Below are 230,686 nucleotides of genomic sequence, written 5' to 3'. Positions count from 1 at the left end.
GTCGATGGAAGGTCGTATGACCATCTGTAATATGGCCATCGAGGCCGGGGCGCGCGCAGGTATGGTAGCGGTTGATCAAACGACAATCGATTATGTGCGTGGACGCCCGTTCTCGCCGGTTGGCCCGCAATGGGATCGCGCAGTCGAATACTGGAAAACGCTGCATTCCGATGCTGGCGCCAAATTTGATTTGGTCGTGACACTGAATGCCGCTGAAATTTTGCCGCAAGTGACTTGGGGTACTTCACCTGAAATGGTGGTGGCTGTGGATGCGCGCGTGCCTGATCCTGATCTGGAAAAAGACCCGGTCAAACGTGATGCGATAGAAAAAGCACTGGTCTATATGGCATTGAAGCCAAACACCGCGATCTCTGATATCCGGATTGATAAAGTTTTTATCGGTTCCTGCACCAATTCCCGTATCGAGGATTTGCGCGAAGCCGCTGCTGTCGTGCGCGGTAAGTTCCGTGCCTCGAACGTGAAACTGGCAATGGTTGTGCCTGGTTCAGGTCTGGTCAAAGAGCAGGCCGAACGTGAAGGTCTGGATAAAATTTTCCGCGATGCCGGTTTTGAATGGCGCGAACCGGGATGTTCGATGTGCCTGGCGATGAATGCCGACCGGCTGGAACCGGGTGAGCGTTGCGCTTCTACTTCTAACCGTAATTTTGAAGGACGTCAGGGGCAGGGCGGCCGCACGCATCTGGTCTCTCCGGCGATGGCAGCTGCGGCTGGTATTGAGGGGCACTTCGTTGATGTGCGCCGTTTATCCTGATTCAGCAAAATAAGTAAAAGGAAATAGTATGAAAAAATTATTCGCCCTGATCCTGTGTGCCTCCGCCCTGTCAGCCTGCAATACCGTGCAAGGTATTGGTAAGGATGTCAAAAAGGCTGGCGAGGCAGTTGAGAATGCAGCTAAAAAATAAGAAAAACACGACTGGTTTGCTATATGGATAAATTCACTTTATTAAATGGTCTGGTCGCTCCTATGGACAGAGCGAATGTCGATACAGATGCGATCATTCCCAAGCAGTTCTTGAAATCGATCAAGCGTTCTGGCTTCGGTCCGAATCTTTTCGATGAATGGCGTTATCTCGATCACGGTGAACCGGGTATGGATAATGGCCAGCGTCCTCTGAATCCGGACTTTGTCTTGAACCAGCCGCGTTATCAGGGTGCGTCTGTGCTGCTGGCGCGTAAAAATTTCGGTTGCGGCTCTTCGCGTGAACATGCACCGTGGGCATTGGAACAATTTGGATTCAAGGTCATTATTGCACCAAGTTTTGCAGATATTTTCTTTAATAATTGCTACAAAAATGGCTTGTTGCCAGTCGTGCTGACTGAGGCGCAGGTAGACCAGCTATTCAATCAGGTCAAAGCTTTCCCTGGATTTCATCTGGTGGTCGATCTGAATCAACAGACTGTGAGCACGAGCGATGGTGCGATCAATTTCCATTTTGAGATAGATCCTTTCCGCAAATACTGTCTGATGAATGGTCTGGATGATATTGGTTTAACTCTGCGTCATGCTGACAAAATCCGTGCGTTTGAAGAACGTCACTTGCAAGCACAACCCTGGTTGCAAAACACGATATAAACGAATGCGTATCCAGACGCCGTTGATGGTGTGCGTCTGGCCTCAGTTCTGACTGACTGGAATGCAGTCGGCAGCTTAAGGAAAAAAGAATAAATGAAAATTGCAATTTTGCCCGGTGATGGTATTGGTCCTGAAATCGTAGAGCAGGCCGTGCATGTGCTGAATGCACTCGATGAACAGTTTGAAATGGAGATCGCACCGGTCGGCGGTGCTGGATATGAAGCTGCTGGCCATCCTTTGCCTGAAGCCACCTTGAAGCTGGCGCAGGACGCGGACGCGGTATTGTTCGGTTCAGTCGGTGATTGGAAATACGATACGCTGGAACGTGCATTGCGCCCTGAGCAGGCCATCCTCGGTTTGCGTAAAAATCTGAAGCTGTTCGCAAATCTGCGTCCTGCGATTTTGTATCCTGAACTGGCGGGTGCTTCCACGCTGAAGCCAGAAGTGGTGTCGGGACTGGATATACTGATTATTCGTGAACTGACCGGCGACATTTATTTTGGCCAGCCACGTGGTGTGCGTGAGTGTCCGGATGGTCCGTTCAAGGGTGAGCGAGAAGGTTTCGATACCATGCGCTACGCGGAAACAGAAATTCGCCGTATTGCGCATGTCGCTTTCCAGACTGCGCAGAAACGTGGCAAACGTCTGACCAGCGTCGATAAGGCAAATGTGTTGGAAACATTCCAGTTCTGGAAAGATATCGTGAGCGATGTACATCGCGAATATCCGGATGTCGCTCTGGACCATATGTATGTCGATAACGCTGCGATGCAATTGGTGCGCGCCCCGAAAAAGTTCGATGTCATCGTGACTGGCAATATGTTTGGCGATATTTTGTCGGATGCGGCAGCAATGCTGACGGGCTCAATTGGCATGTTGCCGTCGGCATCGCTGGATGCAAACAATAAAGGCTTGTATGAGCCTTCTCATGGTTCGGCACCGGATATCGCGGGTAAGGGAATCGCTAATCCGCTAGCCACTATTCTGTCGGCGGCGATGATGTTGCGTTATTCATTAAACAAAGCAGAGCAGGCAGACCGTATAGAAGCGGCAGTCAAAGCGGTGCTGGCGCAAGGTTTGCGCACACCGGATATTTACGAAGCCGGTACTGCCAAGGTAGGAACGGCAGAGATGGGGCAGGCGGTGGTGGCGGCTTTAGCACGTTAAAGTCGTCAGAGACGATGAAAGCAGGTGTGGGCTATCCTGCAATTTAAAGGAAAAATGATGAAACTGGTTGGTTTGGTTGGTTGGCGTGGCATGGTGGGTTCGGTTCTGATGCAGCGTATGCAGGAAGAAGATGACTTCGTGCATATAGAGCCTGTGTTTTTTTCTACATCGAATACGGGTGGTCAGGCACCTGCGATGGCAAAAAACGAAAAGACACTGAAGGACGCAAATAATATTGATGAACTCAAGAAATGCGACATCATTATTACCTGCCAGGGCGGCGACTACACGAACGCAGTTTTCCCGCAATTGCGTGCAGCTGGCTGGAATGGTCACTGGATTGATGCCGCGTCCAGCCTGCGTATGAATGACGATGCCGTCATCGTACTGGATCCTGTCAACCTGCCGGTGATCAAGGATGCACTGGTTAAAGGTCAGAAAAACTGGATTGGTGGTAATTGCACCGTCAGTTGTATGTTAATGGGTGTTGGCGCCTTGTATAAGGCTGGTCTGGTTGAATGGATGAGTACCCAGACTTATCAGGCGGCGTCTGGTGGTGGTGCACAACATATGCGTGAATTGCTGACGCAGTACGGAAGTTTAAATGCGGAAGTGCGTGCCTTGCTGGATGATCCTAAGAGCGCGATTCTGGAAATAGATCGCAAAATCATCGCTAAACAACGCTCGTTCTCCGATGCAGAAACGGCAAATTTTGGTGTGCCGCTCGGTGGCTCTTTAATCCCTTGGATTGATAAAGACCTTGGTGATGGCATGTCCAAAGAAGAATGGAAGGGCATGGCAGAAACCAATAAGATACTGGGGCAGGGCGAGGCCTTTGGGTCGCAGGCGGTTCCGGTGGATGGCTTCTGCATCCGTATCGGCGCGATGCGTTGCCACAGTCAGGCATTGACTTTCAAATTGAAAAAAGATGTGCCAGTTGCTGATATCGAGGCCATGATCGCGGCGGACAATGAATGGGTAAAAGTGGTGCCGAATACCCGTGAAGACAGTATCCGTGATCTGACTCCGGTTGCTGTCACTGGAACGATGACCATCCCGGTTGGGCGTATCCGTAAATTGGCGATGGGCCCTGAATATGTAGGCGCATTCACGGTCGGCGATCAGTTGCTGTGGGGGGCAGCAGAGCCTCTGCGCAGAATGTTGCGTATTTTGATAGATTGATCAGATCGTTACATCTGGTAGCAAATTAAGTTAAAAAAGGGGGGTGTTTACCTCCCTTTTTTTATGATCTGAGCCCGCCCGGCGATTTACAATAGAGAACTTCTGTTAAATGGCTGCAACGTTTCCAGGGAGTAGAGTGCAGCAACCTGGCTTAATGTATTTACCCTGTGTATAAATAGCGTTAAGCTTGCACGGCTATGTGGCTAATGTTATCGTGAAACAATATTTGTTTCTTTTGGCTTAACTAGCTAATCCCAGCGAACCCCTGTTCGCCAAATTCCCAATATGTCTGACAAAATGCATAAACAAAAAAGAACATCTGTGATTTCTCTGGGACGCAAAGCCTTAGGCGTTGCTGTGGCTTCGACTCTGATGGTGATGTCTAGCGCACACGCTACAGGCATGGGAAGGCTGACTGTATTGTCTGCTCTGGGGCAGCCACTGAAGGCTGAAATTGAGCTGACTTCGCCTGGCAAAGATGAAATCAGCTCTCTGGTGCCTAAGCTGGCTTCTGCGGATGCGTATCGTCAGGCAAATATAGAATTCAACGCGGCATTGTTATCGCTGCGATTTTCCATCGAGCCCAAGGGGGCAGGTTATATCATCAAGGTTAGCTCGACACAGGCAATGAATGAGCCATTTGTTGATATGTTGTTGGAAATGACATCATCTAATGGTAAATTGCTGCGCGAGTACACCTTCCTGCTGGATCCGGCGGAACTTAGAAATGGCCAGGCACCGCAAGTGGCGCAACCCAATTCTGTAGCGGCCAAAGCTGCACCGGAAGCGGGTAACCGTAGTTCGCAGGCGCCTGCGATTGCGATTCAGCCCTCAGCTACAAAAAAAAATACTAATGCACCTGCAGCACAAGCGGTAAAAGCCGGTACCGAGCATGTTGTTAAACCTGGCGATACGCTCAGTAAAATCGCTGGCAATTACAAACCTGACGGCGTATCACTGGATCAGATGCTGGTTGGTTTGTACCGTGCGAATCCGAATGCATTTACGGGTAAAAACATGAATCGCTTGCGTGCAGGTCAGATTCTGGTCGTGCCCGATGCAGATGCCGTCAAATCCAGTGCGGCAAGTAATGCCGAAGCCCATTCTGTGGTGATGGCACATGCAGCTGACTTTAATTCCTATCGTGGCAAATTGGCCGAGCAAGTTGAGCGTGCGCCTGCTGAAAAGCGCAGCGCAGGTAAGCAAACAGCGAGCGGTTCCATCACGGCGAAAGTAAAGGAATTACCTACTCCAACTGGTGATTCACCGGATAAACTGAAACTTTCTAAAGCCGCGCCTGCCGATGTGAAAGGCGGTAAAGGTAAGGGCGTTGCGGAAGAGGATAAGATTGCGAAAGAAAAAGCGACCGCTGAAGCGAATAGCCGCCTCAAAGAATTGGAAAAAAATGTCGGTGATTTGCAGCGTTTGCTGGATGTGAAAAATAAGGATCTGGCTGCGAAAGAAGCGGAATTAGCGTCCAAAGCCAAGCAGCAGGATAAGGCTTCCGCAACTGCGTTGACCACACCTGCTGCGGATAAAGCGAAAGTGGCTGCGTCCTTACCTGCAGCGACTGCAGTTGCTTCGGCTTCTGCAACCAAAACACCCGAAAGTGCGTCCGCGCTCGCATCTGTGCCAGTGGCAGCGTCCGCCAGTGCGACGGTGGCCAGTGATGCCTCCGCCAGTGACAAACCGGTTGTGCGTCGTAAACCTGTACCGCCGCCACCACCTCCTGCACCTGAGCCAAGTTTCTTCGAAAGCATATCCGACTGGCTGATGCCAGCTGGTATCGCTTTGATTGCAGTACTCGGTGGTGCTGGCTTCTGGGCCAGCCAGCGCAAGAAAAAAATGCAACAATTTGAAGACAGTATCCTGACCGGTTCCAGTATGAAGGCGAATTCTATGTTCGGCTCGACGGGTGGACAGAGTGTGGATACCAATAACAGTGTCTTTAATTCGAATTTTGCGCCTTCTGCCAGTCAGCTCGATGCCAATGAGGTCGATCCGGTCGCTGAGGCAGATGTGTATATTGCCTATGGACGCGATTCTCAGGCTGAGGAAATTCTGAAGGAAGCCTTGCGTACCCAGCCTGACCGCCACGCGGTGCGTCTGAAATTGCTGGAAATTTACTTTGCACGTAAAGATACTAAGCAGTTTGAGCGACTTGCCAGTGAGTTGTATGGCATGACCAGCGGTGCTGGTGATGAGTGGGCGCAGGCGGCGTCGATGGGAGTCTCGCTGGAGCCTGGTAATCCTTTGTATGCGGGTGGTCAGCTGAAGCAGGATACCTCGATTACCGCGGGCCTGGGGAATTCGACTCAGCCTTTGGAAGATCTGGACCCGGATGCGCTGCTGGGGAATTCCTTGTCGCGCGATATGCTGGAAGCGATCAGTATCATAGACACCGCATCCCATGCGGAAAACAAAGATACTGCTGAGCCAACTGCCAATGTTGCAGTGGATGTGCCAGATTCCGCTCAACATCTCGATGCTGGTGCGCTGGACTTTGATCTGGGTCTGGATCTGGCTGAAGTGCCGCAAATTCCTGAGCCTGTATCCGCTGCGCCCCAGCAGGAGCCGGTACCGGAGGTCGATTTTGGTGCCATCGATTTTGATTTTGGTGATGCCAAGCCAGCAGCGGAAGCGCCGGTAATTGCTGAAGCTGCGGCAACATCGGTCGATGACAGTCATTTGTTAGATTTTGATCAAGTTGACCTGGGCGCACTTGATTTTGCTTTGTCTGACACCGCTTCCGAGGCGCCGGCCAGCCACGCTGAGGAATCTTTGGCTGTACTGGATTTGCCTGCTGAAGACGAGCCGCATTCCGACGCTGAATCGCATTCAGCTGTGCCGCAGGAAATAGATCAGGCTTCGGCATTTGAGTTTGATTTGTCTGGTATCAGTCTGGATCTGCCTTCGGATGTACCTGCCCCTGAGCAACATGTGGAGGCAGATAATGCAGAAATGGCGACCAAGCTGGATCTCGCTGTGGCCTACCAGGAAATTGGTGATAAAGAAGGTGCTAAGGAATTGTTGGATGAGGTCCTGAAGGGTGGCAGTGCTGCGCAGAAAGAACGAGCGAACGCCATGTTGTTGCAGTTGGCTTAAAACAAGGTAAACTCTGGGCGGGCGCCACAATAGTTGGCGCCCGTTTTCGTTTTTTTGCGTAAGTCATATTTCTGGGAAGAGTGTCTGTGAAGCGATTAGTGTTGGGTGTGCAATATGATGGCCAGGGGTGGCGCGGTTGGCAGACGCAGCCGTCCGGGGATACTGTGCAGGATGCGCTGGAGCGTGCCTTATTCCGCTTTACCAACCAGGAAATACGCACTTTGTGTGCCGGTCGTACCGATGCGGGTGTGCATGGGTTGGAGCAGGTCGTGCATTTTGATACCGAACTGAACCGTACGTCATATTCCTGGGTCAATGGCGTAAATGCCTTTTTACCGCCGACGGTTGCAGTACAGTGGGCGAAAGAACTGGAGTTCGATGCTGATGATCAGGATCAGTTTCATGCGCGTTTCAGCGCGCGCGCCAGAACCTATCATTATGTTTTGCATAACAGTAGAATCCGTTCACCGATGTGGATAGGGCGGGCAGGCTGGGTATTTCGGCCGCTGGATCTGGGTCTGATGCAGCAGGGTGCAGCCCATTTGCTGGGGGAGCATGATTTTTCTGCATTCCGCGCTGCTGAATGTCAGGCCAAGTCGCCAGTCAAGCACATGTACGAAATACAGATACGCCAGCAAGGTGAATTGTTCGTCTTCACGCTCAGGGCTAGTGCCTTTTTGCATCACATGGTCAGGAATATTGTCGGTTCTCTCATTTTTGTTGGTACCGGAAAGCGCTCACCTGACTGGATGGCGGAAGTGCTGAGCAGTCGGGACCGCAGTGTTGCGGCACCCACTTTTATGCCAGATGGCCTGTATTTGGCTAAAATTGATTATGATCAAAAGTGGATGTTGCCTCAGCCTGCCATGCCGTTAATCCCTGGTTTCTTGTCGCTTTTGGCGTAAATGCGTCTTGTTCTCTGGTAAATACTCGGTTTTCGGTCATGAATTCCGGTAAAATGGCGCTTTGCAAAACCCAAACAGAAGGCGCTCGCCTGGGGAACGTTGCCCAGACCGGAGCGCTTTTTTTTAGCCGGTACCGCTTCACATATAGAATTTTTAGCAATCTCAATGAATAACATCCGGAATTTCTCTATCATCGCCCACATTGATCATGGTAAATCAACGCTGGCGGATCGCATCATTCAACTATGTGGTGGCCTGTCTGACCGCGAAATGGAGGCGCAAGTCCTAGATTCGATGGATATCGAACGTGAGCGCGGAATTACGATTAAGGCACAGACGGCCGCTTTGCATTACAAAGCACGTGATGGTCAGGTGTATAACCTGAACCTGATCGATACCCCTGGTCACGTCGACTTCAGCTATGAAGTGAGCCGCTCCTTATCTGCTTGTGAAGGTGCATTGCTGGTAGTGGATGCGTCCCAGGGGGTGGAAGCGCAAACCGTAGCGAACTGCTACACCGCGATTGAGCTGGGGGTTGAAGTGGTGCCGGTCTTGAATAAAATTGATCTTCCGTCCGCTGATCCTGCGAATGCCTGTTCCGAAATTGAAGAAGTCATCGGCATTGACGCGACTGAAGCGGTGCACTGTTCAGCCAAGACTGGCCTCGGTGTGGCCGATGTGCTGGAATCCCTGATCGCTAAAGTGCCGGCTCCTGTGGGTGATCCGACTGCACCTTTGCAAGCCTTGATCATCGACTCCTGGTTTGATAACTATGTCGGTGTGGTCATGCTGGTGCGTATCGTCAATGGTACCCTGCGTCCAAAAGACAAAATCCTGTTCATGGCGACAGAGGCCCAACATCTGGTTGAGAGCGTCGGTGTGTTTACGCCTAAGTCCCTGAGCCGTGATCAGTTGACAGCGGGTCAGGTGGGCTTCGTAATTGCCGGTATTAAGGAATTGAAGGCTGCAAAAGTTGGCGACACCATTACGGTTGCGAACAATAAAGCCGCTGAACCTTTGCCAGGCTTTAAAGAAGTGCAGCCGCAGGTGTTTGCCGGTCTGTTCCCGGTCGAGGCGAATCAATACGACGCTTTGCGTGACTCGTTGGAAAAGCTCAAACTCAATGATGCAGCACTGATGTATGAGCCGGAAGTGTCGCAGGCGTTGGGCTTTGGCTTCCGTTGCGGCTTCCTGGGCTTATTGCACATGGAGATCGTACAGGAGCGCCTGGAACGTGAATTTGATATGGACCTGATCACCACGGCACCGACGGTCGTGTATGAAGTGGTGATGGCCGATGGCAGTATCGCGATGGTGGATAATCCATCCAAGATGCCTGAACCTTCACGTATTGAGGAAATTCGTGAACCTATCGTCACGGTAAACCTGTATATGCCACAAGAGTACGTCGGTTCAGTGATTACCCTGTGTACCCAAAAGCGCGGTGTGCAGATGGATATGAGTTATCACGGCCGCCAGGTCAAGCTGACGTATGAAATGCCGATGGCAGAAATCGTGCTGGACTTCTTTGATCGCCTGAAGTCCACTTCCCGTGGCTATGCGTCCATGGACTATGAGTTCAAGGAAAACCGAGCTGCTGACGTGGTTAAAGTCGATATGCTGATTAACAGCGAAAAAGTCGATGCGCTGGCGATTATCGTGCACCGTGCGAACAGCCAGTTCCGTGGCCGTGCTGTAGCTGCCAAAATGCGTGAACTGATACCGCGTCAAATGTTTGATGTGGCAATTCAGGCAGCGATTGGCTCTAACATCATTTCCCGTGAAAACGTGAAAGCCTTGCGTAAAAACGTTTTGGCCAAATGTTATGGTGGCGATATCAGCCGCAAGCGCAAGCTGCTCGAAAAACAAAAGGCCGGTAAAAAACGGATGAAACAAGTAGGCTCTGTGGAAATTCCACAAGAAGCATTCCTGGCGATTTTACAAGTGGACGAGAAATGAAATTTGCATTCCTTCTGGGTAACTTCGCCCTGATTTTATTTGTATTAACAGTAGGTACAGGTATAGTCTGGTGTCTGGATAAGTTTGTATTTTCCAGGCAACGTCGTGCTGCTGCAGATCAGGCCTTGGCGGACTTTGACGCACGGGTTGCCAAGCTGACTGCGGACGGCGTTAAGATGGAGCAGGGTAAGCGTGCAGAGATTGAAGCCAATCTGTTGCGTCAGCCGACCTGGATTGAATACTCGGGCAGTTTCTTCCCGGTGATAGCGATGGTGTTTTTCCTGCGCTCGTTTTTGTTCGAGCCATTTAAAATTCCTTCCGGCTCCATGATGCCTACCTTGCTGATCGGCGATCTGATACTGGTGAATAAATTCACATACGGCATACGTTTACCAGTGATTAACAAAAAAGTCATCGATCTGAACCAGCCTCAGCGCGGTGATGTGATGGTATTCAAGTATCCGCTGGACCCGACTGTAGACTACATCAAACGTGTGGTTGGTATCCCGGGTGATAAAGTAGAGTATAAAAATAAACGTCTGAGTATCAATGGTAAGCCTTTGCAATATGAGCAACTGCCAGATTTTCTGGATGAGATCAGTTATTCAAAGCAATTCACAGAAAATCTGACGGGTGTCTCACATCGCATCCTGAATGATGAAACACGTCCGGCTTTTGTGAATGATCCTTTAAATTTTCCGTATCGTCAGAACTGTAGTTATGATAGTGAGGGCTTTACCTGCGTGGTACCGGAAGGGCATTACTTCATGATGGGCGATAATCGCGACAATAGTGCTGATGGCCGTATCTGGGGTTTCGTGCCGGATCAGAATATTGTTGGCAAAGCCTTCTTTGTCTGGATGAATTTCGGCGATGTAAAACGTATAGGCAGTTTTCATTAATTTGCTTGATATAGGACTTACGCAAACCGCCCCAGCGGCGTTATGGCTCCTTGTCGTACTTATCGTACTGCCTGCGTCGCCATGCCTTGATGGGACAATTTTGCGTCAGCCCTGGAATCAATGTTTGAATCAATGCTTGAATCATTGCTTTTAATAGCACTTGAATAATCGGGAGAACATAATATGAAACAGACCGGACAACAGACACTGAAAGCACAGCAAGGTATTTCCTTGTTTGGATTGATTTTTTCCCTGGGTGTGATCGTCCTGATCGCGATGCTGGCGATGAAAGTGGTACCGACTGCGATCGAATACACTTCGATTAAGAAGGCGATTATGTCGGCTAAAAATGCAGGCACGACCGCCAATGAAATCCAGACCGCGTTTGATAAGCAGGCTGAAGTGAGCTATATCACTTCTATCTCAGGGAAAGAATTACAGATTTCCAAAGGCGATGAAGGCATAGAAGTCAGCTTCTCGTACCAAAAGAAAATTCCTCTGGTCGGACCAGCCAGCCTGTTGCTCGAATACCAGGGAACAACGGCTAGTCGTGGTGTGATCGCGAAAAAGCCAGAATAAGCAGACAGACGTATGAATCTTCAACTATTGCAAAAGAGACTGGGGCACCAGTTTAATAACCCCGCTTTATTGCAGCAGGCATTAACGCATCGTAGTCATAGTGTCACGCACAATGAGCGCCTTGAATTTCTCGGAGATTCGGTGCTCAACTGTGTGGTGGCATCCATGTTGTTCGATAGTTTTGCAGATATCGATGAAGGCGATTTATCGCGTGTTCGCGCCAATCTGGTCAAGCAGCAGTCTTTGTTTGAAATCGCTCAAAGTATAGAGTTATCGCAATTCCTGCGTTTGGGTGAGGGTGAGCTTAAGTCCGGCGGCTTCCGTCGCCCGTCTATCCTGGCGGACACGCTGGAAGCCTTGTTTGGCGCGATTTTCCTCGATGCCGGTTTCGATACTGCCAAGCGCGTGATTGAGGCCTTGTATCAGCCGATTATGGCTACTGTAGATCCGACCACGCTGGGTAAGGATGCCAAAACTTTGCTGCAGGAGTTTTTGCAAAGTAAAAAAATCGCACTGCCACAATACAATGTGGTCGCTACCCATGGTGCCGCACACAATCAGGAATTCGAGATCGAATGCCTGGTGCCTAAACTCGATATTCAGGTGTTTGGTACCGGTGGTAGCCGTCGCGCTGGCGAACAGGCTGCAGCGAAGCGTGCACTGGAAACCGCGATTGCTGCGCTGGCAAAATCGCCGGCAGCCCGTAAATCCAAACCCAGAAGCGCACAATTAAAATTAGCTGGTATTGCGACGCCGCAGCAAGATAATCCTGCGTCGTCTGAGACGCTGGCATCGCAGCAAGAACCGGGCGCAGCAGATAAAGCGCCTGCCGCGAAATCCCATCCTAAATCAGCCTGAGTCTTCCCATGAATGAAATCACAGACAACCCAGAATTTCGTTGTGGGTATATTGCCATTGTCGGCCGTCCTAATGTCGGCAAATCGACCTTAATGAATGCGCTGATCGGCGCCAAGGTCAGTATCACTTCGCGTAAAGCACAGACTACCCGTCACCGTATCACTGGCATACAAACCAAAGATCAGACGCAGTTTGTGTATATCGATACGCCGGGTTTTCAGACCCGCCATTCGAATGCGCTGAACCGCACGCTGAACCGTACGGTCACCACCACATTAACCGCTGCTGACGTGATTTTGTACATCATCGAAGCAGGGACGTTTGGTCCGGCTGATCAGCAAGTGATTGAGCTGCTGCCTAAGAACGTGCCTTGCATCCTGGTGATTAACAAATCCGACCGCATTAAAGACAAAGCGGTCATGATGCCGTTCGCTCAGAAGGTAGCGGCTGCTTTCCCGTTCACTGCGATTGTGCCGGTGTCCGCCACATTGCGCTTCCAACTGGAAAATCTGGAAGGCGAAATCCGCAAATACCTGCCGGAGCAGCCACCGATGTTCGGTGAAGACGATATCACTGACCGCAGTGAAAAATTTCTTGCCGCTGAAATCGTGCGTGAAAAATTATTCCGTTTTGTCGGTGATGAACTGCCTTACACAAGTACTGTGCTGGTCGAAAAATTTGAGCAGGAAGGTAATCTGCGTCGTGTGTTTGTTGCGATCCTGGTTGATCGTGATGGGCATAAATCCATGGTCATCGGCAATAAGGGCGCACGTCTGAAGGAAATTTCAACCCAGTCCCGCATCGACATGGAAAAGCTGTTTGGCGGCCCCGTGTATCTGGAAATCTGGGTCAAAGTCAAATCGGGCTGGGCCGACAATGAAGCCGGTTTGCGTGCTTACGGCTACGAGTAAATTGCTGTCCTTGAGGTGATGAGTCCAGCGACGGATGCAGTGGCAGAGGATCTTGCAGACTACCTGCAAGATCCTCTGCGCGTTTCTGCACCAGTCAAAAAGCGCAGCACCGCTGCCACCAGCGCAACGCGTGAGCGTAAAATCCTGCAGCAACCGGGCTTTGTGCTGCATGCGCGCCCCTACAAAGAAACCAGTCTGATCGTCGACGTGCTAACGCGTGATTTTGGCCGGATTGCGCTGGTTGCAAAAGGCGCGAAACGTCCACATTCCCAGTTGCGCAGCGTATTGCAGACTTTCCAGCCGCTGAATTTATCCTGGATGGGCAAGGCAGAATTAAAAACCCTGACCTCGGCCGATTGGGTGGGTGGTATGCTGCCCTTAGAAAAATCTGCGCTGGTATGCGGCTTTTATCTGAATGAGCTGATCATTAAGTTCCTGCTCAAAGACGAGCCGCATCCTGCCTTGTTTGATCAATATGTTGCTACCATCAATCAGTTAGCGCATGGTGAGTCTGCACCCGTGGTGTTGCGCCAGTTTGAGCTGGTGCTGCTGCGCCAGTCTGGCTTGCTGGGGGATATACATCTGTGTACCGAGCAGCGTGCAGTCGTGCAGCCTGAGCTGCATTATGTGCTCGATCCGCAAGCGGGTACGCGTCCGGCTCGCCCTGGCGATCATTTTCCGGTATTGAGCGGGGCTTGCTTGCTGGCGATGGCAGATGGCGATTACAGCCTGCCGGAAACGCAGTTTCAAAGTAAGATGCTGATGCGTTTTTTACTTTCGCATCATTTACACGGTGCGGTACTCAGTACCCGCCAGCTTTTGATCGATTTGCAGAATTTATGATGATACATCCTCCTTTGCATTTACCGGATCTGTGTATCGACCTGGATCCGGTCTTGCTCGCCTTGCTCAACGATGCAAACCCACAGTCTGTGTGTGAGCAGCTGATGCGCGATGCGGTGCACGCGGGTGCCGATCAGTTCAGCCTGGATCTGGCAGTCGCGAGCCTTACGCTGACAGCGGAAGGGGTGCAGAGTTTGCTGCGCACATGTCCGCTGCCGGTGTATGTGTATGCGTCTGCACAGGATGCTTTGGCACAGCGCTTATGGCAGCAGGGCTTAATCGCAGGACAGATCGCGCCAGAGCCGGTTGCAGACGCATCGTGGGTAGCCGTAGCCAACCCGGATAGCGCAGCTTTGCAGGCTGCGCATGCGCAGGGCGCGCGCAGTGTGCTGCTGGAATTGCCGCTAGAAGGCGCGCAGGCCGCGGCCGATTTCGCTGCGCTGTGTAGCGCTGCCACGCAAGCTGGCATCAGTCTGCGTTTGCCGCTGGGTTCAGTTCAGCAAGTGGCTGCGGTGCGTAGTTTTCCTTGCTGTCGCGTGCTGGAGTTGGGGCAGGGCTTGCTGGCGAATGCTTTGCTGTCAGGCTGGGGCAGTGCAGTCGCGACTGCCAAAGCGGAGCTGATACGCCTGTATGGTCCGCAGTCATGATTTACGGCATAGGTAACGATATCACCCGGGTAGACCGTATGCAGCTTGCCTTGCAGCGTTCGGGTCCCAGATTTGCAGAAAAAATTTTGGGTGCGGACGAATGGTTGATCTACCAGCAACGTGCGGCACAGTCGGAGCTGCGTGCGATACATTATTTGGCGACCCGTTTTGCAGCCAAAGAAGCCTTTGGCAAAGCGATAGGTACTGGTGTGCGTTTGCCGATGACCTTGAAAAATCTACAGACCCTGAATGATACGCAGGGTAAGCCAGTGCTGCATTTTTCCGATACGCTGGCAGTCTGGATGCAGACGCAGCGCCTGAAAGCGCATGTGTCGCTCAGTGATGAAAAAGAATATGCGCTGGCTTTTGTCGTGGTAGAAGCAGAGCGCTGAGCCTGTCACCTGGTAACCACCATTTCGTACGCAAACTGCGTCGTTTTACTTAGCACCCATCATGACCGAGAATGAGCAGCAAGCCGACGGCAGACAACAAGTGCTCGATACCGTCGCAAAATTACCCCACTTGCCCGGCGTGTACCGCTATTTTGATCAGCAGGATCAATTGCTGTATGTGGGTAAGGCGAAAGACTTAAAAAAGCGTGTTACCACCTATTTTCAAAAGACCTTATCCAGTCCGCGTATCGCCATGATGGTCGCGAAAATCGCGCGTATGGAAACCACGGTGACACGCAGCGAGGCTGAAGCCCTGATCCTGGAAAATAATCTGATCAAGGCGCTGCGTCCGCGCTACAACATTCTGTTTCGCGACGATAAATCCTATCCCTATCTGAAAATCAGTCAGCATGCCGCGCCGCGCATGAGTTACTACCGCGGTGCGGTCGATAAAAAACATCAGTACTTCGGTCCATTTCCATCGGGCTGGGCGGTCAAGGAGTCGATGGAGATACTGCAAAAAGTTTTTTTGCTCAGGAATTGCGAGGACAGTGTCTACGCCAATCGTACCCGTCCGTGCCTGTTGCATCAGATCCATCGCTGCAGCGCGCCCTGCGTAGGTCTGATCACGCCTGAAGATTATCTGCAAGACGTGACGAATGCAGCGGATTTTTTACGTGGCCGGCAGCTGGAAGTGCTGCAGTCCTTGGAAAAGAAAATGCTGGCGTATGCGGAGCAGCTCAGGTTTGAACAGGCGGCGCTGGTACGCAACCAGATGTCCGCTTTATCGAAAGTGCTGCAGCAGCAGAGCATGGAAACCAGCGGCAACGCCGATGTTGATATCATCGCTGTGATCGTGGAAGGTGGTCGCGCCTGCGTGAATCTGGCCATGATACGCGGTGGGCGGCATCTGGGTGACCGCGCTTATTTTCCGACTCATGTCGACGAGGTGCAGGCGACAGCAGAAGACAGCATAGACGCAGAAGTGTTGGCTGCCTTCCTGGCGCAGCACTATGTCGAGCAATTCATTCCGGCCACGCTAGTCACCAATATCGAATTGAATGCGCCTGATCTGATGCTGGCACTGACCGAGCAATGCGGTCACAAAATCCATCTGAGTTTTCAGCCGCAGGAGCAGCGCCGTATCTGGCTGGAGATGGCACTCAAAGGTGCACGGCTGGCGCTGGCGCGTTTGTTGTCCGAGCAGGGTTCGCAACAGGCCCGCACCCGTGCGCTGGCTACCGTGCTGGAACTGGATACGCAGGATCTGGATGCGATACGGGTCGAGTGCTTTGATATCAGCCATACCCAGGGTGAGGCGACCCAGGCTTCATGCGTGGTCTTCCACCATCATGCGATGCAGAATGGCGAATACCGGCGCTTCAATATCTCCGGCATTACGCCTGGGGATGATTATGCTGCTATGCGCCAGGTACTGACGCGTCGTTACGCGCATTTGTCAGCGCAGAGTGAAACGGCGGAAGACCGCGTCATGCCGGATGTAGTGCTGATTGATGGTGGTAAAGGTCAGGTCGAAGTCGCGCGTCAGGTATTCACCGAACTGGGGTTGGATTGTAGTCTGATCGTTGGCGTCGCAAAGGGGGAGGGGCGCAAGGTTGGGCTGGAAACCCTGGTATTCGTCGATGGTCGCCCTGAGCAGGAATTGGGTAAAGAATCGGCAGCACTGATGCTGATTGCACAGATCCGCGATGAGGCACATCGCTTCGCGATTACCGGCATGCGCGCCAAGCGCGACAAGGCGCGCCAGACCTCGCAGTTGGAAGATATCGAAGGTGTGGGCCCAAAACGACGCCAGAAATTACTAAGTCGCTTCGGTGGCCTGAAGGGTGTGGCAGATGCGAGTGTCGATGAATTAGCCAGCGTGGAAGGAATATCGCACAAACTCGCCGAAGAAATTTACAAGCGACTGCGATAGACAAATATAATGGGCGGAATTTCTTATAAAAACGGTGAAGTCAGCACGGTACGCGACACGCAAAAGCGGTAGTCGTCAGCCATGCTGAACCACTGGCCTGAACCTCATAACAAAGTCATGCCCTTAAATTTTCCGATACTGCTGACCTGGTTGCGTGTTGCATTGATTCCCCTGGTGGTCGGTGTTTTTTATTTGCCGGATGCGTGGCTGAGCCCTTTCCATAAGGGCCTTGCTTCGACCATCGTGTTTATCGTTGCGGCAGTGACTGACTGGTTTGATGGTTTTCTGGCGAGGCGCTGGAATCAGACTTCCTCGTTCGGCGCCTTCCTCGATCCGGTGGCTGACAAGCTGATGGTAGCCGGTGCCTTGCTGGTGTTGGTGCAGCTGGACAGGGTGAATGCCGTGATCGCGTTTGTGATCATAGGGCGTGAGATTACCATCTCTGCATTGCGTGAATGGATGGCGCTGATCGGGGCGTCGAAATCGGTAGCAGTCAGCTCGCTGGGTAAAATTAAAACCACGGCACAGATGGTCGCCATTCCTATGCTGCTGTATTACGACATGCTGTTTGGTGTGATCGATTCCGTACTGGTCGGCTCCTGGTTATTGCTGGTGGCAGCCGTGCTGACAGTCTGGTCTATGTGCTATTACCTCAAGAAAGCCTGGCCGCTGATCAAGGAAAGCACAGAGCAACAGGACAAAGTGAGTTAGCCCGCTTGACATAATTTCGGAGTGCTATATAATTTTGGTCTTTCGTCGATGCGGGAATAGCTCAGTTGGTAGAGCGCAACCTTGCCAAGGTTGAGGTCGAGAGTTCGAGACTCTTTTCCCGCTCCAAGTACCTTCGATGAAATGTAATGCGGGAATAGCTCAGTTGGTAGAGCGCAACCTTGCCAAGGTTGAGGTCGAGAGTTCGAGACTCTTTTCCCGCTCCAGGTTTCGTAGTAAATGTTGTGATGGTCAAAGCGGGAATAGCTCAGTTGGTAGAGCGCAACCTTGCCAAGGTTGAGGTCGAGAGTTCGAGACTCTTTTCCCGCTCCACTTACCCACACAGCAGGCAACAGTTAATGCGGGAATAGCTCAGTTGGTAGAGCGCAACCTTGCCAAGGTTGAGGTCGAGAGTTCGAGACTCTTTTCCCGCTCCAGATTAAATCGGGGAATACGTTCCCCGTTTTTATCAGAGCAATAGTGATGTATTTTGCAGCGTAAGCTGTGAGGTATTTCAAAGGCGGGGTAGCAAAGTGGTTATGCAGCGGCCTGCAAAGCCGTAGACGCCGGTTCGATCCCGACCCCCGCCTCCAGTACAAAGAAAGCGCTGTTAAGCGCTTTTTTTTCAGAGCAAGCAGTTCCGGCTGCATGTTGTAGTGATGGGCCCGAGTGGTGAAATAGGTAGACACATCGGACTTAAAATCCGCCGCTTTCCGTAAAAGGGGCGTGCCGGTTCGATTCCGGCCTCGGGCACCATATCGACATCTCAGTAAGTGCAAAAACCCGCAAATTCTTTGGAGTTTGCGGGTTTTTTGTTGTCTATTTCAAATGCCGGATGCGAATCCTGTCAGATTGTGGTGTGCATCGTTTGCCGCCATAGGGCGCCATCAGATATCGACGTTCCTAGGATAGTTATCTGTATCCTATCTGCGTGCTGGCAGACCGCTCAGTACAAACACACCTATCCAATCTGTGTCAGCCAGAAAAACTGCACATTTATCGCTTTTGCACTGTCGAGTTTGGGTGAAAATTGTTTCCGCCAGGCAGTGTTGAAGTGTTTTGGCATCTTGCTCATTCGTTTATTGGAAGATAAACGATACAAACTCTCTATAAAAAAAGAAAATTTTGCTATTTATAGATACAAAGTATATAGTAAACGCATAATTTTTACGTTTAAAGAAAAGTTTGTATTGATTATGAAAACATCCAAATCCCAGCAAGAACAAACCCGGCGTACGCTGATCCGTGCTGCCGTCGAACTGATCACTGAAAAAGGATATGACGCAGCCACCATGAAGCAGATTGCACGCATGGCCGGAGTGGGTGATGCGACGATCTACAAATACTTTCCGACCAAAGAAAAAATTCTGTTCGCGTATTACGAACTGGCGATAGAGGTGACACTGGAGTTGACGGAAGAAACGCCGGGTTGGGAAAGTTTCACGCTGCAGGAACGTCTGCAAAGGCTGGTCGATGGCTTGCTCGAATTACTGCTGGCCGATCGCGAATTTGTGGAGATCAGCCGCAGCCTGTTCGGTAAATCGCCCTTGCTGATGATGCGCGATCACATGCCAGGTCAGCAAAGTCTGAAGCGGGCGATACTGCAGTATCTGCAGCATGCCGAAGACAGCCAAGAAATCGCGCCCTGCGATTTTAAAAACATGATCAGCGGCTTGTTCGGCGACTACCTGTTCGCTGTTATTGCCTACTGGCTCAAGGACGAATCGGATGAATTTGCCGATACAACGCAACTGGTGGATATGACGCTGGCGATTTTTGTGACGGCGTTGCAGAGTGGCCTGATCAATAAACTGTCCGAGCTCTTCAGTTTCATGTTGCGCAACCAGCTCTCGCGCGTGATGCAAAACAGCTCTGGCTTACTTGGCATGCTCAAGCTCATGCGCACAGGTATGGAGTCGGCAAAATGAGTAAGGCGCCGCCGGAAAGCAAACTGGGGCGTAGCGCACTCACCGGCCTTGCGCTGGCCCACGCGGGCGCCAGCCGTTTGGGTCATAAAGCCAGACACTGGATGCGCAAAGACACCGACAAAGCTGCAGCGCAAGATGCGCATGAAGCAGAACTGGGACGCATCCTGTTTCGCACGCTGAACCAGCTCAAAGGCAGTGCGCTGAAAATTTCGCAAATGCTGAGCCTGGACAGTGACTTTCTGCCACCAGGCGTCAGACGTGAACTGGCTAAAGGCTGTCATCAGGTGACACCGTTGAACCGTGCGCTGATCCATAAAGTTTTTCAGCGCGAATTCGGCAAAGCACCAGAACAGCTGTATGCGCAGTTCGAGCCACTATCCTTTGCCGCAGCCAGTCTCGGTCAGGTCCACCATGCGCGTACACATGAGGGGCAAATGCTGGCGGTGAAAGTGCAATACCCGGGCATCGCCGCCACCGTGACCAGCGATATCCGCATGCTGCGCACCATGCTCACCACGCTGGGTTTAGGAAACGACATCATGCCGCGCAAGGATGTGGTGGACAGCTTCGTGGGTGAGATGGAAATCAAGCTGATGGAGGAACTCGATTATCTGCATGAGGCTGCCCAACTGAACTGGTTTCGTCAGCACTGCAAGTTACCCGGCATTGCCATTCCGCGCACCATGCCGACGTTGTCGAGCGCGCGCGTACTCAGCATGGAGCAATTGGACGGACTGCATCTGGACGCCTGGCTCGCCAGCAATCCTGATCAGGCGCAGCGCGATCATTTTGGCCAGTTGTTGTTCGACTGGTTCTGGTATTGCGTGTGCGAACTCGGTTATCTGCATGCCGATCCACATCCAGGCAATTTCATGTTCATGCCAGATGGCCGGTTGGCGGTACTTGATTTTGGCTGTACTAAAGCCATGTCGCCTGAGTTTTGCAGCGCCATGGCCGACAGCTGGCGCGCGCTGTTGCTGGACAACGAGACAGAACGCAACCGGGCATTGCGTCTGGCCTACGTCGATCTGCATTTGTTATCGCCGGATTTATCTCAAGACCGTTTCGATCATGAGGTACTGCCAGTCCTGCAAGCCGTACAGGACTGGAAAATTCAATGCTTTCGTACGGAGCGCTTCGATTTCACTCATCAATCGCCTTATCCGGTGTCGCTTGATCAGCGTAACAACCAGGTTTTGGCTCAGGTCGAAGGCTACCACCCTGATATGCCGTATTTTGACCGCGCCTACCTTGGTCTGATACACATGCTGAAGAGCCTAGGTGCGGTGGTGAATACCGGCATGCCCTGGGTGAGGAATGAGGGCATACATCAACAGAGAATGAGGTCAGATTATGCTACCTGACGTAACAGAGGCAGCCATCCCTGCCAAAACTAAGATTGCTGGCGAATTGAACGGTGCATATTTTTACGATTGCCATCAGATGGATTATCAACATGAAGGAATATCAGCTATGCAGGTATTCTTAAATGCCTTCGGTAATACCCCGGCCTGGGTCGATTTTTTAATGCAGATACGGAATCGTGTGGTCAGTCTGTTTGGTTTGAAAGACCTTGGTCAGCTACGTGCCATCCTTCCTGCTAAAACCGCTGCCGATTACCGGATTGGCGATCAGGTCGGCATCTTCTCGCTGATCTATCAGTCTGAACAGGAAGTGATTTTGTGCGATTGCGACAAGCATCTCGATGTCAAAGTCTCACTCAGCAAACAAAGCAAAGAAGGCCGCCAGTTCATCGCTGTCACAACAGTCGTGCATGTACACAATATGCTGGGGAAGGTGTATATGTTCTTTGTCGGACCTGCGCACAAAGTCATCGCTCCTGCAGTGATACAGCATGCGAAACAGTAAAGCACTGAATGTTATGAACGGGATGTATTGCACCATCGCAGTCCAGCCAGGTTGCGATTGATAAAAAACCGGTGGACTGGGACGATTTGAAATCATACCGACATCGCAGTCAGTACAAAAAACCGCAAATTCTTTGGAGTTTGCGGGTTTTTTTGTTGCCTGTTTCAAGTGCCGTCTACGAATGCGCCCAGGTTGTGGCGCGCATAGATTGTCGCCATAATGCTGGTCTGACTATGCCGGCCTTAGGTTGGCTTTTTCCCTTGTTTAACAAGAATCACCGGTAGCTGCTATGCATACTCAAAACACCGCAATTTTACAGATCGACGGCCTGCATATCGCGCATGGACGGCTGACCTTATCTGACTGGTCAGCGACGATTGCTGCCGGTGTCACGCTGGTCTGTGATGAGGAGGGGGAATGTAAGACGGATTTTCTGCGTTTGCTGGCGGGTGAGTTATCAGCTGCTGCGGGCAGCCTGTGCCTGTCGGGTGTGGTGCAGCAGGTGGATGCGCAAGCTTATGGGCGGCAGGTATATTGGATTGCGCCGGCGACCGTGGAGTACGATGAACTCACGGTAGAGGCATTTTTTGCTTTACAGGCCAGTCGCTATGCGGGTTTTGATCAGGCGGCGCTGGCGCAGCTGATTGCCGGGCTGGCGCTGGAGCCGCATTTGTTCAAGCAGATACGGATGTTATCGGCCGGTACCCGGCGCAAGGTGTGGATTGCGGCGGCGTTTGCGAGTGGTGCTGCGTTGACTTTACTGGATGATCCGCTGGCTGCGCTGGATAAAAGTTCGGCGACGTTTGTGTTGTCCCAGATGGCTGCCCTGGCGCAGGCGGGTCAGCGCGCACTGGTGGTGGGCGATTATCAGGCTCCGGCCAATGTGCCTCTGACGGCGAGGATAGACCTGGCTTCCCAGCTGTGAGTATGCCGCAAGGGCTTGCTGTTGCTGGTTGAGCGGCGCGCGGTAGAGCGTATGGAGATGTGTTATTCTAAGGCGGTTACCGTTGTTTGCCAGATCTACGTTGCAAAATGCTACAGACAGGAGACTGCCATGCCTTTCGTTACCATGACGACGCGTCAACCCAAAACCACGGCCTTTAAAGATGGGGTATTACAGGCTGTTCATGCCGCATTGGTGGTCAGCGGCGTGCCGCCGACGGATGTATTTCAGCGTGTGCTTGAATTGCCCGCTGAAGATTTTCGCTTTGATACCCATTATCCGGATTTGTCTGAGGCGCGCACGGATGACTTTGTGCTCATTGAAATTGTATGGTCGGCCGGGCGCAGCGTAAAGGTCAAGAAAGCCTTGCTGGCAACGTTGATGGATGGCATTCGTGCAATGGGGATGTCGCCTGAGCAAGTCATGGTCTGCTTCAAGGAAACGACTTGGGAAAACTGGTCATTCGCTGGCGGGCGCATGTTGCACGTCTGATTTCGTTTTCTTCCTCAATACTCTGGCTGATCCGGAATCTTCTGACAATCAGCCGTCGATTCATCATCACCTAATAACGACGCGGTTCTCAGGCTGTTTTCTGGTTGTGGGCCGCGTCCTTGTTGGACTTCCTATTTTATCCTTCCTTCTCGTGCTTCGTTTTCAAGCGGATTTGCACTGCTGTTGACCGGATCACATGCATCGCTTGTCAGCGCGAGTACCGATTTTCTCTGTTATCTGCGAATAAGCGGGTTTTTCCTCGTTTATTCCAAGCATGCAATGCAGTGTGACTCACTAATAATGCTCACTGTAGACGTGTGATGGTGAAGTTGTGTTTGCCATGCGGAAATAACAGGAGCCGGTAATGGCCGAAGAAAGCGATCTCGAAAGAACCGAACCGGCCTCGCCCAAGCGTCTGGAGGACGCGCGCAAGGAGGGGGACGTTCCGCGTTCGCGCGAGTTATCGACTTGTACGGTACTGCTGGCTGCTGGCGGCGCTTTGTGGGCGATGGGGGGCTCACTGGTGACTCAGCTCAATCACAGCCTGATTGCTGGTCTTAGTCTGGAGCGTGAAGTCGCTTTTGATTTCAATTTGCTGGTGCAAAAGATCTTCGTCAGTCTGGCCGATGTATCGCTGGCCTTCGCACCGGTTGCGGTCTTGTTGCTGGTGGTGGCGCTGTCTTCACCCTTACTGATTGGTGGCTGGCTGTTTAGTGCCAAGGCCTTGCAACCGAATTTTGGCCGCATGAATCCGATTTCCGGACTTGGCAATATGGTGTCCTCACGTGCCGGTGTTGAATTGCTTAAGGCGGTATTGAAAACCATCCTGGTTGGCAGTGTGTCCTGGGTAGTCGTGATGGGGCAGAAAGAGGCGATGTTTAGCCTGGCCACAGAGTCGGTGCAGACCGGTTCGGCCCATGTGGGCCACATGCTGGGTGTGTGCTTTATGGCGATTGTGGCTTCACTGGTGGTGATCGCGGCGATTGATGCGCCTTACCAGATGTGGGCGTATGCCGAGAAGCTGAAGATGACGCATCAGGAAGTGATTCAGGAATCGAAAGAGGCCAATGGTAATCCGCAGATCAAGGCCAAAATGCGTCAGCAACAGCGTGAGATGGCGCGCCGTCGCATGATGTCGGAAATCCCGACCGCCGATGTAGTGGTGACCAACCCAACCCACTTTGCGGTAGCGCTGAAATATACAGAAGGTGGTATGCGTGCGCCGCAGGTGGTCGCCAAAGGTGCGGATGCCGTGGCGGCCAAAATTCGTGAAATCGCGGCGGAAAATAAAGTACCGCTGCTGGAAGCACCACCGCTGGCCCGTGCGCTGTACAAGCACACTGAGCTGGGCGATGAAATCCCTGAGGCTTTGTACGGTGCAGTGGCAGAAGTGCTGGCCTATGTATTCCAGTTGCGGGTGTATCGCGAACGTGGTGGAAAGTATCCCGATGAGCCACGCAATCTGAATGTACCAAAAGAGCTGGACCCTTTGAATTTGTTAGGAGAGAACCATGAATAGCCTGAGACTGCCGGTCTGGATGGCCGGCATGAATGCTAAGGCTTTAGCGGCACCGCTGTTAATCGTGCTGATGCTGGCGATGATGATATTGCCGCTGCCAGCCTTTGTACTGGATATGTTTTTCAGCTTCAATATCGCAATTGCGGTAATTGTATTGCTGACCAGTCTGTACACGGTTAAACCGCTGGATTTCATGGTGTTCCCAACGGTGCTGCTGGTCAGCACCATGTTGCGTTTATCGCTGAACGTGGCATCGACCCGCGTGGTGCTGACGGAAGGTCATACCGGCCCCGATGCGGCCGGTAAGGTGATTGAAGCTTTCGGCCATTTTCTGATTGGTGGTAACTACACTGTTGGTATCGTGGTGTTCGTGATTCTGACCATTATCAACTTTACTGTGGTGACCAAAGGTGCGGGTCGTATCGCGGAAGTTGGTGCGCGTTTCGCATTGGATGCGATGCCTGGTAAGCAAATGGCAATTGATGCAGATTTAAATGCCGGTCTGATCGCCGAACAAGAAGCGCGTCGCCGTCGTACCGAAGTCGCGCAGGAGGCCGAATTTTATGGTGCGATGGACGGTGCCTCGAAATACGTGCGTGGTGATGCGGTGGCCGGTATCGTGGTCACCGTGGTCAATATCGTCGGTGGCCTGATTGTCGGTATGGTGCAGCATGATCTGGATTTTGGTTCAGCCCTCAAAAACTATACCTTGCTGGCGATTGGTGATGGCCTGGTAGCACAGATTCCTTCGCTGATTATTTCTATCGCAGCCGGTGTGGTGGTATCCCGCGTTGCCAGTGAAGAGGATATCAGTACCCAGTTAGTGGGCCAGTTATTTGCCAAGCCACAGGTGATGTTTATCACGGCCGGCATCGTCGGTGGCATGGGTGTGATCCCCGGCATGCCACATATGGCTTTCGTATTTTTGGCCTCGGTGCTGGGTGGTGCCGGTTACCTGATACAGAAGCGTATCGACGAACAAAGCAGCCCGGCTGCTGCCACTGCGGCGCAGGCTGCTGCCGCAACCGCCGCCGCTGCCGCACCGGAAATGGAAGAAGCGACCTGGCAGGATATTTTGCCGGTCGATACCCTGGGTCTGGAAGTGGGTTATCGCCTGATTCCGCTGGTCGACAAATCTCAGGGGGGCGAATTGCTGCGCAGGATTAAAGGCATACGTAAAAAATTCGCACAGGAAGTCGGCTTCCTGTCGCCAGCTGTGCATATACGCGACAACCTGGAATTGAAACCATCGGCGTATAAAATCGCCCTTAAAGGCGTGGAAGTCGGCGCTGGCGAAGCCATGAATGGTCAGTATCTGGCGATTAATCCCGGCATGGTCAGCGGCCCTTTACCTGGTGTGGAAACTACCGATCCGGCTTTTGGTCTGCCCGCTGTCTGGATCGATGGCAGCATGCGTGAGCAGGCACAGATCATGGGGTACACCGTGGTGGACGCCGGTACCGTGATTGCCACTCATCTCAATCACATCATTACGACACACGCAGCGGAGTTGTTGGGCCGTCAGGAAGTGCAATCCCTGCTTGATCATCTGGCCAAGGAAATGCCGAAGATGGTGGAAGATCTGGTACCGAAAATGCTGCCTTTATCTGTGCTGCAAAAAGTATTGCAGAACCTGTTGCAGGAAGGCGTACATATCCGCGATATGCGTACGATTATTGAAACGCTGTCGGAGCAGGCAATGCATAGTCAGGACGCGAATGAGCTGACAGCGCAGGTCAGGATTGCACTGGGTCGTGCGATCGTTCAGCAGATTTTCCCAGGCACCAATGAGCTGACCGTGATGGCACTCGACAGCCGTTTAGAGCGTTTGCTGATGCAAGCGATGAATACCGGTGGCGGCGACGGTACTGCGCTGGAGCCGGGCCTGGCTGACACGCTGGCGGCACAGGCCGATCAGGCTGTGAAGGAGCAGGAGCAAATGGGGCAAACCCCGGTCTTGCTGGTGCCAGCACCGCTACGTCCATTGTTGTCGCGCTTCCTGCGCCGTGCACTGCCGCAGCTCAAAGTGCTGTCGCATGCTGAATTACCTGAAACTAAAACAATTCGAGTTACCAGCCTGATCGGAGGGCAATCATGAACGTGAGAAAATTTACTGCCAATACCTCGCGTGAGGCTTTGCGTATGTTGCGTGATGCACTCGGTGCGGATGCCGTCATCCTGTCTAATAAAACCGTCAACGGTAAAGTCGAGATCATGGCCATGGCGGAAGGGTCTGTGCCTGAATACACACCGGTGGAAAAACCACGCAGTATGGCCCCTGAAGTCGCGCGCCTGACGCCGGCTTTTCCGGCAGAATCCGCCCGCAGCTTCAGCCCGCGCAGTTTCGCACCTGATGCGGAGGCCGAACCAGTGCGTCCGCTGATTACCCGTCCATCCGTCGCCAGTCCGGTCAGCTCAGCCAATGCAGCGGCATCCAGTGAACTGCACGATGTCATGAGTGAGATCCGCTCTATGCGCAGTATGCTGGAATCACAACTGGCTGAATTGTCGTGGTCCGCGACTCAGCAAAAGCAGCCGCATAAAGCAGAAGTGTTGCGTGAGATGTTGGCGACTGGTCTGAGTGCGAGTTTGTCGCGCTACCTGATCTCGAAATTGCCTGAGGGTGATTCGGTGCAAAATGGGGTGGAATGGGTTAAGTCGGTATTGGCGCGCAATCTGATGACCATCGACAATGAAAGCGAAATTCTGGAAAAGGGCGGCGTCTACGCGCTGGTAGGACCAACAGGTGTCGGCAAAACCACGACCACCGCCAAGCTCGCAGCGCGTTGCGTGATGCGTCACGGGCCTTCCCAACTGGCACTGATTACCACCGATGGTTATCGTATCGGCGGCTACGAACAGCTAAGAATTTACGGAAAAATCCTGGGTGTGATGGTGCATGCAGTCAAAGATGAGAGTGATTTACGTATTGCCTTGTCGGAACTCAAGAATAAACATACAGTATTGATAGATACTGTCGGTGTCAGTCAGCGCGATAAGATGGTAACGGAACAGGTCGCCATGTTGTCTGGCTCCGGCTCACAAGTGAAGCGTCTGCTGTGCCTGAATGCGACTTCCACAGGCGAGACCCTGAGCGAAGTGGTGCGTGCCTATCAGGGCGGTGGTCTGGCCGGCTGCATCCTGACTAAACTGGATGAAGCGGCAACCATAGGCGGTGCGCTGGATATTGCGATCCGTCAGCGGCTGGCACTGTATTATGTTGCGAGTGGTCAGCGTGTGCCGGAAGATTTACATGTGGCGAATAAGCAGTACCTGATCGACCGTGCATTTAAGCTCAAGCGTGAAACCGCCGCTTTCCGCTATCTGGATGAGGAGCTGCCGTTGATCATGGCAGGTGCCGTGCAGGGACGCAGTGCAGCAGGAATGGCGAGGGAGGTGTCCCTTGGCTAAATTTGATCAGGCAGAAGGTCTGCGCCGCATGCTGGCTGGACCTAAACCCAGGGTGCTGACGTTTTTATCTGTGCTGAGCGAAGATGAAAAGAGCGGCACGCTGGCCAATCTGGGCGTTTCGCTGGCACGGCAGGGCAATCAGGTATTGATGATCGACGCGCGTTCCACCCGTCAAAGTGTGGGCGCCTGGCTGAATGCGCGATTTGACCGCAGCTTATTGGATGTAGCGAAACAACAGCGTACAATGCAGGAAGCAATAAAAGTTGTCGCAGCAGGATTATCTGTGACGCAGTTGTCGCGTCACCCTGACCAGATCCATGCGCTTCCGCCAGAACAGTTGCGCGGTTTATCGCAGGTGTTTGACACGCTGGTGCATGATGTGGATCTGGTGGTGGTGGATGCAGCAATTGATGCAAGGGATAATTTTCCGTTGGCCTTGATGGATGATAGCGAGCTACTCATCCAGGTGTCTTCAGATCCGGCGGCCATTAAGGCTGCCTATGGTCTGATTAAGCGCTTGAGTGCCCGCCTTGGCCGGCGCTCATTCAATGTGCTGGTATCAGGGGTAAGTGAACAGGAGGCAACGTTGATCTACTCAAATATGGCGCAGGCTGCGAGCCGTTATCTGGCCGTGCCGCTGCAATTTGTAGGTTATGTGCCTCAGGATGAATATGTAATTAAGGCCGCACACTTGGGACAATCCGTGATTGATGCCTTTCCGAAAGCACGCGCAGCGCTGGCGTTCTCCCGTCTGGCAGAACGTCTGGCTGCGGGCGCGCGCTCCAGCCTGGCGCTGGAAGTTCAGTCTGAGCTGAGTGTGGGCCTCGGAATGTGATAACTATGTACACCGCTAGCGGAAAATCAGACAAAAGCTATCTGCTCAAGGAGCACGTGCCTCTGGTCAAGCGACTCGCTTACCAGTTAAAGGCACGTCTGCCGCCCAGTGTGGAAGTAGATGATCTGGTGCAGGCAGGCATGATAGGCTTGCTGGATGCGGTCAACCGCTACGAAGATACCCATGGCGCCCAATTCGAAACCTATGCCGTGCAGCGCATACGTGGTGCCATGCTGGATGAATTGCGCAATACCGACTGGCTGCCGCGTGGCGTGCGTCAGAATATGCGCAAAATTGAAAGCGCCATGAGCTTGCTGCAGCAAAAGCTGGGTCGGCCGCCGACCGAAACCGAAGTCGCCAAATCGCTCAAACTTAGTCTGTCTGAATATCAGGATATTCTGGGTGACAGTGGTGGTCACCAATTGGTGTATTACGAAGATTTTCACGATGCTGAAACCAAGGAACACTTCCTGGATCATTATTGCTCAGACAGTTCGGGCGATCCTTTGCAGGACTTGCTCAATGATGACTTCCGCGATGCGGTGATCGGTGCGATTGATAGCTTACCCGAGCGTGAAAAACTGCTCATGGGTTTGTACTATGAGCAAGAACTGAATCTGAAAGAAATTGGTGCGGTCATGGGGGTATCAGAATCCCGTGTCTCGCAATTACATAGTCAGGCAGTTGCACGTTTGCGTGCGTATCTGAGGGAGAAGGCGTGGACTGGGCTAGCGTAGCGGGAATTATCCTGGTGATGGTGGGGATAGGCGCTGGCCAGCTGATGGAGGGCGGTAAGCTATCTTCGCTGCTGCAGCCGTCCGCCTTTGTCATAGTCTTTATCGGTACCCTGGGTGCAGTGCTGCTGCAAAGCCGGATGACGACTTTCCGGCGTGGTTTGCGCATGCTGCGCTGGGTCATCAGTGAACCACCGGATACTAGCCGTAAAAATATTCAGGATGCGTTGAACTGGAGCCTGATCGCACGCCGTGAAGGCTTTCTGAGCCTGGAGCGTTATATGAGTAATTCAGGCGATGCTTTTATCAATAAGGGCTTGCGTCTGGTGATCGATGGCGTCGATCCGGTGCGCCTGAAAGAAATTCTGGATGTCGATATTTCCCTTTATGAGATGGAGCAGCGCCAGGCAGCACGCATCTGGGATTCTGCCGGTGGCTATTCTCCGACTATCGGTATCCTGGGCGCGGTGCTGGGTCTGATCCATGTGATGGAAAACCTGTCCGATCCGGCGCGGCTGGGCGGCGGTATTGCGGTCGCTTTTGTGGCAACGATTTATGGTGTTGGACTGGCCAATCTGTTTTTCCTGCCGGTCGGACATAAATTAAAAGAGATTATTGCGCGTGAAGTCACACGACGTGAAATGCTGGCCGATATCTTCTTCAGCATCGCAACCGGCGACAGCCCGCGCGTGATCGAAGAGCGGGTTGCTAATCATTGATGATGTCCCATCATGGCACGTAGACGATATCAGGAAGAACCGGAAAATCATGAACGTTGGCTGGTGTCGTATGCTGACTTCATTACCTTGCTGTTTGCTTTTTTTGTGGTGATGTATGCGATCTCCTCGGTCAATGAAGGCAAGTATCGTGTGCTGTCTAACTCGCTGACCGGTGCATTTAGTAGTTCCTCCAATAATAATGCGGTACAGCCGGTGGTAGTGCCGCCGGTGGTGAAGCTCGATGCGTTGCCGGTGACAAAAAACCGTTCGCATGAAGCACTGCGTAAAGAGCGGGAAAAAATGACCGGTGTTGCAACCGACATTATGGCCGTGCTGGAACCGCTGGTGCGCGAGGGGAAGGTCAAGGTGTCACAGACCAGTCGCGGCGTTACCATAGAAATCAATGCGAGCTTGTTATTCCCTCCGGGCGAAGCAAAGCTGAATACCGATTCGATACAGGCCCTGATCGCAATTGCATCGGTGCTTAAACTGGATAATCACGCAATACAAGTCGAAGGCCACACCGATAATCTGCCTATCCGCAATCCTGTATTTCCATCCAACTGGGAATTGTCAGCGGTACGCGCCAGTACCGTGGCACGTTTGCTCACAGAGAATGGGGTTGACGAGTTGCGCGTCACTGCAGTCGGGCAGGGCGCTAAATTGCCGGTCGATCTGAACGATACACCGGAGGGCAGGGCGCGTAACCGTCGCGTGACCGTCACTGTCTTGTCAGTATTGCCTGAGCCTGTGATTGAGGTACCGCTGCCCTGATACTGCCCTATATGCTGACGGTCATAGCAGAGCATGAGCCATAGCAGAGCATGAAAAAAGCACGCTTGGCGTGCTTTTTTATTTGTTTGACTCGTTTAGCTAAGTCGGATGAGAGCTATCAGCGTACGATCACGCCTTTGACTGGCATGGCTTGTATGCTGGATTGTCCATTCGGGCCATACAAAGCAGCAGTTGCGCTTCCTTGCTGGAACACGCCCAGCGCCGCCTGATTTTGCGATAATTTTCTGCTGATGAGTAAGCCATTGGTGTGATTACATTCTTTGGCTTTTTCAGATATGCTCAGCAATTCCTGCCATGCGAGGCGCGCTTCATCTGAGCTTGTATTCAGGTGCTGATCCATGCCGTCCAGCGTTTGCTGGTAGCCCGCATTACTGAGGCAGTTTAAGCGTATGCGCTCCAGCTCATTGATTTTACGGACTAATTCACTTTTGCTGGCGACAACTTCGTTCAATATATGCAAATCGTCGTCGACAAGCGCGTCCTGTTCAGATTTCAGCAATGTCGCCAACGCCGTCATGGCGAGGGTTTCATCTTTGACGCATTGCAGGATGGTGGAGTCTGTTGCGCTTGTCGTACTCATGTCTATCGTTTTCTGGAGTTAAGCAGATCCTTAACCGTCTCCAAAAGTCCATCAGCCACTTTTTCTGAGTTGACCTGGAAGCGTCCCTCAGAAATGGCTAATTTAATTTCTTCGACTTTCTTCGCTTCAAACACTGCATTGCTCGCTTGCGTACCCTGCATGGCTTGCAATTGTGTCGAGAGCGAAGAGATCTGCACGTTAATCGAAGGCGACGGCGTATTGTTGACTGCTTTATCCGGCGCTCTGTCTGTTCGTGCCTGCTGCGGACTCACTGGGAGCCCGGCAGTTTTATTTAGTGTGTCATTAATTTTCACAGCGATACCCTCGATAGTCGGACTTATCTACTTCTACAATCCGGTTATCGGCTGTCTCTTTTTAAACTTTAATTCTGGAGAGTAAATTTACAAAAAATATAAAAATCTATCAAAAATATAAAATTAGTAGTTAACTTCAATGATTCCGCCTGCTCTGGCGATGCCACTTACGGTTTGTCCTGAATTTGTTCTTGCTTTCGCCGTTTGTCCGTCGGCTGAATTGCTTAGCGACTGACCCTCTGTCGCAACCTGAAAACCCGGGCCCTGACTCACGATACGTACGGTCTGGCCTTGTTGTACCACAACCGGACTTTTCAATATATCCATCCGCAACAGGCTGCCGGATGCCAGTGACATACTCAGCGATTTCCCGATGGCTTGCTCAGGTGACATGATAATTCCGGCTGGCAGTGATGAAACCTCTCCTCTGACTTTACTTAAGTCATCGAGGTTGAGTACTTGTCCATTTTGCAAAGCTTTGGCCGCAACATAGTAGTCACTGGTGACCTGAACCTGGGCTTGCAGATAAATTTGCCAGGTTTTTGGTGTGTTACAGCGCACGCCGACCGAGAGTTTTCCCCAAGGTTTGCTACCTGGTGGCAGGAACGCCGTCATATCCTGACAGGCTGCCAGGTTCAGGCGGCTATCCACTTCATTGACGCTGATTTTGACCTCACCCGGCTGGTTGCTGGCCATTTGCTGTAAAAAATCGGCGGCGACTTTTTTGAGCTGAGTGTGGCTTTGATTGGGAGATGCTTCTGTTCCCTGTGCCTGCACCTGAGCATCAGCTGGCAGGCTAACTAATGCGCTGCAACTGATTGCTAACAGGACGGGACGTAAAAAAAGCGTATCCATGATCTTGGTTGTGGGTTGGTGTAATACGCATTGTAGGACGGGTCAGGATTTCCGAATTGATGAATAAGCGGGTTTTCCCCCTTTTACTTTGGGGATTGGACTTGTGCTGCGCGCTCTATGATGGGAAATATCAGAAACCGTCATTCGTAGCGTCCATGCGCTGTCAAAGGAGGATCCGGTGGTGAATAAGTTAGATGAATTCATGCGCTTCCATGAAACAGCGCTTTCCTTGCGCGGTCAGCGCCAGCAATTGCTGGCCTCGAATATCGCGAATGCGGATACGCCTAATTACAAGGCAAAAGATATCGACTTCGCGACGACGCTCACGAATACCTTGCACCTGAATTCGAATCAGGCTGCGCCCGTCGTAGAGCGCACTGATGCGCGTCACTTAGGTTTGAAAAATAGTCTGGGTGAAGCGCCTACGCTCTATCGCGGTAACGGGCAGGGCAATATCGACGGAAATACCGTGGATATGGACGCGGAGCGCAATGCGTTTACCGATAACGCGGTGCGCTACGAAGCCAGTATCACCATGATCAATATGCAGATCCGCAATATGCTTGCGGCCATACAGGGGCAATAATCATGTCGCTATTTAATGTATTTAATGTGGCTGGATCTGCCATGAGTGCGCAGTCACAACGGCTGAATGTGGTGTCGAGCAACCTTGCAAATGCCGACAGTGTCACCAGCTCCAATGGTCAGCCGTATAAGGCCAAGCAGGTAGTGTTCAGCGCTGTTCCGGTGGAAGGGACGCCGGCAACGGCAGTGCGTGTCAAAGAGGTGGTCGAGGATGCGACGGCTCCTAAGCTGCATTACGACCCTAAGCATCCGATGGCAGATGAAAAAGGCTATGTCGCCATGCCGAACGTGAATGTTGTCGAGGAAATGGTGAACATGATTTCCGCGTCCAGATCCTATCAGACGAATGTGGAAACAATGAATGCAGCAAAGACGATGCTGTTAAAAACTTTGACCTTGGGTCAGTAAGACAGGGAGTAAACAGACATGGCAACGATAGACACCGCGAATACAGTTGACCCGGCATTGCTGACAGCGATGAATGGTGCTAACGGTAAAACAAAAAACTCTACCCAGGATGCGCAGGATCGCTTTATGACGCTGCTGGTCACGCAGATGAAAAATCAAAACCCGTTGAATCCTATGGATAACGCGCAGGTGACCAGTCAGATGGCACAGTTATCCACGGTGACTGGTATAGAAAAACTGAATGCGTCGATGGTGACCATGAATTCCAATTACGTGGCCAGCCAGAGCCTGCAGGCCGCCAATATGATAGGTCATGGTGTGATTACGCCGGGTAGCAATATCGCATTGCAGGATGGTAAATCTGTATATGCACTGGACTTGCCACAGGCCGCAGACAAAGCCAGTCTGGTGATTAAAGACCAGACTGGTGCGGTGGTGCGTACGATTGCATTGGGTGCCTTGCCAGCCGGTTTAAATAATATGACCTGGGATGGTAAGAATGATGCAGGAACCACGCTGCCTAATGGGAGTTATCAGTATGAAGTGGCGGCCAGCGCAGGTAGTAAAAAGCTGGATGTGACGGCTTTGTGTTTTGGTGTGGTCAATAGTGTTACAGCAGGAACACAAGGCGTCAAACTGACTGTTTCCGGCGTCGGTCAGGTTGGCATGAATGATGTAAGGCAGATTTATTAAGTCCACTGGATAGTCCAGGTCAAGGCTAAATTAAGGAGAGATATCATGGGTTTTCAGCAAGGCTTAAGTGGTTTGAATGCGGCATCCAAGTCCCTGGATGTCATCGGTAATAATATTTCCAATGCCAATACAGTCGGGTTTAAGCAGGCACAGGTGCAGTTTGCTGATGTCTATGCGAACTCGTTGAGTGGTGCCTCCGCCAATGCGGTGGGGATTGGTGTCAAAGTGTCGAACATTGCTCAGCAATTCACACAGGGTAATATCAGTTCTACCAATAATCCGCTGGATATCGCGATTAACGGTAATGGCTTCTTCCGTCTCAGTACGAACGGTGCCATTTCTTATACCCGTAACGGCCAGTTTCAACTTGATAAAAATGGCGATATCGTGAATGCACAAGGCGCGCATCTCACGGGTTATATCGCCGACTCCAATGGCGTATTGTCGACGGGATCTGCTGCACCGATCAATATCAATACCGCGGATATCGCACCCGCCCAGACGTCCAAAATCAGTGGTGTGATGAATCTGGATTCGCGTGAATACGTGCCAGGTACGCAAAAGCCTGTCACCATTCCGCCAGTGATTACGCCGATTGCTTTTTCACCGACTGATCCGACTTCGTATAATAAATCCACCTCAGTCACGGTATTCGACAGTTTGGGGAATTCGCACGTAGTACAAACCTATTATGTGCGTATCGATCCTGTCACGACGCCACCAGCGGTCGCGGGTTCGATAGAGTGGAATGTGTTCTCTACGGTTGATGGAAATCGTTTTGATGCAACGGGTGCACTGACGCCAGCCGCCAGCCCTGCGTCACCGATAGGTAAGCTCGCTTTCGATAATCTGGGTAAATTGATCGGGGCTAATCCTGCATATGCGCCGACTGATCCGCGTGCGCTGCATTTCAAAGTGCCGGTTGCGTCGGGTGCTGTAACGCCGATTAACACCACTGCAGATATTCGTTTTGATTACACGAATTCCACGCAGTTTGGTTCTGACTTCAGCGTGAGCAGCATGAAGCAGGATGGATTTACTTCGGGCAAACTGTCTAAATTCAATACATCTAAAGACGGTACCATCGTAGGTAGCTATACCAACGGTCAGACTAAGGTACTCGGGCAGGTGGTCTTAGGAAGTTTTACAAATTCGAATGGCCTGCAATCCTTGGGTGATAACCAATGGGCAGAAACTGCCGCTTCCGGCCAGCCTTTGGTTGGTCCTCCTAACTCGGGAAATCTGGGGGCGCTGACTGCATCAGCAACCGAAGATTCGAATACCGATCTGACCGGTGAGCTGGTCAATATGATTACTGCGCAACGTGTGTATCAGGCCAATGCACAAACGATTAAGACGCAGGATCAGGTGATGCAGACTATCGTTAATCTCCGTTAATGAATAGGGGATGAAGATATGCGTTCGACCAGTATGAACAGGAGCAGACCATGGATCGCTTAGTCTATACCGCGATGACGGGAGCCAAACACGTTCTCGAACAGCAGGCGACCAATTCGCATAATCTGGCGAACGCAACCACCAACGGCTTTCGGGCGCAGCTTGATTCTTTCCGTGCGGTGCCGGTACAGAATGCAGAAATACCTACCCGTGCCTTTGTTGTAGATTCCACCGTTGGTGCTGACTTTAGTACCGGATCGATGCAAATGACCGGACGCGAGCTTGATGTTGCAGTGCAGGGCAAGGGGTGGCTGGTGGTCGAGCGCCCCGACGGTACAGAGGCATATACCCGCGCCGGTAGTCTGAAGCTCAGTGAAAATGGTGTATTGCAAACGCAGAATGGACAGAATGTCCTGGGTGACGGCGGCCCTATCACCATACCGCCGGATGTTTCGATTGCGATTGCTAAGGATGGCACGGTATCTACCGTGCCAAATGGGAATCGTCCGAACGCGGTGCAGGTTGTGGGGCGGCTGAAATTGGTCAATCCGCCGGAAGACAATCTGGTACGCGCTGATGATGGTTTATTTCGCACCAAAGATGGCGCAGTGCCGGATGCAGATCCGGCCGTCGGTGTCGCTGGTGGCATGCTGGAAAACAGCAATGTCAATGTGGTGGAGTCGATGGTTACCATGATTAATCTGGCGCGGCAGTTCGAAATGCAGATGAAGCTTTTGCAGAATGCGGAGAATAACGAGACAAAAGCCAGTCAGCTCCTCAGTTTGAGTTGATGTCTACAGGTGCACAATAGTCTCAAAATTTGCCAGCTTAATTGTGCCGTAACGGTGCGCAGGAGAAATGTATGATACGGTCTTTATGGATTGCGAAAACCGGTCTGGATTCGCAGCAGACCCAGATGGATGTGATTACCAATAATCTGGCGAACGTCAGTACGACTGGTTTTAAACGTTCACGCGCCGTGTTTGAAGATTTGCTGTATCAAACCATACGTCAGCCCGGCGCACAAAGTTCGCAGCAAACGCAATTGCCTTCCGGCTTGCAGCTCGGAACCGGTGTACGTCCGGTCGCAACTGAGAAAATCTTTACTCAGGGCAATCTGCAGCAAACGGGCAATAGCAAGGATCTGGCGATACAGGGGCAGGGCTTCTTTCAGGTATTACTGCCAGATGGAACCACTGCCTACACGCGTGATGGTTCGTTTCAAATGGATAATCAAGGCCAGTTGGTCACTTCCAGTGGGTTTGTGATTCAGCCTGCGATTACGATACCAGCCAATGCACAGTCGATTACCGTCGCGCGTGACGGCACGGTATCAGTCACCCAGCCCGGCGCGGCGGCTCCAGTTCAGGTTGGTTCCATTCAACTTGCGACATTCATCAATCCGACTGGCTTGCAGGCCCTGGGTGAAAATCTGTATGTGGAAACAGCCGCCTCCGGCAATCCTGGTACGAATGCACCTGGCACCAATGGTGCGGGCTTGTTATTGCAGAATTTCGTAGAAACCTCCAACGTGAATGTCGCCGAAGAACTGGTGAACATGATACAGACCCAACGCGCTTACGAGATCAATAGTAAAGCCATCACGACATCGGATCAGATGTTGCAAAAACTGTCGCAGTTGTAAGCGTAGATAAGAGATTGAGGACTGGATCATGAAATTCGCTAAACCGGCTTATCTGTTGAGTGTCGTCTTATTGTCGGCTTGCGCTGGTGCGCCCGCGCCTATCGTGCATCAGCCTATGAGCTTGCCGTCACAATCCGCTAAGCCTTTACGCGAAGCGAATGGTGCCATTTTTCAGAGCGCCAGCTACCGGCCTTTGTATGAAGATGCAAGAGCCAGAATGGTGGGTGATACGCTCACTATCACCATTGCAGAAAAAACGTCTGCTGCCAAAGCAAGTGCAAATTCCAACAGCAAATCTTCCAGCCTCGCACTCGCCACGCCTAACCTGTTTGGTTTGAACGCAGCGACGACCAGCCGTGGTTCTGTCAATACGAATGGCAGCTCCAAGTTCGATGAAAAAGGTGCGGAAACTGCCAGCAACAGTTTTACTGGCACGATAGCAGTGACGGTGATCGACGTGCTGCCTAACGGGAATTTACTGGTGAGTGGCGAGAAGCAGCTGGCCTTTGATAAAGGCGCGGAATTTGTACGTTTTTCCGGTGTTGTGAATCCTACGACCATCGCGGCGGGCAATGTGGTGGCATCGACTCAGGTCGCGGATGCACGCTTTGAATACCGTTCGAATACCCGCATTGATGCGACCGAAATGAATTCCATGCTGGGTCGTCTGTTCCTGAGTTTCCTCCCTATGTAAGGGAATTGAAAGTTAGCTATGAAAACCGGATTCTCCTTTCTCGTTGGCGCACTTCCTTCTGGGCTGTGCGCTGCATTACTGTTCTCGCTGAGTGCGCTGATATCGGCGCCTGCGCAAGCAGAGCGCATTAAGGATCTGGCTGGTATCCAGGGCGTGCGTCAGAATCAATTGCTGGGCTATGGGATTGTTGTCGGTCTGGATGGCAGTGGTGATCAGACGACGCAGACGCCATTTACCGTGCAGAGTATCGTCAGTATGTTGCAGCAAATGGGGGTGGCCTTGCCGGTAGGCTCGACGCTGCAGCTAAAAAACGTCGCAGCGGTAATGGTGACCACCAGTTTGCCGCCCTTTGCACAACCAGGGCAGGCGTTGGATATCACGGTGTCGTCGATGGGAAATGCTAAAAGCCTGCGTGGCGGTACCTTGCTGATGACGCCACTCAAAGGTGCTGATGGTCAGATTTATGCGATGGCACAAGGGAATGTGCTGGTTGGTGGGGTCGGTGCATCGGCCAATGGCAGTAAGGCTCAGGTGAATCATTTGAGCGTGGGCCGTATCTCTGGTGGTGCTACCGTGGAACGCGCTGTACCTAGTCCGGTCGCGAACGGTAATACGGTGCAGCTGGAGTTAAATAATTCGGATTTTTCGACAGCCAGCCGGGTGGTGGACGCGATCAACCGCCGGTTTGGAAATGATACCGCTGCAGCGCTGGATGGCAGGGTGATACAGGTAAAGGCGCCCGCCAACCCTGATCAGCGGGTCGCATTCTTGGGTAAGCTCGAGAGTCTGGATGTGACGCCCGCAGCGATGGTGGCGAAAGTGATACTCAATGCCCGTACCGGTTCTATCGTCATGAATCAGGCGGTCAGTCTCGAAACCTGTGCGGTTGCGCACGGCAATTTGTCGGTGGTGGTCAATACAGAGAATGCCGTCAGTCAGCCGAATACCTTGGCGGGTGGGCAAACGGTGGCGACTGGGAATTCCAATATCAGCATCACTAAAGATGCCGGTCAACTGATGATGTTGAAAGCAGGTGCTTCCTTGACCGATGTCGTCAAAGCACTTAATTCTATAGGCGCTACGCCTCAGGATTTGCTGGCGATATTACAGGCGATGAAGGCTTCAGGCGCTTTGCGTGCTGAACTGGAAATAATTTAAGGATCCGCCATGTTAGGACGTGCTGAAATTCCCGAAAACCGGCTGGCATTTGATACCCGTAGCCTGGATAGCCTGAAGCAATCGGCAAAAGATAATTCACCCGAGTCGGTGAAGGCAGCTGCCAAGCAGTTTGAGGCCTTGTTCATGAACATGATGCTCAAGTCTATGCGCCAGGCAGGCGGGCAGGACGGTCCGTTTGATAGTGAACAGACGCGTACTTATACTTCTATGCTGGACCAGCAGTTGTCGCAGTCGATGGCGAATAAGGGAATAGGCTTGGCGGACGCTTTAGTCAGGCAGCTCACCAATAACGCAGTAGCGCAGGCGATACAACCGGAAAACGCCAGTGCGCCACAGGCATTCGCTTCTCAGGGCATCAATCGTTATCTGGATAATCTGAAATTTGAACAACAACCGGTTCCTGATGTGAAAAGTGGTTTCTCCGGGCCTGCCCATGTACGTGAATTTCAGGAAAAACTGACTGCACATGCAGAAGAAGCCAGTAAAGCTACCGGCATTCCCGCTAAGTTCATGCTAGGCCAGGCCGCCCTGGAAAGTGGTTGGGGTAAGCGTGAAATCAAGACCGTCGATGGCAGTACGTCTCACAATATCTTTGGCGTCAAGGCCAACAATAGCTGGAAGGGTAAAACTGTTGATGCCGTGACGACTGAATATATCAACGGTGTGGCGCAGCGCCGGGTCGAGAAATTTAAAGCCTATGACAGTTACGCCGATGCGTTTAAGGATTACGCCAAGTTGCTGACGCAAAATCCGCGCTATGAAAACGTGATTGCTAATGCCAAAGATGCAAGCGCTTTTGCACAAGGTTTGCAAAAAGCCGGGTACGCAACAGACCCTAACTATGCGAATAAACTGACCCGTATCATTAAACAAAATCTGTCCGTGTGAGTTGTTAACTCAGGATTTGAATAACAATACATTTTTCGCAATATCGCCTTTACAGGGGACTGAGGTGTAGACTGGCTGGCACGAATAAGGCGCAGGCTATCATCAGGCGCTGATGTCATATATATTTCCCTCATTAAAGTTTTTCAGAAATTCTCCGAAAACAAGGGTGATGACGTGTAAAGGCGTGGCACAACTCAATAGGTTGAATTATGGGAACGAACGTTCTGAACATAGGGCAAAGTGCTCTGGCAGCAGCCCAGATGGGGATTACCACCACCGGCCATAATATTGCCAACTCATCAACTCCAGGGTACAGCCGTCAGGTATTGGTGCAATCAGCCAATGCGCCACAGAATTTGGGCGGCTCTTTTGTCGGGCAGGGTGTGACGATCAGCCAGATCCAGCGTCAATACAATCAGTTTATCGGGCAACAGGTCAATTCTTCGCAGACCTCGCTGAACCAGGTGAGCGCGTACGCCGGTCAGATCCAGCAGATTAATAATCTGGTTGCTGACCCAACTGCGGGTGTAACGCCAGCCTTACAGGATTTCTTCAAGTCGGTACAAAACTTATCGAGCAGTCCAAATGGCACAGCTGGCGCTGCTGCGCGTCAGGCAGTGATTTCAAATGGTCAGGCACTGGCCAATCGTTTCACCAGCCTGCAAGGGCGGATGGATCAGATCCGCACGGACGTCAATGGTGAAATTGCCGGAGCTGTCAGTTCTATCAATGCCTACTCCACGCAATTGGCAGCCTTAAATGAAACGATAGCAAAATCGCAAAGCTCTACCGGTTCGCCGCCGAACGATTTGCTGGATCAGCGTGATTTGCTGGTTACCGAATTATCCAAGCTGACCAAGGTGACGGTGATCCCGCAAGATAATAAATACAATGTGTTTATTGGCAATGGTCAGCCTATTGTACTCGGCGGTACAGTGAATCAATTGCAGGTCAGTGTTTCTGCGACCGACCCAAATCGTTCAGAGGTTGCTTATACTTCGAACGGAAATGTGACTCAAATTCCTGAAAACGGCTTGCCTGGTGGTAAATTGGGCGGCTTGTTTGATTTTCGTGCCAATACCTTGGATCCGGCGCAAAGCGCGATTGGTCGGGTAGCGGTCAGCATTGCGTCTGCGTTCAATCAACAACATGCCTTAGGCCAGGATTTGAATGGTCAAATGGGCGGAAATTTTTTCAATATCGCGCAACCGGTCAATACACCCGGCGCGGGCAACACCACCTCAGCGCTGGTAACCTCGAAGATTGTCGATGCGTCAGCTCTGAGTACCAGCGATTATCGTCTGCAGATTACAGCACCAGGTACTTATAAGGTGACACGCCTCAGTGATGGTCAGGTAACGAATTCAACTTCCCAGCCAGTGGTGGTCGATGGCGTCAGTATGGAATTCCCGCAGCCGCCCGCCGCACAGCCTGCAGCAGGCGACGAATTTTTGATCAAGCCCACCTCGAACGCAGCAAACAGCCTGGCGGTCGCCATCAGTGATCCGAACAAGCTGGCGGTGGCGTCGCCGGTCAGTAGTGTTGCACCGACCACCAATACTGGCTCAGGAAAAATTTCCTCCGGTAATTTTGATTCACTTGCCGCATCCGCATCCACCTCGGCCACAGCGACGATCAGTCCGGTGAAAACGGATAATTCGTTTAAGTCCAGTACGCTGACTCCAGCAGTGACGTTGACCTATTCAGGTGGCTCCCTGACGGGCTTTCCTGCAGGACAAATCGTTTCCGTCACCAACGCCGGGGTCACCACAAATTATCCGCCGCCAGCGACCGTGCCGTATACCAGTGGTGCGCAGATCAGCGTTGCGGGAATGAGCTTTGCCATTAAAGATGGTGCGGCTCCGCCCAGCAATGGTGACCAGTTCAGCCTGGCACCCGCAACGCCGGTGGCCTCGACGAAGCTGACATACAATTCAGCGACTAACACCTTGAGCGGATTTCCTGCGACAGCGAATGTAACGGTTACGAACGGCAATTCGGTCACGACTTATCCGGCTGGCAGTAATATCCCGTTCACTGCAGGTTCAACCATTAGCTTTAGCGGAGCAAGTTTCACGGTGACCGGTAGCCCGGCAAATGGCGATGTATTCAACATCACGCCGAACACCAATGGCACTGGTGATAATCGCAATGCGCTGGCTTTAGCCACCATCCAGACTAAGAATCTGTTGGTCGGGAATACCACAACGATACAAGGTGCGTATGCGCAATTCGTGAGTCTGGTCGGTAATAAGACCGCCGAATTGCAAGTCACCAGAGCCTCTGAAACCAAAATGCTGTCGCAGGCAGTGGCTGCTCAGCAAAGTGAATCCGGCGTCAATCTGGATGAAGAGGCAGCCAATTTATTGCGTTATCAACAGGCTTATCAGGCTGCAGGCAAGTTAATGCAGATCGCCAGTCAATTATTTGATGCCTTGCTGACGCTGGGTAGATAGAGGTAATCATGCGTATCAGTACCAACACCATTTATGATACTGGCAGTAGCCGTATTGGTGATTTACAGACCAATATGAATAAACTCCAGCAGCAGATTTCCTCGGGCAGAAAAGTGCTGACCCCGGCGGATGACCCTATCGGCTCTGCACGGGCATTGGTTATTACTCAGGCTGATGCAATCAATGATCAGTTTGCAGTTAACCGGCAGAATGCAAAAAATTTGCTCAGTGTGACCGATGGCGTGTTAGGGACCGTGACGGACAATTTGCACAGTATTAAAACATTGATCGTACAGGCCGGTAATGCCACCCTGAGTGATGCTGACCGTACCTACGTCGCACAGCAATTGCAAAGCAATCTCGATCAGATGATCAGTTCTGCGAATGCGACTGACGGAACAGGAAATTACCTTTTTTCAGGATTTTCGACCACCACAGCGCCATTTACCAAAACCATTGCCGGTGCCAGTTATACCGGAGATCAGGGACAGCGTTATTTGCAGGCAGATTCGGCACGGCAATTACCCTTGAGTGCACCCGGTATGGAGGTGTTTGGAAATATCCGTACCTCGAATGCACAATTCAATATTGTGCCGAATCTTTCTAATGTGGGAAAAACCGGGGCGACCGCTGCAGTTGATCCATTAACCGCTGCAAATCTCACTGGGCATAATTACGAGGTCAGATTTGACAATACTGCCGCTAATTTTTCGGTATTTGATAAAACGACGGGTGGTACCATCGTTCCACCCACACCGTATACCAATCCAGTGAATGTGACATTCGATGGCATCAATCTGACACTGCAAAATAGTCCGACGGCGCCAGCGCCAGGAGACAAAATCCTGATTCAGCCCGGTAATCAGGATATTTTTGAAACTGTGACGGACGTAATTAATGCACTCAAAACGCCGACGACAACATCTGCGGCGCGCAGTGATCTCACACAAGCCTTGACGCAGGCAAATAATAACGTCGACAAGTCACTGAATAATGTGTTGACCGTGCGGGCAAAGGTAGGCAGCAGTCTGAAAGAAATAGACGGTCTTGATAATGAGGGTGATGCCAAAAGCGTATCTTATAAGCAGTCTTTGTCTGAGATTCAGGATATCGATTATGTCAAAGCGATATCGGAATTCAGTCAGAACCAAATGGTGCTGCAGGCAGCGCAACAATCATTTGTGAAGGCGTCCTCTTTGTCTTTGTTTAGCTATATCAGCTAAGCCATACAGCTCACGCCTGTCGAGTAAAAAGCAGACCTGGTCTGCTTTTTTATTGTTTGCAGTCACCCTATCGTGCTATTCCGACAGATATGGCTGGCGTAGCGACGGTCAATGCGGCGCATACTTTTACGGCTTTGTTTCTTTATAGCTGATGTGCAATTATGGAAATATAATTTCCGCATCTAAAATGCATAGGTGTTTGTGTGCATGAAGAGTGTCATTGGTTTCATCCTAAGCAGAATACTCCTTGCCTCAGCAATTCGGTTCATCATTCAAGACCGTTGCAAAATTCCCTGTGCCGATGATTCAGATCACGTCGATCAAATTGATGTTGATGGCGTTGGAGGAGGTGGCGCAGAAAATCGGGCTAATTCAGTGAAGCCCGAGAAATCATGTCAGCCTGCTTTGCACACATACAAATATTTCTTACTGAGTAACGGCCAGTTCTCCTGGTTATAGACGTGAGAGGGAGCAGGTTAAGACCGGGTAAGCTGTTTTGTACTCCATGCTAGCTACTGCAATCGACGTGAGCGGTGTATTCGCAGTGATCAGACTTTTTCCATGTCTTCTGAGTCAAGCGCAATGACATGCGATTGCAGATTGCCGCGCTCGTCATGCCATTCCCGCATCACACAGGGATAGCCATCTTCATCCAATGCAACGACCTTAAAAAAATTGCCTATCATTGAAGAAATTAAGATTTGCTCCTCTTCCGGGAAGCTCGCGATGAAGTCCGGGTCGAGTTGTATGACTTTGACGATGTCACCCAAACCTACTGCCTGATTGCGGCAATCTACCACACTGTGTTGTGTCATGTTGTATTCCTGTTTTTTCTAAATTGCCGCTATTGTAAATGCTGCACCGCGCGGCAACATAGTTCACCCAAAAGAAAATGGCTGGCAAATCAGGTGATTTACCAGCCATAGTCATTCACCGCATTGCAAGCAGCGAGTTTAACTGCGGGCGCTATTCTTTTCTCTGGCAACCCAATACAGTATCCCGGCAATGACCAAATAAGGTAGCAGGGATAAAGCGTCGGCATTCGGGCCATTGAAGAATGGGTTATGGGCAGTTGCCCAGTCACCGATGGTTTTGTCAAAATCAGTTAGTATGCCTGCGGTAAAGGCGATCACGATACCGGCCAGCGCGCCACCCGCGATATAGCCGGATGACAGCAAGACGCCGGAACTGCGGTCACCAGCAGCCTGCATTTCTTCTTCATTCAGATCTTTGTACTGATCCAGTTTGCTGTTACGTCGGTCCACCAGCCAGCGTATCATGCCACCTACAAATAAGGGCGCAGAAGACGACAGAGGCAGATACACGCCAACAGCAAATGCGAGCGAAGGTATGCCTGCCATTTCCAGTACCAGCGCAATCATGACGCCGAACAGTACCAGCGTCCATGGCAATTGCTGATCCAGGATGCCTTTAATGATGTAGGACATCAGCACGGCTTTCGGTGCATCGTATTTCTTCACTTCTGAGCCGTCTGGCCGTTTGTTGTAGGTGCCGTTGATGCCAGGGTCAACCAGATACATCACCTGACCTTCGTTGTTTACCAAGTATTTGCCCGCAGGGCCGTCTACTGCATCATTCTTGTGCCAGACCTTGTAAGTTGCCTTGTCTTGCTCAGCCTGTGGGCCTTGCAATTGTGCCGTTTCAGTGAGTTTACCGGCATCTGTTTTCAGTGCTGGCGCTACCTGGGCTGCAGGCACGTAGACCGTACCCGCATCATTGAGCTTGAGTAAAATCGGTCCCAGTATCAGCGCAGAGGAAAAGGCACCGGCCAGAATAGCGTACTGCTGCAGTTTTGGTGTGGAGCCGACCAGGTAGCCAGTTTTTAAATCCTGAGAGGTGGTGCCTGCATTGCTGGACGCGATACAAACGATAGCACCGACCGATAAGGCGGTTACATAGTATTGACCGCCTGTCCAGCCCATGACCAGAAAAATCAGGCAGGTGAATAACAGCGTAGCGACCGTCATACCGGAAATCGGGTTCGAAGAAGAACCGATTTCACCGGTGAGACGCGACGAGACGGTGGCAAACAAAAAGCCAAACACCAATATCAATATCGCGCCCAGGAAATTCATGTGCAAAGGCGTGGCAAAGGTAATGACTGCAATGATCGCCAAAGCGCCGATGATGACCCACTTCAAAGGAATGTCCTGATCGGTGCGCAGGATGCTGGCTGCGTTGGCTGAACCACTGCGCATACCTTCGAGACCGGCAGACAGACTGCGCCAGATCGTCGGCATCGCACGTGCCAGACTGACCAGGCCACCCGCAGCAACTGCACCGGCACCGATGTAGAGAATGTAGGCACTGCGCACATCATGCGCACTCATTTCGCTGATCAGCTTGGTGCCCGGTGTCAGTGGCACGCTGAGCGCATCACCAAAGAATTTAATCATTGGTATCAGCAGCAGGTAAGACATCACACCGCCCGCCGCCATGACAGAAGCGATACGCGGGCCAATGATATAGCCTACACCCAGCAATTCCGGCGAGACTTCAGCGCCGATAGAGCCACCTTTGAGTGGTGCGCCGAATACGGTTTCCGGCGTGTCCTTCCAGCCCTTAAAAGCAACGTTGGCAATCTTGTAGAACAATCCTAAACCAAAACCGCCAAAGATGATGGCAGCGCGGCGATTGGCATCTGCCTGTGCATTCGGATTGCTACCTTCGCCAGCGGCTTCGCGTGAGGTATCTGTGGCCGCCGCTTTTAATACTTCGGCACAGGCTGTGCCTTCCGGATATTTCAGTTCGCCGTGCTTTTCCACGATCATCGTGCGGCGCATAGGAATCATGAGCAGAATGCCGAGCAGGCCGCCCAGGCAACCGACCAGCATGACGCGCGAGATTTCCAGATCAAAGCCCAGAATCAGAATCGCGGGCATGGTGACGCCCAGTCCGAATGCCAGTGATTCACCGGCCGAGCCCGCAGTTTGTGTGATGCTGTTTTCCAGGATGGTTGAATCTTTTCCGCCGAGCTTATTTGTCAGGCGGAACAGTGTGATGGCGATGACCGCAACGGGGATAGAGGCACTGACGGTTAAGCCCACTTTCAACACCAGATACAAGGAAGATGCACCGAAAATCATACCCAGTATGACGCCCATGATCAGGGCGCGGGGTGTCATTTCAGGCAAATTCGCACCGGCCGGAATATAGGGCCTGAACGCAGAAGCTGAGGTTTCTTTTGGCATGTTATTACCTTTTATTATGTGGAAAACCGGGCCTTGATCTTGATGCCACAGGCCCGCCTGATTTTCTGCATCCTGTCTCTGGTGATGGCAAAAAATGATTTGCGCATTATCACCGTTTTTTTATCCGCTCAGCAATGAAGATTTACTATCAAACCTTTTTTGTCTGAAGTCATCCTCGTGATATCCCACATCTTCAGGTTTTACTGCCTCATTTGCTCTTTCCTTCGGCTGTTGCCAACTCAGGGTTGTCAGCATGAGCTGTCAGTGTTGGCAAATGCTTGATACCACGTATCAATGGATGGCGCCATGCAATCAATGCTACGCCCAGTGCCACAAAGCCCGCAAAACCCAGCGCCACCCGCAACCCCAGATGTTCGCCCAGCCAGCCACCGATCAAGGCGCCGGGTCCGGCGGGTATTAGTATCAGCCAGCGCATGGTGCTGGTCATGCGGCCCAGCATGGGTTCCGGTGTCACAGCCTGACGCAGGGCCAGGAAGTTAATAAAGATCAGCACGCCACCGACCGCAAATGCCATCAACATGGCACCGAAGGCCGCGATGCCTATCCACCCAGCCGGAGCCAATGCGAGTCCGCCCCAGCCCAGGCCGCATACGGCAATGCCGGCGACCATACAAGGGCCAGGCCCCAGCCAGCGACTGATCCTGTGCCCGTAAATGCTCGCAGCGACACTGCCGACACCGATCGCCATGTAGCTGAGTCCCACGGCTTGCTCAGATAAACCGAGCAGGCGGGTAGCAAACAGAATCTGTACGACCAAGGCAGCGTTATAGCAGAGCTGCCACATGCCGACGGTACAGGCCAGTCCGACCAGCAAGGGCTTGTTCATCACGAAGCGCACACCTTCTTTTAAGTCACGCCAGAAATGACTGTCTGCTTTTTCGGGGCGATGTTCGGTAATGTGGATGCCGCGCAGTATCAGAGCGGAGGTCAGTAGCAGGATGGCGTCTGCCATCAGGGCCAGCGGGGCACTCAGCAATTTAATCAATACCCCAGCTGCGGCAGGACCGGATACTTCCGCGCCTGAGGTCGCCAGCGCATTTTTTGCATGCGCTTCGACCAAACGCTCGCGCGGCACAATCTGGGTCAGTACGATTTGCGCAGCGGAACCGGCCGTCGTGTTGATGGCGCCGATCATAAAACCGACCACATATAACCAGGTCATATTGATCACATCAAAATACCAGGCAATGGGGACACTGATCACAGCCAGCGCGATCATGGTTTCGCCAGCGATATAAACGGGCAGTTTCCTCACCCGGTCCAGCCAGACACCTGCTGGCAGTGACAGCAATACGAAGGGCAGGGTTTCCATAAACGTCAGAATACCCATCTGGCTGGCCGTAGCGTTGAGCATCACGGCTGCGGTCAGCGGTAATGCCAGAATAGTGATCTGAGCACCGAATGAACTGATCAGAATAGAGGTCCAGAGGCGCCGGTAAATTCTGTCGCGTAGCAGGTCGTTATGAGGCAGACCGCATAATTTTAAAAAATAATTTATCATGATTCGCATTGACGTTATCTTCAGATTACGTCGTTGAGTTAAGGCTTATGCACAATAGTCTCAAAGGCATCCTGGTCAGGATAGTTCAGGCTGACAGATTGTGCTTTGAGACGGTAGTTGTCACTGCGCAGTTGTGCAAAAACTGCAGAGTCAGTGTGTCTGGTGCTAAAACATCCTGTACCGCGTGATCGGTGCAGGTGAGGCAGATGTGTGCTGTTGTCAGCGTTAATGCGACGGAAAGCATAATCCGCGTTTACAATACTGGCCTACAGGCGGATAGGGTGTGGTTGAATTGCCCTTCGCTGCGCCTGTAGCATGATTCAGCTACAGTTATGGCGCTTTTCTACATCATGCCGTATCGTCGTTTGCGATAGGTGAGTCGCCGGTTAAATACGTTCAACTATCTATGAGTGGCCAATCCGCCAGAAGTTCCACAGTCCGGAAAAAGTAATTTTATGTTCGCACAAGCTATCGTCATGATTGACTTCGAAACCTCAGGCATGAGCCCGCTACAAGGAGGGCGTGTCACCGAAGTGGCTGCCTTACGTATTGAGGGTGGATCGATTACAGATCGCTATGTCTCCCTGATCAATTGTGGTGTACGCATACCTGGTTTTATTACCGAGCTGACCGGGATTACGCAGCGTATGGTGGACTGTGCGCCACCTGTCACCGAAGTCATGCCAGCCTTAGTCGAATTTATTGGGAATGCCAGTCTGGCAGCACATAATGCCAGTTTTGACGAGCAATTCCTCAAGGTCGAAAGTGATCGCCTGGGTTTGCGCCCGGCGCATGATGGACTGATCTGTTCGGTGAAGCTGGCGCGCCGCGTATATCCAGGCTTGCCCAGCTATTCACTGGGGAGGCTGGCGAAATCGCTTGATATCCGGTTTCGAGGCGCAGCGCACCGTGCGGAGGCTGATGCAGAAGTCTCTGCGCAACTGATGCTGAAAATTGCGAATGATTTATGTGAGCGTCACCAGGTTGAAGCGATAGATCCGCAACTGTGTGTACGCCTCAATCAACTGACTGCTGCCAAAGTTCCCGGATTTTTAAAACAATATTTTGAAGCACAAAGGAATGCCTATGTCTGAGCCGCAACGCTATCGCCATTTTAAAGGCGGTATCTATGAATTCGTTTGTGAAGCGACGCAGGAGGCGGATCTGGTGCCGGTTATCGTCTATCGCTCTGCCAACGGCAGTATCTGGACCAGACCGAAATCAGTATTTTTCGAGATGGTTGAGGTCGATGGCAAGCTGGTACAGCGGTTCACCCCGATGTCGCCTGAGACTGACTGAAGCCGTGTGTCCGCAAGCTTGGGTCTGAAAGGAGAGATCATGGACAGTATGGATCTGGAGGTGCTGAAAACCTGCGCACGCTGGCAGCAACAGGGGAAAGCTTGCCTGCTGGTGACCGTGGTCACGACCTGGGGTTCCAGTCCGCGCCCAGTCGGATCCATGCTGGTTCTGAATGCGCACGGACAGGTAGCGGGTTCCGTGTCCGGTGGTTGCATAGAAGACGATCTGATCGCGCGGGTGCAGCAGCAGGGTATTGTGCAAAGTGTTCCTGAACGAGTGACTTATGGCGTCAGTGCGGAAGAGGCGCACCGCTTTGGCTTACCTTGTGGCGGCACCATACAGCTGGTGCTGGAACCAGTCGGGCCACGCAGTCAGATTGCTGAGTTGCTCACGGCGCTGGCTGCGGGTCAACTGACACGCCGCAGCCTCAATCTTAGGACCGGTGCGGTGCATTTAAGTGCAGCGCAGCCGTCCGGACAACTGACTTTGAGCAACGACGTACTCGATACTATCCATGGTCCGCGCTGGCGTTTACTGATCATCGGTGCCGGGCCTTTATCGCGTTTTCTGGCCAGTATTGCGACCGGACTCGATTACCAGGTCACGGTCTGTGATCCGCGTGAGGAGTATCGCAGCGAATGGACTTTGCCGTCCGTACCGGTAGTGCATGCCATGCCTGATGATCTGGTCCTTGAGATGCAGCTCGATACGCGCAGCGCAGTGGTGGCCCTAAGTCATGATCCAAAACTCGATGACCTGGCGTTAATGGAGGCGCTCAAGTCGCCGGCCTTTTATGTGGGGGCCATTGGGTCACGTATTAACAATCAGCGTCGACGCGAGCGTTTGAAAGAGTTTGACCTGAATGAGCAGCAACTGGCGCGCCTGCATGGTCCGATCGGCCTGTATATCGGCAGTAAAACGCCACCTGAAATTGCGATTTCTATTCTGGCACAGATGACCGCGATAAAGAACGGAGTGGATCTGCCGGAACAGACCAGTGTTGCGCTTGCCAAGGAAAGCGCACAGATAGGTATGTCGGGAGCAGAATGTGCGTTGAAAAGCGCATGAAATAAGACTATTCAGCGCGTACTCCAGATGGGAAACAGAAATGGAGGCGTATTTTCGCGTAAAATCGCGGCTAGACAATTAATTCAGCAGGGGAAGCACATGAGTATTAAATCAGACAAGTGGATACGTCGTATGGCCGAGGAACACGGCATGATAGAGCCGTTTGAACCGGGTCAGGTGCGTGAGCGTGACGGTCAGCGTATCGTCAGCTATGGCACGTCCTCGTACGGTTATGATATTCGCTGTGCGGATGAATTTAAAATTTTCACCAATATCAACAGTACGATTGTTGATCCTAAAAATTTCGATGAAAAGTCTTTTGTCGATTTCAAGGGTGACGTCTGCATCATTCCACCTAACTCCTTTGCGTTGGCGCGCACCATGGAGTACTTCCGTATCCCGCGTAGTGTACTGACGATTTGCCTGGGTAAATCAACCTATGCGCGTTGCGGCATTATCGTCAATGTGACGCCATTCGAACCGGAATGGGAAGGTTATGTGACGCTGGAATTTTCTAACACTACACCTTTGCCTGCTAAGATTTACGCTGGCGAGGGCTGCGCACAGGTCTTATTCTTTGAAAGCGATGAAGTTTGCGAAACTTCCTATAAAGATCGCGGCGGCAAATACCAGGGGCAACATGGCGTGACCTTGCCTAAGACTTAAATTTCAGTCTACATAGCGACACAAATCCCGGTTTATACAGACCGGGATTTTTTTTGCTACCAATGTTTGTGTTGTTGAAGAATTAGTTCGTTTCAGCCAGCGTCTGATGGACGAAAGCGGACAGGATCAGGCGTGCCTGCGGGCTCAGATCGACAAATTCGAAGCCATGGCGGAATTCCAGGCCGTTGTCGGTCGGGGCCACAGAGCGTAGGATGACATTGAGTGACAGGTATTCGTCGCTGCCTGCTGCGTTGACACGAAACTTTACGGTGCCGGTATCGCCTTTGCGTCCCAACTGGCGTTTGATAATGCCGGATGTCCCGCCCATACTCAGATCACCCAGGGATGCTGCAGCCGTTTGCTCAGGATTGCCTATCGTCACCGAGGCAATGATTTTTACGGTCGCGCGTGCCGCCTGCCGTATCGTGGTGGCACGAACTTCTCTTGGATACGCCAGGTGCAGATAAGGAAAGGGTGAGTACACGTATTTGATTAGCGAACTGGTGAAGGCATAAGCCTTTTTGCCGGGAAAAGCACGCACAATAAAGCCCTGGCCTTCCCGTATCAGGGCAGCTTTGCCATCCAGCATGGGGGCAGTCAGCATCAGTGATTTGTTTTTGGCGTAGCCTATCAGTCTGACCGTGTAGCGGATGCCGGCATTGTCCTGAGTTTGCAGGAAAAAAACCTCTCCCACGTGCCAGCGTACACTGTCAAGCTCTATCACGCTTTCTTTGTTTAGTTCTTCAGGTTTAGGCTGACTACCGGGATTGCCGGATTGCATGCCTGGCTGAGTAGCAGGGAGCGTTGTGAGGGATGGTTCAGCCGTAATGGACGGCAAAGCACTTGCCACAGTGCTCGCGGCAGTTGTCGTGGCGGGGAGCGGATCGCTCAACTTGGCTGGAATGCTGTCCCACAAAAAATCCGCATTGCAGTAGCCAACGTCGAGTAAGTGCTTGAGTTGCTGCTCACTTTCTATATGCAAGCCAGCTTCAGACAGGATGTCACCGTCCTGATTGTAAACAGGCCACATCAGGGTCTGCCCCACAGTGATTTCCGCATGTTTCAGAGACATCAGGCCTTGTACATCACCCATGTAATCGTTCCACTCAACTTAGTTAGGTAAAAGACTTTCGAAGAAAACAGCGCATTTGCCCTGCAGATAATTACGTAATGATAATTTATTTGTTATAAAGACGCACTGAAAACCCAGCCGAAATGCAAAAAGCACCCGTAGCCCAAGGCGGACAGCAGGTGCTTTTGCAACACTTAGTCACTGAATCAGCGTTTATTTGTTGATGGTTGCGTCCGACTTCACACAATCAACATAATAGCCACGCTTGCCATCGACTTCAGCCTTCACCAATCCGTGGCAATCGGTTTCGAAGCCAGGGAATTTTTCATTGAAGTCGCGAACAAAACGCAGATAGTCCACGATGGTGCGGTTGAAGCGTTCGCCAGGAATCAACAGTGGAATGCCCGGCGGATAAGGCGTGAGCAGAATGGCTGTGACACGGCCTTCGAGCTCATCAATCGACACACGCTCAATCTCACGATGCGCCATCATGGCAAACGCATCAGATGGCTTCATAGCAGGCTGCATATCTGACAGATACATTTCTGTGGTCAGACGTGCTACATCATGTGCTTTATAGGCTTCATGTATACCCTGGCACAGGTCTTTCAGGCCTATGCCTTCATAACGCGGATTCGCTGCCGCAAATTCTGGCAGAATGCGCCACATAGGCTGATTCTTATCGTAATCGTCCTTAAATTGTTGTAAGGCGGTCAGCAGGGTATTCCAACGGCCTTTGGTAATGCCGATGGTGAACATGATGAAGAAGGAGTACAGACCGCATTTTTCAACGATCACGCCGTGTTCCGCCAGATATTTGGTCACGATGGAAGCCGGGATGCCGGTTTCACCGAATTTACCTTCCAGCGACAGACCAGGCGTAACAATGGTGGCCTTGATTGGGTCCAGCATATTGAACCCACTGGCCAGCTTACCGAAGCCATGCCAGTTGTCTTCGGCGCGGATGATCCAGTCATCGCGTGAGCCTATACCATCATTGGCAAATTCTTCGGGACCCCATACCTGGAACCACCAGTCTTTACCCCATTCCTGGTCCACTTTGCGCATTGCGCGGCGGAAGTCCAGTGCTTCCAGGATAGATTCTTCCACCAGCGCAGTACCGCCTGGTGCTTCCATCATTGCTGCCGCGATATCGCAGGAAGCGATAATCGAATACTGCGGCGAAGTGGAGGTATGCATCAGGTAGGCTTCATTGAAGCTGTCTTTATCCAGTTTGCGCGATTCCGATTCCCGCACCAGAATTTGCGATGCCTGTGAAATGCCTGCCAACAGTTTATGGGTGGACTGGGTAGAGAAAATCATCGACTCTTTCGCGCGCGGACGATCCTTGCCGATGGCATGCATATCTTTGTAAAAGTCATGGAAAGTCGCGTGTGGCAGCCATGCTTCGTCGAAGTGCAGTGTGTCAATTTCACCGTCCAGCAAATCCTTCAACACTTCAACGTTGTACAGGACGCCGTCATAGGTCGATTGGGTAATGGTCAGGATGCGTGGCTTTTTGTTCTTGGCTTCACGTGCAAACGGGTTTGCTTCGATCTTCCTTTGTATGCTCTCCATGCTGAATTCTTCCAGCGGGATAGGGCCAATGATACCCAGGTGATTGCGGGTAGGCATCAGGAAAACCGGGATTGCGCCACACATGATGATGGAATGCAGGATGGACTTATGGCAGTTACGGTCAACTACCACGATGTCGCCCGGCGCAACGGTAGAGTGCCAGACCATCTTATTCGAGGTAGAGGTGCCGTTGGTGACGAAGTAGCAGTGATCTGCATTGAAGATGCGCGCGGCATTGCGTTCAGATGCTGCCACCGGACCGGTATGATCCAGCAATTGACCGAGTTCTTCCACCGCGTTACAAACGTCGGCACGCAACATATTTTCACCAAAAAATTGGTGGAACATCTGGCCGATAGGCGACTTCAGGAAAGCTACGCCACCGGAGTGGCCGGGGCAGTGCCAGGAGTATGAGCCGTCATTGGCGTAGTGCACCAGCGCGCGGAAGAATGGCGGCGCCAGGCTGTCCAGATAAGACTTGGCTTCACGAATGATATGGCGCGCGACGAATTCCGGTGTGTCTTCAAACATATGAATGAAGCCATGCAGTTCACGCAGAATATCATTAGGGATGTGGCGTGAAGTACGGGTTTCGCCGTACAGATAAATTGGGATGTCCGCGTTTTTGTAGCGTATCTCTTCCACGAAGGCGCGTAGCGACTTCAGTGCGTGATCGGTTTCTTCATCAGTGCCATCGCCGAATTCTTCATCGTCAATCGAGAGGATGAACGCCGAGGCGCGCGATTGTTGTTGCGCGAACTGAGATAAGTCACCATAGCTGGTAACGCCCAGGACTTCCATGCCTTCAGACTCGATCGCTTCCGCTAATGCGCGGATGCCGAGGCCAGAGGTGTTTTCAGAACGGAAATCTTCGTCAATGATGACGATGGGGAAGCGGAATTTCATGGAGGTCTCCAAAAAAGCTTGTTACAAGGGAGACGCCTGGGCAAGTTTGGTAACCGCTTGCGCGCCGAAAAATTCAAAGAAGCGAATTCTCTCAGATATGAGGCCACTCATGTAAAAAAATAGTTGCATTTTCTGCGCCGTGTACCAATTTCATGAGCTTGTCATGAAATCCTGAGGAAGTCGGTGTGCCGTGCAGCTTAAATTAGACTGCAGAAATGGAAAATGGGTATCCACAGATACCCATTTTTCGCTTACCTGCTGTTTTGCAGTGATCAGAAGCGATAGCTTGCCGCAGAAAATACCGAGACCGCGTTTTTATCAACGACAAACGGGCTCTTGGCTGCATCACCAGACAAACGGCTGTAGGAGGTGCCGGTGGTCAGCGACCAGTTCGTGTCTATGGTCCAGTGCCAGCTGGCACCGAGTTTGATATCAGATACGCCTGCGTTTGGCGTGAATGTCGTATAGCCGCTAGCCTGTGCCTGTTGCGGCGTCACACCATAATAGGACTGCATATAGCTGCTATTGGCCCAGTTAGCACGCAGTGAGGCGCTGAGACGGTGTTGAGGGGTCAGTGCCGTAGAAATGCGGCCACCCAGACTGACTTGTACTCCATTGTGATCCACCCCCGAGCCATAACGTAGAGATGACAGCAGGGTGTATTGTTCGCTCAGTGAGAAGTTAAAAAATGCACCTGGCTCAATCGCGGTATTTACGTCACCCAGGCCGCGCAGTTTGGATGAGCGCGATTCGTCGCGCGCCGCTTCCAATGACATACGTAAGCCATACTGCATCGCTGCGTTCTTAGAGAAGTTATAACCCAAGCCATTCACGGAACTGAAGAAAGCGCCGCTTTTCCACTGCACATCAAACATAGGATAGAGCGCGTAACGGCGCTCATCCGAGCCATGATATTTCGGAACGGATAACGCCACAGTGCCCAGTGAATAGTTGATATCCTTAGGCAGGTAGAATTCCGGTATGGTCTGCACGAACTCCGAAGTTTGCGCTTGTACTGAGGGCAGTGCCGCCGCGAGTAGCACTGCACATAGTAATTTTTTCATCATGTTCTCTTTAAATATGTAGCCAGGCTAAGCTCGCCAGTACCACGCCGATACCCGCTACGCCATATGAAGTAAATTGCAGCCATTTTTTCTTGGTCAGCAAAGTAATCGCCGCCAGTGAAATGGCGATTTGTACCGCTGTCATGGCTTGTGCCCAGCGATGGTGCTGGTGCAGTGCATTTTCAGACGCATCTTCCCAATGATGGGATTCGGCTTCCAATTCTTCAGCTTTCTTTTTAATCTCTTCTTTTTCTGCTTTGTAGCGTGCGACATCCGCCTTGTACTTCTCAGTATCGGTGCCAGGGATCACAAGTGCAAGCTCTGCGAGGTTTTGTTTGTTACTTTTAGACTGATAAAAATTCCATTGGTTGGAGGCTTCAGTCTTTTTGATCGCTGCATTGTTTTTAAACATAGCCGCGTCATTCTGAGTCGCGCCACCTTCATAGCCAAACAGTGCGCCTACTGTTGCCATAATGGCAGTCATGACTGCGATACGGCTGGCAAAATCGTCGCTGCCATGCTGGGCAACGTGTTCAATTTCGTGGTCGTGTGGACCATGTACATGGAAACCGTGTCCGGACATAATTTTTCCTTTTTATTTTGAGTTGTGCATTGCTGATACCAGGTGGTCTCTGGTCAGGACTGTATCATTTTGCCTCAAGCCTGGTTCTTTTCATACGTAACAAAAGCATAATGCAATTGCTGGGTTTCAGAATAGTGGTTTTCGCGTGCGGTTTCGGTCCACCTTTGTTTGTCTATCGGTGGGAAAAAAGCATCACACGGAAAACTGGATTGTATTTCTGTAATGATCAGTTTATCAGCCAGCCCAAGCTCCAGCACTTGCTGATAAATCTGCGAGCCGCCTATGACGAAAGCCTGTGCTGCGTCGATGGCCGCTCTTGCTTTCTGCAGCGATGAAAATACTTCCACCCCCTCATGCTTCCATTCGGGATTACCGGAAATGACGATGTTACGTCGGTTCGGCAGCGGCCGGCCTATCGATTCAAAGGTTTTACGGCCCATGATAATAGGATGACCACTGGTGGTTTTCTTGAAGTGCGCCAAATCTTCAGGCAGATGCCAGGGCAGGGTATTGTTGATACCTATACCTGATTGCTGATCGGTAGCAACGATAACAGTCAAAGATGACATAGTGATGAACCCTTTATACCGCAACCGGTGCTTTGATTGCCGGATGGAATTGGTAGTCCCTGAACTCGAAGTCATCAAACTGATAATCAAACAGCGTATCCGGATGACGTTTGATTACTAACTGAGGCAAGGTCAGCGTATCGCGCGATAACTGCAGCTCGACTTGTTCCATGTGGTTGGAATATAAGTGGCAATCACCGCCAGTCCAGATAAAGTCACCCACGCCCAACCCTGTCTGTTGCGCCACCATGTGGGTCAGCAGAGCATAGGACGCAATATTGAATGGCACCCCAAGGAAAATGTCCGCACTGCGCTGATAGAGCTGGCACGACAATTTACCATCGGCGACATAAAACTGGAACAGCGCATGGCATGGTGGCAGTTTCATTTGCGGGATATCAGCCACATTCCAGGCGGATACGATCAGACGGCGCGAATCGGGATTGTTTTTGATCTGATCTAACAGTTGCTGTATCTGGTCGATGTGCTGGCCATCCGGTGTCGGCCAGCTACGCCATTGTGAGCCGTAGACCGGACCCAGGTCGCCCTGTTCATCGGCCCATTCATCCCAGATCGAGACGCCATTCTCTTTGAGATAGCGGATATTAGTAGATCCTTGCAGGAACCAGATCAGTTCATGCACGATGGATTTCAGGTGTAGTTTTTTGGTGGTAACGAGCGGAAAGCCCTGATTCAGGTCAAACCGCATCTGATAGCCAAACACCGAAACAGTGCCGGTTCCGGTCCGGTCTGTCTTTGTGGTTCCATGGTCACGTACATGACGCATGAAGTCGAGGTATTGGCGCATAGTCAGTCCACATGTGAGAAAAAATCGAGGCGCTAGTATACACCCGAAACACCTCGACATTCCCAACGGCTTGCAACTCAATCGGGACTGAGTAGGGGATCTTTTGCCTCTCTGTCACCAGGCGCTGTCAGCGGCAGGCGGATTTCAAACTGAGTACCTTTATCCGGTATGCTCGATACATTGATATTGCCGCCCAATACATTGGTAATCATATTGAAGGTAATGCTAAGTCCCAGGCCACTGCCGCCTTGTCCAAACTTGGTGGTAAAGAAGGGTTCAAAAATACGGTTAACGATGTCAGGCGGGATGCCTTTTCCGTTATCACTGAAAATCAGCATCACGTAATCGCCCATTCTCTCAGCGCTGCAACGCATCTGGCCTGAGCTTCTGCCTTCCAGTCCATGAATCACAGAATTGTTGACCAGGTTGGTAAAGACCTGACCCAAAGGACCCGGGTAGCTGTCCATTTCTATATCGGCTGGTATATCCAGTTCCAGTGTGAATGGCGTCTTGCGCAAGCTGGAATGCAGCAATGCACTCAGTTCCTGCAACATGACCAGAAGTCCGAAACGACGCCTTTGTGCGCTGGACTGATCAACTGCGACCTGTTTAAAGTCGCCCACCAGATGCGCAGACTGCTGCAATCCGCGCAGCAATAGTTTCGTTGAATCCAACGCTGTTTCCGCATAGCGTGTCAGATCGGAGCGTCGTATCTGACCTTCTTCCACCATTTTCAGCAGGCGTCGGGTTTCTTCTTCCAGTGTGCTGGCAACCAGCAGACAGTTACCTAAAGGGGTGTTGAGTTCATGCGCTACGCCAGCTACCATCGAACCCAGCGCTGCCATGCGTTCTACTCTTGCCAGTTCAGCTTGTGCATTATTCACGTTGTGGAGTGCGGCTTCCAGGTTCTGGTTCACGCTTTCCAGTTCCTGGGTACGTTGTCGTACCTTGGATTCCAGTGTTCCCGAGTATTCCAGTAATTGCTGATTTTTTATTTCCAGTTCACCGAAAGAATGCTGCAGCGCCTGACGCGTTGCCTCCAGACTGCTGGCCAGATGGCCCAGTTCATCTTCACGATTGAGTGCAATCGGGTCATTCAATTCACCATTTGCCAGCCGGTCCGATTTTTCCATGAGGACTTTGACAGGTTTGACCAGACGCCATTGCAGTACCATCAAAATAAAGATAATCGCTAATATCAGTGACAGCGCCGCAGTTGTCATGTAACGGCGAAAATCCGAACGCAGGCTTTCTTGCAGCAGGTCCTCCGCCAGCGTCAGTGTGACCTCACCGATCACCTGGCCGCCATGCGTAATTTCACGTGTCTTGATAGTAAATGGGCCTTTTTGCGAGTGGCGACGGGTATCGTTTTTGATGAATTCTTTGCGGTCGGGCAGGGTGATTACTTCGATGCTGGCGACGCGTGGATCGGAATACACGACTTCGCTGGAAATATTGGCAATTTCCGGAGTGATTTGCCACAAGGGTTCGGACAGAATAACAGACAGGATACCAACCAGGCGCTCATGATCGTCCTTGTTTTTGCTGCGCACGGCCTCTTCTATGGTATTGAGCTGGTAGGGTACAAGAACTGCAGCAGGTACCGTCAGTCCGAATACCACGGCAAGGATGATAGCCAGTCTGAGAGAAATGCGACTGCGTAAAGCGGTGAGCAATTGTTGAAACCCCATTGTTTTTCCTGTTAGCATTACTTCATTAGGACTTACGCAAAACCGCCCGGCGGCGTAATGGTTCCTTGTCGTACCGCCCATACTGCCTGCGTCGCCATGCCTTGCCGGAACAAATTTGAGCAAGTCCTATTCATTTGAATTGTTGCCATTATTGCAACTTGTGCCAATCAGCAATGCCTGTAACCAAAGTCATTTCAGTTTTCTAACCTCACATTGGCAGCCTAATCATACTAAAAGCTTTTTTTCATTAGGGCAAGTTTAGTTACTGCCAGCAACTCAAAACAATGCAACGCCAGTAGATTTGTCGCGAAAATGTAAAAACAGCCCGGCAACGGTAGGCGTATGCTGGGCTGTTTTTATTGAATTTCCAGGTGATACTGTCAATCAATGGTGTTCGCGCGCATGATTGATCGTGTATTTAGGGATTTCTATCGTAATGTCTTGTTTTCCCAGTTTGACCTGGCAAGATAAGCGCGAGGTTGATTCCAGGCCCCAGGCGGCATCGAGCAAGTCTTCTTCATCATCCGTCGAGTCATTGAGTGACTGAAATCCTTCACGGATCACCACATGGCAAGTGGTGCAGGCGCAGGACATTTCGCAAGCGTGTTCGATTTCGACATCGCTTTCTACCAGTGCTTCGCACAGGGATTTGCCTTCCGGTGCGTCAATCACTGTCCCTTCCGGGCAGAGTTCAGGGTGGGGCAAAACGATAATTTGTGGCATGGTATTTCCGATCCGGTGAGTTTAAGCAATGTCGTCCAGTTTTTTTCCGGCCAGAGCCGAGCGCACACTCTGATCCATACGGCGGGCCGCGAATTCTTCTGTGCCTTCTGCCAGCGCGCTGATGGCTGTATGTAAGCTCTGATGGTCGCTGCCAGTCATCATCAGGCGGACTTGCTGCATTAATTGTTGAATGGCTTCTGATTCTGCTGGAGACAGCAACTGGCTGTCTGCATCGAATGCAGATTGGGTCGCCAGTAGTATGCGTTCGGCTTCGACCTGCTCCTCGCGCAAAGCACGTTGCTGCATATCGGTGTCGGCGGCACTGAACGAATCCTGTAACATGCGTGTGATGTCGTCATCGGCGAGGCCGTAAGAAGGTTTGACCGTGATACTGGCTTCAACGCCTGATCGCAATTCACGCGCAGAGACGGACAGCAAACCATCGGCATCAACCTGATAAGTAATCCGGATTCTGGCCGCGCCCGCCGCCATCGCTGGAATGCCACGCAATTCAAAGCGAGCCAGTGAGCGGCAATCGCTGACCAGTTCACGTTCACCTTGCACCACGTGGATAGCCATTGCGGTTTGTCCATCTTTGAAGGTGGTGAATTCTTGCGCGCGCGCACAAGGGATGGTGGAGTTGCGCGGGATGACTTTTTCAGCCAGGCCACCCATGGTTTCTACGCCCAATGACAATGGAATTACGTCGAGTAACAGCCAGTCATCGCCGGGCGCACGATTGCCTGCCAGCAGATTGGCCTGAATCGCTGCGCCCAGTGCGACCACTTTGTCAGGGTCGATATTTGCGAGTGGTGTGGTTTGGAAAAATTCACCCACGGCTTTACGTACATGTGGCATGCGGGTTGCGCCGCCCACTAATACCACGCCGTCGATATCGTCAGCGGATAAGTCCGCGTCGCGCAAGGCTTTGCGGCAAGGTGTGATGGTTTTCAATACCAGGTTCTGCGTCATTTCGGCAAACTGGCTGGCGCTCAGCTGCAGATGCACGGATTCGCCGGAATTGAGTTTCGCGTCGATAAATGTGCTGGGTTTGCTGGACAAAATTTCCTTGGCCTCGCGCGCCTTCATCATCAGCATGCTGGTATCTTCGTCTGACAGGGGCGCTAATTTTGCCTCCTGCAAGATCCAGCAAAACAAACGGTGATCAAAGTCGTCACCACCGAGCGCGGAATCGCCACCGGTCGACAATACTTCAAATACACCCTTGCTCATTTTGAGTATGGAAATATCAAAGGTGCCACCACCCAAATCGTATACGGCGTAAGTACCTTCTGATGCATTATCCAGTCCGTAGGCGATCGCAGCAGCAGTCGGCTCGTTCAACAGGCGTAACACGTTCAGGCCTGCCAGTTTGGCGGCGTCTTTAGTCGCCTGGCGCTGCGCATCATCGAAATACGCAGGAACGGTAATCACCGCACCGACCAGGTCATCACCGAGCGCATCTTCTGCCTGCTGGCGCAGCGTGGCCAGGATCTGAGCTGAGACTTCAACCGGACTTTTGATGCCAGCGATGGTTTTTAACTGCACCATACCAGGCTCATCATGAAAATCGTAAGGCAGATTTTCGGCGTAGGCGATATCTTTCAGGCCGCGACCCATGAAACGTTTTACCGAAGCGATGGTATTTTTAGGATCATTGCTTTGTTCTGCCTGTGCCTTAAAACCGATATGCGCATGACCATTGGGCAGATAGCGCACTACAGACGGCAGCAACGGCCGGCCTTCTTCATCGTTGAGCACTTCAGGAATACTGTTGCGTACGGTCGCAACCAGCGAGTTAGTCGTACCCAGATCGATGCCGACCGCCAGCCGGTGCTGGTGTGGCGCAGTGGACATGCCCGGTTCGGAAATTTGCAGTAATGCCATGGTGTCTAAGGATGGAAGCCATCAACAAGGTGGCGCGCAGTGGCGCCGGTTATTCGGGTGCTGGCTGTGTCAGTCATCCAGCGCGGCGATATCAGCCAGAAATTTTTCAAGGAACATGCAAGTACGTATCAGTCCTGCTGCTTCGCGATATTGCCCGCCATCGAGTGTGAGACCAACCTGCGCCAGTTGCTGTCGGAGTGTATTGCGCAATTCGGTTTCCAGTTGCAGCAGCGCCGCGCTATCCTGGCCGTGGCGCGCATCGTCAAAGGCTTCGCGCCATTCCATTTGTTGCATCAGGAAGGCGGCTGGCATACTGGTATTGGATTCTGTTTCCAGATCGACGCCATGTATTTCGCACAGGTAGCTGGCGCGCTTCAAGGGTTTTTTCAGAGTCTGGTAGGCTTCGTTGGCACGGGTCGCCCATTGCATGGCAACCCGTTTCTCAGCTTCGCTGGCCTGCACGAATTTATCCGGATGCACCTGGCTCTGGACTTCGCGATAGGCTGCATCGAGCTGCGCCATGTCCAGCGAAAAGCGTGGTGCTAACTGAAACAGCTCAAAATGATTTTGCATAGGACGCAGTCAGGCTAGTCTCAGATACGGAAGCTTTCGCCGCAACCGCATTCATCTTTCACATTCGGATTGTAGAATTTAAAGCCTTCATTCAGGCCTTCGCGTGCAAAGTCGAGTTCGGTGCCATCGATGTAAGGCAGGCTTTTTGCGTCGACAAAGACTTTCACGCCATGGGACTCAAATACCTGATCTTCGCCGCTCATTTCATCCACATACTCAAGCTTATAGGCCATGCCGGAGCAGCCGGTCGTGCGTACGCCAAAGCGCAGGCCTATGCCTTTGCCACGACGTTCCATATAACGAATGACATGCTTTGCTGCTTTTTCAGTGAGTGTGATAGCCATGGTAATTTCCGTCTTTACTGCTTCTTATCCTGATCTGTAACTGGTGCTGTAGCGTCGCTAAGTCTGAAGCCAGACTTAGTCTCGTCGCTTATTCGGCGCTGTGCTTGTTTTTGTAATCCAGGACTGCGGCTTTGATTGCATCTTCAGCCAGGATAGAGCAGTGGATTTTCACTGGTGGTAAGGCCAGTTCTTCAGCAATCGTGGTGTTTTTAATTTCGAGTGCCTGATCCAGGGTTTTGCCTTTGACCCACTCTGTCACCAGGGACGAAGAGGCGATAGCCGAGCCACAGCCATAGGTTTTGAATTTGGCATCTTCGATGACGCCATTGGCGCCAACCTTGATCTGCAATTTCATCACGTCGCCGCAGGCCGGTGCACCCACCATGCCGGTACCTACACTGTCGTCGCCTTTTTCAAAAGCGCCTACGTTACGTGGATTTTCGTAGTGATCTAAAACTTTATCTGAGTAAGCCATGATGCAATTCCTTTATTCCTGACGTTAGACCTGACGGGCGTGCCCGTCAGTAGCTGGGTTGAGCATTAATGCGCGGCCCATTGTATGGTTGAGATGTCGATACCATCTTTGTACATATCCCACAAAGGCGACAATTCACGCAATTTACCAACTTTGGTTTTCAACAGATTAATTGCAAAGTCGATGTCTTCCTCGGTGGTGAAGCGTCCGATCGTAAAGCGGATAGAGCTGTGTGCCAGTTCATCGCTGCGACCCAGTGCACGCAGGACATACGATGGCTCCAGACTGGCTGAGGTGCATGCAGATCCGGACGATACCGCAATATCTTTCACCGCCATGATCAGCGATTCACCTTCGACGTAATTGAAGCTGACATTCAGATTGTGCGGGACACGATGATCCATATCACCATTGACATAAGTCTCTTCGATTTCTTGCAAACCTTTGGCCAGGCGGTCACGCATCGCCCGGATGTGTGCCAGTTCGCTTTGCATTTCTTCTTTAGCGATACGGAAGGCTTCGCCCATGCCTACGCATTGATGTGGTGCCAGTGTGCCGGAGCGGAAGCCGCGCTCATGACCGCCACCATGCATTTGCGCTTCCAGGCGCACGCGTGGTTTGCGGCGTATGTACAAAGCGCCTATGCCTTTCGGGCCATATGATTTGTGGGCAGAGAAGGACACCAGATCGAGTTTGACTTTTTCGAGGTCGATTTCTACTTTGCCAGTTGCCTGCGCAGCGTCAGAGTGGAACACAATGCCTTTTTCCCGGCACAGTTCACCGATTTCTGCGATAGGCTGAATCACACCAATTTCGTTGTTAACCCACATCACAGAGATCAGGATGGTGTCAGGGCGGATCGCTGCCTTCAGCTGCTCTATCGTGATCAGGCCATTATCCTGCGGTTGCAGATAAGTCGCTTCAAAACCTTGGCGCTCCAGTTCGCGCACTGTATCGAGTACCGCTTTGTGCTCGGTTTTAACGGTGATGATGTGCTTGCCTTTGGCTTTGTAGAAGTGCGCAGCACCCTTGATCGCCAGGTTGTTACTTTCCGTTGCGCCCGAAGTCCAGATGATTTCACGTGGGTCAGCATTCACCAGCGCGGCGACATTGCCACGCGCTTCTTCCACTGCCGCTTCCGCATCCCAGCCATACATATGGCTACGCGAGGCCGGATTGCCGAACTGCGCACGCAGGAAAGGAATCATCTTATCCGCAACGCGCGGATCAACTGGCGTAGTGGCCGAGTAGTCCATGTAAATTGGGAAGTGCGGTGACTTCAGCGTATCCAGCAGACTTTGTTCCAGAGGGGCGTTCATTCAAGACTCCAAATATCAGGGTGCAGTATGGCTGACATGCTGGCTGTGCATGACAACGACTTGGTTTTCCGAGGTTTTTTGTTTTTGCTGATTCACCAGATCCTGCAAGGAGACGGAATCGAGGTAATCAACCATTTTTGCGTTCAGCGTAGCCCATAAATCATGGGTCATACAATGCAGGCCATTGGCATGATCGCTGCCGTGACAATTGCCTTTGCCGCCACACTGAGTGGCATCCAAAGGCTCATCGACTGCGATGATGATATCGGCGACCGTCACATGCTGGGCTTTACGGGCTAAATTATAGCCGCCACCGGGGCCGCGCACAGAATCGACAATTTCATGGCGGCGTAACTTACCGAACAATTGCTCGAGATAAGATAAGGAGATGTCTTGTCGCTGACTGATAGCAGCAAGCGTCACGGGTCCTTTGTCCTGGCGCAGGGCCAGATCTATCATGGCGGTGACGGCAAATCGTCCTTTGGTAGTGAGGCGCATAATGTGGCTCCGGGTGTGCCCTAAGGCATATCGTGCTAATAACCTGAGTTGTTGAGCATTTTGATCAAGTATAACAAACTTGAGTGATTCTGTCAGGAATGCCCTCAAAACGGGTGGTGGCCCGGCGTGCATGCTGCGAGACCTGCGTAAGAGGTCTCAGTCACTGCCTTTTGTCCAGTCTGTATCCAGAAATAACTGTTCTACCTTGGATCTGGCCCAGGGCGTTTTGCGCAGAAATTTCAGACTGGAGCTGATGCTGGGCTCAGACTGGAAGCAACGTATAGGGATTTGTTGTGCCAGACCGGACCAGCCATAACGCGCCTGCAGCCGGGTCAGCAATTGTTCCAGTGTGATGCCATTGAGGCTGTTATTCGACATGCTATTCCCTGATTTTTTTGGAGTCGCATGATAACGCCGGGCTGCTAGGGTTGCAAACAGGCTGTGGCCAGTCATTGTTAAACTGGCGAACATATAAAAAGAAAAAGCCCCCTGGGGGGGGCTGGGGGCTGAGTGTGTGTAGTATCGTTTTTGTTGGTATTTTGTTGCTCAGATGTCGAAGCTGATCCCTTGAGCCAGAGGTAGTGCGTGGCTGTAATTGAAGGTATTGGTGGTGCGGCGCATATAGGCTTTCCAGGCGTCGGAGCCGGATTCACGGCCGCCGCCAGTATCTTTTTCACCGCCGAATGCGCCACCAATCTCAGCGCCGGATGGGCCGATGTTGACGTTGGCAATGCCGCAATCGCTACCTGTCGCTGACACAAAACGTTCCGCTTCACGCATATCGGTCGTGAAGATGGACGAAGATAAGCCCTGCGGCACTTCGTTGTTCCAGTCAATTGCCTGATCCAGGTCGCTGTAACGCACGATATACATGATGGGCGCGAACGTTTCATGATGCATGCTGGTGGTTTGAGTCGGCATTTCTACCAAAGACGGACGCACATAATAAGCCGCTTCACAACCCGTCACTGCCACGCGTTCACCACCAAAGACCTGGCCTTGCTCTGATTTCGCGACAGCCAGACTGCTTTGCATCGCATCGTAAGAGCCTGCATCGATCAGTGGGCCGACCAGTGTGGATTTTTCAAGTGGATTGCCAACTGGCAGGCCAGCATAGATTTTTTTCAGACGCGGTACCAGCGTGTCATACACACTGTCATGAACGAACAGACGACGCAGGGTGGTGCAGCGTTGACCAGCTGTGCCAACTGCCGAGAAGGTAATAGCACGTACGGCCATTTCCAGATCGGCACTTGGTGCGACGATCATCGCATTGTTACCGCCCAGTTCAAGGATGCTGCGGGTCAGACGGCGGGCACACACTTCGGCAACTTGTTTGCCCATGCGGGTGCTGCCGGTGGCGCTGACCAGGGCGATACGTTTGTCCTCGACCATTTGCGCACCACTGTCGCGGCCGCCGATAATTAGCTCGGCCAGTCCGGCTGGCGCATCGCTGCCAAAGCGTGACACCGCTTTCATGAATAAGGCATGGGTGGCAATTGCGGTCAGTGGCGTTTTTTCAGATGGTTTCCAGACGACGCTGTCACCGCAGACTAAGGCCAGTGCTGCATTCCATGCCCACACTGCGACCGGGAAGTTGAATGCAGAAATGACGCCAACCACACCTACCGGATGCCATTGTTCCATCATGCGGTGACCAGGGCGTTCCGATGCAATTGTCAGGCCGTATAACTGGCGTGACAGGCCGACCGCGAAATCGCAGATATCGATCATTTCCTGTACTTCGCCCAGTCCTTCTTGCAGGATTTTGCCTGCTTCCATGGTGACTAACTGGCCGAGTGCGGCTTTGTGCGTGCGCAGTTCCTCACCAAACAGGCGTACCAGTTCGCCACGGCGCGGTGCCGGAACACTGCGCCATTGCAGGTAGGCTGCATGCGCCTTTGCGATACGCGCCTGTACTTCGCTGGCGGAATCGGCACGCAGGCTGGCGAGAGGTTTTCCATCAATGGGGGAGATACTGTGGATGGCATCACCCTGATAGTCGGCAAGTTGTACGCCGAGTTCACTCAGCAGTGCTTGAATAGTTGGGCTTGTCATAGTGTGCTCAAGAGAAGTTAATTGGCAGGACGGCGCCAGTCGGCCCTGATCCTGCGCTGCAGATAGAAACGGCGTCAGTGTGACACAAGCGAGATGTCTGTGTCAGCCTGACGCTGGATCGGGTCATGCTAAATTGTGCTCAAATCGTGCTTAGATTGCGTAGTAGCGGCCGAAGCGGTTAGCCAGGAAGTCAGACAGCAGGGTCTGCTCCTGACGCACCAGCCCGTGTTGTGGCAGTTTGCCTGTCACCACCAGATCCACCATGGCGCAGATGCCGGAGGCGGTTGTCAGCTGGATGGCTGACAGTAACTGGCCATTCACTTCCTGAGCATAGATTTTCTTAGCGTAAGATTCCTGTTCCAGACGGCCGTCGCGCATACCGACCACACTCACGAAAACCAGCACCACATCCTGCTTGGTCATAGGAATCGCAGTCTCCATTACTTCTTTCAGGATAGGGCGGCGTTCCAGCTTACCCAGTTGCAGATCGCGAATCAGCATTTTAACGATGTCGCGGTGGCCAGGGTAACGTACCGTTTTATAGTTCAGATTCTGTACTTTGCCTTGCAGGCTTTCGCACAGCGTGCCGAGGCCGCCGGAGGTATTGAATGCTTCGTAATCGATGCCGTCGAGCGAGAAGTGTTCGATTTCTTCCAGTGCTGCAGTTTCGCGCAATTCGCCGTCCACAATCGCCTCGCAGGGATTGCAGTATTCGTTGATCAGACCGTCGGTGCTCCAGGTCAGATTGTATTTCAATGCATTGTTGGGGAAAGTCGGCAAAGCGCCGACTCGCATGCTGACGTCACGCAGGGTGTCAAAGCGTTTTGCGACATCATTGGCAACGATAGAGATAAATCCGGGTGCCAGGCCGCATTGCGGTACGAAGGCGCAATCGGCGTTGTCAGCCAGCTGCTTGACGATGCGGGTGCTTTCTACATCTTCAGTCAGGTCAAAATAGTGTGAATTGGCGGCTTTGGCAGCGCCTGCGATGACAGGTGTCAAAAAGTAAGGACAGGCGGACATGGTGACTTTGTGGCCGCGGATTAATTCTGTGACTGCTGCCTTGTCGCTCAGGTCGGCTTGCACGATGCGGGTGTTAGGGAAGCCAGCCTGCTCCACATATTTAAGGCGTTCTGCATCGCGGTCAGCTACGGTGATTTCATAGTCACCGGTATGGGACAGCAGATTCAAAATTGCGTCACCGATTTTGCCAGCGCCCAACAGGATAAGTTTAGTTGCCATGATTTTGTCTCCAGTTTGTTGTTTATAGGTTTATGCAGAGAGTCTATGCCGGAGTTTTGTCAGATAATAGAGCGAAATTTATCGTCAGACTGCAGGAGTCTGATACATTTTGACTAAAGCTTAAAACAAAATGACGATATGAGACCTGAACTTGATGAAGTAGATAACAAAGTACTGGCTTTGCTCATGGATAACGCCAGGCTGCCGGTGACCAGCATTGCGAAACAGGTGGGGATCGCACGTACCACCGTGATTGCCAGGATAGCAGCGCTGGAAAAGCGCGGCATTATCGCCGGTTACGGGGTGAGGATGAGCCATAAGCTGGTGCAGCCTGCCGTACGCGCCTACGTCGGCTTATCGGTGGATGCGAAGTTTGCCGGTGCTTTAATCAAATACCTGCAACAATTGCCCGAGACTGAGACCTTGTGTGCTGTCAGCGGCACGATAGACTATATGCTGACCTTGCGCTGTGATTCTACCGATACCCTGGATCGCCTGCTGGATCAGATTGGTGCGATGGACGGCGTGCGTCAAACCGCGACATCGATCATTCTGAGTAAGCGCATCGACCGCGGTGCGATCTGAGGCAGGAGAATCTGTGCCAGATTAAGCCGCGTTGGCGCGGTATTTAATGTGGCCTGAATACCAGATTGGGTGTGCTCAGATACCTGTGCTGGAACCTGGTTTGCTGTTGAGCTGAGCTTTTTTGTCAAAGCTGGTAGGCTTTTTTGCAGTCGAAGTGCCGGTTTCAGAAAAATGCGTACTGGATTGCTGCAGTATTTGCAAATGTACCGATGCGCGATCCAAACCACTACGATCTAGCGGAGTTTGCGTCTGAGAGCTGGCGCTGGCACTGGCGGAACTGGATTCCTGTGCACTTTCGTTGAGTGTTTTTTCTTGTTGATTTTGTTGTATGGCGATGGATGAAGTCATCGCAGACGCATTAGCTCCGACCACTGCACCAGTCACAAATGTTGCTGAAAGCAAACAAAAGAGTAAAGGTTTTTTTAACATGATTGCCTGCTGATAGAGTAAGTTGAGACAAACTGGCCATTCAATTCTGATGCTGCTGTTGCGATGAAGCGTGATGCAAAGACTAATTGTCTGACACTAAGCTGATTGCGGTCAAGCCAAATTAAATCAAATTAAGCAAGAATTGCAGATTTTTTTCTGAGTTTTACTGTGTTTTGGGCTTTGGACTGGGCTTGGGTGTCGCTTGCTGCTTTTTCCGCCAACGTCATTGCTTTGGCGGAAATGACAACAGTTTGTATCTGGGGATGGAATTGCTCCATATCGTAAGCAATTTTTTGTTCAACGGTCATTTTTTGTGCTGAAATGATTACGCTGGGTACGACAGTCACTTGTGGCTTGGGAGAGAGAAATGCCAGGCTCACCACTGTGGCTGCACTCAGGCTGGCCAGCGTCAGCAAGCTGATGGAATGCAATTTGGATGATTTTTGTGTAGACATGATGGTTTTTCCTGTGGTTGGGGCGATGTCAGCACTGTAGATAAAATGCATAGATTGCACGATTGAAATGCGATGAATTGCAGAAAGTCAGGGATGAACTTCAAAAAACTTGAAATGAATGGCAAATACTTTGCCCACATAAAGCGGAGACCATGAATCAAACTGTTTTTTTTGCGATACGGAATCAGACTCAGGGTCAAAACAAGTGTCTGCAATGGCTGGTTCCAGCCCTTGTGGTGTTAGCCTTGCTGGCAGCGCCGGCGTGGGCGCAGCTGGCAGCTTGGGGCAGCTATCCTAAGTTGCCGGTGTTAAATGAAATTCCCGCTGCAGATCCGTTGGCGATTCTGGAGCAGCGCGATGATCCTCAGGTGCAGCTCTGGGTGCGTCGTCAACATGCTTTCAGTCAGCAATTTCTGCAGCGCTACCCGCAATTGTCAGACTGGCAGAAAACGGTAGGAAATACTGGCATGGCGTCAGAGCCAGAAACCGCGGCGCTCAGCACTGCGACTGGCCTGATCTGGACTGAGCGTGGCGCAGACCGTCGTGCACGTGTGTTGCAGAAAAATCGGGAAACCGGGGCCGAACGCGTGCTCTATGTCTCAGCACCTGAGGCCGGAATCCTGCAGCTAAGTCTGTCCCCTGATCGCAGTGCGATCGCACTTCAAGTCCGTCAGTCTGAGCAGGAGCTGGCAATTGTGATGCAGCTTGATGAGCTGAAGCCGGAGCCGGAACTTCGTATTGCACCTGGCAGCGGGTTGAGTTGGCGTGCTGACAGTCGTGTTCTGTACTATCAGCCGGCATTGGGCGCGGTGACGGAGTTGTGGCAGCATCAGCTTGGACAGCCAGCGCAGCCCGATAAGGCTTTGCTACGCAGTGGCAAAGCGATGCAACTGCGTGCACATGCGCGTTTGCAGCTATTGATTGCGGAGCAGGCTGACGCTGTGCTGCTGGTCAGCCGCAATTCGCAACGGCAAATTATGCAACTGGCTGTCGCACGACGCTCTGAATTCGATAAAAACGCAGCGCGTTGGCAAATGCTGGCTGGCCAGCCAGATCTGTGTAAGGACCTCGCAATTCAGGGGAAGGATTTGTTACTGATTGTGGATAATAAGCCGGGTACAAAAATTACCGTACCAGCTTCCACGGCAAAACAGTCGGAAGCACCTAAGCAGAATGCAGTTTACCGGCTGTCTCTGAGTGCGCCTCAACTCAGTAATGCAAAGCTGGTGTTTCAGGACGATAAGCTGGACTTGCAAGGGCTGGCGATACGTGGCGGCACGGTGTTTGTACTGGCTTATCGTGATGGCGCACATCAATTGCTGAAACTCGTTGGCAAAGCAAAAGCGGAGTCAGTGCAATTGCCATTTGCCGGGCGTGTACGGCAGTTGAGTCTGGGCAGCGACGATGAGGGAATTTTGATCGATATCGAGGCTGCAGATCGCCAGCATGCCTGGTATGTGGCTCCCGATGGGAAGGAATTTTCACCCTTGTTAAGACCGCATCCGGACGGCGTCAAGGTGCAGCAGCGTGCTGCCATTCATATTTTGCCAGGGCAGGCAGGTGCACTGACATTATTGTATCCACGCGGTGCCGAAGTCGACGGCAAACGCCCGGTATTACTGATGCTGGCACCGGAACCGGCACGTCCAGAACGTTATACCGATGGGTTTCAGGCCTGGCTGGAACAAGACGCGATCGTCGCGACGTTGGTATTACCGGCGGCGGGTAAAGCACATGTCGCCGATAGCCTGATCGCGGCAGCGGAGTATCTGGTCCGTGCATCGATTTCTACTGAAGGCAAAATATTCTTATTCGCTATTGGGGATGCTGATGCCGCGTTGATGCAGGCAGCTTTGCAAAGGCCTGTATTGTTTGGTGCTGTCGCATTACGCAACCTGCGGCTGGATACGGCAGCGCCAGCGAAGGCAAAGGGCAGGCAGGCAGAAGCAAGTGTAACCAGCGATCTCGATCGTTGGCCATTTCAGTCGCATTTGCAACAGGGCTTGCAGCATCCGCCGGTGTTGTTGTTGGCAGATAAGGAGAAGTCAGAACAGAGTGTTGTGATGACGGCCAAGCTGGCTGCGGCTTTGCAGCTATTGTCAGGCAGCCCGCAAGCGCCGGTATTGCTGACTTTATCAACGGATAAAGCGATGGATGAACATGAATGGAAGGCCAATGCCTGGGCATTTTTTCTGTGGAAGGCGGGGCTGCCGCGTTTTGCACTGGCGCCCCGCTAACATCTGCCTGCGGCTGGTATCAGGATATCAGCAGGCAGCGTAATTCACGCTGACGACATGGATGGCCAGGCCGCCAAGTGAAGTTTCTTTGTACTTGGCCTGCATGTCTGCGCCAGTCTGACGCATGGTTTCGATTGCGTCATCCAGTGTGACTTTATGCGTGCCATCACTGCGCAGGGACAGGGAGGCTGCGGTGATGGCTTTCACTGCGCCCATACCATTACGTTCTATGCAAGGGATCTGGACCAGACCACCGATAGGATCGCAAGTCATACCCAGGTGGTGTTCGATACCGATTTCTGCCGCAGCTTCTATTTGCTCATTGGTGCCACCCAGCGCTGCGGTCAGACCGGCCGCAGCCATCGCGCAGGCCACACCGACTTCACCCTGGCAGCCAATCTCAGCACCGGAAATCGACGCGTTTTTCTTGCACAGCATGCCAATCGCGGAGGCTGCCAGCAGGAAGCTGCGTATGCCTTGCTGTGGGTTGCTCGGTTTGCAGTCTTCAGCGTAATAGCGCAATACGGCGGGGATAATGCCAGCCGCGCCATTGGTCGGTGCTGTCACAACGCGGCCACCAGCCGCATTTTCTTCATTCACAGCCATCGCATATAAACTCACGCGGTGCATGCCGTCGTGTGGCAAGACATCAGTTGTCTCATTGGCAGTGCGCCACAGCTTGGCGGCGCGACGCTGAACTTGTAAGCCGCCCGGCAGTTCGCCGCTCAGTTGCAGGCCGCGCGAGATACAGGCTTTCATCACCGACCAGATTTTATCGAGACCGTCATCCAGTTCCTGTTCGGAACAGTGCACCAGTTCGTTGGCACGCAGCATGGCGGTTATGCTCAGGCCGGTACGTTTGCCATGGGCCAGCAATTCCGCCATCGTGGCAAAAGGATAGGGGACGGCTTTGTCTGTAGCAGTTTCGGCAGAGGCGGGTTGTGACAGTTCTTCTGCCGAATAGATAAATCCGCCTCCGGTAGAGTAGAAAGTTTTTTCTTCAATACTGCCATCCAGGCGTGTCAGGATGAATTTCATGCCATTTGGATGACCTGGTAATACTTCCTGTTTGAACCACAGAATATCATTGGCAGGATCAAACGCAACCGGGTATTCGCCCAGTAAACGCATCTGATGGCTGCTGTTGAGTCGTGCCAGCTTGTCAGCCACGCTTTCCGGTGCCAGGTCTTGCGGTGTTTCACCCATCAGGCCAAGTAAAACAGCGGTATCTGTCGCATGGCCGCTGCCGGTCAGTGCCAGCGACCCGTATAGCGCCGCCTGCACCTTGCTGACTTGTTGCAGATTGCCAGCCTCCAGTAAAAAGCGTCTGGCTGCCAGCATAGGGCCGACGGTATGGGAACTGGATGGACCCACGCCTATTTTAAATAAATTGAATACACGCATGTCCATCGTATGACCTCTTTGTCTCTTATTTGTGTTGCGCAAAATGGTCAGGCCGGGCCTGGTAGTTGTGGAGCACGATGGCTCGTCACCAGGCTGATACCTGAATTTCTGCGCTATTTATGAAATAAAATTATGCCGCTAACTCCTTGCCATCGACGCGGATATTTTTCAACATGTCGGTGACCAGATCCTGCAGCCCGACTTGAGCCTGCCAGCCCCAGTCTGTGCGGGCTTGTGCATCGTCCAGGCTTTGCGGCCAGGAAGCTGCAATCGCCTGACGGCTGTCGGGAGCGTAGTGTATGTCAAATGCCGGCAAATTTTGTTTGATTGCAGCTGCCAATTCGCGCGGATTAAAACTCAAACCGGCGACATTATACGAAGAACGTACAGAAAGTTTGGCGGCGTCCGCATCCATCAGTGTAATCGTTGCGCGGATCGCGTCCGGCATGTAGATCATCGGTAAAGTGGTTTCTGCTTCCAGGAAGCAGCTGTATCCCTCACCACGCAAAGCGGAATGGAAAATCGCGATTGCATAGTCGGTGGTGCCGCCGCCTGGTGGTGACTTGAAGCTGATGATGCCAGGGTAGCGGATGCTGCGTACATCGACGCCATATTTGTCGAAATAGTATTCGCACAGACGTTCACCGGCCAGTTTGCTGATACCGTAAATCGTGCTTGGATCCATGACTGTGTATTGCGGCGTATTGACCGGTGGCGTATTCGGGCCAAACGCAGCGATAGAAGAAGGCCAGAATACTTTTAAAGGTTTGCCAGCTTCGCCGCGAATACGCGCGATTTCCAGGATGTTGAGCAAGCCATCCATATTCAGCTCCCAGGCTTTCAACGGTGCTTTTTCGCCAGTCGCGGACAGCAGCGCTGCCAGCTGATAGACCTGAGTGACCTGATATTGCTCGATGACTTCGGTAATGCGTGCTGCATTCAGTACATCAATGATTTCATAGACCGCCGCGCCATACAGGCTGGCCGGGCTGATATCCGCTGCAATCACATTGTTTGCACCATGCTGTGCTGCCAGGGCTTCCACCAGTTCACTGCCGATCTGACCATTAGCGCCAATAACAAGAATTTTTTCCATATTTTTTCCAGATTAAAAGTAGATAGCTCTATCGCCGTAAAACCGAGTCTCAGCCAGTATGCTGCAAATGTGCACGCTGGTCTCAGTTTTCGTCAATGCTGAATTACGGGATCAGTCCGAGTTCGCGACCCGCCTGCGCAAAAGCAGCGAGCGCGGTGTCGAGTTGTTCTATGCTATGCGCAGCGGACAGTTGCACCCTGACCCGGGCTTGTCCCATCGGTACCACAGGGTAGAAGAAACCAGTGACGAATACGCCTAATTCGTACAGACGGGCGGCGAATTTCTGCGCTACCGGCGCATCAAACAGCATGACTGGAACCACAGGATGCGTGCCTGGCTTAATCGTAAAACCCAGCTTGACGATTTCGCGGCGGAAGTGCTCGGTATTGGCATGCAGACGATCGCGCAATTCGGTGGAAGCAGACAATCTTTGCAAGACTGATAAAGAGGCGCCTGCGATGGATGGTGCCAGCGTGTTAGAGAACAGGTAAGGGCGGGATTTCTGACGCAGGGTATCGATCACTTCTTTACGTCCGGCGGTGAAGCCGCCCATCGCGCCGCCCAGAGCCTTGCCCAGGGTGCCGGTGATAATGTCGATGCGGCCGAGCACATTGTGATGCTCGTGCGTGCCGCGACCGGTCTTGCCCATGAAGCCGGACGCGTGGCATTCATCGATCATCACCAGTGCATCATATTTGTCTGCCAGTTCGCAGATTTTATCGAGCTGGGCGATGGTGCCGTCCATAGAGAACACACCGTCCGTTACGATGATGCGGTGACGTTTATCGGCGGCAGCCTGCAATTGTTTTTCCAGATCGGCCATATCATTGTGCGCATAACGATAGCGTGCCGCTTTACATAAACGGATGCCATCGATGATGGAGGCATGGTTCAGTGCATCGGAGATGATGGCATCGTTTTCATCGAACAAAGGCTCAAACACGCCGCCATTGGCGTCGAACGCAGCTGCATACAGAATGCAGTCTTCGGTCCCCAGAAATTCCGCGATTGCTTTTTCCAGTTGTTTATGGACGGTTTGTGTGCCGCAGATAAAGCGTACCGAAGACAGACCGTAGCCGAATTGCTCAGTCGCGGCGATGGATGCCTGTACCATGGATTCATCACCGGACAGACCCAGATAATTATTCGCGCACAGATTGATGAGCTGGCGGCCATCGTCGCAAGTCACGACTGCGCCTTGACGCGAAGCGATCACACGTTCAGGTTTGAACAGGCCTTGTTCGCGTAAGCCGTTCAGGTTGCCCGCCAGTTTATCGATAAAGGCGAGTCTGGAAGTATTCTGGGTCATGCTGGTCTCCGTCTGATCTGGTGCTGGCCAGAGTAGGGTCATCGTATCTTGATGTGCTGAGGAAATCTTGCTGCAGCCTGTGATTGACAACATATTGTTGCAGCATATTTGTCATGCTCTTTTGGCGTTTCAGTGTGTGCAGCTGTTACACTGCTAAACCAAGAAACTGAACAAACTCGCAAATACGCTGATGGCTACACGCGCGCACATCGGGTTAAATAAAATTTAAAAAATTCAGTATTTAGAACTTAAGTTCAATATATCGAATATTAATCATACTTTTTTAGTGGTGCAATAGGCTTTATGAAAAAAGTTTTGTCGAACACGCCGCCGGAAGTCGGTGCGACTTTGCAGAAAATGCGTCTGGAGCGTGGTCTTACTTTAGAAGATTTATCCAGAACTGCCGGAGTTTCTAAGTCTATGCTGTCACAGATAGAGCGCGAAAAAGCCAATCCGACCATTGCAGTTGCATGGCGTCTCGCCAATGCGCTGGGGGTGACGATGGCAGAATTGCTCTCGTCTGAATTGCCTGCCGCTGAGAGCATACGTTTGCTGGAAGCCCATGAAACACCGACTTTGCCGGGCGAACACGCCGGCTATGTGTTGCGCATCCTGGGGCCCATGGAGCTGGCTGGTAAATACGAATGGTATGAGCTGACACTCGCAGCGGGTGGTGCTTTGGTGTCAAATTCACATGACCCTGGTGCATCCGAGCATCTGACAGTCTTGAGCGGTCAGATTGAAGTCGAAGTCGAAGGGCATAAAAAGAAAGTCAAAATTGGTGCGACCGCGCGCTACGATGCCGATAAAAATCACGCAATCCGGAACACCGGTAAGACTGAAGCTAAGGCTTTGCTGGTGGTCATACATCGCTGATCAGCGCAATCCGCTAAGTGAGCTGGTGCTGCTGCCAGCACAGGAAATACAGAATTTGCAGGGGAAAGCATGGGTAAGAAAGTGATTCAGGTCTACAACCGGCCTGCCGGTGGCTGGGGTGCATTAAAAAGCGTTGCACAGCAATTGTTGAATCAGGGCATACCGGGCAAGGGTGCACGGACTTTGCTGTCGGCGAACCAGCCGGATGGCTTTGATTGCCCGGGTTGTGCCTGGCCGGACGCTGACCATACCTCCACCTTCGAATTCTGCGAAAACGGCGCCAAAGCGGTGGCGGCTGAATCAACGGCCAGACGCGCTACGCCAGCGCTTTTCGCTTCGCATACGTTGACAGAGCTGAGTCGCCACAGCGATCACTGGCTGGAAGATCAGGGCAGACTGACCCATCCTATGCGCTACGATGCGGCGACGGATCGTTATGTGGCGGTGTCCTGGGATGAAGCCTTTGCCTTGATCGCGCAGCATTTGCGCGCTTTAGCACGTCCCGATGATGCGATTTTCTATACCTCAGGCCGTACCAGTAACGAGGCAGCGTTTTTGTATCAGTTGTTTGTGCGCGAATTCGGTACCAATAATTTTCCGGATTGCTCGAATATGTGTCACGAGCCATCCGGTCTTGCCATGCGTGAAGCGATAGGGATAGGCAAGGGTACGGTGCTGCTGTCGGATTTTCAGCAGGCCGACGCGATTTTTATTTTCGGACAAAATCCGGGCACCAATCATCCGCGCATGCTGGGCGAATTGCGGGCCGCATCCAAACGTGGTGCAGCGATCGTGTCCTTCAACCCTTTGCGTGAACGCGGACTGGAAAAATTCCAGGACCCGCAGGATGCGCTGGAGATGTTATCCGGTGATGGCAGCACCATTTCCTCAGATTATCTGCAATTGAAGATAGGTGGTGATCTGGCTGCGGTCAAAGGTATCATCAAGTATGTGCTGGAAGCCGATGCGCAGGCGCAGCAGCAAGGGCAGGCGCGACTGATCGATGTCGATTTCATTGCGCAGCACACTGCAAATTTTGAGGCATTTGCTGACGAAGTCGGGCAAGAGTCCTGGGATACCATCGTACGTGAATCTGGCCTGGATCGCAGCCAGATTGAGCGCACCGCGCAAACCTATTTGCATGCGCGCAGCGTGATTGCCTGCTGGGGCATGGGCATCACCCAGCATAAGCATTCGGTCGCAACGATACAGATGATCGTGAATCTGTTGTTGTTGCGTGGGCATCTGGGCCGGCCCGGTGCCGGTGCCTGTCCGGTACGTGGCCATAGCAATGTGCAGGGTGACCGCACCATGGGCATCAATGAAAAACCGGCGCCAGCCTTCCTCGACCGATTGCAGCAAGTGTTTGGCTTTGAGGTGCCGCGTGAGCATGGCTATGATACGGTGGGCGCGATAGAAGCCATGCTGGCGTCACCGGATAAAGTATTTTTCGCGATGGGTGGTAATTTTGCGACTGCGACGCCCGATACCGACCTTACGCATCGCGCTTTACGCAATTGTGCGCTGACGGTGCATGTGGCCACCAAATTAAATCGCAGTCATCTGGTCTGTGGCCGTGATGCGCTGATTCTGCCTTGTCTGGGGCGCACTGAAATTGATATGCAGGCCACAGGCCCGCAGGCGGTCACGGTGGAAGACTCGATGAGCATGGTGCACCTGTCTTCCGGCATGAATGTCCCGGCCTCGCCTGATTTATTGTCTGAACCGGCCATCGTGGCACGCATGGCGGTGGCGACCTTGCAGGGCAGAACGCGCATAGACTGGATGGGGCTGCTTGCAGATTACGACCGTATCCGCGATAAAATTGCTGACGTATTTGACGACTTTGCCGGTTTCAATACCCGGGTGCGGGTACCGGGCGGCTTCCATTTGCGAAATAGTGCACGCGAACTGGAGTGGCGCACTGCAAGCGGTAAGGCCAACTTCTTTGCACATGCAGTACCGACTGATTTGCCTATCCATCAGATCAGAAGCGCGCAACAGCAAACCGTATTCAATCTGGCCACGATACGTTCCCACGATCAGTACAACACTACCATCTATGGCATGAATGACCGCTATCGGGGCGTATTTGGCGAGCGCCGCGTGCTGTTCATCCATGCGGAAGATATCCGTGCTCTGGGCTTCCGTGCTGGCGACTGGGTAGACATCACCAGCATTTCAGAAGATAAGTCTGAACGTAGTGTTAAGCGCTTTATGCTGGTTGAATACAATATTCCACGTGGTTGTCTGGCGGCTTACTTCCCCGAGACCAATGGTCTGGTTGCCTTGTCCAGCGTGGCTGACCGGGCGCGTACGCCGACCTCCAAATCGATACCGGTCACACTGGCCGCACATCAGGCCTGAGTTCGCTATGACGATGGAGACCACAGCTCCCGGTGCAGAACAGGCTGATCTGGCGATGCTGGCGCAGATAGAGGCACTAATGCTGGCCTTGCGGCCGGAGGCGCAGCCGGTATCGGCGCAAAAGCTGTGCAAACGCTTGCAAATCCGTATGAGTACCTTGCTGCGCTGCCTCGCCTATCTGGGTGAGCAGGATATGGCGGGACAAGCCGGATTAGGCTGGGTACACAGTGAGCAGCAGGGGGAGCGTCTGCTGCTCAGCCTGACTGCGCTTGGCCACGCTACCTGCGCATCATGGTGAGGTGGTGATGCAGCCGGATCAGCCTGTCACAGAAGAGGTGGACGGTCTGCCGCCGAGCCTGACGGTGACGGTGCAGCGCGTACGTTATGCTGAACCCGGTATGCAGGCTGTTTCCGACCAGGTGGCGCAGGAAGTGCCGGTGGCGCTGGTCTATAACGGCATATCGCATGCCGTGATGATGGCCAGTCCGTCCGATCTCGAGGATTTTGCACGTGGCTTCAGTTTGTCTGAGGGCGTGGTTAGTCGGGTGCAGCAGATTTACGATATCCGCATACTGCAGCAGCATCAGCCTGCGGGCCTGGTGCTGGAGATACAGATCGCCGCTGAATGTGTTGACCAGCTCAAACGGCAGAAGCGTCAGCTGGCCGGACGTACCGGTTGCGGTCTGTGCGGAATTGATAGCCTGGCAGCGTTGCCGCAGTCTTGCGTGCAGGTCAGTGCCGGACCACCTATCCCGCTGACCGCGCTACAAGCCGCACTGCGGCAAATGCCGGCGCTGCAGGTGCAGAATGCAGTCACCGGCGCGCTGCACGCGGCGGCCTTTGCCAGTCTGGATGGGCAAATTACGATGTTGCGCGAAGATGTAGGGCGTCACAATGCGCTCGATAAGCTGACCGGTGCACTGGCGCAGCATTGGCGGCATGTACCTCGGCCAGATGGTTTTGTGCTGTTGAGCAGCCGCGCCAGCTATGAACTGGTACAGAAAACCGCAGTTGCCAATATCCGCCTCATGGTCTGCCTGTCTGCGCCGACCGCACTGGCCTTGCAACTGGCGCAGGAGGCAGGTATCTGTCTGATCGGATTTGCGCGGCACAGCGGACTGGTGATTTACACTCATCCGGAAGCAGTTCTGCTGTCGGATGACTGACTATGATGTTGCTGATCTTGAGCGCGAGACCTGAATATATGCAACAAAGATATATCCTTAGATGCATCTGAATATAAGAAAGAATATCTGAGTTTTTGCCAAATTTGTGCAGGTTATTTGGTGGTAAGGGCGATATAATGGGGTGAAAATTTACCTTATCGACTCTACTCTCCTTGCTCAAAGTATGCATTACGCCTCAACCCGCGGACATGCCGCGTCGCAAAGTTTTTCCGAAATCCTGTTAGGTGGGCTAGCCCCGGACGGTGGTTTGTATCTGCCGGCCAGCTATCCTCAGGTCTCAGCTGCCGAGCTCAACGCCTGGCGTGAATTAAGCTATGCCGAGCTCGCATTTGAAGTTTTGCGCAAATTCGCTACCGATATTCCGGAAGCAGATTTGCGTGCCATGACAGCCAAAACCTATACCGCCGAGGTGTATCGCAATGCGCGTGAGGGCGAGGATGCTGGCCAGATTACGCCTTTGCGCGTGCTGCAGGAAGATGGCGCAGGCCGTAAGCTGATTTTACAAGCCTTGTCGAATGGCCCGACGCTGGCATTCAAGGATATGGCGATGCAGCTGCTCGGCAATCTGTTTGAATATGCGCTGGAAAAAAATCAGGCTGAACTCAATATTTTTGGCGCGACTTCCGGCGATACAGGTAGCGCGGCTGAATATGCGATGCGTGGCAAACGCGGCATCCGCGTATTCATGCTGTCGCCGCACCAGAAAATGAGCGCCTTCCAGACTGCGCAGATGTTCAGCCTGCAGGACCCGAATATTTTCAATATCGCGGTAGAAGGCGTATTCGACGATTGTCAGGACTTGGTCAAGGCGGTGTCTAACGATCTCGCCTTCAAACAGCAGCAGCGCATCGGTACCGTGAATTCGATTAACTGGGCAAGGGTAGTGGCGCAGGTGGTGTACTACTTCCGTGGCTATCTGAGCGCGACCACCAGCAATGAACAACAGGTTTCCTTCACTGTACCATCCGGTAATTTCGGTAATATCTGTGCCGGACATATCGCCAGAATGATGGGCTTGCCTATCGCTCAGCTGGTGGTGGCGACCAATGAAAATGATGTGCTGGATGAGTTTTTCCGTACCGGTGTTTATCGCGTGCGAGCTTCTGCAGAAACCTGGCATACCACCAGCCCGTCTATGGATATTTCCAAGGCATCTAACTTCGAGCGTTTCATTTACGATTTGCTCGATGGTGATGCCGCGCGCGTCAAACAACTTTTTGCGCAGGTCGAGAGTAAGGGTGGTTTTGACCTGTCAGGCGCGCCTGGCAGTGATGGTGATGAATTCCATAAAGTGGAGCAGTTTGGTTTTGTCTCCGGTAAATCGGTGCATGCAGACCGCATCCAAACCATACGCCAGGTCAGGGAGCAATACGGCCTCACAGTTGATACTCATACTGCTGACGGCATTAAGGTCGCACGTGAACACTGGCAGCCCGGCGTGCCTATGATCGTGCTGGAAACAGCCTTGCCAGCGAAATTCAATGAAACCATACGCGAAGCACTGGGTGAAGATGCGCAGCGTCCGGCGGGATTTGAACGGATTGAGGAGCTGCCGCAGCGTTTTGTTGTGATGCAGCCGCAAGTTGAAGCAATGAAAGCCTATATCGCCCAACATACCGGCTTGTAAGCGACTAAGCACAAAAAGAAAACGGCGCTGTCTTTGATTCAGAGGCAGCGCCGTTTTTACAGGCAGAAATGCTCAGGTGGCTGGCGAGCGTGTGTTCCAGGCAGCGAACAGCCTGGCGCCAAACACATTGATCAGCAATCCACCCATAACCGTCAGTGCGCCGATGATTTGCAGTTGACTTAGTGCCTCGCCCAATAGCAGCCAGGCGGCACTCAAACCTATCACGGGGACCATCAGCGTCATCGGTGCCACCATATGGGTGGGCAGGCTGGACAGCAAACGTCCCCACAAGGTGTAGCCGATCAGCGTCGCTGCGACCGCCAGATACACGATAGTCAGTGCGGACGACAGCGACATATGTGTGAGGCTGTGAACGATGGTATCGCGGCCTTCGAACATGAGTGACAGCGCAAAGAAGGGCAGAATGGGAATCAGCGCGCTCCAGGAAACCAGACTCAGCACCGCAGTCGGGCCGATTTTTTTATTAATCACATTGCCGCTGGCCCAGGAAAAAGCCGCGCATATCGTTAGGGCGAATCCAGCCAGCGTCACCTGTTGCGCGCTACCCTGTAAGCTGGCGCTGCCCAGGATAAACAAACCCAGTGCCGCCACTAGCATGCCACACAGATTACTCATATGCAGTTTGTCGCCAAATACCAGTGCCGACAAAGCGACCGTAAAAAATGCCTGAGACTGCAATACCAGCGAAGCCAGTCCAGCTGGCATGCCGACTGCCATCGCAGAAAACAAAAAGGCAAATTGCCCCAGGCTGATGGTCAGCGCATAAGCCAGTAACAGACGCAACGGCACTTTGGGGCGAGGCAGAAACAGTATCGCAGGGAAAGCCACCAACATGAAACGCAGTGTGCCCATCAGAAAAGGCGGTATGCCTTTCAGTCCGATTTTAATCACAACAAAATTCATGCCCCATAAGACCACCACGACCAGCGCGGTCAGCAAATGTTGGGGACGCAGTGCAGTAGCTGACATGAGGTGCCTTGTTATCAGGAAGATCAGTCAGTGTAAGCGATTCTGCACAAATGACAGGTGAAAAAAATACAGCCTTGCCCACGTGGCAGACATGAGCAAGGCTACATTCAGTAAATCTGATTCAGGAAATCAGCCAGCCAGATGTTTGACCGGTACATGCTCCACGTGCACATTGCCATAGCTGAAGCCGCCAGTACCTACCCATTCACCATTGATCGCCAGATGGGCTTCGAATGGAATTTCCAGGGGCATAGGGCCATCCGGATGGATCAGGCCATGCAGGCTGACCACCTGGGTCACATTGCCATAACCTGTTGCAAAAATTTTGCCTGTCACATTACCGCTGTAATTACCGTTTTCAGTCGCCTGCGTCACATGGACATGACCTGACACATGATGCTGGCCCGGTACCACGACCAGTGCGTAAGTGACCAGCGGAGCGCCGACTAACTGGGTGTTGCCTATCGTGCCTTTAACCAGGTATGCGCCGATGATAGGGGATGTTGCTGTAGTCATCATAACCTCATAATCGTAATTGAATTTCCTACTCGTCAGGCTTTTCGGAATATCGCCCCGGGGTGTTGTTAAGGTTCCCGGCTACCGCACATCATCCAACTGCGCTGCAGCCGGACACTTGGTACTGATTGCAAATGCTGTGCCAGTACGAAATCAGTATTTCGCCCGCTGCTGAAAGGGTGAATGTGACTGGTTATGTGCCCGAATTGGGTGGGGATTACATGTCATGGTGTTGTGTTGACATGGAAGTTTCAGAAGTTACTTCCCCGTTTTTTATGACTATCTTTGTAATTTTTGATGCGTCGGTTAGACTGCCTCTTTATTTATCGTTCAACATTTGATGACGGTAGGTTTTTGATAGACAAATAAAGTATGAAAAGACGCCTGATTTCCACCTTGCTACTCACAACTGCCATGCCTGCCTTGGCTGAGTCTTCCTGTGCGGTCCGCGCGGCGCAATTGCTGGCGCAGGGGAAAGCGACAGAGCTGGCTACCTGGTTCAACACACCATCCCCGAACAGTGCGGCGGCATTCAGTAAGCTCGTGACCGAGTTGGGCGCGCTGGAGGGTATCGCAGAGGCGACCAGACCGCGATCCGGTACCAGTGTCCGGCTGTCTGTGCCCGCAGATGGCTTGCCTGCTTCGTATGCGCATAGCGCCAGTTGGGCAGATGCGGTGTCGCAGAAGCTGGGCGCAGTGCAGATTCAGGCTTCGGTCGCCTCAGCGCAAAGCTGTCAGTTGCTGGCGTTGCATATTTACGTCTTGCCGCATTAAGGGATTATGCGTAGCCATCTGCAATTGCGCACCGACCAGCCGCACATCATCCTGCGCGATTTGCAGCGCAGTGATGCCGCTGCCTGGTACGCCTATTTACAGTTGCCGCAAACCATAGAGCATACCAGCTGGAATTTGCGTGATCTGCAGGATTTGTTGCCGCAGTTTGACCTCTTCGCATCCTCAGAGGCGGGATCACAGATACGCCTCGCAATCATCGATGAACGCGACGGACGACTGCTGGGGACGATAGGTTTTCATACCATATCGGTGCCAAATCGCAGTGCCGAATTGTCCTATGATCTGGACCCGGCATACTGGGGACAGGGTATCGCAGCCAGTGCAGCGCGCGCCTTGCTGACGTGGGCCTACAGTGAAATGGGCTGGGTACGCATACAGGCCACAGTATTGCCATCGAATTTAGCCTCGATACGGGTGTTGGAAAAGCTGGGTTTCGAGCGCGAGGGCTTATTGCGCTCTTTCCGGCAGGTGCGCGGTGTGGCTGGCGATTTTCTGATGTATTCGCGGCTGACACAGGATGCCTGATTGCAGCGTCTGTAGAGATTAGCGCTGTATTCCCTTGCACTTGCCATAAAGTTCTCCTCTGGCCGCAGACCATCCATTACACTGCTGGCATTGACTCCAAATATTCAAATCTATGCGTGACTATGCCTACCGTTTATTGAATGTATTTGCCGAAGCGACTTTTGGCGGTAATCCCCTCTGTGTATTCGAAGATGGGCGCGGCTTGTCTGATACCGAGATGCAGGCGCTGGCGCGGCAGTTTAATTTGTCCGAAACCGTGTTTTTGCTGCCTTCTGATCAGGCGGATAGGCATATGCGTATTTTTACGCCGGGCACAGAGATGGCGTTTGCCGGTCATCCCAGTGTCGGCTCTGCAGCCGTTGTCAGCGAAATGCTGCAGACTGGTAGTCAGCTCAGTTTGTCCTGCCGCGCCGGGATAGTGCCTTTGCAGCGCAATGACGCAGTCTGGTCTTTTGTTGCGCCTAAACCAGCGCAGATTACGCCTTGCCCGGCCAGTGCGGCAGAAATGGCGCCGGTATTGGGCTTGCAGGCCGAAGATATCGTAGCTGAGCCCTTATGGGTGAATACCGGCTCAGATCAGTTACTGATAGCCGTGAACAGTGCGGCTGCTTTGCAGCAGGCGGGATTCCGCGCTGAGTTGCTGGCGCGCTGGCCGCGCAGCAGTCTTGGACGCCGCACCGTTTTTGTTTTTTATATAGAACAGAACAGCGACCATAGCGTGCAAGGGCAGGCTGTAATTCAGGCGCGCTATTTTTTCGAACGTGTTGATGGCGGTGTCGGCGAAGATCCGGCAACTGGCTCGGCCTGCGCCAACCTGGGTGCCTGGCTCAGGCATCAGAATATGCTGTCGCAACAACAATACTGTGTAGAGCAAGGTGTACAGATGGGACGCCCCAGCGTCTTGTATCTGGATATTTCCGGGCAGGAAAAGATACGGGTCGGTGGCAAAGTCATAGAAATCGGCCGTGGCCGCATTCAAATTTGAGGAAAATCCAGTCTAAAGCGCAGAAAGCGCAGGAAGAGTAAGGCGAAATCCTTTAAAATAGCGGGATTCTTTTCAATTGCAGCTTGTGCAGGCTGCGCTGTCATTCTGGTCATACAGTATCAGCAGCCGTGCCGCATCAGGACTATCTCCCTATGAGTATCTCTACTACCCAGGAAATCGTTGCAGAATTACGTGCAGGTCGCATGGTGATCCTGGTCGACGAAGAAGACCGTGAAAACGAAGGCGACCTGGTGATGGCCGCCGAATTCGTGACACCGGAAGCCATTAATTTTATGGCCAAGTTTGGCCGCGGCCTGATTTGCCTGACGCTGACGGAAGAACGTTGCGAACAGCTGAATCTGGCGATGATGACCAGCCGTAACGGCACTGCCTATGGCACCAATTTCACCGTCTCGATCGAGGCGGCGGAAGGCGTGACCACCGGCATTTCAGCGGCTGACCGCGCGCGTACTGTACGTGTGGCGGTGGATAAGAAAACTACGGCGCATGACATCGTGCAGCCTGGTCATGTTTTCCCGCTCAAGGCACAAAAGGGTGGTGTATTGATGCGTGCCGGTCATACTGAGGCAGGTTGTGATCTGGCGGAGCTGGCCGGACTGACACCGGCTTCTGTGATTTGTGAAATCATGAAAGACGACGGCACCATGGCGCGTCTGCCGGATCTGATCGCGTTCGCGCAGGAACATGAGCTCAAAATCGGCACTATCGCTGATCTGATTCACTATCGCAGCCAGACCGAAAGTATCGTTGACCGGGTTGCAGAGCGTGCTATGCATACTGCGCACGGCAGCTTCAGAACCATCGTTTATCGTGATAAACCCAGCGGTTCTGCCCATCTGGCGCTGATTCATGGCGAACTCGCAGCCGATAAAGAAGCCCTGGTACGTGTGCATCAGCCAGTATCGATACTGGATTTGCTGGAAAGTCAGGCCACTACGCATTCATGGAATATCGCAGCGGCCATGCAGGCGATCAAAGCGTCTGAATCCGGTGTGATCGTGTTGCTCAATTGCGAAGAAAGCGCGGAGCAGTTGTTTGATCAGTTCACCGCACTCAATACACCAGAGAACCGTCCGGTCAGCCGTGCTGCCAGGATGGATTTGCGTAACTATGGTATTGGTGCGCAGATACTTAAGGACGTCGGCGTTGGTAAAATGAAATTACTGGCAAATCCACGTAAAATGCCGTCGATGACGGGCTTTAACCTGGAAGTCACTGGCTATCTGGATAAGCCAGCGGTTTGAGTCATACCGTGTCTTGCAGCGCGATCCGGTTTCACCGGCAGCAAATAAGCAATACGAATAAGTTATACGAATAAGCAATACATACGCAGTACTGAACCCCATGTAACTACGGGGTGCGAATCGATAAGTTTTAAGCGCGTCAGCGCAAAAGGAAGATCATGACAGTTGGACACTACGAATCAAATCTGGATGGCGCAGGTGTACGCGTTGGTATCGTTCAGGCCCGCTTTAACGACAATGTGGGTGCAGGTTTGCTCAACGCCTGTCTGGCTGAACTGAAAAACCTGGGCGTGATGGACGAAGACATCCTGCACGTGACCGTGCCGGGTGCATTGGAAGTGCCACTGGCATTGAAGAAAATGGCGCAAACCAATCAGTTTGATGCCTTGATTGCGCTGGGCGCGGTGATTCGTGGCGAAACCTATCACTTTGAACTGGTTTCGAATGAATCCGGTGCCGGCATTACCCGCGTCGGTCTGGATGCGGGCATTCCGATTGCGAATGCAATTCTGACCACTGAAAATGACGAGCAAGCCGAAGTCCGTATGCAAGAAAAAGGTGCGGACGCAGCGCGGGTTGCTGTTGAAATGGCGAATCTGACCCTGGCTCTGGATGAACTCGCTGAAGCCACAGAAGATCTGGACTACGACGACGAATAATCGTCCTGCTGTGGCGGCCTGCAGGCCGATTGCACAAAGAGCGCAGCCGGTTGAATTTTAAGGCGCAGGCTTTTTGTCCGCCTTTGCGCATATAGCGCTGTCCGGCGGTAATGAACGTATAAGTAAGAGTAAGAGAAAATAATGACCACAAAATCCATACACGCGAATCCAAGTAAGAGTCGCTCCCCGCGCCACCGTGCGCGTGAATTCGCTTTGCAAGGCCTGTACCAATGGCTGCTGAACAATGAAGATTCCGGCGTAATCGACGCCCATATCCGTCAGGCCCACGGCTTTGATAAAGCGGATCGCGAGCACTTCGATATCCTGCTGCACGGTGCGATCAATCAATCCATACAGTTGCGCGAAGCGTTCGGCGATCTGATCGATCGTCCGCTGGTTGAGTTATCCCCGATTGAGCACGCTGTGCTGCTGATCGGCGCATATGAATTGAAAAACCATATCGAAATCCCGTATCGCGTTGTGATCAATGAAGCCGTTGAGCTGACCAAGTCATTTGGTGGTCTCGATGGTCATAAATACGTCAATGGCGTGCTGGACAAGCTGGCTGCCAAGCTGCGTCCTGCCGAGATCGCTGCAGGTAAATAATTTGCCTGCCGAAGTGATATCGGTCACAGTATGATCTGTCCGCCTGACTTCTGACTGAAGCAGGCGGATTTTTTTTGTGGCGACTGGACGCGTAGCGCTGCGCTCACCACGCCAGCGTGCAGCTATGACTGCAGCTCAGACTAGAGCTTGCATCGCCCAGGTCCTCCATCTTTTTCTGGCGCAGCATTTCAGGATAAAACACTATGCAACACCATCTCGCATCCCGGCTCGACCATATCTCGTCTTTCCATGTGATGGAACTCATGAAAATGGCGGCTGAGCTGGAAGCCGAAGGGCGACACCTGATACATATGGGTATCGGTGAGCCTGACTTTACCGCGCCGACCGATGTGATTGCCGCTGCCACCGCCGCGATGGCCGAGGGTAAATTGCAATACACCTCTGCACTGGGTTTGCCTGCCTTACGCAGCGCGATTTCGAGTCATTACCGCGATCAGTTCGGGCTGGATGTGCCAGCGCAGCGGATTATCGTCACAGCCGGTGCGTCTGCTGCCTTGCTGCTAGCCTGTGCTGCGCTGGTCGAGGCGGGCAAGGAAGTGCTGATGCCTGACCCCAGTTATCCTTGTAACCGCCATTTTGTTGCGGCCTTCGAAGGGCGGGCAAGGCTGATCCCATCCGGCCCGGCTGAGCGTTTTCAATTGTCGGCACAAATGGTGCGCGAGCATTGGGGTGCACAGACTGCCGGGGTATTACTGGCCTCGCCATCGAATCCTACCGGCACCTCCATTCCGCAATCGGAGCTGCGCGAAATCATCGACATCGTTAAACAACGCGGTGGTTACACCATCGTCGATGAGATTTATCAGGGACTGAGTTACGAAGGAGCGCCATTTTCTGCACTGTCGCTGGATAGCGATGTGGTGGTAATCAACAGTTTCAGTAAATATTTCAATATGACGGGCTGGCGTTTGGGCTGGCTGGTCGTGCCGGAAAGTATCGTGCCCGCGGTCGAAAAGCTGGCGCAAAACTTGTTTATCTGTGCGTCGGCGGTGGCACAACATGCGGCGCTGGCCTGTTTTACGCCGGACAGCCTGGCTGTTTATGCGGCGCGTAAAGAAGAATTCCGGCGTCGCCGGGATTATCTGGTGCCCGCCTTACGCGAATTAGGTCTGGATGTGCCGGTGACGCCGGATGGTGCCTTTTATGTGTATGCCGATTGTTCGCGCTTCAGTGATGATGCCGATGCCTTCGCTAAACAAGTACTACGTGAAGCCGGGGTGGTGATTGTACCGGGTAAGGATTTTGGTCCTGCGACCGCGCACCGCTATGTACGTTTGTCTTATGCCAATTCGCTGGAAAACCTGCAAGAGGCGGTGCGCCGTCTTAAAACCTTTCTGCACCCTGAAAAAAGCTAAGCCAAAAAAATAAGCCGCCTGTGCGATGAGCAGCAGGCGGCTTATTCGTGTAAGGATGTCTTGTTGCGTTGCGCTTACAGCGCGGCTACCTGATCCTTGGCTTCGGTTTTTGCCTTAGCTTCGTTTTGATCATTACGGATCACAGGAACAGTTTCTGTGTTGCGAATCACAGGAACGGCTGCCGGAGCAGGGTTGCTGAATACGGTAGGAACGTTTTTACCGGCCGACACGTCTTTCAGACGCTTGTATTCGGTCAGCACGCGTGAGCCATAGCCGGAATCGCTATCCATGGCACCAGCGCCCACATACATTTTCAAGCCAGCTTCGACCGAGCCACCGCGTGACACATAGTCTTTCAGGATCAGTGCGCCGACTTTGATGTTGGCAACCGGATTGAGTGCAGCTTTGACGCCACCCATTTCCTGAAATTTTTCATGATGGACTTTGGACATGACCTGCATCAGGCCTTGGGCACCGACCGGGCTTTCAGCAAAAGGATTCAGACCAGACTCAATTGCCATGACTGACAGTATCAGCAGCGGGTCGAGTTTAATTTCTTTCGCAGTCAGATAGGCCGCAGAGACCAGCATATTGGTTGCATCGGTTGCGATGCGGTAGCGTTTGGACAGCCAGTTAGTTACCCATTGTTGCTGGCGTTGGTTACCCAGCATTTTGGCATCTTCTTCGGAAAAGACCGCATTTTGTGCAGCAACTTCCGGTTTTGCCTGACCCGGGGCTTGCATCAGCATCGCCAGGCTTGGGGGTGGCACTTCCGCTTCGGCCACGTCTTCTTCGGTGGTCGCGAATGGAGACAGATTTTTAAATTTATCTGCTAACTCCGGTTTGAAAAACATGGTTGCCAGCGCGAGCATCGCGATGACACCGGAAATCGTCAGGATTTGACGTACTGCGTGCATCAATGCCGGAGCAGATGCGAATGCTGGGGCCGACTGCGCGGGGCGCTGGTCATCCGCAGCTGAACTACCAGGAACAGCTAAGTTAATACGTTGAAGCATTTTTTACCTCCTGAAATTACGCGTCACAGGTAGTGACTTCATACTCTGCAATTCAAACAGCCGCGTATCAGAAACATCGTCATCGTCGCAAGGCGCGAGCGTATGACGCCGGAGTTGTTGATCCATGTGGTCTGTCTGACCTGCTACCGGAGCATCCGGTGATCAACAACTTTTTTCGGGTGAAGGCAGACGCCTTTCGAAAACAATCCTTACAATGTTATATGGGGCCCGATCCCCGTGAATGATGTTACCGTTAGTGGCTAAACTTTCTTCGCATGGAAAGTGCCAGAAGCGTATCGTAGGCCAGAAGCTCTTCATCAAGTTGGGCGAATTGTAGGGGCGGTTTTATATCGAGTCAATACTATCAAAATTGATTTTTATAACTTATAGATATAATGAAAACTGCTGCAAAGCAGCAAAAAACAATAAAATCAAGTACTTAGCGGATTTAGCTTGACCAGCGTATTCAGATAGAGAAAAAAGCGAAAAATGATGAAATATTCGGATTTGAGAGATTTTATTTCTCAATTGCAACAATTGGATGAACTAAAAGTGGTGGATGTCCAGGTTTCCCCGCATCTGGAGATGACTGAGATCTGTGACCGTACCCTGCGTGCCGAAGGTCCGGCGCTGTTATTCCGCCATCCGACCGGACACAGCATTCCGGTATTGGGGAATTTATTCGGTACGCCTAAACGCGTAGCGCTGGGTATGGGTGCCAGTGATCTGAGTGAATTACGCCAGATCGGTCATGTGTTATCCGCACTCAAAGAGCCAGAGCCACCGAAAGGATTTAAAGACCTGCTGGGTATGGGCTCGCTGGTGAAAGCGGTGTGGGATATGGCGCCGAAAGAAGTGCGAGGCGCGAAATGTCAGGAAATCGTGTGGGAAGGGCAGGATGTGGATTTGGCGCGTTTACCGATACAGCATTGCTGGCCGGGGGATATTGCGCCGCTGATTACCTGGGGGCTGGTGATTACCAAGGGGCCCAATAAAAAGCGCCAGAATCTGGGGATTTACCGTCAGCAGGTGTTGGGTCGCAATAAGGTCATCATGCGTTGGCTCGCACATCGTGGCGGTGCACTGGATTTTCGTGAACATGCCCTCATCAACAAAGGCCAGCCTTATCCTATCGTAGTGGCGCTGGGTGCCGATCCGGCGACGATTTTGGGTGCAGTCACGCCGGTGCCGGACAGCCTGTCGGAATACCAGTTTGCCGGTTTGCTGCGCGGCAGCCGCACTGAACTGGTCAAGGCAATCGGCAGCGAATTACGGGTGCCGGCATCGGCAGAAATTGTGCTGGAAGGCCACATCTATCCGGATGAAAACCATCCTTCCGGCTATGAGCATGCATTGGAAGGGCCGTATGGCGACCATACCGGCTATTACAATGAGCAGGACTGGTTCCCGGTATTTACCATCGATCGCATTACCATGCGGCGCGATCCGATTTACCATTCCACCTACACAGGCAAACCACCGGATGAGCCGGCGGTATTGGGAGTGGCGCTGAATGAAGTGTTCATTCCTTTGCTGCAAAAGCAGTTCACGGAGATCACCGATTTCTATTTGCCGCCTGAGGGCTGCAGCTATCGCATGGCCGTGGTGCAGATGAAGAAAGCTTACCCCGGTCATGCCAAGCGCGTGATGTTTGGCGTATGGAGTTTTCTGCGTCAGTTCATGTATACCAAGTTCATTGTGGTGGTGGATGAAGACGTGAATGTACGTGACTGGAAAGAAGTGATCTGGGCCATCACCACCCGCGTCGATCCGGTGCGTGACACCACGCTGGTCGACAACACGCCCATCGATTATCTGGATTTCGCTTCGCCAGTCAGTGGCCTGGGAGGAAAAATGGGGATAGATGCGACCAATAAATGGCCGGGCGAAACCGACCGTGAATGGGGCACCACCATCACCATGTCGCCTGAAGTGAAAGCCAGAGTCGATCAGATCTGGCAGGAACTGGGCTTGTGAAATCCGGCGCCGGCCATGAGTCAGCTTTTGTCATGAGTTGAAATGGATGACTGAGTATACATGAGCCTGCTGGCTGCATTTTGGCTGGAGAAGCGCATCAGGCTTAGGTCTTGGTGTTTCGTATGTCTATCCTGTGCTGTTCTCAGTCGCCTAGGCTCCTCATGAAGGCGAGATAGACTGAATATTCTTGTAGCCGAAAAAAAGCCGCAAGCATCAACAGCTTGCTGTGTGATGCTTGCGGCTTTTTGCTGCCAAAAACTAAACGGTGTACTGCTTATTTGCCGCCATCCTGAAACTCTATCTGTATCAGGTTGTCGTCCGGTTTGCGGTCTATGTACTTATTGTCAGGATCTATCCCGGCTTTGGCCGGTTTGCCGCTGACAATTAACTTGTACTCGCCGGTTTTTTGCCGTATCAGATGGCGTTCACGTAATAAAGGTTTGCCGTCTTTATCGTCGACGCCTATGTCCATGCTGTCGTTCAGTGCGACTTCTTTTTCTGCACCAAACTCATCCGCCTTCAGTTTGTTATTGCTGACTTTGAGCGTGATTTCATATTGGTCTGCGCCGATTGCTTTGGCGGTGGCTGACAGTGCGCGGCTTTCATACAGGATGATGGATTCAAATGCGTCGGTGATCATCTGTTGTTTGTCGGCCGGTGCCACACGGCGCAAGGCATCCACCAGCACACGGCTGGTCGGATACGGTGCGCCATGGTTGGCGTACTGTGCAACGACCTCACGCAAAGCACGGTTGACCTGATCTTCACCTAACTGATCCTGCATCAGATACATGATCAGACTGCCTTTGTTATAGTGGATGTACTGCTGGTTTTCATTGAATGCCAGCGGCTGCTCCTTTTTCCTTTCCTGACCACGTCCGCGTAAATAGGCATCCAGTTCATACTTCAGGAACTTACGCATTTTCGCTTCACCATAGGTCTGCTTCATGACCATCAGCGCTGAGTATTGCGCCAGCGTTTCCACCAGCGTGGTGGCACCCTGGGTATTGGCTGAAATCACCTGATGCGCCCACCACTGATGGGCGACCTCATGTGCAGTCACGTAAAACGGATAATCAATATCCTTAGGATTGCTATCGTCAACTTTAGCGATGAAGCCTATCGATTCCGAAAACGGTATGGTATTCGGGAAAGCTTGTGCAAAGCCGGCATAGCGCGGGAACTCGATAATCCTGACCAGTTTGTGTTGATAGGGGCCGAAGTTTTTGCTGTAATAGGTCAGCGATTCCTGTACGCCTTTGACCATGCGGTCCAGGTTGTATTCGTGACCCGGCTGGTAATCGATCTCGATCGCAACGTCATTCCACTGTGCCTGTTTGACGGCATAGCGGCCGGACTGGAAAGAATAGAAGTTCAGGATAGGCTGATCCACGCTGTAATGGAAATAGCGGCGTCCGTCTTTCTCCCAGTGCTTATCGAGCTTGCCGGGCGCAATCGCCATCTGATCGCTGCTGGTGGATACTGTCGCATCAAAGCGTATCCAGTCTGCATCATTAGCGATATAGCTATTGGCCAGGCCGCGTGGGTCATCCCGCTGCAGCATGCGCTCTTTTTCTTTCAGACCGTGTTTGCGTCTGAGTTTATCTTCACTGAGTTCAACATTGCTTTGATAGCCTATGTGCGGCATCAGTGTGCTGTTAAAGAAAGTACCGTTAGCGATCACCGTATCGCGTTTACTCATACCCAGGAAACTGTGCGCGTCATAGTTCAGACGGAAGCGCAGACGGACAGAGGCGCCGGGCGCCAGTGCAGGCTGCAGGCGGAAGCTGTACATGCCGTTATCTTTATCGCGAATGCCAACAGTGTTTGGCGACTCCAGACTTAATTGCCGGATCTCGGCCTCGTCATTTTGCAGGATATAGATTTCGCTGATTGCTTCCGTTGTGCGGTTCACCAACTGATATTCACCCTCGATGGCAGCGCTGCGGCGGTCAGGGAAAATGTCGACGGCCAGTTTGACATCGCTGATACGTGGTTGCGGCTTGCCTTCCAGCGTCTTGTATTTCTTTTCGTAGTTAGCTTGCGCCACTTCATTGTCATAGCTGGTTTTATAGCTATTGACGATATTATAGAAATAAAACAGCACGCCACCGCACAGCAGGAACAGCAAGGCACCCATGCTGCCCAGCCCCAGCGTGCTGCCGCTTAACTGTGCGCGCGCTGTATGCAGGCGGCCACGCCAGTCGCTGCCGGTACCTCGTACCCAGAAGCACAGGCTGGCCGCCACCAGCATCAGGGCGGCACCGCCCCAATAAGCCTGGGTCCAGCGGATTGCGGGAATAAAGTGACCATAGCCATTCAGTGCCGAATAAGTCACGCTGGGCGTATTGCCATAGATGACCATAGGATGCTCAACACCGAGCGCTGGCAGGGCGATACCTGCGATGTAATACAGTATCATCAGAAAATAAGCGACATACTTATGATTGACGATGACCTGCAAAGACATGGCTAATACTGCGAGCAGCATATAGTCTGGCCATTGCAACAGGAACAACTGGTACAGATACTGGCCCAGTTCGAATTGGGTGTAGCCATGAAACAGCTGCACCAGTATGCCGCATACCATCAGTACTGCGAGCAATATGCCTTGCAGCAGGATCAGGGCGCTGAGTTTGGATAAAAAGGGCAAAGCATTTGGTACCGGTAAGGCATCCATCAGTTGCGCGATACGCGCTTCACGTTCGCGCCACACCAGTTCCCCCGCATAGAAGGTGGTAATGATCAGCATGAATAAAGCGAAGCTGCCACTCATCACCTGTAATACTGCGTAGGTGACCGGATAGGTCGCCGTGCCATACATCTTAGTGATGGCAGTGGACGTCGCGAACATAAACAACACGCCACACAAGGCGATCGTGATGAAGTAGACATTCTTTACGGTTTCGCGCAAATTCAGCCAGGTCTGGGCGCGGAACAAATGCCACAAATGCGCCTTCCCAAAATCCGGCTTGACGCTGGGAACCCGCAGGCTGGCTGGCGTCGCTGTTATCGTTTCTTTTTTCTGCTTGCCGGTTACGCTGGCCGCACTGAATTGAAAACGCCAGAAGCACAGTGCCAGTGTGATCAGTCCTATGCTGCCCCACAACAGGCGATTGGCCAGATAAATTCCGGCTAAAGGAATCAGACGGGTATTTTTATCATCCACGCTCCAGTATTCGGTCAGACGTGAGATCGCGCGCGAACCAAAGGGATCGATCATGGCCGCCAGGTTACGGTTGTCCATATCGCTCAGTAAGGCGCCGGCGATCAGATAACCGATCAGTAACACCACACTCGCAACATAGACCGGCAGCATGCGCCTTAGTGTCGCACCCAGGAAAAAGAAAATCGCGCCAAAAGTGATCAGATTTGGAATGATAGAAAAAAAGTAGGGCAGGACATAGGCGCTCGCAATATGTGGACCAACCCGGATTGGTTCTATCCCAGGCAGATACAGGCCCAGCCATGCACCTAAAGCGATGCTGGAAAATACAAACAGCAGCGTAATCAGCGCAGCCAGATAGCGGCCTGCCAGATAAGAAGCGCGATGTAAGGGCAGGGTGTAAAAGAAGTGCCAGATATTGTGCTCAGTATCCTGCTGTATCGCGCGTCCCATCATGGCGGCAACGATCACTGTCCCCAGATAACCGAGGAAGGTAATGGTTTGCGAAATGGAGCTGGGCGCATTGATATAAGTTTTACCGCCAAAACTGATCGTGGCACCGGAAAATGCACCGCCGGCAGCGGCTACCCACAGCATGGCCAGCGCAAAAAACATCAGAAAGTAAATATAGGTCGATATGCTGCGGAATTTTTGCCGCAGTTCAAACTGTAATATCGTCAACATGGGCTATCCTCAGACGTTTGCAGTACTTGCTGTCGTTGTTGCAGCGGAGGTGCCGAGTAAGCCAGCCATGGCCGCAAAGTAGACATCTTCCAGATTCGCGTGTGCGGGCGTAAAGCCCTCGGCTGGCTGGTCTTCGGCATACACATGTATCAGGGTGCGACCTGATATCAAACGGCTGGAAATAACACGGAATTCTTGTTGGTAAAGCGCAAGCTCAGATTTGTCGATGAAGCGTTTCCAGACCTGATCGGCGATTTGTTCTATCAGTGGCAGAGGTTGTCCCTGTAAGACCACCTGACCCTGGCGTATCACAGCCATGTGATTGCACAGGTCAGCCACATCTTCCACGATATGGGTGGACAGAATCACGATTTTGTCGTTGCCAATGTCGGATAACAGATTGTGGAAGCGCACGCGCTCTTCCGGATCCAGTCCTGCAGTCGGTTCATCCACGATGATGAGCTTAGGATCGCCTATCAATGCCTGCGCAATACCGAAACGCTGCCGCATGCCGCCAGAAAAACCGCCTACATGCTTGTTTTTGACATTGTATAAATTCGTCTGGTGTAGCAGGGCTTCCACCACTTCTTTTCTTTGTTTACTCTGGCTGATGCCTTTCAGGCTCGCAAAGTGATCCAGTAAGTCATAGGCGCTGACTTTCGGGTAGAGACCAAAATCCTGCGGCAAATAACCCAGTACGCGACGCACACTATCCTTGTTTTCGCTGATATTGATACCGTCCAGCGTGGCGCTGCCACTGTCGGCATCCTGTAGTGTGGACAGAGTGCGCATTAAAGTGGATTTTCCGGCACCATTTGGCCCGAGCAAACCGAACATGCCCGCAGGTATAGTGAGCGAAATGTCATTGAGCGCCTTGACGCCGTTATCGTAAGTTTTATTCAGATGCTGTATGCGTAGTTCCATGTGCCTTCCTGTTGGTTGTGATGAATGCAGGGGTTGAGCTGAAATGCTGTGCCTTCTGATATCCGGGATTTGCCGTGCTTAGGTTGACGCAATCCGGAATATGCAGAATGTAGCTGCTCTGTCAGGCAAGGAGGTGAGTGTGTGATGAAACCCACGTATGGCTGTATGAAGCTCTGAAAAGGCGGGCTGAAAAAGTACCTGGATTGACTCATTCAGAAAACTCCCCGTAAGCTGGCGCTTTGCGCTATAATGCGCGCTGGCGGGCCCCTGCGCATTGCGGCATGGTCAACCTGGTCAGGTCGGGAACGAAGCAGCCACAATCATTTCCCGCAAGTGCCGCAGATCAGGCTCGCCAACCTTGCTTTCCTTCTTACCTCGTTTTATCCCCCACCAATCCCTGGTTTTCACGTTTCCTTCGCTGCTGCAGTAGCATGCATTGGAATTCCTGTTGGTTTTCATTGACTGTCATACAAAGTTTGATCCAGATCGAGCTTGCTGCAGATGCACATGCATAGTGCTTGCCATTAAATTGCTTTGGGTTAATCTAATGCCGATAGCTGGATTAACCTGGGGGAGATAAGATGAAGATATTACGCAGAAGTGTATTGGTGCTGGGTTTGAGTCTGATGGCACTCGGTTCCGTACAGGCGCAGGATCGCGGCAGCTCTGACGATGCGATCGCGATGGTGAAAAAAGGCATCGCCTATATTAAAGAAGTTGGCAAAGAAAAGGCATTTGCAGAATTTGCCAATCCGGCCAATAAAAGCTTTCATGACCGCGATCTGTATTTATTTGTCTACGATCAGAATGGCATCAATCTAAGTCATGGCGTGAACCCCAAAATGCAGGGTAAAAATCTGCTGGAAATGCGCGCTGGCGACAAATTCATTATCAAGGAAATGATAGAGCTGACTAATGCCAAAGGTAAGGGTTGGGTCGATTATCAATGGCCGAATCCGGTGAGTAAGGCATTGGAAGCGAAATCCAGTTATGTGGAAAAGGTCGACAATTATTTTGTTGGCTGCGGCGTGTATAAATAAACAGACGTCGCCGTCACACGTTCGCTGAAAAGCACATGCAGGCATGTGCTTTTTTGCTTTTGTATCCGGTATCATGAGGTATGTCTACAGAGATGGCATGCATATCCTGAAGGTATCTTTCGTTAACTTTCTTCAGACTCAGGTGATACGTGGGACGTCCCAAATCCGTACAGAGCTCTGGTGCTAAACGCGCCTACCCGGTCACGCAACGCTTTCTGATCTGGCTCAGCCGTCCTTTGCTGCTGGCCGGATTGATGCTGTCTATCCCGGCCTTTTATTTATTACTGGCGGGCGATAATGAATTGACCCGTACCGTAGGTCATAGTCTGTATGCCATGGTGGCTTTGCTGATTGCTGTGGATACCTGGGTGCAGTGGCGTAAAAACCGTTTTCAGGAAAGGCGCAGTGGTAAGCTGATCCTGGATGTAGGTATCGTCTTTGGCTGTGTGTTGAGTAGTCTGCCTTCTGCTACCGAGTGGAGTCTGGTCGAGTGGCTATTGCGGCTGGCGCTGTGCGCTGCAATCATGATGCGTATCGCCACACTGGTATTGCGTCATATGAAGCCCAGTCATCTGGTACAGGTCATCGTGCTGGCCTTGTTGCTGCTGGCGACAGCGGGTGGAGGTTTTTACTGGCTGGAGCCGAATGTGCATAGCTACGCGAATGGCGTCTGGCTCGCTTTCACGACGATCGCCACTGTAGGCTATGGTGATATTGTGCCTTCGACACCTGCATCAAAAATTTTTGCGGTATTTATTGTGCTACTCGGATATGCGATGTTTTCTATTGTGACCGCGAATATCGCAGCGCTGTTTGTGGAAGAAGAAGAGGAGCAGCTGGAGCAGGAGCTGCATGCGGACATACGTTCACTGAGCCGTGAGGTGCATGCGCTGCGACTGGAGTTGCGCGAGCGCGATGCCTTGCTGGATCGCATAGAAAAACAACTGGCGCAGGCCGCCATTACGCGGGTTCCTGAGTAAGCGACTGGACGTGCTGCCATCTGTTGCAGTTGCTATCCCATTCGGTTTTGTTAAAAAAAAACGACCGCTGGCGCTGGAAATGTCGGAAAATCCTGCTTTTGCCAGGTGCTAAAGCTGATTCTGCCGCTGATGTTTGCTGATCGTTAGTGGTTGGCAGTGCGACCGGCTTACTTTGCACGCTGTATTACTGACCGAATAGGGTAAAATCGCAGGATGTCTTATCAAGTTCTCGCCCGAAAATATCGTCCCAAAAGCTTTGAAACGCTGGTGGGGCAGGAGCACGTTGTCCGTGCCCTGACGCATGCACTGGAGCAGCAGCGTCTGCATCACGCCTATTTGTTCACCGGTACCCGCGGAGTCGGTAAAACGACCTTATCGCGCATACTGGCCAAATCCTTCAACTGTGAAAAAGGCATTACTGCGCAGCCTTGCGGCGTGTGCGAAGCCTGTACCGCGATTGATGCCGGACGCTTTGTCGACTATATCGAGATGGATGCGGCATCTAATCGCGGTGTCGATGAAATGGCCTCTCTGCTGGAACAGGCAATTTACGCACCGTCTAATGCGCGCTTCAAAGTCTATATGATAGACGAGGTGCACATGCTGACCAATCATGCGTTCAATGCCATGCTGAAAACGCTGGAAGAGCCGCCTGAGCATGTGAAATTCATTCTGGCTACGACTGATCCACAAAAAATCCCGGTCACAGTCTTGTCGCGCTGCCTGCAATTCAATCTTAAGCAGATGCCACCTGGCCATATCGTAGGTCATCTGGAAAATATTCTGGGACAAGAGCAGATCGCGTTTGAAGCCCCGGCGCTGCGTTTGCTGGCGCAGGGCGCGCATGGCTCGATGCGCGATGCCTTGTCCTTAACTGATCAGGCGATTGCCTATGCAGCCGGTAAGGTCAGTCTGGAAGCAGTACAGGGCATGTTGGGCGCACTGGATCAATCCTATCTGATCCGCTTGCTCGATGCATTGTCAATCAGCGATGGTAAAGCCTTGCTCGACGTGGCGGATGAAATGGCGGCACGCAGCCTGTCGTATAAATCGGCTTTACAGGATCTGGGCAGTTTGCTGCATCAGCTCGCCGTGGCGCAAATGGTGCCATCAGCGGTGCCGGATGATATCCCTGAAAGGGAACATATCCTGCGTCTGGCGCTGCAATTCTCTAAAGAGCAGGTGCAGTTGTTTTATCAGATTGCGGTGCATGGAAAAAATGAGTTGGCATTGGCACCTGATGAGTATGCGGGTTTCAGCATGACGCTGTTGCGTATGCTGGCTTTCCATCCTATCGATGGCAGTGGTCTGATTCCAGCTTCGTCACCCACACCGGCAGCACCAACTGCGCCATCGGGCTCAGGTCCGGCCGCTGGTGCCCGCGCAGCTTCGCCGGCACAGGCTGCGCTCAGGGCGGCACAGCCTGGCAGTGGCGGAGCCGCTGTTGCGAATCTGGTGGCACCCTCTGCCGCGCGAACGGCAGTTCCGGTGCAGGCACCTGTTGCACCCGGCGCGAATTCAGCATCATCCTTAGCACCGTCCTTGGCTCCATCTGCCATATCGGCAACGACTACAGCCGCAAGCGCGGCAGTAACAGCGGCAGCGGGCTCAGCGGCTGCTAAGCCTATGAGTCCGGCGATGGCTGCATTAGCTGCTGCGCGTGCAGCCAGTGCTAAACCCGGTGCTGCAAAAAATACTGCCCCTGAGGCAGTGGTTGCCACACCGCAGGCACCTGCGGTTACTGCGGTTCAGCCTGTCGCAATAGTGACCCCGGCCGCCGCACCCATCCCGGCACCATTGCCAGTTAAGCCGGCTGTAGCGGCCGCGACAGTTGTGCAGGCTGCAGCGCCAGCGCCTAATTTGCCCAGCGCGCCGCTGACTGCGCAGCAGATCGAAGCCAGCGCGCAACCGGTGGGTCTCGATGACATGCCGCCGCCTTGGGATGATGATCCCATGTTTGCTGCCGCTCAGCCAGCTGCCCGGCCAGCGCCCCGGCCGATTCGCTCTGCACCGGCAGTCAGCATGCAGCCTGCGCCCCAGGTTCAGGCTGACAGTGCGCCAGAAGAAGCGCCGCTGGTTCAGCCCACTGTGCTTGAGCCTCTGGCTGATGATCGTGTATTATGGCGCGCGCCGGTCGCAGCGCTGTCCTGGGACGGTCACTGGCCAGATCTGGCAGCCAGTTTGCCGGTACGCGGTGTGGCACAACAATTGGCACAGCAGAGTGAGCTGATCAATTGTCGCGAGGACGGCAATGCCTTCGTGTTTCAGTTGCGGGTGCCGGTTGCGACTTTGCTGTCGGCAGGTAGCCTCGATAAACTCAGTGCCGCCTTGTCTGAACGTTTCGGTAAAACCGTCAGGGTCGAACATCAGATCGGTGCGGTGGAACTCACTGCCAATGCGCAGGCAATTGCGCAGCGCGAAGTGCGTCAGCAACAGGCTGAGCAGGCGATACAGAATGATGGCTTTGTACAAAGCCTGATGCGCGAATTCGGCGCGAGCATCGTGACGGGTTCTGTGCGTCCGGCTTGATTGTCGTTCGTGTTGATGAATAAAGTGCTGTACTTCCGGCAGCGTGTTTCGGTGTAGTGCCGATGCAGACTGACTGGTTTGTGCAGATTAAACCCGTAATTTAGTGATGGATAAGCAGGAGTAAGCATTATGATGAAAAATCAACTCGCAGGTCTGATGAAACAAGCGCAGGCGATGCAGGACAATATGAAAAAAGCCCAGGATCAGCTCGCACTGATCGAAGTGGAGGGGCAGGCTGGTGCAGGCTTGGTGAAAGTCGTCATGACTTGCAAAAATGATGTAAAGCGCGTCAGTATCGATCCTTCACTGCTGGCCGAAGACAAAGACATGCTGGAAGATCTGGTCGCAGCGGCGTTCAATGATGCAGTTCGCAAAGCAGAAGCCACCAGCCAGGAAAAAATGGCAGGACTGACGGCTGGCATGCCTTTGCCACCTGGTTTCAAAATGCCATTCTGAACGTGAAGAAAAACGGCAGTTTAGAAGCTTTATCTGAGGCTCTGCGTCGCTTACCCGGCGTCGGGCCAAAATCAGCGCAGCGCATGGCCTATCATTTGCTGCAGCACGACCGTGCGGCCGCCTCCGAGCTCGGTCATGCCTTGCTGAATGCGGTTGACCGCATCCAGCATTGCGCCTCCTGTAATACCTTCACAGAGACCGAGATCTGTGAAACCTGCCTTGATCCATCACGTGACGCCAGTCAGTTATGTGTGGTGGAAACGCCTACCGATCAGATGATGATAGAGCAGACCCTGATGTATAAGGGGCTGTACTTTGTACTCATGGGGCGTTTGTCGCCGCTCGATGGCATAGGCCCCAAGGATATTTATTTCGATAAGCTGATGCACAGAGCCGCCAATGGCCTGGTGCAGGAAGTGGTGCTGGCGACCAATTTCACCAATGAGGGTGAGGCCACCGCACACTACATCAGCGAGACGCTCAAAGCACGCGGTGTGAAAGTCAGCCGTCTGGCGCGCGGTGTTCCGGTCGGCGGTGAACTCGAATATGTCGATCCCGGCACAATAGCGCGTGCCATGCTGGACCGGCGCACTACCTGAGTCGCGGATGCAGTCGCTGAGCCCGGATCAGATGCTTGAGTTGTCAGCCTGTTGGGATGGACTGATGCAGCAGTTGCAGGCAGATCCCGTGCAGGCGCAAAGCTGCCGTGACTGGCTGTATCAACACTATGTACAGCCTGAGCGTCACTATCATCAGTTTTCCCATATTCTGGCCTTGTTACGCTATGCCCGCCAATACCGCGACCATCTGGCCAACCCGCTGGTAGTGGATGCCGCGATCTGGTTTCATGATGTAATTTACGATACCCGGGCTAAGGACAATGAGGCGCAAAGCGCACTGCAGGCAGCTTACTGGCTGAAGCAATTCGGCACAGATGCTGCGATCATTGATGCTGTCGTAGCCTGTATTGTGGCGACAGCCGGGCACCACGTACCTGAAAATGAACTGGCTATACCTGATTTGCCCTTATTTCTGGACTTTGACCTGGCGATCCTGGGGCAGAGCGCTGAGGTTTATCAGGCCTATACACAAGCGATACAGGCTGAATATCAGTGGGTGCCGGGCATGCTATATCGCGCCGGACGCAAGAAGCTGCTTACGCAATTTCTGGAGCGCCCACGACTGTATTTCACTGACACTTTTTTTGAACTCTATGAGCACAGCGCAAGACGCAATATCGCGCATGAAATCGCTCAGCTCACACTTTTTTCCTGGCCATGAATCAGACTCAACACCCGACTCAGACGCAGAATCAGCAAGCGGCGCATGAGGCCGCCGCGACGGCACGCGGCCCTCTGGCCGGTATCCGGGTATTGGAACTGGGGACGCTGATTGCGGGCCCGTTTTGCGCGCGTATGCTGGCAGAATTTGGTGCCGAAGTGATTAAGATAGAGGCGCCAGATGCGGGCGATCCCTTGCGCCAGTGGCGGGTGCTGAAGGATGGCACTTCGCTATGGTGGAGTGTGCAGGCGCGCAATAAGAAAAGCCTGACCCTGAATATGAAATCGGATGAAGGGCAGCAAATTGCCAGACAACTGGCATTGGATGCCGATATCATTATTGAGAATTATCGGCCCGGCGTGCTGGAAAAATGGCAGCTTGGTTATGAGGATTTGAAAGCGATCAATCCGGCAACTATCATGGTGCGCATTTCCGGTTATGGTCAGACCGGGCCTATGCGCGATTTGCCGGGCTTTGGTGCGATCGGTGAATCGATGGGCGGACTGCGTTATGTGTCGGGCCATGCTGACCGGCCGCCGGTACGGGTAGGCATATCCATCGGCGATTCAGTGGCAGCGTTGCATGGCGTGATCGGTGCGATGATGGCGCTGCGGCATCGTGATGTGACCGGTGGCCGCTGGAACGGGCAGCAGGGCGCAGCCTGTATCGCTGGTCAGGGGCAGATGGTGGATGTGGCCTTGTATGAATCGGTGTTCAATCTGATGGAATCACTGGTGCCGGAATTTGATGTGGCCGGTGTAGTCAGAGAGCGCACTGGCGGTGCCTTGCCCGGTATCGTGCCATCGAATACCTATACCACCGCTGATGGTGACAATATCGTCATCGCGGGGAATGGTGATGCGATTTTTCATCGTCTGATGAAGGCGATAGGGCGGGATGATCTGGCTAATGATCAGCAATTGCTCAGAAATGATGGCCGGGTGCCGCGTACCGCAGAAATCGATGCCGCCATTCAGCAATGGTGCAGCACCCAGTCTATCGATGCGGCACTGGCTTGCCTGCAACAAGCGGATGTGCCGGTCGGGAAAATTTACTCGGTCAGGGATATGATGCAGGATCCGCAATTCCTGGCGCGACACATGTTTGAGGAGCACAGCTTTGCCGATGGCAGTCCGGTCAAGCTGCCTGCCGTCACGCCCAAGCTGTCAGTCACGCCGGGCGCCACCAATTGGCTGGGGCCGCAATTGGGGCAGCATAATGAAGAAATACTGCAAAGTCTGGGTTATAGCAGCGAACAAATTGCTGCCTTCAAAAGTAAACAGGTCATTTAATCAGATCCATTGAATCAAGCTGAGGCAACGATGATGAACAAACAATTCTGGAAACAATTTCTGATTGCACTGGCGCTGTTCCTGCTGGGTTACTTTACCTTTAATCACTAGGGCCTGCTAGCATTTAAATTGAGCACACGTAATTTAAATCGCCAGAGTTCACAGGCCTTCACTGACAGGCCGTAAAAAAGCCTGCTGGCAGGAATTGTGCGTTCCCGGCAGCAGGCAGCTTGATCAGATTGGGCGTGCTCAGATCAGTGTGCGCACATATTCCCGGAAGCCTGCCAGCAGCATTTCTATCGACATCGCGGCCAGGATCAGACCCATCAGTCGTTCAAACGCCGTCATCACGCGCGCGCCCAAGGCTTTTTGCATGCGTTCTGCACCCAGCAAGACCACAAGCCAGACGATTGCAACGGTAGTCAGTGCGCCTAGGTGTACCAGCATTTCCTGGTTATTGTCCGATGAGAACAGCAATACGGTTGCCAGTGCGGAAGGACCAGCCAGGGCCGGAATGGCGAGTGGGACGATAAACGGTTCATGATTTTCTTCGGTGTCGCCGAAAATGCCGCCCTCTTGCGGGAATACCATCCGCAACGCAATCAGGAACAGGATCACACCACCGCCTATACGAATCGAAACTTCGGATAACTGCAAAGCAGTCAGGAAGTTTTTACCGAAAAACATAAACAACAGCAGCAACACGAAGGCGATTCCACATTCGCGTACAATCACGCGCCAACGGCGCTCTGGTGCGACATGGGAGAGGGCAGCGACGAAAATCGGTACGTTACCGAAGGGGTCGGTGACCAATATCAGTAAAATCAGGGTTTGAAAAAAATCTTGGGCCATGGATGCTGCTTTCTTAATATGAAAACTTTTCCCTCAGGCAGCTTAGTGCATGCCAGGAAAAATGTGTACTAAATGTGTACCAAATGTGCGCTAACGAATGCGAAATGAGGTGCTTGTGACTCTGCCCGTGTCGTCAGAGCTTGAGGAATTGTGCAGTACAGCATGAATTCTCCCGTGCATTGCAGCGGGTGTCAACCGCCAGCAAGCGTCTGTCAGGGCTTGGCGTGACAGAAAATAGAATATTGCCCCCAAATTGAATTTATCCACGCTGAGAACTTTGCTTTACTATTACGTTGCTATTGCGTGTAAGTAAAAATCGGGTTCAGTGCTGGCAGGAGAATAAGTATGACCAAAGAAACTCAACCCAGACCCGATACGCCGTGTGTCGCTGTGTGTTCCACCACTTTTGACGATATTTGTCGTGGCTGTGGCCGCTCGGTGGAAGAAGTGGCGCAATGGGTGTTTATGGATGAGGTACAAAAAGAACAGGTTTGGCAACGCATCCTGGCGCAGGGGTATCCGCGTCGTAATACCTGAGATCATTTCGTAACAGCAGGAACCGGAGTATAAAAATCAAACCCGGCAAGGTGTGTGGAGACTCATCATGACAGAAAAAACAAAATCTGGCCGCCGGCGTTTTTTGCTGGGTGGTCTGGGTATCAGCGGTGCCCTGATTCTGGGTTGGGGCGTATTGCCGCCGCGCCAGCGACTCAAAGGGAGCCAGACCCTGCCTGTGCATGAAGGCGAGATCGCGCTCAATGGCTGGATACGCATTGCAGCCGACGGGCAGGTTGGCGTCGCCATGCATCGCAGCGAAATGGGGCAGGGCATCCATACCGCTTTGCAAATGCTGGTGGCAGAAGAGCTGGATGTGCCTCTGTCCAGCGTGACGCCTTTCGCTGCACCTGTCGACAAAATCTATGGAAACATGGCTATGCTGGCCGATGGTTTGCCATTTCATCCGGATGATGATGGCGTCTTGAAGCGCGTGGCACAATGGATGACCCTGAAAACCGCTCGGGAGCTGGGCTTGCAGGTGACTGGTGGTTCTTCCAGTGTAAAAGATGCATGGCAGCCTTTGCGCGAAGCCGGTGCCACTGCGCGTGCGATGTTGCTGGCCGCTGCCGCGCAGCGATGGCAGGTTCAGCCCGGAGAATGCACGACTCAGGCCGGTCAGGTCTTGCACAGCTCAGGCAAACAACTGAGCTATGGAGAGCTGGCTGCGACGGCAGTCAACATGCAGCCCTCTCATATTCAATTAAAAAAGCCAGCCGATTTCCGTTTGATCGGTACGCCGCAGCCACGTCGTGAAGCTGGGCTCAAGGTCAACGGTAAAGCGCAGTTCGGGATCGATGCACATCCGCCGGGATTGTTATATGCGGCACTTAGCCTGACGCCGGTGATCGGTGGTAAGCCTAAATCCTGGAATAGCAAAGCCGTCCTGGCAAAGCCTGGTGTGAAGCAGGTGGTCGATCTGACCACCGCTGCGGGTGAGCATGGCTATGCGGGGCTGGCGGTGGTCGCGGACAGCTACTGGGCTGCCCGCCAGGCGCTACCGGCACTTGCAACTGAGTGGGATGCTGGCCCCCACAGTCAGCTATCAAGTGCCAAAGTGTTTGCCGAGCTGGCAGAAAAATTAGAGCAGGAATCCGGATTTACGTATTATGAGCGCGGTGATGTAGCGGCCGGATTCGCCAGCAAGCAGGTCGCAAAAATGATCACAGCCGAATACCGTGCTCCCTTCCTGGCGCATGCGGCGATGGAGCCGATTAACTGCACGGCGCAGTGGAAAGATGGTCAGCTGGATTTATGGGTCTCGACCCAGGTGCCCAGTGTCGCTGTGGCAGTCGCGGCCTCTATGTTGAATATCGCAAGCGAAAAAATCCAATTGCACATGTGCTATCTGGGCGGTGGCTTTGGACGAAGGCTGGAAGTGGACATGATACGTCAGGCCGTTGCGATCGCGCGTCAGACCGAAGGACGGCCGGTCAAGCTGGTCTGGAGCCGGGAAGAAGATACTGCTCACGATATGTACCGGCCAGCGGCGCTGGCGCGTTTCACCGCCGCGCTGGATGCCCAGGGTCAGGTGTTGGCGTATCTGAACCGTTCTGCATCTGGATCGGTCACGCACCAAGTCTTGCAGCGCAGCTTTGGTGTGCCGGGTGCCGGGCCGGATAAAACCACAGCGGAAGGCGAATTCGATCATGCCTATGCACTGCCACATCAGAAAACCTCGCATGTAATTGTACCCACGCCAGTTCCACTCGGCTATTGGCGTTCGGTCGGGCATTCGCATAATGCATTTTTCAAAGAGAGTTTTATTGACGAGCTGGCGGCGGCTGCACAACAGCCACCGCTGGAATTCCGGCGTCAGTTACTGGCGCAGCAGCCCCGTCATCTGGAGGTATTGAATGCCGCGGTGGAGAAGGCAGGTGCGGTTCCTGCAGGGCGCGCGCATGGCCTGGCGATACACCGCTCTTTCGGCTCTATCGTGGCCCAGGTGGTTGAAGTGTCAATTGAGGCTAAGCAAATTAAGGTCCATAAAGTGGTGTGCGCGATTGATTGCGGGATTGCCGTCAATCCGGCTGGAATCGCACAGCAAATGGAGTCTGCCGTCATCTTTGCGCTGAGTGCGGCGCTCTACGGCGAGATCACGATAGAGCAGGGACGCGTCATGCAAAGCAATTTCCATGATTATGCGGTACTGCGCATGAACGAGGCGCCGCTGGTAGAAACCGTGATCATACCTAGCGCCGAAGCGCCGGAAGGCGTGGGCGAGCCCGGTGTGCCGCCACTGGCGCCGGCGCTGGCCAGTGCAGTATTCCAGTTAACTGGTCAGCGTTTGCGCAGTTTGCCTTTAAAACTGGGTTAAGCCCGATTTAGTGCGTAGTATGTGAGCAGAAGGTGGGAGAAAAGTAACGTTATATGTGATCAGGTAAGAAATTTTTTTTATTTTTAGGAAAAGCCTGTAGCTTTATTATTATCACGCTTTATACTTCCTTGCACTTTTTGTTCGCCAGCCTGTTTGTGCTTGAATGGGCTGACACGGATTCTGAAATTCTTCTGTTAGGAACTGATATGTTGTTTTCGCAATCGCATTCTGTCTCGCTGTCCAAGCGTCGCCGTTCAGCCGGTTTTACCCTGATTGAAATCATGGTGGTCGTGGTGATTATGGGCATCCTTGCTTCCGTTGTTTTGCCTAAAGTGATGGGGCGTACTGATCAGGCACAGATCGCTGCTGCCAAACAGGATATTTCCGTGATCATGCAAGCCTTAAAGTTATACCGCCTCGATAATCAGCGCTACCCGACGACTGAACAGGGTTTGCAAGCCTTGTTGACTAAGCCAACCACAGGCCCTGCTGCAAATGGCTGGAAAACCGGTGGCTATCTGGAAAAAATGCCGAAAGACCCTTGGGGCAATCCTTACCAATATCTGTCGCCTGGCGTAAAAGGCGAAGTAGATGTGTTTTCCTACGGTGCTGACGGTCAGCCTGGCGGTGCAGGCACAGATGCCGATATCGGCTCCTGGGATCAGTAATCTGTGAAAGCAGTATTGCGCCGGCAACGTGGTTTCACTTTGCTTGAAATGCTGGTGGTGGTCGTGATCGCCGGCATCATGCTGGGTATGGTCAGTCTGAATGCCATGCCCGGTGAGCGTCAGCGTCTGGAAACCGATGCCAAGCGCATCGCGTCTTTGCTGCAACTGGCGCGTGATGAAGCCATACTGCGCAATTTGCCAGTGGCTTTTGAAGCCGACCAGTTTGCCTACCGCTTTTTAATACGTCAGGACCAACAATGGTCGCCGCTCAAGGATGAGTTATTGCGTGAGCGGCAGTTTGAAGTCTCTCCTATGGAATTGCTGATGGACCCGCCCGCAGCCAATGGTGCACTGGCTGCGCGTGTTGTGTTTGGACGCGAGCCGGTGGATAAGCCTTTTGTGCTGACACTGCGCTCAGGTGATGCCTCAGTCAGCATACAGGCGGATGGAGTAGGTCATTTCAATGTTGAGTAAGTCTTTGTCTACGCGTCAGCAGGGATTTACCCTGCTTGAAGTCTTGGTCGCACTGGTGATTGTGGGTACGGCACTGAGTGCCAGCCTGCGCGCGATAGGCAGCCTGACACAGAATAGTGGCGACTTGCGCGCCGCCATGATGGCCACCTGGTCTGCCGAAAACCGGCTGGCACAAATACGCCTGGCACGTGAATGGCCAGCACTGGGTGAGCGCAGTTTTGAATGCCCGCAAGCCGAACTCAAACTCATGTGTGAAGAACACGTAATCGCCACACCGAATCCCTCATTCCGGCGGGTTGAAGTCTATGTGACTGAAATTAGCAAACCTGAACGCCGGATTATCAAGCTGACCCAGGTGGTGCCAAATGCCTTATAAGGTCAAGCTCAAGCTCACGCGCAGCGCGGGATTTACCTTAATCGAATTATTGGTAGCGATCACTATCCTGGCGATCGTCGCCGTGCTGGGCTGGCGCGGACTGGATAGCATCGTGCGTGCGCGCCAGGCTTTGAATGCCGACATGGCCCAGACCCGTGGCATACAACTCGCATTTGCCCAGATGGAGAATGATTGCGCCCACCTGATGGATGCGGTCATGCTGCCGGGACGCAGTGTACTCAATGCGGCGGGTAATAAACTGGTGTTGATACGTTCCGTTTTTGAGGATGGGCAGCCAGTTCGCTATCAGGTGGTGGCTTACAGTGTGGTGGAAGGTGCGCTGGGACGCCGCGAATTGCCGCCGCAGCGTGAAATTCTGGCCTTAGAGCGTGACTGGGAAAGTGCCATCGGTGATACTGACGGCGCACGCGTCATCACCTTACAAACTGGCGTGAATTCGATCGCGATGCGCACCTGGAAGCAGGGCGAAACCGGTTGGCGTGTCGGTGGCAATGACGTACAGAATCCGGGCGGGCAAACGCCGCAGAATCCGGCCTTTCCGCCAGTCCCGCATGGTCCAAAAACAGAAAAACTGTCAGGGCTGGAAGTCTCGCTACAAGTTCAGGGACGGGACGCGCCCATGATTAAAGTGTTTTTGCTGGGAGCGAGCTGATGGCGACTCCACGCAAAGCACAGAAAAAACAAAGCGGTGTGGCTGTCGTCACAGCACTGCTGTTGACCACACTGGCTATTACCATAGTCGCCAGCCTGTTCTGGGAGCAGCAGGTGCAGGTGCGCTCGATAGAAAATCAGCGCATGCAATTACAAAAAAAATGGATTTTGCGTGGCGCCATCGACTGGGCCCGTCTGATCCTGCGCGAAGACGCGCGTCAGTCGGCCAAAGTTGATCATCTGGGCGAACCCTGGTCGGTCAAGCTGGAAGATACCCGGCTCGATCAATACGTGGAAAACGGACGTGCGGATACCGATGCCAGCGAGGCCAGTCTGTCCGGCCAAATCGTCGATGCACAAGCGCTGTATAACCTGAATAATCTGGCCACCGACGGCATGGCAGATGCGAGAGAAGTTGCGGTTTTTGCGCGCTTGCTCACCAATCTGCGTATGAGTCCGGAACTGGCAAAACGTGCCGCTGCGGTACTGGCACAAACTCAGAGCAAACCGGTGGTACCTAAAGGTGCACCCGACAGTGCGCCACCCGATCCGAATAAAACCGTCACCGATCAGCCCGGCAATGCACAATTTGAAGTGCAGTATTTACGCTTTATGCAGGTCGATGATTTGCTGTCCGTACCCGGATTTACCCCGGAAATGTTGCTCAAGTTGCGATTCTATGTCACCGTTCTGCCTCGTCGCGGCGGAATTACGCCGATTAATCTCAATACTGCATCACCGGAAGTGCTGTCTGCCCGCATCAATGGCGTCAGCATGGGGGATGCGGCACTGATCGTTGCCAGCCGTGACCGTGCTTATTTCCGTGATTTGCCTGATTTTCAAAACCGTTTTCCTGAGAAAGCCAAGGGGATGACGGAAAAAGATGCGCAGGTCTGGACCAATTTTTTTGTAGTGAATGGAAAAGTAAAAATGAACCGTTCCGCTTTGGATGTCAGTGCGCTGATCGAGCGGGCGGATGATGCAACGACCAATGTGCTTTGGGTCAGGGAAAATTAAATAAAAAATGGCAAGTACACTGTATATTTCTTTGCCCCCCAGGGGTGTGGCGCAGTCCCGCCCTGACTGGCTAACTAACCCTTTGTCTTTTGCGCTGTATTCCGCCGAAGGGCAACTGATGCAGCAAGGGCAGCAGACGCTGGCACAATTGCGCAGTCTGGCCGACGGTGCGCGCCAGTTATCGCTGCTGCTGGCTGCGTCGGATGTCAGTTTGCTCAGCGTGGCCGTGCCCCCGATGACTGCTGCCAAGCTCAAGCAGGCTTTGCCGAATCTGATCGAAGAACAACTGAGTTCGGACCCGGCGGACGCCGCCATGGTCGCCGGTGAAGTATCCGATGGTAAGGTGCAGGTTGCTGTGACTGATCGTGCCTGGCTGGAGACCGCAGCCAATCTGGTCAAAGATTGGAATGTCCGCAAGATTACTGCGTTTCCAGCCCAATTGCTGCTGGAAGCCGCGCCCGCTATGGATGCGGCGAGTGCCGCTTTCGAAACAGCAGAAGGCTATACTGAGATCAGCCTCAGAAAAGGCGTGCTCGACGGTGCCGGTCTGAGTCTGGCGGATACCAGCACCGAAGACGCGTTACGCATGCTGAACCTGATTGCTGGCGGCACGGCGCTGCATGTACTGGTGCCGGCGCAGGAATTGCAGGCGGTGCAGAGCATCGCGCAAAGCACAGGACTGGGCACAGACTGGAGTTTTGCGGCATTGAACTGGAGTAGTCGTCTGGCATCGGTATCGGCACGCGTGCCGGATCTGATGCTCGATATTTCAGCGTTGCACAAACCGGCAATAGACTGGGCTGCCTGGCGCTGGCCGCTGGGGCTGGCTGCGGCTGTAGTGTTGGTGAATATCGCCGCATTGAATTTTGAATGGTTCACGCTGAAGCGCGAAGCCAAAGCGATGAATGACGCCATCGTACAGACTTACCGCTCCAGCTTTCCGAAGGATACGCTGAGTTCAGATTTGCCTAAGCAAATGGAGCAGAAACTGGATCAGGCCCGACGCCTGTCCGGCCAATTTGCACAAAATGACTTTGCCATTCTGGATGCGCAGTTTGCTCAGGTCTGGGACAGGGTGATGGCGGGCAAAGGCGCTGCTATCACGTATGTCGAATTTAAGGATCATGCCCTGCATGTGAAACTCAAATCCGTATCCGGTGTTCCGGTGGATGAACTGCGGCAGGCACTGGCAGAGCAAGCGTTGAAAATGGAAGCCGGTTCGGACGGGGTATTGCATATTTCAGCCGGAGGAAAAAAATAATGCAAAAAGAATTACTGGCTCAGTTTTTCCTGTACTGGAATGCGCGTAATCCGCGTGAGCAAAAAATGCTGAGCGCAGCCGCCGTGGTGCTGTTACTCACTTTGCTGTTTATGATACTGATTGATCCGGCTTTAAGCGGTGTCGCCCGCTTGCAAAAAGAGATACCGCAAAACCGTCAAAAGCTGGCTGAAATGACGGCGATGAATAATCAATACGCGCAACTGGCTGCCAATCTGAATCAGATGGTGGAGCCAGTCAGCCGTGAATCGATAGAAAATTCTTTAAGTGCGCGTGGCATGAAAGCGCAGACCCTGAGTGTGGTGGATGAAGTGGTGCGCTTACAGATACAGTCTGCTTCCTATGCCAACGTGATGGAATGGCTGGTGGAACTACAAAAATCTGCGCGTGTGGTGGTGGATGAGGCCAAACTGAATGCCTTGCCGGAAACTGGTCAGGTCAATGTGAATCTGACGCTGAGACAACAACGTGCCAATTTGCAGTAATGGTCAGTGTGTAATTTAGGTAATGGCATGATGAAACGTATAGTCTGGTTGCTGATCCCGCTGCTCAGTGTGTTGATCACCATCCTGTTTTTTTTACCGGCCAGCTGGCTCGGGATGGTATTAGAAAAGCAAAGCAATGGACGTTTGAGCCTGGGTGATGTGCAGGGGTCGTTCTGGACAGGCTCGGCCTTTGTTGGCGTGGCGGCAGATAAAAATGGACTGGTTACGCCCTTGTTTCCGGGCCGTTTTGGCTGGAAGATTTCGCCTTTGCTGTTGCTCGGTCAGCTGGATGTGGAGCTGAGCAATGCTCAGTCTCTGGCACAGCCGGTCAGGCTGAATGGAAATTTTTCGGATTTTTATGTAAGCCCCTCGGTGTTGGTATTGCCGACGGAGCGATTGGAAGGTTTGGGCGCGCCTTTGAATACGATAGGTCCGACCGGTAAGATGCATCTGAGCTGGCAGAATCTGCGTTTTTCCAGATCGGCGAATCAATTCGAAGCGCATGGGCAGTTACAGCTGATGATGACTGAGATGGCATCGCGTTTATCACCGGTCAAGCCTTTGGGTAGCTATGAAATGCGTTTTGATTTGCGTGGTTTGAATGCAGATGTGGGATTAATGACCGTCACCGGTCCGATGATGTTAAGTGGTAAGGGCGCAGTAACAGGAGGCCGGTTTCAGTTTTCCGGCAAAGCCTGGGCGCAAGAAGGGCATGAAGCAAAGTTGGCAAATTTACTGAATTTGCTGGGGCAGCGCCGCAAAGACGGCGACAAGGATGTAATCGCGTTAGAGTTCAAATGAAAACATATCCAACAAAAAACAAGGCAGCCATGATCAGCCATTCCTTATGCAAACCTAAGTACCCGTTATCTGCGTTGGCCAGTGCTGCTGCGCTGGTGGCAGCCTGCTTTGCGGTGACACCGGTCTATGCACAGAACCCCGCTGCCAGTACCGTCGATCTGAACTTTGTAGCGGCCGATATCGAAGCCGTCGTGAAAGCCATCGGTCACTACACCGGCATGACTTTCATCATCGATCCGCGCGTTAAAGGGCAAATCAATCTGGTCTCAGAAAAATCACTGACCAAGGAACAGGCCTTCAAGTTGCTGACTTCTACTTTGCGTCTGCAAGGTTATTCGGTGGTGTATGCCGATGGTTTTTATAAAGTGGTGCCAGAGGCGGATGCCAAGCTGCAGCCTGGCCCCACCAGTTCTATCCAGGGCGAACGTGCTGAATCCGTCAAAGGCGATCAGGTCGCGACCCAGGTGTACCGCCTGAATTATGAATCGGCAGCGAACGTGGTGACTATCCTGCGCCCGCTGATTTCGCCGAACAATACCATCAATGCCAATCCGGGCAATAACTCGGTAGTGATCACCGATTATGCGGATAATCTGAAGCGTCTGAATAAGATCATTGCGTCGCTGGATGTACCGGCCGCAGTGGATCTGGATGTGATCCCGGTCAAGCACGCCATCGCGAGTGATCTGGCGGTGATGGTGACCCGTCTGACCGAGAACAGTGCCGGTGCGCCGGATGCGGGCCGCACCATACTGATGGCGGATTCCCGTACCAATTCTTTGCTGTTGCGAGCCCCTTCGGTAGCGCGTGCCAACCTGGTGAAATCCATTGTTGCCAAACTGGATCAGCCTACCAGCTTGCCGGGCAATGTACATGTGGTCTATCTGCGCAACGCTGAGGCGGTGAAGCTGGCGGCAACCCTGCGTTCTATCGTGACTGGCGACACCAGTGCCCAGCCTGCCAGTTCGGGCTTGTCGAATACTGGCGGTAGCACGCCAGCGGGCGGCGCAGGTGCGGGTGCACAAACCGGTACCGGTTTTTCGCTGGGGAATGCGGGTTCAAATACCGGTGTGACTGGTGGTGGTTTGCCTCAGGCCTCAGGCAGTAATAGTGCGGCCTCCGGCACTGCTGGTGGTGCTGCCGGTTTTATTCAGGCCGATGCAGCAACCAATACACTGATCATTACAGCCAGCGACGCGGTATATAAAAATCTGCGTGCTGTGATCGATCAGCTCGATGCACGCCGTGCCCAGGTGTATGTCGAGGCGCTGATCGTCGAAGTGGCCGCAGATAAAGCCGATGAATTCGGCGTGCAATGGGCAGCCCTGACCGGTGACAGCGATAGTAAATACCGTGTCGGTGGTGGCAGTGTGTTCACCAAAGACGGCAATAATCTGCTGAGCCTCGCGACATCCAAAACACCGTCGCCGTCAAATGGTCTGACGGTAGGTTTGTTCCGCCAGATCGGTGGCAAACTGGGCCTGGGTGCGGTGGCACATGCCTTGCAAGGCATGAGTGGCACCAATATCCTGTCGATGCCGAATCTGCTGACGCTGGATAATGAAGAAGCCAAAATGGTGGTTGGTAAAAATGTTCCTTTCGTGACTGGTCAGTTCACGACCTCCACCTCGACCGGTGGCGCTGGCGTGAATCCTTTCCAGACCATAGAACGCAAGGAAATTGGTTTGAAACTGACCGTCAAGCCGCAAATTTCTGAAGGTGGTACGGTCAAGCTTGCGATCTATCAGGAAAGTTCCAGTGTGGACGAGGCGGCAACCACGACAGCTGCAGGGCTGATTACCAAACAGCGTTCTATTGCGACCAATGTGCTGGTGGAAGATGGTGAAATTCTGGCGCTGGGTGGTTTGATGGAAGACAGCGCATCAGATACGAATGAAAAAGTTCCTCTGTTGGGTGATTTGCCCTTGGTTGGCAATTTGTTTAAATACCAGACTGCGAAACGTGGCAAGACCAATCTGATGGTGTTCCTGCGTCCTATCGTGGTGCGCAATGCAGAGCAGAGCAATAGCATATCGCTGGATCGTTACGACTACATACAGGGTCAGGTAGCACCTAGCCGCAGTGGCGATATGATGGATTTTTCTATGCGTATGGAGAAGGGCAAGCTGATGCTGCCTGTTGATAGTGCGAAGACGAAGCAAGCGCCACAGGCCGGTAAAGAAAGCAAATAATCATGCTGGAAAATCGCTTATTGCCATTTGGGTTTGCGCGTGATTTTTCTATACTCGCCAGCCGCGACACAGCTTTGCCGGAAGCGCCAGTAGAAATCTCTTTATCTGACAAGACGCCGGCCACGGCGATTGCTGAAGTCGGCAGAAAGTTTGGCAAAGTCAAATTCAGTTTGCTGTCGCAGGATGCGCTGGCTGCGCTGATCGCTAAGACCTATGCGGGTTCTGGCGGAGATGCGGCCGATGTCGTGGGCGAGGTCGAATCAGATCTGGATCTGGCCAAACTGATGTCAGACATGCCTGCAGTGGAGGATTTGCTGGAGTCGGCCGACGATGCGCCAGTGATACGTATGATTAATGCCTTGCTGACCCAGGCCTTGCGTGACGGTGCGTCGGATATTCATATCGAACCATTTGAACAGATTTCCGTGGTGCGTTTCCGTGTCGACGGCGCTTTGCGGGATGTGGTCAGACCACGTAAGGCGATCCATGCTTCGCTGATTTCGCGTATCAAAATCATGGCGCAGTTAGATATCGCCGAAAAACGTTTGCCGCAGGATGGCCGCATCACCTTGCGTATCGGGGGTAAGCCGGTTGATGTACGTGTCTCTACGCTGCCGACCGGACACGGCGAGCGCGCTGTACTGCGCTTGCTGGACAAAGAAGCCGGACGATTGGATTTAGGTCATCTGGGCATGAGTCAGGATGTGCTGAATCAGTTTGATAAGCTGATCGCACAGCCGCATGGCATCGTGCTGGTGACCGGGCCGACTGGTTCGGGTAAAACCACCACCTTGTATGCTGCCTTGTCGCGTGTGAATGCCGGTACCACCAATATTCTGACGGTAGAAGACCCTATTGAATATGAATTGGCGGGCGTCGGACAGACTCAGGTCAATGCACGTATCGATATGAGCTTTGCCAAGGCCTTGCGTGCGATTTTGCGTCAGGATCCGGATGTGATCATGATCGGTGAAATCCGCGATCTGGAAACTGCGCAGATCGCAGTGCAGGCTTCGCTGACCGGCCATTTGGTGTTGGCTACGCTGCATACCAATGATTCCGCAGCAGCGGTCACGCGTTTGCTGGACATGGGCATAGAACCCTTCCTGTTGTCGTCGTCACTGTTGGGCGTGGTTGCGCAACGTCTGGTGCGTAAGCTGTGTACCCATTGCCGTCGCGAAGAAGGTGGCAGATGGCATGCGGTTGGCTGCGATCATTGCGGACATACCGGCTATCAGGGCCGGGTGGGTGTGTATGAATTATTGCAGACTACCGAGGAAATTCGCGCTCAGATTCACCACCAGGCATCAGAGGCTGAAATTCGTGCTGCGGCACAAAAGGATGGCATGAAAACCATGCGTGAAGATGGCGAGCGCTGGTTAGCCAGCGGCATTACGACGCCGGAAGAATTACTTCGCGTGACCAAGGAGTAAGGCCGTGCCAGCATTCCGATATGAAGCCGTCGACAGCGCAGGCCGTGTCAGTAAAGGCGTGGTCAATGCCGACAGTGCGCGTGCTGCGCGCAGTGATTTGCGTTCACAGGGGCTGGTGCCGGTCACAGTCGAGGCGATACAGCAAAAGAACGATGGTCAGACTGGGGCGAAGGCCGGACTGTTTGCCGATAAATTATCGACTATAGAGCTGGCCATGTTCACGCGCCAGTTAGCCAGCTTGCTGGAGGCGGGGCTGCCGCTGGAACAAGCCTTGTCGGCCTTGCTCGATCAGGCTGAACGCACCTTTATCCGCGATCTGGTGGCGTCAGTGCGTTCGGAAGTAATGGCGGGTTCTGCCTTGTCGGATGCATTGAAACAGCACGCCAATGACTTCCCTGAAATCTACACAGCGCTGGTCGCTTCCGGTGAGCAGATCGGTCATTTGTCACGCGTCCTGTCTAAGCTGGCTGACTATATCGAACGCCGAAATGCCTTGGTGCAGAAGGTCAAGCTGGCGTTTACTTATCCGGCTATCGTGACTGTGGTCGCGTTTGCGATTGTGATTTTCTTGCTGACCTATGTGGTGCCACAGATTGTGTCAGTGTTCGCCAATACCAAGCAAAAGCTGCCTTTCCTGACGGTGATGATGCTGGCGATTTCCGATTTTGTGCGTAACTGGGGCTGGCTGGTCGCGATCGTGCTGGTTGGTGCGTATTCGCTGTGGCGGGTCGCATTACGTGATCCGGATGTCAAAATGCGCTGGCATCGCTGGTTGCTGGTCGCGCCGGTATACGGACGCTTCGAGCGCAGCCTGAATACGGCGCGTTTTGCCAGCACGCTGGCGATTACGACAGGCTCCGGTGTGCCCATCCTGAAAGCGCTGCAAACCAGTCGTGAAACCCTGTCCAATGTGGCGATGCGCCTGCAGGTGGAAGAAGCCACTAACAGCGTGCGCGAAGGCGTCAGCCTGGCACGTGCCTTGTCGGTGCATAAGCATTTCCCACCTATGCTGATACATATGATACGGGCCGGTGAAGTCACGGGTGAATTGCCTGCCATGCTGGAACGAGCGTCGAACACTCAGGAGCTGGATCTGGAGCGACGTGCACTCACCATGGCCAATATGCTCGAGCCGCTGCTGATCCTCGCCATGGGTGGCGTAGTATTAATGATCGTATTGGCTGTGCTGATGCCGATTATCGAGATCAATCAATTGGTTCGCTGATAAGGAAAAAAATGAAGCGCTTACCTGTTATTTCCGGCTTGATAGCCTTTGCCCTGCTATGTATGACCCTGAGTTTTTGGGGCTTGAAATTTTTCAAAGTCCAAAGCCGTGGTGTGGCAGCCCCATCACAGCAGTCCCCACTGGAGCCGGGTTCCGGTCAGTGGGGAGGGATCTTTGGAGACAGTGCATTGCCGCAGGCTGCCATCAGTAATCATCAGTTAAAGGGCGTAGTGCTGGCACGCCGTGCGAATGAAAGTGCAGCCGTGATCAGCACCGATGGTAAGCCTGGCCGTGCGGTTGGGATAGGGGCGGAACTGGCACCTGGCGTCGTACTCAAAGAAGTGCATGCGCAGTATATTTTGATCTCAGATAATGGCGCGCTCAAACGTCTGGAGTTGCCGCAGAGTGCAGTGATACAGCTGGCTGCAATACCACCTGTGCCTGTCTATACGCACCCCGCAGCACCGGAAAATCCGAATCCATCTCCGGTCGCACCGGCAGGCTTCCCGCCGCATGGTGCGCCGACCAATGTGCCACCGGGCGGCGCGCCCATGGTGGTACCGGGTTTTCCCGTCGCATCCTTACCGGCAGTGATGCCAACCGGGGCGCCACAATGAGTGTTGTTGCTACGCTGCCTGAGGAAATCCGCCTGTCTTTGCAGCATGCACATCCGAGCTGGCATGCCGTGCTGGAGCAGGGCTTACTGGCGCTGCAGCAGGCACAACCAGCTTATCTGACTGAGTTGTGCGCACAGCCTTATCTGCCAACCCAGCATAGACTGTTTGCTGCGTTTTCTGTGCCGCGCGACCAGGTGCGCTATGTGCTGATCGGTGAGGGACCTTATCCAAGGGAGCAAAGCGCAACCGGGGTCAGCTTTATGGATGGCGCCGTCAGCGAAATCTGGTCGTCCACTGGCTTGTCTAAAAAAGTCAATCGTGCGACTTCGCTCAGGAATTTCTTCAAAATGTTGCTGGTCGCCGATGGCTATCTCGATGAATCAGCAACCACTGGTGACGCGATGCAAGGCGTGGCACAGATCGCTGGCCAGGCAAATTCACCGTTAATTCAGCATTTGGATGAATTGCAACAGAAAATGCAGCAGCAGGGTTTTTTACTGCTGAATGCTTCACTGGTTTTTCGCGATCATGTAGCACCCGTCAAGGATGGGCAATCATGGCTGCCGTTTTTGCAAGTGGTACTGCATGCGTTGGCACAAACGCCTTCGGATTCGGCGCCTGCATTGGTATTGTGGGGAAAAATTGCGGAACAGGTTCGTAAAATTCCTGAGGCCAGTTGTTTCACGCACATCATTGCAGAACATCCCTATAACCTGAGTTTTATTGGCAATAAACAAATGCAAGACTTCTTCAGGCCTATGCAATTGTTAAAAAGTTTCTCTTTGGAAAAATAATTTCCATATATCTATAGCTTCAAGTCTCGCTTTATAGAATAATTTGTAGATGTTCCTGATGTCAGGCAACGTTAACGGCTGAATCTATGTTGAAGAAAATCGAAGTTTCAAAATTGCGAGTAGGTATGTTTGTTCAGGAGCTGTGTGGCTCCTGGATCGATACTCCGTTTTGGAAGAAATCCTTTCTTCTGAGCGACCCGAATGACATCAAAGAAATACAAAAGTCAAAAATTCGCGAAGCCTGGATTGATGTCAGCAAAGGGCTGGATGTCCTGAGTGCACAGCCTGCCGCACCTGCAGTAGAGCCTGCACCGCAGCCGCAGCCATCCACACCGGCTCCCAGGGTGATCGAATCCGTTTCTATGGATGATGAATTGGGGCGTGCTTCCCTGATCGTTAATAAATCCAAGCAAGCCGTGTATTCCATGTTTAGTGAGGCCCGTATGGGCAAAGCGGTGGACATGGGTGATGCACAGGCACTGGTGGAGGAAATTTCTGATTCCGTCATGCGTAATCCCGGTGCATTGATCGGTTTAGCGCGCCTGAAAACCAAAGATGATTACACCTACATGCATTCCGTGGCGGTCTGCGCATTGATGGTGGCCTTGTCTAAACAGCTGGGCTTGAATGATGAACAAACCCGCGAGGCCGGGGTGGCAGGCCTGTTGCACGACATCGGCAAAATGATGGTGCCGGGTGATATTCTGAATAAACCCGGTAAGCTGACGGATGAGGAATTTATATCAGTCAAAGAGCATCCGGCGGCGGGTCACAAAATGCTGCTGGACGCGCAGGGGGTCAGTGCGATTTCCCTTGATGTTTGTCTGCATCATCACGAAAAAATGGATGGCACTGGCTATCCGGATCGTCTCAAAGGTGATGAAATCAGCCTGTATGCACGCATGGGCGCTGTGTGCGACGTCTATGATGCGATTACTTCCAACCGCCCTTACAAACAGGGCTGGTGCCCGGCGGAATCGCTGCGCAAAATGGCAGAATGGAGTAAAGGCCATTTTGATGAAAAAGTGTTCCAGGCCTTTGTGAAAAGCATAGGCATTTATCCTGTCGGTACCCTGGTCAGACTGGAATCCGGACGGCTGGGCGTCGTCGTTGAGCAGCAGGTGGGTAAATCTTTGCTGATGCCTAAAGTCAGGGTATTTTTCTCTATCAAATCGATGGGTTACATCGCGCCCGAATTGCTGGACCTGGCAGGCCCGGGTTTGCAAGACAAAATCGCCAACCGCGAAGATGCCTCAAAATGGGGTCTGAAAGACATAGACCGCTATTGGTTGGGCGATCAAGCTACACCAAGCTAAACAAATCCCGCGTGATGCGGGATTTTTTTTTATGGGTTTTTATGGATTTTTGCTGAGTCTCGCAGACTGCGCAAACTCCTGTTGCGAGCGCGCTTTTTCCTCCAGCTGCTTCAACAGGCTGCCGCACACGACATCGCACAGCGTGTAGATCGACTCGTCGGCAATTCTGTAAAACACACTCGTGCCACGGCTGTCTTTGGCCACCAGACCATGCTTGCTCAGGATGGCTAAGTGGCGGGAGATGTTCGCGGAGGTGTAACCGCAAAGCGCCGCCAACTCCCCCACATTGCGCTCCTGCTTGCGTAACAGACTCAGAATTTGCAGGCGTGTCGGTTCCGACAATGCAGAGAAATATCCTGCTACCTGGCTTAAGGCCTCTAAGCTCAATTCATCCATATTTACTTTCTATTTGGAAATTTATTGGTCACTACGCATGACTTGGCTTTCATTGTAACGCATATTTAATTCATTCTTTGCTTGCGTATTTAATTCATTCTTTGCTTGCGTATTTAATTAATTAGTTAAATAATGACGTTAACGAAGATGCTGATGATGAAGTAAATTTTTGAGGTGAGGATGATGTTGATAATTTCTCGTTTACGTTTTGCGCTTGCGACGCTGGTGTTGCCTGTGACATGTGCGTTTGCTGCACAGGGGGAATTGGCGAGTGTACTTGTTCAGCCGGCAGCCTCTGCTGACAATGCGAGCTTTGAAGGGGTAGTGGAATCGGTACGTCAAACCGTGATTGCCGCCCAGGTGGCTGGCGCTGTCGTCGCGCTGCAGGTAAAAGCCGGTGACCGCGTTAAAGAAGGTCAGGTTTTACTGCGTATCGATGCGCGTTCAGCGTTGCAGGGGAGTGTCGCCAGTCAGGCGCAATCAACTGCCGCACGCTCAGCGCTGGAGTTGGCAGACAAAGATCTGCAGCGTCAGAAACAATTATTTCAAAAGCAGTTCATCAGCCTGTCAGCCTTAGAGCGTGCTGAGGCGCAATACAAGACTTTGTCCGATCAATTGAAATCACAAATAGCCCAGGCCAATGTGGCCGATATTCAATCCGGATTTTTTGTGATCAAGGCGCCGTATGCCGGTGTGGTTTCTGAATTACCGATAGCCTTGGGGGATATGGCAATGCCAGGCAAGCCCTTGCTGACCATGTTTGATCCCAAGGGCTTGCGCGCGAGCTTTACCGTATCGCAAGCGGCAATGAATAAGTTTCAGGCCGGCCAGCCTATAAAAATTGAATTTCCGGGACTGGCTGCGGGTCGTCAATGGCTCACAGCGACCCAATATCAAGTATTGCCGACCATCGATGCTGCCACCCATAGCGCCACACTGCGTATAGATTTGCCAGAGCCAGCGCAAGACTTTGCACCGGGCTTGTTTGCCAGAGTCTGGCTGCCATTAAAAGGGGGAACGGGAAACCATTTCTATGTGCCCGCCACAGCCATTGTAAAGCGTGCAGAAATGACGGGGCTCTACATCATTGACAGCCAGCAGCATGTGATTTTGCGCCAGGTCAGACTGGGTAAGAGCCGTGACGGTGCGACTGAAATCCTGACGGGGATCAGTGCCGGAGAGCGCGTTGCGCTTGATCCGGCCGCTGCGGTGAGGGCAGTGCGATGAATGCCAGACTTGGTGTCTCCGGACGCATTGCCGGATTTTTTCAGACCGCCAGAATTACCCCTTTACTGGCGCTCGCGGCTTTCTTACTGGGGGTCTTTGCGATCGTCGTTACGCCGCGCGAAGAAGAGCCGCAAATCAATGTGACGATGGCGAATGTGTTGCTGCCTTTCCCCGGAGCTGCAGTGACTGAAGTAGAGCAAATGCTGGCATCACCGGCAGAGCAAATGCTGTCACAGATGCCTGGTGTAGAGCACGTCACGTCGGTATCCAGGCCGGGCATTGCTATCCTGACTGTGCAATTTAAGGTGGGCGTTGCGCGCACTGAAGCCTTAGTGCATTTGTACGATACGGTGCATTCCAATGCGGACTGGTTACCTAAAAATGCAGGCGTGTTGCCGCCACTGGTGAAGCCTAAGGGGATTGAGGATGTACCTGTCCTGAGTCTGACCTTGTACAGTAAAAATCCTGACACTGGCGCCTATGATCTGGAGCGTGTCGCGCACAGTATAGAAAACGACTTGAAACGCGTACCCGGCACCCGAGGCGTGACGACTATCGGTGGTCCTGGACGTGCGGTATTGGTCGAGCTGGACCCGGTGCGTATGCAAGGCTCCGGTGTCAGCGTCGCCGATATGCGCAATGCCTTGCAATCGACAAATATGGGTTTGCCTGTGGGTGAACTGCTGTCTGGTAATCAGGCGGTCGCGCTTGAGGCTGGTCCGTTCTTACGCGATGCGCGGGAAATTGCCGAGCTGGTGGTCGCTGTCCACAACGGTAAGCCCGTGTTTATGCAGGATGTCGCCACCATTAAAGATGGCCCATTGCCGGCGGCACCTTATGTCTGGCATGGCGTCGCAGGAAAAAGTGGCGCTGAATATCCTGCCGTGACGATCGCGATCACCAAAAAATCGGGTGAGAACGCAATTGATGTCGCCAATGCGCTCACGACCCGCATTGAAGAATTGAAGAATACCGTCATCCCCGCCGATGTCCTGGTCGCTGAAACGCGCAACTACGGCCACACTGCGAACGATAAAGCCCAAAAACTGATACAGAAATTATTGTTCGCCACGCTGTCCGTGGTAGTGCTGGTTTTTGTTGCGCTTGGTGCGCGTGAAGCGGCGATTGTTGGTGTCGCGGTGATACTCACACTGATGGTCACGCTGTTTGCTTCCTGGGCATGGGGATTTACCCTGAACCGGGTATCGCTGTTTGCCTTGATTTTCTCGATTGGTATTCTGGTCGATGACGCGATTGTGGTGGTTGAAAACATCCATAGCCATCAGCGCCGTTTTCCGGGTAAGTCCTTAAAGGAAATCATTCCCGGCGCAGTGGATGAGGTGGGTGGCCCGACAATTCTGGCTACACTGACCGTGATTGCGGCGCTGCTGCCTATGGCCTTCGTATCGGGTTTGATGGGGCCTTACATGAGTCCTATCCCGATCAACGCGAGTATGGGGATGCTGCTGTCACTGGCGCTGGCCTTTGTAGTCACGCCGTGGCTGGCCGGTATCTGGATGAAAGACCTGCATCGTACTGAAGCTGATGCAAAACCGCATGGTTTAGCCGCTATGCTACCCCCCTTGTTTGCACGACTGTTTCATCCTTTTTTGAATGAAGTAAATGGAAAACGTCATCGCGGCTTTCTGGGTCTGGCGGTGGCTGCATTAATCGCTTTTTCTATGCTGCTTCCAGCGACCGGTCTGGTGTTATTGAAGATGCTGCCATTCGATAATAAGTCGGAATTTCAGGTGATCGTCGATATGCCTGCCGGTACGCCGGTCGAGCAGACGGCGGCGGTGCTGCGTGAATTAGGTGCTTATCTGTCCGGCGTTCCTGAAGTGAGTGATTATCAGGTCTATGCCGGTACTGCCGCACCGATTAATTTTAACGGACTGGTTCGTCAATATTATTTGCGCACCGGTGGCGAAGTCGGTGATCTGCAAGTCAATCTGGTCGATAAGCACCAGCGCAAGGAACAAAGCCATGCCATCGCCAGCCGCTTGCGTCCGGCCTTGCAAGCGATAGGCAAGCGCTTTAATGCCAACATAAAAATTGTAGAAGTGCCGCCTGGCCCGCCAGTACTTGCGCCTATCGTGGCAGAAATTTACGGCCCGGAAGCAGAAGGACGTCGCCAGGTCGCCAAGGCAGTGCGGGAAGTATTCCAATCCAGTGCCGGTGTGGTCGATGTGGATGACAGCAGCATCGCATCGGCACCGCGTTGGGTGTTGCTGGTGGATAGGCGTAAAGCAGCTTTACTTGGCGTGTCGCAGGCAGACATCGTGACCGCTTTGCGTACGGGATTGGCGGGTGATGCAGTGACCTGGCTACATGATGAAAGCAAGTATCCCAATGCCGCTATCTTGCAATTGCCAACAGAAAGTCATGGCGATCTGGATGGCTTATTGCAATTGTCAGTCAAAACTTCTGAAGGAAAACTGGTCGCGATACGGGAGCTGGTCACGCTGAGTCGTAGCAGCCGTCAGCAAGCCATTTATCACAAGGACTTAATGCCGGTGAATTATGTGACTGCCGACATGGCGGGCAAAACAGACAGTCCTTTGTATGGCCTGTTTTCTATGCGCAAAGCGATCAGCCAGATTCCTGTTCCCGGTGGTGGCGAACTGAAGGAGTATTTCATCCGCCAGCCTGCTGATCCCTATCGTGGCTACGCGATCAAATGGGATGGCGAATCACAAATCACCTATGAAACCTTCCGCGATATGGGCGCTGCCTACGCGATTGGTCTGATACTGATTTACTTACTCGTGGTGGCGCAGTTTGGTTCTTATTTGACGCCCCTCATCATCATGGCGCCTATCCCATTAACCATCATCGGTGTCATGCCCGGCCACGCTTTGCTGGGTGCGCAATACACAGCAACCAGCATGATAGGAATGATTGCGCTGGCCGGCATCATCGTCAGAAATTCTATTTTGCTGGTTGATTTTATTCAGCTCCAGGTGCAAACCGGCATGGCGCTCAAGGATGCAGTCGTGAATGCAGCAGCCACGCGCGCCCAACCCATCATGCTGACTGGCCTGGCCGCGATGATGGGCGCATTTTTTATTCTGGATGATCCGATTTTTAACGGTCTGGCCATCTCGCTTATTTTTGGCATATTCATCTCGACGCTGTTAACGCTGATCGTGATTCCGCTGCTGTATTACATAGCCTATCGCCACCGCATCGCATTCATTACTCAACAAGGAGAAGTATCATGAGCTCATGGCAAATCGTACGCATTGTCGCCGGTTTATTTATTTTGCTGTCACTGACTTTGGGCTTGCCTGACAGCCCCTGGTTTATTAACACGTGGTGGCTGGCAGTGACGGCTTTTGTCGGCGTCAATTTAATGCAAAGTGGCTTTACGGAATGGTGCTTGCTGGAGTCGGTTTTGCGTAAATTCGGAGTTAAAGCGGGGAATTAGAAACGACAGTGCATGGCGCTGAAGAGGCAGCCATCAAAACTAAAAACCTCCCCAAAGACCGGAAATTGTATCGGGCTTTGGGGAGGTTTTTGGTTTGCAGGAGAAGGGGATGGGCGAAAATCTGATCAGCTTCCATATTTCCTTAGCCCTCATGCAGCGTATTGCAATGTGGCCTGTTAGGGAATTGCATCTTAGCGTGTTAAATTTCAGGTGAAACGCAAAGAAAAAAACAAACACACAATAACTATGCGCTTGCTGGCTTACTTTGTGTCTGTAAGGGGCATGAAAACTAGGCCTTGAGTTGGGTAGGTCAGGGGTGAAATTGGTTCCGCGTATTGCATCGCATGGGGCAGGGGATTAGCCGGATAACATAAATTAAGCGTACGAATAATGAAAGGAAAAAGATGAGTTTTATTGTTCAGATTATTGATGCCGCCTTACCGGGCGATGCGACACAACGTCAACGAATGATTGATCAGCTCGTGGAGCAGCATCAATCTGACAATGCCGGGCCAGGTGCTGCGCTGGGCAAGTTATATCAGCAACTGGTTGCCCAGTATCCATGTTTATCCACCTACAAAGAAGACGGGATCGACGAATGCGTCTGGGGGGATGGTCCCTTGATTGGGAATTTCGGACAAAAAATTGCCGTGCTTAATATTGCCCAAAATCAAGAGCAGGTACTGGCAGTCATCTTGAAACTGGCGGGAGAGTTGAATCTGAAAGTCGTGGATGTGCAGGAAGAATTGGTCTATTACCCAAAAAGTCAGGAGGCTGCTGATTTCATCAAGGCGCATGAAAAGCCTGCGGTGAAAGAAAAGCCCTTAACGGAAAAGAGTGTGTTGGATTTTATTGTTGCGCGTTTAAAACCCCTGTTTGAACCAGCCGGTTTTGTTTGGAACAAGAAGGAGAAGTGGGCAGAAAGAACTGTTCCCTACGGAACTCAACGTCTATGGCTGAGTGTTGAAAAGAGACGCTATACATTTGCAATCTATCTTACTGCCAGATTCGATATACCGGCAGTAGGGGAATTGGTACAGAGAGTGACCGGCGATCTTTCAGTCAGCGAGTATACTGTTGGATGTAATTACCCGTATTTTACGGGGCGAAGCAGGCCTCCTGAAGTGGAAAAACTGGGCAATGTGGACGAATTGGTTCAGATTACGAACTTGATTGAGGATCTGACAAAAACAACCGTTCTCCCCTTTTTTGAAACCACCTTAGATTTAGAAAAACTGAGCAGCGCTATCAATAATCCTGAAAAATGTGGATACTTTATGAGTACCTTCTTTATGCAGGCGCTATCCTTAGCTTTTTTGGTGCAACCATCAAAGATTCGGGAAACAGCTGATATTTATCGAAATTGTATTAAATCTTTAAACTATTCCGAAGAGGCATATATGAAACCAATAGACAATTTCGTGACTAAACTCATTGCGTTAAATCCTACCCTCTAGGGTCTGGTATCAATGGGTGCGTAGTTGAAGCTGTCATTGGAGATCAGCTCATAGGGCGGTTAAGGCGCATAGCGATGCGCCTTGTAAAACCAAAAGCAGTAAGCAAACACCTGGTAACCATGCGCCATCTGGCTTACTTTGCTCTTGAAAGGCGCGTGAAAACGAGGTGAGGATCTTAAGCCGCAATGACTTGTGCATCGCAATGGCCTTCATCTGTTACGCCATTTCCTTGAACTACGCGGATCAAGACGCCATCCCGTCTGCGCAGGGATGGCATCTTGATCGCTTCCGTATCTAACTGAACAGCATGTGCAAAGGGATAATTTTTAAATCCCCAGCTTAATCCTGCGGCCGGATAATCAGTTTGCCGGTGGCTTTTCTGGTGGCCAGCAGATTCATGGCTGTGGCGCAGTCGCTCAGGCTATAGCGTCCCGAAATATGCGGGCGGATTTTTTTCTCATGGAACCAGCCGACCAGTTGTTGCATTGCTTGCAGATTGGCGGTGGGTTCACGGCGCACGAAATCGCCCCAGAACACGCCCAGTATCGAGGCACCTTTGAGTAAGGGCAGGTTGAGCGGGATTTTTGGGATTTCACCATTGGCAAAGCCAATCACCAGGTAGCGGCCGCGCCAGGCGATGGAGCGGAATGCGGCTTCGGCATAGTCGCCGCCGACCGGATCAAAAATCACATCCGGGCCTTGTTTGCCGGTTGCCGCTTTGAGCTGATCGCGCCAGTCGGCGTCGTTGTAGTTGATGCAGATATCGGCGCCGTGTTCCACGCAGACGGCCAGCTTTTCTGCACTGGAGGCGGCTGCAATCACGCGCGCACCGGTGGCTTTGGCTATCTCGATCGCAGCAATGCCGACACCGCCGGATGCACCCAGAACCAACACGGTTTCACCGGCTTTCAACTGCGCGCGGTCCAGCAGTGCATGGTGCGACGTGCCATAGGTGAGGGTGATGGCGGCAGCAGTATCATCGTCCATGCCTGGTGGAACCGGGAAAATCGCCTGCTGCGGCGCTAATAACTGTTGTGCAAATGCACCATTTCCAACGAAGGCAATCACGCGGTCGCCCGCTTTGAAGTGCTTTACTTCAGCGCCGGTGGCCTGCACGATGCCGCATGCCTCGCTGCCCGGCGTGAAGGGTAATTCGGGTTTGAATTGATATTTGTTTTGGATGATCAGGACATCGGGGAAGTTGATGCCTGCTGCCTGTACCTGAATCAGCACTTCTTGGGGGCCTGGTGTTAAGTCAGGAATTTCGCAGACTTCCAGGGCCTCAGGTGGTCCCCATTGTTTGCATACGACAGCCTTCATTGTTCGTCTCCAGTTTAAATAATAGTACGGTCGTTAGATTTTGATTATGCCTGATTTTTTTCATCGGAAAGAAATTTGTTTTTGTGCATCAGGTAGAATGCCCGATATGAAAATTCTACTCAGTAATGATGATGGTTATCTCGCTCCCGGCATCCAGCAACTGGCGCAGGAGTTGTCGCAATTTGCCGACGTGACGGTGGTCGCGCCTGACAGTAACCGTTCCGGTGCGTCCAATGCATTGACGCTGGATCGTCCATTGTCGGTGCAGCGTGCGCCAAACGGTTTTTATTTTGTGAATGGTACGCCCTCAGATTGCGTGCATATTGCGCTGACGTCTATCCTGCGTGAGCGCCCTGATTTCGTCATTTCCGGCATCAATCAGGGCCAGAATATGGGCGACGACACCTTGTATTCGGGCACAGTGGCGGCGGCAACTGAAGGCTATTTGTTTGGCATTTCCGCGCTCGCGTTTTCGCAAGTCGATAAAGGCTGGCGTGAACTGGAATCTGCGGCGCAGATCGCAGCTGCGATGGTCAGACATGGCGAGTTTGGGCTGGCCGCGCCTTATCTGCTGAATGTGAATATACCGAATCTGCCACGCGCAGACATCCAGGGTGTGCGTAAGACAAGGCTGGGTAAACGTCATGCCTCAGAGCCGGTGATTGCGATGCGTGATCCGCATGAGCGCGAAATTTACTGGATAGGGCCACCCGGCGCAGTCAGAGATGGCGGCGAGGGGACGGATTTTGATGCGACTGCACGCGCGTTTGTGTCAGTGACGCCGCTGCAAATTGATCTGACCAATTTCCGCCAGCTGGATGCATTGAATGTGGATGGCTGGACTTTGGGGGCATGATGAGTTCTGGTGAAAAGCGTTTCCCGCTGTCGCTGTCTTCTGTGGTCGATAAAAAAACGGCCAGACCCGAGCGCCGTTTTACGGATGGTTCGTCGCAGACCGCGATGCAGAATTCGCAGTCTGCCCGTCTGGGTAGGGTGGCTGCACCTGTGGCGGTATCGAGTGTGACTGAGCGGCCGGCGGTGTCGGATGGCGTGCGCCGTGCCATGGTGCAGCGGGTTGCGGAGCAAGGGGTCAGAGATGAGCTGGTGCTGGCAGCGATGCAGGCCATACCCAGGCATTTGTTTCTGGAGTCAGGCATGGTCGGTCAGGCTTATGTCGATGCGTCTTTGCCTATCGGCTATCAGCAAACCATTTCTCAGCCCTACATCGTGGCCCGCATGATAGAAATCTTGCGCAACGGCGTCATGATGGACAGGGTGCTGGAAATCGGTACAGGCTGTGGTTATCAGGCTGCGGTCTTGTCTTTGCTGGCAAAAGATGTGTACTCGATAGAGCGCATCAAGGCCTTGCATGAACTGGCAAAAAATAATCTGCGTCCTATGCGCATCGCTAATATCCGCCTGCAATATGGCGATGGCATGCTGGGCTTGCCGCAAGTGGCACCGTTTGACGGTATCATACTGGCTGCTGCCGGTTTGGAAATTCCGTCTGGCTTACTCGAACAATTGCGCATCGGAGGTCGCCTGGTTGCGCCGGTGGGTGGAAAAAAACAGGAATTGCATCTGATTGAGCGCCTGAATCAGAAAGAATGGCGCAAAACCGTCATAGAATCCTGTCATTTTGTTCCTTTGCAGCCGGGCATGGTGTGAACCTTAGGCGCTCTTCATCAGGCAAATCAGAATCAGCATGAAAAAAACAGAATATACACTTAGTTTCGTCTTTCCTTTGGCGCTCGCTGGCTTGCTGAGCGCCTGTAGTTCGGTGCCGAATCAGGCGCCCATCGTTGATCGTCATCCTGCCCCTGCGGTGGTCGAACCTGTGCCGCAACCAGCACCGCCTAAACCCGTCGTGAAGGTGCAGGAGCCGGGTAAAACCTATGTCGTCAAGCGTGGCGATACCTTGTACAAAATCGCGCTGGATCATGGTCATAGTTACAGCGATCTGGTGGTTTGGAATAACTTGAAAAATCCAAATGACATTAAGGTTGATCAGGTATTGCGTGTCAGTGCGCCAGATCAGTCGTCAACGGGGGCTGTGCAGACCATCCCTGTAGTAGGTGCTGCAGGGGTTGAGGTGAAGCCTTTATCTGCGCCGGTATCGGGCAATAAAACTTCGCCCAAAGCCGATAAGCGTCCTTATAGCGAAGCGACGCTGGCTGAATTGCAAAAGCCTGAGCTTCTGGCAACCACTACCGTCGCGCGGACTGATGTGGCGGCTCCGGTTAAGGGCGTTGAAAAAGCAACCGAAAAAGTGATCGAAAAAGCGCCAGAGAAACCGGCTCAGCCTGCTGTCGCTGATAACGAGAGTGTGGACTGGGTCTGGCCGGTCGATGCAAAACCGGTTGCCACATCGGATGAAAACAGAAGTAAGGGCGTGGATTTCCCGGGTAAGTCGGGGCAGGATATTCTTGCTGCCGGAGCCGGACGTGTGATGTATGTGGGTAGTGGCATACGCGGCTATGGAAATCTTGTGATTATCCGCCACAACAGCAATTTATTGTCGGCTTATGCGCACAATAAGAGCATTGTTGTGAAGGAGGGACAAATGATTGCAAAAGGACAAAAAATTGCTGAAATGGGCAATTCAGATAGTGATAATATTAAATTGCATTTCGAAATCAGGTTGAACGGTAAGTCTGTCGATCCTTTGAAATATCTGCCTGCACGATAATTCCCCGGCGCTGCCCTCTGCCTGTAAGCTGTATTTGCTTTGTATTTGTTTAGTTAATGCTGGCTCTGAAACGTAGTCATCAGTAAGTAGTAAGCGAGGTCACTCTGCTTCCGGGACTGATCCCATGTTCATCAACGTAATCAGCTTTGGTCTACATTATGCAAAAAACTGCAAACAGCCATAAGGAAGAGTTAGCGTCTTTTAATGAAGTCGATGCGTTAGCTGATGAGGATGTTGCTGACGACGATACCGAAGACTCTGGTGATGGAGAGGAGCGCGATTCTGCACAGGCGACCGACCCTGTCTCTTTGATCGTCGCGCCCATCGATGAGTTGAAAAATGTATTGGCGGCTGAGTTATCGACCGATACCACGCAGTATTATCTGAACCAGATTGGCACCCGCCCTTTATTTGATTCGGCAGAAGAGTTGCACTATGCAACGCTGGCTAAGCAAGGGAATTTTGAAGCCAGGCAAAAGATGATAGAGCACAATCTGCGCCTGGTGGTGTCGATCGCTAAACACTACATCAATCGCGGCGTGGCTTTGCTGGATATGATAGAAGAGGGCAATCTCGGGCTGATGCACGCGATTGATAAATTTGAGCCTGAACGTGGCTTCCGTTTTTCTACGTATGCGACCTGGTGGATACGTCAAAGCATAGAGCGGGCTATCATGAATCAGGCGCGTACCATCCGTTTGCCTGTGCATATGGTGCGTGAGCTGAATCAGATACTCAGGGCCAAATATCACCTGGAGTCACAGCGACGCGATGGGCGTGACGCGAATCTGGAAGACATTGCCTTGCTGGTGGATAGGCCTGTTGATGAAATTCAGGATATTCTGGCTTTGTCTGAACATGCAACTTCACTCGATACGCCGCTCGACAATGATCCGCAATCGAGCCTGATGGATATGCTGCCTGGCGATAGCGATGATGGTCCGGATGCGCGGGCTGAGCATCATGAAATGACGGTGTTGGTACGTGACTGGCTGTCCAAATTGCCCGATAAACAGCGTATTGTGGTGGTCAGGCGTTTCGGTCTGGATAACGATGATCCGGCCACATTAGAAACCCTGGCTGATGAAATGGGAATCACACGTGAGCGCGTGCGCCAGATACAGCAAGAAGCCTTGATTAAACTGAAGCGTTCTTTCCTGTCGCGTGGTGTCAGCCGGGATGCGCTGATCTGACTTGTCCCGTTTCCTGAGATTGAAAGCTGCGTTGAGGCGGCTACATCTTTTATAATTCGTTTTTGGATTTTCTTAACTGGCACCGCAGGGTGCCGAATTTTTTTCATGAATACATTAGAAATTAAGTCGCTGGACATGGACGCCAGGGGCGTTGGTCATCTGCAAAATGAAGACGGTAGCCAGGGGAAAGTGGTATTTGTTGAAGGTGCATTGCCAGGTGAGCTGGTTGAATTTAACCCATACAAAAAGAAACCCAGCTGGGAAGTAGCTACTTTGGGAACGATACACCGCGCGTCTTCGCAACGGGTTGAACCTAAATGTGAGTTTTTCGGTACTTGTGGCGGCTGTTCTATGCAGCACTTGCAGGCCGATGCGCAGGTCGCAATGAAGCAGCGTGTACTCGAAGATAATTTGTGGCACATCGGTAAAGTTAAAGCAGAAACCATGTTGCGCCCAATCTATGGGCCAACCTGGGGTTATCGCTATCGCGCGCGTCTGTCGGTGCGTCATGTGATCAAAAAAGGTATGGTGCTGGTCGGCTTCCATGAGAAGCGTTCGCGCTATGTGGCGAATATGGAAACTTGCCAGATTCTGCCGCCGCATGTGTCTGCCATGTTGATGCCTTTGCGCGACCTGATTGCTTCTCTGTCTATTGTTGAGCAATTGCCGCAGATTGAGCTGGCGATCGGCGAGGGTGCGACAGTGATGGTGTTGCGCATCATGGCACCGCTGACGGCGGACGACGAGGTGAAACTCAAAGCCTTTGCGGATCAGCATCAGGTGCAGTGGTGGTTGCAGACCAAGGGCCCGGATTCTGCAGAGCCTTACTATCCTGCGCAAAGTGATTTACATTACCTCTTGCCAGAATTTGGTATCAAAATGCCATTCAAGCCTACTGATTTTACTCAGGTCAATCATCAGATTAACCGGGTGCTTGTGGCGCGTGCTTTGCGTTTGTTGGATGTGCAGAAGGATGAGCGGATTGCTGATCTGTTCTGTGGTCTGGGTAATTTTACCTTGCCGATTGCGACGCTGGCTCGCGAAGTGGTGGGTATAGAGGGTAGTACTGCATTGACCGAGCGTTCGTTGGAAAACGCCCGTCTAAATGGTTTATCTGACAAAACCAGTTTCAGTACGCGTAATCTGTTTGAAGTGACTGCGGATGATCTGATTGCACTTGGCAAGTTTGACCGTTTTCTGGTTGATCCGCCACGCGATGGCGCGATGGCATTGTGTCAGGCGCTGGCTGACTTGTCGCAACGTGCGCCGGAAATACGGCCTAAGCGCCTGGTTTACGTCTCTTGCAGCCCGTCCACGCTGGCGCGCGATGCTGGCATTCTGGTAACGGCGGCCGGTTATCGTCTGAGTTATGCCGGTGTGGTCAACATGTTCCCGCACACTTCGCACGTGGAGTCTATGGCTGTTTTCGACCTGGTAGACTGAGAATAAGCCGGTCAACACATGATCTTGGCGGATAGATATGCTGTCTTTCCGCCAAGTCATGTTTGTGCGTTTGATTCATGCTAAAATCTAAGGTTAGATGAATTCTTGAGTTTTTGTCTTAACCCTTTCTTTTTATTGGAGTTTTTAGATGGCTATCGAACGCACATTGTCTATCATCAAACCTGACGCAGTTGCAAAAAACGTAATCGGTCAAATTTACAGCCGTTTCGAAGGCGCTGGCCTGAAAGTGATCGCTGCACGTATGGCACAATTGTCCCGCGCTGAAGCAGAAGGCTTCTACGCTGTTCACCGTGAACGTCCTTTCTTCAAAGATCTGGTTGACTTCATGGTTTCCGGTCCAGTGATGATCCAGGTTCTGGAAGGCGAAGGCGCAATCCTGAAAAACCGCGATCTGATGGGTGCAACTGATCCTAAGAAAGCAGAAAAAGGCACTATCCGTGCAGATTTCGCTGATTCCATCGATGCAAACGCAGTTCACGGCTCTGACGCTGCTGAAACAGCGGCTGTGGAAATCGCTTACTACTTCCCAGCATTGAACGTCTACTCCCGTTAATCCGGAGCTGGATCTGTTTTTAGTTTGATTTGTCCTGGCATCGTGTGCTTTGCATGCGATGTCAGACGAAAGAAAAGTCATGACGGCACTTGTAAACTTACTTGATTTTGATCCTGAGCAGCTCATTGCCTATTGTGGTGAGTTGGGGGAAAAGCCGTTTCGTGCCAAGCAGTTGCAACGTTGGATACATCAGTTTGGTGTGAGCCAGTTTGATCAGATGACTGATCTGGCAAAGTCTTTGCGTGAAAAATTGGCAACGCGCGCGATGATAGCTGCGCCCAATGTGATCAGTGATAACACCTCATCGGATGGAACCCGTAAGTGGTTAATCGATGTGGGTCAGGGAAATGCTGTTGAAACAGTATTTATTCCCGAAGAAAACCGCGGCACTCTGTGTATTTCTACTCAGGCGGGTTGTGCGGTGAATTGCCGTTTTTGTTCGACCGGCAAACAAGGATTTAATCGTAATCTCAGCGTGTCAGAGATTATTGGTCAGCTATGGATGGCTGAGTTTGAGTTGCGTAAAACCAAAGGTATTGCAACTGGCCCTAAAGGCGAACGCCAGATCACGAATGTGGTAATGATGGGCATGGGTGAACCTTTGTTGAATTTTGAGCCTACCGTCGCTGCGTTGCGTCTGATGTTGGATGATAATGCCTATGGTTTGTCGCGTCGCCGTGTGACGGTGTCGACCAGCGGTGTGGTGCCGATGATGGATAAACTATCGCAGGAATGTCCGGTCGCGCTGGCGGTGTCGCTGCATGCATCGAATGACGCCTTGCGTGATAGCTTGATTCCGCTGAATAAAAAATATCCGCTGAGTGAGCTGATGGCGGCTTGCCGTCGCTATCTGGAATTCGCACCGCGCGACTTTATTACCTTTGAATATTGCATGCTCGATGGTGTGAATGACAGCGATGAGCATGCGCGTGAATTGATCCGTTTAGTGCATGATGTGCCTTGCAAGTTCAACCTGATACCGTTCAACCCTTTCCCGGAATCCGGCCTGAAACGTTCTGCCAATCCACGTATCAAGGCGTTTGCCCAGGTATTGATGGATGCAGGTATTGTGACTACCACGCGCAAAACCCGGGGCGATGATATTGATGCGGCATGCGGGCAGTTGGCGGGTGAGGTCAAAGACCGTACGCGGGTGCAGGAGCGTATGCAAAAGATGGCAGAGTACCAGAAGAAGTTTGGCGAAAATTTCGGCAAAATTGTGGAGATTACTCAGTGATATTTTCCAGATTCAGTACACGTTATAAACACTTGGCCGCATGCGTGCTGGCTATCTCAATGTTAGGCTGTGCTTCACATGGCGCGCTCGATGTGGAAAAGGAGAGCGTGACTGAATCTGTGGAAAAGCAGGACTTGCAAAAGCGGGCTGCAATCCGTATGCAACTCGCGGTTGGTTATTATCAGCAAGGGCAGCATAAGGTTGCGCTGGAAGAGATACGTCAGGCCTTGGCGATTTCTCCGGAGTTGCTCGATGCGTATGCATTGCGCGCACTGATCTTTATGGATATGGGTGAAAAGCAGCTGGCGGAAGATAATTTTTTGCGCGCGTTGAAAGTGGCTCCGTCTAACGTGGATATTGCGAATAATTATGGCTGGTTCTTGTGTCAGAACGGACGCGAAAAGCAGGGCCTGCAATATCTGGAACGTGCGATGAAAGATCCGTCTTATGCGACGCCGGGCAAGGCCTTTAATAATGCAGGCTTATGCAGCCTGCGTCTGCGCGACTTTAATGCGGCAGAAGGATATTTCTTGCAGGGTTTCCGGCAAGAGCCTTCGAATCCAGGTATTAATGCGAATCTGGCTAAGATTTATTTTGATCGTGGCGATTATGCACAGGCCCGCTTCTACATCGGGCGTGTACTGAAAATGGAAGTGATGGCTGCTGACGTGCTTTGGCTGGCGATCAAAATCGAAAAGCGGTCTGGAGATGAGGCTGCAGTTGCTGGTCTGTCCACGCAGTTGCGCAGACGTCATCCTGGTTCGAAAGAATTTTTGCTTTTGCAAAAGGGTGCATTTGATGAGTGAAGGTGATTTGGATGTGGTTGGTGATGTGAACTCATCAGATGTGGCCGCAAAAGAGACTGACCTGAAACAAGACGCCGGGCGGCAGCTCGCACAAGCCAGATCCCGTATGGGGCTGAGTGTGGAGCAGGTCGCGGAACATTTAAAGCTGTCGCCTAAGCAAATACAGGCGATAGAAGACAATGCATTTAACTTGTTGCCAGAGATGGTGATCGTGCGTGGCTTTATCCGCTCCTATGCGAAGTTGGTAAAGCTGGATGCGCAGGCCTTGCTGGCGAGTCTGCCGGCAACGGCAGGCTATAGACAGGCAGAGGCCGATTTTCGTCCCACGCTGGCAACCCCTTTTCTGGAATCGAAAACCCGCTTTTTAGCCAGATCAGATCAGACTAACCGTCACTATCTGGTTGGTGCTGTGCTGCTGGGTCTGGCTGCTTTGTTGTTCGTGGCGGTGCAGAAGCTGGAGCAAACGGAATGGTTCGCTCGGCAGCTTGCCTCGTTCCATACGCCGGTTACGCAGCCAGTGACTGAACCCGCACAGGCTTCAGTGGTGTCAGAGTCAGTGGTGGCCAGTCAGCCAAGCACTTCACCATCCGTGAATCCGGCTCAGCCGGAGAAAAGCCTGACAGAAATTTTACAGGCACCTGCCTCTGTAGCGAAAGATGTACCGGCAGAGGTGGAAGCTGCGCCTGTCAAAGAGGTGCAGACGCCAGCGCAGGACAATGTTTTAACGCTCAAATTCCGCCAGGATTCCTGGGTGCAGGTAAAAAAAGAAAACGGCGAAGTGCTCGCATCCCGTTTGTTCAAGGCAGGGTCTGAAGAGAAATTTGATTTATCGCTTCCCTTGCAACTGAGAATAGGTAATGCCGCTGGTGTGGATGTGGTGGTACGTGGCGCTGCGATGCCAGTGGCAGTGAACAAAGAAACTAACGTCATTAATCTGAATATTAAATAATAATGGATCCGTTTTTGTCTGAGATAGTCTCTGGCCCTGCAGCGCGTTTGCAGCGGCGGTCTGCAAAAATTATTTATGGCGATAAAATCGTCGTAGTAGGCGGTGGCGCCCCGGTCGTGGTGCAATCGATGACGAATACGGATACCGCCGATGTGATCGGTACCGCGATACAGATTAAAGAGCTGGCACGTGCCGGTTCTGAGCTGGTACGTATTACAGTGAATAATCATGAGGCCGCAAGGGCGGTGCCGGATATCCGCAATCAGCTTGATAAAATGGGTATCGATGTGCCGCTGGTCGGCGACTTTCACTACAACGGGCATACCCTGCTCAAAGAAGTGCCGGAGTGCGCACAGGCCTTGTCCAAATACCGTATCAATCCGGGTAATGTGGGACAGGGCGCCAAGCGCGACAGCCAGTTTGCTCAGATGATAGAAATCGCCTGTGAGTATGATAAGCCGGTGCGTATCGGTGTGAACTGGGGTAGCCTGGATCAGGCTTTGCTGGCGCGTATTATGGATACGAATGCAGCCCGTTCCCAGCCCTGGAGTGCGCAGTCCGTGATGTATGAGGCGCTGATCACGTCAGCGATTGAAAATGCAGAACGTGCGGAAGAGCTGGGCTTGTCCGGCGATAAGATTATTTTGTCTTGTAAGGTCTCAGGTGTGCAGGATCTGATCGCGGTGTATCGCGAATTGTCGGCGCGTTGCGACTATCCTCTGCATCTCGGTCTGACCGAAGCTGGCATGGGAAGTAAAGGCATAGTCGCGTCGACTGCGGCCTTGTCGGTGTTGCTGCAACAGGGGATAGGCGATACGATCCGGATCTCGCTCACACCAGAGCCAGGTGGTGATCGCTGCAAGGAAATTGTAGTGGCGCAGGAAATCCTGCAAACCATGGGTTTGCGCAAGTTCACGCCTATGGTGATTGCTTGTCCGGGTTGCGGTCGTACGACCTCTACTGTGTTCCAGGAACTGGCGGATGATATCCAGACTTTCCTGCGTGATCAGATGCCGGTCTGGAAGACGCAATACCCAGGCGTGGAAAATATGAATGTCGCCGTGATGGGGTGTATCGTCAATGGTCCGGGTGAGTCCAAGCATGCGCATATCGGCATTAGCTTGCCGGGTACCGGTGAGTCGCCGGCAGCACCGGTGTTCATCGATGGTCAGAAGGCGATGACGCTGCGTGGCGAACATATCGCACAAGAGTTCCAGAAAATCGTGCTGGACTATGTGCAGCGCAATTACGCTCAGAAATAAGTAGTGGCGCAATCTGTGCGCTAGCCGCTGCGGCCAGTTCTGAAAGATTAATTTGTTAGGCTTGTTATGTCAGAGAATAAAAAACTAGAAAAAATTGTTGGCGTAAAAGGGATGAACGACATTCTTCCTGCTGACGCCGGTATGTGGGAGCTGTTAGAAAATACAGTGCAGTCTGTATTGAAAAGCTATGGCTTTCAGCAAATCCGCACGCCTATTGTTGAGCCTACACCTCTGTTTGCGCGAGGCCTGGGTGAGGTGACGGATATCGTCGAAAAAGAGATGTACTCTTTTGAAGATTCGATGAATGGCGATAAGCTGACGCTGCGTCCGGAAGGAACCGCCGGTGTGGTGCGCGCAGCGATCGAACATAATCTGGTGTATGACGGTCCTAAGCGTCTGTGGTATGTGGGACAGATGTTCCGTCATGAAAAGCCACAGCGTGGGCGTTACCGTCAGTTTTATCAAACCGGTGTTGAGGCACTGGGCTTTACCGGTCCCGATATTGATGCAGAGCTGATCCTGATGTGTCAGCGCCTGTGGGATGATCTGGGCTTGCAGAATGTGCGTCTTGAATTGAATTCTATCGGTGACGCCGCTGAGCGTAACGCACACCGTGCGGCACTGATCGCTTATTTTGAGCAGCATATCGATGTACTTGATGCAGAAGCGAAGCGTCGTTTGCATGCAAATCCTTTGCGCATATTAGATACCAAAAATCCGGCGATGCAGGATATGGTGAATGCTGCACCTAAGCTGATCGAGTATCTGGGCAGCGAGTCGCTGGAACACTTTGAAGGTGTGCAGGCGATACTGCGTCAGAATAATGTGCCATTCACGATCAATCCGCGTCTGGTACGCGGTATGGATTACTACAATCGCACAGTATTCGAATGGGTCACTGATGAGTTGGGTTCGCAGGGGACAGTATGTGCCGGTGGTCGCTACGATACGCTGTTTTCCACCTTTGGCGGTAAGCCAACTCCAGCCTGTGGCTTTGCGATGGGGATGGAACGTCTGTTGGAGTTGTTGAAGGCGAACGGTGAAATGCATGAGCCTGCGCAATGTGATGTCTATCTGGTGCATCAGTCCAGTGCAGCGCAGATGCAGTCCATGGTGTTGGGCGAGCGTTTGCGTGATGCAGGTCTGAATGTAGTGCTGCATTGTGCGACCGCGACTGGTGTTGGCAGTTTTAAGTCGCAGATGAAAAAAGCCGATGCAAGTGGTGCTGCATACGCTGTTATCATAGGCGAAGACGAGGCGGTGAATCAGCAAGCTTCGGTCAAGGCCTTGCGCGCTGATGAGCAGGAGACAAATCAGGTGACTGTGCCGTTTGATACGGTGGTGGATTATTTGCTGGATCAGATCGCCGGTGAGCACCATGGTGATGACTGCTGCGATGACCCTGATCATATTCATTTACATTAATTAAATTAGAACAATATGGCTTACGATTTAGAAGAACAAGAGCAGCTTGATACCCTCAAAGCGACTTGGAAGCAGTATGGCAATCTGATCACCTGGACCCTGATCGCAGCGCTGGGTTCGTACGCAGGCTGGGTACAGTGGAATAATTATCAGCGTAATCAATCGGGTCAGGCATCTCAGTTATTCGAAGAGTTGTCGAAGTCGGTAGCAGCCAAAGATGCGCAGAAAATTCAACGCGTAGCGGCGGATATGAAGGAGAAATATCCTTCTACGAATTATGCGGCAATGGCTGCGCTGACCACGGCAAAAGCAGCGTATGAAGCGAGTGATCTGAAGACTGCCAAGGCAAATCTGCAATGGGTGATTGATTCCGGTAAAAATGAGGAATACAAGGCACTGGCTAAGATACGTCTGGCCGGCGTTTTGCTGGATGAAAAAGCCTATGAAGAAGCGTTGAAAGTGTTGTCTGCGGAATTCCCTGCAGAGTTACAGGCAGAAGTAGCGGATCGTAAGGCGGACATTCTGGTAGCTCAGGGTAATACTGCAGAGGCAAAAAAATCCTATCAGCTCGCTCTGGATAAAATGACGGACAAAAGTCCTGCCAAGCAACTGGTGCAGTTGAAACTGGATGCCTTAGGTGGTGCTGTAGCTCAGGATAAACAATAATCGGAGTGTGTATGCATGTGTTTCTGAAGTCGCTTCCTATCGCTTTGCTGGCTGGTCTGACAGCGTGTTCGTCATTGAATCCGTTTTCATCGAAATCGGATGCAAAATCACCGGTAGCCCTGACCGAGATTAAGTCTAGTCTGGCTGTGCGTCAGGCGTGGTCTGTTTCTGTTGGTTCGGCAGGTAATCAGTTGTTTGTTCCAGCGGCAGATGCTGGCAAAGTGTACGCGGCTGCGGCAGATGGCACGGTAGTCAGAATTGATCAGGCTTCCGGCAAGACAGACTGGCGCGTGAGTGCCGGTGTCAAACTGACTGCGGGTGTTGGTGTCGGGATGAATACCGTGCTCGTCGCAGGCGAAAAAGGCGTGTTACAGGCGTTTACTGCTGATGGTACGGCCAAGTGGAAGATTCAGGAAAGCAGCGAAGTCTTATCAGCGCCGGTGATTGGTGGTGGCTTAGCGATTGTTCGTGGCAGTGATAATCGCATCACCGCCTATGATGTAGACACTGGCATCAAAAAATGGACGCTTGAGCGCCAGTTGCCTGCATTGACACTGCGTGCAGCGCCGGGTCTGGTGATTTACAACGATACCGTGATTGTTGCTTTACCGGGTGGCCGTATGTTGGCTTTAGCACTCAGCAATGGTGGCGTGCGTTGGGAGGCTGTGGTTGGTGAGCCGAAAGGTGCGACCGAGCTGGAGCGTGTGGCTGACGTATCCGGATTGCCATTTGTGGTTGGAAAAGATGTGTGTGCCAGCTCATATCAGGGGCGGGTCGGATGTTTTGATGTGAAAACAGGTGCACCACGCTGGACGAAAAATCTGTCCAGTCAAGTGGGTGTTGGTGCCGATGAGCGTTTCGTGTTTGCAGCCGACTTAGCTGGCATTGTGAATGCGTATGCAAAAGAAGGTGGTACCAGCGCCTGGAGAAATGAAAAATTAGGTTATCGTCAGTTATCTGCACCGGTTTCTTTTGGGCGTGCAGTAGTGGTCGGTGATTATGCAGGTTATCTCCATTTTCTCTCCAGAGAAGATGGTTCTTTCATCGGTCGTCTCAGTACCGATGGTAGTCAGATTTTGGGAACGTCGCTTGTGGCGGGATCGAATCTGATTGTTCAAACAAAGTCAGGATCAGTTGTCGCTATTGCGACTGAATAAATGAAATGAAGCCGGTTATTGCACTTATAGGTCGACCTAATGTCGGCAAATCCACGCTGTTCAATCGGCTCACCCGTTCACGTGATGCGCTGGTGGCCGATCTGCCGGGCTTGACCCGTGATCGCCACTATGGCGAGGGCAGGGTTGGAGAGCGTCCCTTTCTGGTGATTGATACAGGTGGTTTCGAGCCTGTTGCCAAGGAAGGCATCGTTCACGAAATGGCGAAGCAGACCAAGCAAGCGGTCGCTGAAGCCGATGTGGTTATTTTTATCGTTGATGGTCGTCAGGGGCTTACTCCGCACGACAAAACAATTACAGATTATCTGCGCAAATCTGGCAGATCCGTCATGCTGGTCGTGAATAAAGCGGAAGGCATGAAATACACCTCAGTTACCGCTGACTTTTATGAGTTGGGTATGGGTGATCCTTATGTGATCTCTGCTGCTCACGGTGATGGTGTGGCAGACCTGGTAGAAGAGGCGCTTGATATCGCCTTTACCCAAAGACCAGCTGAAGATGAATCTGAGCTGCCACAAGAAAAAGGCATACGTATCGCTATTGTCGGGCGCCCGAATGTAGGTAAGTCGACGCTGGTCAATACTTTGCTGGGTGAAGACCGTGTGATCGCTTTTGATATGCCTGGCACTACGCGCGATTCGATAGAAATCCCGTTTGAACGTGACGGCAAAAATTACTCGCTCATCGATACGGCGGGTATCCGTCGCCGCGGTAAAGTGTTTGAGGCGATAGAGAAATTCTCTGTTGTTAAAACTCTGCAATCGGTATCAGAAGCCAATGTGGTTTTATTGATGCTGGATGCGCAGCAAGATATCTCTGAGCAGGATGCACATATCGCAGGCTTTATCCTGGAGTCAGGCCGGGCGTTGGTGGTTGGTGTGAATAAGTGGGATGGTCTGCAAAGCGACAGGCGCGATGAAATTAAGATGGATATCGAGCGCAAACTCAATTTCCTGACTTTCGCAAAATTCCACTTTATCTCCGCGTTGAAGTCGACGGGCATAGCTCCTTTGATGAAATCGATAGATGCGGCTTACGAAGCAGCGATGGCCAATCTGTCTACGCCTAAGCTCACACGTGCATTGATTGAAGCGGTTGAGCACCAGCAACCTAAGCGTAAAGGTTCTATCCGTCCTAAATTACGTTATGCGCATCAGGGCGGGCAGAATCCGCCGATTATCGTTATTCACGGTAATGCGCTGGAGGCGGTTGGAGATGTATATAAGCGCTATCTGGAGAAGCATTTCAGAGAAACTTTCTCGCTGACCGGTACCCCGCTGCGTATAGAAATGCGCTCCGGCAAAAATCCTTTCGATAAGTCGAAATGATACTGCTTGTTTAAAATTTTTTATTTTTAGCAATAATCAGTTTGCGCTAAAGATAAAATGTAGTTTAGAGTTATTCCGTAATACAACTTGGGGTAGGGCTTGATACTGAGCAATTCGCCCCAATCTCCTGATCACAACAACACAATGGAGCTGCTATGAGTAATAAAGGGCAATTGTTACAAGACCCGTTTCTGAACGCTTTGCGTAAAGAACATATTCCTGTTTCTATCTACCTGGTCAATGGTATCAAGTTGCAAGGTCATATTGAGTCGTTTGATCAATATGTGGTTTTGCTCCGCAATACAGTGACACAAATGGTCTATAAGCATGCTATCTCTACTGTCGTCCCGGCACGTGCGGTGAGTATCAATTCTGAAGCGGACGCTGAGTAAATTTTGAATTTTTGTATTTTCATTAGGTTGGCAGATTAATGCGTGCCATTCTTGTCGGAGTTGATTTTGGTCGGGAAGATACGACCGCCAGTCTGGAAGAACTCACGCTGTTAAGCCAATCTGCCGGCGTGCAGCCGGCACATGTATTGACTTGCAAGCGCAATGCACCTGATGCGGCTTTGTTTGTTGGCTCTGGTAAAGCGCAGGAAATAGCAGATTTGGTGGGCGACGATCAATTAGAGGTCGTTATCTTCAATCATGCGTTGTCACCCGCGCAGCAGCGTAATCTTGAACGTGTATGCAAGACCCGCATCGTAGATCGTACCAGTCTGATTCTGGATATTTTTGCGCAACGAGCAAAAAGCCATGACGGTAAGCTGCAGGTCGAGCTGGCGCAATTGCAGCATCTGGCAACACGCCTGGTGCGGGGCTGGACACATTTGGAACGTCAGAAGGGCGGTATCGGTCTGCGTGGTCCGGGTGAAACGCAGCTGGAAACCGACAGACGTTTGCTTGGCGATCGCGTCAAGATGCTCAAGTCGCGTCTGGATAAGTTGCAGAAGCAACGTGAGACCCAGCGCCGCGCGCGTGGCAGGAATCAGGAATTCACGGTGTCCCTGGTTGGGTACACCAATGCAGGGAAATCCACTTTGTTCAATGCGTTGACCAAGGCGGGTACCTATGCAGCAGATCAGTTGTTCGCAACCTTGGATACGACTTCACGGCGCTTATATCTGGGCGAATCCGGCAGTATCGTGATTTCAGATACCGTGGGCTTCATCCGTGAATTGCCGCATCAATTGGTTGCTGCATTTAAAGCAACTCTGGAAGAAACTATCCATGCAGATTTGTTGCTGCATGTGGTGGATGCGGGCAGTGCGGTCCGCGAAGATCAAATGGCGCAAGTTAATCTGGTTTTGAAGGAAATTGGTGCAGATAATGTGCCGCAATTGATCGTCTTCAACAAGATTGATTTGACTGACTCTGCGCCCAGTGTCGGCTATGACGAGTATGGTAGAATCGAACGTATTTCCGTAAGTGCAAGAACTGGTGCTGGCCTTGATTTGTTAAGGCAGGCAATTGCGGATTTTGCGCTGCAAAAGGCGCAACAAATTTCGGGAAAAAAAGACCAGGCTCCCGATCCTGACGATATCCGCTTTTTGTAACAGTAGTCCAACCTACTAATTTTGGATAGCAAAAGAATGATTGCTTCGTTTCTCAAAAGAATCGGTTTGACTTTGTCTTTAAATGACCCGCAATGGGGAAGAGGATCCAACAATCCTAAGGACGATAAAAAATCTCCCGATACGCCGCCGGATCTGGATCAGGTCTGGAAAGATTTGAATCAGCGTATTGCGCGCTTGCTGGGTGGTAAAGACAGTGGAAATGGCGGTGATAGCAATGGCTTTTCCCCTGATCCTGCGAGTGCCCGCTTTGGTGTGGGTGCTATTGCACTCGTTTTTGCTTTTGTCTGGCTGGTGAGTGGTGTGTTTATCGTTCAGGAAGGCCAGACTGCAGTCATTACTACGTTTGGTAAATACAGTCACGTCACTGGTGCCGGTATGAACTGGCGCTGGCCTTATCCTATTCAGCACCATGAGATCGTCAATGTGTCGCAGGTTCGTACTGTGGAAATTGGGTATCGCAAATCGGTGAAATTGAAGGAAGCCAGGGAGTCCCTGATGCTGACCGATGATGAAAATATCGTCGATATTCAGTTTGCTGTTCAGTACAAACTCAAGAGTGCTGCCGAATGGTTGTATAACAACCGCGAACTTGGGAATAGCCGCGATCAGGATGAAATGATACGCCAGGTTGCTGAAACAGCGATTCGTGAAATCGTCGGTAAGAGCAAGATGGACTTTGTCTTGTATGAAGGGCGTGAAAAAGTCGCGCTCGATACCAGCGCACTGATGCAGCAAATACTGGATCGCTACAATGCGGGCGTACTGGTCACTAACGTCACCATGCAAGGTGTGCAGCCGCCGGAACAAGTGCAGACAGCATTTGATGATGCGGTCAAAGCGGGACAGGATAAAGAGCGTCAGAAAAACGAAGGTCAGGCCTATGCCAACGAAGTGATTCCTAAGGCTAAGGGTGAGGCGTCGCGCTTGTTGCAGGAAGCGGAAGGATATAAATCGCGTGTGGTGGCGAATGCCGAAGGTAATGCATCCCGTTTCAAGCAGGTCTTGTCTGAGTATCAGAAAGCGCCAGCAGTGACCCGTGATCGTATGTATCTGGAAACCATGCAGCAGATCTTCTCCAGCACTGGCAAGCTGATGCTGGATACCAAAGCAGGTAACAACATGTTGTATCTGCCGCTGGATAAAATGCTGCAGACGCCTGATCCTGCTGCAAAACCGGTGGCGCCGGTGGCGCCGCCTGCAACTGAGCAGATTCCTACCGTTGAAATGCGTTACAGTAAAGATGGTCGATCCAGAGACAGTCGTGATTCTCGCGATCGGGAGACAAGATAATGAGTAAATTAGCTAGTGTATTTGCCTCTTTAGTGGCCGCGCTGATCTTCGCGTATTCGACTATTTTCGTGGTTGATCAAAAGTCGCATGCGATCGTGTTTTCCTTCGGTGAGGTGAAATCCGTGATCAGCGAACCCGGTCTGCATTTCAAGCTGCCTCCACCGTTTCAGAATGTGCTGTTTTTGGATAAGCGCAATCTGACGATAGATTCCGCTGAAGCAGATCGTTTCATCACTGCTGAGAAAAAGAACATCCTGGTAGATTCTTATGTGAAGTGGAAAATCACTAATCCTAAGCTCTATTTTGTGAGTTTTGGCAGTGATGAGCGCAAGGCGCAGGATCGTTTATCGCAAATCGTGAAAGCTGCTTTGAATGATGAAATTACTAAGCGTTCTGTGCGTGACGTGATTTCCGGTGAACGCGGCAAGGTAATGGAAGCGATCAAAGCTAAGGTTACCGAGGAAGCGCGCCAGATCGGTGTGGATATTATTGACGTACGTTTAAAGCGTGTCGATTACGTGGAGCAGATCAATAACTCCGTGTATGAGCGTATGAAAGCGGAGCGTACACGTGTTGCGAACGAATTGCGCTCGACTGGCGCGGCAGAATCTGAGAAAATTCGGGCTGATGCTGACCGCCAGCGTGTTGTGATTCTGGCGGAAGCCTACCGCGAAGCGGAGCAAATGAAGGGTGCTGGTGATGCAGAAGCATCGCAGATTTATGCGCAGGCATTTGGGCAGAACCCAGAATTTTATAAATTTTATAAAAGCCTGGAAGCCTATCGCAGTACATTCCGGAGCAAATCGGATGTGATCGTGGTTGATCCAAGTTCTGATTTCTTCAAGTATTTTAAGGGTTCTAATCCTGCCGGTGCGAGTGCTGCACCAGCGAAAGCGAAATAAGCGTTTCATCCTGACTTATTGACCAGAAACGAGCGATCCGCACCTTGAACGGTGCGGATCGCATTTTGTTGCGGTCTTTCTTTTTTTTGAATGTTTTTCATGCCAAACTGGCTTTTACCTGAGAATATTGCAGATATTTTGCCGTCTGAAGCGCGCAAAATTGAGGATTTACGTCGCGTTTTTCTGGATCATTTCCGCCTCTACGGCTACGAAATGGTGATGCCGCCTATGCTGGAGTATATCGAGTCCTTACTGACCGGTGCAGGGCAGGATATGGACTTGCGTACTTTTAAACTGGTGGATCAGATTTCGGGTCGCACCATGGGCTTGCGCGCAGACATGACGACCCAGGTAGCACGCATTGATGCACATCTGTTGAATCGCAACTATGTGACTCGCCTGTGCTACGCGGGCAGCGTGTTGCATACCCGTCCTTCCGGTTTGCATGCCACGCGGGAGCCTGTCCAGATCGGTGCCGAAATTTATGGGCACGGCGGTTTGGAAGCGGATGCGGAAATCCATGAAATCGTGATCGGTTGCCTGCAGGCGGTCGGTGTGACTAATGTGCGTCTGGATCTGTGTCACGTCGGCGTATTGCGCTCCATTCTCGAGCTGGATGCGCGTGCCAAGGCAGACGAAGATACGTTGTATGCCTTGTTGGAAGCGAAAGATGTGCCTGGCATAGATGCAATCAGCACTGCCTATGCGCCGGTGGTGCGTTCTGCTTTGCTGGCCTTGCCTTCGCTATATGGCGATGTGAGCATACTCAAGACTGCACGTATGCGCCTGCCGCAAGTGGCTGGCATAGAAAAAGCATTGAGTGAACTCGAAGTATTGTCTAATCTGGTTGGCGCAGAGCATGTCATCATCGATCTGGCTGATCTGCGTGGCTATCATTACCATAGCGGTGTGATGTTCAGTGCTTTCGTCAGTGGCTTGCCTAACGCGGTGGCGCGTGGTGGGCGCTACGACCATGTGGGTGAAGCGTTCGGCAGGGCACGTCCAGCGACCGGGTTTTCGCTCGATTTACGCGAACTGGCGAGGCTGATGCCGGCAGCCGGACGCAAGGTTGCGATTCGCGCCCCCTGGAGCCGTGATGCCGCGCTGCGTGAAAAAATTAAAGCATTGCGAGATGCTGGTGAGGTCGTCATACAAAGTATGCCGGGTCACGAGAATGAACAAGACGAATTCGACTGCAATCGCGTAGTTGTTTTCGATGGTGAAAATTGGATTCTTCAAAATGTGGACTAAGTGATGTCGAACAATAAAATCGCAAAAAACGTTGTTGTTATCGGTACCCAGTGGGGCGATGAGGGTAAAGGTAAGATCGTAGACTGGCTGACTGATCATGCGCAAGGTGTCGTGCGCTTTCAGGGGGGGCATAATGCTGGCCATACCCTGGTCATTGGTGGTCAGAAAACCGCGCTGCAATTGATTCCTTCCGGAATTATGCGTGAAGGTACTGCCTGCTACATCGGTAATGGCGTGGTGTTATCTGTGCCTGATCTGCTGCGTGAAATCGACAAGTTGCAGGCAAATGGTGTGGAAGTTGCTTCTCGCCTTAAGATTTCTGAGGCTTGCCCAGTGATCCTGCCTTATCACACTGCACTGGATGCAGCGCGTGAAGCGGCGCGTGGTGCGGCAAAAATCGGCACTACCGGTAAAGGTATCGGTCCAGCTTACGAAGACAAAGTAGCGCGCCGCGCAATTCGCGTGGCTGACTTGTTGAATGCTGAGCGCTTCGCAGAAAAGCTCAAAGAAAACCTGGATTACCACAACTTTGTGCTGACGAATTATCTGCACGCGCCAGCAGTGGATTTCCAAAAAACACTGGATGATGCACTGGCTTTGGTTCCGCGTCTGCGTCCTATGGTGGCAGATGTGTCGAGTGAGTTGTATGCAGCGCATAAAGCGGGTGCCAGCCTGTTGTTTGAAGGTGCGCAAGGCAGTTTGCTGGACGTCGATCACGGCACCTATCCTTTCGTCACCTCGAGTAACTGCGTAGCCGGTAATGCGGCGGCCGGTGCCGGTGTCGGTCCGAATATGTTGCACTACATTCTGGGTATCACTAAGGCTTACACGACACGTGTGGGTTCTGGCCCTTTCCCATCTGAATTGCCTACTGATGCGGGTGTGGGGCACCATCTGGCCAGCGTGGGTCATGAGTTTGGTACGGTGACTGGTCGTGCGCGTCGTTGCGGCTGGTTTGATGCCGCTTTACTTAAGCGCTCCGTGCAAATTAATGGCGTGTCGGGTATGTGTCTGACCAAGCTGGATGTGCTCGATGGCCTGGAAAGTCTGAAGCTGTGCACAGGTTACCTGATCGATGGTAAGCCAGTAGATATCTTCCCGGTTGGCGCGGAAGATGCGTCCCGTTGTGTAGCCGTCTATGAAGAAATGCCAGGTTGGTCTGAGACCACCGTTGGTGCTAAAACGATGGAAGCGTTGCCACTCAATGCGCGCAATTACATCAAACGTATTGAAGAGTTGGTTGGTGTGCCGGTAGATATGGTTTCTACTGGCCCGGATCGCGAAGAAACGATCGTTCTGCGTCATCCGTTTAATTAAGAAAGAAATAAGAAATATGAATACTCCTGAATCTGACGATAAGCACCTGTGGGTTTCCTGGGACGCTTATCACCGTTCTATTGAACAGCTGGCTTTGAAGGTGCATGAATCAGGCTGGAAGTTTGATCAGGTGCTGTGCCTGGCGCGTGGCGGTCTGCGTCCGGGTGATATTTTCTCGCGTATTTTCGATGTGCCGCTGGCGATTTTGTCGACCAGCTCTTATCGTGAAGAAGCGGGCACCGTGCAAGGCTCTCTCGATATTGGCAAATACATTTCGATGACTAAGGGGTCTTTGCAAGGGCGTGTTTTGGTTGTGGATGACTTGGTTGACTCCGGCGTGACACTGGAGCGCGTATTGCATCATCTGCGTGAAAACTTCCCTGGTGTGACTGAGGTGAAGTCTGCGGTAATCTGGTTTAAAGCATGCTCTACAGTAGAGCCGGATTATTATGTGGATCACTTGCCAACCAATCCATGGATACATCAGCCATTTGAAGAGTATGACGGTATACGCCCGCATCAGTTGAATGCGTGGCTGAAGAGGGGTGCGACTGCGTAAGTCGGCTGATTTTGAAAAAACAGAAGCCCAGGCTTCTGTTTTTTTATATGTAAGGTAAATAAGGGTGTTGTGGTGAGCGGCGTTGGCTGTTGCCGGTGAATGGATGTCGGATGCGGAATGCAAAAGGCCCGGTCAATTTTCACTGATCGGGCCTAGCAATCTTGGTGCCCACGGAGGGACTCGAACCCCCACACCTCGCGGCACATGGACCTGAACCATGCGCGTCTACCAATTCCGCCACGTGGGCAACGGAAGACCGCTATTATAGGCTAATGTAAGTGGTTTGCACAGGGGGTGGGAAAAATTTATGCTGAGTGATTGTGTGATGTCGGTATGCGTGGCCAGAGATATGGCTGGAGTGGCAGGAGGGGTGAACAATGCAAAAGGCCCGGTCAATTTTCACTGACCGGGCCTAGCAATCTTGGTGCCCACGGAGGGACTCGAACCCCCACACCTCGCGGCACATGGACCTGAACCATGCGCGTCTACCAATTCCGCCACGTGGGCAACGGAAGACCGCTATTATAGGCTAATGTAAGTGGTTTGCACAGGGGGTAGGAAAAATTTATGCTGTGTGACTGTGTGACTGTGTGACTGTGTGACTGTGTGACTGTGTGACTGTGTGATGTCGGTATGCGTGACCAGAGATATGGCTGGAGTGATAGAGGGGGCAATGCAAAAGGCCCGGTCAATTTTCACTGACCGGGCCTGGCAATCTTGGTGCCCACGGAGGGACTCGAACCCCCACACCTCGCGGCACATGGACCTGAACCATGCGCGTCTACCAATTCCGCCACGTGGGCAACGGAAGACCGCGATTATAGATTAATTGGAATTGATGTCAAGGCGCGCCACTGAAAAATGCAAGAATAGTTAGGTAAAAAAGCGTTGCTCCGGTAAACTGTCTGGGTGCGCTGCAGTATATTGTTGCTGTAGGCATTTTATTTTATTTTTAGAAATTCATTACATTTGAATAAACATTTATACCCCATTCCAAGTCGGGAAGAAATTCTCGGTATTCTTCGTACAAGTAAGGCTAAGCTCAGTGCTGAGGCGCTGGCGGATCAACTGCATGTAAAACCAGAGGAGTTCGAGGGCATGACGCGACGACTGAACGCAATGGAACGTGACGGGCAAATCAAACTGGGTAAATCTGGCCAATACACATTGGCGAATCAAGACAGTTTTATTTCGGGAAAAGTCAGTAGTCACCGTGAAGGCTATGGCTTCCTGATTCCTGATGATGGCAGCGAAGACTTATTCCTGCCTGAGCGTGAAATGCAAAAAGTCTTGCATGGTGACCGTGTTATGGCCAAGATCGTTGGTACCGATCGCCGTGGCCGGCTTGAGGGTGGGATCGTTGAAATTACAGAGCGCGCTAATACCCATGTGATTGGCAGATTGCTGCATGAGAATGGCGTATGGGTCGTCGCGCCTGAAGACAAACGCTTTAGTCAGGACATCCTGCTTGCCGCTGCACCAGGCAAAGTAAAAGTCGGACAAGTGGTGAGTGTCGAATTAATCGAACAGCCCACCCGTTATGCGCAAGCGGTAGGGAAAATAGTCGAAGTGCTGGGTGAGATTGATGATCCCGGTATGGAAATCGAGATCGCTGTACGCAAGTTTGGTGTGCCGCATATCTTCTCTGATGCTGCGTTAAAAGTTGCCGCGAAGTTGCCTTCAGAAGTGCTGGCAAAAGACCTGGCAGAACGTGTAGATTTACGCGATGTGCCCTTGGTCACCATCGACGGTGAGGACGCACGTGACTTTGATGATGCTGTGTATTGCGAACCCGTTAAAATCGGCCGCAACAAAGGCTATCGTCTGATCGTTGCGATCGCAGACGTGAGTCACTATGTAAAGCCTAACGATGCGTTGGATCATGATGCGTTGGCGCGTAGCACCTCAGTCTATTTTCCGCGTCGTGTGATTCCTATGCTGCCGGAAAAGCTGTCGAATGGTCTGTGCTCATTGAATCCGGATGTGGATCGCCTGACGCTGGTGTGCGATATGGTCATCACTAAAGAGGGTGAGATTCAGGCATATCAGTTTTACCCGGCAGTGATCCACTCTGCTGCCCGCTTTACTTACACTGAGGTTGCCGCTATCCTCGGGAATACTAAAGGGCCTGAGGCGGCTAAACGGCAGGCACTGGTGCCACATCTGAGTCACTTGTATGAAGTGTTTCAGGCCTTGCTGAAAGCACGTCATGTGCGTGGTGCGATCGATTTTGAAACCACAGAAACCTATATTGTCTGTAATGCTGCGGGCAAGATAGAGAAGATTATTCCGCGTACCAGAAATGACGCGCATAAGCTCATCGAAGAATGCATGCTCGCTGCTAACGTGTGTGCCGCGAATTTGCTGGAAACCTATAAACACCACGGCACTTACCGTATTCATGCCGGACCGACCAAGGAAAAACTGACTCAGGTCAGAAACTTCCTCAAGCAAGTTGGCTTGTTTCTGGGTGGTGGTGATGCACCTAAGGCCAGTGATTATGCGGCTTTGCTGGACAAAGTAAAAGGCAGGCCAGATGCCGCCTTGTTGCAGACGATGCTGTTGCGCTCTATGCAGCAAGCGGTCTACAGTCCGGATAATATCGGCCATTTCGGCTTGTCGTATGAAGCCTATGCCCATTTCACCAGCCCGATCCGGCGCTATCCGGATTTACTCACGCATCGTGCGATCAAGGCCATCCTGCAAGGTAAGACTTACGAGCCTAAAGGAATCGATACAGCCTTGCTAAACACCACCATTTCGAATGCAGCGCGTAAGCAATTGCAGGCGGATAAGGCAGCTGGCAAGCAAAAGGTAGAAAAAGACCCGGGTATCTGGGATATGTTGGGTACCCATTGCTCCGCCAACGAGCGCAGAGCGGATGAGGCTTCGCGTGATGTGGAAGCCTGGCTGAAATGCTATTACATCAAAAATAAACTGGGCGAAGAGTTTATCGGAACCATTTCCGGTGTGACCCAGTTTGGTATCTTTGTTCAGCTCGATGATATTTACATCGAGGGCCTGGTGCATGTCACCGAGCTTGGTACGGATTACTTCCAGTATGATGAGGCGCGCCATGAATTGCGTGGGGAGCGTACCGGTAAGCGCTACCAGTTGATGGATAAGGTCAAAGTTCAGGTCAGCCGGGTTGATCTGGATGCGCGTAAGATAGACCTGAGTATCGTCCAGCCGGGTTCGCAGGCTGGTGTGACAGGTGCGCGTGGCAAGACCAAGTCCGGATCTGCGGCGGATAAATCTGAGCGTCCTTCCAAGGCTAAAGCGGCGTATGCGGCGGAACCGGCAGAGGTGCGTAAATCGCGTTCTGCACCCGCGGGCAGAACGCCTAAAGCCAATCCTGTTGCACGTAAAAAGAAAGCAGCAGTCAGTAAATCTGCGTCTAAATCCTCGCGGAAGCGACGCTAGTGGCAGGGCGCTGCAGTTTGGCACTGAGCCAGGCTGCGCTTCTTGTCTATGTAAAAAAGACTGATGCCTCACATACCGTCAGGTGTCATCGGGATTGTTCTGACCCTATTGGCTTACATCAGTCTTCATTAAGAAAAAAGAGTTTATGAAAAGTAAAATGATTTTCGGCTTTCATGCCGTGACCTCCCGTATTCGCCACGAAGCATCTTCGGTGGAAGAAGTGTATGTCGACGCTGAGCGGCATGATCGCCGTATGAATGATTTGCTGCAGTCTGTGAAGGCAGCTGGTATTCGTATTATTCATGCAGATGATCAGCGTCTCTCTAATATGGTCGGCACCCGTCGCCATCAGGGCGTCGTTGCCAAAGCAGGGGAATTGTCCCTGGCGCGCAATCTGGATGAATTGCTGGATGCGATTGAAGGGCCGCCTTTGTTACTGGTCTTGGATGGCGTAACCGATCCGCACAACCTGGGCGCGTGCCTGCGTGTGGCGGACGGTGTTGGTGCGCATGCAGTGATTGCTCCGAAAGACCGTGCAGTCGGTTTGAACGCGACTGTAGCTAAGGTCGCCAGTGGTGCGGCAGAGACTGTGCCCTACATCACAGTGACGAATCTTGCGCGTACTTTGCGTGAATTGCAGGAGCGTGATATCTGGCTGGTCGGCACTTCGGATGAAGTGGATAAAACCATTTATGACGTTGATATGACGGGCGGTATCGCTCTGGTCATGGGTGCTGAAGGCGAAGGCATGCGTCGCCTGACGCGCGAAACCTGCGACCATCTGGTCAGCATTCCTATGTTGGGCTCGGTCGAAAGTCTGAACGTCTCTGTGGCGTCGGGTGTTTGTCTGTACGAAGCGCGTCGTCAGCGTACGGTCAAAGCCTAAGCATTTGCTCCTGAATAAAGAAAGTCTGCACTGTGCGGACTTTCTCAGGATGCGCTACTATTCCTGCCTGTTTTACTCCAATTTACCCCGTCCCATGTTTAGCCGTTTGCGCGAAGATATCGCCAGTATCATACAAAAAGACCCCGCCGCCCGTAACGCCTGGGATGTGGTGACTTGTTATCCAGGCTTTCAGGCGATACTCATGCATCGCTGGGCGAACTGGTGCTGGCAGCGTGGCTTGAAATGGCTTGCGCGCTTCATCTCACATCTGGCACGTATCCTGACTGGGATAGAGATTCATCCAGGTGCTACGATAGGGCGCCGCGTATTTATTGATCATGGTTTTGGAGTGGTGATCGGTGAGACGGCAGAAGTCGGTGATGACTGTACGATCTATCAGGGTGTGACGCTGGGTGGAACTTCGCTCACGCGTGGAGCCAAGCGTCATCCTACACTGGAGGCTGGCGTCATCGTAGGTGCAGGCGCGAAAGTGCTGGGTAGTTTCACTGTTGGTGCAGGTGCCAAGATCGGTTCTAACTCTGTCGTGGTCAAGCCGGTTCCGGCTGGCGCAACGGCAGTTGGCAATCCCGCGCACATCATCAAGAAAGAGACCGGCTCGGCAGATTCCGGGAGTGCGCAATTATTTGCTGCCTATGGGGTCACGCCAAACAGCGATGATCCTGTGTCCAAGGTATTGCACAAGCTGATCGATCATGCAGTGTCACAACAGGAACAGATCGAACAACTGACCAAGGCCATCGCTTGCGCAGGCATCCGTGTTGATGATATTGCCGAGTGCGAAAAACTCAATCCTGCTCAGATTAACAGCCTGGTCGATTAAATCCCGCCGGCCACTCTGCGGTTCAACAACGAGCGGATGACGGGTAGCAGTTCGCTTGCATGTAATCCTATCGGTCCGCTTCCCGCAGCCACCAGTGCATCGGCTGCGGCACCATGTGCCCAGCACGCAAGTGCAGCGGCTTCGCCCACTTCCATGCCTTGCGCCAGCAAGGCGCCACACAGTCCAGCCAATACATCGCCGGTACCACCCGAAGCAAGTCCAGGATTCCCACTGGAGTTAATCCGGTAATGCCTGTCCTGTGGGTCGCAAAGTAGGCTGCCCGCACCTTTTAAAATGATGTGGCTGCCAAATCGCTGTGCTAATTCTTTAGCTGCCATGGCACGGTTTTGTTGTACCTGTTCAGTACTGAAAGCGAGTAGTCTTGCGGCTTCCAGCGGATGTGGGGTGAGCAGGGTGGCTGCGGTTCTGGTCTTGAGTTGCGCTGCCAACCCTGGTTTCGTCGCCAGCAGGTTCAGTGCATCAGCGTCAATCACTACCGGATAGGGGTGCTGTATCGCGGCGCGTAACAGATCGATGGCCAACTGATCTTGCCCCAGCCCAGGGCCGATCACAACCACCTGCTGATTGAACTCAAATTGCGCAGCATCCCTGCACATAATTTCCGGGTGCAGCATATCTAGCTTGAGTTCTACATCCGGCTGCACCAGGAAAATTCGGCCTGCACCGCCAAACAGCGCAGCTCTGGCAGCCAGCACTCCCGCACCTGCCATGCCTCGCGTGCCACCGATAATGGCCACATCTCCGAAGCTGCCTTTATGGGTATTGGCCTTACGCGATAAGGCATGGCACCCGATTTGCGAAGGATCAGTCAGGCAGGCCACATACTCACTGTGATCCACGGCAGCAAGCTGCAAATCATCCAGCAATACCTGGCCAGCTAGCTGTTTACCGTCAGCAGTATGCAAGCCGGGCTTATTGCCAATCAGGCTTAGAGTGTGCGTGGCAGCGATGCAGCAGCCAGCCTCGCCACCGACAACTGCGCCGGTTTCAGCATGTAAGCCACTGGGTACATCGATAGCCAGTAATGGGCAGCCGGATACTGAGGTGTAATTGTTGATGCGGACTACCAGTTGCGCTGCAGTACCAGTAATGGGCTTATTTAATCCTATACCAAACAGGCCATCGATAATTAACTGATAGGCAGGCTGGCGAATGGAGGAAATGAGTGGTGTATCGGCAGGCAGATGTTGTACCGGGGCGTGTAAGACCTTGTTTAGCGCCAGTTGCGCCTCCGCTGAGCGAGCAGCATCCTCGCCTAAGCGGATCAGATCTGTTGTGTACCCGGCAGCACTGAGCTGAGCTGCTGCTTCCAGCGCGTCACCGCCATTATTGCCGGGGCCGGCGATGAGCAGCACCGGGCCGTGACCGGGCTGAATGAGTGCCAGTGCCTGGCTAAAAATAGCTTTGCCTGCTAATTCCATTAAGGAGGGCAGGTGTTTGTCAAGTTTAGCGCGGTGCTCCAGCATCTGAATTTGCCGGATGCTGAATAATCGATTTGATTGTTGAGGTGTTACCTGCATGATGGTTTTACTTCGGTTTAGGCAGCGGAATGGCTTTATCCCCGCCGTACATCATCACATTCAGACCTTGCTGGAATAGTTTTTCTATCGGCGCTTCCAAATAAGGCATCAGTAAGCTTAACATCAGAAAGCCGACGCCTATTGTAATTGGAAAGCCTATCCCGAAAATATTCAGTTGCGGTGCAGCCCGTGTCAGGATACCCAGTGCGATATTGGTGATGAGCAGGGCAGCAACGATGGGCAGCGATAATTTGAGGCCGGTAATGAAAATCTGTTCACCCCAGATCACCAGGCGGTACATACTGAAGCCTGATTTCAGATCGCTCGAAATAGGTATCGTGCTGAAGCTCTCTACCAGTGCGGACAGCATGGCCAGATGCGCATTCAGCGCCAGGAATAACAAGGTAGCGGTGAGCACCAGAAATTGCGAAATGGCTGAGTTTCGCCCTTGCGTCATGGGATCGAAGAAGCTTGCAAAACCCAGACCCATGGTCATGCCGGCGACTTCGCCGGCCATTTCTATGCCGGCAAAGAGTATGCGTATCACAAAGCCCATCGCCAGCCCGATCACGAATTGCTGCGTCAGTATCAGCATACCGGTTAGTGACAGTGGATCTGCACCCGGCAGTTGGCCGATTGTCGGCGCGACGATCATAGCGAGTGCCACGCCCAGCATCAGCTTAATCTGCATGGGGATAGCATTATTGCCGAATGGCGGGGCCACTGCAATTAAGCCGAGGATGCGTGTCAGCGGCCATAGAAAAGCGGTAATCAGCTCTATCAGTTGCTGACTGGAGAAGTGAATCATCCGCCTTCTCTTCCGGTCAGGCGGCCATGGTGGCGATGCTGGTCAGCATTTCGCGCATGTAATCGAGCAATATCGACAGCATCCAGGGACCAGCCACAATCAGGGTGACAAAGATACCGACCAGTTTAGGAATGAAAGACAAGGTGGTCTCATTGATTTGGGTGGCAGCCTGAAAAATACTGACCACCAGACCGATGGCCAGTGCCACCAGCAGCAGCGGTGCGGACACCATCAGCATGACTTCCATCGCATGCCGACCCATATTCATGACGGTATCTGGAGACATGGCTTCCTCTAGTAAAAACTTTGTGCCAGCGAGCCGATCAGCAGTGCCCAGCCATCAACCAGCACAAACAACATCAGCTTAAACGGCAGTGCGACAATGGATGGGGAGACCATCATCATACCCATCGACATCAGGACACTGGCGACCACCATGTCGATGATCAGGAAGGGGATAAAAATCGCAAAACTGATCTGAAATGCAGTTTTTAATTCACTGGTGACAAAAGCCGGAATCAGCACGCGCAGCGGAACCTGCTCCGGACCTTGTAATTCCGGGATATTAGCCAGTTTCACATATAGCGCCAGATCAGTCTGGCGGGTTTGTTTCAGCATGAACTCTTTGAGTGGTGCTGCACCTTTATCCAAGGCTTCGGACATACTGATTTTGTTTTCGGAATATGGCTGATAGGCGTCGGCATATACCTTGTCCAGCACCGGTCCCATCACAAATAAAGTCAGAAACAAGGCAAGTCCAACCATCACCTGGTTTGGCGGGGCGGACTGGGTGCCCAGTGCCTGGCGCAATAGCGACAATACGATGATGATACGCGTGAAGCTGGTCATCATCAGTAAAGCCGCCGGTAAGAAGCTCAGCGAAGTCAGGAATAGCAGGGTCTGCAGGCTTAGAGCGTAATTTTGTCCGCCACCAGCGGCCGGGGTGGCATTAATTGCTGGCAGGCCGCCACTATTCTGGGCGAATGCCGTGTCTGGAAAAAGTAGCAGGCATGAGAGCGTAAAAATACCCAGAAACAGACTCAGAGTTGGTGCGAGATAGCGTGGCAGTTTCATGCAGATTTATGATTCGGGTGGGCGGGGCGGGGCAGAGGCATCGGTCTCATTTCGCTTTGCGATGGTTTTTTGCAGCCAGCTCTGGAAGGCGCTGCCATCTGCACCGGCCTGTTGTAATAGCTGCTCCTGTCTGGCGACCTGACCCAGCTGATTGATGTTGTGTGCAGTGACACCCAGTATCATCCATTGATCGCCAATCTCAACCACCAGGATGCGTTCGCGTTGGCCAAGATTGAGTCCACCCACGATTTTCAAGGCCAGCCGGTTTTGCTGTCCAACCGGTGTAATGCGTTTAAAGGCCCAGGCAGCAGCGAACATCAGGCCAAGAATAAACAGCAGTGCCAACACGATTTGTAGGAAACCGGTGGTGGGTGTTACCGCCGTATTTTCAGCTGCCAGACTAAGGGTAGGCAGCATCAGTAGCAGGGAAGGGGACAGTTTCTGCATTATTTATTGAGTTTTCTGATGCGCTCAGCAGGCGTCACGATATCGGTCAGACGGATACCAAATTTATCATTGACCACCACTACTTCACCCTGAGCAATCAAGCAGCCGTTGACCAGCACGTCCATTGGTTCTCCGGCCATGCCATCAAGTTCAACCACGGAGCCTTGTGCCAATTGCAGCAGATTTTTAATCGCAATTTTGGTGCGCCCCAGTTCAACCGTAAGCTGTACCGGAATGTCCAGAATGAAGTCGATATCATTGTGGGTTTCTATGGCACTGCTTTTATTACTAAATTCGGTGAAGATGGCGGCACTGGGTTCTGCTTTGGGGGCGGCGCTGGATGCAGCTGCTGCGGCTTCAGCACGCTCCTGTTCTGCAATGGCGGCGCCCCAATCGTCTTCACTGATGGGTGTGTCTGCGCTTTCATCCATGATTTTCTCCTTGTACTACTTCCTGTACGCTGGAGCTAAGCAGCTTTTCCACGCGTAAGGCATATTGACCATTAAAAACACCATATTTACATTCCATGACCGGTGTGCCGTCTACTTTAGCAGAGACTATCTCTGGCACGCTGAGCGGGATCACATCACCGACTTTCATGTTCAGGATGTCGCCCAATGTGACACGGGTCGTACCCAGATCCGCCACCAGTTCGACTTCCGCAATTTGTATCTGCTGCGTCATCAGACGTACCCAGCGCTTATCCACTTCCAGGGTTTCACCTTGCAGGCTGCTGGTCAGTATGTCGCGGATAGGTTCGATGGTGGAATAGGGCATGCAAATATGCATTTCACCACTAACAGGCCCCAGCTCTATTGTGAACGTGGTGGATACCACTACTTCATTCGGGGTCGCGATGTTAGCAAACTGGGTGTTCATTTCTGAACGTATGTATTCAAATTCAATCGGATATACCGGTTCCCATGATTTCGAATACGTCTCAAAAATAATTTCCAGAATACGATGAATTATCCTTTGTTCTGTCTGCGTGAAGTCGCGCCCTTCGACCCTGGTATGAAAGCGGCCATCTCCGCCAAACAGATTGTCGACCAATAAAAATACCAGGCCGGGATCGAGTACTATCAGTGAGGTGCCACGCAAAGGCTTCATGTGCACCAGATTCAGATTGGTTGGCACCACCAGATTACGGATGAATTCACTGTATTTCGACACGCGTACCGTGCCGACGGAAACTTCAGCACTGCGACGTAAAAAATTGAATAAGCCTATGCGTAACAGACGGGCAAAACGTTCATTGATGATCTCCAGCGTCGGCATACGGCCGCGTACAATACGCTCTTGCGTAGCAAGATTGTAAGGACGGACACCGGAGGTGTCCTCCTGAGACAGAGAGTCATCCTGATCTCCCGTGACGCCCTTCAAAAGGGCATCAACTTCTTCCTGGGAGAGAAAATTGTCTGACATGATGCTTATTGAACGACAAATGAAGTGAAGAACACACCGCCAACTTTTTGCGGTTCGCCTTTTGGTGTGAAAGGCTGAGAGGTTTTCTCAACGATTTCTTCCACCAGTTTTTCTTTACCCTCAGTTGAAATGATTTCGCTGGCTTCTTTACTCGACAACAGCAGCAGCAAGCGGCTACGCACTTGCGGCATATTGGCTTTAATCAGATCAGCCTGTTCCTGGCCCTCTACCTGCAGTGTCATGCTAACTTGCAGGTATTTATCGCCTTCATTCGATTGTAAATTGACGGTAAACGGCTCCATCGGCAGGAAAACAGGTGGCTTGGCCACTTCGACTTTGTGTTCTTTTTCTTTGCCGGCTGATTTTTTAGACAAAAAGAAAGCAGCGCCGCCACCTACACCTGCCAGCAAAACGACTGCAGCAGCGATGATAATGATCAGCTTTTTCTTTGATTTGCCGCCAGCAGCGGGTTCACCGTGTTCCGGTGCTGCTTTCGCAGGAGCTTTCGCCATGTTCTTCCTCTCATCTGGCAAGACGTGCCACGATTTTCTCTATTATCCAATATCGCTGGCATGCGCGAACGGTGAAACAAAGGGGAGAAACTGCCTTAGCTCAGGGTTTCTCCAGAGCTTACTCTATGTTGCCGGTCCTGTTATTTGCTTTGTATGCCTGCGTATCGCTTGAGCTTCTTATTTTACCTGTTTCAGAGGCAATATTTCCAGTTTGCTGCTCAGGCGAAAGTATCTACTGCCCCGACATTTGCTCTGGCTCTGCCAACTGTTGTTGCGCTGCGCGTTGTTTCTGCATCATTTCTCATCATTTCCGTGCTGCGACGCAGGCTGTTATCTGAGCGGAAATCGGCATTTGCCTGTTGTTGCCCCTGTCCTTGTCCCTGGCCTGATGCTGACGTTTGGGTCTGCACATTAAATCCCGCTAACTGCATGCCCGCATCATTCATCATGTCGCGTAACTTAGGCATTGAGGCTTCCAGTGCCTGGCCGACTTCTGGCTGGGCTGTAATGAACGTAGCATTGGCCTGATCCTGATTCAGACTGAGGATAATTTTCAATGGTCCCAACTCTGGTGGATTCAAAGTCAGTTCTGCCTGTTGTAAGTTACTCGCAGCCATGCTGATAACATGCTCACCGATGGCCTGGTCCCAGCCTGACTGATGGACTCCGGTTGCAATGGCGACCGGGCGCACGGCCTGTTCAGTTTGCACATAAGCCGCAAATCCTGTGGTGGCTTGTGTCGCTGCCGCTGGGATCGCGGTTGCAGCTTGTTCCTGAGTGTTGCGCAATTGACTGACAAAGGACAGGTGTTCTTCCGATTTTTGTCCTGTTATGCCGGATTGAACTGCTCCTGCCTTGTTGTCGTTCTGTGCCGGATTAAGTTCAGACAAGGCCTTTGTATCTGTCAGTGCCGTTTTTTTTGCTGCCTGCGCTGATTCATCTGCAACTTGATCATTCGCGCTGCCGGAACGCAGCGGGGGCTGTCCCGTTGCGGATGGCACCACTGCCGATCCCAGTGATTGTGTCTGGTTCTGTTTTACAGTGTCGCTGATGTCGGTTCTTAATGCGTGGACAGGAAAGGCAAGGGCAGAAGTGTTACCGGCATCCGGGTTGCCGGGATCCGCGATCAGCTTGTCGGACTCGCGCATTGCTGGTGCAGCGATGTATTCTGGCTGGCCAGGGTCTGCGATCAGCTTACTGTCTTCACGCTTCGCTTGTGCCAGTATCGCGAAATCGTCAGCTTGCTTCGGATCGGCGATCAGCTTTCCGGGCTCCCGCGTCGCGTGTGCCGGTGCCGGCGTGATTGCAGAGTTGGACGCAGAAGAGCCGCTGGCGTCTGAATGTGCGGCGTTGACGAGGTGAGGGATTTCTTTGTTGGCCTGGTCCAGTTGCACGCCAGTCTGCTCTTCACTACCCGGCGTCACTGCAGCGGGTATCAGTTGTTGCAGCAAGCTGGATAAGGCAGCTGTTTGTGCTGTAGGCGTCGTAGCATCTTTTTGCTCATCATCCACGGCCTGTTTCACTTTGGTACTACCTGTCTTATTGTCATTGCTAGTGCGAACCGGGTTTGTCATTGAGGCTGTCTGGGGCGTAGGCGCAGATTTACGCGTTTGTTGATTGACCAATTCCTGTTTGAATTGCTGCTGAAACGTACTGACAGCGGGAGCAGAGTTGCCAGCTGATTTGCTATTGATGCCGGCGACATTCGCGGATAGAAAATCGCTGGCAGGTTTAATAGGCGTGGTTTGCATGATCCGGCTCATTCAAAACTAAAACTTTTATTTGTAAAAATAAGTGCGTGCCGCAAAATCATCGGTCTGTTTCTGGTCACGCTTACTCTCTTTGGCCTGTCTGATGGATGTTGCGCGTTTATCCAGTGTGTTATAAGACAAGCGTTTCTTTTCATTGGCTTGCCAGTTGATTTTCGCCATTTCAATTTTGTGCTCTGCATCTTTAACGACCAGCTTTTGGCCATCGACGGCACTGTCCAGCTTGGCCAAAAAACTCATGAAGTTACCGTACTGCGTAATATTGATGCCGCGCGCACTGGCTTCCCTGAATTTTGCATCGTAATCATCGCGGTATTGCAGCAACAAATTCAGCTTGCTCAATGTGTCTTCATGAGCGCGGATTGCTTTACCCAGCGTTTTCGCTGCCTCATCGGTATCGCGTTCGGCAATTTCAATCAGCGTTTGTAATGGGGACTTTGCTGCCATAATGATTTCAGTATAGTCGCCTCATGCCTGAATTTAAGCGTTAAACAGAGCCTGAAGTCCCGTCAAGCTCTCGGATATGCTGCATTTTTCGAGGATGTTCTGCTGCAAAAATGCGGTAATGTGCGGATGCAGACGTATCGCTTCATCCAGCATAGCATCAGAGCCGGGTGCGTATGCGCCAACACTGATCAGGTCGCGGCTACGCTCATAACGTGAATACATCTGCTTGAGCTTACGTGCCAGTTGCTGATGTTCTGGTGTGGTAATGCTGTGCATGGCGCGGCTGATCGATTGTTCGATATCAATCGCCGGATAATGGCCAGCCTCCGCCAGCGTGCGGTTCAGTACGATATGGCCATCCAAAATCGCGCGGGCCGAGTCTGCTATCGGGTCTTGCTGATCATCGCCTTCAGTCAACACCGTATAAAAGGCGGTAATCGAGCCACCCCCTTCTTTGCCATTGCCTGCGCGTTCGACCAGTACCGGCAGTTTGGCAAAAACAGAAGGCGGATAACCCTTAGTCGCTGGCGGCTCACCGATAGCCAGCGCAATTTCACGTTGGGCCATGGCGTAACGGGTCAGGGAGTCCATAATTAACAAGACGTTATGGCCTTGATCGCGGAAAAACTCTGCAATAGTGGTGGCGTAGGCGGCACCTTGCAAACGTAAGAGCGGCGGCGCATCTGCAGGGGCAGCGACCACAGCAGAACGCGCCAGGCCGTCTTCACCCAGAATTTGTTCAATAAATTCCTTAACCTCGCGACCCCGTTCGCCGATCAGACCAACCACAATTACATCTGCCGTGGTGTAGCGTGCCATCATGCCGAGTAAGACACTTTTACCGACGCCGGAACCCGCAAATAAACCCAACCTTTGTCCGCGGCCGACACTAAGCATGCTGTTAATCGCACGCACACCCACATCCAGCGTGTCGCTGATAGGCGCACGCTCCAACGGGTTGTAAATTCTGGCTCCCAATGGTGCACTGACTTGCGTATTCAGTGGCCCCAACGTGTCCAGCGGACGTCCATTACCATCGACCACACGGCCCAGTAACTGATAGCCGACCGGTAACTGGCGGCTGCGGTCGTTAGGTCTGCGCTGCGCTTGCTGCGCCGGGGATAACACTTCTGCGTAGACTGGTGCGCCTGGTGTGACGCCATCCAGGTCACTGTGTGGCATCAGGAATAAACGATCACCATCAAAGCCCACCACTTCGGCATCAATGTGTGAGCCGTTTGCCAGATGGATAGCGCAGGCGCTGCCCACTGGCAGGCGCAAACCAACGGCCTCCATTACCAGGCCAGTCACTTTAGTGACGCGTCCAGCGACCACCAGATCGTCGGAGGGGCGTATGCCGGACTGGCTGGTTTTCAGCAGTGATTGCCATTCGTGGGTCAGGGTCGCTTCCATCTGTCTCAGTCCGGTGTCTGCAATTGTTCGGTGATGTGTGCACTCAGTTTTTGCCAGCGATTTTCCAGGCTTGCATCAATCACGTTTTGTGGGGTCTCTATCATGCAACCACCACGCGTAATTTGCTCGTCGGGGCAGATACGCCAGCCTATCTGTTGCAAGGCGGGGGTGAGTAATTCCTTTACCTGCGCTGCATCATCAGGATGCACATGGATTTGGGTTGCCTGTTGGCGCGACGGTAGCTGAGCAATCGCATCCTCTGTGATGCGGAGTATGAGTTCAGGGTGCATGTCGATCTGGGTTCTGAGCATGGCTTGTGCCAGATCTAAGGCCAGTGCCAGCAAATCTTTGCCCGTTTCCTTGCCCATGTGTTGCAGCTGTGCGCTGAAGTTTGTAGTGAGCTCTTGCAAATGCTGTAATTCCTGCTGCATTTCAGCACGCGATTCTGCGTAAGCCTGTTCTTTACCATCCAGCAGCCCTTGTTCAAAAGCGCTCTGATACGCGTCCTGATATGCCTCCTGGCGAGCCTGTTGTCGCACGGCCTCCAGCTCTTCCTCTGTCAGCATAGGGGCTAGCGCTGCCTCTACAACAGGGGCAGAAACAGGCTCTAACTCTATTTTTGGATGTTTATCCCCGAACGAAGCCAGCTCCCAGGGGCGGAAGGCGGCCGGATCAAGGTTACGGAAAATACTAGACATAGGCGTCATCGCCTTTTGAGCCCAGCATGATCTGACCTTCGTCAGCCAAGCGGCGTACCACCAGCAGAATTTGTTTCTGTTGTGCTTCGACTTCAGACAAGCGTACTGGTCCTTTGGATTCCAGATCTTCACGCATCATTTCAGCTGCACGGGCCGACATATTACGGAAGATTTTTTCACGCATATCCGGATTGGCACCTTTCAGTGCCACGATCAGCGAGTCGGACTGGACTTCACGCAGCAGCATTTGTATGCCCTTGTCGTCAATATCCATGATGTTATCGAAGACGAACATTTCATCCATGATTTTTTCTGCCATATCGCCATCATATTTGCGCAGATTGTCCATCACGGAGGCTTCGTTTTCACCACTCATGAAGTTGAGAATTTCGGCAGCAGCACGCACACCACCGATGGATTTTTTCTTCAGACTTTCATTGCCAGTCAACAGCTTGGTCAGCACGTCATTGAGTTCACGCAGTGCCGTTGGCTGAATGCCATCGAGGGTCGCGATCCTCAGCACAACATCATTACGCAGACGTTCAGAGAAATTATTCAGAATTTCGCAAGCCTGATCGCTTTCCAGATGCACCAAAATGGTTGCAATAATTTGCGGATGCTCATTCTTGATCAGATCGGCAACGGAAGGGGAGTCCATCCATTTCAGACTTTCAATCCCGCTGGCATCTTTGCCGCCCAGAATGCGGTTAAGCAATGACGATGCCTTATCATCGCCCAAGGCTTTGGTCAGTACGTTGCGGATGTACTCGTCGGAGTCTAATCCGACCGAGGAGCTGACATCGGCTTCGGCTTTAAATTCATCCAATACCTTGGCGATTTTTTCGTGCGGTATAGCGCCTATGGTCGCCATTGCAGCACCAATTTTCTGGACTTCCCGTGGACCGAGAAATTTCATGACTTCCGCTGCGCCATCCTCACCCAGAGCCAGCATGAAGGTCGCTGCTTTCTGTACGCCGTCATCACTCATTATTCACCCACTTTTTAATCACGTTAGCGACGATTCTTGGATCGGATTTAGCCAGTTCACGGGCCAGTTCCAGATTCATCTCATAGATAGTAGCTTGTTTGCCGGCAACTTGCTGTTCCTCTTCACTGGAAAGCTGAACCACAGCACCGTCTTCTTCTGCAGCGGCGGCTTCTTCGGCGATACGCTCTTCCTCGGCAATGCGTTCTGCCTCCTCGGCTTCTGCTTTTGCCTTGGCTTCGGCTTCTTCTTTCTCTTTGTCTTTGCCCATGATTTTGTACAGGATAGGGCGTAAGTAACCAAAGAACAGGTAAGCCATGACTGCGGCAAGCAACAGGTAACGCCCGAGTTCTTTGGCCAACTGGATGTTTTCCGGCTGCTTCCAAAGTGGTGCGTCTATCAGGTTTTCTTTATCCGGACCTACAAACGGGCTATTGGCAACGCTTAAAGTATCTCCGCGTTCTTTGTTGAAGCCCATCGCTTCTCTGGCAAGATCGGTAATTTGTGTTTTTTCAGCATCAGTCAAAGCACGTGGGATGATCTTGCCATTTTTGTCGGTTTCATTTTTGTAGTTGACTACGACTGCAACTGACAGGCGCTTGACGCCACCCATGCCTTGCTGGGTATAACGTATGGTTTTATCGACTTCGTAATTAATGGTCGAATCCTTCTGTACCAAGCCGGATGCAGCAGCCTGACTGCTGGTGGTGCTGCCGCCGGTGACCAGAGGCGCAGTTGCAGGTACCGGAGGCTGGTTAGTCAGTGCACCAGGAACACCGGAAGGATTATTGTTTTTATTGAAGGTTTCGCTGGACTGCTGGCTGCGTATGGTCGAGGCTTCCGGTGGCGAGTTAGGGCGATAGCTTTCCGCTGCCTGCTCGCTTTTCGAGAAGTCGATATCGGCGGTCGCTTCCGCATGCACATTGTTGGCACCAACGATAGGGGCAATGATGGATTCTACCCGCTTGATGATGTTTTGCTGATATTCCTGCACGTATTTGAGTTGTGATGGATCCAGATTGGCGCCTATGCCCTGACGATTCATATCCGAGAGGAGGGTACCGTTCTGATCCACAATGGATACGTTTTTGGTCGATAGTTCCGGGACGCTGCTGGCAACCAGATGCAGAATTGCGCTGACCTGTTGCTGGTCGAGATTACGCCCGGGGTAGAGGTTTAGTAATACTGATGCAGTTGGCTTTTGCTGGTCGCGGATAAAGACGTTTTGCTTAGGAATAGCCAGATGCACGCGTGCTGCCTGCACCGAGGAAACCGCCTGGATAGAGCGTGCCAGTTCCCCTTCCAGCGCGCGTTGGAAATTGACCTGTTCCAAAAACTGAGAAATACCCAGTTTTTGATTTTCCATCAGTTCAAAGCCGACATTGCCACCTTTGGGCAAGCCCTGTGAGGCGAGTTTCAGACGTGCATCATGCACTTGTGCGGCCGGTACCAGGATTGCATTACCGCCGTCTGAATACTTATAGGGTACGTTCATTTGCTGCAGCGATGCCACAATCGCTCCGCCGTCACGGTCATTGAAATTGGAAAACAGTACTTTGTACTCAGGTTGTTGCCCCCACAGCCACAAACCGACCATGATGGCAATGATCAGTGCAGCCCCGCCAGACAACATCGCTATGCGTATGCCCGGGGTTTGCGGGATGCCGAACAGGCGTGGCGGCTCGGCGACGACCTCTTCAGGATTCAACAATGTGTCAGCTGTGGCCATAAATTACTCCAACCGCGGCAAAATCAGTTAATTGTGGGTACATGATACTCGTCAGCTTAAGCGTTATTGGCTGTGGCAAGAGGTGTGCTTCCTGCGCATCAAACCAAGATGGTTTTTCTCTGTTAGCTATTTTGCGTTAACCGACAAAAATTGATGGCCCGAATAAAGGGGATTTTCCCTGCTTACTCTGGCATATGCAGCGGGTGGAAGCTGGTAAGGTATTGCATGGGACATTCTTTTAAAGATACACGCCCAAGCAGTCAGCATGGTTCCTGTTATGCAAGTGCCCGTAAGCGCCGCATGGCAGGGGAAATCAGGCGCAGTAAAAGACAGATTGAATAGGGAGTTGATATGAAACTCGCAGGCATAGATAGCAGCCGCATTGATGCGATGGTGGCACAGTTGCGCAGTGCAGCAGCGAAAATGGAGGCTGGCGCTGGTGTCAATCAGGCTGGTGCCGCGACTGGGGCGGCGGCAACGACAGCGCCGCAAAAACTGGATTTTGCAGATGCCTTAAAAGCGTCGCTCGATCAGGTGAATGAGGTACAAATGAGCTCGCAGGAACTGGGGCGAAAATTTGCATTGGGTGACGATAAAGTCAGTCTGTCCGACGTCATGATCTCTATGCAAAAAGCAAATATCTCATTCCAGACTACAGTGCAGGTCAGAAATAAATTGGTATCTGCATATCATGACATCATGAGTATGCAGATTTGATTGGCAGGGGATGGTGGCGAGACGGAGAGGGCGGGTCAGCGTATGCCGGTTAGTTTGGAATTACGCTCGCGCTCCAGTTTCATGATGTAACGCTGCACGCTGGCCAGCACCGCATTCGACAAATTGATGAACTGGCAGCCAACACGGCGATTCGACTTCCCATTCAGTAAAACCAGCTCCTGAGAATTTCTGATCTGCAGGCTCACGTCAACTAAGCCTATACCTGGTAATTCCACCTTGCAGTGGTCGTAGGTTGTGCCTACGGTCACATCGAGTATTTTTTTCTCATCGAGTACAGCAATGCCACCGCAACTGATGTCCACCAGCGTCAGCTTCAGTGTTTCTATCCGGCCATCGACTTCGACCGGGAAATTAGCTTTGATTGGCGTGGAAAGTGGCGTGTTGATGCGGTAGTACTCGCGTCTTTGCAGGCGTATCAATGTAGCCGGAATGGGAAATTGCAGCGAAGGCCGGTTCTCAAAGCTGGCAATGCTGACTTTGTTTGCAGAGAATTGAATACCTATCTTGTCCAGCAAGCCCTCAAACGAGATACGATTTGCTTCTGCTATACGCTGGTTCGCCAATTGACCAGGTGCGCTGTCCACGATGACCAGATTCGCTGCTTCGTCGATATGCAGAATAGAGGTGATAAAAACCTCAGCCCCCCCGTTAATCAGCATGCTGATTAACTGGTTACTGTCACTTAGCCCACGTAGCAGTGCAATAATTTCTCTGCGGGACTCGACTTGATAGGGACTTTGATTCTCTGTCCCAAGAGTGGGGGTAAGTTGCATATTTGTGTTGTTATTGTCAGTAAAATGAAGTCATACAAAAGTCAGCGTGGGTAGATATCACTTTTGCTTGTTTCCAGACTTTTCGGCTTCGATATGGTAAAGCCAAGCGAGCAGTTCTGCAACTGCACGATACAGAGCAGGCGGAATATCCTGATCCAGCTCCACCCGCATGAGTAAACTCGTCAATTCTTTTGATTCATGCACATGCACGCCATGTTCCCTGGCTTTGAGTATGATCTGTTCTGCAATCAGGCCCTTGCCCTTAGCGACAACCTTGGGCGCGCCTTCACCCTCATGATAGGCCAGTGCCACGGCATTTTTAAGTGGCAAATGATGGGGCTGATCATCCATGGTGTATGAGTGTATCTTTTATTGCTAAATTAAACTGGATAAACTGAACAAGTTGGCTGGCGTACTGCACATCACTGTATGCCTTCAGGCTTCATCCGACTTAGGTGCAACTGCCTCAGAAACTTGCAATCCGGATATTTGCATGCCAGCTGCTTCAATGGCCGTTCTTAAGCTGCGCTCATTCGCTGCCAGTGTCAATGCTGAAGATTCAACGGCGGAGATCGCGATTTGCACTGTGTTTTGATGTAATTGTAGTTTCGCGTCCAGCTCGCCCAGTCCCGGCAGCGTCATGCGCAAGTGGGTATGCCAGATTTCAGTTGGTGGTGTAGTAACAATAGTCTGATGTGGCGACTCTCTGGTGATCACCCATTCCAGCGGTTGACCGGGAAATAATTCGCCGCGCCATTGCAATTTGTCTTGCTCAAGCAGTTGTAGCTGATTTTGAATCAATTGCTTCAAGCTATCTGTATATCCACTTTGCTCAGTGGCTTCCGGTGGAATCGCTGCCAGTAAGCTGTGCTGAGGCTCAGCTTCCAGTGCTTTCTGTTCCAGCTGTCCTTGTGCCCAGGCCGCAATATGCGACTCATAAAACAAGCCGCTTTGTGCTATGGCCTTTTTCATCGTATCTGCCATTAAAGCGGGTTTGCTTAAGTCCTGAGCATCATTTAGCAAGGGTTGGGCGGCTAGAAGTTCTGCTCCTGACAGGATTTTCCCCTTATCTGTCAGTCGCAACAAAATTTGACTCAGCGGGCTGAGTTGGGTGACGCTGCTGGCGTCAGTTTGCGCCAACTGCAAAGCCAGACTTGCACTCAGCTGTTCGGGGCTGATTCTGACCCACTGCGCTTGTTGACTATTGATGTCGGTGTGTAAATTCAGTGTGTAATGCGCAACATCGAGTGGCTGAGCGGGATTTTGCAGGCTGATATGGATAGTTGGCGTGAGCGTCAGCAAGCGGAAACTGAGTTTGTCGGCACCCGAAAAACTGGCCGGCAGCTTTAAGCTGGTACTCAGATCGCCAATGCGTATGGTCGTCAGCTGATCAGGATTGGTGCCCAAAACTTCAGCCTGAGCAGGCTGGCCCAATGCCAGTTGAGCAAACTTCAGATAGGTGTTCTGATCGCCCGCTTTGAGTGGCAGTGCAGAACTGATCGCCTCGACAGCGGAAATGGGCTTGTACAAGCTGTCAAGGCGCACAGGCATGATCTTCAGGCCGCGTTACCGGTCCCGTAAGCAGTATTGACTTTCAGGGCCGTATTTGAGCTGCGCATCAATTGTGATAGTTCCGCCATCCACGGTTCGGTGATATCGCGAATTTCCCTGTCGTCCGCCAGGATTTTTTTAATGACCCGAATTTTTCTTTCTTTTAACTCAGGGGAGAGCGGTGTTGGTGTATCAGCTGTCTTAATGGCTTCCACTTTCAATGAACAATCACTTTCCAGCAAGCTTAAACGTTCCCAGTCCCGGTCCCGCGCAGCATTGAGCATCTGATTGGTCAGAGACGCGACATTTTCATATAAGGAGATAATTTCTAAGCTTTCCATTCTGAATCAAGCCTCAAAAACGTGAGTAGGACGTGGTTGTAAAGGGTCATGCATCATGACTGGAGCTGTTTCCGCTGTAGTTGCCTGGGGAGCGATTGCATCCCAGGCAGATTTCAGATCCCGCAATAATTTTGATACTTCGATCAGTGCATCTTCGCTGTTGTTGAGATTGGCCAGCAGCAATTGCCTGGTCATGTATTCATACAAAGCATCGAGATTCAATGCGATTTCGCCACCAACCCGCTTATCGAGACTGGCCCGTAAGCCGTTATCAATAATTGAAATTGCCTTAGAAATGGATTTGCCTTTTGCGGCAATATCGCCGCTTTGCATTTGTACCTGTGCGTTATTAATTGCAACGATGGCACCTTCAAACAGCATCACGATCAGTTTATGAGGTGACGCGGCAATCACACCGGTTTCAACACCTATTTTTGTATAAGCATTCGCGCCATTTGCTGATGAACTAAACATGGGAATTCCTTCGCTTTATCTTTTACTTGTTAGTGGTGCCGTTTAAAACATTAATCTGCTGTGTCAGAAAATTCTGGGTCGCGGTCATGGAACTTACAATTTTGTCCAGCGCAGAAAACTGAGCCTGATACCTGGCCTGGGTGGCTGCCAGTCGTTTATTGATGGTGTCAGTCTGCTTTTGCAGGTCTTTGATTGAGGTGTTAATACCGTTTGTGGCATTGGTAATAGAACCATTTGCGCCGACAAAACGACTTAGCGTCGCATTCAAATTAAATGCATAGCCTTGAGAAAAGTTTACGCTGCCGCGATCACCGGTGGAGCCGCCACTGATCAGAACTTGTATGCCCGCAGAGTCCGACCCGGCGGAACCGGTCAGCGTCTGCCCTGCACCAATTGCGGTCACGCCGTTTAAGGTTCCGATGACGTTTTTGCCGGGTGTGCCGGCATTCACAACGCCAGTCAGCTGATCTAGCCCGGTGCCTGATTTATTGGTCAGGCTGATATTTGAAGTGGACCCATAGCTGCCTGAGGTTATATTCAAGAAGCCATTGGAGTCTATCTTGGTGCTAATGCTGATACCCTGAGCGCTAAAACCAGCGGTGCCATTGACGGCTGACTGTATCATGCTCGCCAATTGGGTCGCAGTATAAGTGCCGGCGGTCAGGTTCACATCAGCAGCGACACCATCGATGGAAAACGATAGGGTAGTACCGCTGGCAATGGTAGTCGGGCCGCTATTTAAGTTGAGGCTGCCGGTCAGATTGCCCTGTGTCGCCAGTTGACTAATATTGACTGCATAGGAACCGGGTTTGGTGTTGGGGCCTGCGCCGACGAAAGTAGTCAGGCTATCGGTCGTCTTACCTGCAGCCGCAAATAAGCCCGCCACATCACTGAAGTTGGCGCTCAGTGCAGCCTGTAATTTGCTTGAATCGACTGCGAGTGAACCATCTTTTTGGAAGGAAATGCCTATTTGCGCCAGATTGGTCAGGCCACCACCCAGTCCGGCAACGGAATTGGTCATCACGCTGCGTATTTGGTTTTGTACTGACTGTACTGTTGCATCACCCAGCAAAGCCCCAGCAGCTTTAGTCGCCGGGTTGTAGGAGGTAACGGAGGTGATGGTGGAATTCAGACTATTGTATGCATTCACGAAAGCGGTGATGCCGCTTTGTATCTGGGTCGTATTCGCAGTCAGGTTAACGGAAGTCGTGCCGACTTTCTGTGCTGTGATCGTCACGCCCTGAATCGCGTTTGACACGTTATTGCTGGCGCTGGTGACAGCGATACCATTTACCGTCAGATTGGCGCTTTGCGCATTCACGACTTCTTTAAAATTCTGTGTCCCGGCCGGATCATAGTTCATCAGGCTGGCCAGCGAACTATCTCCTGTCGTGGTGATTTTCATGCTGGATGTCGCACCGGTTTTGCTGGAATTGAGTACCAGGTGATACGGTGTGGCGCTGCCATCACCAACTATCGAAGCTTGTACACCGATTTTCGCAGCATTGATGGCATCACGTATGCCTTGCAAGGAATTGTTTGTGCTGTCTATGGTAACCGTGCCAGTCGCCTGGGTAGCATCCTGATCGAAGCTCGCACCTGTGTAAACACCGGACGCGGCGGTGCCGGTGATGGTACCAAACTGAAAACTGATCGTTGTGCTGGTCCCCGATCCTATCGGTGTCGTCGTGCTTACCTGACCAGCGCTGGAAATCGTTTGTGACTGCGCGATTTTGCTGACGTTAATATTGTAACTGCCTGCGACAGCGGTGCTGTTAGCGGATGCACTGGCGACCGATGAATCGGATACAGATGCATTCAGATTTTTGAATGTATTCGTGTTGTTAAGGGTGGCAAGCGCGGTTTGTAAAGAACTTAGCGCACCATTGACAGTGCCGAAAGCAGTCAGGTTTGCCTGATAGCTAGCCTGCTTCTTGGTAATGTTGACCAAAGGCGTACTTTCAGCCTGCATCAGCTTACTGATGATGCCGCTCACATCCAGTCCAGATCCGACGCCAGTTGATTGAATTGTAGCCACGTGATTCTCCTTAATTAGCCATCACTTTATCAAATCAACGACCGACCCAATCCGGATGACAGAGGGGTATTTATGGGTCAATTTCTGAAAAAGCCATTACGCCTGCTGTTTAATCAGCAGTCCTTGTAACTTATCCAGAGATTTTGAAATTTCAAGTGCTTCTTCACTTGGAATCTGACGTAACACTTGCTTGGTTTGCTGGTCGATAATTTTAACAACCACCTTGTCACTGTCTTTATCGACACTGAACTGCAAATCCTGAGAAAAAGATTGCATGCTTTTATTGATGTCAGCGACAGCTTTAGTGACCTGGCTAAGGTCTGGTGCAGTGCCGGACTCGGTTTTGGTGTTTGCAGTACCTGGGAGTCCACTGGTATTTCCGACACGTTGCGCATCAGAACTGATGTTCACTTTTTCACTGATCAGTTGTCCTGATTGCACCGAACTGCCAATCGATCGGATGTCCATGATCATTTCCTTAAAGTAGTATCCCCCGATCATGATGACCGGGGGAAAATTTACATCATACTAATTGTAGCTGCTGTTGGGGATTAGCCGCGCAGCAGAGCCAACACGCCGTTAGGTGCCGAGTTAGCTTGCGCCAGAATCGCCGTACCAGCCTGTTGTAATACCTGTGCACGGGTCATATTCGCTGTTTCCGATGCGAAGTCAGCATCTTGAATACGGCTACGTGCAGAAGATAAATTCTCTTGCGAAGTTTGCAGACTGGTCACTGCAGAAGTGAAACGGTTCTGGAACGCACCCAAAGAAGCGCGGGAGGAGTTCACAGACGCCAGTGCAGAGTCAATGGTTGCCAGCGCTGATGTTGCACTTGCTGCCGTGGTCAGATCCAGAGAGGATAAACCACCACCAACTGTTACTGACGCAGAAACTGCCGTTGTGCTCAGACCAACCGAAGTTGCGCCTACACCCGCAGCAGCAGTGGTAGTACCGGCACTCAAGCCAGAGGCTGTCAGACCACCTGCTGTACCTGCAACTACAATATTGCCTCCAGTCAGGGATTGTAATTTCAATGTGCCGTTGGAGCTTGCAGTAGCAGTGACACCTGTTTTTGTCGCAGACGCATTGATCGCGTCGGCGATGTTCTGGCCTGCGATCGCCGCTGTCGCGCCACTGGCAACTGCACCAATATCAAAGCCGTTGATGGTGATACCGCCTGCTGACAAACCGGATGTAGTCGCTGCACCACCCGCTGTAACGCTGGTTTCCGACCCATTACTTACCTGAATACCTTTGGAGTTGCTGGATGTCAGGCTGACCTGCGCAGATACGGTTGAAGTGGTGGCACCACTGGCGGTACTTGCTGTCAAGCCGGTCAGCGCATCAACTGTGGCTGCGCTTGCGGTTCTTTCTATGGTGATATTGCGGCCATCGGAAGCGGACAGATTCACTGCGCCTGTTGTAGTGTCATAGCTGGCAGATACGCCGGATTGTGCAGATTTGGCATTGATCGCCGCTGTCATTTGGGAGCCGCGCTCTACAGCGGTACTTGCAGAAGCCACTGCGCCAATATCAACACCGTTGATTTTGATCGAGCCGGACGTGATCGCAGTCAGACCACCGCTGCTGACTGCAGTACCGGCAACGCTGTTTGCATTCGCGACTGCAGATACGCCGGTATTGCCGGACGCAGCATTGATCGCTGCTGCTTTGGCAATCGCGCTACCGTTGGAATCTTTGTAAGAAACGCCGTCCGCGTTGGATGCACCTATGCTTACGCCGTTAATGATCAGGGAGCCTGCACCGATCGCATCATTGGTATTCGATGCGCCAGCCAGAGTTGCAGAGTAGCTGGAGCTGGAGCCTACGCCCAGGGAACTTGATTTTGCACTGGCGATCGCACTGATCGAGATCTGATCGTTAGCGGTGCCGTTTGCACCAACCTGGAAAGTCTGGTTGGAGAAGGAGCCGTCCAGCAGGTTCACGCCATTGAAGTTAGATGTGCTGGCCACACGATTGATCTCAGAGATCAGCTGGCTGGCTTCATTATTCAGCGCTGCGCGGTCAGATGCACTGTTAGTACCGTTGGATGCCTGAACTGCCAAGTCACGGATACGTTGCAAGTTGGAGCCGATTTGCGATAAATCGCCCTCAGCGGTTTGCGCGAGAGAGATACCGTCGTTCGCATTACGAGCTGCCTGGTTTTGACCGCTCAGTTGGGAAGTCATACGTTGGGCAATCGCCAGACCTGCCGCATCGTCTTTTGCGCTGTTGATACGCATACCGGACGACAGGCGCTGCATCGCAGTGGACAAAGACGCTTGAGAAGTGTTCAGATTGCGTTGAGCATTGATCGACGCAATATTGGTATTGATATATGAAGCCATGTTGATTCTCCTTACCTAAGTTATTCAATTCGGCGTTTGAGCCTCAAACTTTGGTCTGTCTTGTTGACTGTTGCACCGCCGTTGTAAAGGGTAACGGTCAGGGTTTGAAAACTTTTAGGAAGTTACCGCAAATAAATATTATTTTTTTTGCTTAAGTTTCCCTGTATTTTCCGTTCTACGACAGATTTTTTAAATACTTTAGGGTAATTTGCACCGTAATCTTGCCTCTGTTTTGCTGATTAAAAAGAAATTTTCTCGATAAAATGAGGGCGTCAAACTGGCTTCTTGCACATCTGAGCTGCGATTTCTGAGTTGCATCATAGCTGTTGCAGGAGTTTTTGCTACATTTTCCATGTCAGGACTTGAAAGAGGTCGTTATAGTGAAAACAATTAATCCGCAGAAATTTCTGTCTGAAGCCAAAGCAAGTTTCAAAAATGGTGATATCACCCATGCCGCTGAGCTATGCCAGCAAATTACCGCACGCTATCCGCTGAATGCGGATGCCCATTATGTGTTAGCTAAAATAGCTATACGACAAAACGACTTTGCGTCTGCCTGGCATGCGTTGAAGCAGGCTTTTGCAGGCAGCGCGGCGGCGAAAGTCGACGCTGATGCCTGTTACGACTTAATGAATGCACTGATCGAAGCAAAGAACTTTGCTTTGCTTGAGCAAGTCAGTGTCTGGCTGACGACAGTTTTGCCACGTGACCCATATGGCTGGGATTATCTGGCAATCAGTCGTATAGAGCAGCAGGACTTTGATCGTGCACTTGAGGTTGGCAAGCGTGCCGTCGCGCTGATGCCGCAAAATGCGCATATACAGGGAAATGTGGGTGCTGCGCTCAATGGCTTGCAACGTTTTCCTGAGGCGATACAGGCTTTGCAAAGAGCGATACAGTTAGATCCGGGGCTGGCCAATGCACACAATAATTTAGGTAACGCCCTCAATGGCAATGGTCAGCAGGACGAGGCGATTGCTTCTTATCTGAAGGCAATCAGCCTGAATCCTCAGGTGCCTTTCTTTTACAGCAATCTGGCTGAAGTCTATACAGAGCAAAAAGAATACGATAAGGCGGAAGAGAGCTATCGTAAAGCGATCGCTATCATGCCAGATAATCCAATTGCAGTACCTGCATTGATTGATGTACTCACGCTGAAAGGAAAAGCAAAAGAGGCGATTGATTTTGCGGAAGTCGAAATTCTGAATCAGCCACGCAATTCAAAAATCTGGGCCGCCTATGGCAATTCCTTACAACGAGCCAGTAAACCCGACAAAGCGTTGGACGCCTATATGCAGGCGCTGGCCTTGGAAGCGGATCCGCAATCTAAATTCAGTCGTAAGATCTACAGCTCCTTGCTATTCGTGTTGAATTACCATCCGGATTTGCCGGCAGAGGTGATTTATGGCGGCTATGAGGAATTCGAGCAGCGCTTTGGTGCCCCGTTCCGCAACGAGTGGAAGCCTTTTTCAAATCAGCGTGATCCGGGCAAGAAGCTGAAAGTCGGCATTGTCTCGCAAGCTTTTTACAACCAGGTCTGCCGTTATTTCCTGTTGCCGATGATGGAGCATCTGGATCGTGGCAATATCGAAGTCTTTGCTTATTCGGATCCACCGATGGAAGACGTAGTAACGGAAAAGTATAAGGCGTGCACAGATTACTGGAGAGTGACGAATCATATGTCGGATGCTGAACTGGCTACCCAGATCCGGAATGATGGCATTGATATTCTGATTGATATAGGTGGACATTCGACTGACAACAGGCTGGGTGTATTTGCGCGCAAACCTGCACCGGTTTCCTTGCACTGGCTAGATTTCGGCTACACCACAGGATTAAAGGCGATCGATTACTACGTCACCGACCAGTATTCGGTGACCGACCATTGCGATCATTTGTTTTCCGAGAAGATCTGGCGTCTGAATGGGCCTACTATCGTATACCGCCCCGATCTCGGTGTGCCGGAAATGAGTGAGCCGCCATGCCTGAAAGACGGTATTGTGACCTTCGGCAGCCTGTCACGCGCCAATCGTATCAATCATAAAGTGATTAAGGTGTGGGCGGCTATCCTGGATGCGATGCCGAATTCGCGTCTGGTCCTTAATAGTGGTGATTTCCATGATCCTGGTATTCAAGACGAAATGGCAAAACGCTTTGAGGCTTATGGTATCGAGCGTTCCCGTCTGGATATCGGCTATGCATCACCTTCCTGGGTACCTTTACAGAAAATCGATATCAGTCTGGACTGCTTCCCACATAACTCAGGAACCACCCTGATTGAAAGCCTGTATATGGGCATACCCTATATCACCTTAGTGGACAGGCCCAGTGTCGGACGGCTGGGGGCCAGTATTCTGCATGCAGCCGGGTTCCCCGAGTGGATCGCAGAAACCGAGATGGAATATGCACAAAAGGCATTGATATTGGCGCATGACATCGAGCGGCTGGTGCACTATCGTCAGACGATGCGCCAGACGATGCGTGAATCCTTGCTGATGAATGAGCCGGCATTCGGGCAGAGTTTTGATCATGCTTTACGTCAGATGTGGTTGCGTTATTGTGAGGATAATCAGGTATGAAAGCGGTGATTTTGGCGGGTGGCCTGGGTACCCGGATTTCTGAAGAAACCCATCTGCGTCCCAAGCCCATGATAGAAATCGGTGGCCATCCTATTTTGTGGCACATCATGAAAAGCTATTCAGCGCATGGTGTGAACGATTTCGTGATCTGCTGTGGCTATAAGGGTTACATGATCAAAGAGTATTTCGCTAATTATTTTTTGCATATGTCGGATGTGACCTTTGACATGCAAAACAATCGCATGGAAGTGCATGAGCGGCATGCCGAACCCTGGAAAGTGACCTTGGTGGATACCGGTGAAGAAACTATGACAGGTGGGCGTTTAAAGCGGGTTGCCCGTTATATACAGGATGAGGAAGCATTTTGCTTCACGTATGGTGATGGTGTCTCGGATGTGAATATTGCAGAGTCTATACGCTTTCACCGTGAACACGGTAAGGCTGCCACCGTCACTGCCGTATTGCCGCCGGGCCGTTATGGCGCGCTGGAACGTCAGGGCAATCAAGTCGCCGGTTTTACAGAAAAACCACGCGGTGATGGCGGCTGGATCAATGGCGGCTATTTTGTGTTGTCGCCCGACGTGTTGCGGCTGATTCCGGATGACAGTTGCAGTTGGGAGAGTGAGCCGCTGAATCAGTTAGCCAGTCAGCAGCAACTGATGGCCTTCGAGCACAGTGGTTTCTGGCAGCCTATGGATACCTTACGCGAAAAAAATATGCTGGAAGAGTTATGGAATTCCGGAAGGGCACCATGGAAAATCTGGTAGCCAGACCGCGTCTGCCAGACCCGGCGTTTTGGCGGGGTAAGCGCGTTTTACTGACTGGGCATACCGGTTTTAAAGGAGCCTGGCTGGCGCACTGGTTATCTGCAATGGGGGCACAGGTCCATGGGTTGGCGCTGGCTCCGGCAACTTTACCTAACTTATTTGAAGGGTTGTCGCTGCCGGATCTCAGGCATCAATTGGCAGATATTCGCGATGTTGAAACAGTCAAACGCAGCTTCCAGCAAGCGCAGCCGGAAATTGTACTGCATCTGGCCGCCCAGGCGCTGGTCAGGCCTGCGTATCAGACGCCGCTTGAGACCTTATCCAGCAATGTGATGGGAACGGCACATGTGCTCGATGCGATGCGGCTGACGCCAGGCGTGCGTGTGGGGGTGATGGTGACGACCGATAAAGTTTATAAAAACCTGGAGACAGGTCAGGCATATCCTGAAACCGCTGAATTAGGTGGGCATGATCCTTACAGTGCCAGTAAAGCGGCCTGCGAGCTGGTGATTGCCAGCTACCGCAACGCGTTCTTGCAAGAGATGGATATCCGGATTGCGTCGGCAAGGGCGGGCAATGTGATTGGCGGCGGCGACTGGTCGCAGGACAGATTATTGCCCGATGCGGTCAAGGCCTGGCATCTGGAGCAGGAGGTATTAATACGGCGCCCTGATGCAGTACGGCCCTGGCAGCATGTGCTGGAGCCCCTGTGTGCTTACCTGTGCCTGGCAGAATCGCTGTGGGCTGATGCGCGTTTTGCCAATGCCTGGAATTTTGGTCCCGACAGTGCAGCTAGCGTCCGGGAAGTGGTACAGACGGCGCATGCCGCATTTGGTCGCGGTGAGCTACGTTTTGCGACTCAGCCAGAAGGTCCGCATGAAGCTGGTTTGTTGGCTTTAGATGCTAGCAAAGCGAGAGCTGAACTGAATATTTATGGCCGCTGGCAACTGACTCAAACGGTGCAGCGTACGATGGACTGGTATCAGCAGTTTTATCAAGGTGTGCCCGCGGCACAGCTGTGCGACCGTGATTTGCAGGATTTTCTGCAGGCCTGAAAGGAAAGAACATGGCTCAGAGATTTGAATTAATAGAAACTCCGCTCAGAGACTTACATTTGATTCAGCGTCTGCCACTGGGGGATGAACGCGGTTACTTCCAGCGCCTGTTTTGCGCGGAAGAACTGGCCATGTTTGGCTGGCGTGATCCTGTGCAGCAAATCAATCATACCTATACCAAAGACAAAGGCAGCGTGCGCGGATTACATATGCAATTAGCACCGCATGCTGAGGCGAAATTGATTACCTGTCTGCGCGGCGAAGTCTGGGATGTGGCGGTGGATTTACGTGCCGGTTCGCCCACTTTCCTGCATTGGCATGCGGTACATCTGATTGCTGAAAAAGCTTGTTCATATTTGATACCGGAGGGCTTTGCACATGGCTTTCAGACACTCAGCGATGAGGTGGAGATGTTGTACTGCCATAGCCGCGCGTATGCACCGGACAGCGAATTCGGCGTCCATGTGCAAGACCCTCGTTTGCAAATCCATTGGCCATTGCCGATTAGCCGACAATCAGAGCGCGATCAGCAATTTCCGTTTTTAGATCACCAATTTCAGGGAGCAGGGCGATGAATTGCCGACACTGTGGCCAGGCCTTAACGCATACTTTTCTTGATCTTGGCACTGCGCCTCCTTCGAATGCCTATTTATCTGCGCAGCAGTTGCAGCAGGCTGAAACCTGGTTGCCGCTCAGGCTGATGGTATGTGAACAGTGCTGGCTGGTACAAACCCTGGATTTCACCGGCCGTGAAAATCTGTTCGATGCCGATTATGCGTATTTCAGTTCCTGCTCATCAAGCTGGCTCGCACATGCACAGCGTTTTGTGCAGGATATGCAGCAGCGCCTGAGGCTGAATGCAGATAGCCATGTGGTTGAGGTGGCGGCCAATGATGGCTATCTGCTGCAATATGTACAGCAGGCGGGAATTCCTTGCCTGGGTATCGAGCCGACCGCCAGCACGGCTGCCGCAGCGCGTGACAAAGGCTTGACGATACGTGAAGAATTTTTTGGGCTGGCGCTGGCAAAACAGTTATGCGGTGAAGCTCAGTCAGCGGACTTGACGGTGGCAAACAATGTGCTGGCACATGTGCCGGATATGAACGACTTTGTGGCTGGATTTACAGCCTTGCTCAAACCCCATGGGGTAGCCAGTTTTGAGTTTCCTCATTTACTGAATATGGTCAGCCTGAATCAGTTTGACACGGCTTATCACGAGCATTTTTCTTACCTCTCCTTACTGGCAGTAGAACGTATTTTCAGTAGTCAGGGATTAACTGTCTTTGATGTCGAACAGCTACCCACCCATGGTGGCAGTTTGCGTGTGTTGGCTCAGCGATCCGATACCGGGCAGCGTGAGCGCAGTGAGCGGGTGGAGGCTTTGTTGCAACAGGAACGTGAGGCGGGTGTTGATCGCCTGGCCTTTTACCGTAAGGCGCAATTACGTGCTGAGAACACCAAATATGCTTTACTTAAATTTTTAATTGCGAGTCGTGAGCAAGGCGTGAAAGTTGCCGCTTATGGCGCTGCTGCTAAAGGGAATACGCTGCTCAATTTCGCCGGCGTGCGGCCTGACTTATTACCTTATGTGGTCGATATTAATCCGCATAAGCAAGGAAAATGCATGCCAGGCAGCCGGATTCCTATCGTACATCTGGATCACCTGATCCAAGACCGGCCGGATTTTGTGTTGATCCTGCCCTGGAATCTGGAGCAGGAAATCAGTGCGGACTTACACATGGTATGCAATTGGGGGGGGCGCCTGGTGTTTGCGATTCCGGAATGGAAGATAGTGTAAGAGGCTGCCTATGATAGAAATTCATCCCGAGGCTGTGGTTTCCCGTTTGGCGGACATTGAGGATTCCGTCAGAGGAAGCCGTATCGTACTCGCCGCCCGTGCGGTGATCGATAGCTTTGTCAAAATCAAACCGGCAGGTGGTAGCGGCGATCTGTGGATAGGGGAGCGCAGCGTGATTAACTCTGGCTGTGTGCTGTATACCGGCAATGGCATCCGTATTGGTGCGGATGTGGCTATCGCTGCGAACTGCACTTTCGCACCAGTGAATCACGCGTATATGGCGCGTGATGTCCGCATCAATCAGCAGGGTTTTTTGCCCAGCAAAGGCGGCATTGTGATTGAAGATGATGTGTGGATAGGTGCGAACTGTGTCTTACTCGATGGCGCGGTGCTACGTCGGGGCTGCGTGATTGCTGCTGGTTCAGTTGTGCGTGGCGAGGTACCTGCCTACACAATACAGGGCGGGAATCCGTTGCGGAAATTGGGCGAGCGCGGTGTGCAGGTTTAGCCGGGACTGAGCTGACGGCACTGAAAGAAAGGATGTAAACACATGGGCAATATCTCAAAACGGGTTGCGACCCTGATCGGAGGCCGTGGCTTCATCGGTCAGCATCTGCATCGTCGATTGGTGGCTGATGGCTGGGATTGCTGGATGCCGGAAAAAAATGATCCAGGATTGTTTCGTCTCGATCTGGGTACGGTGTTTTATTGTGCCGGTGTGACTGCTGATTTTGCACAGCGTGGGTTTGATTGTGTGGATGCGCATGTCAGTTGTCTCAATCAGATACTGCATCGCGGTGTATTTCGTAAGCTGGTGTATTTATCATCGACCCGCTTGTATGACCAGTCTGCCGCAGCGTTGTTATCAGAATCTGATGCTTTGCAGCTGAATCCGCATCATCCACGGCACTTGTTTGATTTGTCTAAGGCATTGGGTGAATCCCTGTGCCTGCAGCTTGGACAAAATAAGGCTAACGTGGCACGTTTATCCTGTGTGGTTAGTCAGGATCTGCACGCAGAGGGATTTCTCGCATCGCTGCTACAGAAAGTCGTCCTTCAGCCAGTTGGCGAGCCGCTGCGCATCGAGTCCTCGCGCCAGTTTGTACGTGATTATGTGATGATCGATGATGTGGTATCTGCATTGCTGCATTTGGCCGGGTCGGAAACGGGTGGGATGTATAACGTGGCCAGTGGTACCAATACCAGTAATGCTGCATTGTTTGATGCTATTACGGAGATCACTGGCGTGACGATAGCCGCCATGATTGCCAATAGTGAAGCGTATGTGCCGCCTGGGCAGATTTCAGTTGTAAAGATGCGTGATGAATTTGGATGGACAGCAAGCAGCGTATGCGAGCAGTTACCATCTATGTTGAAAGGAAAAATATGATCAGTCTGTCGGGTATAGACCGCAGCAGTTTAATGACATATCTGGTGCGACAGCTGGAGCATTTTTTTCCGGATGGGCAGCAGGATTTGTCAGTCAGAATAGACAAAGATTTAGACCAGGCACTGGCGCGGCTGGAAGTTTGTATCAATGCCGTCAGGATGTGGCGACCCGGCGAATTCGATTACCTGCATTCCAGTCAGTACACAATTTTTTTATATTTTTTGTCGAATACCATATGGCGCAACCGCCAGGATAAACAGCTGTGTACCAAATTGTTTTATCTGAATAAGGCGCTGAATGGCATCGATTGTTTTTATGAGATCGAATTGCCGGAAATTTTCTTTATCGGTCATTCCGTTGGCATCGTGCTGGCGAAGGCGAGTTACGCGAATTATCTGGTGTTGTATCAGAACTCAACAGTAGGCAAAAACCACGGTGTTGCACCGGTGCTGGAAGAGGGTGTGATTTTGTATCCGAATACGGCGGTAATAGGGCGTAGTCTGGTCAGAAAAAACAGCGTGATCAGCCAGGGTACCAGCATCATTAATCAGGAAACGCCGGGCAATTGCCTGGTATTTGCGGGAGAAAACGGCAAGCTGCAGGTGCGGGCGAACGAAAAGAATATTCTGGCTGATATTTTCAGGCTTTAGCTATTTTGACGCGTTAACGAATTCGTCATCATGATTTCAGACTGAGTTGATGGTATTCGGAGCGAAATTTTTCAATGACGACAGTTTGATATGTTTCTTCGCACCGATGCTTGGCTGAGCAGGCTGGCTTGCCCGATAAACTATCGTGCAAGCCGCTGACAAGAAAATCCCACGCATATACGTTTGCTTCAGCTTGCTTTGACGACCCGGTTCTTGCCAGTCTGTTTCGCCTCATACATTGCCTTGTCTGCGCGTTTAATGACCTGCTCCTGAGGCTCACGTGAACCGCGCAAGGCTACACCCGCAGAGAAGGTGATAAACAGCCTTTGATCATTGACAGTAAAGAAGTGCTTAGTCAGTTCGCGTTGTACCCGCATCATGGCTTGGGCGGCTTCTTCAATTTCTGTTTCTGGCATGATGATAACGAATTCTTCACCACCATAACGTGCGATGACATCAATTGAGCGCAGCGTTTGTCTCACAATACGTACCAGATGTACCAGCGCATCGTCACCGGCCGCGTGGCCATGGGTATCATTCAGTTTTTTGAAATTATCCAGATCGAGTAAGGCAACGCAGAGGGGGGCATTGCGGCGGTCGGCACGGTCAGCTTCGCGCTCAAAGATATCGTCCATACCGCGACGGTTCAGGCTGCCGGTAAGCTGATCTTCACGCACCAGTTCACTCATATGTGCCAGTTTACTTTCAAGATCTTTAATCTTCGCTTCTGCTTCAGTGACTTCCTTTTGTGCGGCGACGATAATGTCACGTGAGCGCAGGGTTTCAGTTTGTACGGCTTTGGTATCCAGCAAAATTTTACCGATCACGCCAGTCACCTCATTGGTTGATGTGGCAGTGCTGAGCTGATTCGCATACAAGTCCATCTTATTCTGATAAGTGGAGGTGCTTTCAGCCATGGCGGATAAACGGTCGATAAACGCTGCCATCATGTTTTTGACTGAGGTTTTCGATTCGGCGATACTGTTCTTTAAGCTGCCTTGTTTGTAGATGACATCTTTTAGGCTGCGTGTTGCTTCCTGTAAGGCGCGATGGTCTATCGGACCTGCAATCAGATTCTGTACCACCTCTATCTGTCCGCGCAGCCAGTTATCGTTATCCAGTAAGTCGTGTATGTTGGTCAGCAACAGGTCAAATAAACGGAGTAATAATTCTTGTTGTTCAGCCGTATCGCCACTTTGCAGTTCTATCTGAAAACATAAATGTTTGAGGCGTGCACCAATCTGATTTAGTTCATTTTCAGTTTCAGCATCACGTACGGCCAGGCCCAATGCGTCGGATTCATTGGCCAACGGCGGATTTGGTTTGAGTAATGAGCTCAATGCCAGACTCAGGGTGCGATATAACAAGTCTTTCAGTAATTTAGTCCTGTTGTCTGTGACGGCGACGTCATCCACCAGTGAAATACTAGCTATGCTTGTGGCGGGCACCGGATCATCAACCAGGCTGATTTGTGGCGCAGGCTTACTGGTCATGCGCTCAGTAAGCGCACGCAGCTCCCGTTCGTAGGCTTCCCAGTTGTCATTGCTGAGCGCGCGGCTCAGACGTTGGCCATAAATCGTGTAGTCATTTTGCGAGCTTTGTAAATACTCGGCAAAACTGCTTAATAATTTTTTGGCCTGCTGGTTGCCAGCAGTTGGCGTTGCCTCGGCCGTTTCCGGAGGTGATGCCGGTGGCAGCGCGGCGGCAGGTGCCTCGGTACCGGCAATTTCATGGTACAACTGACTGTAAGCCTCAGGCGTCGGTGCAATTCGCTGTATGGCAAGTTGGCGGAATGTCTCGCGTGCGATATCAGTTGGCGTTTTGAATTGCGGATTATTATTTTTTGTTGACATATTGCCCCATCTACACGCGGATGATCAGATTGACCTGCTAACCGGCTTTTCAAGTGCCTTTGCCCGACTGATATAGGTCAGTCAGGGTTTTAGACATTAGTGCGCAGGGTCTGGCAGTATTACTCGACCAGTTGATTTTTAATCGCGTAGTGAGTTAACTCTGCATTGTGCCGCAATTTCATCTTCAACAAAATCCTTGAACGGTATTCACTGATGGTTTTTACTGACAAAGATAAGTCTTTAGCAATATCGCTGACCGATTTTCCGGATGCGATCATGGTTAAGGTTTGAAATTCCCGGTCGGATAAGGTTTTATGCAGGGCGTCTTCGTGTTCCTGATTCAGGTTGTTGGCCAGTTCCTGAGCCAGTTGAGGGGTGATGTATTTGAGACCATTCGCGACCTGACGTATAGCTTGTAACAGCTCATCGGTGGCACATTGCTTGTTCAGGTAGCCTGCAGCGCCGGCTTTGAGTGAGCGGATGGCATATTGTTCTTCTTTGTGGATGGAAAACATCAATACCTGCACGTCGGGCTTTTCAGACTTAATTTGCTTGAGTACTTCGATACCGTTTTTATCGGACAGCGCGATATCGAGTAACATGACCTTGTAATCAAGTTGGCGTGACAGGCGGATGGCATCCAGCCCGGAGGCTGATTCACCTGCAACCGCAATATCGTTGGTGGCAGCGACTATGCTTTTGATCCCTTCGCGGACTACCGGATGGTCGTCAACGATCAACAATTGAATAGCTGCGTGTTCAGTCATGCAAATTTCCGTTTCTAAGTCGGTATCCCTGGCACGGTTTCACATAAAATCGTGCGGGTTACAGTAATTCCTGGGGGCTGGCGGGTTATTATCGCGCCGACTGCGCTATGTGCAGTCATGTGATGTTCACTTAGTATTTTATAAGGGATGCAGAAGCTGCGGTAAGAAGACGACAATAAATTTGATCTAGTTCGATACATGGTAATGATGAGTAAAGCATTTGTGAAAGAAACTGAGCAGGACGAGGATGATGATTTTGGTGCACCCGCGATTCCTGCCGGTTCAAAAAACTATATGACGCCTCAGGGGCATCAGCGTATGAAGGATGAGTTTCTGCGGCTGATCGATGTAGATCGTCCGGAAGTCGTGAAAATAGTCTCATGGGCAGCTTCGAACGGTGATCGTTCAGAGAATGGTGACTATATTTATGGCAAACGACGGTTGCGTGAAATCGATCGCCGCATACGCTTCCTGAGTAAGCGTCTGGACGTGGCTGAGGTAGTGGATCCGCGCGTGCATCATGGCAGTGATCAGGTATTTTTTGGCGCGACGGTTGTGTATGAAAATCAGGATGGGTTAGAGACGACCGTGACGATCGTAGGGATTGATGAATTTGATCCGCTGAATGGTCGCATCAGCTGGATCTCTCCGGTTGCGCGCGCCTTGACCAAGTCACGCACTGGTGACACCGTCATGTTGAAAACACCAGCCCGGGTCGAGGAATTAACCATTTTGGACGTGAACTATCCGGTCGCATAAACTCGCTGAATGAAAACAACAGGCCGGTCACATCGAGATGTGCCGGCCTGTTGACTGATGCCGCCAGGATTAGGCGGCTTACCCTTTATTAGCCTGGTTTGCGTGTTTCAACCAGGATCAGCGGTTCATTCGAAGCCGCCGGCAAAGGCTTACGCTCACGTGGAACACGTGGCGCAGCAACGATGTTGGCGGCTGCTGCTTGAGCAGCGCGATGCTTCTCAGGATCGGTGCTGGCCAGCACCAGGCCGGCTGCACTCAGCATGGCTTGCAAATCTGCCACAGGCATCACTTCTGTCTGTTTTGTCGCAGCAACAGGAGTGAGCTTGACTTCGACTGGCAGCACTGCTGGCTGTTCGACAGGTGTTGCCGGTGCTGCGGTAGCCGGAGCAGCATCAGTGGTCGCAGCAATATCAGCAACAGGTGTTACCGCTGCGGCTACGACTGCTGCAGGCTGCACCAGCTCTGTAGCAACTGCAGGTGCTGGAACTACCTCTGCTTCGGTCGTTACTGCCGGTGCTGTCGGGGTCACTTCTGCGGCCACGAAAGTTGCCACGACTGTTGCAGTTACTTCTGCCGCTGCGGGTGTGTTGATGGTTACTGCTTCAGTTAGAGCCGATACTGAAGGCGCTGCTTCTGGTGTGGCTTCAGCTTTAGCCTGTGTCGCAGCTTGCTGTTCAATAGCGACGTCAGCAACGGGTACAAAGCTTGCGCCTTCATGACCTTCGCTGCCTTCATTTTGCTCTGTCAGATCGCCAGCTTCGCGTTCGCGACGGTTACGGTTACGTCCACCGCGACGGCGACGGCGACGACGTTCTTCGCTTTGTTCGCCTTCCGCGCCTTCTGTAATGCTGACAGGTGTATTGGCCGGGATCAGCTCCAGTGGAACCGGGTCTGCATGTTTTTGCAATACGGGTTCTTCCTGCTTGGCTTCGGTCAACAAGGCTTCCTTGCGCTCTTCACGCAGACGCTGCTGACGCTCACGGCGGCCTTCCTGAGGTTCGCGCTGTTCACGTGGCTCACGTTCTTCACGCGGAGGCTTGGCTGCTTTAGGCGGACGGCTTTCAGCTGGTGCTGCCGCTTTCGGTGCTTCTGCCTTTTCTGCACGGGCATTGGCAGGACGCTCTTCGCGCTCTTCACGATTGCGGCGATTGCGGTTGCGTTGGTTATTGCGACCACTGCGCTGGCGGTCACGTTCTGCGGATTTGTCCTCAGTGACTTCAGGTGTAGCAACTGGGGCAGGCTCAGATTGACCAAACAGGAAGCCAAAGATTTTGCTGAAGAAGCCTGGCGTCGGTGCGCTGGCAGGGGCAGCCACGGGTGCCGGTGCCACTTCCTTGCGTTCGACGATCGGTGCCTGTTCAGGCGTAATGCTCTTGACGACCGCTTCCTGACGCGGTTTGACGTCTTCTTTTTGACGCTTGTTGTAGCCGATATCCGTGTCCGCCTGTTCAGCCATGGCATAGCTGGCATGATGATCTTCCAGGCGTGGATCGTCATGCTTGAGGCGGTCCAGTTTGTAGTGCGGCGTTTCCAGATGCTTGTTCGGGATCAGAATCACGGTGACACGGTGGCGGGTCTCGATTTTCAGGATCTCGCCACGTTTTTCATTCAGCAGGAAGGCTGCTACGTCGACCGGAACCTGGACATGGATCGCGGCGGAATTTTCTTTCATCGCCTCTTCCTGGATGATGCGCAGGACTTGCAGGGCGGAAGATTCTGTATCGCGGATGTGACCAGTACCATTACAACGAGGACAGGTCACATGGCTGCCTTCAGACAGGGAAGGGCGCAGGCGTTGACGAGACAATTCCATCAGGCCGAAACGGGAAATTTTACCCATCTGTACCCGTGCGCGGTCATAGCGCAGCGCATCTTTGAGGCGTTGTTCGACTTCACGCTGGTTTTTTGCGTTTTCCATGTCGATGAAGTCGATCACGATCAGGCCACCCAGATCGCGCAGACGCAACTGACGTGCAACTTCTTCGGCAGCTTCCAGATTGGTGTTAAACGCTGTCGTTTCGATGTCGCCACCACGGGTGGAGCGGGCTGAGTTCACGTCCACAGATACCAGTGCTTCGGTATGGTCAATCACAATCGCGCCACCGGATGGCAGCGGTACTGTGCGGCTGTAGGCAGTTTCGATCTGATGTTCGATCTGGAAGCGTGAGAACAGTGGCACGTCATCACTGTAGCGTTTGACGCGGTGTACCATATCTGGCATTACATGACTCATGAACTGCTGAGCCTGTTCATAGATGTCGTCGGTATCGATCAGGATTTCACCAATGTCTGGCTGGAAGTAATCGCGGATAGCGCGGATGACCAGCGAGGATTCCTGGTAAATCAGGAAGGCGCCTGGTGCGGATTTGCCGGCACCTTCAATTGCACGCCACAATTGCATTAGGTAGTTCAGATCCCATTGCAATTCGTCGACATTACGGCCTATGCCTGCGGTACGGGCGATTACTGACATGCCGGTCGGCAGGTCCAGTTTGTCCATAGTTTCACGCAGTTCCTGACGGTCTTCACCTTCTACGCGACGGGATACACCACCACCACGCGGATTGTTCGGCATCAGCACCAGATAGCGACCAGCCAGGGAGATGAAAGAAGTCAGCGCCGCCCCTTTGTTGCCGCGCTCTTCTTTCTCAACCTGCACCATGATTTCCTGGCCTTCACGCAGCGCTTCCTTGATGGTCGCATTGCGAACATCTATCCCTTCTTTGAAATAAGAGCGGGCGACTTCTTTGAAGGGGAGGAAACCGTGACGTTCTTCGCCGTAGTTGACGAAGCATGCTTCGAGGGAGGGTTCGATGCGGGTGATAACACCCTTGTAGATATTGGACTTACGTAGTTCGCGACCAGCAGTCTCAATGTCGATATCAATGAGTTTTTGCCCATTAACGATGGCAACGCGCAATTCTTCTTGCTGCGTTGCATTGAACAGCATACGTTTCATGTTTTACTCCGTGACCTGTTGGTCATCTTTTGTTGCTGCCTCAAGTCGTGAGGCTCACAACTGTACTGATACGGGATGTATGCGAGGACGGAGAATCTGAAGGGGTGGGGAATGCCTTTGGCGCAGCAGAATGCACAGCGTACTGAACCACGATACGCAAGTATTCATTCAATGTCATTCTGCTTCGCGCCTGGCGCGGTAAATCGCTGGAAAGTACCGAGTGCACACGTCCCCCGCGTTGTCCTGTAATGTCAAATTAGTGCATTGACAATCGACCACGCCAGGCGATGAGCAACTTTGATGTCAGACCATCTTATTGTGTTGTATCTGACGGAATCGCTAATTTCCTGCAACTACTATGCGTAAGCACGCTGACCAGCAATGTAGTCATCGTCTCTTGCGCAATTTATCCTATTTTTTCACATTCTCTGAGCCAGGCCTGCATTACTGAGCCCGATAACAACATTTGGTTGTTACCCTGACCTGAAAACACGCCTGCATACACATCTTTCCCATCATATTTGCAAACTGGCGAGGCTGATGGGCTTGCCCCTGTGTAAAATAGTCGTTTATTTCTTTTACACTGCCAACAGCGTAATTGCTGAGGCGAAAATGATTATATATTCAAAATGAAGGACTTAGCGACAATTAATCGGGATTTGCATCAAAAACAGATGCAAAAAGTTTCCCAGAACGATCCTTCAAGCGTGCCGCCTCAGGTCAGACTGATCACAATCTCGGAAGAAGAGGCCGGTCAGCGTATTGATAATTTCTTATTGCGTATTTGCAAAGGGGTGCCAAAAAGCCATATTTACCGTGTGCTGCGCTCTGGCGAAGTGCGCGTTAATAAAGGGCGCATCGACCAGTTATATCGCCTGGTTGAAGGTGACGTGGTACGTATTCCCCCCATACGGGTGGCAGAAACGGTGGCGCAGGTGGTGCCTAAGCTCGAATTCCCGATTGTGTTTGAAGATAACCACTTGTTGATTATCGATAAGCCGGCGGGGGTGGCGGTGCATGGTGGCTCAGGTGTCAGCTATGGCGTCATTGAGCAATTAAGGGCGTCCCGTCCTGATGCCAAGTTTTTGGAGTTGGTACATAGGCTGGACCGTGAGACCTCAGGCATCTTGCTGATTGCCAAAAAACGCTCGGCATTAACCAATTTGCATGAACAGATGCGCGATGGCGTGACCGATAAGCGCTATTTCACGCTGGTGTATGGTGATTGGAAAAACGCCAGACAGCATATTAAGCTGGCTTTACATAAATACTCGACACCAGATGGCGAGCGCCGTGTCAGGGTGCAGGCAGACGGTATGGCTTCACACACAGTATTTACGCTGCAGCGTAAATTTAAAGATTTTGCCTTGCTGGAGGCGGAACTGAAGACTGGCCGTACTCATCAGATTCGGGTGCATTTGTCAGCCAGCGGTTTTCCAATTGCCGGTGATGATAAGTATGGTGACTTCCCGCTCAATAAGGCTTTGCAAAAAGCCACTGCTGAACGAGGTGCGTTGAAACGTATGTTTTTACATGCGCATCAGATTACTTTTGCCCATCCAGACACAGGCAAGCCAACGACGGTGAAGGCGCCCTTACCGACAGAATGCTTAAATTTTTTGCAAAGCTTGCAGCGTGCATAGTTTTCGCCAGAAAAATTAATTGTTTAGTAATGGTATGATCGCTGAATTATGGATAAATCAACGGTATCACTCAGCGGGATGCCGAGCAGAATAAAAATGGCAAAAAAATTATTTGATCTTATCGTGTTTGATTGGGATGGTACGCTGATGGACAGTACAGCGACCATCGTGAAGTGCATACAAGCGGCAGCTAAGGATTTGGGCTTACCGGTTCCAGATCAGAATGCGGCTGCTTATGTCATTGGTCTGTCTCTGGCGGACGCGATGCAAGTCGCCGTTCCTGGCGTCGATCCTAAATACTATCCGCGTATGGTAGAGCGTTATCGTTACCATTATCTGGCTAAGGATCACGAATTACCCTTATTTCCTGGTGTTCGTGAGATGTTGGCTGACTTGTCGCAACAAGGTTACTTTCTGGCTGTCGCTACCGGTAAAAGCCGGGTTGGGCTCAGCCGTGCGCTACACACTGCAGATCTGACTGCAGTTTTCGATGCAACCCGTTGTTCCGATGAAACGTTTTCTAAGCCTCATCCAGCGATGTTGCAAGAATTAACAAGAGAGCTGGGTCAGGATATGCAACGTACTGTCATGATAGGCGATACCACCCATGATTTGCAGATGGCAAACAACGCAGGGGCTGCTGCTATTGCTGTGGAATTTGGGGCGCACGATAGCGAATCACTACGTAGCCTGAATCCGGTTTTCTCTGCTAAATCAATTTCAGAATTGCATCAATGGCTGCAGGAAAATGCGTAAGCTTCCACTCCAAACCCATAATTCGATTGAGTGACCATGGAAACAGTCTATATTTGCCAGTCTGACGCGCTGGAAGAGGGTGGAAAAGGCGTGCGCTTTTCCGTGATGGCGGGTAGCGATGAGGCAACCGGTTTTGTGATTCGCTATGCCGGGGGCGTGCATGCTTACCTGAACCGCTGTGCACACGTACCGGTCGAGCTCGACTGGAATCCGGGTGAATTTCTGGAATCCAGTGGCTTATACATTATGTGTGCGACCCACGGCGCAATCTATGAGCCGGAAACTGGGCATTGCTCGGGCGGACCCTGTCGTGGCAGTCGCCTGCGCAAGCTGGCCGTGACTGAGGTTGATAGTAAAGTCGTTTGGACACCGGATGATTATGTGCGTCCGGTCCTGGCTTGATTAAGGAGGGTAAGTATGAGTCAGGAATTTGGTTCACAAGATAATACGGCGCCTGCCACAGGCAAGGATGTTCCATGGGAGCGTTCGGTGCTGGAACGTCTGGCTTTTGAAACTTTACGTGAGCAGAAACTTCGCAGACGCTGGAGCATATTTTTTAAGCTGGCTACGCTGACATTGGTGATGTTTGCCATTTATCGTTTTTCAGATTACACCGATGATGCTGCAGAAAAACTGGGGCCACACACTGCTTTGATTGATGTTTCCGGTGAAATTGAGTCAGAAGGAGGGGCCAGTGCGCATGATGTCATCCCGGCTTTGAACCGCGCATTTTCTGATAGTGCATCCGTCGGCGTGATACTGCGCATGAATAGTCCGGGGGGCAGCCCGGTGCAGGCAGGGATGATTAATGATGAAATTCAGCGTTTGCGTGCAGAGTATCCGGAGAAGCCAGTCTATGTGGTCGTTGAGGAGATTTGTGCCTCAGGTGGTTATTACATCGCTGCTGCAGCCGATAAGATTTATGTCAATAAAGCCAGTGTGGTTGGTTCAATTGGTGTGTTGATGGATGGCTTTGGTTTTACTGGCCTGATGGATAAGCTGGGCGTAGAACGTCGCCTGATGACTGCTGGTGAGAACAAGGGCATGATGGATCCTTACTCGCCACAGACCAGTAAGCAAAAAGCCTATTCGCAGGCGATGTTGAACGAAATTCATGCTCAGTTTATTGATGTAGTACGCAAGGGACGCGGTACGCGCCTGAAAGAAACGCCTGAGACTTTCTCCGGACTTTTTTGGATCGGCAGCAAAGCCGTTGATATGGGCCTGGCGGATGAATTAGGAACCGTTGATTCTGTTGCAAGGGATGTGCTTAAGGCTGAAAACGTGATCGACTACACCCAAAAAGAAGGTCTGCCTGAGCGTATGCTGAAAAAATTTGGTGCTTCACTGGGAGGGGGAGCAATTTCAACTTTATTATCAGCCAAACGCCCATCATTGCACTGATACTGGAAACTGTTTATTTGATTTTTTAAATCCCGGCGTATCACTGCATAGATTTAATTTTCTTTGACCGATTTGTGCTCTGGATTATAGTAAGTACGTAGCTGGCTCAAACGGGAGGTCGATATTCAAAGCAGATTATCTCAGTATGCTTCTTGGGCTCCGGGAATGATCCGGTTATGTGCGTGGTAGTAGTGAATGTGATAGTAAGTTGTTGTATACAATTTGTGCAGTGATGTGCCGTGTACTTTGGCGGCTTTGAGGTTTCTAGGAATCCTCACAAAATAGTCTGGCAACACCCAAAAAGACGGAAGTGCAATGCTCCCGTCTTTTTGCTTTACCCCCCCGATTTTTGCTGACAGCAATTGTTCCAAATCAAGTGAGTTTGTCTGACTTCAGGTAAGATGACTGGATTGCATGGTTTCCTGATAACGATGATCAGCGCACTTTCTTATTTGATTTCCCGCTTACCGCTGCCCTCTGCTGAAAAGAAGAGTGTTGTCTGTTTTCATTGTGGCGAGCGATCCAGACCGAGTCAGACGCTATACATCCAATTTAATCATGCACAACAGGCAGTCTGCTGTCATGGTTGCCTTGCCATACTGCAGGCAGTTGAAAAAAATCAGATGACGGCAGACTACTTGCGTGCCAGAGACGAATTGAACCCATCCTGAAAATCCGCATGTCTATTCCTCCCGGAACCCGTATTACCAAGGCCGCAGACGCCGCTCAAGAAAACTACCTGCAGGATAAGCTGGCCTTGTCTGGCATGCATTGTGCTGCATGCATACAACTCATTGAGTTTCGTGTCAGACAAATCCCCGGTATCCTGACTTTTGTGATCAATCCCGCCACGCACAGAGCAGATGTGCAATGGGATGCTGCGCAGACGGGGCTGTCGCAAATTATTCAGGCCATCGTACAGCTAGGATACGGCGCGTTGCCAGCCAATCAGTCACCTGATGAAGTCGAGCGTCAGCAAAACAAGCTGGCGATCTGGCGTATTTTCGTGGCGGGTTTTGCCATGATGCAGGTTATGATGTACGCCTTCCCCGCTTATTTGGTGCCTGTGCCGACGGCAGATGGCGACCTGACGCCGGATCTGGATAAATTACTCAAACTCGCCAGCATGGTGTTGGCAATTCCTGTGGTCGGTTTTTCAGCGCTGCCTTTTTTTCAATCTGCATGGCGTGACATTAAAAACCGCCATATCGGTATGGATGTGCCGGTCTCGCTTGGTATTTTGCTGACTTTTTTTGCCAGTGTATGGGCGACTTACACCGGCGGTGCAGTGTACTTTGACTCGGCCATCATGTTTGTTTTTTTATTGCTGGGGGCGCGCTGGATAGAGCAAAAAGTGCAGAAGCGGACTGGAGCCGCACTCAAGATACTGACCCGGCTGCAGCCCCTGATTGCGCAGGTCTTGCCAGATTTTCCCCGTCAAAGGCAAGTGCAGGAAAAGGATGCCGCACAGTTGATGGAAGGGGAAATTGTATTGGTTGTGCCTGGTGCGCAAATACCTGCTGACGGCATTGTCGTTGAAGGTTGCAGTGAGTGCGACGAATCATTAATGACAGGTGAATCACAGGCGATTCCCAAGGCAGTGGGGGACACAGTGATTGCCGGCGCCGTCAATATGAGCGGCAGTCTGGTCGTGCGGGCGACGCAGGTTGGACAACAAACACGCCTGGCCAGCCTGATCGGGATGATGGAACGCGCTGCGGCTGAGAAGCCTGCGATAGTACTGTTGGCAGATAGACACGCCAGCCGTTTTTTATTGATCATCATGTTGATCGCCATTGTTGCCGGGATGGCCTGGGCCAGCATCGATCCATCGCGTGCACTGTGGATCGCGATTAGTGTAATTGTTGTGACCTGCCCGTGTGCTTTATCCTTGGCGACGCCAGGTGTGATGGCGGCTGCCATAGGCTTAATGGCACAGCATGGCTTGCTGGTTAAGTCAGGCAAGGCGATTCAGGGCATGGCGCAAGCTACCCACTTTGTGTTTGATAAAACCGGAACCCTGACGGCAGGTCGCATGCAAGTGGCAGCGTGCAGGGATTTAACGTCATCTGTATTGGCCCGTCAGTTAGGATTTCGCCTTGCGTCGGAATCTGCCCATCCCGTTTCTAAGGCGATTGCGAATTATCTGAGCGGCTGGCAGGGGCAGGGTGCTGACCTGAAATTGCAGAACGTGCGTGAAGTGGCCGGTGCTGGTATTGAGGCGGAGCTGGATGGCGTGATATTTCGCTTGGGACAGCCAGTTTACGCGACGCAAGCTTTACCGCTCCCATTTATTTTACCGGTGGAACTGATTGGGAAAAGTGTCACTGTGCTGGCTGATCGGGATCAGGTACATCTGATTTTTCTACTGGATGATGTGATGCGTGATGATGCACCACAGCTGGTGCAGTCTTTGCAAAAAAACGGGAAACAGGTGATGCTTTTATCTGGTGATGCGGAAGAAGCGGTACAAAAACTGGCTGCATCGTGCGGTATCGCAGATGCGCGCGCGCGCATGAGTCCGCTGGATAAGCACAATGTGGTCAAATCCTTACAGGCAAAGGGTGCCAGGGTTGTTATGGTGGGCGATGGTATGAACGATGGTCCTGTACTCTCGATAGCCGACGTGTCGATTGCGATGGGACAGGGTGCCGCGATTTCGCAAACCCGTAGTGATCTGTTATTGATGTCAAACCGTCTCAGTGATTTGATGTTCGGTTTGGGTGTCGCTGAGAAGGCGTTTCGTCTGATTCGCGAAAATTTGATGTGGGCGATCGTTTATAATCTGATTGCTATTCCCGCAGCAGTAGCCGGTTGGCTGGAGCCATGGCATGCAGCACTGGGCATGTCGTTGAGTTCTCTGCTGGTTGTGCTGAATGCCTTGCGACTGTACCTGTTGCCCAGACCCGCGTTTCCACTGACTGTTGAGTGATTTGAGTATGGATATCCTGTATCTGTTGGTCCCTTTGAGTATCGTTCTCGTGTTCGCAATTGGCGGCGTATTCTGGTGGGCCATCAATCACCGCCAGTTTGACGAGCTGGATCGTGAAGGTCAGCGCATTGTGGATGATGTGGATGGCTGAGTCGGGTTGAGTATTTCGCGTGCGGTTCGCGTCATTGAGGCTGGTGTCAGATCTTGCAGATGCACAGTCTGCGCTGCTGAAAATTGTTTAAAGTTGTTATTGATGGACTTCAGATAAGCCGGATCATAGTGTTCACGCAACAGGCTCAAAACCAGTGCGTCGAGTTGTTCACTGATGACCAGCTGCTTCCATGCGTTGATTTTGTGATTGCCGTGTAATTGCGATAAATAGCCTAGTTGTTCGATGAGCCGCTCAGGTTGGGACTGGAAGTGTGCGTACTCTTCCTTGAGCAGACTGACCCGATGTGGCATGTCGAGCTCCAGTGTTGTACAGGGTGCGGCACGCATGGCTTCCATGAGTTGTTCCGGCACCCGTAAATTGCCTACCTTTTTGCTTTCAGCTTCGACATAGACGGTATTAGACGGATCAAATTGTGTGAGTGCAGACCATATCTGACTTTCAAATTGTTTTTGCGATGGTTGCTGCGTACCTGGTGTCAGACCCAGCACCGATCCTTTATGACACGCGAGGTGTTCCAAGTCCAGTATCTGCGCGCCTTCCTTGTTCAGTGCCGTCAGCATACGGCTTTTTCCACTGCCTGTGGTGCCGCATATCACATGCCATTGCATGCGCTGTGCCAGTGTAGGCAGATGTTCGTTGACATGCTGGCGGTAAGCTTTGTAACCACCTTGTAATTGTGCGACCGGCCAGCCTATCTTAGAAAAAATATGGGCCATGGAGCCGCTGCGATTGCCACCGCGCCAGCAGTAAATTAAAGGTCGCCATTCGCGCGGCTTATCCTGAAACTGTGTCTGTAAATAGTGTGCAATATTGGCTGCAACCAGTGCGGCTCCCAGCCTCTTTGCTTCAAATGAGCCGACTTGCTTATACATGGTTCCCACCTGTATCCGTTGCTCGTCGTTGAGCACCGGGCAGTTGATGGCGCCAGGCAGATGGTCCTCGGCAAATTCAGATTCGCTGCGCGCATCGATGATGCAATCAAACCGAGTTAAATCAGCGGCGACGTCGGTGAACTGGATGAGTTCTGGATATTTCATAGGTGCTTATTTAAGTAAGGGGGCGAGAAGTGGCCATATGTTGCCCAGCATAATTGGCTGTGCCTGCGCGGTTGGGTGTATGCGGTCAGTCTGGAACATAGCAGGCTGATCGGCAAATCCTTCAAATATAAATGGGACCAGCGGTATTTTTTCATCCTTGCTGATCGTTTTGAACATCGCAGTAAAACTTTTACTGTAGTCGGGGCCGTAATTCGGCGGAATCTGGATGCCAGTCAACAGCACTTTTGCATGGGCTTTTTTTGCGCTACTGACGATGTACAACAGATTTTCCCTGCTGGCTTGCAGTGACAATCCACGCAGTGCATCATTGCCACCCAATTCTATGATCACAATTTGAGGCTGGTGTTTATTGAGTAAATCCTCAATTCTGCTTTTGCCGCCTGCCGTGGTTTCGCCACTGATACTGGCGTTGAAGACCTTGAAAGTATGGCCGTTGGCCTCCAGTTTATTTTCCAGTAGTTTGACCCAACCCTGGCCGCGTACCAGTCCGTATTCGGCTGAGATACTGTCGCCCAGCACCAGGATGGTTTTTGCGGCAGAATGCGCGGTGCCAGTTAGCATGAGCAGGCTTACAATAATCAGTCTGCACACCGATCGACAATTTAATTTCCAGGCAAATGACAGCATGAATAGTCCTAATACGATAAACAAAAACGGGCAATTGGCAATCGAGGTCTTTCAGCTCCATAAAGAGGTTGAAGATGCGACCGGAAAGCTCTCCATACTTCAGGGTATCGATTTTACAGTGCAAGCGGGTGAGACGCTTGCTATCGTTGGTGCTTCCGGTTCAGGTAAGTCAACTTTGCTGGGTATACTGGCTGGGCTGGACTTGCCCACTGCCGGTAAGCTCGCATTACGGGGTGTGGATTTGTTTGCGCTGACTGAAGATGAAAGAGCTCAGTTTCGTAAAGAACATGTGGGTTTCGTGTTCCAGTCTTTTCAGTTGCTGATGCATTTGAATGCATTGGAAAATGTGATGCTGCCGTTGGAATTGCGTGGCGATAAAGATGCGCGCAGCAAGGCGGAACAGATGCTGAAGCAGGTAGGGCTTGGTGAGCGTTTGCGCCACTATCCGAAATACTTGTCCGGCGGTGAGCAGCAGCGGGTCGCGCTGGCACGCGCATTTGTGACAGAGCCCGCATTACTGTTCGCTGATGAGCCGACCGGCAGTCTGGATACGCAAACCGGAGAGGCCATCATGCAGCTCATGTTCAGGCTGAATCAAGAGCGTGGGTCTACGCTGATACTGGTGACCCATGATATGTCCATCGCTGCGCGCTGTGACCGGACGCTGACAATACAGGCTGGCCGCATCGCCTGATTCCGGTTTATGTCGGCAGGGCGTCTACTGTACAGCGAGTAAAGACGCCAGCCGTATCGATTTCCAGCCATCCGCCGCGCGCCTGCCCGTTGTCGCAATCCCAGTCCGGTAATACGATACGCTGACGCGCTCCGTCGTTATGTAAAGCCGGGCGATGAGTATGACCATGGATCAGTGTCGGTGCTTTAAATTGTGCGAACAGGGCATCAACCGCAGCTGAATTGACATCCATGATTTCCAGGGCTTTTTCTGCTTGTTGCATACGGCTTTGGGCGCGCATGCCTTGTACAATCTGTTTTCTTTGTGCCAGTGGCTGATTCAGAAATTGCGCTTGCCAGGCTGGCTGGCGCACCATATTCCTGAACTGCATATACGCGAGGTCATCGGTGCACAGTGCATCGCCGTGCGTAAGGATCATGTGCTGACCAGCGATATGCACTTCGCAAGGATCGCTGAGCAATTGTATGCCGGTATACGAAGCGAAAGCTTCGCCCAGTAAAAAATCACGATTACCTGCCATCCAAAACACCTGCGTACCGCCGGCAGTCAATGCTTTGATCGCATCAGCGACTGCCAGATGATAGGGGTCATTCAGGTCATCATCTCCGACCCAGTATTCAAACATATCCCCCAACAGATAGACCTGCTTGGCAAATCTGGCTCTGTGAGCGAATAACTGCAGCAAACGCGTCGTCGTTTGTGGCAGGGCAGGGGTCAGATGGACGTCAGAAACAAACAACGCAACCAAATCTGGTTGCGTTGTTTGTGTTCCGTCTCCTGATGTTTTGGATACGGCTGTCATTGTGATCAGACGATTTCGGCTTTTTGGATGACCACGTCTTCCACTGGCACATCGGCAAACATGCCGGAACGGGTTGTTTTAACGGCTTTGATTTTGTCGACAACTTCGGTGCCTTCAGTCACTTTGCCGAACACGCAATAGCCCCATCCATCCTGACCTGGGTAGTCGAGGAAGGAATTGTTGCTGGTGTTGATGAAGAACTGAGCGGATGCGGAGTGCGGTGCGCTGGTACGTGCCATTGCAATCGTGTACAAGGCATTCTTCAAGCCGTTGTTGGCTTCATTCTCGATTGGCGCCTGAGTGTCTTTTTGCTTCATACCTGGCTCAAAACCGCCGCCCTGAATCATAAAGCCGTCAATCACGCGATGGAAGATGGTGCCGGCATAGTGACCGGATTCAACGTAAGCGAGGAAGTTGGCAACCGTCTTAGGTGCTTTTTCAGCATCGAGTTCGATTTTGATATTGCCATGGTTCGTAGTCAGAAGAACGGCCATAATTGTCCTTAATTAGATGATTAGGTGATTAATTGGGTCATTAATCCGGGGATTAATGAGATGACGAAAAGAAAGTTATTTTATTACGTTGGCAGATTCTATGATGATGTCTTTTTTAGGGACATTTTGCATCATGTGGGAATCGCCGGTTTCTACGACCTTGATTTTTTCTACGACATCCATGCCTTTGATAACTTTTCCAAAAGGCGTATAGCCTGCTGTGGCCATTAACGCCTTAGCCCTTGGTGCAACGACATTGTTGCCGCGGTAAAGGAATTCTACCGGATCGCCATCGGGCAAAATCTGGTGATTCAGAAAATCATTGTCTTTAACATTGATGTAAAACTGCGCGGTGGCAGAATTTGGGTCTTCAGTACGGGCCATGGCGATCGTACCCACATCATTTTTCAAGCCCTTTTCCAGCGCAGCACGGGCTTCCAGTGGGATAGGTTTGCGGGTAGGCTTCTCTTTGAAATTCTTGTCGTAGCCACCGCCCTGTATCATGAAGTTATCGATCACACGGTGAAAAATCGTCCCCTTGTACTGACCGGCTTTGACATATTTAAGAAAATTATCAACGGTAACCGGTGCGGCTTCCGGATAGAGCTCCACCACGATCTCGCCCATATTGGTTTTAAAAGCGACCTTGGGCAGATTTTCTGCAAATGCAGCAGGCGCACTAAGTGCGGCCGCGAATGCAATCGCCGAACTGACTTTTTTATAAAATTGCTTCATGCTTATCTCCTGTACATCAGACATTGGTTTCGTAAACGATGCGCCATTTGTTGGATTCTTTGATCCAGTATTGACGCTTTCTGCTACTCATCTTTGACTTGCCGGAACTCAGTTCCATGGTAAAAGTAGAGACCAGCATTTCATCTTTACCCGGGTAGCGGAAGTGGGTAATGTCTTTTAGACGAACGATGGGGGTGGTCCAGCCCTCCCAGGACGGGCGCTGCTTGGCAAACCAGGCGTTTAAATCTTCACCTTGGACCGACTTAAAATTGCGTGAATAATTAGCAAATATCCGGTTTGCGTTCTGGCTTTCCATATCCAGTCGCCAATCTTCCAGCAGTTTATTCGCAGTTTGTCTTTCTTGCTGCCATTGTTGTGCTGTAACGAACTCCAGTTGATCCGAAATGATGACCGGGGTTCTGCCTATGTCAACAGTGGCTGCGATGCGCAGAAAATCCGGATTGGTCAGAACGACGCAGCCATCAGATGCCAGTGGCGGGCGGCTGAAGTTGGCAGAAGGCATTCCATGCAGCCAGATGCCGCTGCCGCTTCTGCCATTCACCTTGTCCCATTCATTGGGATAGTTAAGAGGCAGTGCGCCAGGTCCATAAAAATCGGGCAGCTTACTTCCGGATAGCCTGCTGGTGATGTAATAAACGCCGATAGGTGTTTTTTGATCACCTTCCTTGAATTTATTAATGCCGAACTTGCCTTGGCTGATGTAGTGATCGCTGATTAGTTTAGGTACACCGGACTGATTGTCGTAAACAAAGAGTCGCGAGCGTTTAGCATCGACGACTAAAGCCTGTTTCTGATCCTCTTTGAGCTGAATTAATACTCTGGGAATCGCATCCGGCGCCGGACGTTGCTGATACGCACGGATACGGGCCGCAGCCTCATCGCGCAATTCCTTGAGCTTTTCAGGCTGGCTATTGGCCGCGCTGCCAAAACCTTGTAGCGGACGAGTGTGCATCAACAGCAAATCACCACGTATCAGGTGCGCTAATTGAAAGTGCGGATAGGCCACAACCAGCTCGTCAATTTTTTGTTGAGCAAGTGAGAGCTGATTATTGGAGAGTGCCCGCATGGTTTCAATTAGCAGCAAATCCGGGTTAGGCAGGCTTACACCGGAGGCCGGTTCTGTCGAATCTGATTTCGTGCGGCGGGCAGCATGCACCTCATGTATGCCGGTCAGCATTACAAGCGAGACTAAGAAAATGGAAGCGACAGGGCGCAGCTTTACTCTCTTACTCAGTAAAGCATTTTTCAGTACTGCAGAAAACATCAGCTACCTGCGCGCTCCTGCTTAATCAACCACTTGCCGTCCTGCTTAGTCATGACCAGTACTTTACGGCTATTTGCGGTCAGCCGGTCTGAAGTATAAATTTGTCTGAATTTGACAGTGGCAGAATTGCCATCGACACTGACTTTGGCGCTTTCAACTTTGACGTTGATACGGCCTTTGCCTTCAATTCTGCTGCGACGCTCTTCAGCCCAGGCTTTGCGACTTTCGCCTTTGGGTGTCTGGAAGTCTTTGGCGTAGTGCGCTAAATAGCTGTCAGTTTCCTGATTGCTCCATGCTTTGGCCCATTTATCTACGGCACGCATGACATCATCTTCATCCTTATCCTGAACAGGCGCTGCAGCGGCAACAGGTTTGGCTTTGGCCGGCGGGTTCTCTGCCTTTGCTGGTTCAGGATCTGCTTTTGCCGCTACCTGACTAGGTTTGGCCTGCGCAGCAGCGGTCACCGCTGTTGCCGGAGCAGGATTATTTTTAGGATTGGTTCCGCCTGTGGTGTTGCCAACTAAATTTTTCACTAAGGTCAGCTTCAGCTTAGCAGTGGCATTGCCAGAATCCAGTTGCAGTGCTTTATCGTAGGACTGACTGGCCAGTTTGGCATAGACATCGCCCAGATTTTCATGCGCAGTGCCATAGGTTGGATTGGTACGTATGGCCATTTCCAAAGCAGCACGTGCTTTGTCGTATTGGCCGGTTGCTGCGTATAACACGGCGAGATTGTTGTAGGGCTCAGGCAGCTCAGGGTAATCGTCGGTCAGTTTAGTAAAAACGGTGATTGCTTCAGCGGATTTATTCATTTCCGTCAAAATCAGGCCGCGTAAAAAGCGCATCTGCGCATCTTTAGGTTTGCTGGCCAACGCAGCATCGACTTTTTGCAAGGCTTCAGCGGTTTGTCCGCCGCGCAGTAACTTTCCGATATCTGCTGCCTCATCAGCATTGGCCGATGAGGCAAACATTGCCAAGGCAAGGGAAGTGGTGGCAAAAAGGCTTTTGAGTAAATGACGCATAGTGTTCTGGCTTGTAATCATTGTAGTAGTCTGAACGCAAAGGCTGCAGTGCTAAACGGTAGCACACAAAATCACATCTTATCAAAGAAGTAGTCTGCATTGGGTATTTCGATGGAATTAATAAATTGAACACATGGAGACCGTGGTCAATTTTTAAATCCTGTGAAATGCGTGCAGAAGAGGGCAGATAGCAGAATCTCATACTGAGGAAGTATTCTAAGCTGGACAGATAGCCTGTTTTTGATATTTAATCTTGTCCGTCTTATTGGATTCTGATTATTCAGTCTCTTTTGGGTAGCAAGTATATTAAGATTCATCTGTCTTTTCTTTTACTGATTGCTGTTCTTGGTGCGCAATCTGAGCGAGCCGCACTGCTCGATAGTGAGATACAGATGTTACTTCGCATTTTTAACTCGTGTAGATTGAAGGAGGCACGATGACTAAAACGACATTCCTGAGTTTTGAGCAATCCATTGCAGAACTCGAAACAAAAATTGAAGAGTTGCGATTTGTTCAAGATGACTCTGCTGTCGATATTTCGGAAGAAATCGACAGATTGTCTAAGAAAAGTCAGATGCTGACCAAGGACATCTACGCTAAATTAACCCCCTGGCAGGTTTCTCAGATTTCCCGTCATCCGCAACGTCCATACACGATGGACTATATCAATCAGATATTTACGGATTTTCATGAGTTACATGGTGACCGCAGTTTCGCTGACGACCAGTCTATCGTAGGTGGTCTGGCGCGTTTCAATGGTCAGGCTTGCATGGTCATGGGACATCAGAAGGGCCGCGACACCAAAGAGCGCGCAATGCGCAATTTTGGGATGCCTAAGCCTGAAGGCTATCGTAAAGCCATGCGTCTGATGAAACTGGCTGAAAAATTTGATATTCCGGTATTTACTTTCGTTGATACGACTGGTGCATGGCCAGGAATTGATGCGGAAGAACGTGGTCAATCCGAGGCGATCGGCCACAATTTATATGTGATGGCGGAATTGAAGGTTCCGCTGATCACAACGATTATTGGTGAAGGTGGTTCCGGTGGTGCGCTGGCACTCGCAGTCGGTGACGCTGTGCTGATGCTGCAATACGCTACGTATTCCGTGATTTCTCCTGAAGGTTGTGCATCGATACTCTGGAAAACATCTGATCGTGCTTCCGATGCGGCTGAGGCACTGGGTCTGACTGCGCACAGGTTGAAAGCGATGGGGCTGATCGATAAAATTATCAATGAACCTTTGGGTGGTGCACATCGCGATCCTAAGCAAATGTGCGCGTTGGTCAAGCGTGCCCTGGCGGATACCTTGCGTCAGTTCCAAGGCGTGAAAACCAAAGATTTGTTAACTGCTCGCCACGAGAAGCTGATGAGCTATGGTAAGTTTAAGGAAACTAAAGTTACTGAATGAAATCTGACAAGAATGAAATTGCGCTCCGACGCAAATTTTCCGATGTCCTAGGTTCTTGTCTTCAGAAAAGCAGTGCTCACCAAGCACCCAGTCTGGCCGTCGCTTATAGCGGCGGTCTGGATTCCTCCGTATTGTTAACTCTGGCGCATGCATATTGCCGCCAGCACCAAATTCCTCTTCATGCCTTCCACGTTCATCACGGACTAAGTCCGAACGCAGACGATTGGCTGGCGCATTGTGAGGCAAAATGTCGTGAGCTGGGTATTGTTTTTCGTGCGGCAAGGGTAAAGGTAGATTTGTCTTCCGGGCTAGGGACAGAGGCGAGTGCGCGCAAGGAGCGATATGCAGCTCTGGGGCAGCTTTGTATTGCGCATGGTGTCGGCCATATACTCACTGCACATCATCAGGATGATCAGGCTGAAACGATACTGATGCAAATGTTACGCGGTTCTGGCCTGGCAGGATTGTCAGGTATGGATTTGACTAATGCCGCACCAGGATTATTAGGTACGCCGGATTTGGTAATTATTCGGCCCTTGCTGGAATCGAACCGCGAGGAATTAGAACAATTCCAGCGTTTATATGATTTGGACTTTGTCGAAGATGAGTCGAACACCGATGTGCGCTACCGCAGAAATGCCTTAAGACACAGGGTGATGCCTATCTTGGAAGAAATTTACCCAGGCTTTGCTGCGCGAATGTCGCGTGGCGCAAGGCATGTCAGTGCTGCACGTGATTTGATTGAGGAAATGGCTGTCTCGGACCTTGCGCAATGCACACAAGATGATCAATTGCAGCTTGCCAGGCTGGTCGCACTTGGTAAAAGCCGGGCGGCTCACGTTTTCAGGCACTGGTTAAGTCAGCAGGGTGTGCGTCTGCCATCAACGGCAAGGCTGCATGAAATATTTAAGCAGCTTTTTGATGCAAAATCGGATGCACGTATAGAAATTCATTGCGGCGAGCACGTGCTGCACCGCTATCGAGATGCAGTCTACCTCCAGCAGGTGGGGGGCAGCTTGTCCGGTCTGGACGAAGTGGGTTTTAGTTGGAATGGTGAATCCAGCCTGGCATTTCCTGCCTACGGTGGTGTGTTGCATTTTGAGCTTGCCGAACAGGGGATTTCATCTGAATGGCTGTCTCGGCATTCATTGGTTTTGCATTTGCGTCGAGGTGGGGAGCGCATGAAGCTGGCCATCGACAGGCCTACCCGTGATATGAAAAGCCATTTCCAGTCTTTGAATATACCATTTTGGGTCAGGAGTGAATTACCATTCGTCTCGGCAGGAGCAGAGTTGCTGTATGCCGCTCAGGTAGGTATGAATGCAAAGTTTTTTGATCAGGATTCAACTACAAAGGTAAGTTTGCATTGGGTTTTTGATGAATCAGGGAAAAATGTATGGAACAACAATTAAGGCAAATTGTCCTTGATACTGAAACCACGGGTCTGAGTCCCCGTGATGGCAACCGTATTATTGAGATTGGTTGCGTTGAATTAATTAATCGTAAGCTTACTGGAAATAATTTCCACCAGTACATCAATCCGGAGCGTGATTCTGAAGAGGGTGCGCTTGCGGTGCATGGACTCACGACTGAGTTTTTATCGGATAAGCCTAAATTTGCAGAGATTTCGCAAGCGTTTTGTGAATACATTCGTGGGGCGGAAGTTGTTATTCACAATGCACCATTCGATGTCGCATTTTTAAATGCAGAGTTTGCCAGACTGGAACTGGGAAGTTTTACCGATCACGTCAGTCATGTCACAGATACGCTGGTTCAGGCCAAGGAGTTGCACCCGGGAAAGCGAAACTCGCTCGATGCTTTGTGTGACCGCTATGAAATCTCTAATTCGCATCGAAAGCTGCATGGTGCGTTGCTGGATGCGGAGTTGCTAGCTGATGTTTTCCTGGCAATGTCACGTGGGCAGAACAGCTTTGCGATCGATATAGAAGAGGAGGTTGTGCAAGTGGTCGTTGATCTGCCAGTGGAAGCACTGGCTAGCGATGACATGGTTTGTGTTGCTGCAGATGCGCTTGAACTGGATGAGCATGAAAAATTATTGGCTGGCTTAGATAAGCAAGGCAAGCAAGATTGCCTGTGGCGATTGCAATAAAGCCCTGCTGAGTCGCCATCCCATTTGACTATGCGCTGATAAAGCCAACGTTAGCATCACTGACATCGCAGTGTATCGTTAGTTGTATCGTTGGTTGTATCGTTGGTTGTATCGTTGGTTGTATCGGGAAAATGCTTTACTTGGTACGCTTTGAAAAATCGCGACTGATCTAAATTCAGTTGCGATTTTTGCATTTTACAATCCAATTTCACTCTCCCTCAAAAAAATCCATCAAAAAAACGACAGTTGCCCTAAAGTTTTTTTAATCGTTGCCGTTAAAAACTGTAGGAAAAAATATTTAAAAATTTTTGCGATTAACCCTAAAGTTCCTACTTTTAGTGCCGTTAATGGTAATAAGAGAAAATTAAAAAAGTGTCTGATTTAACTTAAGTCTTTGTTTTTTAAGATTTATTTTTTGTTTTCTTGCTGTGTTCTAAAAAATCCAATTTTTCTCTGTTTTAAACAAAATAGAGGATGTCTTACGCATGTAGGTTAGATTCCTATGTGTGTCATCGTCGTATTCTGTCCGTAAATATCTACTTTTGCCTATACCTTGGTTTTTTTCGACCAAGCACAATGTGTCTCAACGGCAATGAACTTGTCTTGAAAAAATGGACTGGAGGGTGCGGAAATGACACAGAACGATATGATGGCGGAAATTCGCGATGCAAACTTAAGCTACTTGATGCTTGCTCAGCAAATGATACGTGCTGACAAGGCGACTGCAATTTTCCGTCTGGGCATTGGTAAAGAAATTGCGGACCTGATTGAGGGTTTAAATAATTCTCAGATACTGAAATTGGCTGGCTCCAATATGATGCTTGCCCGCTTCCGTTTCGAGGACAGTGCGATTCTTTGCATGTTGACCAATTACAACAAGGAACGTGCGTTGGCACATTCCCATGCAGCTATCCTGATGGCAGGTCAGCCAGTCGAAGAAATTCATTAATTTCTTCTTAAGAAAACAAAGAGTGAGGCGAACATGGCGATCAAAAGTGTTGTAAATGAGGCTAATGAAATTCAGTTGGCAATAGAACTGGTTAAGTTGGGTGCGCGCTTGCAATTGCTTGAGTCCGAAACTTCTTTGTCTCGCGAACGCTTGTTGAAGATATACAAGGAATTGAAGGGCGTTTCTCCTCCGAAGGGAATGTTGCCTTTTTCGACAGACTGGTTCGTAACCTGGCAGCCGAATATTCATTCGTCCCTGTTCATGAACATCTATAAATACCTCAATGAACACGCTGAAATCAACGGCATTGAGGCGGTGATCAAATCGTATCGGCTCTACCTGGAGCAAGTTGCCTGCCTTAATCCAGATGAAGCCTTGCTGTCGCTCACGCGCGCCTGGACGTTGGTTCGATTTTTTGAAGGAAAAATGTTAACATTTGCCCGCTGTAGTGAATGTGGTGGCCATTTTGTTGCACACTCACTTGATTTGCATGATCAGTACCGTTGTGGTCTGTGCCATGTTCCGTCCCGCGCTGGTAAAACAAAAAAAGCGAAAGATGCGGAGATGGCAATGGTTGCCTGAGTTTATTTTGGGGGTGTATTGCTTAAGTTTCGTTTTTTTTCTGACTTGCTCAAACTCACCCCGGACCGTCAGCGTGTCATCCCGGTTGCGCTGACTGCACTTTTGATACAAATGAGTGGTGTTGTGCTGGTGCTGCTTGCAGCGAACCTGTTTCATCGCACATTCAACGTCACATTTTTTCCCGTCTATGTTGTTATTGCACTCTCCTGTGTCGCTGCCCTGATCGCTCGTTTTTTGCGTCTGGATTGGTGGTGGTGTGTCATTGAGGCCGTGTTTCCCTGGCTGGTTTGGTTTGCAGCGACTTTGCAATTGAACCCGCAGATCTATCTTTTCCTCTTTTTATTCTTGTTTGCTCTATGTGGCGCGACCTTATTTAGTCGTGTGCCTTACTATCCTTCACCCGATCGTGCGGTGGAAATGTTAGCGCAGCAATTAAGTCCCGAAAGGCCGTTGTCTGTGCTGGATGTGGGAAGTGGTTTCGGTGGGGTGCTGTTTGGTCTGTCTGAAAAATTCCCGAGGTTTCGTTATGCCGGAATTGAGCTGGCTTTATTTCCTTTTTTGGTTAGCTGGTGTCGGGCAAAGTTGCGTGGTGAGTCGAACGTTAGCATTCACTTTGGAAATTATGAAGATATGGACCTGGCTGCTTTTGATGTGGTGTATGCCTATTTGTCGCCGGTGGTGATGTCAGGTTTGTGGGAAAAAGTGCAGCGGGAAATGTTGCCTGGAACAATATTTATCAGTTATGAGTTTGTTGTTCATGGAAGAAAGCCAGATTTTGCAATACAGTGTGGATACGAGGAAATTTATTTGTATGGCTGGAAAATGTGAATTTTCGTTTCTTACTGTTGGTTTCTGGAAATTTTTTAGTTTTTCGCAAGAAATTCGCACGTTTTTTCATGTTTACTCTGGGCTGGACTGATATGATAAACGTAAGTGATTTATGCTTTGATTTTCCTTCAGGGAGTAATGTTCCGTGTTAGTCATCGTTGGCTATTTAGTTGTTATGGGGTCGGTGTTTGGTGGCTTCGTCATGTCAGGCGGCCATTTGGCTGTGTTGTTTCAGCCGCTGGAATTGTTGATGATTGGTGGTGCTGCTGTGGGGGCATCTCTGGTAGGCAATAATGCCAAGAGTCTCAAGGCCACGTTGAAAGCACTGCCTAGCGTGTTCAAAGGCTCTAAGTACACCAAGGCCCTGTACATGGAATTAATGACCATGATGTTTGATGTTTTGACCAAGGTGCGAAAAGAAGGGTTGATGTCCATCGAAGGCGATATTGAAAAGCCGGATGATAGTCCTTTGTTTAGTAAGTACGGTCTGATCGTTCATGATCATCACTTGATGGAATTTATCTGTGACTATCTGCGTCTGATGGTTTCTGGGAATATGGATGCATTTCAGATCGAAAATCTGATGGATAACGAACTGGAAACGCACCACCACGAGGCTGCGGTACCTGCTCATTTTATTGCGAAGCTGGGCGATGGTTTGCCTGCATTTGGTATTGTTGCTGCGGTGATGGGTGTGGTGCATACCATGGAGTCGGTTGGTATTCCACCAGCGGAGCTCGGGATTTTGATTGCACATGCTTTGGTCGGTACCTTCCTGGGTATTTTGCTGGCTTATGGTTTCGTCGGCCCACTGGCTGGTTTGATGGAACAGCAAAATGATGAGGCTTCGAAAACTTTTCAGTGTATTAAAGTTACTTTACTTGCCAGTCTGAATGGGTACGCGCCAGCGTTGGCTGTCGAGTTTGGTCGTAAAGTACTGTATTCAACCGAAAGACCGACCTTTAGCGAGCTGGAAGAGCATATTAAGCAGTCCAAATCAAAATAATAAAAAGTCTTCTGGGGTAGTGTGATGGCAAATGAGGAACTCAGGCCAATTATCGTCAAGCGTATTAAGAAAGCTGGCGGTGGTCATCATGGTGGTGCGTGGAAAATCGCTTACGCCGATTTCGTCACGGCAATGATGGCTTTTTTCCTGTTGATGTGGTTGTTGGGCTCAACGGCAAAGGGAAATCTGCAGGGTATTGCAGAATACTTTCAGACGCCATTGAAGGTCGCAATGGCTGGCGGAGATGGAAGTGGTGATAGCTCCAGTGTGATTAAAGGTGGTGGTAAGGATCTCAGCTTGAGAGAAGGCCAAAACCGTAAAGGTGACATTGAATCTCCCAAGAAAACATATAACCTGCAGGCAGCGGAAGCAGCACTCGCAAAAGAAGAGGCAGAGCGGCTGAAAAACCTCAAAGGAAAAATTGAGGCCGTTATTGAATCGAATCCAACCTTAAAGCAGTATAAAAAGCAGCTGTTGCTGGATATTACGACCGAAGGTTTGCGTATTCAGATGGTGGACGAGCAGAACCGGCCCATGTTTGCATTGGCCAGGGCGGATCTGCAACCCTATACACGCGAAATTTTGCATGAGATTGGTAAAGCACTCAATGAGGTGCCGAACCGCATCAGTTTATCCGGTCATACCGACGCAACACCCTATGGCCTAGGTGAAAAGGGATACAGCAACTGGGAATTGTCAGCAGATCGTGCCAATGCATCGCGCCGTGAACTGATTTACGGTGGCATGGATGAGTCTAAGGTACTGCGAGTAGTCGGACTGTCCTCATCGGTACTATTTGATAAGCAGGATGCCTACAACCCGGTGAATCGCAGGATTAGCATCATCGTGATGAATAAAAAAGCAGAGGAGTCAGCGTCGCAAGATGGCGGCTCTGTTGAGGTAACAAGTCAATCAGATTCAAAAGCAGAAGTGACGGTAAAAGGTTCAAAGTAACCTTTAGTTTGCATCGCTTGTTCAATTTACGCATACGGGATGCTCAAGATGTCCAAAGAGAAAATACTCGGCCCCCAGGTGAAGCAACTGCTGTCAGGCGTGTCTGACCACAGCAGTGCGCATTTATCGGAAGTGGAAATGGATCTCGCTCAGACGGCTTTGTTACTCGGTGAGGCGATAGAGAAGCTGGGTATCAGTTTCATGTCTCTGCACTCTGCCGTCATCAAGGAGCAGGATGAAATCAGTCTGATCATTGATTCAGGTGCGGTGCCTAATGAAAGTGTTGACCGTCTCAAATTAATACAGATTGAAATTGCTTCGCATATTAATTCCGCTGTAACTTGCCTGCAGTTTCAGGATCTGACCAGTCAGCTAATCTCCAGAACGATGCAGCGTTGTGAAGGCTTGCGTGAAGTAATGGTGACTCTGGGTGTTGTAGGTGATGATATTTCCACGGAATCTGAGACTGAGGATCTGGAATCGCTGCTCAAGGAAACTATACAGCGACTGGAGAAGCAGAGTGCAGATTTGCAGAGTTTGTTAAGGAAGGCAGTACACCAGAAGCATCTCGGTAGCGGTGATATTGAGTTATTTTAATTTGTACGAAACCCAAGCTATTGGGCCTTTCATTCGAAGATGGAGCAATTATGGCCAAGACAATTTTAGCGGTTGACGATTCCGGATCGTTAAGACAAATGGTTGCATTCAGCCTCAAGGCTGCCGGCTATCAGGTGATCGAAGCGGTGGATGGGCAGGATGGACTGGAAAAGGCAAGAAATCAGGTCGTTGATTTGGTACTGACAGATCAGAATATGCCGCGCATGGATGGCCTCACTTTGATTAAATCCTTGCGTGGACTTGCTACATATCAAAGAGTGCCTATTCTGATGCTCACAACCGAGTCCAGTGATGATATGAAGGCGAAAGGTCGGGCTGCAGGTGCTAATGGCTGGCTGGTGAAGCCCTTCGACCCGCAGAAGCTAACAGAAGTGGTGAAAAAAGTAATTGGCTAAGCCATGGCTTGTTTAGCAATAATGTAAATCTCGGAGTGCAATAATGACGATTGACATGAGTCAGTTTTTCCAGGTCTTCTTTGATGAAGCAGAAGAGCTTTTGGCCGAGAAGGAAAAATTGCTGCTTGCGGTCGATGTAGCTTCGCCAGATCCGGAAGATCTCAACGCCATTTTCCGGGCAGCGCATTCCATTAAGGGAGGGGCTTCCACCTTTGGATTGAACGATATGACCGAAGTGACTCATGTCCTTGAGTCCTTGTTAGATAAAATCCGCAAAGGTGAAATGGCTTTAACTGCTGAGCACGTTGATGCATTTTTATCTACAAAAGATGTGCTTAAGATGCAGCTTGATGGCCATAGACTGGGTTCTCCGGTTGATCAGGATGCGGTAGCAGATGTCCGTATGCTTTTACAGTCGCTGTCGCAGGACGATGCGGCCGCGCCACCGCCGAAACCTACGCTGACCTTAGTGGATGATGAGCATCAAAATACGACTTTTCATTCTGCGTTCAGGATAGAGTTGCCACCAGTCAGTGAGGCTGACGCGAATGCAATTATGTCTGAGTTGGGATTGCTGGGGAAAATTAGTAGCGAGTCTGGCGCCAAGGACGGCATGGTATTGCATTTGCAAACCAATGAAGGCAAAGAAGATATTATTTCTATTTGTTCTTTTATCTTAAATCCGGATTGTCTGAAGATTACTGAAGAGGCGGTGGTCGCTCCTGCTGCCGAGGCTCAGCTCAGTGAGGATGAACTGGGTTATGGCTTTTTTGAGCCGCTGGACGCGATGTTTCCACCACTCGAGGGGGAAGCCTCTGCAGGTGCAGCGGTCGTCCCGGCGGCGGTGCCTGTCGCTCCAGTGAAAAGCCCAAGTGCAGAAAAGAAGGTGGCAGCAAGAAAAGAAATCGAAAAACCAGCTGCGAGCCAGGAATCCACCACGATCAGGGTGGGAATAGAAAAGGTTGATCAACTAATTAATCTGATCGGAGAGCTGGTCATTACGCAGGCGATGCTGGAACAGCGCACCCAGCATTTGGATCCGATTGAAAATGAAAGGCTGCTTAGCAGCGTTGCGCATTTGACGCGTAATACACGTGACTTGCAGGAAGCGGTCATGTCGATTCGCATGATGCCGATGGATTATGTGTTCTCGCGTTTTCCTCGTATGGTGCGCGATCTGGCCAACAAGTTGGGTAAGAAAGTTGAGTTTGTCACCTACGGTGCTTCTACTGAACTCGATAAAGGTTTGATAGAGCGTATTGTTGACCCGCTCACACATCTGGTCAGAAATAGTATCGATCATGGTATAGAAATGCCGGCCGCACGTGTCAGTGCCGGCAAAACTGAAACTGGCCGCCTGTCCTTATCTGCTGTGCATCAGGGCGGTAACATCGTTATCGAGGTCAGTGACGATGGTGGTGGATTGCACAGAGAAAAGATACTGGTGAAGGCAAAGCAAAATGGTTTGCCCGTCAGTGACAATATGACAGACCCCGAAGTATGGCAGTTGATTTTTGCGCCTGGCTTCTCTACGGCGGATGTGGTGACCGACGTGTCTGGTCGTGGCGTTGGTATGGATGTGGTTAAGCGCAATATCACAGCGATGGGCGGGGTGGTTGATATACGCTCAGCACGCGGCTTTGGTACTACGATCACAATTTCTCTGCCTTTGACGCTCGCCATCCTGGATGGTATGTCGATTAAGCTGGGTGAAGAAATTTACATACTTCCGCTTGGCTATGTGGTTGAGTCCCTGCAGCCGGCAATGGATGATGTCAAGGAAGTCAATGGCAAAGGAAAAGTCATTAAAGTTCGCGACGAATACCTGCAATTGGTCGCGCTGCATAAGAAGTTTGCGCTTGAACCGAAATTCTCAGAACCCTCCGATGGCATCGTCGTCATTGTTGAAGTTGATGGAAAAAAAGCGGCATTGTTTGTCGATGATCTGGTCGGTCAGCAACAGGTTGTCGTCAAAAATATTGAATCTAACTATAAGAAGGTTCCGGGTATTTCCGGAGCAACCATCCTGGGGGATGGCGGCGTTGCGCTGATTCTGGATGTGCCTGCGTTACTTCGCTCAGGTAAATAACTACAACTGGCTACAAGATTTTTTGAAGGACATATGATGACTCAAGCAACTCAATTTCAAAACGATACAAACTCTTCGGACGAAGGCAATTCGGTCGATATCGCCGGACATGAGTTTTTAGCTTTTACTTTGGGCAATGAGGAATATGGGATAGATATTCTGAAGGTGCAGGAAATTCGTGGCTATGAAGCCGTAACCAGAATAGCCAATGCACCGGAGTTTCTGAAAGGTGTGATAAACCTGCGGGGCATTATTGTTCCAGTGGTGGATATGCGTATCAAATTTAATCTTGGTACGCCGACTTATGACCAGTTTACTGTAGTGATAATTTTGAATATCGAGGGCAGGATAGTTGGCATGGTGGTCGACAGCGTATCTGATGTCACCACGCTGATGCCAGGTCAGGTCAGACCCGCACCTGAGATGGGAACCACGTTCAGCACAGACTTTTTGATTGGCCTCGGCACCTTGGAAGACCGTATGCTGATATTGGTTGATATCGATAAGCTGATGTCTAGCCCGGAAATGGGTTTGGTCGATCACGTCGGTTAATTTTTTTACCTGGGCTAATTAGTCAATATTGCATCACGAGGGGACTGAGATGAATTTGCGTAATCTTAGAATTGGTACACGTTTAGGAGCAGGCTTTGCTCTTATTCTCGGTGCGATCACGGTGGTGATGTTGCTCGTGAATGCGATGAACGCGTCGAGTCGTAAAGAAATGGCAGATAGTCTGAGTATTGCCAATCAAAAGCAGCTGTTGGCGAACGCAATGAAGACATCCGTATATGAGGGTGGGATTGCCATGAGAAATATCGGCATTCAATCGGATGTCGGCGAAATGCAAAAAGAAGAAGGTAAGGTCAAGGCCCAAAGAAAACTGTATGAAGAATCAAAAGTAAAGCTGGTCGGTTTGGGTTTGTCTGAGGATGAAAAGAAAATTCTGGCTGAGGTGGCGAGAATTGATAAGGAAATCGAGCAACCTTTCAAGAATGCGGTGGGACAGGCGTTGGCCTTCAATGGTGAAGGGGCTGTCAAGATAATTACTTCCGTACTTGAACCACTCAGCAGTAAATCGATACAAGAGATTAATAAACTGGTTGATTTGCAGACTGTCGCTGCCCAAACCGCTTTTGAAACGGCAGCGCGTACAGGTACCAGACTTTCGTATTTGTTGTTTGTTGTGTTGGTCGCCTCGGTTGCCTTCGGGGGATTGGTTGCGTGGCTGTTGACTGCAAGCATTACAAAGCCATTGAGTGAATCGCTGCAGCTTGCCGAAACTGTCGCCAGTGGTGATTTGCGAAGCTCAATAGAAATAGAGGGTAGTGACGAAGTCGCTCAGTTATTGATTGCACTCAAAAATATGAATGACAACCTGGCAGCGACTGTCGGTCAGGTCAGAGTTGGTACTGAAACGATTACCGTTGCTGCACAAGAAATTGCGTCCGGCAATGCGGATTTGTCGCAGCGTACAGAATCCCAGGCTAGCTCGTTGGAAGAAACAGCTTCCTCTATGGAAGAATTGACCAGCACTGTAAAACAGAATGCAGACAATGCACGGCAGGCGAATCAACTGGTCGTCTCTGCAACCAATGTTGCAGTAAAAGGTGGTGCTGTCGTCGGTCAGGTGGTCGAAACCATGGGCTCCATTAAGGATAGCTCACGTAAGATTGTCGATATCATCGGTGTGATTGACGGCATCGCTTTTCAAACCAATATTCTGGCGCTGAATGCGGCTGTAGAGGCAGCGCGGGCCGGTGAGCAGGGGCGCGGTTTTGCGGTTGTTGCTGCTGAGGTCAGAAACCTGGCGCAGCGCAGCGCCAGTGCTGCTAAGGAAATTAAATCCTTGATTGGCGATTCGGTTGATAAAGTCGATCAGGGTAGTAAGCTGGTGGATGAAGCCGGTAAGACTATGGATGAGATTGTGACCAGTGTGCAGCATGTTGCAGACATCATGAGTGAGATTACTGCCGCCAGCCAAGAGCAAAGCTCCGGTATTGAGCAGGTCAATCTCGCGATTACCCAGATGGATGAAATGACGCAGCAAAATGCCGCGTTGGTCGAACAGGCTGCCGCCGCCGCCGAGAGCATGGAAGAGCAGTCAGTGACGTTGGCACAGGCCGTTAGTGTCTTCAAGTTAAACACGGGAAATGCCTTGAGCGCTGCAGCCAGGCCAGTAGTGCGTGAGGCTAAGCCGCAGGCCCCGGTGAAAAAGGCTTTACCTCAGGTGAGTGCGGAAAAAAGTTCACCCAAAAAACTAACAAAAAATAGTGCTGACGATGACTCCTGGGAGGAGTTCTGAGTTTGATGCTGACTAATTACCTGGGTACGCAATATGACAGAGAGATTGAAATCTGAGTCTTCGAAAGAGTTTAACTTCAATTCGCGGGATTTTGATCGGGTACGTGAGTTGATCTATAAACGGGCTGGTATATCACTGGCAGATAGTAAGCAGGAGATGGTGTATAGCCGGCTGGCAAGACGTTTGCGCGCGACAGGTCTGACCTCGTTTACTGAGTACCTGAACCGGCTGGAAGGGGATCACGATAGTCAGGAGTGGGAGGCGTTTACGAATGCGTTGACCACTAATTTGACTTCTTTTTTCAGAGAGGAGCATCATTTTCCCATCCTGGCTGAGCATGTGAAGAAGTGCGCAACACCTGTCAGTATCTGGTGTTCCGCCAGTTCTACCGGCGAAGAACCGTATTCTATTGCGATGACTTTGTGTGAAGCCTTCGGGACCATGCGACCGCCTGCACAAATTATTGCGACGGATATTGATACGAATGTACTCAACACCGCGGCAAAAGGTGTTTATAACGCAGACCGGATTGAGAAGTTGTCCCAGGAAAGAGTCAGGAAATTTTTTCTGAAGGGAAAAGGGGCACAAGAAGGCTTAGTGAGGGTCCGTCAGGAATTGCGAGATCTGATTACGTTTAAGCAATTGAATTTGTTGGCAGATAGCTGGCCAGTCAGTGGTGAGTTTGACGCGATTTTCTGTCGCAATGTCATGATTTATTTTGATAAGCCTACTCAGGGGAAAATCTTAAAAAAATTTGCGCCGCTGATGAAGTCTGATGCCTTGTTGTTTGCGGGGCATTCAGAAAACTTTTTATACGTTACTGATGAGCTGAAGTTGAAGGGAAAGACAGTTTACGAGCTGGCAAAATCCAGGGCTGCCAGCCGGCCATCAGTAAGTCACCTTCATAAAGGTAGTTTATGAGCTTGAGCGAAGAGCATTTTGCAACCAATGTCTACTATGACCGCACATTTGATTGTGATGCTGCCAAGATATTGCCAGGTGAATTTTATTTCACCAATAAGGATATGCTGATAGTCACTGTGTTGGGCTCCTGTGTCTCAGCGTGTATTCGTGACCGGGTGTCCGGCGTGGGTGGCATGAATCACTTTATGTTGCCAGATACGGGAGGGGACGCTGACAATCCAGTGTCTGCCTCGATGCGCTATGGCACCTATGCGATGGAGGTGCTGATTAATGAGCTGCTGAAAGCCGGTGCAAAAAGAGAGAACATGGAGGCAAAGGTCTTTGGCGGTGGTAATGTGTTGCGCGGCTTTACAGCAATCAATGTTGGCGAGCGAAACGCTAAATTCGTTTTGGATTATCTGCGCGCAGAGAGAATGCGGGTGATTGCTGAAGATCTTAATGATATTTACCCCAGGAAAGTATATTTTTTTCCGCGTACTGGCAAAGTACTTGTGAAAAAGCTGAAAGTCGAGCATAACGATACATTGAGAAAACGCGAACAAGATTATGCAAGCCGCCTCAAAACTACCTCGGTTGGTGGTGAGGTTGATCTGTTCTGAAGCGATAGCAGTGATAAATGTATGGTTGTGGAGTTTGAATAATGAAAATAAAAGTATTGGTAGTCGATGACTCCGCTCTGATTCGCAGCGTAATGAGTGAAATTATTGCTAGCCAACCCGATATGGAAGTGGTGGGCGTGGCACCGGATCCACTGGTTGCAAGAGAGCTCATTAAACAGACTAATCCTGACGTCCTGACTCTGGATGTAGAAATGCCAAAAATGGACGGTCTGGACTTTCTGGAACGTTTGATGCGTTTGCGTCCCATGCCTGTCATTATGGTGTCTTCACTGACTGAACGTGGGTCTGAGATTACGATGCGTGCGCTGGAGCTGGGGGCGGTTGATTTTGTGACCAAGCCCAAGCTCTCCATACAGAGTGGTATGCGGGAATATGCTGATTTGATCACTGAAAAAATCAGGGTAGCGTCAAAAGCCAGAATTCGTCGTGCCGTCGCGGCCGCTGATCATGCGAAAGTGGCTCAAGAGAGTTTGCCGCCAGTACGTAATCCGCTGACGAGTAGTGAGAAGTTGATTATCATCGGTGCGTCTACCGGTGGGACTGAGGCAATTAAAAATTTCCTGGTGCAGATGCCATCGGATTGTCCTGGTATTTTGATTACGCAGCATATGCCGGAAGGTTTTACGCGTTCTTTTGCAAAACGGCTGGACGGTTTATGTAAGATTTCTGTGGCTGAAGCCAATGGTGGTGAGCGCGTATTGCCTGGTCATGCATACATCGCGCCTGGTCATTCCCATTTGTTGTTGGGGCGCAGTGGTGCCAACTATGTGACCCAGCTTGACACGGGCGAACCTGTCAACCGGCATCGGCCCTCGGTCGATGTGCTGTTCCGATCGGCGGCAACTTGTGCGGGTAAGAATGCGGTCGGAGTTATTTTGACTGGCATGGGCAAGGATGGGGCGGCGGGTATGCTGGAAATGAAAAATGCCGGTGCCTATAATTTTGCTCAGGATGAGGCGAGTTGCGTCGTATTTGGTATGCCCAAAGAGGCGATCGCCGCCGGCGGCACACATGAGGTTGCAGCACTCAATGAATTGCCTGCTAAAGTCCTGCAATATTTGGCGACGCATGGCAGCCGGGCACTCAGGGTGTAGTTCTCACTACGTTTTTTATGCTTTTCTGCAATTTCGGCACCCAGAAATTGTAATTTGACCGATAATACTAACAACTATCTTTAAAGAAATATTGGAGTAATTCATGGCTGACCAAAATCTCAAATTTTTAGTTGTCGACGACTTTTCTACCATGCGACGGATTGTCAGGAATTTGCTCAAAGAATTGGGTTATTCCAACGTGGATGAGGCTGAAGATGGCGCAATGGGTCTGGCTAAATTAAAGAATGGCGACTTTGACTTCGTCATCTCTGACTGGAATATGCCCAACATGGACGGTTTGACTATGTTGCAGCATATTCGTGCTGATCCAGCTTTGTCCAAATTGCCAGTCTTGATGGTGACGGCTGAGGCGAAGAAGGAAAATATTATTGCAGCAGCGCAAGCTGGCGCAAATGGTTATGTCGTGAAACCGTTTACTGCTGCGACCTTGGATGAAAAACTCACTAAGATTTTTGAAAAACTCGGAAAACCAGCCTGATACAAGTTGTATGCATTGCTTAGTACGCATGCATGCTTGAATCAGTATCTACCTGACGCTAGGCTTTGTTGTCCGTATGCTTGCAGACAACAAAGCCTGTTTTTTTGGGCAGAGTTGATGAAGAGCACTACCTCTGCCGAATGTGCAGGCATGCGTAGTTAGGTTTTGTTGCAATGGTGCATCATTTGTTGTAACCACCCGTAAGATAATTTGCGGTGATTTTATGAAGTCTGACAGACTGTTCATTAGCTCCCAGCACGGCGCCAGGCTTGACTCTGCTGGCACAGCACAGCTTCGGTGAGCAAGGTATTCAGCTGTCATTTCGGAACTTCTTTGAAAATTGTATATATGGTCGAAACTCACTTCATCGTGCGCGAGCCTTTACTGGATCCTAAGCAAAAAGTAATAGGATTTCAGTTTTCCTGGCAAAGCAATAATCCAGCGGTCGAATCGGATGTCGACAGTCTCGATGCTCTGCTGGAGTTCGTCGCAGGTCATCTGAATGATGATGAAAAAGGTTTTTTGTTAGATGACAGCCTGATCTTTCTGGAGGCAGCGCCTCAGTTGTTGCAAGTCGAGGGACTCAAACTTTTCCCGCCTAAGAATACCGTTTTGATTTTGCATAAAAAGCATTTTGCAGATAGCGCGAATGTGGCAGCCGTCAAGACTTTACGCGATTTGGGCTACGGCATTTGCCTGCGTGGTGCGGAAATCACAACTTTAGAGCGTGGATTTTTTGCCTTTGTTACGCATATCGAAGTTAAACTTAATGCCGCGAATTTCGCGTCCCAGGCAAAGGTTTACGCATCTCTGAAACAATCTTCCGTCAAAATGGTGGCGCGAAATGTCGCCAATTGGCAGGATTTTGACGCGTGCTCAGCACTTTCGCTCGATAGTTTCGTCGGTAAGTTGCATTTGACACCAAGGCCAAACGCAGCAGTGAAGGCGCTGAACCCTTCGCAGACGACGATCTTGCAATTGATGGAAATGGTCAGGAAAAATGCTGATATCCAGCAGTTGGAATTGGTTGTGAAGCGGGATGCCACACTTGCCTATAAATTGCTACGCTATATCAATTCCGCAGGTTTTGGTTTGCGCACTGAAGTACAATCGCTCAAACATGCGGTTCAGATGTTGGGTTATAGTCCGCTCTATCGCTGGCTAACGGTATTATTGGCGACAGCAAGCACCAGTGGCTATTCGCCGGTATTGCTCGAAACCGCGATCGTGCGTGGACGTTTTGCTGAGTTATTGGGGCAGATGAAAATGCCTAAGGCAGAAGCCGAAAATTTATTTGTTGCCGGTATGTTTTCTTTGCTTGACCGGCTGCTCGGTCTGCCTATGGATGAGATTATGGCTTCGATACAATTGCCTGACGTTGTGACTGTAGCGTTGATTTCGCGCGGTGGCTTATACGGTCCTTATCTGGCGCTGGCAGAAGCATGTGAACTTAATAGTATGCTGGTTGGCTCTCTGGCTGAGTCACTCAAGATCACTGCTGAAGATGTGAATGCTGCCCACTTGTCGGCCTTGGTCTGGGCGAAAAACGTGGCTGCAGTCGCTTAAGTTATTTTACCTCCAGGCAACGGCAAGCATCTGGCTTGCCGTTTTTTTTGCTGAATTTCAGATTGTGTCAGGATGAATAAAGGTACTTCATTATCGATCCCCGTGTTGCCATTGTGGCTGGTCTGGGGCTTTGCGGTTTATTTTTTCGGATTCTGGCTGGGCGCCTATCCTGTCCTGAATAATAATGAAGGCCTGTATGCCGAAATTCCGCGTGAAATGCTGGCTTCGGGCGATTGGCGACACTGGATTATTCCACATCTGAATGGCCTGGCTTATATGGAAAAGCCACCGTTGTTGTATTGGCTTACAGCACTGTTTATGGGGATTTTCGGGCAGGCAGAATGGGTGATACGGCTGGTTCCGGCTTTGTCGGGAATGGGTTGTGTGGCTTTGATCCTGTCGTTTGCCAAGTCAGTAGCGCGACCTCAGGCAGGACGGCTGGCGGCGCTGATCTTTGTCAGTGGTCTGGGGGTGACAGCCATGGCCAGAGTATTGATGTTCGATATGTTGCTGACCGTGTTTCTGATGGCGGCCGTGATGGCTGCCTATTTATACACAGAAAACCGTAAGCGCAAGCATCTTTACACTGCGGCAGTTGCCTTGGGATTGGCATTGCTGGCGAAGGGCTTTGTGGCGCTGATCCTGTTTTCTGCCGTGCTGGGCGTTTATCTGGTGTTGCGGGCGACATCCTTCCGTGAAATTCTGGCTGGTATTGGTCTCTGGCTGGACTGGCGCGCGATTGCCGTTTTTTTACTGGTGGCTGCTCCATGGCATGTGATTGCGGCAGCGACGGAACCGATATTTGCATGGTTTTATTTTATTAACGAACATGTTTTGCGCTTTCTGGGTAAGCGTGAGCCGCATGATTATTATGCCGGCGCTTGGTGGTATTACTTGCCACGAGTAGTGATTTTCCTTTTTCCTTGGTCTTTTTTATTGCCGGTATTGCTATTTTTCCGGCGTGTCATTCCTGCCGATAAGCGTTTGCATTTGTTTCTGTTTGCCGGGTGGCTGATGCCCTTATTATTTTTTTCGGTATCCAGTGCGAAAGCCAATTACTATCTGGTGACAGTGATGCCGCTGATGGCGATTCAGCTCGCTTTCTGGCTGGAAGAGAAGGGCTCTGGTGGTAAGCTGGGAATCGTTTTCCCTACTGCCTTGTTAATGATATTGTTTGCTGCTGTCGCCTATTCGGGATGGTCGCAGTCAGCTTCCGCATCCATGGACATCCTTGCCTTTGGGATGACTCAGAATACATTACTAGTTTGGGTTGGGCTTATTTTTTTATGCGCCAGTTTCCTTGTTATGCTGATCGCATTCATGTGTCCCAAAGCCGGAGTCGCTGCATTGGTGCTGATTCCTGTATTAGGCTTGCCACTGCTGTTAAATGTTGCTGCTGGTATGGATGAGAAAGTGTCCACGCGGGCGCTGGTCCGTTGGACGCAGCAGGCGCTGCCTCAGCATGAAGCGGTGTTGTACCGTGTTTTTGAGCAACAATCTTCATTGCCATATTATTTGCAGCGTGTCGTCAGAATTGTGGATATCAGAAGTAATGACCTCTACTGGGGCAACAAACTGCATAAAAATTCAGTGGTGATCGATGATCTGAGTTTTGCTGATTTGTTGGCTGAGCGCAAGGTAGCGTTGTTAGTGCTAAAAGATGATCTGGCTGATTTTCAAAATAAGCCGTATGCTAAAAAATTAACAAAATCCAAGGAATTGGGTAATACCTTAGTATTCTCGAATTAAGTCAGGTATTTCCACGGATAAAAATGCATGTAGTCTGGAGTGGGTGGGGAGCAAAGGAGTATAATCTCGGTTTTCTCATCCAACCTGCGATAGTGAGAGAGAACTGTCTCGAGCTATTGCCTCAACTATCTCTCAGCCATGTTGATTTTGCCAGGCTCTAATGCCCTGTCTAGTTTTCGCACCACTAATCTCCTTTCCCGTCTGCAAAGCATAACGCCTGATATTGTCGGTGTTACAGCGCGCTACCAGCATTTTGTCGATGCCAGCGCCGCGCTCAGCAGCGCCGACACGGAGCGTTTGCAAGCTTTGCTAACCTACGGTGATCCTTATCCCGGATCAGAAACCGGCGAAGTATTTATGGTGATTCCCCGGGTAGGTACGATTTCTCCGTGGGCCAGTAAAGCAACGGATATCGCCAGAAACTGCGGCATGCAGCAAATACGGCGGATCGAAAGAGGGATCAGTTACTTTGTGCACATGAAGCATAGTTTGCTCGGAAAAGCGAAGTCACTTGATGCCCAGACCCGTGAAGCTGTCGCCTTAGCCTTGCATGACAGAATGACGGAAACGGTACTCGGTGATTTACAGCAGGTGAGTATGTTGTTCGGTGAACTGGATGCGAAACCGCTGGAATTCATTGATGTACTGGGGGGCGGCAAGCAAGCCCTGATTAATGCTAATACTGAGCTGGGCCTGGCTTTATCGGATGATGAAATTGATTACCTGGTAGATGCATTCACTATTGCCAAACGTAATCCTACCGATGTTGAGTTAATGATGTTTGCGCAAGCCAATAGCGAACATTGCCGCCACAAAATCTTCAATGCAGACTGGACCATAGACGGCGAAAAGCAAGATAAGTCGTTGTTCCAGATGATCAAAAATACTCACGAATTACACCCGCAAGGCACCGTTGTTGCGTACAGCGACAACTCCTCTATCATCGAGGGCGCATCAGTCACCCGTTTCTATCCTAAGAATAATACCTACCAGGCCAGTGAAGAACTCACGCATATCCTGATGAAGGTGGAAACCCACAATCATCCGACGGCTATTTCTCCCTTCCCAGGCGCCTCTACCGGTGCCGGTGGCGAAATCCGTGACGAAGGCGCGACTGGGCGTGGAGCTAAGCCTAAAGCGGGTTTGTGCGGATTTACAGTGTCCAATCTTGCGATTCCCGGTTCGGTACAGCCTTGGGAAAATGCAGGTGACTGCAATACGGGTACAGCCAGCACAGAGTTCTATGGTAAGCCTGATCGCATTGCTTCCCCTTTGCAGATCATGATAGACGGCCCTATTGGTGGTGCAGCGTTCAATAATGAATTTGGACGTCCAAATCTGGGTGGCTATTTCCGTACCTATGAGCAGAATGTTGCGGGTACTGTGTACGGCTACCATAAGCCCATCATGATTGCGGGTGGTATCGGCAATATCTCTGCCAAACACACGCACAAAAATGATTTACCAGTCGGCAGCTTACTGATACAACTGGGTGGACCTGGTATGCGTATCGGTATGGGGGGCAGTGCTGCATCCTCAATGGCGACCGGTACCAATACCGCTGACCTGGATTTTGACTCGGTACAGCGTGGCAATCCGGAGATGGAACGCCGTGCTCAGGAAGTGATTAATTCTTGCTGGCAGCTTGGGAATGAGAATCCTATCCTGTCTATCCATGACGTTGGCGCCGGTGGTTTGTCTAACGCCTTCCCGGAAATCACCAATGACGCCAAACGCGGCGCATTGTTTGATTTGCGTAAAGTGCCGCTGGAAGAGAGTGGTCTGGCGCCAAAGGAAATCTGGAGTAATGAATCTCAGGAACGCTATGTACTCGCGATTTCGCCTGAGTCCCTGCCTGTGTTCCAGGCTTTCTGTGAACGTGAGCGTTGTCCGTTTGCGGTAGTTGGTACGGCGACTGAAGAGCGTCAGTTAAAGGTAATTGATCCTTTGAATGGCAATGCACCGGTCGATATGCCGATGAATGTATTGCTTGGCAAACCACCTAAAATGCATCGTCAGGTAGAGCGCCAGACGCAGACCTTGCAGACGATAGATCTGACCGGTATCGAGTTGGCTACTGCAGCAGAGCGCGTGCTGAGTCTGCCTACTGTGGCTGATAAATCCTTCCTGATTACCATTGGTGACCGTACCGTCGGTGCCACCACGGTGCGTGACCAGATGGTGGGCCCATGGCAGGTGCCGGTGGCGGACTGTGCAGTGACCACCATGAGTTTCGAAGGCTATCTGGGTGAAGCAATGTCCATGGGCGAGCGTACCCCGCTGGCCGTGATCAACGCCCCGGCATCAGGCCGTATGGCGGTCGGTGAGGCGATTACTAATATCGCTGCGGCACCGATTCAGGCTATCTCGGATATTAAATTATCAGCTAACTGGATGGCCGCCTGTGGTCAGCCAGGCCAGGACGCTGCACTGTTTGATACCGTGAAAGCGGTAGGTATGGATGTCTGTCCTGCACTGGGCATCAGCATCCCGGTCGGTAAAGATTCCCTGTCTATGCGCACCACCTGGAGTGATGACGGTGTGGCCAAGTCAGTCACTTCACCGGTATCGCTGATTATTTCGGCCTTTGCTCCTGTCTACGATGTACGTCGTTCACTGACTCCGCAATTGCAGCTCGATAAGGGCGATACCAGCCTGATTCTGATTGATCTGGGCCGTGGTAAAAACCGTCTGGGTGCATCTGCCTTTGCGCAAGTCATGCAGCGCATCGGTGATGAGGTGCCGGATCTGGACCAGCCGGAGGACCTGAAAGCCTTCTTTGCGGCGATTCAGACCTTGAATCGTGAAGACAAATTGCTGGCCTACCATGATCGCTCCGACGGTGGTTTGTTCGCCACTCTGTGTGAAATGGCATTTGCAGGTCGTGCCGGTTTGTCGGTGAATGTGGATATTTTGGCGATGGACGGTGGTCATGCAGCCGATCAGGGCGATGCGAAAAACTGGGCCGGCCAGATCCCTGAGCGCAGAAATGAACTGACCCTGCGCGCTTTGTTCAATGAAGAGCTGGGGGCAGTGATACAGGTTCGTACCGAGCAACGTTCAGAAGTTATGGATGTGCTGCGTGCGCATCAACTGGGCGCCTGCAGTCATATCATCGGCAAAGTGAACGCCGGAGACAGCATAGAATTCACCCGTGATGTGAAGCAGGTCTACGCGGCGACGCGTAGTAGTCTGCATCAGATCTGGAGCAAAACCAGCTGGCAGATCGCCCGTTTGCGTGACAATCCAGCTTGTGCTGATGCTGAATATGCGCGCATTCTGGATGCCAATGATCCGGGTATGCAGCCACGTATCAGCTTCGATATGCAGGAAGATATTGCTGCTCCGTTTATCGCAACTGGTGTCCGTCCTAAGGTCGCTATCCTGCGCGAGCAGGGTGTGAATTCGCACATCGAAACGGCTTATGTCATGCACAAGGCTGGTTTTGAAGCAGTTGACGTACACATGAGTGACCTGATCGCTGGCCGCGCCAATTTACAAGACTTTAAAGGCCTGATCGCCGTCGGTGGCTTCTCCTACGGTGACGTATTGGGGGCGGGCGAGGGCTGGGCGAAAACCATCCTGTTTAACCAAATGATGGCTGAGCAGTTCTCTGGTTTCTTCCATCGTGATGATACTTTTGGTCTGGGTATCTGTAATGGCTGTCAGATGATGAGTAATCTGAAATCCATCATCCCTGGTGCGCAGGCATGGCCTAAGTTTACGCGTAATAAGTCGGAGCAGTTTGAAGCCCGTTTGGCGATGGTGGAAGTGCTGGAGTCGCAATCGATCCTGTTTGCCGGTATGGCCGGTACACAAACGCCGATCGCGGTTGCGCATGGTGAAGGCTTTGCTGATTTTTCACAGACAGGTAATCAGAATGAGGCAAGTGTCGCCCTGCGCTTTGTGAATAATGCAGGTCAGGCCACGGAGGCCTATCCTTATAATCCGAATGGCTCGCCAGCCGGTATCACTGCGGTGACCAATCTGGATGGTCGCTTCACAGTGATGATGCCGCATCCTGAGCGTGTATTCCGTTCAGTGATTCAATCCTGGGCACCGGAATCGTGGGGCGAGGATACACCATGGATGCGCATGTTCCGCAATGCGCGTAAGTGGGTGGGCTGATCCATTGTTCAAGTCGATGTTCGCGTCGAATCAGCAAATCAAAAACCGGGTTAGTACCCGGTTTTTTTTGTTTGTTGATGCAAGGTAAGCGCGAATTTCCCCGCACCTTGCAACGTGAACAGTGGTTGAATTATGGCGTGACGCTGCCAGCGTAGTTAAACGGCAGCAGGTCGTGCAAGTCTGCCCCCTCTGCGCGCAGCGGCAATTCGG

Annotated in this window: 216 protein-coding genes, 9 tRNA genes and 1 other RNA gene (1 of these 226 cut by a window edge); 155 read left to right on the top strand and 71 right to left on the bottom strand. The window is 51.5% G+C overall.

The annotated features are described in order from the left end of the window. From leuC to motD, 35 genes are all read left to right on the top strand, one after another. A protein-coding gene (gene leuC, locus H8K47_RS06880; protein ID WP_186880662.1) for a 3-isopropylmalate dehydratase large subunit crosses the window boundary here: on the top strand, nt 1-772 show its 3' portion. It extends 632 nt beyond the left edge of the window; the window shows 772 of its 1,404 coding nt (coding positions 633-1,404); the start codon falls outside the window, past its left edge; it ends in the stop codon at nt 770-772. Nucleotides 773-800: 28 nt separating this feature from the next. After that, on the top strand, nt 801-923 hold the full coding sequence (locus H8K47_RS06875; protein WP_186880661.1) for an entericidin A/B family lipoprotein: 123 nt from the start codon (nt 801-803) through the stop codon (nt 921-923). Nucleotides 924-946: 23 nt separating this feature from the next. Further along, entirely contained in the window at nt 947-1,594 is a 648-nt protein-coding gene (gene leuD, locus H8K47_RS06870; RefSeq protein WP_186880660.1) for a 3-isopropylmalate dehydratase small subunit, read from the top strand. Between the two features lie 93 nt (nt 1,595-1,687). Then, the gene (leuB, locus tag H8K47_RS06865) at nt 1,688-2,761 is read left to right on the top strand and encodes a 3-isopropylmalate dehydrogenase (protein WP_186880659.1); all 1,074 of its coding nucleotides are present in this window, start codon (nt 1,688-1,690) and stop codon (nt 2,759-2,761) included. 54 nt (nt 2,762-2,815) lie between these two features. Beyond that, entirely contained in the window at nt 2,816-3,943 is a 1,128-nt protein-coding gene (asd, locus tag H8K47_RS06860) for an aspartate-semialdehyde dehydrogenase (protein WP_186880658.1), read from the top strand. A gap of 297 nt (nt 3,944-4,240) precedes the next feature. Further along, nucleotides 4,241-7,048: a FimV/HubP family polar landmark protein gene (locus tag H8K47_RS06855; RefSeq protein WP_186880657.1), complete on the top strand. Its 2,808-nt coding sequence runs from the start codon at nt 4,241-4,243 to the stop codon at nt 7,046-7,048. Nucleotides 7,049-7,134: 86 nt separating this feature from the next. Next, a complete protein-coding gene (gene truA / locus H8K47_RS06850) occupies nt 7,135-7,953 on the top strand; it encodes a tRNA pseudouridine(38-40) synthase TruA (protein WP_186880656.1) in 819 nt (272 codons plus the stop codon). Nucleotides 7,954-8,118: 165 nt separating this feature from the next. Continuing rightward, nucleotides 8,119-9,912 (top strand): translation elongation factor 4, encoded by a 1,794-nt coding sequence (lepA, locus tag H8K47_RS06845; RefSeq protein ID WP_186880655.1) that lies wholly within the window; start codon nt 8,119-8,121, stop codon nt 9,910-9,912. Then, on the top strand, nt 9,909-10,814 hold the full coding sequence (gene lepB, locus H8K47_RS06840) for a signal peptidase I (protein WP_186880654.1): 906 nt from the start codon (nt 9,909-9,911) through the stop codon (nt 10,812-10,814). The genes lepA and lepB overlap by 4 nt, the downstream gene beginning before the upstream one ends. Before the next feature lie 183 nt (nt 10,815-10,997). Next, nucleotides 10,998-11,393 carry a DUF4845 domain-containing protein gene (locus tag H8K47_RS06835; RefSeq protein WP_186880653.1) on the top strand — a complete coding sequence of 132 codons (396 nt, stop codon included), beginning with the start codon at nt 10,998-11,000 and terminating at the stop codon, nt 11,391-11,393. 12 nt (nt 11,394-11,405) lie between these two features. After that, nucleotides 11,406-12,251, top strand: a complete 846-nt coding sequence (rnc, locus tag H8K47_RS06830) for a ribonuclease III (RefSeq protein ID WP_186880652.1) — start codon at nt 11,406-11,408, stop codon at nt 12,249-12,251. Nucleotides 12,252-12,259: 8 nt separating this feature from the next. Further along, nucleotides 12,260-13,162, top strand: a complete 903-nt coding sequence (gene era, locus H8K47_RS06825; RefSeq protein ID WP_186880651.1) for a GTPase Era — start codon at nt 12,260-12,262, stop codon at nt 13,160-13,162. Continuing rightward, a complete protein-coding gene (recO, locus tag H8K47_RS06820; protein ID WP_408057835.1) occupies nt 13,163-14,005 on the top strand; it encodes a DNA repair protein RecO in 843 nt (280 codons plus the stop codon). After that, nucleotides 14,002-14,652, top strand: a complete 651-nt coding sequence (locus H8K47_RS06815; RefSeq protein ID WP_186880649.1) for a hypothetical protein — start codon at nt 14,002-14,004, stop codon at nt 14,650-14,652. Before recO ends, H8K47_RS06815 begins: the two co-directional genes overlap by 4 nt. Continuing rightward, entirely contained in the window at nt 14,649-15,044 is a 396-nt protein-coding gene (gene acpS / locus H8K47_RS06810) for a holo-ACP synthase (RefSeq protein ID WP_186880648.1), read from the top strand. Before H8K47_RS06815 ends, acpS begins: the two co-directional genes overlap by 4 nt. 61 nt (nt 15,045-15,105) lie before the next feature. Continuing rightward, on the top strand, nt 15,106-16,980 hold the full coding sequence (gene uvrC, locus H8K47_RS06805) for an excinuclease ABC subunit UvrC (RefSeq protein ID WP_186880647.1): 1,875 nt from the start codon (nt 15,106-15,108) through the stop codon (nt 16,978-16,980). A gap of 117 nt (nt 16,981-17,097) precedes the next feature. Continuing rightward, entirely contained in the window at nt 17,098-17,691 is a 594-nt protein-coding gene (gene pgsA, locus H8K47_RS06800; RefSeq protein WP_186880646.1) for a CDP-diacylglycerol--glycerol-3-phosphate 3-phosphatidyltransferase, read from the top strand. 50 nt (nt 17,692-17,741) lie between these two features. Continuing rightward, nucleotides 17,742-17,817: transfer RNA gene (locus H8K47_RS06795), tRNA-Gly, on the top strand. 22 nt (nt 17,818-17,839) lie between these two features. Continuing rightward, nucleotides 17,840-17,915: transfer RNA gene (locus tag H8K47_RS06790), tRNA-Gly, on the top strand. Between the two features lie 30 nt (nt 17,916-17,945). Next, a tRNA-Gly gene (locus tag H8K47_RS06785) sits at nt 17,946-18,021 on the top strand. A gap of 28 nt (nt 18,022-18,049) precedes the next feature. After that, nucleotides 18,050-18,125: transfer RNA gene (locus tag H8K47_RS06780), tRNA-Gly, on the top strand. An 82-nt stretch (nt 18,126-18,207) separates the two neighbouring features. Beyond that, nucleotides 18,208-18,281 (top strand) — tRNA-Cys (locus tag H8K47_RS06775). A 70-nt stretch (nt 18,282-18,351) separates the two neighbouring features. Then, nucleotides 18,352-18,444: transfer RNA gene (locus H8K47_RS06770), tRNA-Leu, on the top strand. Between the two features lie 440 nt (nt 18,445-18,884). Next, on the top strand, nt 18,885-19,616 hold the full coding sequence (locus tag H8K47_RS06765) for a TetR/AcrR family transcriptional regulator (RefSeq protein WP_186880645.1): 732 nt from the start codon (nt 18,885-18,887) through the stop codon (nt 19,614-19,616). Then, the gene (locus H8K47_RS06760) at nt 19,613-20,980 is read left to right on the top strand and encodes an ABC1 kinase family protein (RefSeq protein ID WP_186880644.1); all 1,368 of its coding nucleotides are present in this window, start codon (nt 19,613-19,615) and stop codon (nt 20,978-20,980) included. Before H8K47_RS06765 ends, H8K47_RS06760 begins: the two co-directional genes overlap by 4 nt. Continuing rightward, nucleotides 20,970-21,485, top strand: a complete 516-nt coding sequence (locus H8K47_RS06755; RefSeq protein ID WP_186880643.1) for a DUF2867 domain-containing protein — start codon at nt 20,970-20,972, stop codon at nt 21,483-21,485. The genes H8K47_RS06760 and H8K47_RS06755 overlap by 11 nt, the downstream gene beginning before the upstream one ends. Before the next feature lie 289 nt (nt 21,486-21,774). Then, nucleotides 21,775-22,410, top strand: coding sequence for an ABC transporter ATP-binding protein (locus H8K47_RS06750; RefSeq protein WP_186880642.1), 636 nt, complete (start codon nt 21,775-21,777; stop codon nt 22,408-22,410). Between the two features lie 129 nt (nt 22,411-22,539). After that, nucleotides 22,540-22,920, top strand: a complete 381-nt coding sequence (locus H8K47_RS06745) for a tautomerase family protein (RefSeq protein WP_186880641.1) — start codon at nt 22,540-22,542, stop codon at nt 22,918-22,920. Nucleotides 22,921-23,284: 364 nt separating this feature from the next. Beyond that, complete coding sequence (gene flhB / locus H8K47_RS06740; RefSeq protein ID WP_186880640.1) at nt 23,285-24,439, top strand: flagellar biosynthesis protein FlhB; 1,155 nt, start codon at nt 23,285-23,287, stop codon at nt 24,437-24,439. Then, on the top strand, nt 24,432-26,537 hold the full coding sequence (gene flhA / locus H8K47_RS06735; protein WP_186880639.1) for a flagellar biosynthesis protein FlhA: 2,106 nt from the start codon (nt 24,432-24,434) through the stop codon (nt 26,535-26,537). Before flhB ends, flhA begins: the two co-directional genes overlap by 8 nt. After that, complete coding sequence (flhF, locus tag H8K47_RS06730; RefSeq protein WP_186880638.1) at nt 26,534-27,850, top strand: flagellar biosynthesis protein FlhF; 1,317 nt, start codon at nt 26,534-26,536, stop codon at nt 27,848-27,850. The genes flhA and flhF overlap by 4 nt, the downstream gene beginning before the upstream one ends. Continuing rightward, nucleotides 27,843-28,685 (top strand): MinD/ParA family ATP-binding protein, encoded by an 843-nt coding sequence (locus tag H8K47_RS06725; protein ID WP_230405103.1) that lies wholly within the window; start codon nt 27,843-27,845, stop codon nt 28,683-28,685. The genes flhF and H8K47_RS06725 overlap by 8 nt, the downstream gene beginning before the upstream one ends. A 5-nt stretch (nt 28,686-28,690) precedes the next feature. Continuing rightward, on the top strand, nt 28,691-29,422 hold the full coding sequence (locus H8K47_RS06720; RefSeq protein WP_186880637.1) for an RNA polymerase sigma factor FliA: 732 nt from the start codon (nt 28,691-28,693) through the stop codon (nt 29,420-29,422). Continuing rightward, nucleotides 29,404-30,138, top strand: a complete 735-nt coding sequence (locus H8K47_RS06715; protein WP_186880636.1) for a flagellar motor protein — start codon at nt 29,404-29,406, stop codon at nt 30,136-30,138. The genes H8K47_RS06720 and H8K47_RS06715 overlap by 19 nt, the downstream gene beginning before the upstream one ends. 12 nt (nt 30,139-30,150) lie before the next feature. Beyond that, entirely contained in the window at nt 30,151-30,912 is a 762-nt protein-coding gene (motD, locus tag H8K47_RS06710; protein ID WP_186880635.1) for a flagellar motor protein MotD, read from the top strand. Nucleotides 30,913-31,030: 118 nt separating this feature from the next. Here motD and H8K47_RS06705 read toward each other — a convergent pair whose 3' ends face one another. From H8K47_RS06705 to flgA, 3 genes are all read right to left on the bottom strand, one after another. Then, nucleotides 31,031-31,513 (bottom strand): flagella synthesis protein FlgN, encoded by a 483-nt coding sequence (locus H8K47_RS06705; protein ID WP_186880634.1) that lies wholly within the window; start codon nt 31,511-31,513, stop codon nt 31,031-31,033. A 2-nt stretch (nt 31,514-31,515) separates the two neighbouring features. Further along, complete coding sequence (flgM, locus tag H8K47_RS06700) at nt 31,516-31,827, bottom strand: flagellar biosynthesis anti-sigma factor FlgM (protein ID WP_162021061.1); 312 nt, start codon at nt 31,825-31,827, stop codon at nt 31,516-31,518. Between the two features lie 123 nt (nt 31,828-31,950). Continuing rightward, complete coding sequence (gene flgA / locus H8K47_RS06695; protein WP_186880633.1) at nt 31,951-32,682, bottom strand: flagellar basal body P-ring formation chaperone FlgA; 732 nt, start codon at nt 32,680-32,682, stop codon at nt 31,951-31,953. A 178-nt stretch (nt 32,683-32,860) separates the two neighbouring features. Between flgA and flgB the strand changes: the two genes are divergently transcribed. From flgB to flgL, 11 genes are all read left to right on the top strand, one after another. Next, nucleotides 32,861-33,268, top strand: coding sequence for a flagellar basal body rod protein FlgB (gene flgB / locus H8K47_RS06690; protein WP_186880632.1), 408 nt, complete (start codon nt 32,861-32,863; stop codon nt 33,266-33,268). 2 nt (nt 33,269-33,270) lie between these two features. Then, a complete protein-coding gene (flgC, locus tag H8K47_RS06685) occupies nt 33,271-33,675 on the top strand; it encodes a flagellar basal body rod protein FlgC (protein ID WP_162021058.1) in 405 nt (134 codons plus the stop codon). An 18-nt stretch (nt 33,676-33,693) separates the two neighbouring features. Continuing rightward, nucleotides 33,694-34,368 carry a flagellar hook assembly protein FlgD gene (locus H8K47_RS06680; RefSeq protein ID WP_186880631.1) on the top strand — a complete coding sequence of 225 codons (675 nt, stop codon included), beginning with the start codon at nt 33,694-33,696 and terminating at the stop codon, nt 34,366-34,368. 45 nt (nt 34,369-34,413) lie between these two features. Beyond that, nucleotides 34,414-35,766 (top strand): flagellar hook protein FlgE, encoded by a 1,353-nt coding sequence (flgE, locus tag H8K47_RS06675; RefSeq protein ID WP_186880630.1) that lies wholly within the window; start codon nt 34,414-34,416, stop codon nt 35,764-35,766. A gap of 50 nt (nt 35,767-35,816) precedes the next feature. Next, the gene (flgF, locus tag H8K47_RS06670; RefSeq protein WP_186880629.1) at nt 35,817-36,557 is read left to right on the top strand and encodes a flagellar basal-body rod protein FlgF; all 741 of its coding nucleotides are present in this window, start codon (nt 35,817-35,819) and stop codon (nt 36,555-36,557) included. 71 nt (nt 36,558-36,628) lie between these two features. Next, a complete protein-coding gene (gene flgG, locus H8K47_RS06665; RefSeq protein WP_186880628.1) occupies nt 36,629-37,411 on the top strand; it encodes a flagellar basal-body rod protein FlgG in 783 nt (260 codons plus the stop codon). A 28-nt stretch (nt 37,412-37,439) separates the two neighbouring features. After that, nucleotides 37,440-38,105, top strand: a complete 666-nt coding sequence (locus H8K47_RS06660; protein WP_186880627.1) for a flagellar basal body L-ring protein FlgH — start codon at nt 37,440-37,442, stop codon at nt 38,103-38,105. An 18-nt stretch (nt 38,106-38,123) separates the two neighbouring features. Then, complete coding sequence (locus H8K47_RS06655; protein ID WP_186880626.1) at nt 38,124-39,263, top strand: flagellar basal body P-ring protein FlgI; 1,140 nt, start codon at nt 38,124-38,126, stop codon at nt 39,261-39,263. Between the two features lie 9 nt (nt 39,264-39,272). After that, nucleotides 39,273-40,172 carry a flagellar assembly peptidoglycan hydrolase FlgJ gene (gene flgJ / locus H8K47_RS06650; protein WP_186880625.1) on the top strand — a complete coding sequence of 300 codons (900 nt, stop codon included), beginning with the start codon at nt 39,273-39,275 and terminating at the stop codon, nt 40,170-40,172. Nucleotides 40,173-40,381: 209 nt separating this feature from the next. Then, complete coding sequence (flgK, locus tag H8K47_RS06645; RefSeq protein ID WP_186880624.1) at nt 40,382-42,628, top strand: flagellar hook-associated protein FlgK; 2,247 nt, start codon at nt 40,382-40,384, stop codon at nt 42,626-42,628. Between the two features lie 8 nt (nt 42,629-42,636). After that, on the top strand, nt 42,637-43,851 hold the full coding sequence (gene flgL, locus H8K47_RS06640) for a flagellar hook-associated protein FlgL (protein WP_186880623.1): 1,215 nt from the start codon (nt 42,637-42,639) through the stop codon (nt 43,849-43,851). A 548-nt stretch (nt 43,852-44,399) separates the two neighbouring features. Here the strand turns inward: flgL and H8K47_RS06635 are convergent. The 3 genes from H8K47_RS06635 to H8K47_RS06625 all read right to left on the bottom strand — a co-directional run bounded on the left by H8K47_RS06635 (nt 44,400) and on the right by H8K47_RS06625 (nt 48,585). Beyond that, nucleotides 44,400-44,666 carry a hypothetical protein gene (locus H8K47_RS06635; RefSeq protein ID WP_186880622.1) on the bottom strand — a complete coding sequence of 89 codons (267 nt, stop codon included), beginning with the start codon at nt 44,664-44,666 and terminating at the stop codon, nt 44,400-44,402. A gap of 138 nt (nt 44,667-44,804) precedes the next feature. Continuing rightward, nucleotides 44,805-47,063, bottom strand: a complete 2,259-nt coding sequence (locus tag H8K47_RS06630) for an OPT family oligopeptide transporter (RefSeq protein WP_186880621.1) — start codon at nt 47,061-47,063, stop codon at nt 44,805-44,807. A 208-nt stretch (nt 47,064-47,271) separates the two neighbouring features. Further along, nucleotides 47,272-48,585, bottom strand: coding sequence for an MFS transporter (locus H8K47_RS06625; protein WP_230405104.1), 1,314 nt, complete (start codon nt 48,583-48,585; stop codon nt 47,272-47,274). A gap of 455 nt (nt 48,586-49,040) precedes the next feature. On the opposite strand from H8K47_RS06625, the gene H8K47_RS06620 reads away from it, so the two are divergent. The 4 genes from H8K47_RS06620 to dcd all read left to right on the top strand — a co-directional run bounded on the left by H8K47_RS06620 (nt 49,041) and on the right by dcd (nt 51,618). After that, complete coding sequence (locus H8K47_RS06620; protein WP_186880619.1) at nt 49,041-49,679, top strand: 3'-5' exonuclease; 639 nt, start codon at nt 49,041-49,043, stop codon at nt 49,677-49,679. After that, nucleotides 49,672-49,884, top strand: coding sequence for a DUF1653 domain-containing protein (locus H8K47_RS06615; RefSeq protein ID WP_186880618.1), 213 nt, complete (start codon nt 49,672-49,674; stop codon nt 49,882-49,884). Before H8K47_RS06620 ends, H8K47_RS06615 begins: the two co-directional genes overlap by 8 nt. Before the next feature lie 39 nt (nt 49,885-49,923). Continuing rightward, nucleotides 49,924-50,952 (top strand): XdhC family protein, encoded by a 1,029-nt coding sequence (locus H8K47_RS06610; RefSeq protein ID WP_186880617.1) that lies wholly within the window; start codon nt 49,924-49,926, stop codon nt 50,950-50,952. A gap of 99 nt (nt 50,953-51,051) precedes the next feature. Next, nucleotides 51,052-51,618, top strand: coding sequence for a dCTP deaminase (dcd, locus tag H8K47_RS06605; protein ID WP_162021039.1), 567 nt, complete (start codon nt 51,052-51,054; stop codon nt 51,616-51,618). A gap of 82 nt (nt 51,619-51,700) precedes the next feature. Here the strand turns inward: dcd and H8K47_RS06600 are convergent, their stop codons facing one another. The 17 genes from H8K47_RS06600 to H8K47_RS06520 form a co-directional block, all read right to left on the bottom strand. Then, nucleotides 51,701-52,711: a flagellar brake protein gene (locus H8K47_RS06600; protein ID WP_186880616.1), complete on the bottom strand. Its 1,011-nt coding sequence runs from the start codon at nt 52,709-52,711 to the stop codon at nt 51,701-51,703. A gap of 192 nt (nt 52,712-52,903) precedes the next feature. After that, nucleotides 52,904-55,174, bottom strand: a complete 2,271-nt coding sequence (locus H8K47_RS06595) for an arginine/lysine/ornithine decarboxylase (protein ID WP_186880615.1) — start codon at nt 55,172-55,174, stop codon at nt 52,904-52,906. Between the two features lie 272 nt (nt 55,175-55,446). Next, nucleotides 55,447-56,241, bottom strand: coding sequence for a MipA/OmpV family protein (locus tag H8K47_RS06590; RefSeq protein WP_186880614.1), 795 nt, complete (start codon nt 56,239-56,241; stop codon nt 55,447-55,449). Nucleotides 56,242-56,248: 7 nt separating this feature from the next. Then, nucleotides 56,249-56,821: a DUF4337 domain-containing protein gene (locus tag H8K47_RS06585; protein WP_186880613.1), complete on the bottom strand. Its 573-nt coding sequence runs from the start codon at nt 56,819-56,821 to the stop codon at nt 56,249-56,251. 74 nt (nt 56,822-56,895) lie between these two features. After that, on the bottom strand, nt 56,896-57,390 hold the full coding sequence (locus H8K47_RS06580; RefSeq protein ID WP_186880612.1) for a dihydrofolate reductase: 495 nt from the start codon (nt 57,388-57,390) through the stop codon (nt 56,896-56,898). A 13-nt stretch (nt 57,391-57,403) separates the two neighbouring features. Continuing rightward, nucleotides 57,404-58,198, bottom strand: a complete 795-nt coding sequence (locus H8K47_RS06575; protein ID WP_186880611.1) for a thymidylate synthase — start codon at nt 58,196-58,198, stop codon at nt 57,404-57,406. 77 nt (nt 58,199-58,275) lie between these two features. Next, the gene (locus H8K47_RS06570) at nt 58,276-59,889 is read right to left on the bottom strand and encodes a sensor histidine kinase (protein ID WP_186880610.1); all 1,614 of its coding nucleotides are present in this window, start codon (nt 59,887-59,889) and stop codon (nt 58,276-58,278) included. A 384-nt stretch (nt 59,890-60,273) separates the two neighbouring features. Next, the gene (fdx, locus tag H8K47_RS06565; RefSeq protein WP_186880609.1) at nt 60,274-60,612 is read right to left on the bottom strand and encodes an ISC system 2Fe-2S type ferredoxin; all 339 of its coding nucleotides are present in this window, start codon (nt 60,610-60,612) and stop codon (nt 60,274-60,276) included. Nucleotides 60,613-60,633: 21 nt separating this feature from the next. Beyond that, entirely contained in the window at nt 60,634-62,499 is a 1,866-nt protein-coding gene (gene hscA / locus H8K47_RS06560) for a Fe-S protein assembly chaperone HscA (protein ID WP_186880608.1), read from the bottom strand. A gap of 69 nt (nt 62,500-62,568) precedes the next feature. After that, nucleotides 62,569-63,072 carry a Fe-S protein assembly co-chaperone HscB gene (gene hscB, locus H8K47_RS06555; protein WP_186880607.1) on the bottom strand — a complete coding sequence of 168 codons (504 nt, stop codon included), beginning with the start codon at nt 63,070-63,072 and terminating at the stop codon, nt 62,569-62,571. A gap of 20 nt (nt 63,073-63,092) precedes the next feature. Further along, nucleotides 63,093-63,416 (bottom strand): iron-sulfur cluster assembly protein IscA, encoded by a 324-nt coding sequence (gene iscA, locus H8K47_RS06550; protein ID WP_186880606.1) that lies wholly within the window; start codon nt 63,414-63,416, stop codon nt 63,093-63,095. A gap of 88 nt (nt 63,417-63,504) precedes the next feature. Further along, entirely contained in the window at nt 63,505-63,891 is a 387-nt protein-coding gene (gene iscU / locus H8K47_RS06545; protein ID WP_186880605.1) for a Fe-S cluster assembly scaffold IscU, read from the bottom strand. Nucleotides 63,892-63,956: 65 nt separating this feature from the next. Next, complete coding sequence (locus tag H8K47_RS06540; protein ID WP_186880604.1) at nt 63,957-65,210, bottom strand: IscS subfamily cysteine desulfurase; 1,254 nt, start codon at nt 65,208-65,210, stop codon at nt 63,957-63,959. Between the two features lie 15 nt (nt 65,211-65,225). Beyond that, nucleotides 65,226-65,708, bottom strand: a complete 483-nt coding sequence (iscR, locus tag H8K47_RS06535; RefSeq protein ID WP_186880603.1) for a Fe-S cluster assembly transcriptional regulator IscR — start codon at nt 65,706-65,708, stop codon at nt 65,226-65,228. Between the two features lie 156 nt (nt 65,709-65,864). After that, nucleotides 65,865-66,086, bottom strand: a complete 222-nt coding sequence (locus tag H8K47_RS06530) for a VF530 family protein (RefSeq protein WP_186880602.1) — start codon at nt 66,084-66,086, stop codon at nt 65,865-65,867. Nucleotides 66,087-66,254: 168 nt separating this feature from the next. Next, nucleotides 66,255-67,766 (bottom strand): L-piperidine-6-carboxylate dehydrogenase, encoded by a 1,512-nt coding sequence (gene amaB / locus H8K47_RS06525; RefSeq protein WP_186880601.1) that lies wholly within the window; start codon nt 67,764-67,766, stop codon nt 66,255-66,257. A gap of 150 nt (nt 67,767-67,916) precedes the next feature. Then, nucleotides 67,917-69,008, bottom strand: coding sequence for a saccharopine dehydrogenase family protein (locus tag H8K47_RS06520; RefSeq protein ID WP_186880600.1), 1,092 nt, complete (start codon nt 69,006-69,008; stop codon nt 67,917-67,919). 138 nt (nt 69,009-69,146) lie between these two features. Between H8K47_RS06520 and H8K47_RS06515 the strand changes: the two genes are divergently transcribed. Continuing rightward, the gene (locus H8K47_RS06515; protein WP_186880599.1) at nt 69,147-69,593 is read left to right on the top strand and encodes an Lrp/AsnC family transcriptional regulator; all 447 of its coding nucleotides are present in this window, start codon (nt 69,147-69,149) and stop codon (nt 69,591-69,593) included. Between the two features lie 75 nt (nt 69,594-69,668). Here the strand turns inward: H8K47_RS06515 and H8K47_RS06510 are convergent, their stop codons facing one another. Both H8K47_RS06510 and H8K47_RS06505 read right to left on the bottom strand, forming a co-directional pair. Continuing rightward, a complete protein-coding gene (locus tag H8K47_RS06510; protein ID WP_186880598.1) occupies nt 69,669-70,022 on the bottom strand; it encodes a hypothetical protein in 354 nt (117 codons plus the stop codon). A gap of 131 nt (nt 70,023-70,153) precedes the next feature. Beyond that, nucleotides 70,154-70,477 (bottom strand): hypothetical protein, encoded by a 324-nt coding sequence (locus tag H8K47_RS06505; RefSeq protein WP_186880597.1) that lies wholly within the window; start codon nt 70,475-70,477, stop codon nt 70,154-70,156. A 152-nt stretch (nt 70,478-70,629) separates the two neighbouring features. Here H8K47_RS06505 and H8K47_RS06500 point away from each other — a divergent pair, with 152 nt between their 5' ends. Continuing rightward, complete coding sequence (locus tag H8K47_RS06500; protein WP_186880596.1) at nt 70,630-72,714, top strand: prolyl oligopeptidase family protein; 2,085 nt, start codon at nt 70,630-70,632, stop codon at nt 72,712-72,714. A 27-nt stretch (nt 72,715-72,741) separates the two neighbouring features. Here H8K47_RS06500 and H8K47_RS06495 read toward each other — a convergent pair whose 3' ends face one another. From H8K47_RS06495 to kbl, 3 genes are all read right to left on the bottom strand, one after another. Further along, nucleotides 72,742-74,124, bottom strand: coding sequence for an L-serine ammonia-lyase (locus tag H8K47_RS06495; RefSeq protein WP_186880595.1), 1,383 nt, complete (start codon nt 74,122-74,124; stop codon nt 72,742-72,744). Between the two features lie 124 nt (nt 74,125-74,248). Further along, nucleotides 74,249-75,214, bottom strand: coding sequence for an NAD-dependent epimerase/dehydratase family protein (locus H8K47_RS06490; RefSeq protein ID WP_186880594.1), 966 nt, complete (start codon nt 75,212-75,214; stop codon nt 74,249-74,251). 103 nt (nt 75,215-75,317) lie between these two features. After that, nucleotides 75,318-76,523, bottom strand: coding sequence for a glycine C-acetyltransferase (gene kbl / locus H8K47_RS06485; protein ID WP_186880593.1), 1,206 nt, complete (start codon nt 76,521-76,523; stop codon nt 75,318-75,320). 303 nt (nt 76,524-76,826) lie between these two features. Between kbl and H8K47_RS06480 the strand changes: the two genes are divergently transcribed. The 5 genes from H8K47_RS06480 to thrC all read left to right on the top strand — a co-directional run bounded on the left by H8K47_RS06480 (nt 76,827) and on the right by thrC (nt 82,580). After that, nucleotides 76,827-77,399 carry a helix-turn-helix domain-containing protein gene (locus tag H8K47_RS06480; RefSeq protein WP_162021014.1) on the top strand — a complete coding sequence of 191 codons (573 nt, stop codon included), beginning with the start codon at nt 76,827-76,829 and terminating at the stop codon, nt 77,397-77,399. Between the two features lie 69 nt (nt 77,400-77,468). Further along, nucleotides 77,469-79,766 (top strand): FdhF/YdeP family oxidoreductase, encoded by a 2,298-nt coding sequence (locus H8K47_RS06475; protein WP_186880592.1) that lies wholly within the window; start codon nt 77,469-77,471, stop codon nt 79,764-79,766. Nucleotides 79,767-79,773: 7 nt separating this feature from the next. Beyond that, a complete protein-coding gene (locus H8K47_RS06470; protein WP_222612738.1) occupies nt 79,774-80,064 on the top strand; it encodes a hypothetical protein in 291 nt (96 codons plus the stop codon). Beyond that, the gene (gene fdhD, locus H8K47_RS06465) at nt 80,036-80,932 is read left to right on the top strand and encodes a formate dehydrogenase accessory sulfurtransferase FdhD (protein ID WP_230410162.1); all 897 of its coding nucleotides are present in this window, start codon (nt 80,036-80,038) and stop codon (nt 80,930-80,932) included. The genes H8K47_RS06470 and fdhD overlap by 29 nt, the downstream gene beginning before the upstream one ends. A gap of 184 nt (nt 80,933-81,116) precedes the next feature. Beyond that, the gene (thrC, locus tag H8K47_RS06460) at nt 81,117-82,580 is read left to right on the top strand and encodes a threonine synthase (protein ID WP_186880591.1); all 1,464 of its coding nucleotides are present in this window, start codon (nt 81,117-81,119) and stop codon (nt 82,578-82,580) included. 72 nt (nt 82,581-82,652) lie between these two features. Here the strand turns inward: thrC and H8K47_RS06455 are convergent, their stop codons facing one another. Both H8K47_RS06455 and H8K47_RS06450 read right to left on the bottom strand, forming a co-directional pair. Further along, nucleotides 82,653-83,555, bottom strand: coding sequence for an EamA family transporter (locus H8K47_RS06455; protein ID WP_186880688.1), 903 nt, complete (start codon nt 83,553-83,555; stop codon nt 82,653-82,655). Between the two features lie 144 nt (nt 83,556-83,699). Then, nucleotides 83,700-84,089: a DUF1842 domain-containing protein gene (locus tag H8K47_RS06450; protein ID WP_230410161.1), complete on the bottom strand. Its 390-nt coding sequence runs from the start codon at nt 84,087-84,089 to the stop codon at nt 83,700-83,702. A gap of 369 nt (nt 84,090-84,458) precedes the next feature. Between H8K47_RS06450 and H8K47_RS06445 the strand changes: the two genes are divergently transcribed. The 7 genes from H8K47_RS06445 to H8K47_RS06415 all read left to right on the top strand — a co-directional run bounded on the left by H8K47_RS06445 (nt 84,459) and on the right by H8K47_RS06415 (nt 90,297). Further along, nucleotides 84,459-84,860, top strand: coding sequence for a hypothetical protein (locus H8K47_RS06445; protein ID WP_186880590.1), 402 nt, complete (start codon nt 84,459-84,461; stop codon nt 84,858-84,860). 6 nt (nt 84,861-84,866) lie between these two features. Then, a complete protein-coding gene (locus H8K47_RS06440) occupies nt 84,867-85,406 on the top strand; it encodes a GNAT family N-acetyltransferase (protein WP_186880589.1) in 540 nt (179 codons plus the stop codon). 112 nt (nt 85,407-85,518) lie between these two features. After that, the gene (locus tag H8K47_RS06435; RefSeq protein ID WP_186880588.1) at nt 85,519-86,391 is read left to right on the top strand and encodes a PhzF family phenazine biosynthesis protein; all 873 of its coding nucleotides are present in this window, start codon (nt 85,519-85,521) and stop codon (nt 86,389-86,391) included. A gap of 152 nt (nt 86,392-86,543) precedes the next feature. Continuing rightward, the gene (gene ribBA / locus H8K47_RS06430) at nt 86,544-87,656 is read left to right on the top strand and encodes a bifunctional 3,4-dihydroxy-2-butanone-4-phosphate synthase/GTP cyclohydrolase II (protein WP_186880587.1); all 1,113 of its coding nucleotides are present in this window, start codon (nt 86,544-86,546) and stop codon (nt 87,654-87,656) included. Nucleotides 87,657-87,814: 158 nt separating this feature from the next. Beyond that, nucleotides 87,815-88,315 carry a 6,7-dimethyl-8-ribityllumazine synthase gene (ribH, locus tag H8K47_RS06425; RefSeq protein ID WP_162021005.1) on the top strand — a complete coding sequence of 167 codons (501 nt, stop codon included), beginning with the start codon at nt 87,815-87,817 and terminating at the stop codon, nt 88,313-88,315. Between the two features lie 141 nt (nt 88,316-88,456). Next, nucleotides 88,457-88,921: a transcription antitermination factor NusB gene (gene nusB / locus H8K47_RS06420; protein ID WP_186880586.1), complete on the top strand. Its 465-nt coding sequence runs from the start codon at nt 88,457-88,459 to the stop codon at nt 88,919-88,921. A 203-nt stretch (nt 88,922-89,124) separates the two neighbouring features. Next, a complete protein-coding gene (locus tag H8K47_RS06415) occupies nt 89,125-90,297 on the top strand; it encodes a pyridoxal phosphate-dependent aminotransferase (RefSeq protein WP_186880585.1) in 1,173 nt (390 codons plus the stop codon). A gap of 74 nt (nt 90,298-90,371) precedes the next feature. On the opposite strand, the gene H8K47_RS06410 is transcribed toward H8K47_RS06415, so the two are convergent. Beyond that, entirely contained in the window at nt 90,372-91,313 is a 942-nt protein-coding gene (locus tag H8K47_RS06410; RefSeq protein WP_186880584.1) for a transglycosylase SLT domain-containing protein, read from the bottom strand. Between the two features lie 492 nt (nt 91,314-91,805). On the opposite strand from H8K47_RS06410, the gene ubiD reads away from it, so the two are divergent. Further along, nucleotides 91,806-93,290 (top strand): 4-hydroxy-3-polyprenylbenzoate decarboxylase, encoded by a 1,485-nt coding sequence (ubiD, locus tag H8K47_RS06405; protein ID WP_186880686.1) that lies wholly within the window; start codon nt 91,806-91,808, stop codon nt 93,288-93,290. A gap of 274 nt (nt 93,291-93,564) precedes the next feature. Here the strand turns inward: ubiD and H8K47_RS06400 are convergent, their stop codons facing one another. Continuing rightward, nucleotides 93,565-97,140, bottom strand: a complete 3,576-nt coding sequence (locus H8K47_RS06400; protein WP_186880583.1) for an ABC transporter permease/M1 family aminopeptidase — start codon at nt 97,138-97,140, stop codon at nt 93,565-93,567. Between the two features lie 9 nt (nt 97,141-97,149). Beyond that, on the bottom strand, nt 97,150-98,064 hold the full coding sequence (locus tag H8K47_RS06395) for an ABC transporter ATP-binding protein (protein WP_186880582.1): 915 nt from the start codon (nt 98,062-98,064) through the stop codon (nt 97,150-97,152). Between the two features lie 258 nt (nt 98,065-98,322). Between H8K47_RS06395 and ffs the strand changes: the two genes are divergently transcribed. The 8 genes from ffs (at nt 98,323) to H8K47_RS06355 (ending at nt 105,642) form a co-directional block, all read left to right on the top strand. Further along, an RNA gene (gene ffs / locus H8K47_RS06390) (signal recognition particle sRNA small type) lies at nt 98,323-98,421 on the top strand. A 224-nt stretch (nt 98,422-98,645) separates the two neighbouring features. Beyond that, entirely contained in the window at nt 98,646-99,104 is a 459-nt protein-coding gene (locus tag H8K47_RS06385; protein ID WP_186880581.1) for a cache domain-containing protein, read from the top strand. Between the two features lie 149 nt (nt 99,105-99,253). Then, nucleotides 99,254-100,084, top strand: a complete 831-nt coding sequence (locus H8K47_RS18610) for a potassium channel family protein (protein ID WP_329604147.1) — start codon at nt 99,254-99,256, stop codon at nt 100,082-100,084. A gap of 213 nt (nt 100,085-100,297) precedes the next feature. Next, the gene (locus H8K47_RS06375) at nt 100,298-102,613 is read left to right on the top strand and encodes a DNA polymerase III subunit gamma/tau (RefSeq protein WP_186880580.1); all 2,316 of its coding nucleotides are present in this window, start codon (nt 100,298-100,300) and stop codon (nt 102,611-102,613) included. 129 nt (nt 102,614-102,742) lie between these two features. Continuing rightward, nucleotides 102,743-103,069, top strand: coding sequence for a YbaB/EbfC family nucleoid-associated protein (locus tag H8K47_RS06370; protein ID WP_186880579.1), 327 nt, complete (start codon nt 102,743-102,745; stop codon nt 103,067-103,069). 2 nt (nt 103,070-103,071) lie between these two features. After that, nucleotides 103,072-103,668: a recombination mediator RecR gene (gene recR / locus H8K47_RS06365; protein WP_186880578.1), complete on the top strand. Its 597-nt coding sequence runs from the start codon at nt 103,072-103,074 to the stop codon at nt 103,666-103,668. Nucleotides 103,669-103,675: 7 nt separating this feature from the next. Then, nucleotides 103,676-104,350 carry an HD domain-containing protein gene (locus tag H8K47_RS06360; protein WP_186880577.1) on the top strand — a complete coding sequence of 225 codons (675 nt, stop codon included), beginning with the start codon at nt 103,676-103,678 and terminating at the stop codon, nt 104,348-104,350. Further along, a complete protein-coding gene (locus H8K47_RS06355; RefSeq protein ID WP_186880576.1) occupies nt 104,347-105,642 on the top strand; it encodes a CaiB/BaiF CoA transferase family protein in 1,296 nt (431 codons plus the stop codon). Before H8K47_RS06360 ends, H8K47_RS06355 begins: the two co-directional genes overlap by 4 nt. A 249-nt stretch (nt 105,643-105,891) precedes the next feature. Here the strand turns inward: H8K47_RS06355 and H8K47_RS06350 are convergent, their stop codons facing one another. Continuing rightward, nucleotides 105,892-106,494 carry a MarC family protein gene (locus H8K47_RS06350; RefSeq protein ID WP_186880575.1) on the bottom strand — a complete coding sequence of 201 codons (603 nt, stop codon included), beginning with the start codon at nt 106,492-106,494 and terminating at the stop codon, nt 105,892-105,894. 345 nt (nt 106,495-106,839) lie between these two features. On the opposite strand from H8K47_RS06350, the gene H8K47_RS06345 reads away from it, so the two are divergent. From H8K47_RS06345 to H8K47_RS06270, 16 genes are all read left to right on the top strand, one after another. Then, nucleotides 106,840-107,031, top strand: a complete 192-nt coding sequence (locus tag H8K47_RS06345; RefSeq protein WP_186880574.1) for a DUF1289 domain-containing protein — start codon at nt 106,840-106,842, stop codon at nt 107,029-107,031. Between the two features lie 67 nt (nt 107,032-107,098). Continuing rightward, nucleotides 107,099-109,366, top strand: coding sequence for a xanthine dehydrogenase family protein molybdopterin-binding subunit (locus tag H8K47_RS06340; protein WP_186880573.1), 2,268 nt, complete (start codon nt 107,099-107,101; stop codon nt 109,364-109,366). 206 nt (nt 109,367-109,572) lie between these two features. After that, nucleotides 109,573-110,034, top strand: coding sequence for a type II secretion system major pseudopilin GspG (gspG, locus tag H8K47_RS06335; protein ID WP_186880572.1), 462 nt, complete (start codon nt 109,573-109,575; stop codon nt 110,032-110,034). 3 nt (nt 110,035-110,037) lie between these two features. After that, nucleotides 110,038-110,508, top strand: a complete 471-nt coding sequence (gspH, locus tag H8K47_RS06330; protein WP_329605114.1) for a type II secretion system minor pseudopilin GspH — start codon at nt 110,038-110,040, stop codon at nt 110,506-110,508. Continuing rightward, nucleotides 110,498-110,884, top strand: coding sequence for a type II secretion system minor pseudopilin GspI (gspI, locus tag H8K47_RS06325; RefSeq protein ID WP_186880571.1), 387 nt, complete (start codon nt 110,498-110,500; stop codon nt 110,882-110,884). The genes gspH and gspI overlap by 11 nt, the downstream gene beginning before the upstream one ends. Beyond that, a complete protein-coding gene (locus H8K47_RS06320; protein ID WP_186880570.1) occupies nt 110,874-111,557 on the top strand; it encodes a PulJ/GspJ family protein in 684 nt (227 codons plus the stop codon). The genes gspI and H8K47_RS06320 overlap by 11 nt, the downstream gene beginning before the upstream one ends. Beyond that, complete coding sequence (gspK, locus tag H8K47_RS06315) at nt 111,557-112,573, top strand: type II secretion system minor pseudopilin GspK (RefSeq protein ID WP_186880569.1); 1,017 nt, start codon at nt 111,557-111,559, stop codon at nt 112,571-112,573. Before H8K47_RS06320 ends, gspK begins: the two co-directional genes overlap by 1 nt. A 7-nt stretch (nt 112,574-112,580) precedes the next feature. Beyond that, a complete protein-coding gene (gene gspL / locus H8K47_RS06310; protein WP_186880568.1) occupies nt 112,581-113,834 on the top strand; it encodes a type II secretion system protein GspL in 1,254 nt (417 codons plus the stop codon). Continuing rightward, nucleotides 113,834-114,337 carry a type II secretion system protein GspM gene (gspM, locus tag H8K47_RS06305; RefSeq protein WP_186880567.1) on the top strand — a complete coding sequence of 168 codons (504 nt, stop codon included), beginning with the start codon at nt 113,834-113,836 and terminating at the stop codon, nt 114,335-114,337. The genes gspL and gspM overlap by 1 nt, the downstream gene beginning before the upstream one ends. Before the next feature lie 27 nt (nt 114,338-114,364). Beyond that, entirely contained in the window at nt 114,365-115,138 is a 774-nt protein-coding gene (gene gspN, locus H8K47_RS06300) for a type II secretion system protein N (RefSeq protein ID WP_186880566.1), read from the top strand. After that, nucleotides 115,135-117,330 (top strand): type II secretion system secretin GspD, encoded by a 2,196-nt coding sequence (gene gspD, locus H8K47_RS06295; RefSeq protein WP_230405107.1) that lies wholly within the window; start codon nt 115,135-115,137, stop codon nt 117,328-117,330. The genes gspN and gspD overlap by 4 nt, the downstream gene beginning before the upstream one ends. 2 nt (nt 117,331-117,332) lie before the next feature. Further along, a complete protein-coding gene (gene gspE / locus H8K47_RS06290) occupies nt 117,333-118,763 on the top strand; it encodes a type II secretion system ATPase GspE (RefSeq protein WP_186880565.1) in 1,431 nt (476 codons plus the stop codon). Between the two features lie 4 nt (nt 118,764-118,767). Continuing rightward, nucleotides 118,768-119,988, top strand: a complete 1,221-nt coding sequence (gene gspF, locus H8K47_RS06285; protein WP_186880564.1) for a type II secretion system inner membrane protein GspF — start codon at nt 118,768-118,770, stop codon at nt 119,986-119,988. An 11-nt stretch (nt 119,989-119,999) separates the two neighbouring features. Continuing rightward, the gene (locus H8K47_RS06280) at nt 120,000-120,605 is read left to right on the top strand and encodes a type II secretion system protein N (RefSeq protein WP_186880563.1); all 606 of its coding nucleotides are present in this window, start codon (nt 120,000-120,002) and stop codon (nt 120,603-120,605) included. Further along, a complete protein-coding gene (locus tag H8K47_RS06275) occupies nt 120,602-121,399 on the top strand; it encodes a uracil-DNA glycosylase family protein (RefSeq protein ID WP_186880562.1) in 798 nt (265 codons plus the stop codon). Before H8K47_RS06280 ends, H8K47_RS06275 begins: the two co-directional genes overlap by 4 nt. Nucleotides 121,400-121,485: 86 nt before the next feature. Beyond that, a complete protein-coding gene (locus H8K47_RS06270; protein WP_186880561.1) occupies nt 121,486-122,715 on the top strand; it encodes an HD-GYP domain-containing protein in 1,230 nt (409 codons plus the stop codon). Nucleotides 122,716-122,754: 39 nt separating this feature from the next. Here the strand turns inward: H8K47_RS06270 and H8K47_RS06265 are convergent, their stop codons facing one another. Then, on the bottom strand, nt 122,755-123,111 hold the full coding sequence (locus H8K47_RS06265) for an ArsR/SmtB family transcription factor (protein WP_186880560.1): 357 nt from the start codon (nt 123,109-123,111) through the stop codon (nt 122,755-122,757). Nucleotides 123,112-123,291: 180 nt separating this feature from the next. On the opposite strand from H8K47_RS06265, the gene H8K47_RS06260 reads away from it, so the two are divergent. From H8K47_RS06260 to H8K47_RS06245, 4 genes are all read left to right on the top strand, one after another. Continuing rightward, the gene (locus tag H8K47_RS06260; protein WP_230410160.1) at nt 123,292-124,338 is read left to right on the top strand and encodes an efflux RND transporter periplasmic adaptor subunit; all 1,047 of its coding nucleotides are present in this window, start codon (nt 123,292-123,294) and stop codon (nt 124,336-124,338) included. Beyond that, nucleotides 124,335-127,562, top strand: a complete 3,228-nt coding sequence (locus H8K47_RS06255; protein ID WP_186880559.1) for an efflux RND transporter permease subunit — start codon at nt 124,335-124,337, stop codon at nt 127,560-127,562. The genes H8K47_RS06260 and H8K47_RS06255 overlap by 4 nt, the downstream gene beginning before the upstream one ends. After that, complete coding sequence (locus tag H8K47_RS06250) at nt 127,559-127,768, top strand: YgaP family membrane protein (RefSeq protein ID WP_186880558.1); 210 nt, start codon at nt 127,559-127,561, stop codon at nt 127,766-127,768. The genes H8K47_RS06255 and H8K47_RS06250 overlap by 4 nt, the downstream gene beginning before the upstream one ends. A 404-nt stretch (nt 127,769-128,172) precedes the next feature. Next, nucleotides 128,173-129,225 carry a hypothetical protein gene (locus tag H8K47_RS06245; RefSeq protein ID WP_186880557.1) on the top strand — a complete coding sequence of 351 codons (1,053 nt, stop codon included), beginning with the start codon at nt 128,173-128,175 and terminating at the stop codon, nt 129,223-129,225. Nucleotides 129,226-129,564: 339 nt separating this feature from the next. Here H8K47_RS06245 and H8K47_RS06240 read toward each other — a convergent pair whose 3' ends face one another. After that, entirely contained in the window at nt 129,565-130,545 is a 981-nt protein-coding gene (locus H8K47_RS06240; protein WP_186880556.1) for an NADPH:quinone oxidoreductase family protein, read from the bottom strand. A 106-nt stretch (nt 130,546-130,651) separates the two neighbouring features. Between H8K47_RS06240 and surE the strand changes: the two genes are divergently transcribed. From surE to H8K47_RS06135, 21 genes are all read left to right on the top strand, one after another. Beyond that, nucleotides 130,652-131,401, top strand: a complete 750-nt coding sequence (gene surE / locus H8K47_RS06235; RefSeq protein ID WP_186880555.1) for a 5'/3'-nucleotidase SurE — start codon at nt 130,652-130,654, stop codon at nt 131,399-131,401. After that, the gene (locus tag H8K47_RS06230; RefSeq protein ID WP_186880681.1) at nt 131,401-132,213 is read left to right on the top strand and encodes a protein-L-isoaspartate(D-aspartate) O-methyltransferase; all 813 of its coding nucleotides are present in this window, start codon (nt 131,401-131,403) and stop codon (nt 132,211-132,213) included. Before surE ends, H8K47_RS06230 begins: the two co-directional genes overlap by 1 nt. Nucleotides 132,214-132,250: 37 nt before the next feature. Next, on the top strand, nt 132,251-133,234 hold the full coding sequence (locus tag H8K47_RS06225; RefSeq protein ID WP_186880554.1) for a peptidoglycan DD-metalloendopeptidase family protein: 984 nt from the start codon (nt 132,251-132,253) through the stop codon (nt 133,232-133,234). A 158-nt stretch (nt 133,235-133,392) separates the two neighbouring features. Further along, nucleotides 133,393-134,427 (top strand): RNA polymerase sigma factor RpoS, encoded by a 1,035-nt coding sequence (gene rpoS, locus H8K47_RS06220; RefSeq protein WP_186880553.1) that lies wholly within the window; start codon nt 133,393-133,395, stop codon nt 134,425-134,427. Nucleotides 134,428-134,532: 105 nt separating this feature from the next. Next, nucleotides 134,533-135,870 carry a 23S rRNA (uracil(1939)-C(5))-methyltransferase RlmD gene (rlmD, locus tag H8K47_RS06215; RefSeq protein WP_186880552.1) on the top strand — a complete coding sequence of 446 codons (1,338 nt, stop codon included), beginning with the start codon at nt 134,533-134,535 and terminating at the stop codon, nt 135,868-135,870. Nucleotides 135,871-136,018: 148 nt separating this feature from the next. After that, nucleotides 136,019-136,444 carry a nucleoside-diphosphate kinase gene (gene ndk, locus H8K47_RS06210; protein WP_050412223.1) on the top strand — a complete coding sequence of 142 codons (426 nt, stop codon included), beginning with the start codon at nt 136,019-136,021 and terminating at the stop codon, nt 136,442-136,444. Between the two features lie 79 nt (nt 136,445-136,523). Beyond that, the gene (rlmN, locus tag H8K47_RS06205; RefSeq protein ID WP_186880551.1) at nt 136,524-137,681 is read left to right on the top strand and encodes a dual-specificity RNA methyltransferase RlmN; all 1,158 of its coding nucleotides are present in this window, start codon (nt 136,524-136,526) and stop codon (nt 137,679-137,681) included. After that, nucleotides 137,678-138,487 (top strand): type IV pilus biogenesis/stability protein PilW, encoded by an 810-nt coding sequence (gene pilW, locus H8K47_RS06200; protein ID WP_329604146.1) that lies wholly within the window; start codon nt 137,678-137,680, stop codon nt 138,485-138,487. The genes rlmN and pilW overlap by 4 nt, the downstream gene beginning before the upstream one ends. Next, on the top strand, nt 138,480-139,436 hold the full coding sequence (locus tag H8K47_RS06195) for a helix-turn-helix domain-containing protein (protein ID WP_186880549.1): 957 nt from the start codon (nt 138,480-138,482) through the stop codon (nt 139,434-139,436). Before pilW ends, H8K47_RS06195 begins: the two co-directional genes overlap by 8 nt. Nucleotides 139,437-139,450: 14 nt before the next feature. Continuing rightward, nucleotides 139,451-140,698, top strand: coding sequence for a flavodoxin-dependent (E)-4-hydroxy-3-methylbut-2-enyl-diphosphate synthase (ispG, locus tag H8K47_RS06190; protein WP_230410159.1), 1,248 nt, complete (start codon nt 139,451-139,453; stop codon nt 140,696-140,698). A gap of 66 nt (nt 140,699-140,764) precedes the next feature. Beyond that, nucleotides 140,765-142,123, top strand: coding sequence for a histidine--tRNA ligase (gene hisS / locus H8K47_RS06185; RefSeq protein WP_186880547.1), 1,359 nt, complete (start codon nt 140,765-140,767; stop codon nt 142,121-142,123). A gap of 15 nt (nt 142,124-142,138) precedes the next feature. Next, the gene (locus tag H8K47_RS06180; protein WP_186880546.1) at nt 142,139-142,789 is read left to right on the top strand and encodes a YfgM family protein; all 651 of its coding nucleotides are present in this window, start codon (nt 142,139-142,141) and stop codon (nt 142,787-142,789) included. Nucleotides 142,790-142,800: 11 nt separating this feature from the next. Next, entirely contained in the window at nt 142,801-143,946 is a 1,146-nt protein-coding gene (bamB, locus tag H8K47_RS06175) for an outer membrane protein assembly factor BamB (RefSeq protein ID WP_186880545.1), read from the top strand. Between the two features lie 5 nt (nt 143,947-143,951). Continuing rightward, nucleotides 143,952-145,292, top strand: a complete 1,341-nt coding sequence (gene der / locus H8K47_RS06170; RefSeq protein WP_186880544.1) for a ribosome biogenesis GTPase Der — start codon at nt 143,952-143,954, stop codon at nt 145,290-145,292. 155 nt (nt 145,293-145,447) lie between these two features. Beyond that, nucleotides 145,448-145,684 carry an RNA chaperone Hfq gene (gene hfq, locus H8K47_RS06165; RefSeq protein WP_162020957.1) on the top strand — a complete coding sequence of 79 codons (237 nt, stop codon included), beginning with the start codon at nt 145,448-145,450 and terminating at the stop codon, nt 145,682-145,684. A 38-nt stretch (nt 145,685-145,722) separates the two neighbouring features. Continuing rightward, nucleotides 145,723-146,850, top strand: a complete 1,128-nt coding sequence (hflX, locus tag H8K47_RS06160; RefSeq protein WP_186880543.1) for a ribosome rescue GTPase HflX — start codon at nt 145,723-145,725, stop codon at nt 146,848-146,850. A 36-nt stretch (nt 146,851-146,886) separates the two neighbouring features. Next, on the top strand, nt 146,887-148,161 hold the full coding sequence (gene hflK / locus H8K47_RS06155; protein WP_186880542.1) for an FtsH protease activity modulator HflK: 1,275 nt from the start codon (nt 146,887-146,889) through the stop codon (nt 148,159-148,161). Continuing rightward, nucleotides 148,161-149,063 (top strand): protease modulator HflC, encoded by a 903-nt coding sequence (hflC, locus tag H8K47_RS06150; protein ID WP_186880541.1) that lies wholly within the window; start codon nt 148,161-148,163, stop codon nt 149,061-149,063. The genes hflK and hflC overlap by 1 nt, the downstream gene beginning before the upstream one ends. 99 nt (nt 149,064-149,162) lie before the next feature. Then, a complete protein-coding gene (locus H8K47_RS06145; protein WP_186880540.1) occupies nt 149,163-150,314 on the top strand; it encodes an ATP phosphoribosyltransferase regulatory subunit in 1,152 nt (383 codons plus the stop codon). A 3-nt stretch (nt 150,315-150,317) separates the two neighbouring features. Beyond that, entirely contained in the window at nt 150,318-151,631 is a 1,314-nt protein-coding gene (locus H8K47_RS06140) for an adenylosuccinate synthase (RefSeq protein WP_186880539.1), read from the top strand. 16 nt (nt 151,632-151,647) lie between these two features. Beyond that, a complete protein-coding gene (locus H8K47_RS06135; protein WP_186880538.1) occupies nt 151,648-152,190 on the top strand; it encodes a phosphoribosyltransferase in 543 nt (180 codons plus the stop codon). 162 nt (nt 152,191-152,352) lie between these two features. Here the strand turns inward: H8K47_RS06135 and H8K47_RS06130 are convergent. The 3 genes from H8K47_RS06130 to H8K47_RS06120 form a co-directional block, all read right to left on the bottom strand. After that, nucleotides 152,353-152,437 (bottom strand) — tRNA-Leu (locus H8K47_RS06130). Nucleotides 152,438-152,612: 175 nt separating this feature from the next. Continuing rightward, nucleotides 152,613-152,697, bottom strand: a tRNA-Leu gene (locus H8K47_RS06125). Between the two features lie 211 nt (nt 152,698-152,908). Continuing rightward, nucleotides 152,909-152,993 (bottom strand) — tRNA-Leu (locus tag H8K47_RS06120). A gap of 166 nt (nt 152,994-153,159) precedes the next feature. Between H8K47_RS06120 and rnr the strand changes: the two genes are divergently transcribed. The 3 genes from rnr (at nt 153,160) to cysE (ending at nt 157,340) form a co-directional block, all read left to right on the top strand. Further along, nucleotides 153,160-155,613, top strand: a complete 2,454-nt coding sequence (rnr, locus tag H8K47_RS06115) for a ribonuclease R (RefSeq protein WP_186880537.1) — start codon at nt 153,160-153,162, stop codon at nt 155,611-155,613. Between the two features lie 145 nt (nt 155,614-155,758). Further along, nucleotides 155,759-156,499 carry a 23S rRNA (guanosine(2251)-2'-O)-methyltransferase RlmB gene (gene rlmB / locus H8K47_RS06110; RefSeq protein ID WP_186880536.1) on the top strand — a complete coding sequence of 247 codons (741 nt, stop codon included), beginning with the start codon at nt 155,759-155,761 and terminating at the stop codon, nt 156,497-156,499. Nucleotides 156,500-156,593: 94 nt separating this feature from the next. Continuing rightward, complete coding sequence (gene cysE / locus H8K47_RS06105; protein ID WP_186880680.1) at nt 156,594-157,340, top strand: serine O-acetyltransferase; 747 nt, start codon at nt 156,594-156,596, stop codon at nt 157,338-157,340. Here cysE and H8K47_RS06100 read toward each other — a convergent pair. From H8K47_RS06100 to fliF, 14 genes are all read right to left on the bottom strand, one after another. After that, nucleotides 157,337-158,827 carry an NAD(P)H-hydrate dehydratase gene (locus H8K47_RS06100; RefSeq protein ID WP_186880535.1) on the bottom strand — a complete coding sequence of 497 codons (1,491 nt, stop codon included), beginning with the start codon at nt 158,825-158,827 and terminating at the stop codon, nt 157,337-157,339. The two genes, cysE and H8K47_RS06100, sit on opposite strands and share 4 nt — an antisense overlap. Before the next feature lie 61 nt (nt 158,828-158,888). After that, a complete protein-coding gene (gene fliR, locus H8K47_RS06095; RefSeq protein ID WP_186880534.1) occupies nt 158,889-159,689 on the bottom strand; it encodes a flagellar biosynthetic protein FliR in 801 nt (266 codons plus the stop codon). A 16-nt stretch (nt 159,690-159,705) separates the two neighbouring features. Continuing rightward, nucleotides 159,706-159,975 carry a flagellar biosynthesis protein FliQ gene (gene fliQ, locus H8K47_RS06090; RefSeq protein WP_162020946.1) on the bottom strand — a complete coding sequence of 90 codons (270 nt, stop codon included), beginning with the start codon at nt 159,973-159,975 and terminating at the stop codon, nt 159,706-159,708. Between the two features lie 8 nt (nt 159,976-159,983). Beyond that, nucleotides 159,984-160,763 (bottom strand): flagellar type III secretion system pore protein FliP, encoded by a 780-nt coding sequence (gene fliP / locus H8K47_RS06085; protein ID WP_186880533.1) that lies wholly within the window; start codon nt 160,761-160,763, stop codon nt 159,984-159,986. 6 nt (nt 160,764-160,769) lie between these two features. Beyond that, nucleotides 160,770-161,210, bottom strand: coding sequence for a flagellar biosynthetic protein FliO (fliO, locus tag H8K47_RS06080; RefSeq protein ID WP_186880532.1), 441 nt, complete (start codon nt 161,208-161,210; stop codon nt 160,770-160,772). Next, complete coding sequence (fliN, locus tag H8K47_RS06075; RefSeq protein WP_186880531.1) at nt 161,210-161,641, bottom strand: flagellar motor switch protein FliN; 432 nt, start codon at nt 161,639-161,641, stop codon at nt 161,210-161,212. Before fliN ends, fliO begins: the two co-directional genes overlap by 1 nt. Next, the gene (gene fliM / locus H8K47_RS06070) at nt 161,634-162,635 is read right to left on the bottom strand and encodes a flagellar motor switch protein FliM (protein WP_186880530.1); all 1,002 of its coding nucleotides are present in this window, start codon (nt 162,633-162,635) and stop codon (nt 161,634-161,636) included. Before fliM ends, fliN begins: the two co-directional genes overlap by 8 nt. 5 nt (nt 162,636-162,640) lie before the next feature. Continuing rightward, on the bottom strand, nt 162,641-163,147 hold the full coding sequence (fliL, locus tag H8K47_RS06065; RefSeq protein WP_186880529.1) for a flagellar basal body-associated protein FliL: 507 nt from the start codon (nt 163,145-163,147) through the stop codon (nt 162,641-162,643). A gap of 218 nt (nt 163,148-163,365) precedes the next feature. Continuing rightward, nucleotides 163,366-164,898, bottom strand: a complete 1,533-nt coding sequence (locus H8K47_RS18315; RefSeq protein ID WP_230405110.1) for a flagellar hook-length control protein FliK — start codon at nt 164,896-164,898, stop codon at nt 163,366-163,368. Between the two features lie 27 nt (nt 164,899-164,925). Continuing rightward, on the bottom strand, nt 164,926-165,363 hold the full coding sequence (gene fliJ / locus H8K47_RS06055) for a flagellar export protein FliJ (RefSeq protein ID WP_186880528.1): 438 nt from the start codon (nt 165,361-165,363) through the stop codon (nt 164,926-164,928). Between the two features lie 33 nt (nt 165,364-165,396). Next, nucleotides 165,397-166,776 carry a flagellar protein export ATPase FliI gene (gene fliI / locus H8K47_RS06050; RefSeq protein ID WP_186880527.1) on the bottom strand — a complete coding sequence of 460 codons (1,380 nt, stop codon included), beginning with the start codon at nt 166,774-166,776 and terminating at the stop codon, nt 165,397-165,399. Nucleotides 166,777-166,781: 5 nt separating this feature from the next. Next, the gene (locus H8K47_RS06045) at nt 166,782-167,474 is read right to left on the bottom strand and encodes a FliH/SctL family protein (RefSeq protein WP_186880526.1); all 693 of its coding nucleotides are present in this window, start codon (nt 167,472-167,474) and stop codon (nt 166,782-166,784) included. Further along, on the bottom strand, nt 167,467-168,462 hold the full coding sequence (fliG, locus tag H8K47_RS06040) for a flagellar motor switch protein FliG (protein ID WP_186880525.1): 996 nt from the start codon (nt 168,460-168,462) through the stop codon (nt 167,467-167,469). Before fliG ends, H8K47_RS06045 begins: the two co-directional genes overlap by 8 nt. Further along, nucleotides 168,455-170,188, bottom strand: a complete 1,734-nt coding sequence (fliF, locus tag H8K47_RS06035; RefSeq protein ID WP_186880524.1) for a flagellar basal-body MS-ring/collar protein FliF — start codon at nt 170,186-170,188, stop codon at nt 168,455-168,457. Before fliF ends, fliG begins: the two co-directional genes overlap by 8 nt. Nucleotides 170,189-170,539: 351 nt before the next feature. Here fliF and fliE point away from each other — a divergent pair, with 351 nt between their 5' ends. After that, nucleotides 170,540-170,905: a flagellar hook-basal body complex protein FliE gene (fliE, locus tag H8K47_RS06030; protein WP_186880523.1), complete on the top strand. Its 366-nt coding sequence runs from the start codon at nt 170,540-170,542 to the stop codon at nt 170,903-170,905. Nucleotides 170,906-170,940: 35 nt separating this feature from the next. Here fliE and H8K47_RS06025 read toward each other — a convergent pair whose 3' ends face one another. The 8 genes from H8K47_RS06025 to H8K47_RS18605 all read right to left on the bottom strand — a co-directional run bounded on the left by H8K47_RS06025 (nt 170,941) and on the right by H8K47_RS18605 (nt 178,451). Next, the gene (locus tag H8K47_RS06025; protein ID WP_186880522.1) at nt 170,941-171,699 is read right to left on the bottom strand and encodes a flagellar brake protein; all 759 of its coding nucleotides are present in this window, start codon (nt 171,697-171,699) and stop codon (nt 170,941-170,943) included. A 57-nt stretch (nt 171,700-171,756) separates the two neighbouring features. Beyond that, nucleotides 171,757-172,050, bottom strand: a complete 294-nt coding sequence (locus H8K47_RS06020) for an EscU/YscU/HrcU family type III secretion system export apparatus switch protein (RefSeq protein WP_186880521.1) — start codon at nt 172,048-172,050, stop codon at nt 171,757-171,759. Nucleotides 172,051-172,134: 84 nt separating this feature from the next. After that, nucleotides 172,135-173,250: a flagellar hook-length control protein FliK gene (gene fliK / locus H8K47_RS06015; protein ID WP_186880520.1), complete on the bottom strand. Its 1,116-nt coding sequence runs from the start codon at nt 173,248-173,250 to the stop codon at nt 172,135-172,137. Between the two features lie 5 nt (nt 173,251-173,255). Then, nucleotides 173,256-173,591, bottom strand: a complete 336-nt coding sequence (locus H8K47_RS06010) for a flagellar protein FliT (protein ID WP_186880519.1) — start codon at nt 173,589-173,591, stop codon at nt 173,256-173,258. Nucleotides 173,592-173,597: 6 nt separating this feature from the next. Then, the gene (gene fliS, locus H8K47_RS06005) at nt 173,598-174,065 is read right to left on the bottom strand and encodes a flagellar export chaperone FliS (RefSeq protein ID WP_186880518.1); all 468 of its coding nucleotides are present in this window, start codon (nt 174,063-174,065) and stop codon (nt 173,598-173,600) included. Between the two features lie 22 nt (nt 174,066-174,087). Then, a complete protein-coding gene (gene fliD / locus H8K47_RS06000) occupies nt 174,088-176,103 on the bottom strand; it encodes a flagellar filament capping protein FliD (protein WP_186880517.1) in 2,016 nt (671 codons plus the stop codon). Nucleotides 176,104-176,199: 96 nt separating this feature from the next. After that, nucleotides 176,200-176,571, bottom strand: a complete 372-nt coding sequence (locus H8K47_RS05995) for a flagellar protein FlaG (protein WP_212681112.1) — start codon at nt 176,569-176,571, stop codon at nt 176,200-176,202. An 83-nt stretch (nt 176,572-176,654) separates the two neighbouring features. Further along, nucleotides 176,655-178,451: a flagellin N-terminal helical domain-containing protein gene (locus H8K47_RS18605; protein ID WP_186880516.1), complete on the bottom strand. Its 1,797-nt coding sequence runs from the start codon at nt 178,449-178,451 to the stop codon at nt 176,655-176,657. 380 nt (nt 178,452-178,831) lie between these two features. On the opposite strand from H8K47_RS18605, the gene H8K47_RS05985 reads away from it, so the two are divergent. Genes H8K47_RS05985 through H8K47_RS05950 form a run of 8 tightly spaced genes read left to right on the top strand, consistent with a single transcriptional unit; the run spans nt 178,832 to nt 186,690 of the window. Further along, nucleotides 178,832-181,030, top strand: coding sequence for an O-linked N-acetylglucosamine transferase, SPINDLY family protein (locus H8K47_RS05985; RefSeq protein ID WP_186880515.1), 2,199 nt, complete (start codon nt 178,832-178,834; stop codon nt 181,028-181,030). Then, on the top strand, nt 181,027-181,797 hold the full coding sequence (gene rfbF / locus H8K47_RS05980) for a glucose-1-phosphate cytidylyltransferase (protein WP_186880514.1): 771 nt from the start codon (nt 181,027-181,029) through the stop codon (nt 181,795-181,797). The genes H8K47_RS05985 and rfbF overlap by 4 nt, the downstream gene beginning before the upstream one ends. After that, complete coding sequence (gene rfbG, locus H8K47_RS05975) at nt 181,782-182,852, top strand: CDP-glucose 4,6-dehydratase (protein ID WP_186880513.1); 1,071 nt, start codon at nt 181,782-181,784, stop codon at nt 182,850-182,852. The genes rfbF and rfbG overlap by 16 nt, the downstream gene beginning before the upstream one ends. A gap of 11 nt (nt 182,853-182,863) precedes the next feature. Beyond that, nucleotides 182,864-183,427 carry a dTDP-4-dehydrorhamnose 3,5-epimerase family protein gene (locus tag H8K47_RS05970; protein ID WP_186880512.1) on the top strand — a complete coding sequence of 188 codons (564 nt, stop codon included), beginning with the start codon at nt 182,864-182,866 and terminating at the stop codon, nt 183,425-183,427. Further along, entirely contained in the window at nt 183,424-184,650 is a 1,227-nt protein-coding gene (locus H8K47_RS05965) for a class I SAM-dependent methyltransferase (RefSeq protein WP_186880511.1), read from the top strand. The genes H8K47_RS05970 and H8K47_RS05965 overlap by 4 nt, the downstream gene beginning before the upstream one ends. Before the next feature lie 10 nt (nt 184,651-184,660). After that, nucleotides 184,661-185,158 (top strand): acyltransferase, encoded by a 498-nt coding sequence (locus tag H8K47_RS05960; protein WP_186880510.1) that lies wholly within the window; start codon nt 184,661-184,663, stop codon nt 185,156-185,158. 42 nt (nt 185,159-185,200) lie between these two features. Next, nucleotides 185,201-186,040, top strand: coding sequence for an NAD-dependent epimerase/dehydratase family protein (locus tag H8K47_RS05955; RefSeq protein ID WP_186880509.1), 840 nt, complete (start codon nt 185,201-185,203; stop codon nt 186,038-186,040). After that, a complete protein-coding gene (locus tag H8K47_RS05950) occupies nt 186,037-186,690 on the top strand; it encodes an LbetaH domain-containing protein (protein WP_230405113.1) in 654 nt (217 codons plus the stop codon). The genes H8K47_RS05955 and H8K47_RS05950 overlap by 4 nt, the downstream gene beginning before the upstream one ends. Before the next feature lie 188 nt (nt 186,691-186,878). On the opposite strand, the gene H8K47_RS05945 is transcribed toward H8K47_RS05950, so the two are convergent. After that, nucleotides 186,879-188,543 (bottom strand): GGDEF domain-containing protein, encoded by a 1,665-nt coding sequence (locus H8K47_RS05945; protein ID WP_186880508.1) that lies wholly within the window; start codon nt 188,541-188,543, stop codon nt 186,879-186,881. Nucleotides 188,544-188,662: 119 nt separating this feature from the next. Continuing rightward, a complete protein-coding gene (locus tag H8K47_RS05940) occupies nt 188,663-189,310 on the bottom strand; it encodes a response regulator (RefSeq protein WP_186880507.1) in 648 nt (215 codons plus the stop codon). 207 nt (nt 189,311-189,517) lie between these two features. On the opposite strand from H8K47_RS05940, the gene greB reads away from it, so the two are divergent. Next, nucleotides 189,518-190,069, top strand: coding sequence for a transcription elongation factor GreB (greB, locus tag H8K47_RS05935; RefSeq protein ID WP_186880676.1), 552 nt, complete (start codon nt 189,518-189,520; stop codon nt 190,067-190,069). Between the two features lie 88 nt (nt 190,070-190,157). Here greB and H8K47_RS05930 read toward each other — a convergent pair whose 3' ends face one another. Then, the gene (locus H8K47_RS05930) at nt 190,158-193,028 is read right to left on the bottom strand and encodes an Rne/Rng family ribonuclease (RefSeq protein WP_186880506.1); all 2,871 of its coding nucleotides are present in this window, start codon (nt 193,026-193,028) and stop codon (nt 190,158-190,160) included. Nucleotides 193,029-193,657: 629 nt separating this feature from the next. Here H8K47_RS05930 and H8K47_RS05925 point away from each other — a divergent pair. The 7 genes from H8K47_RS05925 (at nt 193,658) to ccoS (ending at nt 199,914) form a co-directional block, all read left to right on the top strand. Further along, nucleotides 193,658-194,671 carry an RluA family pseudouridine synthase gene (locus tag H8K47_RS05925; protein WP_186880505.1) on the top strand — a complete coding sequence of 338 codons (1,014 nt, stop codon included), beginning with the start codon at nt 193,658-193,660 and terminating at the stop codon, nt 194,669-194,671. Between the two features lie 96 nt (nt 194,672-194,767). After that, a complete protein-coding gene (locus H8K47_RS05920) occupies nt 194,768-195,427 on the top strand; it encodes an HAD-IIIA family hydrolase (protein ID WP_186880504.1) in 660 nt (219 codons plus the stop codon). Between the two features lie 36 nt (nt 195,428-195,463). After that, nucleotides 195,464-195,829 (top strand): Rieske (2Fe-2S) protein, encoded by a 366-nt coding sequence (locus tag H8K47_RS05915; RefSeq protein ID WP_186880503.1) that lies wholly within the window; start codon nt 195,464-195,466, stop codon nt 195,827-195,829. A gap of 15 nt (nt 195,830-195,844) precedes the next feature. After that, on the top strand, nt 195,845-196,831 hold the full coding sequence (locus tag H8K47_RS05910) for a S49 family peptidase (RefSeq protein WP_186880502.1): 987 nt from the start codon (nt 195,845-195,847) through the stop codon (nt 196,829-196,831). Nucleotides 196,832-197,232: 401 nt separating this feature from the next. After that, entirely contained in the window at nt 197,233-197,502 is a 270-nt protein-coding gene (locus H8K47_RS18705) for a heavy metal translocating P-type ATPase metal-binding domain-containing protein (RefSeq protein ID WP_408057831.1), read from the top strand. A gap of 8 nt (nt 197,503-197,510) precedes the next feature. Next, complete coding sequence (locus H8K47_RS05900) at nt 197,511-199,763, top strand: heavy metal translocating P-type ATPase (RefSeq protein ID WP_186880500.1); 2,253 nt, start codon at nt 197,511-197,513, stop codon at nt 199,761-199,763. A 7-nt stretch (nt 199,764-199,770) separates the two neighbouring features. Continuing rightward, nucleotides 199,771-199,914, top strand: a complete 144-nt coding sequence (ccoS, locus tag H8K47_RS05895) for a cbb3-type cytochrome oxidase assembly protein CcoS (RefSeq protein WP_162020909.1) — start codon at nt 199,771-199,773, stop codon at nt 199,912-199,914. Here the strand turns inward: ccoS and mnmH are convergent. Continuing rightward, nucleotides 199,884-200,972: a tRNA 2-selenouridine(34) synthase MnmH gene (mnmH, locus tag H8K47_RS05890; RefSeq protein WP_186880499.1), complete on the bottom strand. Its 1,089-nt coding sequence runs from the start codon at nt 200,970-200,972 to the stop codon at nt 199,884-199,886. The genes ccoS and mnmH overlap by 31 nt on opposite strands. A 6-nt stretch (nt 200,973-200,978) precedes the next feature. After that, entirely contained in the window at nt 200,979-201,554 is a 576-nt protein-coding gene (locus tag H8K47_RS05885) for an arylesterase (protein ID WP_230405115.1), read from the bottom strand. A 64-nt stretch (nt 201,555-201,618) separates the two neighbouring features. Between H8K47_RS05885 and H8K47_RS05880 the strand changes: the two genes are divergently transcribed. Continuing rightward, entirely contained in the window at nt 201,619-202,314 is a 696-nt protein-coding gene (locus tag H8K47_RS05880) for an ABC transporter ATP-binding protein (RefSeq protein ID WP_186880497.1), read from the top strand. Nucleotides 202,315-202,321: 7 nt separating this feature from the next. Here the strand turns inward: H8K47_RS05880 and H8K47_RS05875 are convergent, their stop codons facing one another. From H8K47_RS05875 to H8K47_RS05855, 5 genes are all read right to left on the bottom strand, one after another. Then, the gene (locus H8K47_RS05875) at nt 202,322-203,053 is read right to left on the bottom strand and encodes a UDP-2,3-diacylglucosamine diphosphatase (protein ID WP_329604145.1); all 732 of its coding nucleotides are present in this window, start codon (nt 203,051-203,053) and stop codon (nt 202,322-202,324) included. A gap of 68 nt (nt 203,054-203,121) precedes the next feature. Next, a complete protein-coding gene (locus tag H8K47_RS05870; protein ID WP_186880495.1) occupies nt 203,122-203,610 on the bottom strand; it encodes a peptidylprolyl isomerase in 489 nt (162 codons plus the stop codon). Nucleotides 203,611-203,685: 75 nt separating this feature from the next. Next, nucleotides 203,686-204,345 (bottom strand): peptidylprolyl isomerase, encoded by a 660-nt coding sequence (locus H8K47_RS05865; RefSeq protein ID WP_186880494.1) that lies wholly within the window; start codon nt 204,343-204,345, stop codon nt 203,686-203,688. Nucleotides 204,346-204,361: 16 nt separating this feature from the next. Then, nucleotides 204,362-205,630 (bottom strand): L,D-transpeptidase family protein, encoded by a 1,269-nt coding sequence (locus tag H8K47_RS05860; RefSeq protein WP_186880493.1) that lies wholly within the window; start codon nt 205,628-205,630, stop codon nt 204,362-204,364. After that, the gene (locus H8K47_RS05855; RefSeq protein ID WP_230410158.1) at nt 205,630-206,652 is read right to left on the bottom strand and encodes a nuclear transport factor 2 family protein; all 1,023 of its coding nucleotides are present in this window, start codon (nt 206,650-206,652) and stop codon (nt 205,630-205,632) included. Before H8K47_RS05855 ends, H8K47_RS05860 begins: the two co-directional genes overlap by 1 nt. 436 nt (nt 206,653-207,088) lie before the next feature. Here H8K47_RS05855 and H8K47_RS05850 point away from each other — a divergent pair, with 436 nt between their 5' ends. From H8K47_RS05850 to purL, 20 genes are all read left to right on the top strand, one after another. Beyond that, nucleotides 207,089-208,063, top strand: a complete 975-nt coding sequence (locus H8K47_RS05850; RefSeq protein ID WP_186880491.1) for an acetyl-CoA carboxylase carboxyltransferase subunit alpha — start codon at nt 207,089-207,091, stop codon at nt 208,061-208,063. After that, nucleotides 208,060-209,475 carry a tRNA lysidine(34) synthetase TilS gene (gene tilS / locus H8K47_RS05845; protein ID WP_186880490.1) on the top strand — a complete coding sequence of 472 codons (1,416 nt, stop codon included), beginning with the start codon at nt 208,060-208,062 and terminating at the stop codon, nt 209,473-209,475. Before H8K47_RS05850 ends, tilS begins: the two co-directional genes overlap by 4 nt. Continuing rightward, the gene (gene dnaQ / locus H8K47_RS05840; RefSeq protein WP_186880489.1) at nt 209,460-210,173 is read left to right on the top strand and encodes a DNA polymerase III subunit epsilon; all 714 of its coding nucleotides are present in this window, start codon (nt 209,460-209,462) and stop codon (nt 210,171-210,173) included. Before tilS ends, dnaQ begins: the two co-directional genes overlap by 16 nt. Nucleotides 210,174-210,804: 631 nt before the next feature. Next, the gene (gene flhD / locus H8K47_RS05835) at nt 210,805-211,122 is read left to right on the top strand and encodes a flagellar transcriptional regulator FlhD (RefSeq protein ID WP_162020895.1); all 318 of its coding nucleotides are present in this window, start codon (nt 210,805-210,807) and stop codon (nt 211,120-211,122) included. Between the two features lie 33 nt (nt 211,123-211,155). Next, entirely contained in the window at nt 211,156-211,704 is a 549-nt protein-coding gene (gene flhC / locus H8K47_RS05830) for a flagellar transcriptional regulator FlhC (protein WP_186880488.1), read from the top strand. Between the two features lie 18 nt (nt 211,705-211,722). Further along, on the top strand, nt 211,723-212,532 hold the full coding sequence (locus tag H8K47_RS05825) for a class I SAM-dependent methyltransferase (protein WP_186880487.1): 810 nt from the start codon (nt 211,723-211,725) through the stop codon (nt 212,530-212,532). 145 nt (nt 212,533-212,677) lie between these two features. Further along, complete coding sequence (gene motA / locus H8K47_RS05820; RefSeq protein WP_186880486.1) at nt 212,678-213,538, top strand: flagellar motor stator protein MotA; 861 nt, start codon at nt 212,678-212,680, stop codon at nt 213,536-213,538. A 24-nt stretch (nt 213,539-213,562) separates the two neighbouring features. Further along, entirely contained in the window at nt 213,563-214,492 is a 930-nt protein-coding gene (gene motB, locus H8K47_RS05815) for a flagellar motor protein MotB (RefSeq protein WP_186880485.1), read from the top strand. A 48-nt stretch (nt 214,493-214,540) separates the two neighbouring features. Continuing rightward, nucleotides 214,541-215,089, top strand: coding sequence for a chemotaxis protein (locus H8K47_RS05810; RefSeq protein ID WP_186880484.1), 549 nt, complete (start codon nt 214,541-214,543; stop codon nt 215,087-215,089). Nucleotides 215,090-215,139: 50 nt separating this feature from the next. Beyond that, nucleotides 215,140-215,505, top strand: a complete 366-nt coding sequence (locus tag H8K47_RS05805; RefSeq protein WP_162020889.1) for a response regulator — start codon at nt 215,140-215,142, stop codon at nt 215,503-215,505. Between the two features lie 43 nt (nt 215,506-215,548). After that, entirely contained in the window at nt 215,549-217,594 is a 2,046-nt protein-coding gene (gene cheA / locus H8K47_RS05800; RefSeq protein ID WP_186880483.1) for a chemotaxis protein CheA, read from the top strand. A gap of 36 nt (nt 217,595-217,630) precedes the next feature. Further along, a complete protein-coding gene (locus H8K47_RS05795) occupies nt 217,631-218,146 on the top strand; it encodes a chemotaxis protein CheW (protein WP_186880675.1) in 516 nt (171 codons plus the stop codon). 49 nt (nt 218,147-218,195) lie between these two features. Continuing rightward, nucleotides 218,196-219,896: a methyl-accepting chemotaxis protein gene (locus H8K47_RS05790; protein ID WP_186880482.1), complete on the top strand. Its 1,701-nt coding sequence runs from the start codon at nt 218,196-218,198 to the stop codon at nt 219,894-219,896. 33 nt (nt 219,897-219,929) lie between these two features. Next, entirely contained in the window at nt 219,930-220,817 is an 888-nt protein-coding gene (locus tag H8K47_RS05785) for a CheR family methyltransferase (RefSeq protein ID WP_186880481.1), read from the top strand. Then, nucleotides 220,814-221,419, top strand: coding sequence for a chemoreceptor glutamine deamidase CheD (gene cheD, locus H8K47_RS05780; RefSeq protein ID WP_186880480.1), 606 nt, complete (start codon nt 220,814-220,816; stop codon nt 221,417-221,419). Before H8K47_RS05785 ends, cheD begins: the two co-directional genes overlap by 4 nt. A 41-nt stretch (nt 221,420-221,460) precedes the next feature. Further along, nucleotides 221,461-222,534: a protein-glutamate methylesterase/protein-glutamine glutaminase gene (locus tag H8K47_RS05775; protein WP_222612737.1), complete on the top strand. Its 1,074-nt coding sequence runs from the start codon at nt 221,461-221,463 to the stop codon at nt 222,532-222,534. A gap of 103 nt (nt 222,535-222,637) precedes the next feature. After that, nucleotides 222,638-223,033: a chemotaxis response regulator CheY gene (cheY, locus tag H8K47_RS05770; protein ID WP_162020884.1), complete on the top strand. Its 396-nt coding sequence runs from the start codon at nt 222,638-222,640 to the stop codon at nt 223,031-223,033. 333 nt (nt 223,034-223,366) lie between these two features. Then, nucleotides 223,367-224,599, top strand: a complete 1,233-nt coding sequence (locus tag H8K47_RS05765) for an EAL and HDOD domain-containing protein (RefSeq protein WP_329604144.1) — start codon at nt 223,367-223,369, stop codon at nt 224,597-224,599. Nucleotides 224,600-224,671: 72 nt separating this feature from the next. Then, the gene (locus H8K47_RS05760; RefSeq protein WP_186880479.1) at nt 224,672-226,348 is read left to right on the top strand and encodes a glycosyltransferase family 39 protein; all 1,677 of its coding nucleotides are present in this window, start codon (nt 224,672-224,674) and stop codon (nt 226,346-226,348) included. A gap of 138 nt (nt 226,349-226,486) precedes the next feature. Next, nucleotides 226,487-230,476, top strand: a complete 3,990-nt coding sequence (gene purL, locus H8K47_RS05755) for a phosphoribosylformylglycinamidine synthase (protein ID WP_186880478.1) — start codon at nt 226,487-226,489, stop codon at nt 230,474-230,476. Nucleotides 230,477-230,686: the final 210 nt, after the last annotated feature.

Origin of the sequence: Cognatundibacterium rugosum (genome assembly GCF_014284365.1) — a bacterium.
In the GTDB taxonomy this organism is placed as follows: domain Bacteria; phylum Pseudomonadota; class Gammaproteobacteria; order Burkholderiales; family Burkholderiaceae_D; genus Undibacterium; species Undibacterium rugosum.
Note: the sequence above shows the minus strand (reverse complement) of the source record. Positions and strands in the feature narration are given on the sequence as shown.

What these genes read in the sequence shown, in the direction of transcription:
- H8K47_RS06875 (WP_186880661.1), top strand. Translation starts at nt 801, where the DNA reads ATGAAAAAATTATTCGCCCTGATCCTGTGTGCCTCCGCCCTGTCAGCC.
- leuD (WP_186880660.1), top strand. Translation starts at nt 947, where the DNA reads ATGGATAAATTCACTTTATTAAATGGTCTGGTCGCTCCTATGGACAGA.
- leuB (WP_186880659.1), top strand. Translation starts at nt 1,688, where the DNA reads ATGAAAATTGCAATTTTGCCCGGTGATGGTATTGGTCCTGAAATCGTA.
- asd (WP_186880658.1), top strand. Translation starts at nt 2,816, where the DNA reads ATGATGAAACTGGTTGGTTTGGTTGGTTGGCGTGGCATGGTGGGTTCG.
- H8K47_RS06855 (WP_186880657.1), top strand. Translation starts at nt 4,241, where the DNA reads ATGCATAAACAAAAAAGAACATCTGTGATTTCTCTGGGACGCAAAGCC.
- lepA (WP_186880655.1), top strand. Translation starts at nt 8,119, where the DNA reads ATGAATAACATCCGGAATTTCTCTATCATCGCCCACATTGATCATGGT.
- lepB (WP_186880654.1), top strand. Translation starts at nt 9,909, where the DNA reads ATGAAATTTGCATTCCTTCTGGGTAACTTCGCCCTGATTTTATTTGTA.
- H8K47_RS06835 (WP_186880653.1), top strand. Translation starts at nt 10,998, where the DNA reads ATGAAACAGACCGGACAACAGACACTGAAAGCACAGCAAGGTATTTCC.
- rnc (WP_186880652.1), top strand. Translation starts at nt 11,406, where the DNA reads ATGAATCTTCAACTATTGCAAAAGAGACTGGGGCACCAGTTTAATAAC.
- era (WP_186880651.1), top strand. Translation starts at nt 12,260, where the DNA reads ATGAATGAAATCACAGACAACCCAGAATTTCGTTGTGGGTATATTGCC.
- H8K47_RS06815 (WP_186880649.1), top strand. Translation starts at nt 14,002, where the DNA reads ATGATGATACATCCTCCTTTGCATTTACCGGATCTGTGTATCGACCTG.
- acpS (WP_186880648.1), top strand. Translation starts at nt 14,649, where the DNA reads ATGATTTACGGCATAGGTAACGATATCACCCGGGTAGACCGTATGCAG.
- uvrC (WP_186880647.1), top strand. Translation starts at nt 15,106, where the DNA reads ATGACCGAGAATGAGCAGCAAGCCGACGGCAGACAACAAGTGCTCGAT.
- pgsA (WP_186880646.1), top strand. Translation starts at nt 17,098, where the DNA reads ATGCCCTTAAATTTTCCGATACTGCTGACCTGGTTGCGTGTTGCATTG.
- H8K47_RS06765 (WP_186880645.1), top strand. Translation starts at nt 18,885, where the DNA reads ATGAAAACATCCAAATCCCAGCAAGAACAAACCCGGCGTACGCTGATC.
- H8K47_RS06760 (WP_186880644.1), top strand. Translation starts at nt 19,613, where the DNA reads ATGAGTAAGGCGCCGCCGGAAAGCAAACTGGGGCGTAGCGCACTCACC.
- H8K47_RS06755 (WP_186880643.1), top strand. Translation starts at nt 20,970, where the DNA reads ATGCTACCTGACGTAACAGAGGCAGCCATCCCTGCCAAAACTAAGATT.
- H8K47_RS06750 (WP_186880642.1), top strand. Translation starts at nt 21,775, where the DNA reads ATGCATACTCAAAACACCGCAATTTTACAGATCGACGGCCTGCATATC.
- H8K47_RS06745 (WP_186880641.1), top strand. Translation starts at nt 22,540, where the DNA reads ATGCCTTTCGTTACCATGACGACGCGTCAACCCAAAACCACGGCCTTT.
- flhB (WP_186880640.1), top strand. Translation starts at nt 23,285, where the DNA reads ATGGCCGAAGAAAGCGATCTCGAAAGAACCGAACCGGCCTCGCCCAAG.
- flhA (WP_186880639.1), top strand. Translation starts at nt 24,432, where the DNA reads ATGAATAGCCTGAGACTGCCGGTCTGGATGGCCGGCATGAATGCTAAG.
- flhF (WP_186880638.1), top strand. Translation starts at nt 26,534, where the DNA reads ATGAACGTGAGAAAATTTACTGCCAATACCTCGCGTGAGGCTTTGCGT.
- H8K47_RS06720 (WP_186880637.1), top strand. Translation starts at nt 28,691, where the DNA reads ATGTACACCGCTAGCGGAAAATCAGACAAAAGCTATCTGCTCAAGGAG.
- motD (WP_186880635.1), top strand. Translation starts at nt 30,151, where the DNA reads ATGGCACGTAGACGATATCAGGAAGAACCGGAAAATCATGAACGTTGG.
- H8K47_RS06705 (WP_186880634.1), bottom strand. Translation starts at nt 31,513, where the DNA reads ATGAGTACGACAAGCGCAACAGACTCCACCATCCTGCAATGCGTCAAA.
- flgA (WP_186880633.1), bottom strand. Translation starts at nt 32,682, where the DNA reads ATGGATACGCTTTTTTTACGTCCCGTCCTGTTAGCAATCAGTTGCAGC.
- flgC (WP_162021058.1), top strand. Translation starts at nt 33,271, where the DNA reads ATGTCGCTATTTAATGTATTTAATGTGGCTGGATCTGCCATGAGTGCG.
- H8K47_RS06680 (WP_186880631.1), top strand. Translation starts at nt 33,694, where the DNA reads ATGGCAACGATAGACACCGCGAATACAGTTGACCCGGCATTGCTGACA.
- flgE (WP_186880630.1), top strand. Translation starts at nt 34,414, where the DNA reads ATGGGTTTTCAGCAAGGCTTAAGTGGTTTGAATGCGGCATCCAAGTCC.
- flgF (WP_186880629.1), top strand. Translation starts at nt 35,817, where the DNA reads ATGGATCGCTTAGTCTATACCGCGATGACGGGAGCCAAACACGTTCTC.
- flgG (WP_186880628.1), top strand. Translation starts at nt 36,629, where the DNA reads ATGATACGGTCTTTATGGATTGCGAAAACCGGTCTGGATTCGCAGCAG.
- H8K47_RS06660 (WP_186880627.1), top strand. Translation starts at nt 37,440, where the DNA reads ATGAAATTCGCTAAACCGGCTTATCTGTTGAGTGTCGTCTTATTGTCG.
- H8K47_RS06655 (WP_186880626.1), top strand. Translation starts at nt 38,124, where the DNA reads ATGAAAACCGGATTCTCCTTTCTCGTTGGCGCACTTCCTTCTGGGCTG.
- flgJ (WP_186880625.1), top strand. Translation starts at nt 39,273, where the DNA reads ATGTTAGGACGTGCTGAAATTCCCGAAAACCGGCTGGCATTTGATACC.
- flgK (WP_186880624.1), top strand. Translation starts at nt 40,382, where the DNA reads ATGGGAACGAACGTTCTGAACATAGGGCAAAGTGCTCTGGCAGCAGCC.
- flgL (WP_186880623.1), top strand. Translation starts at nt 42,637, where the DNA reads ATGCGTATCAGTACCAACACCATTTATGATACTGGCAGTAGCCGTATT.
- H8K47_RS06635 (WP_186880622.1), bottom strand. Translation starts at nt 44,666, where the DNA reads ATGACACAACACAGTGTGGTAGATTGCCGCAATCAGGCAGTAGGTTTG.
- H8K47_RS06630 (WP_186880621.1), bottom strand. Translation starts at nt 47,063, where the DNA reads ATGCCAAAAGAAACCTCAGCTTCTGCGTTCAGGCCCTATATTCCGGCC.
- H8K47_RS06625 (WP_230405104.1), bottom strand. Translation starts at nt 48,585, where the DNA reads ATGATAAATTATTTTTTAAAATTATGCGGTCTGCCTCATAACGACCTG.
- H8K47_RS06620 (WP_186880619.1), top strand. Translation starts at nt 49,041, where the DNA reads ATGTTCGCACAAGCTATCGTCATGATTGACTTCGAAACCTCAGGCATG.
- H8K47_RS06615 (WP_186880618.1), top strand. Translation starts at nt 49,672, where the DNA reads ATGTCTGAGCCGCAACGCTATCGCCATTTTAAAGGCGGTATCTATGAA.
- H8K47_RS06610 (WP_186880617.1), top strand. Translation starts at nt 49,924, where the DNA reads ATGGACAGTATGGATCTGGAGGTGCTGAAAACCTGCGCACGCTGGCAG.
- dcd (WP_162021039.1), top strand. Translation starts at nt 51,052, where the DNA reads ATGAGTATTAAATCAGACAAGTGGATACGTCGTATGGCCGAGGAACAC.
- H8K47_RS06600 (WP_186880616.1), bottom strand. Translation starts at nt 52,711, where the DNA reads ATGGGTGATGTACAAGGCCTGATGTCTCTGAAACATGCGGAAATCACT.
- H8K47_RS06595 (WP_186880615.1), bottom strand. Translation starts at nt 55,174, where the DNA reads ATGAAATTCCGCTTCCCCATCGTCATCATTGACGAAGATTTCCGTTCT.
- H8K47_RS06590 (WP_186880614.1), bottom strand. Translation starts at nt 56,241, where the DNA reads ATGATGAAAAAATTACTATGTGCAGTGCTACTCGCGGCGGCACTGCCC.
- H8K47_RS06585 (WP_186880613.1), bottom strand. Translation starts at nt 56,821, where the DNA reads ATGTCCGGACACGGTTTCCATGTACATGGTCCACACGACCACGAAATT.
- H8K47_RS06580 (WP_186880612.1), bottom strand. Translation starts at nt 57,390, where the DNA reads ATGTCATCTTTGACTGTTATCGTTGCTACCGATCAGCAATCAGGTATA.
- H8K47_RS06575 (WP_186880611.1), bottom strand. Translation starts at nt 58,198, where the DNA reads ATGCGCCAATACCTCGACTTCATGCGTCATGTACGTGACCATGGAACC.
- H8K47_RS06570 (WP_186880610.1), bottom strand. Translation starts at nt 59,889, where the DNA reads ATGGGGTTTCAACAATTGCTCACCGCTTTACGCAGTCGCATTTCTCTC.
- fdx (WP_186880609.1), bottom strand. Translation starts at nt 60,612, where the DNA reads ATGCCACAAATTATCGTTTTGCCCCACCCTGAACTCTGCCCGGAAGGG.
- hscA (WP_186880608.1), bottom strand. Translation starts at nt 62,499, where the DNA reads ATGGCATTACTGCAAATTTCCGAACCGGGCATGTCCACTGCGCCACAC.
- hscB (WP_186880607.1), bottom strand. Translation starts at nt 63,072, where the DNA reads ATGCAAAATCATTTTGAGCTGTTTCAGTTAGCACCACGCTTTTCGCTG.
- iscA (WP_186880606.1), bottom strand. Translation starts at nt 63,416, where the DNA reads ATGGCTATCACACTCACTGAAAAAGCAGCAAAGCATGTCATTCGTTAT.
- iscU (WP_186880605.1), bottom strand. Translation starts at nt 63,891, where the DNA reads ATGGCTTACTCAGATAAAGTTTTAGATCACTACGAAAATCCACGTAAC.
- H8K47_RS06540 (WP_186880604.1), bottom strand. Translation starts at nt 65,210, where the DNA reads ATGAACGCCCCTCTGGAACAAAGTCTGCTGGATACGCTGAAGTCACCG.
- iscR (WP_186880603.1), bottom strand. Translation starts at nt 65,708, where the DNA reads ATGCGCCTCACTACCAAAGGACGATTTGCCGTCACCGCCATGATAGAT.
- H8K47_RS06530 (WP_186880602.1), bottom strand. Translation starts at nt 66,086, where the DNA reads ATGTCGAATAACAGCCTCAATGGCATCACACTGGAACAATTGCTGACC.
- amaB (WP_186880601.1), bottom strand. Translation starts at nt 67,766, where the DNA reads ATGACAAGCCCAACTATTCAAGCACTGCTGAGTGAACTCGGCGTACAA.
- H8K47_RS06520 (WP_186880600.1), bottom strand. Translation starts at nt 69,008, where the DNA reads ATGGCAACTAAACTTATCCTGTTGGGCGCTGGCAAAATCGGTGACGCA.
- H8K47_RS06515 (WP_186880599.1), top strand. Translation starts at nt 69,147, where the DNA reads ATGAGACCTGAACTTGATGAAGTAGATAACAAAGTACTGGCTTTGCTC.
- H8K47_RS06510 (WP_186880598.1), bottom strand. Translation starts at nt 70,022, where the DNA reads ATGTTAAAAAAACCTTTACTCTTTTGTTTGCTTTCAGCAACATTTGTG.
- H8K47_RS06505 (WP_186880597.1), bottom strand. Translation starts at nt 70,477, where the DNA reads ATGTCTACACAAAAATCATCCAAATTGCATTCCATCAGCTTGCTGACG.
- H8K47_RS06500 (WP_186880596.1), top strand. Translation starts at nt 70,630, where the DNA reads ATGAATCAAACTGTTTTTTTTGCGATACGGAATCAGACTCAGGGTCAA.
- H8K47_RS06495 (WP_186880595.1), bottom strand. Translation starts at nt 74,124, where the DNA reads ATGGACATGCGTGTATTCAATTTATTTAAAATAGGCGTGGGTCCATCC.
- H8K47_RS06490 (WP_186880594.1), bottom strand. Translation starts at nt 75,214, where the DNA reads ATGGAAAAAATTCTTGTTATTGGCGCTAATGGTCAGATCGGCAGTGAA.
- kbl (WP_186880593.1), bottom strand. Translation starts at nt 76,523, where the DNA reads ATGACCCAGAATACTTCCAGACTCGCCTTTATCGATAAACTGGCGGGC.
- H8K47_RS06480 (WP_162021014.1), top strand. Translation starts at nt 76,827, where the DNA reads ATGAAAAAAGTTTTGTCGAACACGCCGCCGGAAGTCGGTGCGACTTTG.
- H8K47_RS06475 (WP_186880592.1), top strand. Translation starts at nt 77,469, where the DNA reads ATGGGTAAGAAAGTGATTCAGGTCTACAACCGGCCTGCCGGTGGCTGG.
- H8K47_RS06470 (WP_222612738.1), top strand. Translation starts at nt 79,774, where the DNA reads ATGACGATGGAGACCACAGCTCCCGGTGCAGAACAGGCTGATCTGGCG.
- thrC (WP_186880591.1), top strand. Translation starts at nt 81,117, where the DNA reads ATGCATTACGCCTCAACCCGCGGACATGCCGCGTCGCAAAGTTTTTCC.
- H8K47_RS06450 (WP_230410161.1), bottom strand. Translation starts at nt 84,089, where the DNA reads ATGATGACTACAGCAACATCCCCTATCATCGGCGCATACCTGGTTAAA.
- H8K47_RS06445 (WP_186880590.1), top strand. Translation starts at nt 84,459, where the DNA reads ATGAAAAGACGCCTGATTTCCACCTTGCTACTCACAACTGCCATGCCT.
- H8K47_RS06440 (WP_186880589.1), top strand. Translation starts at nt 84,867, where the DNA reads ATGCGTAGCCATCTGCAATTGCGCACCGACCAGCCGCACATCATCCTG.
- H8K47_RS06435 (WP_186880588.1), top strand. Translation starts at nt 85,519, where the DNA reads ATGCGTGACTATGCCTACCGTTTATTGAATGTATTTGCCGAAGCGACT.
- ribBA (WP_186880587.1), top strand. Translation starts at nt 86,544, where the DNA reads ATGAGTATCTCTACTACCCAGGAAATCGTTGCAGAATTACGTGCAGGT.
- ribH (WP_162021005.1), top strand. Translation starts at nt 87,815, where the DNA reads ATGACAGTTGGACACTACGAATCAAATCTGGATGGCGCAGGTGTACGC.
- nusB (WP_186880586.1), top strand. Translation starts at nt 88,457, where the DNA reads ATGACCACAAAATCCATACACGCGAATCCAAGTAAGAGTCGCTCCCCG.
- H8K47_RS06415 (WP_186880585.1), top strand. Translation starts at nt 89,125, where the DNA reads ATGCAACACCATCTCGCATCCCGGCTCGACCATATCTCGTCTTTCCAT.
- H8K47_RS06410 (WP_186880584.1), bottom strand. Translation starts at nt 91,313, where the DNA reads ATGCTTCAACGTATTAACTTAGCTGTTCCTGGTAGTTCAGCTGCGGAT.
- ubiD (WP_186880686.1), top strand. Translation starts at nt 91,806, where the DNA reads ATGAAATATTCGGATTTGAGAGATTTTATTTCTCAATTGCAACAATTG.
- H8K47_RS06400 (WP_186880583.1), bottom strand. Translation starts at nt 97,140, where the DNA reads ATGTTGACGATATTACAGTTTGAACTGCGGCAAAAATTCCGCAGCATA.
- H8K47_RS06395 (WP_186880582.1), bottom strand. Translation starts at nt 98,064, where the DNA reads ATGGAACTACGCATACAGCATCTGAATAAAACTTACGATAACGGCGTC.
- H8K47_RS06385 (WP_186880581.1), top strand. Translation starts at nt 98,646, where the DNA reads ATGAAGATATTACGCAGAAGTGTATTGGTGCTGGGTTTGAGTCTGATG.
- H8K47_RS06375 (WP_186880580.1), top strand. Translation starts at nt 100,298, where the DNA reads ATGTCTTATCAAGTTCTCGCCCGAAAATATCGTCCCAAAAGCTTTGAA.
- H8K47_RS06370 (WP_186880579.1), top strand. Translation starts at nt 102,743, where the DNA reads ATGATGAAAAATCAACTCGCAGGTCTGATGAAACAAGCGCAGGCGATG.
- H8K47_RS06360 (WP_186880577.1), top strand. Translation starts at nt 103,676, where the DNA reads ATGCAGTCGCTGAGCCCGGATCAGATGCTTGAGTTGTCAGCCTGTTGG.
- H8K47_RS06355 (WP_186880576.1), top strand. Translation starts at nt 104,347, where the DNA reads ATGAATCAGACTCAACACCCGACTCAGACGCAGAATCAGCAAGCGGCG.
- H8K47_RS06350 (WP_186880575.1), bottom strand. Translation starts at nt 106,494, where the DNA reads ATGGCCCAAGATTTTTTTCAAACCCTGATTTTACTGATATTGGTCACC.
- H8K47_RS06345 (WP_186880574.1), top strand. Translation starts at nt 106,840, where the DNA reads ATGACCAAAGAAACTCAACCCAGACCCGATACGCCGTGTGTCGCTGTG.
- H8K47_RS06340 (WP_186880573.1), top strand. Translation starts at nt 107,099, where the DNA reads ATGACAGAAAAAACAAAATCTGGCCGCCGGCGTTTTTTGCTGGGTGGT.
- gspG (WP_186880572.1), top strand. Translation starts at nt 109,573, where the DNA reads ATGTTGTTTTCGCAATCGCATTCTGTCTCGCTGTCCAAGCGTCGCCGT.
- gspI (WP_186880571.1), top strand. Translation starts at nt 110,498, where the DNA reads ATGTTGAGTAAGTCTTTGTCTACGCGTCAGCAGGGATTTACCCTGCTT.
- H8K47_RS06320 (WP_186880570.1), top strand. Translation starts at nt 110,874, where the DNA reads ATGCCTTATAAGGTCAAGCTCAAGCTCACGCGCAGCGCGGGATTTACC.
- gspK (WP_186880569.1), top strand. Translation starts at nt 111,557, where the DNA reads ATGGCGACTCCACGCAAAGCACAGAAAAAACAAAGCGGTGTGGCTGTC.
- gspL (WP_186880568.1), top strand. Translation starts at nt 112,581, where the DNA reads ATGGCAAGTACACTGTATATTTCTTTGCCCCCCAGGGGTGTGGCGCAG.
- gspM (WP_186880567.1), top strand. Translation starts at nt 113,834, where the DNA reads ATGCAAAAAGAATTACTGGCTCAGTTTTTCCTGTACTGGAATGCGCGT.
- gspN (WP_186880566.1), top strand. Translation starts at nt 114,365, where the DNA reads ATGATGAAACGTATAGTCTGGTTGCTGATCCCGCTGCTCAGTGTGTTG.
- gspD (WP_230405107.1), top strand. Translation starts at nt 115,135, where the DNA reads ATGAAAACATATCCAACAAAAAACAAGGCAGCCATGATCAGCCATTCC.
- gspE (WP_186880565.1), top strand. Translation starts at nt 117,333, where the DNA reads ATGCTGGAAAATCGCTTATTGCCATTTGGGTTTGCGCGTGATTTTTCT.
- H8K47_RS06280 (WP_186880563.1), top strand. Translation starts at nt 120,000, where the DNA reads ATGAAGCGCTTACCTGTTATTTCCGGCTTGATAGCCTTTGCCCTGCTA.
- H8K47_RS06275 (WP_186880562.1), top strand. Translation starts at nt 120,602, where the DNA reads ATGAGTGTTGTTGCTACGCTGCCTGAGGAAATCCGCCTGTCTTTGCAG.
- H8K47_RS06270 (WP_186880561.1), top strand. Translation starts at nt 121,486, where the DNA reads ATGTTGAAGAAAATCGAAGTTTCAAAATTGCGAGTAGGTATGTTTGTT.
- H8K47_RS06265 (WP_186880560.1), bottom strand. Translation starts at nt 123,111, where the DNA reads ATGGATGAATTGAGCTTAGAGGCCTTAAGCCAGGTAGCAGGATATTTC.
- H8K47_RS06260 (WP_230410160.1), top strand. Translation starts at nt 123,292, where the DNA reads ATGATGTTGATAATTTCTCGTTTACGTTTTGCGCTTGCGACGCTGGTG.
- H8K47_RS06255 (WP_186880559.1), top strand. Translation starts at nt 124,335, where the DNA reads ATGAATGCCAGACTTGGTGTCTCCGGACGCATTGCCGGATTTTTTCAG.
- H8K47_RS06250 (WP_186880558.1), top strand. Translation starts at nt 127,559, where the DNA reads ATGAGCTCATGGCAAATCGTACGCATTGTCGCCGGTTTATTTATTTTG.
- H8K47_RS06245 (WP_186880557.1), top strand. Translation starts at nt 128,173, where the DNA reads ATGAGTTTTATTGTTCAGATTATTGATGCCGCCTTACCGGGCGATGCG.
- H8K47_RS06240 (WP_186880556.1), bottom strand. Translation starts at nt 130,545, where the DNA reads ATGAAGGCTGTCGTATGCAAACAATGGGGACCACCTGAGGCCCTGGAA.
- surE (WP_186880555.1), top strand. Translation starts at nt 130,652, where the DNA reads ATGAAAATTCTACTCAGTAATGATGATGGTTATCTCGCTCCCGGCATC.
- H8K47_RS06230 (WP_186880681.1), top strand. Translation starts at nt 131,401, where the DNA reads ATGAGTTCTGGTGAAAAGCGTTTCCCGCTGTCGCTGTCTTCTGTGGTC.
- H8K47_RS06225 (WP_186880554.1), top strand. Translation starts at nt 132,251, where the DNA reads ATGAAAAAAACAGAATATACACTTAGTTTCGTCTTTCCTTTGGCGCTC.
- rpoS (WP_186880553.1), top strand. Translation starts at nt 133,393, where the DNA reads ATGCAAAAAACTGCAAACAGCCATAAGGAAGAGTTAGCGTCTTTTAAT.
- rlmD (WP_186880552.1), top strand. Translation starts at nt 134,533, where the DNA reads ATGAATACATTAGAAATTAAGTCGCTGGACATGGACGCCAGGGGCGTT.
- ndk (WP_050412223.1), top strand. Translation starts at nt 136,019, where the DNA reads ATGGCTATCGAACGCACATTGTCTATCATCAAACCTGACGCAGTTGCA.
- rlmN (WP_186880551.1), top strand. Translation starts at nt 136,524, where the DNA reads ATGACGGCACTTGTAAACTTACTTGATTTTGATCCTGAGCAGCTCATT.
- H8K47_RS06195 (WP_186880549.1), top strand. Translation starts at nt 138,480, where the DNA reads ATGAGTGAAGGTGATTTGGATGTGGTTGGTGATGTGAACTCATCAGAT.
- hisS (WP_186880547.1), top strand. Translation starts at nt 140,765, where the DNA reads ATGTCAGAGAATAAAAAACTAGAAAAAATTGTTGGCGTAAAAGGGATG.
- H8K47_RS06180 (WP_186880546.1), top strand. Translation starts at nt 142,139, where the DNA reads ATGGCTTACGATTTAGAAGAACAAGAGCAGCTTGATACCCTCAAAGCG.
- bamB (WP_186880545.1), top strand. Translation starts at nt 142,801, where the DNA reads ATGCATGTGTTTCTGAAGTCGCTTCCTATCGCTTTGCTGGCTGGTCTG.
- der (WP_186880544.1), top strand. Translation starts at nt 143,952, where the DNA reads ATGAAGCCGGTTATTGCACTTATAGGTCGACCTAATGTCGGCAAATCC.
- hfq (WP_162020957.1), top strand. Translation starts at nt 145,448, where the DNA reads ATGAGTAATAAAGGGCAATTGTTACAAGACCCGTTTCTGAACGCTTTG.
- hflX (WP_186880543.1), top strand. Translation starts at nt 145,723, where the DNA reads ATGCGTGCCATTCTTGTCGGAGTTGATTTTGGTCGGGAAGATACGACC.
- hflK (WP_186880542.1), top strand. Translation starts at nt 146,887, where the DNA reads ATGATTGCTTCGTTTCTCAAAAGAATCGGTTTGACTTTGTCTTTAAAT.
- hflC (WP_186880541.1), top strand. Translation starts at nt 148,161, where the DNA reads ATGAGTAAATTAGCTAGTGTATTTGCCTCTTTAGTGGCCGCGCTGATC.
- H8K47_RS06145 (WP_186880540.1), top strand. Translation starts at nt 149,163, where the DNA reads ATGCCAAACTGGCTTTTACCTGAGAATATTGCAGATATTTTGCCGTCT.
- H8K47_RS06140 (WP_186880539.1), top strand. Translation starts at nt 150,318, where the DNA reads ATGTCGAACAATAAAATCGCAAAAAACGTTGTTGTTATCGGTACCCAG.
- H8K47_RS06135 (WP_186880538.1), top strand. Translation starts at nt 151,648, where the DNA reads ATGAATACTCCTGAATCTGACGATAAGCACCTGTGGGTTTCCTGGGAC.
- rlmB (WP_186880536.1), top strand. Translation starts at nt 155,759, where the DNA reads ATGAAAAGTAAAATGATTTTCGGCTTTCATGCCGTGACCTCCCGTATT.
- cysE (WP_186880680.1), top strand. Translation starts at nt 156,594, where the DNA reads ATGTTTAGCCGTTTGCGCGAAGATATCGCCAGTATCATACAAAAAGAC.
- H8K47_RS06100 (WP_186880535.1), bottom strand. Translation starts at nt 158,827, where the DNA reads ATGCTGGAGCACCGCGCTAAACTTGACAAACACCTGCCCTCCTTAATG.
- fliR (WP_186880534.1), bottom strand. Translation starts at nt 159,689, where the DNA reads ATGATTCACTTCTCCAGTCAGCAACTGATAGAGCTGATTACCGCTTTT.
- fliQ (WP_162020946.1), bottom strand. Translation starts at nt 159,975, where the DNA reads ATGTCTCCAGATACCGTCATGAATATGGGTCGGCATGCGATGGAAGTC.
- fliP (WP_186880533.1), bottom strand. Translation starts at nt 160,763, where the DNA reads ATGAAACTGCCACGCTATCTCGCACCAACTCTGAGTCTGTTTCTGGGT.
- fliO (WP_186880532.1), bottom strand. Translation starts at nt 161,210, where the DNA reads ATGCAGAAACTGTCCCCTTCCCTGCTACTGATGCTGCCTACCCTTAGT.
- fliN (WP_186880531.1), bottom strand. Translation starts at nt 161,641, where the DNA reads ATGGATGAAAGCGCAGACACACCCATCAGTGAAGACGATTGGGGCGCC.
- fliM (WP_186880530.1), bottom strand. Translation starts at nt 162,635, where the DNA reads ATGTCAGACAATTTTCTCTCCCAGGAAGAAGTTGATGCCCTTTTGAAG.
- fliL (WP_186880529.1), bottom strand. Translation starts at nt 163,147, where the DNA reads ATGGCGAAAGCTCCTGCGAAAGCAGCACCGGAACACGGTGAACCCGCT.
- H8K47_RS18315 (WP_230405110.1), bottom strand. Translation starts at nt 164,898, where the DNA reads ATGCAAACCACGCCTATTAAACCTGCCAGCGATTTTCTATCCGCGAAT.
- fliJ (WP_186880528.1), bottom strand. Translation starts at nt 165,363, where the DNA reads ATGGCAGCAAAGTCCCCATTACAAACGCTGATTGAAATTGCCGAACGC.
- fliI (WP_186880527.1), bottom strand. Translation starts at nt 166,776, where the DNA reads ATGGAAGCGACCCTGACCCACGAATGGCAATCACTGCTGAAAACCAGC.
- H8K47_RS06045 (WP_186880526.1), bottom strand. Translation starts at nt 167,474, where the DNA reads ATGTCTAGTATTTTCCGTAACCTTGATCCGGCCGCCTTCCGCCCCTGG.
- fliG (WP_186880525.1), bottom strand. Translation starts at nt 168,462, where the DNA reads ATGAGTGATGACGGCGTACAGAAAGCAGCGACCTTCATGCTGGCTCTG.
- fliF (WP_186880524.1), bottom strand. Translation starts at nt 170,188, where the DNA reads ATGGCCACAGCTGACACATTGTTGAATCCTGAAGAGGTCGTCGCCGAG.
- fliE (WP_186880523.1), top strand. Translation starts at nt 170,540, where the DNA reads ATGAAACTCGCAGGCATAGATAGCAGCCGCATTGATGCGATGGTGGCA.
- H8K47_RS06025 (WP_186880522.1), bottom strand. Translation starts at nt 171,699, where the DNA reads ATGCAACTTACCCCCACTCTTGGGACAGAGAATCAAAGTCCCTATCAA.
- H8K47_RS06020 (WP_186880521.1), bottom strand. Translation starts at nt 172,050, where the DNA reads ATGGATGATCAGCCCCATCATTTGCCACTTAAAAATGCCGTGGCACTG.
- fliK (WP_186880520.1), bottom strand. Translation starts at nt 173,250, where the DNA reads ATGCCTGTGCGCCTTGACAGCTTGTACAAGCCCATTTCCGCTGTCGAG.
- H8K47_RS06010 (WP_186880519.1), bottom strand. Translation starts at nt 173,591, where the DNA reads ATGGAAAGCTTAGAAATTATCTCCTTATATGAAAATGTCGCGTCTCTG.
- fliS (WP_186880518.1), bottom strand. Translation starts at nt 174,065, where the DNA reads ATGTTTAGTTCATCAGCAAATGGCGCGAATGCTTATACAAAAATAGGT.
- H8K47_RS05995 (WP_212681112.1), bottom strand. Translation starts at nt 176,571, where the DNA reads ATGGACATCCGATCGATTGGCAGTTCGGTGCAATCAGGACAACTGATC.
- H8K47_RS18605 (WP_186880516.1), bottom strand. Translation starts at nt 178,451, where the DNA reads ATGGCTTCATATATCAATACCAATATTGCGTCGATCAATGCTCAACGC.
- rfbF (WP_186880514.1), top strand. Translation starts at nt 181,027, where the DNA reads ATGAAAGCGGTGATTTTGGCGGGTGGCCTGGGTACCCGGATTTCTGAA.
- rfbG (WP_186880513.1), top strand. Translation starts at nt 181,782, where the DNA reads ATGGAAAATCTGGTAGCCAGACCGCGTCTGCCAGACCCGGCGTTTTGG.
- H8K47_RS05970 (WP_186880512.1), top strand. Translation starts at nt 182,864, where the DNA reads ATGGCTCAGAGATTTGAATTAATAGAAACTCCGCTCAGAGACTTACAT.
- H8K47_RS05965 (WP_186880511.1), top strand. Translation starts at nt 183,424, where the DNA reads ATGAATTGCCGACACTGTGGCCAGGCCTTAACGCATACTTTTCTTGAT.
- H8K47_RS05960 (WP_186880510.1), top strand. Translation starts at nt 184,661, where the DNA reads ATGATAGAAATTCATCCCGAGGCTGTGGTTTCCCGTTTGGCGGACATT.
- H8K47_RS05955 (WP_186880509.1), top strand. Translation starts at nt 185,201, where the DNA reads ATGGGCAATATCTCAAAACGGGTTGCGACCCTGATCGGAGGCCGTGGC.
- H8K47_RS05950 (WP_230405113.1), top strand. Translation starts at nt 186,037, where the DNA reads ATGATCAGTCTGTCGGGTATAGACCGCAGCAGTTTAATGACATATCTG.
- H8K47_RS05945 (WP_186880508.1), bottom strand. Translation starts at nt 188,543, where the DNA reads ATGTCAACAAAAAATAATAATCCGCAATTCAAAACGCCAACTGATATC.
- H8K47_RS05940 (WP_186880507.1), bottom strand. Translation starts at nt 189,310, where the DNA reads ATGACTGAACACGCAGCTATTCAATTGTTGATCGTTGACGACCATCCG.
- greB (WP_186880676.1), top strand. Translation starts at nt 189,518, where the DNA reads ATGAGTAAAGCATTTGTGAAAGAAACTGAGCAGGACGAGGATGATGAT.
- H8K47_RS05930 (WP_186880506.1), bottom strand. Translation starts at nt 193,028, where the DNA reads ATGAAACGTATGCTGTTCAATGCAACGCAGCAAGAAGAATTGCGCGTT.
- H8K47_RS05925 (WP_186880505.1), top strand. Translation starts at nt 193,658, where the DNA reads ATGAAGGACTTAGCGACAATTAATCGGGATTTGCATCAAAAACAGATG.
- H8K47_RS05920 (WP_186880504.1), top strand. Translation starts at nt 194,768, where the DNA reads ATGGCAAAAAAATTATTTGATCTTATCGTGTTTGATTGGGATGGTACG.
- H8K47_RS05915 (WP_186880503.1), top strand. Translation starts at nt 195,464, where the DNA reads ATGGAAACAGTCTATATTTGCCAGTCTGACGCGCTGGAAGAGGGTGGA.
- H8K47_RS05910 (WP_186880502.1), top strand. Translation starts at nt 195,845, where the DNA reads ATGAGTCAGGAATTTGGTTCACAAGATAATACGGCGCCTGCCACAGGC.
- H8K47_RS18705 (WP_408057831.1), top strand. Translation starts at nt 197,233, where the DNA reads ATGACTGGATTGCATGGTTTCCTGATAACGATGATCAGCGCACTTTCT.
- H8K47_RS05900 (WP_186880500.1), top strand. Translation starts at nt 197,511, where the DNA reads ATGTCTATTCCTCCCGGAACCCGTATTACCAAGGCCGCAGACGCCGCT.
- ccoS (WP_162020909.1), top strand. Translation starts at nt 199,771, where the DNA reads ATGGATATCCTGTATCTGTTGGTCCCTTTGAGTATCGTTCTCGTGTTC.
- mnmH (WP_186880499.1), bottom strand. Translation starts at nt 200,972, where the DNA reads ATGAAATATCCAGAACTCATCCAGTTCACCGACGTCGCCGCTGATTTA.
- H8K47_RS05885 (WP_230405115.1), bottom strand. Translation starts at nt 201,554, where the DNA reads ATGCTAACTGGCACCGCGCATTCTGCCGCAAAAACCATCCTGGTGCTG.
- H8K47_RS05880 (WP_186880497.1), top strand. Translation starts at nt 201,619, where the DNA reads ATGAATAGTCCTAATACGATAAACAAAAACGGGCAATTGGCAATCGAG.
- H8K47_RS05870 (WP_186880495.1), bottom strand. Translation starts at nt 203,610, where the DNA reads ATGGCCGTTCTTCTGACTACGAACCATGGCAATATCAAAATCGAACTC.
- H8K47_RS05865 (WP_186880494.1), bottom strand. Translation starts at nt 204,345, where the DNA reads ATGAAGCAATTTTATAAAAAAGTCAGTTCGGCGATTGCATTCGCGGCC.
- H8K47_RS05860 (WP_186880493.1), bottom strand. Translation starts at nt 205,630, where the DNA reads ATGTTTTCTGCAGTACTGAAAAATGCTTTACTGAGTAAGAGAGTAAAG.
- H8K47_RS05855 (WP_230410158.1), bottom strand. Translation starts at nt 206,652, where the DNA reads ATGCGTCATTTACTCAAAAGCCTTTTTGCCACCACTTCCCTTGCCTTG.
- H8K47_RS05850 (WP_186880491.1), top strand. Translation starts at nt 207,089, where the DNA reads ATGACTAAAACGACATTCCTGAGTTTTGAGCAATCCATTGCAGAACTC.
- tilS (WP_186880490.1), top strand. Translation starts at nt 208,060, where the DNA reads ATGAAATCTGACAAGAATGAAATTGCGCTCCGACGCAAATTTTCCGAT.
- dnaQ (WP_186880489.1), top strand. Translation starts at nt 209,460, where the DNA reads ATGGAACAACAATTAAGGCAAATTGTCCTTGATACTGAAACCACGGGT.
- flhD (WP_162020895.1), top strand. Translation starts at nt 210,805, where the DNA reads ATGACACAGAACGATATGATGGCGGAAATTCGCGATGCAAACTTAAGC.
- flhC (WP_186880488.1), top strand. Translation starts at nt 211,156, where the DNA reads ATGGCGATCAAAAGTGTTGTAAATGAGGCTAATGAAATTCAGTTGGCA.
- motB (WP_186880485.1), top strand. Translation starts at nt 213,563, where the DNA reads ATGGCAAATGAGGAACTCAGGCCAATTATCGTCAAGCGTATTAAGAAA.
- H8K47_RS05810 (WP_186880484.1), top strand. Translation starts at nt 214,541, where the DNA reads ATGTCCAAAGAGAAAATACTCGGCCCCCAGGTGAAGCAACTGCTGTCA.
- H8K47_RS05805 (WP_162020889.1), top strand. Translation starts at nt 215,140, where the DNA reads ATGGCCAAGACAATTTTAGCGGTTGACGATTCCGGATCGTTAAGACAA.
- cheA (WP_186880483.1), top strand. Translation starts at nt 215,549, where the DNA reads ATGACGATTGACATGAGTCAGTTTTTCCAGGTCTTCTTTGATGAAGCA.
- H8K47_RS05795 (WP_186880675.1), top strand. Translation starts at nt 217,631, where the DNA reads ATGACTCAAGCAACTCAATTTCAAAACGATACAAACTCTTCGGACGAA.
- H8K47_RS05790 (WP_186880482.1), top strand. Translation starts at nt 218,196, where the DNA reads ATGAATTTGCGTAATCTTAGAATTGGTACACGTTTAGGAGCAGGCTTT.
- H8K47_RS05785 (WP_186880481.1), top strand. Translation starts at nt 219,930, where the DNA reads ATGACAGAGAGATTGAAATCTGAGTCTTCGAAAGAGTTTAACTTCAAT.
- cheD (WP_186880480.1), top strand. Translation starts at nt 220,814, where the DNA reads ATGAGCTTGAGCGAAGAGCATTTTGCAACCAATGTCTACTATGACCGC.
- H8K47_RS05775 (WP_222612737.1), top strand. Translation starts at nt 221,461, where the DNA reads ATGAAAATAAAAGTATTGGTAGTCGATGACTCCGCTCTGATTCGCAGC.
- cheY (WP_162020884.1), top strand. Translation starts at nt 222,638, where the DNA reads ATGGCTGACCAAAATCTCAAATTTTTAGTTGTCGACGACTTTTCTACC.
- H8K47_RS05760 (WP_186880479.1), top strand. Translation starts at nt 224,672, where the DNA reads ATGAATAAAGGTACTTCATTATCGATCCCCGTGTTGCCATTGTGGCTG.
- purL (WP_186880478.1), top strand. Translation starts at nt 226,487, where the DNA reads ATGTTGATTTTGCCAGGCTCTAATGCCCTGTCTAGTTTTCGCACCACT.